Consider the following 230,686-nt stretch of genomic DNA (forward strand, 5'->3'; position numbering starts at 1 on the left):
CGACTAGAAAAAGGGGTTTTTTTACGGGGTATCTGGTATACAAAATACAATAATCACCAGACACCCCGTTATTTATTATTTTCCGAAAACCTATCCATTGTGGAAAAGCAAAATAGCTGAATCGAAGGGGTTAATTACCGTAAATAATTCCTCTGATTCCATCATATATTCATGATTCTTCAATATCTCTACAATCTTTCGTCCTTTTAATGGAAAAGGCAGTGTAAGCTTTAATACCTCTGCTGATGGATTGATAATCACTAAGCATTTACGTTCATCCTCCTCCTTTACATATGCGATGCCATTTTCAATCGGAAGAAAATGAAATTTTCCTTGATTTGCTAATAAAGGTTCTTTTTTTCTTAGTTGGATAAGCTGCTTAATGTGATGATATAATTCAAGGTTTTGTTGATCTTTCTCCCAAATCATACATCTGCGGCAGCCAGGATCCATTTCTCCTGTAAGTCCGATTTCATCACCATAATAAATGCAGGGAGTTCCGATAAATGTTAGCAGAAAAGTATAAATAAGCTTTGCCTTTCCAATATTTCCTTCACATTCTGTCAATATTCTCGGTGTATCATGGCTGCCGACAAGGTTAAAAAGAGTTTCGTTAACAGTTTCGGGGTATTGCATCATAACAGCTGTCATTTGCTCTCTAAATTCTCTAGGCGAAACCAATCCCTTGGCGAAGTAGTGAACGGTCTTTGTTAGAAACGGATAATTCATGACCGAATCAAATTGATCCCCTCTGAGCCAACCTATACTGTCATGCCAAATTTCACCAAGAATATAAAGCTCGGGTTTAATTTCTTTGACTGCTTCACGAAATTTCCGCCAAAAGGCATGGTCAATTTCATTAGCTACATCTAATCTCCAGGCGTCTATATCAAATTCCTTAACCCAATAGCGTCCTACCTCAAGCAAATAATCTCTTGTATCTTTATTTTGTGTATTTAGCTTCGGCATGGTTTCTACAAAGGAAAAAGTAGCATAGTTTGGGTGCTCACCACCTCTTAGTGGGAATTGTTCAGTATGAAACCAATTTTTATAAGGTGATTTTACTCCGTTCTTCCATACGTCTTGAAAAGGAGGAAAATAAAAACCACAATGATTAAAGACGGCATCAAGCATGACGCGAATTCCCTTCTCATGACATGTCTTCACAAGCCTCTTAAAGGTCTGTTTGTCTCCAAATTGCGGATCAATTTCAAAGTAATCAATCGTGTCATATTTATGGTTGGAATAAGCTTTAAAAATCGGTGTCAAATAGATCCCGTTTATCCCTAATTCCTTCAAATAATCTAGCTTTTGAATAATTCCTATGAAGTCGCCGCCAAAAAAATTTTCGGCTGTTGGGTCCTCGCTGCCCCAAGGTTTTGTATCAAGTGGATTCAGGCGTGAATCACCGTTTGCAAATCGCTCCGGGAATATTTGATACCAAATAGTGTCTCGCACCCAAGCTGGTGCTCGAAACACTTCGTTGGAATGTAAATAGGGAAAGCAGAAATATTGGTTAGGATCGTGAGGTGGCTCGTTGAAATAGCCCTTTTCAGTATAGATAACGCTTTCCGTTTCTCCGTGTACGTGGAAGCCGTAGCGTAACCGTTGATAGGGAGGGGATACCTCCACTTGCCAATAGTCAAACAAACCATCTGATGCAACACGAATTAAAGGTATGCTATAAGTAACCCATCTATTATCCTGCCATTCATACTGGTCGCCGTAAATCAACTCTATGGAAGCTACATTATCTTTTTTCGTTTGGATTCGAATATGCAGAGAATCCTGCTGAAAAGGATAGGCATATTGATCGGTTGGACGGTGAAAAATGGAAGCTCGCTCAAGCATCTAAATACCTTCCCTTCTTTGGATATTGCTATTAGGTTTTCCTGTTCATGCAATAAAATTTACTTCTCTATTAGGTTTATGATGTTACATACCAAAATGAATATTTTAAATTTTTTAAAATAACATTGTTTTTCGTTGACGGTCATACAGACTTAAGGATAATCTTAATAGAGCTAGAATAAAGTTATTTATGAATGTACAAGGGGGAGAATAAAGGATGAAAAAATGGGTTCTCAAGCTCATAATCATCTCGTTATGTTTGATAAACGTCCTACCGGTAGCTGCTACAGAGAAGGAGAGTCGCAGCTGGCAGGATGAAAGCGTTTATTTAATGATGATAGACCGCTTTAATAATGGGGATCAAAGCAACGATGAGGGTGTGAAAATGAATCAACCCGAAGCCTATCATGGTGGCGACTTCCAAGGTGTGATGGATCAGTTAGATTACATAAAGGATATGGGTTTTACAGCTATTTCGCTTACCCCCGCTTTCGATAATGTAGACGGAGGTTACCATGGCTATTGGGTAAATGACTTCTATAAAACGGACGAGCATTTTGGTTCTATAGAGGAATTTAAGAAATTGATAAATGAAGCACATAAGAGGGATATGAAAGTCATACTTGAATTTGAAGTGAATCATGTTGGGCCTAATCATGCCTGGCTAAATGATTCAAAGAAGAATCTATGGTTTCGAGCAGAACAGGGTCAGGGAGAAAACTTACCATTATTAGATCAGGAAAATAACGAGGTTCAGAAATATTTAATAGATGCAGCCAAATGGTGGATTAAGGAAACAAATATTGATGGTTACCAGGTCCAGCTATTGAAGCATACGTCCGCTGCTTTTATCCGTTCATTTGCAAAAGAAGTGAAAGCTGTGAAAGATAATTTCTATCTTCTAGGTGAGGCAAAAAACGCTGATACAGAGCAAATGGTGTCATTCATTGAAAATGGAGGGGACGGCATCACAGACTATCCATTGGCCGCAGAATTAAGAGAGATATTCTCGAAGTCGAATCAGTCGTTCACCCCTTTATTTGCAAGGCTGGCACAAAATGAAACTGTATATCCCGAAACAGCCTTATTAGCGACTTTAATGGATAATCAATTTACTGAACGTTTTACAAGCCAAATGGTTGAGAATAATGAGCATCCTGGTCCACGCTGGAGGCAGGCACTAACATTTCTCTATACAACACCAGGGGTTCCATTCGTCTATTATGGAAGTGAAATTGCCTTGAACGGGAGTGGAGAGCCTGATAACCGTAAGCAGATGAATTTCCGAACAGACCAGGAAATCGTTGAGTATATTAAGCAGCTCGGAAGTCTGCGTTCGGAACTGCCTTCATTAACTCGGGGAACGATGAATGTACTGTATGAGAAGGATGGCATGGCTGTATATAAACGAGTTTATCATGATGAAACGACTGTCGTTGCTATTAACAATACGACAGAAACCCAAACCATTACCTTATCCGAAAAGGAATTAGCAGGAGACAAGGAATTAAGGGGCCTGATAAACAATGATCTAGTTCGTAATGATGGGGAAGAATATCATATTACGATTGACCGTGATGAGTCTGAACTCTATGTGCTAAGAGATAAATCGGGGATTAATTATTCTTATTTTATTGCGCTGGGAGTAGTTTTGGTTGCCTTTTTCGTTTTTATCAGTCTTATCAAAAAAAGATCACGTAAATAAAAAAAGGCGAAGTCAAACTTCGCCTTTTTTTTAACGATAATTAACAAATTGAACATCAATACTTAAGTCCGCCTCTTTAACAGCCTGGATAATTTTCTGCAGGTCATCACGGCTTTTAGCTGTAACTCGGATCTGGTCATCCTGAATCTGGCTTTTCACCTTAAGACCGCTATTTTTAATGATCGTATTGATTTTCTTCGCATTTTCTTTATCAATACCCTGAATCAGCTTGGCTCTTTGTCTGACTGTTCCGCCACTTGCTCTTTCGACTTTACCGTAATCAAGGTTTTTGACCGGTACACCACGCTTGAATAATTTACTGAACAGAACATCCTTCACTTGATCTAATTTGTATTCATCATCTGAAATTAGAACAAGTTCTTCTTTATCAAGTGAAATATCACTTTTACTGCCTTTAAAGTCATAGCGATTTTGTATTTCCTTCAATGCGATTTGAATTGCGTTTTGCACTTCTGCAAAATCAACGTCCGATACAATATCAAATGAACTATCTTTAGCCATACATACCCTCCAACAAAACAGTTTTTCATTCTTATAGCGCGTTACAAGAAGAGGTTTCCCTTTACCTATTAATTATAGTAAAATATAGCAGTTGATACAACTTTAGGTAACCTAGCATAGTTTATGATCAGATTTAGTTCTTTCAAAGGAGGAAAATCCCTTGTCAATATATGATAGCATAGGACAAGCTGTACAATTAGAGGTAACGCGTAAGACTGATTTTGGTTATTTCTTAACAGATGGTACAGACGATGTGCTTTTACATCAAAATGAAACGGACCAGGATTTGGAACTGGAAACACAGGTAGAGGTCTTTTTATATACAGATTCCCAAGGTAGAATCGCAGCTACGACAACGATTCCAAAAATTACGGTTGGTAAATATGAATGGGCAGAAGTAAGTGATGTAAAGCCTGGGCTTGGTGTATTCTTAGATATCGGGATACAAAAGGATATGCTACTTGGAGAAGAAGATTTACCAGTCCATAAAAGTGTATGGCCGCAGGTTGGTGATTTACTATATATAACGCTAAGGGTAAATCGAAACAACCGTATTTATGTAAAGCTGGCCACGGACCCGATTATCGAAGAAAATTCAGTAGCAGCAACCCGAGAAGATTTTAATAAAAGTATTCACGGCTACATCTACAGGACAGCCAAAGTTGGGAGCTGGATTTTTACGGCAGAAGGTTATAAAGGCTTTATTCATGAATCACAGCGTAAAGTAGAACCACGTCTCGGTGAAAAGGTTGAAGGACGTATTATTGATGTAAAAGAAGACGGAACAATCAATGTATCGCTCCTGCCAAGAAAGGAAGAGGCCCTTGATGTAGATGCCGAAAAGATTCTTTCTGTACTAGCAGAGCGAAATGGCGCCATGCCGTATTGGGATAAAAGCATGCCAGAGGATATCCAGAACAAATTCCAATTAAGTAAAGCGGCGTTTAAGCGTGCGTTAGGACGATTAATGAAGGACGGGAAAGTCTACCAAGAGGAAGGCTGGACCTATATTAAGCGAGAAAATTAGGGCGGAGAACAACCGCCCTTAATTTGATACCTAGCTAAAGAAGCCAAGGGCTCCTTAGTCTAAATCTTTCGCTTTTCTATAGATGATCTGTTTTCTTGGAGTATTGATGTTTACCAGCTTTACGGTTTTTCTCACGCATCATATTTTTTTCATGGCGAAGGGCATTGTTGTCCTTTGCCTTTTTGTCATTATCAGACGTATGAGGCATAATAAAAACTCCTTTCCATCATTAGCTTCAACCTTAGTCTTGGCTATGATAAAAAGGAGTATGTCAGAAAGAATTTACCATGAGATATTATGACTCAGGCAGTTTGTTTAAGAAAAAGATGGCAATGGTACCAAAACCCGTATGGGAGCCTATAACAGCACCAACATCCGTTATCATAACTTCTTTTGCGTGTAATTCTTCTTCAATTAATTTTTTCATTTCTAGTGCAGTATCCATAGCATCAGCCTGGCTGATTCCAACAGTCTGCTCTTCAAAGCTTACTCCACGTTCTGACATGACTTCAATAATGCGGCGCAGCAGCTTCTTTTGCCCGCGGATTTTTTCTAATGGAACAAGCTTGCCGTCTTCAACATTTAATAGCGGCTTTATATTAAGCAGTCCGCCTAAAAAGGCTGATGCCTTTGAAACGCGGCCGCCTTTTGCTAAATAATCAAGATTATCGACCGTGAATAAGTGCTCCATATGTGTGGCAAGAAATTCCGCTCTTTGAACGATTTCGTCAAAAGTTGCGTTTTCCTTTGCTAGCTTAGCCGCTTCCTTAACAACCAAGCCTTGACCAAGTGATGCGCATTTTGTATCTATGATTTTTAATTTGAAATCAGGATAGGTCTCTTTCACCTGATCACGTATCATGACAGCTGTTTGATATGTACCTGATAACTGTGAAGAAAAGGCAATATAGATTCCTTCCTCGTTATTTTGCGCCATTTCAGTGAATGTTTTCTCAAATCTAAGCGGAGAAACCTGTGATGTTTTTGGAACTTGACCATCTCGAATAGCCTTATAAATGGTGTCTGGTTGTATGGTCAGTAAGTCTTCATATTCCTGGTCATTCAAATGGACTTTTAACGGAAATAATGTCACTTGATTGTCTTTATAAAAATGTAGGGGTAAGTCACTCGCGCTGTCAGCTAAAATCTTAACCGGCATTGGAATCACCTGCTTTCCATTAAATTGCTTTTCTTTAAAAACCTGTGGTATCAGCGTTTCGATATTAAGTGTACCATTTAATGATTTTCTATAAAAGTACCATTCATTACGAGATGTTAACAAAATCTGCTTGAAAAGATTTTATTGGGCATAATAATGGATAATACCTTTCTAGAAAAAAATCTAATGTTTAGGAGGTTCTATTTTATGTTTAGATTCATACTTATTCTTTCTATTATATTGTTCTTTCAACAAGAGATTACAGCTGAAGGAAGGATGGATCAATCGCTGTATGCTGCTTCAAAGGATAAATCAGTAAATACTACTAATTTTTCAGATATTGTAGTAAAAAAGGAGAATGATAAATATATCATCACAGGCAAATCAAAAGTGAAAAAGGGCGTTTTTTATTATAGTGTAGAAGACGGTCATCGAATATTAATCCCCGAGACAAAGGTTAGGGTGAATAATTTATACTGGACCTCTTTTAAACTGACGTTTTCTATTCCTGTGAAAGCAATGCCGGAAAATGGTGTGTTAGTGTTAAATTTATATGAAAAGAATAGGTCTAAAGAAATTCGCGATCCTTTCCCGGTTTTTCTAGATCGTTTTAGTGAGCAGAATAAACAAAGCTGACAGCAATGTCAGCTTTGTTTACTGAAGCGTCCATCATACGACTAGAAAAGCGAATTTTGCTTCCCTTAATGTAACGCGTCTAACTCTTTTTGCAGTTCCTGGAGCTGCTCTTTCTCAGCCATTGTCGTATTGGCATAGGCTGAAGATAGAGCATTTTTTGCTTTTTCGATTGCCACATCCTGTTCTTCCGGACCGGAATTCTTCGCTAAATCAACAAATTTACGCGCATCTTGGAACAGTCTGTTAGCCATCCTCTAAAGACCTCCTCCAGGTGAAGATTCTTTCGCATTTGCCATTTTGTACGCCTCTGCCTCGGCATACGTCATGTGATAAGGGATACGTTCAGCGTGTTTAGATACAGTGTCCACACCTTGCTGTACAAAACGTTTGGATTTGTTCCGTTTACCCATGCGAATCCCCTCCAAAAAAGAGTGTGAAGCTGTTATAAGCCTCATTCATAGTATGCTCTCCATTTAAGAGAATTATGAAGGAAACCTCAAAAAGCTCATTAAGAGCTAGACAAAATGATGCTATTTAGATAGCCTTTAAATTTAATAAATCATTTAAATAAAGACCAACGCCATCTTCTTCATTAGTTAACGTAACTTCATTGGCAACTGTTTTCAGTTCCTCTATAGCGTTCCCCATTGCGATTCCATACCCGGCATAATCAAGCATTTCTAGATCATTATCCTCATCACCAAAAGCAATAATCCGTTCAGGAGGGATATTGTAATATTCAGAGGCATGCTTTAGGCCGACTGCTTTATGCAAACCGTTTTTTATTATTTCTATCACTGGAAAAGGAGCACCCCAGCTTCGATGTTCAATCACTTCTGCGTGTACTTCGTTTAATCGTTGTCGAATCAGCTTTACCTGTTCTTCAGTCGAATGGATTAACATGCTCGTTGGGGAAGTGGTTAAAAAATGACGTAAATCACCTGTTGTGATCGTTGGATTACCGAAGCTGAATAATTCGAGCAGCTTCTCATCATGGTAATGGAAATAAACATCATCAATCACTTCGGCAATAATATTATAGAAATCATAGGAAATACAGGTCTCCACAATATCCTTTGCAATAGACATATCGAGTGGAGAATGGTAAATACCCCAATTTTTATCCTTTGGATGGTGAACAAAGGCACCATTAAAATTGACGATTGGTGAATCTAATTCAAGCTCACGATAGTACATTTCAGATGAGCGAAAAGGTCTTCCAGTTGCAATCATAACGACATGTCCGGCTTCTTTTGCTTTCTTGAGAACCAGCTTTGTTTTATTCGAAATGGTCTTATCATCCTTTAATAAAGTACCGTCTAAATCTAACGCTATTAAGTGTGTGTCTGCCATTCTATATCCCCTTTCAATGTTCACAGCAGTATTCCTTTTTGTTAGTGTAATCCTTTTGGAAAAAAAAAGTCCACATGTTACACTTGATTCAGATAAGTATTCTTATATCTTAGCTTCTTTTTCATAACAGTCAAAGCATTTGTTGTCTTTATGCGCATCCTTGTACGTTTTTTCGATTGGAGGATTCTATTGTGTTCATTATTGAAAAAAAGTCAGTCAATGATATTCCTGTATTGCATTTGGCTAAAAAAAACTTATTTCACGACAGGCTGCCATTAGTGTTGTTTATGCATGGTTTTACTAGTGCGAAAGAGAATAATCTGCATTATGCCTATCTCTTAGCGGAGAAGGGGTTCCGAGTTGTTTTACCTGAAGCGATGTATCATGGGGAACGGCAAGTAAATATGAGTAAAGAAAAGCTTATGGTCCATTTTTGGGATATTGTCCTTCAATCCATAGATGAAATTGAGGTTCTACGTCAATATTATTTCAGTGAAAATTTAATTGACCCTGATCGAATCGGACTAGTTGGTACTTCAATGGGAGGAATTATCACACTTGGTTCATTAACTCGATATAAGTGGATTAAAGCTGCAGTTAGCTTAATGGGCATGCCATACTATGAAAAGTATGCGCTCCTGCAAATAAACGAAATAAAAAAACGAGGATTAAAGCTTCCTTTTAATGAGGAACAGTTAGCAAGCCTCCTTAAGAAACTTATAGAGCTTGATTTAAGCAGACAGCCGAAGAAGCTTGAGCAACGTCCACTCCTATTCTGGCATGGAAAACAGGATCCCATTGTACCTTTTTCTTATACATATGACTTTTACGAAAGAATTAAACCACTTTATGAAGAGAATCCTAAAAAATTACAGTTTATTATTGATGAAAAATCTGGTCATAAAGTAAGCAGAGAAGGAGTCTTAAAGACAGTCGAATGGTTCGAAACTTATCTTGCTTAAGCGGAAAGTTTAAGCTTTTGCTCCTTTTCTGTTACGATAAAATAGACTAAATGACAAGCAAGGAGTGAGCATACATGGATCAAGATGTAAAAGATAGTATTATGGGTGCTTTAGAACTAGTAGAGGACCCTGAGATTGGCATGGATATTGTTAACCTAGGTTTGGTTTATGATTTAAAAATGGAGGAAGACGGAATTCTTACTGTAGATATGACATTAACATCAATGGGTTGTCCGCTAGCAGGTGTTATTGTCGATCAAGTGAAGGCTGCTTTGAAAGATATCCCTGAGGTTAAAGACACGATTGTCAATATTGTCTGGAATCCTCCATGGACGAAGGATCGCATGTCTCGATATGCAAAAATTGCCCTTGGAATTAAATAAGGCTTAATACCGGCAGAAACCTGCCGGTATTTTTATGTATAAAAACATGTGTAAAAAACGAAAACACCATTTATATGTGAGTAACCTCACTATAAAGACTTCCTAAGTGCTTTATAATTTGAATATTACAGACTGTAGAAGCTTACTGTTAGATTAGAGAGGAGTTTACACATGTTTAATAGAGACTTTAATAAAAATCCATTTATTGTCATATGGGAGCTAACAAGAGCCTGTCAGCTCCATTGCTTACATTGCCGTGCTGAAGCGCAGTTAAAACGAGATCCTCGAGAATTAACCTTTGAAGAAGGTAAGAAACTCATAGATGAAATATACGAAATGAACAATCCGATGCTTGTTTTCACTGGCGGTGACCCATTGATGAGAGAGGATGTTTTTGAGATTGCTTCTTATGCAGTGCAAAAGGGAGTTCGCGTATCCATGACCCCAAGTGCTACTCCAAATGTAACGAAAGAGGCGATTCAAAAGGCAAAGGAAGTTGGGTTATCGCGTTGGGCATTTAGCTTGGATGGGCATAATGCTGAAATACATGATCATTTCCGCGGAACAGCTGGATCATTTGACTTAACAATGGAAAGAATTAAATATCTTCATGAGTTAGAAATTCCAATTCAAATTAATACAACCATTTCCCGTTATAATGTAGGATTTTTAGAGGAAATGGCTGAGTTAGTAAAAAGCTTAGGCTGTGTTCTGTGGAGTGTCTTTTTCCTGGTCCCTACGGGGAGAGGCTTGGAAAAGGATATGATTTCACCTGTAGAGCATGAAAAAGTATTTACATGGCTCTATCAATTAAGTAAAAGGGTATCCTTTGATATTAAAACGACAGCAGGGCAGCATTATCGCAGAGTTGTGATTCAACAGAAAAGAAGAGAAATGAAAGAGAAGCAGGATCAAATTCAATACCTAGATGCATTAACGGAAAAGGGACTGACTGGTTCAATTGATGGGTTAGGAAGAGCTCCAATGGGAGTCAATGATGGAAATGGATTTATCTTTATTTCTCATATAGGTGATGTCTATCCTAGTGGATTATTGCCAATTAAGGTTGGGAATGTACGTGAGCAGACACTTAGTGATATTTATCGAAACTCTCCAATCCTACAGGATTTACGTAATCCAGATAAATATAAGGGGAAATGTGGTCAATGTGAATTTAGAAACGTCTGTGGCGGTTCCAGGTCACGAGCATATGCCATGACAGGTGATTATTTGGCAAGTGAGCCCTATTGTGTTTATATACCACAAGCACTACGAAAACAAAAGAGTTTATAACTATTTATACCAAACCTGACAAGATTTTGATTCATAAGAATATATCTTAACAATACGTTGAATTTATGGTCAAATAAGATGGGTATGTTCAGCATACTTAATCTATGTAAATATTGACTAAAGTATGAGATAATGAAATCTAATGTTAGCTTGCATTATATTAAAAGGGTAAGGACTCTTAAAAGGAGTTGACTATCAATGACAAAAGACATGGTAAAGGATACCTTAAATCGGCCACTTCGAGATCTTCGGATATCTGTTATTGACCGTTGTAATTTCCGCTGCCAATACTGTATGCCCGCTGAACTTTTTGGTCCTGACTTCGCCTTTTTGCCAAAAAGTGAGCTACTCACATATGAAGAAATTGAAAGACTTGCGCGTATTTTTGTCGAGCTTGGCGTAGAGAAAATTCGATTAACAGGTGGAGAGCCCTTATTAAGAAAAGAACTTCCTCTTCTTGTAAAGAAATTATCTTCTATTAGTGAATTAAAGGATATAGCATTAACTACAAATGGTGTCCTGTTGCCAAAGTATGCTGACGAATTGAAAGCTGCTGGATTAAAGCGAGTAAATATCAGTTTAGATTCGTTAAATGATGAGCTGTTTGGACAAATCAATGGACGTAAGGTTGGCACACAGCCGGTTCTTAATGGGATAGAGGCAGCAAAAAAAGCTGGCTTGGGTATCAAAATTAATATGGTTGTGAAAAAGGGCCTAAATGATTCTGAAATTATTCCAATGGCACAATTTTGTAAAGATAATGATCTTCAATTGCGTTATATTGAGTATATGGATGTTGGCAGTACAAATGGATGGAAAATGGATGAGGTCGTAACAAAGAAAGAAATTTTCCAGCAGCTGAATGAACATTTTTCTTTAGAGCCTGTTGATCCCGATTATTATGGGGAAGTGGCTAAACGATACAAATACGTAGATAACCAAGTTGAAGTTGGCTTTATTACATCTGTATCAGAATCATTCTGCTCTACCTGTACACGTTCACGACTATCAGCTAATGGTCAGATTTTCACCTGTCTGTTTAATGGAAATGGCCACGATATTCGTGACTTTATGAGAACAGGTGTAAGTGATGAGGAGATTTCAGAACGGGTTATTAAGATTTGGAATGGTCGTACAGATCGGTACTCTGATGAAAGAACGGCTGAAACGGCTGCTAATCGGAAAAAAATTGAAATGTCCTATATTGGTGGATAAAAAACTCCCTTACAAAGGAGTTTTTTATTTTACTTATTAGAACAGAAAAAAAACCAGCGTACGCTGGTTTTCTCTGTGATTAGATATACCGTGGAAATAGAATATTATTTTCCAAGTGTACATGCATAAAGGTGTGCGCCTCTAACATCTCAAGACGGTTGTATACTAATCGGTACGTGCCACATGCATCAAGCGGTGGAGTAAAGTCATCTGTTATGCTGCGAAGCTCTCTTAAAATATTGCCGGCATGATCATGCTCGCTTTCAAGCTTGCGGATTTCTTCGATTGCTGCTTCTCTATTCTCCACCTCATTTTTTTCTAATGATAACAGAAGCGGGAAGCTTTTTATTTCTTCTTCTTGTGTATGCTCAAGCAATTCCTTTTTTAATTCATAAAATAGTTCGTACACTTTCAAAAGCTCTGGGTGGTTATCACCGTGAACCTTTGCGACCTTTGTTACATAAGGACTAAGGGCTGCGAGTTCTTCTCTTAATGGGTTATGATAGTGCTCGATTACATGCTGAATGATTTCTTCAGATGAACTGTTTGTCCAGACCTCCATATTATCACTTTGCTCTGATTTGCTATAGACAATCGCAAGCTCTTCCATTAATTCATCAAGATTAACGTTTAGCTCAGCTGCAGCAGTACTGATGGGTGTGTTGCCTCCGCAGCAAAAATCAATTCGGTATTTTTTAAAAACATCACTTGTCTTTGGAACTTCATTTACGATATCTCTTACTAAGCTTGTATTTGAAAATGGAATAGTAGTCATATTTAATTCCTCCTAAATTTCGTTTGTTAACTGACGATATAGTAAGCATAAATGAATTTTTTATGTAATTAGGTGACATGTATCACAGTTTTAGCTTTTTCAAAGAAAAAAGCCATTTTTCCTTTTATGTGACGGAGCGCATTACAAATAAAGTGAGATTAGGCTATATTGAAGAAAAAAAGTCAAGGACGGGAACTTAACATGCTTTGGAATAGTCAACAAATAAAAAATTTAGAAATAGAAAAAGCAACGCTTAAAAATCAAGTGACATTGCTTACACAGCAACTACATAAAAAGGACGAAGATATTTCCTTATTTATTAGAAATCTGGAAGAACACCTGATTACAACGGTTACGCAGCATGAAACAGTGAATGGGCAACATAAGCAATTGGGAGATATTGTACAAATAATTAAGTCTCATTTTGAAACAGCAGCTGAATTAGTAACGTCATCAGAAAAATGTGCAACTGAAATGGATCGAAATGGCGAAGAGTTAATTCTATCAGCTAAAAGCATGGGCATAAAAGGAAAAGAAAGCAGAGATACTGTAAGGAAAATGGAGGAGGGAATTGCTGAACTTGGAAATAGAATGGAAACGAATGTTGAGTTAATAAAGACTGTTGGGTATAGATCGAAAGAAATTGACAGGATTGTCCAAATGATAAAAGGAATAGCCGAGCAAACCAATCTGTTGGCACTTAATGCCAGTATTGAAGCAGCGAGAGCCGGTGAACATGGAAAGGGCTTTTCCATTGTAGCTGAAAAAGTAAGAGATTTAGCAGAAGAAACCGCTGAAAGTACAAAAGGGATTATGGAATTGACGAATCGATTTCAACGGGAAATAGAGGATACGATAAAAAGTAATCAGGATAGCTTTCAACTAGCTCGCTCTACAATTGAACTAAGCCAGCTAGCAAATGAGAAAATAACTGAGATGGACCAAGTGATGGTAAAGGTTCAAACGCAGGTTCAAAATGTACGGAATATGATTACTTCGCAAAAATCTAATTGTTCGGATACATTATTAGAAATAACCAGAACGAATAAGATTTTTCAAGAGGTCAACGAGCTTATTATGTATCATATTGAATCTGCTGAAGTGGTTGATAGAAAGCTTGAATCGGGTATAGGTGAATTAAAGAAGGTTATGAAATAGCAGAAAGCAAGATTAGCCTATGTAAGCATTATTTTGCCAGAATTAGTGATTAAAGTTAAGATGAAATGGAAACTTGTTAATAATACAGGAGTTGGTAAGATGCTAGAAAGAAGAACACCCATTGAGATTGGTGAGGCAGTACGTAGAGTAATGGAATATAAACAGGCTGGTACAGTTGAACATGTCTCAATTAATGACAGCTATGGACGATATTTATCTGAGGAATTAGTGGCAACAAATCATGTTCCTCCCTTTGATAAAGCACCCTATGACGGATTCGCGATTCGATCACAGGATACAAAAGAAGCATCCTTGTCTAATCCAGTTGAATTTGAGGTTATTGACCATATTGGCGCAGGTGTTGTTAGTGAAAAAACGCTAGGTCCCTATCAGGTTATTAGAATTATGACAGGAGCGCAAATGCCTGAGGGCAGTGATGCGGTTGTTATGCTTGAATTAGCGCAAACAAGTGAACGAGATGGTAAACAGTATATATCGATTAAGCGTTCATATAAAAGCGGTGATAATGTTTCTTTCTGTGGGGAAGATGCAAAAGAAGGGGATGTCCTTGTTTCTAAAGGTACGTTTATTAATCCAGGTATCCAGGCGATGCTGGCAACGTTTGGATATGCAGAAGTACCTGTTGCTAGAAAACCTCTTGTCGGACTTTTCGCAACAGGCACTGAGCTCTTGGAGGTTGGAGATCCGCTTGAGCCGGGGAAAATTCGAAATAGCAATTCCCATATGATTATGGCACAAATTGAGCGGGCAGGAGCTGAAGTCAGATTTATGGGAAATCTGCCCGATGATTTAGATATCTGCTATGATGCGATTTCAAATGCTATTCATGAAGTGGATATGCTTATTACAACTGGTGGAGTATCCGTTGGGGATTTTGATTTACTCCCGGATATCTATGATAAACTTGGAGCGGTAGTATTATTTAATAAAGTGGCTATGCGTCCAGGTAGTGTGACCACTGTAGCCCAGGCAAAGGGCAAGCTCCTATTTGGACTTTCAGGAAACCCTTCTGCCTGTTATGTTGGTTTTGAATTATTTGCACGTCCAATTATCCGAACGATGCTTTTTTCAAATCAACCTCATTTAAGAAAGGAAAAGGCCATTTTACAAAGTGATTTCCCAAAAGCTAACCCGTTCACCCGTTTCGTGAGAAGCGCTCTTTCTGTTCAAAATGGACGCCTTGTTGTCGAACCGAGCGGGATGGATAAATCGAATATCGTTATGAGTCTCTCAGGAGCTAATTCTTTTATCATATTACCTGGAGGAACGAGAGGCTTTCAATCAGGAGAAGAGGTGGATGTGCTGTTATTAGAGGAAACAAATGGAAGTGAGTGGCCTTGGTAAAACCAGTTATCCTTCAGGTAGCTGGTTACCATAACAGCGGGAAAACAGCCTTCATTCAAAATCTCCTTTCAATGCTGAAGCAAAAAGGGTATCGTACGGTAACGCTTAAGCACCATGGTCATGGAGGAAAACCGGATATCGTCGAGGAGACTGATTCGGCTCGCCATATTTCTGCCGGTGCTTTAGCCTCCCTTGTTGATGGTGGTGGAAGGTTACTCCTACAAACGGAACAGATTGAGTGGTCTTTAAATCAGAAGCTGGGATTACTAGTTATGCTTCAGCCTGATTTGATCATCATTGAAGGATATAAGCACGAAGAATATCAAAAGGTTGTGTTTATTCGCGATGATGACGATTTAATGCTGCTTGATCAGTTAACTAACATACAATTTGTTCTTTACAAAGACAAGCCCCCCAAGCGCTGCCAGTACCAATCTTTTCATCGAAGTGACGATAGGGCAATTGAATGTATTGTTGACTTCTTAACTGCAGAGCTGAATAAACAAAAAGAAGAATGAATAGTTAAATATTTGGTTGTCAAGCGTAAAATATGTCGAAAAAAGTAAAAATTAGCGACTTATGTCACAGCGAACAGCATCTATTTCCCTTATTATGATAGTAAGGGGTTGTTTCCATGCTAAGGGGATAGAGGTGGAATTATGGAGCTGCTGAAAATGATATTATGGGTTATCTATCCGTATACAGTATTAATCATTGTCATGCTGGGGCGTTTGTGGAAATGTGACTTTACGGAACTATATAATGAAAATAAAATCCTTGAGAGATTAGGTATGGGACTGTTCATAGCTGTTAAAGCGTTATTGTGGTTAAGCTTATTATCAGGTGTAGCATCACTTTTAGTGAGCGGCATGCGGAATGACTTAATGGAAATGCTTTATTGGGGAATCAGCTTTATATCGTTTCAGCCGAATACAGATCTGATTGAGCAGATGTCACTCTTAACACAATTGCATCTGATGGTATTGTTTACTTTTTTCTTGGTATTATCCTTTACGATGTCCTTTAAAAAAACGGATAAGACTAAAAAACAATCAGTCTTGAATAAAATGGAAATAAACAGCGAAGTGAAACAAGCACGAAAAAAAAGCCAAAAACTGATTGGTTAGTCTCCCAATCTGTTTTTGGCTTTTTTTGTACCATTCACCATCGTCTAATGGATATTACATATATCAATCGGACAATTTTCGCAGTTTATTTCAGTTTTTAAATAATTGATATTATGAATGGTAATAATTCCTTTATCAACAGTTATGACTTGATTTTTTCTTAATTCACTTAGCATTCGATTTACAACCTCACGAGACGTACCGCAAAAATTTGCCAGCTCCTGATTGGTGATAGGTAAATCAATCATAATACCTGAGTTTGTTATTTTACCATAGCTATTTGAAAGCCGTATAAGTGTAGAGTATAAGGCTCCCTTCTTGCCATTCAAGATAAGGTCGCGAAACTTTGTCACCGTTTTACGGTTTTGATGGCTCATCCATTTCATAAATTCAATGGCAAGACGATTATCAAGCTCTAGACGTTTTTCCAGCTCTTCTTTATAAATAACAGCAACTTCACCGTCTTCAACCACTTTGGCATTTAGCATATATTTTGATGATGAATAAAACATAGTTAATTCGCCGATTATTTCACCAGCAGAGCTCATTCTTAATGTCAGTTCTTGACCTTCCGGAGTCATTTTACTAATTTGTACTTTACCGCTCTGGATAATGTAAAGTTCATTTGCATTTTGTCCTTCTTGATATATATAGGTACCTTTGCTGATTTTTCGAATATGGTGAACGGATTGTAATAGCTGGGTTAACTCTTCAGATAGAGGAAATTGTGCTAATGGCTGCATATTTGTACCACCTTTAATTGTATATATTCTCTAGATTGTGTTAAACGGTCATTCTTTATTAGCACGTAAGAACGATTTTCAATGGTGGAGAGGTTCTCACTAAATCCATTCTTCATAGCGATTAAACATAAAAATAACTATTATAACATTATACTATCATTATAGTAAAAATTCACCATAAGCTAAATAGTATTTTAGAAAAAAATGTTTGCAATTTTTAGAGTATGTTTTATAATGGTAGAAACATTATTTATAATTATTAAATATAATGATTAAATATTCATTGATGAACTATTCGGAGGAGGAAGGAAATGAAGGTTTCGGTTATAGGAACAACAGGATATGGAGGTATAGAGCTCCTGCGAATTTTACATTCACATCCCGTTTTTCAGATACAATCCATCCACTCGACAAAGGGAGAACTACCAATTTGGAAGGAGTATCCACATCTTTTCGATATTAATAATCAAGTTCTTGAAGTAATAAATCCGGAGGAAATAGCTGAAAAATCAGAGCTTGTCTTTTTAGCGACGCCTTCAGGTGTGTCAGGGCAGCTTGCCTCACAATTTGCCGAGTACAATGTTAAATTAGTTGATTTATCCGGGGATTTACGATTAAAGAACACGGAAGATTATATACAATGGTATAAGCATGAACCAGCTCCACAGGCAATAATTGATAGGGCTGTATACGGTTTAACAGAATGGAACCGGGAACAGGTGGCTGCTGCAGATTGGATTTCGAATCCTGGCTGCTATTCAACCGCTTCATTGCTTGGTTTAGGACCAATTGTGAAGGAAAAGCTGATTGATCCAGCATCCATTATTATTGATGCGAAGTCAGGAACGTCGGGTGCAGGAAGAAAGCCGACAAGAAGTAACATGCACGCTGAAATGAGTGAAAATTTTAAAATTTACAAAGTGAATGAACATCAACATATTCCAGAAATTGAGCAGCAGCTTTTAGATTGGAATCAAGAAATCAAGCCAATTACCTTTTCAACCCATTTGCTTCCTATTTCAAGGGGAATAATGGCAACGGCTTATGTACAGGTACAAAAAGACATGACATTATCTGACATTTATAAAATTTATCAAGAGTATTATCAGGATAATGCATTTGTCCGGATTCGACCAGAGGGACATTATCCATCTGTTAAAGAGGTTTGCGGCTCTAATTACTGTGATATTGGCTTGCATCTCGATAATAGAACAGGCAGATTAACGATTATATCTGTCATTGATAATTTAATGAAGGGTGCTGCTGGTCAGGCGGTTCAAAATGCAAATATCATGACGGGTCTTGATGAAACAACTGGTCTAAACTTTATTCCGATGTACCCATAATAAGCAGTTACATCGCCATTAGGGAATTGTCTAGTGTTCTAGACCCATAAAGGAGGAGTCACTTGTGCAGGCAGTATCAAATATCCATATTAAGGAAGTAAAGGGTGGCAGCTTTCTATCGCCAAAAGGTTTTTTGGCGGCAGGAGTTGAAGCGGGCTTAAAAAATGAAAAAAAAGATGTTGGAATGATTTTAAGTGAGGTTCCAGCAACTTGTGCGGCAGTCTACACGACCAATCAATTTCAAGCAGCACCCATTAAAGTAAGCCAAGATAGTATTTCAAAAGAAGGGAAGATTCAGGCTGTTATCGCAAACAGTGGCTGTGCCAATGCTTGTACAGGTGAGCAAGGACTTCGGGATGCCTATGAAACAAGAAGACTAGTTGCCCAAAAGTTTAACCTAAACGAACATCTAATTGCAGTCGCTTCTACAGGTGTTATTGGTGTTAATCTACCAATGGAGAAGCTTGCAGCTGGAATTGAACAATTAGAGCCTGGTGATGCACTGGAACAGGCTGTAGCGTTTCAAACAGCTATTCTAACGACAGATACGATGATGAAAACAACCTGTTTTTCTGCGCAGATAAACGGAAAAACGGTTACAATGGGCGGAACAGCAAAAGGATCTGGTATGATTCATCCAAACATGGCAACAATGCTGGCATTCATTACAACGGATGCTAATATTGACCCGGAAGGACTACAAACCGGATTAAGTGAAGTAACTGAAAAGTCATTTAATCAAATTACCGTTGATGGTGATACATCAACAAATGATACCGTATTTGTCCTAGCGAATGGTATGGCAGATCATGAAACGTTAACACCTGAGCATACTGACTGGCCTGTATTCATAGAGTTATTAAGGGTGACATGCGAAAGTCTTGCTAAACAAATTGCACGAGACGGCGAAGGTGCGACCAAGCTTATTGAAGTAGAAGTAAAGGGTGCAAAGAATGAATTGGATGCACAAATGATTGCAAAGCAAATCGTCGGTTCGAACCTTGTTAAAACAGCTGTCTATGGTGCAGATGCTAACTGGGGCAGAATCATTAGTGCCATCGGGCAGACAAAAACAGCTGTGAACACAGGAAATGTGGATATTGCAATTGGTCCGATTGTGATGCTTAAGGGCAGTGTACCATTGGTATTCTCAGAGGAGGAAGCACTAGATTATTTACAAAAGGACTTCATCCAAATATTTGTTGATTTGCATAATGGTGAAGCCACAGGAAAGGCATGGGGTTGCGATTTATCCTATGACTATATCAAAATTAATGCTAGTTACCGTTCATAGGAGAGATGGAGAATGAAGAAGATTGTTATAAAATGCGGGGGCAGTATTCTCGATGAATTAACGCCAGCATTTTTTGCCTCATTAAAGGAGCTTCAAGGCCATGGCTATCGATTGGTATTCGTTCATGGCGGCGGCCCGGATATTAATAAAATGCTTGCCATGTATCAGGTAGAGCCTGAATTCCATAATGGCTTACGAAAAACCACTAAGGAAACGCTTGAGGTAGTAGAATTAGTTCTATCAGGTCAAACCAACCGAAAGCTTGTCCAAAAATTAACCCAAAATGGCTTTCAGACAATTGGATTAAATGGCAGTGATGGAAACCTTCTTCAGGCTGATTTTATTGATCAGCAATCGTTAGGGTTTGTTGGTGAAATTACTAAAGTAAATGATCAGCTAATTTCTATTCTAATTCAAGAAGGAATGATACCGGTTATTACGCCAATTGCGGTTCACGAAACCGGGCAGAAATTAAATATTAATGCAGATTATGCGGCGGCAGCAGTAGCAGGAGCAATCGGTGCCGAGCAATGTATTTTTGTAACAGATGTTGAAGGAATCATGGTAGAGAATCAAGTCGTCCATTCGGTAGAAAAAGAGCAGGTTGAAAAATATATAGAAGATGGAACCATCTATGGCGGGATGATTCCAAAAGTAACCTCCGCACTGTCTGCTCTGGACAAAGGTCTTTCCAGTGTCATGATTGTATCTGGCAAAGCGCCCTTTTTTAACGGGGAAGAATGGAAGGGAACAAAAATTATTGGAAAAGAGTGGAGTTATCATGAGTAATCTGTTTCCAACATACAGCAGATGGGAAGTCGAGCCTGATTGGGCGGAAGGCAGTATCATGTATGGAAAAGATGGAAAAAGATATTTAGATTATACATCCGGTATTGGCGTATGTAATCTCGGACACCGTCCAAGTGCAGTAGAGGAAGCGATTCAAAAACAACTGAAAAAGTTTTGGCATGTTTCGAATCTCTTCCCTGTTGAAATACAGGAGACAGCTGCAGCAAAGTTAGCTCAAGCAGCAGAAATGGATTTGGTCTTCTTTTCAAACAGTGGTGCAGAAGCAAATGAAGCAGCTATTAAATTAGCTAGAAAAGCCACCGGCCGTACGAAAATTATTACCTTTAAGCAATCCTTTCATGGACGGACATATGCTACTATGTCTGCTACCGGACAGGATAAAATAAAACATGGTTTTGGTCCAATGCTTGAATCCTTCATCTATGTACCATTCAATGATTTAAAGGCGTTACAGGATGTGATGAGTGATGAAGTGGCTGCAGTCATGCTTGAGGTTATTCAAGGAGAAGGCGGTATTTATCCTGCTTCAGAGGAATTTTTAAAGGGTGTAGAAGCACTTTGCAGCCAGTATGGCTCTCTTTTAGTCATCGATGAAATTCAAACAGGTATTGGGAGAACTGGAAAGCCATTTGCGTTTCAGCATTTTAATTTAGAGCCTGATATTGTATCAGTAGCGAAGGGTCTTGGCAGCGGTCTGCCAATCGGCGGCATCATTGCGAAGAGCGGTTTAAAAGAGGTGTTTGGACCGGGAAGTCATGGAACTACATTTGGTGGGAACCCGTTATCCATTTCAGCTGCGATTGCCACAATGGATACGATTTTCCAAGACAGCTTCCTGGCAGAGGTGAATGAAAAAGCTGACTTTTTCAGAGCAGAGCTGGAAGAAAATCTGTTACCATTAGCAAATGTAAACGACATAAGAGGTATTGGGATGATGATTGGTATCGAAATTAATCAGAATGTTCCAGACTTACTAAAGAGTCTGCGCTCAGTTGGTTTTATTGCCTTGCCTGCGGGTGAAAATGTTATAAGACTATTACCGCCACTGACTACAACAAAAACAGAATTAGAAGAGGCCATTGCTATTCTTACAAAGGTCTTAAAGCAAAATCTAGGTGCAGCCGTCTAGGCTGTATAATTTTTCAGTTGACTGTATAATTATTAGTGCGTTAAAATAAATATACAAAAAAATCATGGGGTGTGCGAGATGAAAGGATATTTACAGTTAAACAGCGGGGATTGCTTTCAAGGTCAATGGTTGACAAGTGCACCCGTAGATACGATAAAAGGGGAAATAGTATTCTATACCGGAATGACCGGATATCAAGAAGTACTGACAGATCCATCCTATAAGGATCAAATTATTGTTTTTACCTATCCGTTAATAGGTAATTATGGGATAAATGAGGTTAACTTTGAAAGTAAAAAACCACATGTTGCAGGTGTTATCGTATACGAAGCGAAACAAACAGCTTATCATTATGAAGCACAATATTCGCTGATTGAATATTTGGAAAAGTGGGGCATTCCTTTGCTCGGATCCATTGACACAAGAGCAGTAGTTAAAAAGATTCGCAGTAAAGGAACAATGCCGGCAGTGCTGACTAGTTCAGAAAAGATAAGTGAACAAAGCTTTTCATTAGTAGAAGATCAAAAGGTTAGTAAAGTTACAGTTTTTAAACCAGAAAGCCATGGTAGCGGTGAACAGCACATTATCCTTATGGATTATGGTACAAAAAAATCAATTGTAAAATCGTTAGTAAATCGCGGATGCATGGTAACCGTTGTGCCTTACAATACCTCGTTTGAGGAAGTGAAAAAATTAAAGCCGGATGGTATTCTGCTTTCAAACGGACCTGGTGATCCTAAGGCTCTGCAGACTATTTTACCTACTGTAAGGAAGCTCATTTCACATTACCCGACGTTAGGTATTTGTCTTGGACACCAATTAGCTGCATTAGCTCTCGGTGCTAACACGAAAAAATTAGCCTTTGGTCATCGTGGGGCCAATCACCCTGTACTAGATTCTGTAACCGGAAAAGTATTTATGTCATCACAAAATCATAGCTATGTGGTGGATATACAATCAATTACAGATACAGGTCTTACCTTACGTTTTACGAATCTACACGATCAATCTGTGGAAGGCTTTGATCACGAGAAATATCCATTACAAACCGTGCAATTCCATCCGGAAGCAAATCCGGGACCTGCCGAAAGTGAATATATTTTTGATGAATTTATTGAAACAGTAAAAGCGAACAATGGGAGAGTATTTGCATATGCCTAAAGACACAACGATCCATTCCATACTTGTAATTGGCTCAGGACCAATTGTTATTGGTCAGGCGGCCGAGTTTGACTATGCGGGCACACAAGCCTGTATGGCATTAAAAGAAGACGGCTATGAGGTTATTCTAGTGAATGATAATCCGGCTACGATTATGACAGATCACAGCTTTGCAGATCGAATATATTTTGAACCTCTGTCTGTTGATGTCGTAGAAAAAATCATTGCGAAAGAACAGCCGGATGGTCTCTTAGCAACCCTTGGCGGTCAGACAGGACTAAACTTAGCCTTTCAATTACACGAAAAGGGCGTTCTAGAAAAATACGGAGTGAAGCTGCTCGGCAGTTCAATTGAATCAATCAAAAAAGGAGAAGACCGTGAAGCATTTAGAAAGCTAATGCACGAATTAAATGAACCTGTTCCGGAAAGTACCATTGTGCATGAGTTAAAGGAAGCGGTTACCTTTGCAGAGCAAATTGGATTTCCGATCATCGTTCGCCCTGCCTATACATTAGGTGGAACTGGCGGTGGAATCGCTGATTCCATGGATGAGCTAACAAAATTGGTATCAGGCGGTTTAAAGGAAAGTGCCATCCATCAATGTTTGATTGAGAAGAGTATTGCGGGTTTCAAAGAAATTGAATATGAAGTCATGAGAGATGCCAATAACACCTGCATTACGATTTGTAATATGGAAAATATCGATCCAGTAGGTATTCATACGGGTGATTCAATTGTCGTGGCACCGTCTCAAACCCTAACGGATCAGGAATATCAAATGCTTCGTGCAGCATCTATAAAGATTATCTCCGCCTTAGAAATTATTGGTGGCTGTAATATTCAATTTGCCCTTGATCCAAAAAGTAAAAATTATTACTTAATCGAAGTAAATCCAAGGGTCAGCCGCTCCTCTGCCTTAGCATCAAAGGCAACAGGCTACCCAATCGCCCGTATGGCAGCAAAGCTATCTACAGGATACTTGCTAAGTGAAATTGTTAATCCTGTCACAGGAGATACCTTTGCAAGCTTTGAACCATCACTTGATTATGTTGTGGCAAAGATTCCTAAATGGCCTTTTGATAAGTTCCCTACTGTTGAGCGGAAATTAGGTACTCAAATGAAGGCAACTGGGGAAGTAATGGGAATCGATCGAAATTTAGAACGTGCTTTATTTAAAGCGATTCATTCGTTGGAAATCAGTGTCAATGATTTACAGCTTCCTGCACTAGAGCAAATTGAAGTAGTTGAGCTGCAAAAGGGATTGCTGGAGCAGACTGATCAACGCTTTTTCATTGTGCTGGAGCTGTTAAGAAGAGGAACTTCCATTAACGAGCTTCACGAAAAGACAGGAATAGATTTATTTTTCCTTAAAGGCTTTGAAGCAATGATTAAGCTTGAGAAGGAAATATCCTGCTCATCACTTGAGTCGGTAACAAAAGAAGAGCTTCAAGTGTGGAAGGAAAGAGGCTTCAGTGATACCTTTATCGCTAGCGCGTGGGGTGTAACGGAAAAAGCAGTACGAGAAAAACGTAAGGCGTTAGGTATACTGCCTGTCTATAAAATGGTTGATACATGTGCAGCTGAGTTTGAAGCAAAGTCAAATTATTATTACTCCAGTTACTTTGGTGAAAATGAGCAAACCCCTACTGACAAGAGAAAAGTAGCCATTATTGGTAGTGGCCCCATTCGAATTGGGCAGGGAATAGAATTTGATTATTGCTCTGTTCACGGTGTACTAGCTTTAAAACAGGAAAATATTGAAACGATATTAATTAATAATAATCCAGAAACAGTAAGTACGGACTTTGCGACAGCTGACCGCCTTTATTTCGAACCGTTGATATTAGAAACTGTCTTAAACGTTATTGAAAGTGAAGGCATATCTGAAGTGATTGTACAGCTTGGCGGTCAAACAGCTCTAAATCTGGCAAAGCAATTGGAGGAGAATGGTATAACTATTCTCGGAACTAATTCAAGTACAATCGATGCTCTTGAGGATCGTGATTTGTTCTACCAATTACTCGACAATTTAAATATCCCACATATTCAAGGTGATATCGCCTATAATCATGACCAAATCACAAGCCTAGTTGAAAATATTGGTTATCCCGTTTTAATCAGACCTTCCTATGTTATTGGCGGAAAAGGAATGGAGCGAATTAATAATGAGCAGGAGCTCGCTGCTTATATTAAGAATGGTGATATTCCTTATCCCGTGCTTGTCGACCAATTTATGCAGGCATACGAAGCGGAGCTTGATCTAGTAGCGGACGGGAAGAATATATGTGTTCCAGCGATGATGGAGCATATTGAAAAAACCGGTGTCCATTCGGGTGACAGTTTGTCGATTTTACCGGCTCAGACATTATCAAAAAAAGTCAAAGCAAAAATGCGAGAATACGCTGGAAAAATCGTTCAAAAATTAGGCTACAAAGGTCTTATGAATATTCAATATATCGTTAACGGTGACCAGGTCTATCTCCTTGAAGTAAACCCAAGGGCAAGCCGAACGGTTCCAATCGTAAGTAAAGTTACAGGTGTTCCACTTGTGCAGCTTGCAACTAAGGTATTACTTGGGACATATACCCTCTCGTCAAAAGAGACAAAAGAATTTTCCGATGTTCCGTATGTTTGCGTAAAGTACCCCGTTTACTCTTATTACGCCTTAAATGGTCTGGATTCAAAGGTAAGCCCGGAAATGCGTTCAACGGGTGAAGGGATTTCGATTGCTTCTACTATAAATGAAGCATTGCGTAAAGCCTTCCATGTCTCTTTACAGAAAAAAAATGGAAATGTGATTGTTGTGAGTACATTAGAAAATTTAGAAAATATTACTAGTCTTGCTGAGCAATCGGGTGCTACAATTGTCTTAGATGAAAAGGCTGAAATAGTGCTAAAGGATGCTAATACGATTGCGTACTATAATCCAGGCGGTCTTGATAAAGACAAACTGCTCCGTTCCATCGCAACAAGAAATCGAGTCATTACGTTTACTGAAAAGGAAAGTCTACAGGCTTTCTTATCAGGCTTAACTATAAAGGATTTTACTGTTCATTCTATTGAGGAATGGCACAATATGATAAAAGAGGACGTGAGTGCAGTATGAAATCAGATCTATCCGTTTTAGAAAAGGACTTAAATTTAAAAGGTAAAGACTTTTTAGCATTAGCTGATTTTTCTTCCGATGAAATTATTGGACTATTAGAAAAAGCAAAAAAGATGAAAGAATTACACTTAGCAGGAGAAAGCTACACGCCTTTAAAGGGAAAAACGCTTGGAATGATTTTTGAGAAATCATCTACAAGGACTCGTGTTTCTTTTGAAGCAGGAATGTATCAATTAGGCGGAAATGCTTTATTTTTAAGCAGCAACGATTTACAAATCGGAAGAGGCGAGCCTATTTCTGATACTGCTCAGGTATTATCACAATATTTGGATGGTATTATGATTCGTACGTTTGAGCATGAAAAAGTAGAAGAGCTAGCAAAATATGCATCAATTCCAGTAATTAATGGATTAACTGATTTATTCCATCCTTGTCAGGTCCTTGCTGATTTATTAACGATTATGGAAATTAAAGACGAGCTGAAAGGCTTGAAAATGGCCTATATTGGTGATGGAAATAATATGGCACATTCCTTAATGATTGGGGCAGCTAAAGTTGGGATGGACTTCTCCATTGCATGCCCTGAAGGTTATAAACCGGATGAAAAAGTAGTAGAATTAGCAACACAATTTGCTAAGGAATCAGGAGCAAAAATCGTTGTGACAGAGGACCCTATTGAAGCAGTGCAAGACGCGGATGTAATTTATACGGATGTATGGACTAGCATGGGTCAAGAGGCTGAAAATGAAATCCGCTTAAAAGCCTTCGCGCCATTCTACCAAGTAAACGAAGAGCTTGTGAAGCATGCGAAGCAAGATTATATTTTCCTACATTGTTTACCTGCACACCGTGGTGAAGAGGTAACCGCAGGTGTCATCGATGGCAGTCAATCCGCCATTTTCCAAGAAGCTGGTAACAGACTCCACGCCCAAAAAGCTTTGCTTGTCGAGTTGCTTAAATAGGCTAAATATGATTTTCGTACCAGGCACTTCGCGTACCTTTATAAAGATGCCCTTATCTTTCCATCATGATTCTTTTTTAAAATAGCCATAATAAAAAGGATTCAAGGATAAGGAGGGAATGTAATGGGTCAAAGCCGACAGTTTCATCCAGGACAAAAGGCACCAAATAACGGCATTTATATAGAAATTGGTGAGACAGGTAGTACGGTGAATAATCCAAAGAAATTGAGGCTTAAAGCAGGAGACGCCTTTCCTGAAAATTCGAATCATAATCGTGTCTGGACTTACGCACGAAAACCATAATCAAAAAAGACCATCCGAATGGATGGTCTTTTTGTGGTTAGGGATATTGACATACTTTTAATTTGCCATAAAGAGGGGTATAATAAAGTAAAGGTCAAAAAAGGTCAAATGGAGGCAGAGAAGAATGGACATCAATCAAATGACTGAAAAGGTGCAAAAAGCGATGATGAACGCCCAATCACTCGCACTAAGAGAAGAGCATCAGGAAGTGGATGAGGTTCATTTATTCCTTGCATTGCTAGAGGATGAAGGTAATCTAATCCATTCTATCCTAGAAGGGTCAAATTTGGTGGTTGAAGACATTAAGCAGGATCTAGAGAAATTTCTGTTAAAAAGACCTCGTGTTTCAGGAAGCGGTGTGGAACAGGGGAAATTATATATCACAAACCAACTGCAACGAGTTTTAGTTGAAGCTGAAAAATATATGAAGCAATTTCATGATGACTTTCTTTCGGTAGAGCATATTATCATTGGGGCTGTTGCGCTGCCATCTGAAATCGGAAAATATTTAAAAGATAAAGGTATAGACTTAAAAACTTTGCTGATGACAATTAAGAACATAAGGGGGAATCAAAGAGTGACATCGCAAAATCCAGAGGGAACTTACGAGGCCTTGAAAAAGTATGGAAGAGATTTAGTCGAGGATGTGAAGAAAGGGAAGGTTGATCCCGTCATTGGCAGGGATAGTGAAATCCGTCATGTGATTAGAATTCTCTCACGAAAAACCAAAAATAATCCTGTTCTAATCGGAGAACCAGGAGTTGGTAAAACGGCAATTGTTGAAGGTCTTGCTCAGCGGATTGTTCGAAGGGATGTTCCAGAAGGCTTAAAGGACAAAACGATTTTCTCACTTGATATGAGTGCATTAATTGCTGGAGCAAAATTTCGCGGAGAGTTTGAAGAAAGATTAAAAGCAGTATTAAATGAAGTGAAAAAAAGTGAGGGAAGAATTCTTCTTTTTATTGATGAACTTCATACCATTGTAGGAGCAGGGAAATCAGAGGGGGCAATGGATGCCGGCAATATGTTAAAACCGATGCTAGCAAGAGGTGAGCTGCACTGCATCGGAGCAACCACATTGGATGAGTACCGAAAATATATTGAAAAGGATCCTGCATTGGAACGCCGCTTCCAACAGGTGCTTGTGGAAGAGCCAGATATTGAGGATACCATTTCCATTTTACGGGGACTGAAGGAGAGATTTGAGGTACATCATGGAGTGAATATTCATGACCGAGCCTTAGTAGCTGCAGCCACCCTATCAGATCGCTATATATCCGACCGCTTCTTGCCAGATAAAGCGATTGATTTAATTGATGAAGCCTGTGCCATGATTCGTACGGAAATTGATTCCATGCCATCTGAATTGGATGAGGTAACGAGAAAGGTCATGCAGCTGGAAATTGAAGAAGCGGCATTAGCTAAAGAAAGTGATGAGGCAAGTAAAGAAAGACTCTTATCCTTACAAAAGGAATTGGCTGATTTTCGTGAACAGGCCGACGCCATGAGAGCCAAATGGCAGCTTGAAAAGGAAGGGATACAAAAGGTACAGGAAAAGCGTGAGCGATTAGAAAAATTAAGACGTGAATTAGAAAAAGCAGAAAACGAATATGATTTGAACAAAGCAGCTGAGCTTAGACATGGAAGAATTCCTGCTCTTGAAAAAGAATTGAAGCAGATAGAAGCAGAAGTAAATAACAAGCAAGGAGAACGATTATTAAGGGAAGAGGTCACAGAGGATGAAATCGCCGGAATCGTAGCACGCTGGACGGGTATTCCCGTTACAAAGTTGGTAGAAGGCGAGCGTGAAAAGCTTCTAAGACTTCAAAGTATTCTACATGAAAGGGTCATTGGTCAGAACGAAGCGGTTGAACTGGTATCAGATGCTGTATTAAGAGCAAGAGCAGGCATTAAAGACCCTAAGCGTCCAATTGGCTCGTTTATATTTCTTGGACCGACAGGAGTAGGAAAAACGGAGCTTGCAAAAGCGTTAGCGCAAAGTCTGTTTGACAGTGAGGAGCAAATCATTCGTATTGATATGTCCGAATATATGGAAAAGCACGCGGTGTCAAGATTGATTGGCGCACCTCCAGGATATGTAGGATATGAGGAAGGTGGGCAGCTGACCGAGGCTGTCAGAAGGAGACCCTATTCCGTTATTCTTTTAGACGAAATAGAGAAAGCACACCCAGAGGTTTTCAATATTCTCCTGCAAATGCTTGATGATGGCAGAATTACAGATTCACAAGGGAGGACTGTTGACTGTAAAAATACAGTCATAATCATGACCTCTAATATAGGGTCTCATTTTCTGCTTGACCAGCATGAGGGGGAAGATGAAATCAATGAAGAAACAAGGAATCTTGTCATGGGACAGCTACGAAATCATTTCCGGCCGGAATTTCTAAATCGGGTGGATGAGATTATTTTATTTAAGCCACTTACGTTACAGGATATTAAAGGAATTGTCGATAAGCTGATGAAAGAGCTTCAAATAAGACTGTCAGATCAGCAAATTAGATTAGGTATAAATGATGAAGCAAAGGAATATATTGCAGAAAATGGCTTTGACCCAGTTTATGGTGCGCGGCCATTAAAAAGGTTTATTCAAAGGAATCTTGAGACAAAGCTTGCTCGAGCTATTATTGCAGGTGAGATAAGAGAGAACAAACAAGTCACTGTTATCATTGACAATAATGATATTGGCTTTCAAATAAACTAAGAAAAATTCTTTCATACAACAAGAAAAAAAGGCTGACTCTTCAAAGAGTCAGCCTCTGTTTCTCCTCATTATTCTTATAGAGAATGATTAATGAGCTCCGTCATGTCCAGATGGTGTATCTGGAAGGATGGCAGGAATAATCGATATTAAGATAGTCGTAACCACGCCTAAAATAGCACCGGTTTCAACTTTAAACTCAACACCAAGCATAGATCCTACTACATATGTAATCATTTCCATAAGAAGCACAGTCCAAAATAATGTCCAGAAATAGCGCACAAAATTCACCTCTACCCCTTTAATTTCTTTATCTATCTTAGCATATTGTTGTCAAATAATAAAGAAAACTTACGTCAGTAAATATTTTTTTCCCCTTATAGCATTACACATATAGACTGAACAAGATTTAAACAAAATGGAAAAACAAGGCATAGTCCCATTCATTTTTAATAATTGAACATATATTAGTAATAAGAGCATAATGACGGGAAATCAGAGTGCAATTGAGCCTTCGAAAACTATCAAAAAGGAGCATTCCTGTTAGAAGAATTTTCGGGGACTTGAACAAAAAAGAGCCCTCTTGGTATGATACGGGGTGTCAAATCGTGTGGCGAAATGACCCCTAACTTAGTTAACCAAGGAGGACTCCAAAGTGGATTTTAACGAAAATCAGAAAATAAATCAAGTCACCGAGAATACACTCGTAGTCGGAATTGACATTGCCAAGCGAAAACATTTTGCTTGCTTTGTAGATGACCGTGGTCGGGTGCTCCAAAAATCTTTCCCAGTATTACAGTCTAGTGATGGCTTCCAGTGGTTTTATCAACGTATTTTGACTGCAATGAAAGAATACGAAAAAACGGAGGTCATTGTTGGGATTGAACCAACAGGCCATTACTGGCTAAATTTAGCCTATTTCCTTGAAGAACGGGGTATTCCCCTGGTCATGACCAACCCTTTGCACGTTAAAAAGTCAAAGGAATTGGATGACAATTTACCAACAAAACATGACCGTAAAGATGCGCTAGTAATCGCTCGTCTTATTAAAGATGGACGCTTCAGTTATCCACGTATCTTGAAAGACATGGAGGCTGAACTTCGTGTTGGATCAACGTTTAGAGGGAAATTGACAGAGGAACTTAGTGCTGTCAAAAACATGATTATACGCTGGTTAGATCGCTATTTTCCTGAGTTTACTCAGGTCTTTCCGTCATTTGGAAAGATGGCAATGGCTGTACTAGAATGTACCCCATTTCCGAGTGATCTCCATCAGAAACAAGCTGATGAGGTTTTATCCCTTTATCGAAAGATCGAGGGGCTCAAATCTCCCCAACGACCAAAAGCAGTGCGCCTCATTGAAGTCGCTGCTTATTCCATTGGAGTAACAGAAGGACGTGAGATGGCCCGTATTGAAATCGCCACGCTCGTTCGCCGTTACCATCAGCTGGAACAAGATATCGAGAGGATTACGGGGCACTTAGTTGAGCTTGTAAAAACTTCTGTAGAGTACGAGTGGCTATCAACGGTACCAGGACTAGGAGATACAACGATAGTTGATTTATTAGCTGAAATCGGAAGCTTTTCATACTATGAAGACCCACGCCAACTAATCAAACTCGCGGGGTTGACATTACGAGAGAGTTCTTCCGGACAGCACAAAGGGCAAAAGCGCATCTCCAAACGTGGCAGAAGAAAGCTGCGTGCCCTCCTATTTAGAGTCATGATGCCGATGATTCGCCATAATGAAGCTTTTAGAAAACTGCACGAATATTATACAAATCGTCAGGTTAATCCATTACGTAAGAAGCAGTCCATCGTGGTTCTATGCGGAAAACTATTAAAAGTGTTACATGGAATCAGCACGAAGCACAAAGCATTTGATGCGCAGCGAATGATGAAGGATATTCCGAGTCTCGCAGAGACTATATAGATTTCTACATCCCCCTTTACAGACCTAGACAACAGGATGACACGGAGAAGCTGGCATTATATTCACCATTCGACCTAGAGTCCCTAAAGGAGCTTCGCTAGCCTCTGCCTTATGACTAGACCGAACGAAGGAATGTAGGCACACAGATGCCCAGAGATATGGGAGGGTACGTCATCATAAGTTACGCAGAGATCCATTGTGCATCACATAATTCTCTGACACTACTTACCACAATTATCCAGTAGTGACCGCGTAGCGTACCCATATGATGGAATAGTTTCACATAATATAAAAATATTGTTAGGAAGCGTGTCGAAAATTTTTTTTTTGACACTCCACCAACGGGTCAAACCGTTGATAAATCAACATTTATAGAGGGAGAGTAATTATATGGAGATCCGGAACTTTCAATTGGATGCCGAATGGAATATTATTCATTATCCTGAAAGACCACTAGGTTTCGGTATCCTTATTATAGGGGATGAAAGAAATTTTGTTGATGAACAAACAAGCTATTGGCTGCAAAATGAAGGGAAGCATAACCTATTAACGTCACTTCAAAGTGCTGGCTATACGTTATTCTATAGTAATTTATATGGACGTAATTGGGGAAGCGGAAGAGCGGTTAAATTGGCAAGGCGCCTTTACGACCATATGATGCGTTCGGAAATATTAAATGACAAAATCCATATCATTGCCGAAGGAATGGGTGCATTGGTGGCGTTAAAACTGCTCAAAGAGCTTGATGGATGTATTCGTTCTGTCATTCTAATTAATCCTATTCTGTCACTAAAACAGCATCTAGAGCTGGAAAAGGATCGTAAGTTTTTTTATAAAAAAGTATTACGAGAGCTCTCCCGTTCTTATGAATATGATACAGAAACATTGTTGGAAGTGCTTGCTCAAGTGGATGCCCCACCGCCATCTACAACTCATCATATCCCGATGAAAATTATCCATATTTTGTCGGATAGTCGTGCCTATAAACAATCTTATTTGCTTAATCAATTATCAGTACAATGGGAAGAAGAAAAGGTTCCCATCTCTGTTTGCTACATGGTTCCAGAAAAACGACCACAAATGGATCATCAAATCATTCATTTTTTAAAAAGTTATGAAAAAATACTTTAAATTGTTCTTCTGTTTTGTGCACGGGTCCTCAAAATAAAAATGCCACACCGAGCTTATCTTTATTAATCTTTTCAAGTGATTTGATATTATCAGCACTCCCTGTGCATAAGATGAGATAGGATTTTTTATGACACAGGGGGGATTACGAATATGGACAAGGCTATCATTTTAGGAACATATGAGTTCATTGGCTTCCATTTATGTCTTACATTACTTGACAAAGGATTAGAGGTAACAGGTATTCATTTACCTTCATTACAAGAGGAAGATTATTTGGAGGAAAAACTCTTTAGTATAGGGAGAAATAGTAACTTTACTGAAACAAATGAAGTCTTCCTTGAACAACAACAGAGATGGTCAAACAAAACAGTCTTCATTATAGATTATTATAGCTATTACAGCAGACATAAAGAAAACGAACTAAAGGCATTTATCAAACAGTTAAACCTCTCCTGTGTGGCACAATATATATTACTGATGCCAATTCAATTGTGTAACGAAAATTTAGAGGAAGAAAGATGGATACAGAGTCTGGTAAGTTGCGAGTCCATTCAAGTTTATTATTTACCTACAATTTATGGACCTTGGCAGCCAAGTCATTTTACCTTTCAACAAGCACTCCATCATCCTGATAGATCGGTCAATGTTGATGAAAGAGAGTGGACAAATGATGCAATTTATATCAATGATGTAATAAAGTATATCCTAAATCAGCTGGATCGAAAGGGAAAGAGAGAAATTCTTTTGCAAAGCTCGATAAAGGACCATTGGCAGCAGGTTGCTTCTATGCTAATAAAACAGGCAGATTTAAAAAGGAATCATCAGTCTATTAAGGTTAGTCAAAATGTGATGGTGGTTGATGTGAAGGGGACGGTCATTTCGGCAGGTATTGCCCAGCAGAAACGGCATTTGGAAAGGCTGAAGCAAATAAAATAGCAGGATAGTAAAAAAGGATACCAACTGTCATTTTTTAAGGGTAAAATGGTAGGTGAATGATTGACGAATTGGGAGTTGCATAGTATTGAAACGGACTTTTATCCTACTTGTGTGTCTGCTTATGATTATATTAGCATCATGTGGTCGAGCAGATAATCATGGAGAAATAAAAAAAGCAGGTCTATTAATACCAGATAGTATTAATGACCAGGGATGGGGTACAAAGGGGTACAAAGGGTTGCTGAAAATCCAATCTCGTTACGATGTTGAGGTATATTATAAGGAAGGGATGAATTCCAAATCGGTAGTCGAAAGAGCCGTAAAGGAATTTTCGCAAAAGGGTGTGAATCTAATCTATGGTCACGGTCATGCCTATGATGAATACTTCCACGATCTGTCTTTGGAATACCCGGATATTCATTTTATTACGTTTAATGGAACAGCAAAGAATAAAAATATAACCAATATTATTTTTAATTCCTATGCGAGCAGCTTCTTTGCCGGTATGGTTGCAGGTTATATGACCGAAACAAATCGGATTGGTATGATTCCAGCCTTCGAATGGCAACCAGAAGTAAAGGGCTTTTATGAAGGGGCTCGCTATCAAAACAATAATGCTCATGTCGAGATACAATATGTCAATCATTTTGATAATAAAGAGAAGGCTCTTGAGATTGCTGAGAATCTGATGTCCAATCGATGTGATATTCTCTATCCTATAGGCGACAGCTATAGTGTGCCTGTAATCGAGAAGGTAAAAGAAATGGGTCTATATGCAATCGGTTATGTTACGGACCAGTCGGATTTAGGGCTTCAGACAGTGCTAACAAGTACGATTCAAGATGTAGATACAATCTATGAGTTAACAGCAGAACAATTTAATAATGGTCAAATACATTCTGGTAACATAACCTATGATTTTCAAAGTAATGTCATTTCACTAGGAACCTTTAGCCCGTTAGTAGATCAGGAATTTATTGAAGATTTACAACGGTTAATTAAAAAATATAAAGAAACAGGGGAACTTCCCCATATAGAAAAGAAAAAGGCTGGCGCTTCAAACTAAAGTCCAGCCTTTAACTGATTATTTGATCCATTTGTTAATGATGGGACCTAGCTTTGATACTAATGGTTTAAATTGTGATGCACTGCTTTTTATCATATCAATATTTTTCATTAGTTCTTCTACATTAACATTTGCTAATAAATCCTGTAACTGATTGTCAGTGCTTTTTGTCTGGCCTTTGTCTCCAATTGTTTCATCATTGTTCTGATTGTTAAACAAAGATCTCCCGGCGCTATGACCCTTTGGCTCATTATCCCCATCATGCGGGTTATAGTTGTTTCTTCTGCCTCCAAGCATAAATCTTGTCAATGGATCCATGTGTTCTACTGGATCAGATGGTTTTTGATCTTCTTGTGTCATCCTAACCCCTCCTTATTTCTAGTTTGTATAAAAAATTTACCTTGGCTTCATCGAGCAGCTATACTATAAAATATGAAATAAATCAGGAATGGAATGGACTTTTGATTAATCTATCTAAAGGAAGTGTCAATTATTTATCATTTATACTGTTGCGAAATCTCCTAACTATAGGTTAAAATTAGTACCAAGTCATAATATTTGATAATAAATATAAAGTATTTTTAAAGCTATAGAATGTAAATGTTTAAGGAGTGGACTGAATGAATGCAGGAATATTAGGGATTGGTAAAGCCTTACCTGAAAAGGTTTTAACTAATCAAGATTTAGAGAAAATTGTTGATACAAATGATGAATGGATTAGAACTAGGACGGGTATAGAGGAACGCAGAATTGCTGATGACCATACTGATACTTCGGACTTAGCCTATCAAGCGGCTGTTGCCGCTTTGGAGGATGCAAATATTTCTGCAGAAGAGCTTGGGTTAATATTAGTTGCAACCGTTACACCAGATCATCCATTTCCGACCGTCTCTTGTATGCTGCAGGAACGGCTGGGTGCAAAAAATGCTGCCGCGATGGATTTAAGTGCTGCCTGTGCTGGATTTATGTATGGAATGATTACGGCAAAACAATTTATTGAAAGTGATTCCTATAAATATGTCCTTGTTGTTGGAGCGGAAAAGCTATCAAAAATAACGGACTGGAATGATCGTAATACGGCTGTTCTTTTCGGTGACGGAGCAGGTGCTGTTGTCATGGGACGGGTTTCTGAAGGCAGAGGAATCCTCTCCTTCGAGCTTGGAGCTGATGGAACAGGGGCAAAGCATTTATATCAAGACGAATACATCATTATGAATGGGCGCGAAGTATTTAAGTTTGCGGTTCGGCAAATGGCTGATAGCTCTGTTAATGTCATTGAAAAAGCGGGTCTAAATAAAGAGGATGTTGATTTTCTCATTCCCCATCAAGCAAATATTCGTATCATGGAGGCATCAAGACAACGATTAGGTTTACCTGATGAAAAAATGTCTAAGACGATTAAAAAATATGGCAATACTTCTTCATCTTCCATCCCAATTGCCATGGCAGAAGAAGTAGCCACTGGTAAAATTAAGGATGATGATATTATTGTCATGGTAGGCTTTGGCGGCGGTTTAACCTGGGGTGCCATAGCTTTACGCTGGGGTCGATAAAAATATTTGACAAACAGAAGTAAATATATCGTAACAAAAAGGAGTTGCAATCAAAATGGAAAAACGCAGAGTCGTTGTAACTGGAATAGGTGCTGTAACACCACTTGGCAATGATGTTGAAACAACTTGGAATAACTTAATTGCAGGAGTTTGTGGAATTGGTCCATTAACAAGAGTAAATGCGGATGACTTTCCTGCAAAAGTAGCAGCTGAGGTAAAGGATTTTGAACCAGCTGATTTTATAGATAAGAAAGATGCCCGCAAAATGGACCGGTTTACACAATTTGCTGTAGCCGCTTCACTCATGGCAGTTAAGGATGCAGGTCTAGATATTAATGAAGAAAACTCAGACCGTATCGGTGTGTGGATTGGATCAGGAATTGGTGGTATGGAGACGTTTGAGAACCAGTACCAAAACTTTATCAAGAAAGGGTATCGCAGAGTCAGCCCATTTTTTGTCCCTATGCTCATACCGGATATGGCGGCTGGACAGGTGTCGATTACACTTGGAGCTAGAGGCTTTAACTCCTGTACGGTAACTGCCTGTGCAACAGGAACTAATTCAATTGGGGATGCATTTAAAGTCATCCAGCGTGGAGATGCTATTGCAATGGTTACGGGCGGTGCAGAAGCGCCGATTACGAATATGTCTGTTGCCGGCTTTTGTGCAAATACAGCCCTTAGTACAAATCCAGATCCTAAATCTGCCTGTCGTCCGTTTGATCTAAACAGAGATGGCTTTATTTTAGGTGAAGGGGCAGGTATTATGGTGCTGGAGGATTTAGAGCATGCATTAGCACGTGGAGCTAATATATATGCAGAAATTGTCGGCTATGGTGCAACAGCTGATGCCTATCATATTACGGCTCCTGCACCAGGCGGAGAGGGCGGTGCCCGAGCAATGAGAATGGCTATAAATGATGCTGATTTGAAGCCAGAAGATATTGATTATATCAATGCACATGGAACCAGTACGGCCTATAATGATAAGTTTGAAACAGCAGCTATAAAAGAGGTATTTGCTGACCACGCGCAACAGCTTGCGATTAGCTCGACTAAATCTATGACAGGTCATCTGTTAGGAGCAGCTGGGGGAATCGAAGCCATTATTTCAGCGCTTACAATAAAAGAGAGTATGATACCGCCTACGATTAATTATCAGACACCAGACCCGGAATGTGATTTAGACTATGTTCCAAATGAAGCTAGAAAACAGGAGGTCAAGGCAGTATTAAGTAACTCATTAGGCTTTGGCGGTCATAATGCTACACTAGTATTCAAAAAGTATGAACAATAATATAGGAAAAGCTGAGTTTAGAGGCTGCATTATTATAGAAGATGCAGCCTCTTTGCTTCCCATCCTCCTCTACTAATAAATCCCATTTCCCTTCATATATTGAGAAGGGGAGGGTGAGTGGTATGGGGATCGAAAGGACGGACGAATGGCTTCGGGAGGATTTTTATGACCCGTTAATCATTTGTAGTAAGCTTCAGGCATTCTTTGTGGATAAAAATGAGTCAGAATTGTATCAATACCTATTATCCTTTGGAATGTACAGACCTAGTCGAATAACAAACGACATGTATCATGAAATGCTTGAAATGGATTTATGGAAGGTGGCAGGAGAAATCTGGGATAAATACCGGAGAAAATGGTCTGGCCCGGATATACCTGTTTATATCTTTCCGTTTGGGAAATGTAAGAATCCTCCTAATGAAATGAAAGGGGGGGTTTCATTTAAAAACGGAATGTTCCTTTTTTTATCGCCTTTTTATAAAGATGAAAAAGAGATCGAAGCATTAATTGTTCATGAATATCACCATGTTTGTCGCTTAAATAAATTAATGAAACGATTTCAAGAATATACCCTGCTTGATTCCCTCGTGATGGAAGGTTTTGCTGAATATGCCGTAACGAATTATTGTGGTGATTCCTATAGTGCAGATTGGATTGCAGATTACAGTGATCAAGAGTTAGCCTATTTTTGGGAAAGAAGTGTGAAAGAACATCTACAAATAAAACGAAACGAACCGATCCATGATGCGATATTATTTGGAAGGGGCCGTTATCCGGCTTTGCTTGGGTATGCCCTAGGGTATTGGTTAATAAAAAAGGCTAGGAAAAAAAGACCATTTTCTATACAAGAAACCTTTTCTATAAAATCAGAAGAATTGCTGGATTAAATGGATTCCAAATGGAACAATTTATGGTTGTATTATATAGTTTAAGGAATAATTTAACTCTAATCTGCCTATACTGAATGACAAACAGTTAGTTGAAGTGAGGGGTTAATATATGATGTATCTTCATGATGTTTGGGTTAACTGGTTTGAAGGGGAAGAAAATGGCTATAATGTATGTCATTTTCATGAATGGCGCAAGGATGACAGCGTTGAATTATTAGATCAAGTCCCTTTATTGAAAATAGACCCTGTTCTTTATAACTACATTGAAAATGACATGGCGGAATTACCACAGCAATTATTGGATGAAATTTATCAGAAAGCCTTTTTACGTAAAAATCATGAGCGTTGTCAGCTCGATTATTGTTTTGTCGTTTCAGATGGAGTTGGTATTTTAGCGGTCGATACGATTGGCTATAGTATTCCGATTCGAAAAAGCAGGCTGATTCCACGCCAGGAGCAATTAGCTTTTGAAATGTTGGAAACAAGTGAAGTGATCCAATATAATTTTACGCCTGCTCCAACACAAATTAAGGAATTTCATATCCTTTCTCCACAGCCGGAGCTTATGAAGGGTTTGACAAGAAAGGAAAGGCAGCTAAAGCAGCTCTTGTTTATGGCTTTGGATCAGCTGTATACGTCCAAAAATGTCGCAGAGGTCCGTTACTGGTACACGGAATGGAGACCGGATCTATACCAAGCTATTCAGGACCTTGAGTTCGAGGAAGCGTGGGTACAGCTTTATGAACAAGCGAAATTTGGCTGGACAGATAAGCATGAAAACTTTTGTGAAAATATCATAAAAGGACAACCTTTTTTTGAAAAGTTGTGGGATATCGAACAAGGTCATAAAGTGAATTAAAAAGGAGCTGAATTGAGTTCAGCTCCTTTTTCTTTTACATGCAGTCTACCTTCTTCGTTTTCTTCCAAGCCCCATTGCGTTTTCCATCTTTTTCAACATTTTACTTGCCACTTGATTTGCCTTTTCAGCACCTTTATCAAGAATGTCATCTAATTCAGATGATTCCATTAGGTCATAATACTTTTGTTGAATTGGGCTTAGTGCTTCAATGACTACCTTTGCAAGGTCGCCTTTGAAATCACCATATCCTTTACCTTCATATTCTGACTCTATCTCAGGAATTGTTTTCCCTGAGAAGATAGAATAAATTGAAAGAAGATTTGATACGCCCGGTTTATTTTCGATGTCATACTTAACAATCCCATCAGAATCTGTTACCGCACTTTTAATTTTCTTTTCTATTTGTTTTGGCTCATCTAACAAAGAAATAAAGGCTTTTTGATTCGGGTCTGATTTACTCATTTTTTTAGTTGGATCCTGAAGTGACATAATACGAGCCCCGACCTTTGGAATTCGGACCTCTGGTATTGTGAAAATGTCATTATATTTCTTATTAAAGCGTTCTGCTAAGTCACGTGTTAATTCAAGATGTTGCTTCTGATCCTCGCCTACTGGAACAAGGTCGGCGCTGTATAGCAAGATATCTGCCACCATTAGTGGAGGATATGTTAATAGAGCTGCTGATACAGCATCTTTTCCAGCGGACTTATCCTTGAATTGCGTCATCCTTTCCAGTTCACCAATATAAGAGATACATTGCATCATCCAGGCTGCTTGTGCATGTGCAGGGACCTCTGATTGAATAAATAGGGTTGCCTTATCAGGGTTCAATCCGACTGCAAGATATAACGCAGCTAGTGACCGGATGTTTTTGCGCAGGACAATTGGGTCCTGTGGTACTGTAATGGCATGCTGGTCCACGATGCAGAAATAACAGTTATACTCATCCTGTAGCTCTACAAATTGCTTTAATGCTCCGATATAATTTCCAAGAGTAATCGTACCGCTTGGCTGAATTCCGGAAAAAATCGTCTTCATGATTGTATCCTCCTCAAAAGAAAATAGGTCCTTTGTCAGTTTATATTCAGCTATAAAGAATGGCTTTAGGTTGGATTGTCAGGCTTAAAAAAAACCATTCGTCCCTATTATCAATAGGGACGAATGGTCCGCGTTGCCACCCTAATTACTCGTTAAGAGTCACTTTGTTTCTCCTCATTATGGAGATGTCCCGGTAACGTGAGATAACGTCGAAGTGTATTCTGCCATTCGTAAAGCGTTTCCACATCAAAGCTCAAAAGTCCATTCCACAATTGTGGTTGTTTGTTTTCACCAGCCACAAACTCTCTAGAAACCATCAAATAGTGTACTATTCTTTATCAAAGCCGTCATATAAACTTCTGTATGTATACTTATTAATAAAATAGCGTAATTTATGGAAAAAATCAAGTTCTGACAGAAGAAGACTTGAAAGGATGTTGAAGGAGAAAAAAGAGAATGAACTATTGATTATAGAAGATAATAAAAATATTTTAATATATCAAATACTCTAATTCCTTTTGCAAAGGTGTTAATTAATAAATTATCTAGAAATAATAAAACTTTCCAAAGATTTTTTACTTGTCAAATCGACAAATTAATTTATAATTAAGTTTAATCAACAGTTTTTAACTAATAAATCAAATGTTTATGCGGGATTACAATAATATTAATTTTCTAAATTATATTACTATATTTGAGATCGGGTTGTAGATAGAGATATATTAATGTAATAAAGATATTGCGATATTATTATCAGTCATTTTTTTTGCATAAAAAATTCGGATTATTTAAGTAATACACTCTGAATGTACATTTGTATTTATTAGGTAAAAAAAGACAGTTGTTAATGATTGAGGAGGGAACACCATGAAGAAAAGAACACTGCTTTTTTTAAGTATGCTACTTGTTCTTAGTATGTTCTTAGCTGCTTGTGGAGGTAAAGATAATGCAGACAGCAGCAAAGACGGGGCAAAAGCAGAACAAGATCTCCGAATTAATATTAAAACAGAACCGCCAAGTTTAAATCCTGGTTTAGCCGAGGATTCTACGTCAGGTACGGTGCTTCGTCAAGTATTCGAAGGTTTATCTCGTATTAACCTAGATGGAGAAGCACAATTAGCGGCAGCAGAGGATGTTCAAATTTCTGACGACCAGAAGACCTATACATTTACACTGCGTGATGCTAAGTGGACAAATGGGGATCCTGTAACAGCTAAGGATTTTGAATATGCTTGGAAGTGGGCGTTAGATCCAGCGAATGCTTCACCATATTCATACCAGCTTTACTATCTTGAAGGCGGACAAGCGTTTAATGAGGGAACTGGCACTGCAGATGCAGTTGGAGTTAAAGCATTGGATGAAAAAACCTTAGAAGTAAAGCTTGCTAACCCAACACCATTTTTCTTAGAATTAACAGCGTTCTATACGTATTTACCTGTTAATAGCAAGGTTGCTGAGGCAAATCCTGATTGGGCACATGATGCTGGTGAAAATTATACCACGAACGGTCCTTTCAAAATGACTAAATGGTCACACTCTGACAAAATTGTTCTCGAAAAGAACGATGATTATTGGGATGCAGATACTGTTAAGTTAGAAACAATCACGATGATTATGGTAAACGACTCAAATACAGAATTATCTATGTTTGATAGCGGAGAATTAGATTGGGCTGGTATGCCAAGTGGAAACCTTCCGCAGGATGCACTTCCAGCACTTAAAGATGAAGGTAGACTTCATACAGAATCAATTGCCGGTATCTATAACTACAAACTAAACACAACCGTTGAACCTTTTAATAATGCTAATATCCGGAAGGCATTTGCGTTATCTATCAACCGTCAAGAGCTTATTGACAACGTAACACAGGGCGGTCAAATGCCAGCAATGGCGATTGTCCCACCAACGATGTTCCCTGAAAATGAAAAGGGCTACTTCAAAGATAATGATGGTAAAAAAGCAAAAGAATATCTACAAAAAGGGTTAGAGGAATTAGGCTATAAAGATGTTTCTGAGCTGCCAGAAATCGCTCTCTCATATAATACAGATGAAGGACATCAAAAAATTGCCCAAGCTGTCCAAGATATGTGGAAGCAAAATTTAGGTGTCGAAGTAACATTAAGCAATGCCGAATGGAAAGTATTTATCGAGCAGGTACAATCTCTTGATTATAATATTGCGCGTATGGGCTGGTTAGGTGATTTCAACGATGCCATCAACTTCCTTGAATTGTATTATTCTGCCACTGGCGGAAATAACGATACAGGCTGGGAGCACCCGGATTTCCAAAAGTATTTAGATCAGTCAGCCACAGAAGCAGATCCTGAAAAGCGTCAGGAGCTATTAAAACAGGCTGAAGCGGTATTTATGGAAGAAATGCCAGTTATTCCAATCTATTTCTACACAAATAACTGGGTACAAGACGATAACTTAAAAGATGTGGCTGTTTCTGGTCTAGGTGATGTTCAATTCAAATGGGCATATTTTGAATAAGATGCAATTTTCACTAACAAAGGTATATGGGTCATGACCCATATACCTTCGTTGCTGATAGGGTATAAAAATTTTAACTTTTTTGAAATTGAATGAAAGCGCACATGCTTTTCAAATGACAATGGAGGTGTTTGACATTGATTAAATACATTGGGAAAAGATTGCTGTATATGCTTCTCTCGTTATGGGCAATTATTACAGCTACGTTCTTCTTAATGAGATTAGCTCCGGGTAACCCGTTTACATCTGAGAAAAAGCTGCCTCCTGAAATTGAAGCAAATTTAAATGCTTTCTATGGATTGGACCAGCCTTGGTATGCTCAATATTGGGATTACTTAGTAAGGTTAGCAAAATGGGACTTCGGCCCGTCCTTTAAATACAAAAGTCAAACTGTAAATGATTTAATTAGTGAAGGGTTTCCTGTTTCGCTTGCTCTTGGTGCTGAAGCCATTTTAATTGCAATAGCTGTCGGAGTCCTGTTAGGCGTTATCGCGGCTCTCAATCATAATAAGTGGGCTGATTACGGTGCAATGGTTGTGGCTGTATTTGGTATTTCTATGCCATCCTTTATTCTCGCTACTCTTTTACAATATTTTCTTGCTATAAAAGCGGGTATTTTTCCCGTTGCTTTATGGGAATCGCCGATGCACACTGTTTTGCCGGCTCTGGCACTCGCTGCTTCCCCGATGGCCTATATTGCACGACTGACTCGTTCCTCCATGCTTGAGGTCTTGGCGAATGACTATATTAAAACTGCTAAGTCAAAAGGGTTAAGTAAAGGAGTTATTACAGTAAAACATGCCATTCGAAATGCGATGTTACCTGTTGTTTCCTATATGGGGCCTCTTTCGGCAGGAATTATTACAGGAAGCTTTGTCATCGAGCAGATTTTTGGAATTCCTGGTTTAGGCTCGCATTTTGTAACGAGTATTACAAATCGTGATTACACCGTAATTATGGGAATCACTGCTTTTTATAGTATTCTTCTGCTTGTGTGTATTCTCCTTGTCGACATTGCGTATGGACTTATTGACCCGCGCATTAAATTAGCCGGCGGGAAGAAAGGAGAGTAAAAATGGAGACAAAAGATCTTTTTAAAGTAGTTGGAACAAAAGTGGAAGATACTGAAAAAATTTCTAAGCCCAGCCTTTCGTTCTGGAAAGATGTATTATATCGCTTTAGAAAAAACAAGCTAGCTATGGTTGGGGTTGTACTTCTAGTCCTATTAATTATCATGGCCATTATTGGTCCATATATTTCAGGGTATGATTATGCTTCAAATGACTTAAGCAATAAAAACCAGCCACCTTCGTCTGAACATTGGTTTGGAACAGATGATTTAGGACGTGATGTATTTACTCGTGTATGGGAAGGCGCACGTATTTCTATATTTATCGGTCTAGCAGCAGCATTCATTGATTTAACGATCGGGGTATTCTGGGGTGGAATAGCCGGTTTTAAAGGTGGGCGTGTGGATGAATATATGATGCGTATTGCCGACATTTTATATGGAATTCCCTATTTATTACTGGTTATCTTGCTAATGGTTGTATTAGGTTCTAGTGTAGGTACGATGATTATCGCCATGTCGATCACCGGCTGGGTAAATATGTCACGAATTGTACGCGGTCAAGTTCTTTCGTTAAAAGGACAGGAATATGTGTTAGCTGCACGTACTTTAGGAGCAGGTACCTCTAGAATTATGAGTAAGCATTTAATTCCAAATGCAATGGGTCCCATTCTCGTTACCATGACACTTACAATCCCTTCAGCCATCTTTACAGAGGCTTTCTTAAGCTTTCTAGGGCTAGGGTTAACACCTCCTTTAGCAAGCTGGGGAACAATGGCATCTGATGGTCTGCCTGCATTAAGATATTACCCATGGCGTTTATTCTTCCCTGCCACGTTTATTTGCTTAACTATATTTGCATTTAATGTCATCGGTGATGGTTTGCGTGATGCATTAGATCCACGACTTCGTAAATAGGAGTGAGAACATGGAAAAGTTATTAGAAGTAAAAAATTTAAACGTCTCATTCCATACATATGGAGGAGATGTGAAGGCTGTTCGTGGTGTTTCCTTTGATTTGTATCGAGGAGAAACATTAGCCATTGTCGGTGAATCTGGTTCAGGTAAAAGTGTGACTGCACAAACCTTGATGCAGTTAATCCCTAAACCGCCCGGGAAAATTACCGGTGGACAGATTCTATTAGAAGGTAATGATATCGTTAAAAAAACAGAGAGAGAAATGGAAAGTATCCGTGGGAAAGAAATCAGCATGATTTTCCAGGACCCTATGACTTCCTTAAATCCAACAATGAAGGTTGGTAAGCAAATTATGGAAGTGCTCATCAAGCATCAAAATATGAATAAAGCTGTTGCTAAGGATAGAGCAGTAGAGCTATTGAAGCTTGTTGGCATCCCAATGCCGGAGAAGCGAGTGAATCAATATCCACATGAATTTTCTGGTGGAATGAGGCAAAGGGCAATGATTGCGATTGCGTTAGCAGCGAATCCAAAACTATTAATTGCAGATGAACCAACAACGGCACTTGATGTAACGATTCAAGCGCAAATTCTGGAATTGATGAAGGAACTGCAGGAAAAAATGGATACGTCCATTATATTTATTACCCATGATTTAGGTGTAGTAGCAAATGTTGCTGATCGTGTGGCAGTTATGTATGCTGGTCAAATTATTGAAACGGGAACCGTCGATGAAATTTTCTATGATCCACGCCATCCTTATACATGGGGGTTATTGGCTTCCATGCCAAGTCTTGAAAATGATGACGAAGAAGAACTTGCTGCTATTCCTGGAACACCACCTGATCTAACAAATCCTCCAAAAGGTGATGCGTTTGCTGCCAGAAACAAATATGCTCTTGCGATTGACTTCGAACAAGAACCGCCAGTATATCAAGTATCTGAAACACATTTTGTTAAATCCTGGCTACTTCATCCTGAGGCACCAAAGGTGGAGCCTCCGGCATCTGTTAAACGCCGTATACGTTCATTATCCTCCACATTTGATAAACCAATTTTAGTAGATGGGAGGGAATAAGATGGTTGAGAAATTGTTGGAAATAAAAAACTTAAAGCAATATTTTAATGCTGGAAAACCAAATATGGTAAAAGCGGTTGACGATGTAACCTTTGACATTTACAAAGGAGAAACGCTAGGTCTCGTTGGAGAATCAGGCTGCGGTAAATCAACAACGGGCCGTACGATTATTCGTCTTTATGATGCAACAGACGGTCAGGTGTTATTTAATGGCGAAAATGTCCATGGTAAAAAGTCAAAAAACGAATTGAAAAAGTTTAATCGTAAAATGCAAATGATATTCCAGGATCCATATGCATCCTTAAATCCACGTATGACCGTAGCAGATATTATTGCAGAGGGCATTGATATCCATGGTTTAGCAAACAGCAAAAAGGAGCGTATGGAGCGTGTTTATGAGCTATTAGAGACTGTAGGACTAAATAAAGAGCATGCGAACCGTTATCCGCATGAATTCTCGGGCGGTCAAAGACAGCGAATTGGTATCGCGCGAGCACTAGCAGTTAAACCTGATTTTATTATTGCTGACGAACCAATCTCTGCTTTGGATGTTTCGATACAAGCGCAGGTAGTTAATCTCTTAAAACAGCTTCAGCGTGAAAAGGGCTTGACCTATTTATTCATTGCACATGATTTGTCAATGGTGAAATATATTAGTGATCGTATCGGTGTTATGTATTTTGGAAAACTGGTAGAGCTTGCACCTGCAGAGGATTTATATCATAATCCAATGCATCCGTACACGAAATCTTTATTGTCAGCGATACCTGTACCTGATCCCGAAACCGAAAGAACTCGCACACGGATAACGTATGATCCTGCCGTGCATCAGTACAAAGAAGATGAGAAGCTAGAAATGCGCGAAATTACACCAAATCATTTCGTCTATTGCTCTGAGAAGGAGTTCGAGGATTTGAAAAAGAAAAACAAAGCATAATAAAAAACGATCTCACAATGAGATCGTTTTTTATTATTTTTTTGTACCGCCAACCTGTTTCCATCCTGTTTGGACACGAGCTGATTGAGTAACAAATTCTGATTTTTTATTTCTGCCAAAAAGTGCATTTCCAATTCCGTTCGTTAAAACACCGTTAATGGCAGTGATTCCGATAATTAACAAGGCAATTAATAGAAAATCTACAGTATAAGCAACCATGATTAACCTCCAGTGTGTGGATTTCAAAGCTTGCATTTGCTTCTTACGTCTATTGTATTATAAATTCAATCTTTTTTGAATGAGAATCTTTTTAAATAGTAAAAAAATAAAGTACTATTGTATAACCAATGTGTAGCAATACGTTTTCAGTATCCTACTAATAATTGAGAAAATAATCTTTGATTTTATAGATTCATATCACTATATAGAGTTATTAATATATGAAAATGAATAGCAGCTACGGCGTAAAAAAATGAAAACAAACTAAAATTTTTTACTAAAAAGTGAAACCTTTTCTTATCTCAATCGTTTAATAATAGTAGAGTTCATAGTGTCTAAGAAATGATAAATAATTCGTTCAATTTAAATTCTTTTTTCAAAAAAAGGATACCAAAACACTATGGAATGGTGTATAATAAATAATATAAATTACTTAATTAAAGTCATTTTAATTTAAGAACATAAAATAATAACAAAAGTTTTTACGAATATATAGAGTATGTCTAATGATAAGGGAGTGGATTGGAAATGGTTACGTTATATACTTCACCAAGTTGTACATCATGCAGAAAAGCTAAAGCATGGTTGGAAGAACATGATATTCCTTACAAGGAAAGAAATATTTTTTCAGAGCCACTAACTATCAATGAGATTAAGGAAATTCTTCGAATGACAGAGGATGGGACTGACGAAATTATTTCAACTCGTTCGAAATCTTTCCAAAAGTTAGATGTTAATCTTGAAACAATGCCATTACATGATTTATTTCAATTGATAAAAGATAATCCTGGTTTATTACGCAGACCGATTATTATTGACGAAAAAAGGCTGCAAGTCGGATATAACGAAGACGAGATTAGAAGATTTCTTCCTCGTAAGGTTCGGACTTTCCAATTACTTGAAGCACAACGGCTTGTTAATTAATAAACGCTGGCTCCCATATTGTGAGCCAGTTTTTTTATCGCTACATGTCTTTTAGTCATCCATATTATACTTTACTGAAAGAGTATAATCAGATAAAGGAGTCGAGATAAAGTGCAGGTAAAAGTTTTTGCAAACCTACGGCAAATATGCGGGGGAGTAACAGTAGATGTTCAACCAGATGGTGATAAAGCAATTGATGTGCTAGAAAAGATGGTTATAATGTTTCCTCCTTTAGAGGATGAGATTTTTACAGAGGAGAGAAAGCTTAAGCCATTTGTACATGTTTATATTAACGGTAGGAATATTATTCATGCAGACGACCTGCAAACGATTGTAACTGAGCATGATCAGTTTGCTCTCTTTCCTCCGGTGGCGGGTGGTTAAGATGAATCATAAAGAGCTGGAATTCCGTGGAATTCCTTTGCAGCATTTGGGTATGTATTTAGAAGAGTTAGGCGGAGAAAAAGCGAGTGATTCATTCCCTATTCTTTATCATGGGCAAAAATGGAGTGCCTTCATTCTGCGTGAAGAAGAAATGGCTTTTACAGCAGTGTTCAAGGTAAATGCCGTACACATCCGATTTACAGCCGATAATAAGGAAATCCTTGATGAGCTCATTCAAAAGTACAGGAAAAAGACATTTAGGGCTGGTGGATAGACCTATTAGTAAATATTAGAAAAGGCTCCTGCGATTGCAGGGGCCTTTTCTAATTCATTACGCTTGTTTTATTTCAATCTCTAATTCACGAAGTTTATCTTCTGGAACAACTCCGTCTACCCAGCCTCGAGCATCATAATATTCCTTCAGCATGATATCCATACGGCTTAATAGTCCTTCGCTGTTTCCACTAGCTGGCTCTTCGGTAAAGCGTTTTGGCAAGAAATCATCCTCAGGCTTAGCAAAACCAGCTAGGTTATTATAATAGCGTTCTAAATTATATATCCGCTCTCCAGCCTTCATGACATCATCTGCAGTCATCGGAATACCTGTCATTCCACTATATTGTTCAGCATAGTGCTCTGCATTTTCAGAGAAAGAGGAGAACTTACAAATATCCATTGAGTCACCAAATGCATGTAAATCTTGGAATATTTTTAACAATTCTCCTTTACCTTCTGCTTTTAGACGGTCAGTTGGCTCTGGAATGCCGGCGATTTCACTGGCAATGGTATAACCACGTAAATGACAGGCACCACGATTACTTGTTGCATAACCAAGACCAATTCCTTGGATACCACGAGGGTCGTATGCTGGGATAGACTGTCCTTTAACGGACATTGAAATTTCAGGAGCACCCCACTTTGTAGCTGCACGTGCTGGTCCTTCTGCGAGAATATCGCCAATGCCATTACGGAAGACAATGTCATTTGTTAAACGGATCATGCCGTCAGCATCGCCCCATTTAAGCTTCTCATCAATGAGGCCCTTTTCAGAAGCTTCCATTGTAACAGAGAAGGCATGACCAAGTTCAATTGTATCCAAACCATACTCATTACAAAGGTCAATCATGTAAGAAATCGCTTTAGCATCGCTTACCAAACAGTTTGAACCAAGAGCGAATGCTGACTCAAATTCAACACTTTCAACTCTTGTTTTATATGGACCATCTTTAACCTCTACTTCAATTTTACAGGCCACTGGACAAGCATGGCATGCATTATTTGATACGAGAAGATGTTCATTTACATACTCACCGCTAATCTTTTCGGCGTGCTCCCATTGCGTGATTTGAGAGTTCTTTGTAGGAAGGGCACCTACCTCATTGATGAGGTTCATCAATACGTTTGTTCCATAAACAGATAAACCGCCTTTATTCGGTGCGGTTAGACCGCCTTCAAGGATGGCCTTAACGGCTTTTTTGTTTGCATTCTTATATTCTTCATCATTTTTAGGTTGTGGCATGTTTCCTTTTTGTGCGGCCTTAATCACAATAGCTTTAAGATTTTTATAACCGGCAACAGCACCTGTACCACCTCGTCCGGCAGAGCGGTCATGCTCATTCATGAAGCCTGCATAACGAATAAGATTCTCTCCTGCTTGACCTATAGTCATAACAGACAAGTCTTTTTCACCATACTTATCCTTCATGGCCTTTATCGTTGCTCTCGTGCTTAATCCCCATACATCAGAAGCATCACGAAGCTCTGCTTCACCATTTTCAATATATAAATATACTGGCTGATTGCTCTTTCCTTTAAAAATAACATTATCGACTCCTGCCCATTTTAAACGCGCGGCAGTCCAGCCTCCCATATGTGAATCGGTTACAGTTTCAGTAAGTGGTGATTTTGTCACGACACATAGGCGTCCGCTCATGGATGAACGTGAACCAGTTACAGGACCTGTCATGATACATAAAATATTATCCTCAGATAATGGTTCAACCTGTGGACCGTTATCTAATACATATTTTACCCCGAGGCCCCGTCCTCCGATGTATTTTATAGCATCCTCTTCATTAATGGGTCTATATTCAACTGAACCCGTTGATAAATCGACTAACACTTCTTTGTTTGTAAAACCGCCAAGATTCATCGTTACGTCACCTCTCCTATATAATCTAAAAATTTTGTAGCCTTAGTATTTATTATATAAAAATTATTATAAATAGACTACTATTTTTATATTTTTTTGCTAAATTTTAAATATACCCTTAATCTGATAAGGTAGAATATAGAGAGAAAGAAGGGATAGCTATGGATGAAAACTGGCAGCGATATTCTCGTCAAATTCTATTTCAGCCGATTGGATTAGAAGGACAGAAGAAATTGTCCAACAGTAAAGCCGTGATTGTTGGGATGGGTGCACTTGGTACCGTGATGGCAAACCATCTAGTTCGTTCAGGTGTCGGATTTGTAAGGATCATTGATCGTGACCTTGTGGAATTATCGAATATACAGCGCCAGACCCTTTATGATGAAGAGGATGCAGCTAATGCTCTCCCAAAGGTTGTGGCTGCTGAGAGAAAACTAAATAAAATCAATTGCTCCGTTACTGTTGAGGGTATCATTTCAGACGTGAATTTGGACAATGCGGAAGAGTTATTAACGGGTTTCGATATTATATTGGATGGTACCGATAATTTTCAAACTCGATATTTATTGAATGATGTTTCGGTTAAACATCTTATTCCATGGGTTCATGGAGCTGCCGTCAGCTCCAGAGGTATGTTCTCTGTCATTATTCCTGGGAAAACACCATGTTATCGCTGTTTATTTCCAACGGTGCCGTCAGGCTTAGGAGAAACCTGTGATACGGTTGGAGTTTTATCTCCTTTGACTGATATTATTGGATCATTCCAAGCAATGGAGGCAATCAAGCTTTTAGTAGGTGCAGAGACAACATCCAATTTAGAGCAAATTGATATCTGGTACAATTCAAGCATGCAGATGGATATTACCCATGGAAGAAGTCCGGATTGTCCAACTTGCGGTAAGGGGAGGTTTGATTTTTTAGACCGCTCCTCCAACCAGCAGGTTAGCTATACAACCTTATGCGGACGTGATACCGTGCAAATTAATCCGAGAAAGAGACAGATTATTAATATGAAAGAACAGGCAGAAAGGTTAGAGAAGATTGGTACTGTTAACGGTAATCCTTTTTTGATTCGCTTCAAACCTGATCATGACATTAGCCTTGTGCTTTTTAGTGATGGAAGGGTCTTAGTTCATGGGACAGATGATATTGTCAAGGCTAAGTCCTATTATGCGAAATATATTGGCTCATAAATAGAAAAGAATGGAAGCATGGTAACAGCTATATCCCTTTTCAAATAAGGCTCCTTTTGATACAATGATGGGTAAGATATGTAGGCACTAATTGGTTTTACAAAACTTGTTGCATTTTAATTCCCTTTATTGTTTTTTTATCATAAAATATGAGTACAAGGTATAAAATATCATTCATAATGTCAAAAAAGGGAATGAATGTTTTCTATCTGTTTTGGGGGTATTTTGTCCCTTCAACCAATGCAGGAAGGGAGAGTTGCTATATGGACATTGAGCGTATCAATGATCACACCGTGAAGTTCTATATCTCATATATTGATATTGAGGAAAGAGGATTCGATCGGGAGGAAATCTGGTACAATCGCGATCGAAGTGAAGAACTTTTCTGGGAAATGATGGATGAAGTTCACCATGAAGAAGAATTTGTGGTTGAAGGTCCTCTGTGGATTCAGGTTCAAGCGCTTGATAAGGGGTTGGAAATACTAGTGACAAAAGCTCAAATCTCTAAAGATGGTAATAAGTTTGAGCTCCCTATTTCTGATGAAAAGTTCAAGGATTTACCTGTTGATGCAAGGATTGAAGATCTCCTCGAGAATCACTTTAACTCAAATGATGAAAGTCATACTGAATTTGATGATCGTATGGATTTCCTTGTTAGATTCCAGGACTTCGAAGATCTTATCGCCCTTTCGAAACGAACTGGTTTAGATGATTTATCAACGAAACTTTTCTTCTTTGAAGGAAATTATTACTTATATACAGAATTTCTTGAGGATGAATTTGAAGAGGATCAAATTGATGATATATTAAGTATTTTACTTGAATATGGCCAAGAAACCAGCACGACCATCTACCGAATTGAAGAATACGGAAAAGTGATTATGGAATCAGACGTGTTTTCACAGATTAGAAAGTACTTCTTATAATATACCGATTTCCTTTGCGGAATCGGTTTTTTTTTAGAAAAAAAGAAAGGGTGTCCAGCTTCGGAGCACAGTAAAGGGTTATGTTATCCTTTTCTTTTGGCTGTTAGGAGCTTGAGCCTTTCGTAAAATGGAGGTTGGAATGAAAAATACGGTGAAAGTTCTTCTTTTCTTCCTCATGATTGCTGCTGTCCTCTATTTTTTGAATACATATGTCAATATTATAAGCGGCTTATTTGGTTATGTAAGTATTTTCATTACGATATTAGGAACTGTCATTGGCTTTGTAATTTTTCTGGAAAACCGTCACCCCACACAAACCTTAACATGGTTGGTTGTGCTAGGAGGTTTTCCGCTTTTCGGCTTTATTTTTTATTTACTATTTGGACGTAATTATCGCAAGGAAAAGATGTTCCGTAAGAAATATTTCCTTGACCGTCAAGCCTTTTTACAGCATGAGGGTCAGGATCCTGTCAGTGAGGGGAAAATCCAACAAGCAGGCGCACATCAAAGAAAACTCTTCTATCTGGCGCAAAAATTGGGTAACAGTCCTATTTCCTTTGGTACCGATACAAAGGTCTTAACAAATGGTGAGGAGACCTTTAGCCATATTGTAAAAGAGCTATCTAAAGCTGTTCATCATATACATCTTGAATATTATATTGTCAGGGACGATGAAATTGGTGAAAGAATAAAGTCTGTATTGATTCAAAAGGTGCGCGAAGGGGTAAAGGTCCGATTTTTATATGATGCTGTTGGATCCTGGAAGCTTTCCAAAAGTTTTATACAGGATTTGAAAAGTGAAGGGGTAGAAATGGTTCCGTTCGGACCTGTTAAGCTGCCTTTTTTAAATAGTAAATTTAATTTTCGGAATCACAGAAAGATCATTGTAATTGATGGCAGTATAGGGTTTGTTGGGGGGCTAAATATTGGGGATGAATATTTAGGTAGAAATGAAAACTTCGGATTTTGGCGTGATACCCATCTCCTATTAAAAGGGGAAGCTGTTAGGTCACTTCAGCTAATTTTCCTGCAGGATTGGTATTATATGACGAATAAAAGCTTTTTAACATCAGAATATTTATCACCAATACTTGAAGAAAATAAACACGGCGGGGTTCAAATGATTGCTGGTGGACCCGATAATGAATGGAGTGCGATTAAAAATATCTTTTTCGCCATGATAACAGCAGCAAAGGAATCTGTTTGGATTGCCTCCCCTTATTTTATACCGGATGAGGACATTTTTTCAGCTATAAAAATAGCCGCTTTAAGCGGGATTGATGTTCGGGTGTTAGTACCAAAGAAACCGGATAAACGTATTGTTTTTCATGCATCGCGTTCCTATTTTCCTGATTTGCTTGATGCAGGGGTGAGGATATTTGAATACGAGAAAGGGTTTATGCATAGTAAATTTCTTATTGTCGACCATGAACTTGCTTCAATAGGAACATCAAATATGGATATGAGAAGCTTTCACTTGAATTTTGAGGTGAATGCCTTTCTATACCGAACGAAAAGTACGGAAAAACTGGTCAAGGAATATATCAATGATTTGCAAAATGCAACCGAGATTCATCGTGAAATATTTAGGAAAAGGCATATTGGCTATCGTTTGTTAGAATCAACCTCTCGTTTATTGTCGCCCTTATTATAGTAGATCCATTCTGAATAGAATGGATTTTTTTCTTTTCTAGAAGGAAAATGTCAGATTATAGCGAATGTTAATTGGGAAAGAGAAAGGAGTGATAGTTATGCTAACGGCCATCCGTATAGACGGGACTGCTTTTCATTTACTGCCACGGCGTCCAAGGGAGGCTTTAAAAAAAGAAAAAGAGAAGGGGGGATTCTTTTGTCCAGAATGTAAGGAAAAGGTTATTATGAAGGTTGGAACAAAGAAGATGGAACATTTTGCCCATCAAAAGGGTTCATTATGTGTTGAAAGCTATGAAAGGGAATCAGAGTATCATATGAATGGGAAGCTCCAATTATTTGAATGGCTTGGTATGCAGGATCTTCATCCCAAGATAGAACCCTATTTTCCCTTGATTCGGCAAAGGCCTGATATTGGGATCACATATATGGGAAAGGATTATGCATTTGAATTTCAATGCGCAGTGATTCCTCCAGAGCTAATGGTTAAAAGGACCCGTCAATATCTTAGTCATAATATCGAACCCATCTGGATACTAGGAGGAAAAAATATCAATCGGAAAGGAACAAGGAAGGTAACACTGACAAGCTTTGACTATTTATTTCTCCGTAAAAGCTCTTCAGGCCAGTGGTTTCTTCCTGCATTTTGTCCTACCTCTAACCAATTTATCCTCATGACGAATATTTCACCTGTAACACCAACAAATGCCCTGTGTGAAATAACTACATTTACACTTCAATCAATCCTCATTAGGGATGTACTCATGCCTATTAAAGGCTTAAATACCTGCACCAGCCATGAGTGGAGAAAAGAGATACGTAAGCAAAAGTCAAGCATACTACTTCAAGGATTTCGCTCTGACTTTTTAAAGGAACTGTATCTTCATTCTATGAATATATCCCTCTTACCTGTCATACTTGGCTTACCGGTTCCTAACGCTCCCATCATCGAAACTCCTCCATTGATATGGCAGTCTTATTTGTTTATGGACTGTTTTTATCGGGCGAAAAAGGAAATCATATCGTTTGGAAACATCTATCGCAGCTTTATGGATAGAGTTAGTAAACAGCATATTAAGCTACGGTTTCTTCCACTTGCACCAGATAGTAGTCCGGTCAAGCCTCTATCAGAATATCTCCATTTATTAGCGCGCCTTGATATTTTAGAAGCGGTAAACAGTACTACTTTTAAGGTGAAGAAAGAAATCATGATTCCTGAACATTGTCTAAAGCAGCAGGAGCAAGAGGAGGTCTTTTATCAGAAATCTGCCCACTTGGTTTTTAACCTCATTCAGCAGAAGTCCTCCACTTCTACAATTGGATAGATAAAGGGAGTTAACTTTTTTAAATGGAAGGAATTTGCGGTAAACTAATAGAAGATAGTTATCACCCTGTTAGCAAGACTTGAAATTGAGAATTCATTATATATGAATGGAGGATTATCATGGCAAATGAAGCAGCAGTAAATAAGCTTCCGTCAAGAAGTGAAATTGCAGTTGAGGATACGTGGAGGTTAGAGGATATTTTTGCAACCGATGAAGCATGGGAACAGGAATTTCAAGAAGTATTATCATTAATTCCTGGTGCGAAAGAATTTCAAGGGAAATTAGGCGAAAGTGCGGATACACTATATCGTGCACTGCAATATCAGGATCAATTATTAGAGCGACTAAGTAAGCTATATACCTATTCACATATGCGCTTTGACCAGGATACGACGAATTCCTTCTATCAAGGTCTAGACGATCGTATGAAAAACCTTTATTCGCAGGCAGCCAGTCAGTTAGCCTATATTGTTCCAGAGCTCTTATCCATTGAAGAAGCGAAGCTGAATGGTTTTTTGACTGAAAAGCAGGAATTAAAGCTATATGAACACTCCTTAGAGGAAATTAATAGGCAGAGACCTCATGTTCTTACGGCTGAGCAAGAAGCTTTATTGGCAGAAGCCTCTGAGGTACTGGGGGCTTCTGGTAATACCTTTAGTACATTAAATAACGCTGACCTTGAATTTCCATGTATTACGGATGAAAAGGGTGAGGAAATAGAGGTAACACATGGCCGATTCAGCCGCTTTTTAGAAAGTGCAGACCAAAGGGTCCGTCATGATGCCTTTAAAGCGGTGTATGAAACATATGGCAAATTCCGTAATACCTTTGCGAGCACATTAAGTGGCAACGTGAAGAAGGATAATTTCTATGCTAGAGTACGGAATTACTCTTCAGCTCGTCAGGCTGCGCTATCCGAAAATAATATTCCTGAAAGTGTTTATGATAATCTCGTTAGTACAATAAATGAGCATCTTCCATTATTGCATCGATATGTCCAGCTACGCAAAAAGGTATTAGGACTCAATGAACTGCATATGTATGATTTATATACACCGCTTGTCAAAGATGTAAAAATGGAAATCAGTTACGAAGAGGCAAAGGACCTTATTCTAAAGGGGTTAGCACCTCTTGGTGAAGAGTATATTAAGGTTCTAAAAGAAGGCTTTGAAAATCGTTGGGTTGATGTTCATGAGAATAAAGGCAAGCGAAGTGGAGCCTATTCATCCGGAACATATGGTACAAATCCATATATCTTAATGAATTGGCAAAATAATGTTAATAATTTATTTACACTTGCCCATGAATTTGGACATTCTGTCCATAGCTATTATACGAGAAAGACTCAACCATATCCGTATGGGAATTATTCGATTTTTGTGGCAGAGGTTGCGTCTACATGTAATGAAGCATTGTTGAATGACTATTTATTAAAAACCATCAATGATGAGCAAAAACGGATTTATCTTTTAAACCATTATTTAGAGGGCTTTAGGGGAACAGTGTTCAGACAGACGATGTTTGCTGAGTTTGAACATTTAATTCATCAGAAAGCGCAAAATAATGAGGCATTGACAGCTGAAAGCTTAACGAAGGATTATTATGAATTAAATAAAAAGTATTATGGTGTAGAAGGAATGGTCATTGATGATGAAATCGGCTTAGAATGGTCTCGGATTCCACACTTTTACTATAATTACTACGTTTATCAATATTCAACCGGTTTTAGTGCGGCAACTGCTTTAAGTAAGGGGATTCTAACCGAAGGGGAGCCTGCGGTTAAACGATATATTGATTTCTTGAAGGCTGGAAGCTCGGATTATCCAATTGAGGTATTGAAAAAAGCCGGTGTGGATATGACAAGTAAAAAGCCAATTGAAGATGCATGTAAAGTTTTTGATGAAAAGCTGACGGAATTAGAGCAGCTGCTCTAAAGAAAAAAGAGCTGGGTTGTCACACCAGCTCTTTTTCTTTGACTCATACTAGCCTGTATTACAAGCCTTTAAATCGCTTCCGATTATTAAGATAGTGCAGAAATATAAAAAAGGAAACAAATAATAGAGGTGAAGTAAAATAAATCGGTAATAGCTCCATTAACCCAAGAATCTGCAGACCAAAGGATATTATAATCAACAGGACTAGGAAAATGACCTTTATTCTCTTCAAAGCCCAATCCCCCTTGAAAAATAAATATTCCGCATGCAACTTTAATCACAGATATTATTTAATATATGTCTTGAAAGGCGAATATAGGACATGTTTTTGACAATTATGTGAATCAGCGCACAAATATCTTGTCATCCCATTCCACAGATGATATATTTATACCGTGAAGTTGATCACAAGCAAACATATACCCCTTTGTTTGACCGTGAAAAATTTCTCCCATCCCCTTTGTTCGTATTTAATTGAAAAAGACCTTGCGAGAGCAAGGTCTTTTTCTTTGGCGTGCCCAGCAAGCCGTTAATTGCTAATTGGTGAAAGTCCAATCTGAGTAAGTACCAAGACGCTCAGTAGCTGACAGGCAACTGGTGAAGAAATTCTAAGGTTGAAGCCCTGTGACAAAGTAACTCTCTAGCAGAGTGCGAGCAAACTAACAGGTTGTAACATAAAGTGAATCCTGCCGTCTCGTCAAAAGAACCCACCTACGGTGGCTAAAGAGAAGTCGAGCCTTGTGAATATGGGCGAAGACCATGGAAGGTGTGAAGAACTTGGAACAGCAGCACCGAAGAATCTCTCGGGGTAAGGGGAACGACATGTTAGGAAAGTAGTTAACGGAACTGGGGATACCCTCCTCATCACTTTCTCAAGAAAGTAAAGCAGAAACCTATAAGTGCAAACGAAATGGTAGATGGATGAGAGGGAGTCGGAGGGGGTCATAGTACCAATGATGACAATGACAACACAACATTGTCTAGGGAAGGACGGCGTTAGCCATTACCCTACTTCGTTCATATGTCAGAAGGAGGTAAGAGTCAGTGAATGTCAGGAAAATGACTAACTACACCAATAATGTAAAAGCTCAAGAACTCTGGAAGACGTTATATCTTTGTGCCAAGGAATGTCCAACTCGAAGATTTCACGCTTTATATGACAAAATCTATCGTCCTGATATTCTATGGGAAGCGTGGCAACGTGTGAAACGTAAGAAANGTCAAATATTCTATACCGATTATTATGATTCTGGGTTATATCTCCAAAAAGTGCCGTATTTAGCAGGTACTTTCTCAACCAATTGTTTTAATTGAAGTTTCTTAAGCTCCCTTTCCACTTCCTGTACTGTTTTATTATAGACAACTGAAATTTCCTTAGAGGCAACTAAATGAAAATGCTTAAGAAATACCTCTAATGGTGGTGGATTAGACTTTACAGGCTCCTCTGGTAACATTTCTTCAATAATTTGGACGTAGACTTCATAAGGATAATTACCTGTAATTTTAATTCCTTCTTCTTCAATATTCTCATTAAAGAATACAAGCGTGGGAATTTCAGCAACATCCATTTCAGAAGTGATTTTTAAATCACATTGTAATGCTTTTGCGGCGCTATTCGAATGGATATCTGAAATAAATTCAGTCACATCCAATCCAGCACTATCTGCACAGGCTTGTAGCACTTCTAATGTTGATATATTTTGCTTTTCCAGGAATAGCATTTCCTGTAGCTTACGTAAAAAGCGGATGCCTGCTTTCCTTCCCTGAAGTTCCGCTGCTTTAATGGCAATGGATGCAAGATAGGGAGCTGAGATAGGATTTTCAAGCCAAAGACTACCGTCACAGGACATTCCAAATCTGCTTCCCGTTTTATCCCAAAGCTCTGCAATATTTTCATACTTTTGTTTCCTACCTAAATTAAGCATCGCCAAACGTCCACTAACAACGTGTTTTATTTTAAAATATTGACCATATTCAATTTGAAGCTTTTTCATGATTGGCTCAAGGGCCCAGCATTCTGGGCAGAGTGGATCGATGAACATATAAATTTCAATCGGCTTATTTTCATTGCAGTGACAGGGAAAGGAAGCAGTCTTATATTCTAATGCTTCTTCGTTTGTCACGTTCTCTCACCTTTCATGTCTTGGTTTTCATCCGTATTTATCATATGTTGAGCAGTTTGGATTAGTCTCGCGAAGAAAAATTCGCGAAAAGAACCCGTTAGCCCCATTTCGTCCATTGCCTGATCCATGCAAGAAAGCCACGCCTTTGCTCTTGTTTCTGTTATTTCAAAGGGCAAGTGTCGGGCTCGTAGCATTGGGTGTCCATGCTCTGAAGTGTATAATGGTGGGCCGCCCAAAAATTGAGTCATAAACTGCTTTTGCTTTCGAGCAGTCTCAGTAAGATCGTCTGGAAAGATGGGTGCGAGATCAGGATGGTTTGCAACACGACGATAAAAAGCATCAATTAACCGGTACAGTTTTTCTTCCCCAATCATGTCGAATGGTGTTGGTGCATTTTCGACCATATTTAAATCCCCTTTGCCATGTAGTATAAGCATCCTTGATAATAAACGGTATATTGGGCTGATATATAACAATCTATAAATACTCTTCTATTTTAACAAGCTGCCTATTATATCTCAATTAAATAGCCTTAAAGCAGGGTATGAATAGGTTTATAGGAATAAAAAGGCAAGGAAAAGCTTTCGGTTTCAGCGGTTTTTCGTGTTTTTTCGTGCAAAACTGCCAGTTGTATGAATTTCATGAAAAAACCCGTTTTTAACGGGGTTCTTAAATTCGTTACTTAGGCTAAGTAATAATTTTTTACTTTTTGAACGTAATTTTTCGTTTCTTTAAATGGAGGAATCCCTTGATATTTATCCACATTGCCAGGTCCGGCATTGTAGGCTGCAAGTGCAAGCTCTGTATCACCATGATATTTTTTTAACATTTGGCTTAAATACTTACTGCCCCCCATAATATTTTCATATGGGTCAAAGGCATTTTCGACTCCTAGCGATTTTGCTGTTTGCGGCATTAATTGCATAAGCCCGACAGCTCCGGCAGGGCTTATGGCATTCGGATTGAAGTTTGATTCCTGTTGAATCACTGCGCTAATTAGTTTAGCGGGAATTTGATAACGGTCTGCAGCCTCATTTATGATGCTGTCAAAGTTTCCACTAGGCCGAGAAAGCTTTGACAGTTGCTTTGGTAAGATGGAAAGGGTATTTATGAAGCTGCTTGATGTATAGCCGGTTGTTTTGGACGTCAGGGAGTCTTCTCCTAACATCTGGCTGTTTAGTATTTCATAAAATATGTTAGCTGAATTAGAATTCGGTTTGGTTTTACTATTTAAATTTTGAAATGCCTGCAATTCCAGCATTACTTTTATTTGATTCATATGCATTCTTGCTCACCCCATGACTTAACCCGCTCTTGATCAGTTTTTTTAGTACTTGTTTTATGGATGCATCCGTTTTAATTCATCATAAAACCGTTTTATCTTGTTTTCCGTTTTACGGATCGGAATCTTCTGTTCGCGTAGTAACTGTAGAAAGATAGCTTTTCCAGTATTACGGTTAGTCACCTCATATTCTACCTCATAATCTTTTACAGTTAAATAGGAACTGGAATCCAATACTAGCAGTCCGCCTTTATACGGTACCTCTGCTCTTTCTGTCATAAGGGTGCCGAAATAGTGCAAGTCTTTAATATTAATACCTAGCTTGGAAAGCTGTGTTGTAATGATTCCAGCTTCGATTTGTCCGTTTTGAAGTAGCCTATGAGCCTCTTCTTTTGTTAGCCTCTCATTCGTTTCAAGCAGACCGTCAGGGTGAGGTTCTTTCAAGGTCATTTCAAATTGTCCTTGTTTTTCTCTGATTCTGAGTGCACAGCCCTTTTGCTTTAAGGAAAAGCTTCTTGTATCAAAATAATGATTTTCTTGTTTGAAAAAGTCTGCTGGTGTTAATTGAAACTCTGCCATTAAATATTCAAATTCCTCTTTTTCTAACATATTTTTAAATTCAATTTCAATATTTTGCGACATCCTTGCTTCCCCTTCTTTATTTTTTGTAGATGTTATGTAACAGTCCATCCTCTGCGTTTGCACTTTTTTTCATTATCTCTCTTTCCCTTGGTGAAGGCAATTTTTAGGGTATAATAGATATTCATATGATAAAATAAGAAGTATTGAAGGAAGGATTAATGTAATGACCAAACAATTTACAATCATGAGCGCAGTCATTCATACGAACAGAGAAGTACAATTAGAATTAGAAAACAGTGTTGACTTGAAAGATTATCAGCCCAGCGGGCAAATGCTCGTAGATTCAGATGGCTTATCATTCATTTATTTATTAGAAAAAGATAATGGATATACATATATTTCAGTACCTGAAGCTTTTTGGGATACTTTAAAGGAAGCTATCGTTGACTCACTTCCAGTAATTGTAACAAACGGTAGAGAACAGCTTTTGCTTCCACAGTTTCAAGAGGAACTGGAATATTTGATAGATAATATTAAAGGTAATAGTAATTATGGTGAAAAAATGATGATGAAGGTTGAGGCTGTTTTTGAATAGGTGGTGTTTTTTTGGAAGATTGGGAAAGTTTTTTATCTCCTTATAAACAGGCTGTCGAGGAATTGAAGGTTAAGCTAAAGGGGATGCGGGGGCAGTTTGAACTGCAATCCAGCCATTCGCCGATTGAATTTGTAACTGGCAGAGTAAAGCCGATTGCAAGTATTTTAGATAAAGCAAAAAATAAAGGAATTCCACTCGATAAGCTTGAATTAGAAATGCAGGATATTGCTGGATTAAGAATGATGTGTCAGTTTGTTGATGATATTAATCGAGTTGTTGAGCTCATTCGTAAACGAAATGATTTTGAAATTGTTGAGGAAAGAAACTATATTTCAAATAAAAAGAAAAGCGGTTACCGCTCTTATCACATGGTGATCCGCTATCCTGTTCAAACTATTAATGGAGAAAAAAAGATTTTAGTTGAAATACAGATACGTACATTAGCAATGAATTTTTGGGCAACCATTGAACATTCATTGAATTATAAGTATAAAGGACAATTTCCAAAGGATATTCAAATGAGGCTGCAGCGGGCAGCAGAAGCAGCTTTTCGCTTAGATGAAGAAATGTCCTTAATTAGAGGTGAGATTCAGGAAGCTCAAGCATTTTTTAGCAGTAAAAAGGAATCCCAGCAAAAAGGGGGAAGTAAGTAAAAGTTGAAGAAAAGGGAGCGTAAACTAATGAAATTCGCCATTACCTCAAAAGGTGATTCAAACTCCAACACGCTTATGCATAAAATAAAAATGTATCTTCTTGATTTTAATCTCCAGTATGATGAAGACCAGCCTGATATTGTGATATCCGTTGGCGGAGACGGTACACTGCTGTATGCTTTTCACCGCTATTGCAGCCGGTTAGACAAAACAGCTTTTGTCGGAGTTCATACAGGGCACTTAGGCTTCTATGCTGACTGGCTTCCAGAGGAAATTGAAAAGCTGGTTATCGCGATCGCGAAGACCCCTTTTCAGGTAGTTGAATACCCATTGCTGGAAATTATCATCAGATACCAAAATGGTGAGCGGGAGTCCTCCTATCTAGCATTAAATGAATCAACTGTAAAGGCAGTTGAAGGGTCTCTTGTTATGGATGTAGATATTCGTGGACAGCATTTTGAACGATTCCGTGGTGATGGATTATGTATTTCCACCCCTTCAGGAAGTACGGCCTATAACAAAGCATTAGGTGGTGCGATTATTCATCCGGCTATTCCTGCAATCCAGTTAACTGAGATTGCATCCATTAACAATCGTGTGTTTCGAACCGTTGGATCTCCACTCATCCTACCAGGCCATCATACCTGTACGCTTAAGCCGGTTAACCAAACAGATTTTCATGTAACGATTGACCATCTTACTCTCCTGCATAAGGATGTGAAATCCCTCCAGTTTAGAGTAGCTGATAAGAAAATCCGTTTTGCACGTTTTCGTCCATTTCCATTTTGGAAAAGGGTACATGATTCATTTATCTCCAATAACTAACCGATGCGAAAACGGAATAGGAGCGGTACTATGTCAAGATTTATACTAAAGTGGGAAATTGACAACCAGGATGCAGGTAAGATGGTTAAAAAATTTCTGAAAGAAAAGTGCATCTCTAAAACAGCTTTAACAGATATAAAGTTTAAAGGGGGAAGGATTGATATTAATGGAAAGGAAGTGAATGTCCGCTATTATCTGCAGGCGGATGATCATTTAACTGTCCATTTTCCAATCGAGGAGCCTAGTACAGGCTTAAGAGGTGAGAATATTCCGTTAAATATTCTCTATGAAGATGATTATGTGATGGTTGTGAACAAACCATTTGAAATGAATACGATTCCGTCTAGAGAACACCCAACAGGTAGTCTAGCAAATGCATTGATAGGCTACTTCCAGAAAATTGGCTTACAGGCAACCACTCATATCGTAACAAGACTAGATCGGAATACGTCGGGGCTTGTATTGATAGCGAAGCATCGTCATGTCCATCATTTGCTGAGTAATGAGCAAAAAGCAGGTCGGGTAAAAAGAGTCTATGAGGCTTTTGCAGAGGGAATATTGAAAGAAAAAACGGGTAAAATTGAAGTGCCGATTGGGCGGAAGGTCAATAGTATCATCGAACGTGAAGTTAGACAGGATGGGCAATATGCATTGACACATTACCAGGTTATTCAATCCTACTCACGTTTTACATGGCTTCGGCTGCAGCTCGAAACAGGAAGAACACATCAAATCAGGGTTCACCTTTCCTTCATTGGTCATCCATTAGTAGGAGACGAGCTATATGGAGGCCAATTAAATCTAATGGAAAGACAGGCCCTTCATTGCTGGAAATTAATATTTGTCCATCCTATTTTGGGAAAACAGCTTGAATTCACTGCTCCGCTACCATCTGATATGAAAGCTCTGTTAAGCTAATTCATACAAAGAAAGCATAAAAAGCCAGCTCAACGCAGGCTTTTTATGCTTTTAATTCACGAAATTTTTCTGCTACGAAGGGCATAGAAGAAGGTACAGAAATAATTTGGAACTCAGGGTATCTCAATGAGGATAGCTTACCGCCAAAGACAGCTCCAGTATCAATATTATATGTATTGCCAACCTCTCTAACCTCTTTTACGGGTGTGTGACCATACACAATATAAGGCTTACCTTTATATTCCAATGCCCAGTCTTTTCGTACAGGAGAGCCATCCGCATGCTTCTCACCTGTAATATCACCATAGAGTACAAACGTTTTAACCCTTGAGTTTTGTTTTCCGATTAATTCTTCGCTAATTCCGGCATGAGCGATGATAAGGTTTCCATTATCTAGTATGCGATATAAAGGAGCATTTTCATATAATTGCATAAAGGCACGGCGTACCTTTTGCTGATCTTTTCTAGACAGTATTTCATATTCCGCCACCGTTGTTTCTAAACCATGTGTAATTTGAACTTTATTGCCCAGAAAATAACGATATAGCTTGTTACAGTGATTCCCTGGTACATAATAGGCCAAATCCTTTTGGATAAGCGAAAAAACGGTATGGATGACAGAGATTGATTCTGGTCCACGATCTGTTAAGTCTCCAACAAAAGCAAGTTTTCGGCCATCAGGATGGACCGGGATTCCCGTGCCCCAATCATAACCGAGCATTACGGTTAGTTCCCGTAATTCCTGGAAACAACCATGAATATCTCCTATAATATCAATTTTCATGCTTCATCCCCTCCTTTTCACAAAAATAAGCTGATGTTTAGCATACAATGTCATCATAAAAACGATGCTAGTTTCTTCATTCTTAAAATTCTTCTAGAAAATAGGCTCTATTCACTGTTAAATCATATCGAATTTGGCCATTACTTGTTATAGAGTATTCCATATTTCTAGCAATATTAACTCATTTATGTTAAAAAATTAAAATAGATATTTTTCAACTGCATAACTCAGGTGAATCTGTCTTAATTTAATAATGCTATGAAAAAAAGTAAGGGGGTTGTTTATGGAACATGGAGTATCTGTTACGTCTTTATTAATTGTTATTTTAGTGGCTTTTTTAACACCTTTATTATTACATAAATTAAAGCTGACTATTATCCCGGTTGTAGTGGCGGAAATATTAATGGGATTAATCATTGGAAAAAGTGGATTTGACTTAGTCGAATCAGATATGTGGATTGAAACATTGTCTACACTTGGTTTTATCTTTCTGATGTTTTTAAGCGGACTTGAAATTGATTTTAAAGCATTTTCAGGAGGAAACAAACGAGTTAAACTTCCTAATGGAAAGCTGGAGCCAAATACATTCATTGCGGCAGCTATTATTTTTGGTGGTATTTTTATCATTTCATTAGCATTATCCTACTTGTTTGTATTAACAGGATTTATTGATAATGTATTTCTTATGACATTAATTATCTCTACCATTTCACTTGGAGTAGTCGTTCCTACTTTAAAGGAAGCTCATCTTATGAAAACAGCCATAGGACAAATTATCCTATTAGTTGCCGTCATTGCGGATTTAGTGACGATGATTCTTTTGGCTGTGTTTGTATCCTTACAAGATGGTGGGGGAAATACGTGGCTACTCCTTATTCTATTTGCTGCTGGGGTTCTTCTTTATTTCGTCCTAAAGTTGTTTACAAACCGAAGCTATTTAGAAACGATGGCAACTGGAACTGTACAGATTGGTACAAGAGGTGTATTTACTTTAATTATTGTACTTGTGGCAATTTCTGAAACGGTGGGAGCTGAAAATATTTTAGGTGCTTTTCTCGCTGGTGTTCTTGTCTCTCTCATGTCACCAAATCCTGATTTAGTCCATAAACTTGATTCTTTTGGTTATGGTTTTTTAATTCCCATCTTTTTTGTGATGATTGGTGTTGATTTAGATATATGGTCATTATTTGATGATCAAAAATTACTGCTGCTTATACCATTATTATTGATTGGATTATTTATTTCCAAAATTATTCCGGTTTATTTATTAAAAATTTGGTACGACCATAAAACGGTGATTGCCTCTGGCTTTTTATTGACATCCACTTTATCGCTTGTCATTGCTGCTGCTACAATCGGTGAAAGAATGGGTGTAATTACAAAGGAAATGGGTGGGATGTTTATTCTGGTTGCTGTCATTACGTCCATCTTTACACCAATTGCCTTTAAGAAGATATTTCCATTTGAAGCAGAGCACATTAAAAAAACAAAGGTGGCAATTATTGGTGCAAACCAATTTACGCTTCCGGTGTACTCAGAGCTGAAGACTGGAGCATACGAGCCAACCCTATACCATAAAGCGCAGGGAAAGACTGATAATGGCATCAGCCCATCCTTGTTTGATATTATTGAGATAGATGAATTTTCAGTAGACGCCTTAAGTGATACAGATGTATTTGAAACGCAAATCGCTGTGATTTCGACAGGTGATGAAAGAGTAAATGCTGAAATTGGTTCGGTACTAAAGGAAAAAGGTGTTGAACGGATCATTTGCCGCATTGAAAGCCAGGAGTTGGAGGCAGCATTAAAGGAAAAGGATATAGAAGTCTTTTCCGTCCTACTTTCAACGAAAACTCTTTTACGTGCACTAATTGAATCACCGCACGTTATGAACATTTTAACGAATCAGGAATCTGCTTTATACGAAATTAATTTAACAAATAACAGGTTTGAAGGTATGACATTACGTGAGTTCCCTTTTACTGGCGATGTAATTTTTGTTCGGATCTTCCGAGGAAAAGACTCAATTGTTCCGCATGGAGAAACTGAGCTTCATATAGGAGATCGATTAATCGTTACCGGTACGAAGGAGTATGTAGAAGAATTGAAACAGGAGCTTCAATTTGGAATATACTACTCCTAATTAAAAAGTTCCGACGGATATCACGGATTTTTATCTAGCAAGCTCGAAAAAAATCCGAACGCAAATTAGGCGGCAAGAATTTGATAGTAAAGAAGTTCGTTGCAATAAATGAGCTTCTTTACTTTTCTTTTTGACTAAATTGTAGTAATGTTAGTACTAGGTACTAATAACTTGTTATAATAATGGAGGTTAAAGAAATGACGATAAGTTTAGCAGGTAAAACCTTTGTTGTCATGGGTGTTGCAAATAAACGAAGTATTGCTTGGGGAATTGCCCGTTCGTTGAATCATGCAGGTGCACGATTAATTTTTACATATGCTGGAGAACGTCTTGAAAAAAGTGTAAGGGAGTTAGCTGATACATTAGAAAGAGAGGATACGCTTGTTCTTCCGTGTGACGTTACTAGAGATGAGGACATTGCAAGCTGTTTCCAGGAGATTAAAGAAAAAGTTGGTATCATTCATGGACTGGCTCATTGTATTGCATTTGCTCATAAAGAGGAGCTTGACGGTGAATACATGAATACAACACGTGATGGCTTTCTTTTAGCACAGAATATTAGTTCATATTCTTTAACGGCTGTTGCAAAAGAAGCCCGTTCGTTGATGACAGAAGGCGGCAGCATTGTGACCCTTACATATCTTGGCGGTGAGAGAGTCATGCAGAATTATAATGTGATGGGAGTCGCAAAAGCTTCCCTTGATGCAAGTGTAAGATACTTGGCAGCAGACCTTGGAAAAGATAACATCCGTGTTAATTCCATTTCTGCCGGACCTATCCGTACTTTATCTGCAAAGGGAATCAGTGATTTCAATACCATTTTAAATATTATCGAAGAGCGTGCTCCGTTACGCCGAACAACCACACCTGATGAGGTTGGAGATACCGCAGCCTTTTTATTTAGTGATATGGCAAGAGGGATTACGGGAGAAAATATTCACGTTGATTCCGGTTATCATATCTTAGGGTAATAAGCGCCTCAGGCTTAAATGGAAAAGACCTGCTTTCTTTTTATTAAAGAAAGCAGGTCTTTTTTTGCTACCGAAGGAGTTATTTTGATAATTTATACCAGATGAAGAAACCAATTTACTTTTCTTGCATAAATATATTCATAGATTCCTTAGAGGAGGAGAGAAGTATGCCTGAAAAACAATCACGTGATCCGCTCCTGTATATTCATCAGCCAGATTTTGTCTATCCAAAGGCGAATATGCAGCAAACATATATTGTAAACATGACAAAACATAAAAGCGAAAAATCCACAATAGCTCAGATTCCTGAATTAGAAACTGAGGAAGTATCTACAACGAAACATACAGCAGAGCTTCAGGAGAGTGAAGCTGAAAAAGCGATTGAAGAACAGCAACGAGTAAGAATAGCTGAACAGAAATCGAAAAAGACGGTTGATGCTGATAAAAAGCAGCAAAAGCAAGAGCTCGATCGAAAAGAAGTTCAGGATGTCATTAATCAATATCATCATCAAAAACAGGATAAGGATAGTCCATCTAGCAAAACCAAAGGCAAACAGCATTCTTATTCATTTAAACGAGTGAAGAGCTTTAAAGAGATGAATACAGTAGAAAAGCTAAATTATTTAGAGCATTTCCCAAAGCTACTGCCACCGGTACCTTGCATCTTTGTAACCGGGAGCAGTTCAGTCAGAGGCTTTTTAATGAATAAAACAGAGGATTCAGTAGAAATTAAGCAGTTTAACGAAAAAATTCTACAGATACCAATTGAGCAAATTACAGATGTTAAAATGCTTGGTTTGCAATAAACTGGCATTATGTAAAGAAGCCAGCTTGTTGTGCTGGCTTCTTTATTTATAAAGACTGATTCATGAATTATTGTTTATTCACAAATACCAAGATCTACATCCGCGATACATTGAATGGCACAGAAGCAATTCAAGTCGACTGTAATACAGTCATTTGTGCTTTCGAATCCGCATAATTCACAGAAAGAGTCTAAATCGATGCAGCAGTTTTTCACCATATTTAGAGGGGCCATTTGACCATTCTCTTTTGTGATGGGTTTAATCACACGTAATGTTGCACAGCAATTGTCAAACACTTCCTCGACTCTAAAAAAGATGGATACGCATGCACAGTCTTTACCTTTAAAAAAGGCATGGAATGGAGATCCGTCTGCCGTCTTTAACACAAATACTCTTGTGTCGGCATTCGCTCTTCTTGCTGGTGAAACAAGTGAGCCAAGCGGTTCTTGAAAACAATTTTTAGGACATTCACATACATCTTCGGCATTATCTTGGATATCTTTAATCGCACGGACTACATCACATACACAGCCTCTTGTATCAGTTATACCTAATACATCGTCGTTTCTTCCGCAACCCATAATGTTTTCCTCCTTATTTATTTCTTGTATTTCTACACTAATAACATATTGTTTGCGAGTAATTTGGGACACGGACAAAAGCCTTGTTTTTTGAAATTGGGCTTAACAAGGAGCAGAAAAAGAGAGTTGCTACTTTTCATTTGTCATAAATGGGGTCATTTACGGGAGGGAATGAAGCATGGACATCACTTTTCTTGAGTTGATTATTTTAGGATTATCCACTTTTCGACTTACTAGATTATTTGTATTTGATAAGATAACTGCTTTTGTTCGGGATATTTTCATTGATGAGGTAGAAGAGGTAGATGAAAAGGGGCAAATGGATATTTATCTCATTCCAAAACAAGGATTAATAAAGGGCTTTATTGGTGAACTATTAAGCTGCTACTGGTGTACAGGGGTTTGGGCCTCTATCTTTTTATGTGCTTTTTATTTATTATTTCCTGCAATCGCCTTACCAGTATTATTAGTGCTTGCGGTTAGCGGAATCGCAGCCATAATTGAAACGATTCTTCAATTATGGCTTTAAATATAACAACCGTAGTGGTAGGCACCTGATTTACACAAGCTATTCTTTCCTGCATAAACTGCATTATGGAGTGGAATTTTTCTGAAGGGAGAATGGTATTATGAATCAATCATGGAAGAAAAAAACATCGTCCCAAAATGTGAAAAGTAGCAGTACTAAATCAGCAACAAAGAAGAAGGGCTGCGGATGTGGCAAAAAATCGTCTCGTTAGTAATATCGATCTATTTAAAATCGTCATAGGGTTCATTAAGAAGCGTAAAAATAGTATCTGAAATACAGATGCTATTTTTTATGTTAAAAATCAAATGGTTTCACAGTTCGATTGGAAATTATTTATTACTTAGCCATTATCATAATTTTGCTGTTTAGGAAGAAAATAATAACAGCAATAAGTAAAATTACATAGGAAGGGTCGAAAATGAAAAACAAACAGATGATACTTCAAGCCTTCACCATATTATTTCTGGGGGGAATCTTGGTAGGTTGTAATGTCCCGCGTAATCAGTCTAATCAAGATTATATGGTCTTGATGAAAACGACTAATCCATCTCCGAAAACAGTGGTTTCGGACTCAAAAGGGATGGATCTCATAAAGGATATTGAAAAAGATATTGAAGGACATAAGGCGCTCTTTGATGTGGCGGTGATTAAAGGAAAGAAGCACATCCTTGTGGTGTATAAGGTAAAGCATATGCAGCGCTTTCATATGAAAAAAATTGAAAAGGAAGTGAATGAAAAACTGGAGAAAAAACACCCTGATGAGAATTTTATTGTCTCAAGTGATTATAAGATTTTCTTAGAAGCAGTCAGGCTGGAAGAAAAAATGAAGGATCCTAATTACTCTGAGAAAGAGGCTGATAAGGAGTTTGAAAGAATTATTAAGCTTAAAAAAGAATTGACATAAGAAAGGAGTTGTATGATATGGGGAATCAGAAACAGAAAAAAACACCTGAGCAGCAGCAATATGAGCAGCTGCAGCAAAAACATGAAACCAAACGACCTGTTTTAAAAAACTGTCTGAAGGCCTTCTTTGTCGGGGGATTTATTTGCACCATTGGACAAGCAATCAGCTACTTCTATATTTATTTTTTTAATTTTACTGAGCAAACAGCAGGTAATCCGACTGTAGCAACGATGATTTTTATTGCGATGCTGCTAACAGGCTTTGGGGTATACGACCGAATTGGTCAATTTGCCGGGGCAGGCAGTGCTGTTCCAATTACAGGCTTTGGAAATGCTGTAATTTCCGCTGCCATTGAACATCGTACAGAAGGATTTGTTCTTGGTGTTGGTGGTAATATGTTCAAACTTGCAGGCTCTGTCATTCTATTTGGTGTTTTTGCAGCATTCGTAGTCGCACTAATTAAAACATTACTAATAATGTGGGGTGTAATCTAATGCTCGTTGGGAAACAATCCTGGGTGTTTCAGGAGCATCCTGTTATTGCAGAAACCGGTGTATCCGGTGGTCCATTTGAAGCAAATGGCCTTTTAGCTGAAGATTTTGATATCCTGCATGATGATTTATGGATGGGGCAGGACTCTTATGAAAAAGCACAGCGGGTATTAATCGAGGAAGCCATTCAAACCGTTATGCAGAAAGGAGACCTTCAGAATGAGGATGTACAATTCTTAATTGCAGGGGATTTAATCAATCAAATCACCCCAACAAGCTTTGCTGCTAGGACTGCGAAAATTCCATATTTTGGTCTTTTTGGAGCTTGTTCAACTTCCATGGAGGGTCTGGCATTGGCCTCTTTTATGGTGAATTACAGAGGTGCGAAGAATGTACTAACAGGAGCTTCTAGTCATAACGCAGCGACTGAAAAGCAATTTCGATATCCGACGGAATATGGCGGTCAAAAGCCTCCGACAGCCCAATGGACGGCAACAGGTGCTGGGGTTGCGCTTGTAACAGAAAATAATAACCAAAAAAATCTACCTTACACAACATCGGCAACAATTGGAAAAGTGATTGATATGGGACTGACGGACCCATTTAATATGGGGGGGGCGATGGCGCCTGCTGCTGCCGATACGATCACAGCTCATTTTAAAGATTTAGGACTTGAACCTTCCTATTACGATTTAATTGTGACAGGCGACTTAGCTCGAATTGGACGGGAAACGGTGCTGGAATTGTTGGAAAAAAATGGTTTAAAGGTCGACCCTGATCGTTTCCGTGACTGTGGCCTCATGCTTTATAAAGATGACCAGCCTGTCCAAGCAGGTGGCAGTGGTGCCGGCTGTTCTGCCATTGTTTTATACGGGCATTTATTGAACCAAATGAAGCAGGGTGTATATAAACGGATATTGCTCGTTGCTACAGGTGCATTGTTATCCCCCCTCAGCTTTCAACAGGGGGAATCGATTCCTTGTATTGCCCATGCTGTTTCTATAGAGATATAAGAATTTTTCATGTGTGGGTGTTACTGTGTGTGTATTGAGTGAGACAAATGTAGCGAGGTAATATGAGAAAGGAGAATCAGGCATGCTGCCAATGTTTTTCTGGGCCTTTGTGGTAGGCGGACTGATTTGTGTCGTCGGTCAATTGTTATTTGATGTAGCTAAATTAACTCCAGGCCATACCTTAAGCCTGTTGGTTGTCATCGGAGCTATTTTAGATGGCTTAGGACTGTATGAGCCACTTGTTGATTTTGCAGGAGCTGGGGCAACCGTACCTATTTTAAGCTTTGGGAATTCCCTCGTTCATGGTGCACTGCAGGAAGCGGAGCAGCATGGATTAGTCGGTGTTCTAACTGGTATGTTTGAAGTAACTAGTGCCGGTATATCAGCAGCCATTGTATTTGGATTTTTAGGCGCATTAATGTTTAAACCAAAAGGGTAAGAGTATCAGGCTGATTTCTTTTCACCTCCAACATTATGGGAGAAAAGAAATCAGCCTGATAAATTTTCGGCTTGCCCTCACATTTTCATTTCCTGTACATATTTTATAATGACTCAACTGTTAAGTGAGGTGAATGGATATGTACGGATGCGGTGGATTCGGCTACGGCGGCGGCTACGGTGGTGGCTATGGTTACGGCGGCAACACATTTGTGTTAATCGTTGTGTTGTTTATTCTTTTAATTATTGTAGGTGCAAGCTTCTACAACTAATGGAAACTATGTAGAAGGAAGGAGTCGCTCATTCATTTGAGCGGCTGTTTTTTTTGTGGCCGTATGCAGGGGAAAAGACACGATTTTCCCTGCTATTCATAGTATATAAAAGGCTTGAAAGGGAGGCATCAAGTAAGATGGATAATCAATTTTTTAAAAATATTGAAAGAAAAACGGGCGTCAATATGAAGGATATACTTGATTTAGCAAACTCACTACAAAATGCAAATTTTAAGGATGAGAGAACTGTACGTAGTGTAGTAAGACGTGTTTCACAAATTGCTAATAAACCAGTTTCAAAGGAAACAGAAGATAAAATTGTTGAGTCGATTGTAAAGGATGGTAAACAGCTTGACCTGAACACCATTTCTAAAATGATTAATAAAAAATAATAAAAGATAAAAGCTGTCCAAAGGGGACAGCTTTTATTTGCAAAAGGCATCATATTAATATCGAATAGATGTTAAAAAACGAGATGGATTTGCCTTTTTACCACGTCTATTTTGTGGTACGGAAAGATATAATTCCTCTTTAGCACGGGTTACGGCCACATATAAAAGACGTCTTTCCTCTTCAAGCGGCTCACTGTCAGCATTACGAAGAGATTCTAGTGCATAATCATGGGGAATACTTCCATCAACCGTTCCAAGAACATATACCATCTTATATTCTAATCCTTTTGCACGATGGATAGTACTTAAGGTAACGGCATTTTTTGTCTTTTTACTTTGCTGTTTCATTTCTTTATTCATCGCTGCCATATGGTCAGCATGGTCAAGAAAATCTTGAATGGAAGTGAAGTTTTTTGCCGCCACTTTAAGGTCACGAATATCGTCAGAACCTTTATCCCATTGATTTCCTTCGTTTCCTCGTTTTTTTAGAAACTCCTGAAAACCGAGTTCCTTCTCGATCTTTTCAATAGCAGCAAGCGGTGATCTTCCTGTTAACGAGCGGATAACAGGAGCGACCTTCTTCAGCTTTTTTTCTTGAAATGGAAACTTAGTCTTTACGTGGCTGACGCAATCGAGTAGGGTAGAGTCATTCAAAATACTTTCGGCTTTTAAATCTGTAAGGACTGTCTGTTTAAGAAACAGGGATGGCAGTATGCTCGCCATTGCCTGCTGATCATCTTCATTCAAGGTCAACTTTAAAAAGGATAGCATACTTTTGATAATAAATCGTTCATAGAATGAATCGATATCCTGATCAATTTTAAATGGAAGACTAGAAGTTGTCAGTCTTTCAAACACTGCTCTTGCGGCAGTATTGGTGCGAAAGAGGATGGCAAAATCACTAGGATCAGCACCAGCAGCTATTTTTTCACTTATATCCGTCACAATCATCGTGGCTTCCTCTTCTTCATCTTCAGGAAAGAATAAGACAGGAGCATGATGGTTCGTAAATTGGGCATGCATTTGTTTAGGGCGACGGTGTTTATTACCGACTATAATTTTATTAGCAGCCTCAACAATGGAATGAGAGGAACGGTAATTTTCACTCAAATGAACGACCTCTGCCTGAGGGAAATCCCTCTCGAAATATCGGATATATTGTGGATCACTTCCGCGAAAAGCATAGATAGATTGATCATCATCTCCCACTACGAATACATTTTTCTTTTTCTTAGAGAGCATTTTGATGAGTTCATACTGGACTTTATTCACATCCTGAAATTCGTCAATGAGAAAATAATCAAAGCGATTTTGATAGCGTTCAAGTAAATCAGGTTCCTCTTCTAACAGCTGATGGCAGCCTGATAGCATATCATCAAAATCGAACAGTTCTTTTTCCTTTTTAAATTGTTCGTATCGTTCGTATAAAAACAATACCTTTTCATCCCAGCTGGTTTCCGTCTTCACCTGTTTAGGCGACTTCATAGAATTCTTCCAATAGCCAATCTGCTGCATGGCTGCGTCATAGGCGAATTCTTTCTCATCGAGTTCCAGTTCTCTACCGGCATCCTTCAAAATTTGCCGGCGCTGCCACTCAATATTTAAGAGTCTATTGCTGTTCCATTTTTCGGGTTGATGATGAGCGAGAATTCGATAAAAAATACTGTGAAAGGTGCCTGTGACAAGACGATTTATTTGGCTAGTGTTGATGTTTGGATAGTTTAACAGCCTTGCTTTCATTTCGGCGGCTGCCTTTGCAGTAAATGTCACAAGCATGATTCGATTAGCTTCTACACTTTGTTCCGTTAGCAAATAAGCAGTTCTAGCAGTCAATACCGCTGTTTTACCGCTCCCGGCTCCGGCCAGTACAAGAAGAGCACCGTTTGGATGGAGGACAGCTTCTGCTTGATTGCCATCTAAATAAATATTTGCTCCCTCTAGAGCCCTTATATAAGAAGAATTAATAGTAGACATATCTTTTTCATTTGAAATGAAGGGGGGGAGCTGAGCCACAGTCTTAGCAGATTTAAAGCTGGTTTCACTATTTTTTGTCATGGTTATTGTGCGAGAAGTAGGGAGACGGAATCCGTTAATTTCCTGTTCTGTATCAGCTGTTGACTTTTCTATAGTAGCAGGATCTTGGCATGTTGGTTTTTTTGTATAGATATGTTGAAAAAATGGGTCCTTTGTAATTCCTAAAAATAATCTAACTTTTTCTGAACATACAGGGCATTCTAATAGCCCTTTTTTACCTTCATCATATATACGTTGATAGGATGATCGATTCGTATTATCAAGATAGATTAATTGATTCCCTTGTTTCGCTGTTTTCATATACATTTCTCATCCTTTTTAAATCTAAATAAGACAAACTTAATCATATCAAAAATTAGCTTGATACAAAAGGAGTGATTTTAGATTGGAATGTTATATATAGCGATATGGAACCTAAATAAAAAGCCCTGCAAGCAGGGCTTATATTTCTTTAATCATTGTTTTATGAGGAATGCCGGCATCGAGAAATTCATCCGAGACAACTTGATATCCTAATTTACTGTAAAAGGGAATTGCATGTGTTTGTGCATTCAGCTTTAGTCGCTTGATGCCTTTCTCTTTAGCAAATGTAGCGATTTTCTCCATGATTGCCTGACCGGCACCCATGCCGCGGAAGTCCTTTAGCACACAAATTCGTTCAACCTTGCCGTACCCGTCTACTGTTCTATATCGTCCTGCACCAGCAGGTTTTTCGTCAATGTACAGTATAAAGTGTGTTGATTGTGGTTCAAGGTCATCAATTTCTTCCGCCGGTGGGACCTGCTGCTCTATAACAAATACAGTTTTACGTATATTGAAAGCGTCATTTAGCTGCTTTTCGTTGCTGACTATCTGTACATCTAACGATTTAAGATTCATTGTTGTTATTCCTTTCCAAGACGAAATGTTTCATAGACTGTCCAAGATCCATTTTCAAGCTGATAGACAAGATGAAAACGATCTACCTGATCTTGCTTATTTAATTTTAACATTTGTAATGATCCAAATACATCTGAATGTTCATCATTTGTTAGTTTTTGACCAATTGTTATATGGGGAACATAGACATATTCAGGGATATGATTAGGAAATTGCGCTTCAATTTCATTGTGAAGGTTTACTAGGTCATCCTTTGGATCGATTTTTAAATAAATAACATTATTTACTGGTTTAAAGGAGCTGAACTTTGTGACGGTAATATCAAAGGGTTCAAATCTATGAGCCATCACATGGAGCATTGGAATGATAGTCTTGATTTCCTGATCATCTGCATCAAAGCCAGATTTTAAGGTGATATGTGGAGGTATATGTGTGTAATGTGGGTCATATCGTTTACGATAAGAGTTAACAAAATCTTGTAAAGGTTTTGCAGGGAAAATCACGATACCATATTTCATCTAGCTACCTCCGTAAAAAAAATTAAAAACATTATTAAAATCTAAGAGATTTATTGAATTTTATTATAACAAATATTCTCTCTTACCTGAAATAATCAACACTATCATATTTAAAGGTAGTTTACCCGAGCGAACTCAGGTAATCCGGACGCAAATTCGACGGGCGAATTTGATCATATAAATATTGGAACAGACTTTGGAATTATTCTTTTAAATTGACATAATTATTAAAAAATATGATAAAATTATAATTGGTGAATTGGGACTATATCTATTTATCCCAATTTTCATAAAAAAATAAAGGGGGAAATCTTTTGAGGAGAAAAACTTCATATTTCATGACGGTTCTATTGTTGGCGCTTTCTATGGTTTTGGCAGCCTGCAGCGGGTCAAGTGAGGAAACGAGTGGGGATTCTACTGATAATGGCGGCGGATCTGAAAAGCCGAAGTTTATCAGTATCCTGACAGGTGGAACTGGTGGTACATATTATCCACTTGGCGGAGCTTTTGCTAATATTATTTCAGAAGAAACAGGGATCGAAACAAATGCGGAAACGTCTGGTGCATCAGCTGAAAATATGACTACATTAAAAGACGGTAATGCAGAAATTGCTTTTTCACAAACAGACATCGCCTCCTATGCTGTTGAAGGAAAATTAATGTTTAAAGATTCGAAAATCGATAATGTACAAGCAATTGGTACCCTTTATCCTGAAACAATACAAATTGTCACAACTGAAAAATCAGGGATAAAATCAGTTGCAGACTTAAAAGGTAAAAAGGTGTCTGTTGGTGCACCAGGATCAGGGACAAACCCAAACGCTGAGCAGATTCTTGAAATGTACGGCATGACCTTTGATGATATTGAAAAGAAAGACCTTTCATTTGATGAATCTACTGCTGGTATCCAAGATGGTACAATTGATGCAGCCTTCGTTACAGCAGGTACCCCTACAGGTGCTGTCGAAGGATTATCTGCTACGGAAGATATTGTGATTGTGCCGATTGAACAGGAAAAAATCGATGAGCTTATTAAAAAATACCCATACTATATTCAGGATGAAGTGGCAAAGGGAACTTATGGACTTGAAGAAGCCGTTTCTACTGTAGCAGTACAAGCTATGCTCGTTGTGAGAGACGATCTTTCAGATGATGTTGTCTATGATATTACGAAAGCCATCTTTGAAAATCTAAACCTAGTAACCCATGCAAAAGCTAAATTAATTAAAGCTGAGAATGCTGTAAATGGTGTTGGTATAGATATTCACCCAGGAGCACAGAGATACTTCGATGAAAAAGGTATAAAAGCAGCTGAATAGTAGTCGCACTTACTCAGAGAATACTCAATATGTATGAATGAATGTTAGGCACTAAAAGCAGCCGGCTTATAATCATTTGGTTTAAAGCCGGCTTTTTGTTTTTCTACTTAGGAAGGGGGGAGTTGGTGAAAAACAAGATTGTTTATTTGCTCTTTTTATTACCCTTTTTCCTAATCATGATCCTTCTTCTCATTTTTACCCCAAAGACAGAAGCACTCGTTTTTCAATATCAAAATAGCGGGAAGACACTCGCCTATCTCTACATCTTGGAAGGAGAAACCTTTCAAATGAAATATACTCACTCGATTCATTTATCAGATGTTGTGGAAAGCTATGAGGTTTTGAGTGATGGGAGGATCAAGCAATATGAATTGATGTATGAGGATTTTGCGATTGGTATGCCTGCGAATGCCTCTGAAGGAGAGACATTTGAGCAGGTAGATGGAAAATATTATATAAAAAATATGGAGAGGATATTTCCATCCTTTGATCTTCGAGTTGGAAAGGTAAGGGCCAATCATACATTAATTTTTGAGGATAATGAATACCCGCTTTCTCAAATTATTGAGCCAGGGACATGGGTAAGGCTGAAAATTGAAACAATCAATCTTTGGCAAAGATGGAAAGGAGTGAATATCCTTGAAAAATGAATATGAAACTCTATCAGAGGAGCAACAACAGCAACTGCTAGAAAAATATGATCCTGAATCTGGAACAAGAAAGCTAAAGGGTATCATAGGTTGGATTGTCTTTTTTGGTCTTTTATCTTTTTCTCTTTTTCAACTCTACACATCTATCTTTGGTGTATTAACAGCACAGCTGCAACGCTCTATTCATTTGGGCTTTGCGTTAGCGTTAATATTTTTATTATTCCCGCTCAGAAAAAAGAATATAGGGAAAAAACATAAGGTTGCCTGGTATGATATCATTCTTGCTGTATCATCGATTGTGGTAGGTGCCTATTGGCCGTTAATGATAGATGATTTAGTTAACCGGGTTGGAAGGTTAACGGATATAGACTTTATTGTTGGATTGGTTGCAATATTATTAGTACTGGAAGCAACTAGACGGGCTGTTGGTCTGCCAATCATGATAATTGCTGTACTATTTCTTCTTTATGCCATTTTTGGTCCGTATATGCCTGGTTTTCTTGCTCATCGCGGATTAGAGCTTGACAGACTTGTACAAACCATGTTTTATACAACAGAGGGTATTTTAGGAACCCCGTTAGGAGTTTCCTCAACCTTCATCTTTTTATTTTTACTTTTCGGCGCTTTTTTAGTTAAAACAGGTGTTGGACAATATTTTAATGATTTGGCTGTTTCCATTGCAGGGAAAAGTACAGGTGGACCTGCAAAAGTAGCAGTGTTCTCTAGCGCCCTTCAAGGGACGATAAGCGGCAGCTCGGTGGCAAATGTCGTGACCTCAGGCTCTTTTACGATTCCAATGATGAAAAAACTTGGCTATAAAAAGGAATTTGCTGGAGCTGTCGAGGCTGCTGCTTCGACAGGAGGGCAATTAATGCCGCCTATTATGGGAGCCGCGGCATTCTTAATGGTTGAATTCATCGGCGGCGGTATCACCTATTGGGAAATTGCAAAAGCAGCAGCCATTCCTGCCTTGCTTTATTTTACAGGCATTTGGATCATGGTTCATTTAGAGGCGAAAAGAGTAGGTTTGCGAGGCCTAACAAAGGAAGAAATGCCAAACCGTAAAGAAGTATTAAAGGAAATTTATTTATTACTTCCAATTGTGGCTGTTATAGTTCTGTTAATGAGCGGTATGAGTGTGATGTTGGCAGCCCTCTACTCTATTATCATTACCATTCTTGTCAGTGCAGTAAAAAAGAAGACTCGCATGAACTTTAAATCCTTTATCGAGGCATTGGTGGATGGCGCACGGACCGCGCTGGGAGTAGCAGCAGCAACTGCTGCTGCTGGTATCATTGTTGGAGTTGTTACGAAAACGGGTCTTGGTCTAAAGCTTGCCAATGGTCTATTGGATCTGGCTGGGGGGTATTTAATTCCAACGTTGATGCTTACCATGGTAGCGGCTATTATTCTAGGGATGGGTTCTCCAACAACTGCAAACTATGTCATAACGTCTACTATAGCAGCACCAGCTATTATTTTACTTGGGGTACCAGATTTATCTGCTCATTTATTTGTGTTCTATTTTGGAATTATCGCAGATATCACTCCACCTGTAGCACTGGCAGCCTTTGCCGCATCTGCTGTGTCAGGGGGAGAACCAATTAAGACAGGTGTCAATGCTTCAAAGCTAGCAATTGGTGCCTTCATTATCCCGTATATGTTTGTGTTGTCACCGGAGTTATTAATGATTGATACGACATGGAGCTACCTAATATGGGTGGTGTTTACTGCCTTAGCTGGTATGATGTCGATTGGAGCTGGCGTTATTGGCTATTGGTTCCGGAAGCTGTCCTGGATTGAACGCCTTTTTGCTATAGGAGGGGGCCTCTGTTTAATCTATCCAGAGGGATTTTCTGATATCATTGGGCTTGCTATTTTCGCGGCCATCATTGTCGTACAATTTATTTTTAAGGGACACGATACACCTAAAACACAGGTTTCAGGATAAGCAAAAAGCATCAGAGATTCCAGAAATGATCTCTCTGATGCTTTTTAATTTCATAAAGGTAGTTTATCGAGCGAGCTCGATAAAAATCCGGACGCAAATTGGACGGGCGAATTTGATTAGTACCCATAACTTAACTGGTACGCTTTATTTCACGTCTGATCGGCATAATCGATAAGATATTATCTCTTTTGAAAATACGTGTCTGTCCTCTCAGGAGACAAAAGGCCTTTATATAGTCGTCATCCACTTGTTTAACTACGATTTTTCTTTGCGTAAACTGTTGTTTATCGGACAGGTAAATCATTTCAATCGGAACTTGCTCACTTAGTGATTTGTGGATAAGCAGCTTCATGTGGTAACACACACCTTGAGGTTTTTTATTTATTCTATACAAACGTACGTTCTTTTATACGTCACATGGGCTGCTAAGCACACAAAAATTCTTTCATCATAAAATAATAAAAACCGAAAAGAAAAATCAGCGCTGTTCTGTAAAAAATGGACAGTAATAGGAAATTTCATCCTATTTCCAATCACTCGGTTCCACGTTCTAACCAGACCATTAAGGATGTTTTTATAGTTGTGTTGACCTTATTCTTTCACGCTTGGTTCCTTGGAAATATAACTATTCCTTTATTGGTGGTGAAAACAATGTCGACTTTTGTTATAAAAGCTAAGAAAATCATGACAGTCTCGAAAAAAGGAACAATTGAACATGGAGCAATGGTTGTTCAAAATGGAAAAATCATTCACATCTCAACCTGGGAAAATGTAAAGCAAAAATATCATCAGGTACCGGTGATAGATTACGGCGAACATATCATTAGCCCTTCCCTCGTTGACTGTCATACACATCTACTCGAATTTGCCCCTCCATCAAAATTTCCAATTACAAAAGAAACCCATCTACTTGCTGGTAAATCAATCCTGTTGGAAGCCCTTTGCTCAGGCATTACAGCTTTGGGTGAGCAGGTGTGTGGTAATCCAATATGTGAATTGCGTGTCCCTGATATTAAACAGGCAGTACAGGATGTACCAATGGATATATGCTTCGCTGCTGCAAGTATTTCTGTAGGGTTTCAAAAGATCATTCACTTCACGGCCATAACCGGATCTACTCCAATTCCTCGAGAATACCTTGTCAATAAAGATCTTATAAAGGCATTAGCAGCAGCAAATGATTATGCCGGTGGAAATATTTTTATTAATGCTACCCCGGGAAATTTTCTAAAGCATGAAGTGCCGAATGCAGGAAAATTAATTCATTCGCAACAAGAGTTAACCGACATCGTGTCTAGCTTTCATGGATATGGGACAAAAATCGGTGCCAACGCTGCAGGAGAGCAGGGAATTCAAATGGCATTGGAAGCAGGATTTGACGTGCTTCATCATGCACACGGAATAACAGACAGGCAGATAGAAAAAGCGGCAAAACAAAAAATTATGGTCGTAGCAACGCCTCTTGGTGGATCGCATTTAGAGCCCAATTCATTTACAGAAATCATGAAAATGATTCATGCGAAGATTCCGCTTTCAATTTCAACAGGTGCCTTTCTTCCTCCTTATGAAAAAAATGCAGTCGCATTAACCGATGATAGAAAGAGATTAATCGGTCCAGAAGCATTAATGGCGATAGCTAATCCGTTCATGACTGGGATGCTGGAGCATGGATACAGTGAAAATGAGGCATTAGCACTTATTACGAGAAATCCGGCTAAGGTCCTTGGAAAGGAGAATCGATTTGGAAGCTTAGAAGAAGGAAAGGAAGCGAATTTACTTATTTCGGAAGGGATACCTGGGATAGAACTCATCAATCCAAATAAAATTAAAGCGGTGTATTTTCGGGGGGAAAAGGTAGTTGCCCGTCTATAAGAATTCATTCTCTAGCTGAAGCAGGGGGAATAACACTCAAGCTTAGATCCTGTATGACAAGAAAACCGGTCTAATTGACCGGTTTAATTTCTTAGACAATCCCATCTGTTTTGTCACTTTTATCTTTGTTTCGTTTATTGCCTTTACTGTTATCCCCGCTAAAAGGAACCTCACCATGAAGACTTGGAGAATTCTGATTCTTGCTGCCTTTATTGTATTTTTTAGTCATTCTCGCACAACCTTTCTTTTAGCCTGTAAGTTATGAGCCTTTACTGTCCGTCTGCACCATTTGAGGTTATTCTGCGCGTATGGGTATCTTCAAAGTTCTGATTTCTTAATGCTTTCACTTTGTCATTAATTAATTTTTTTTGGTCTACTTCTGCAGACGGTGTGAGTTTTTTCTTTGTCATGTGAAACCCTCCTTGAATTTTACTGGCAAGCATGATTAGTATGCTTCAATATTTGCATTTCATAAGAAATTCAAATATCAAATAAGGGTCTATTTTTGAAATCGATGCTTTTCAATGACTTCTAATTGTGTTATTTTTCCTTCGTGAATGACGATATTGAGTGATCCAAACTTAATTTTCTCTAATAACTCTACAATATTATTTAGCTTTTCTTGATCAATAATAGCCATTTACTATTCCTCCCACTTCCCTTTTTACTTAGAAAGGCACCTGTGCCATTAAATTGAAATGGTAAGGTGCCTTTGGTTGACCAATCAGCGAATATAGAATATACGTTATTTTAATTCATATAATTCCAATCAGTCAAGTGCGTTTTGGACCAATTCAGAATTATTAAACACATAAGTATCACTTTTTTATGCTTTAAAACTGTCTTGCCACTTCAATAGGCGATTTTCTAGAAAGCGTACAATGGAATCGGATATTTTTCCTGCCAGTGCAAATATGATAATTCCCACAAAAACAATATCTGTTTGCATAAAGGAGCGGGCATCCTGAATCATAAAACCAACCCCTCTGTCTGCCCCTAATAGTTCAGCGACGACTAAGCACATCCATGCGGCACTTAAGGCAAGTCGGATACCCAGCAAAATATTAGGGAGGGCTGCTGGAATCATCAGCTTAGATATTTTTTCGAATCGACTGTACTGTAAAATTTGAGCGACATCATATAGTTTTTGGTCTACATTTCGAATCCCTAAAAAGGATTGTAAATACAAAGGGAAAAAGGCACCTAGTGCAATCAGTAACACTTTTGATAATTCTCCAAAGCCGAACCACATAATGAAAAGTGGTGTAATAGCTAGTAGCGGGATGGTACGCAGCATTTGGATGGTAGGGTTTAAATACTCCTCCGACCTTTTATTCATTCCTACAGTGATCCCAACAAGTAAGCCGAAAAAACTACCCAGCGAAAAGCCGAGAAACGCTCGGGTTAAACTAATTTGCAGGTGAGACCCTAGTTCTCCTGATTGAATAAGCTCAATAAAGCTTGTAACAATTAATAACGGTGAAGAGAATAGTTGAGCCGGCATTATACCAATAAAGCCGAGTATTTGCCATAATAATAAAATCAAAACGGGAAGGGCTATTCCTCGAAAAACTCTGTTGCTTTTATTTGAGTTTGATTTCTTCTTTTTTATGGAAATGGCTTTGTTTTGAACAATTGTTTGTGTAGACATGATCTGTCTCATCCTTTCATATTGAAATTAAATACTCCAATCTTCCATATCGACAGGTGTATGTTCAAGATGGTTTAATATCAATGTTCGAAATTCTTGGAACGATTTGCTTGTTCTTCTTCTTGGATAAGGTAAATCAATCGATACATTTGCCTTTATTCGTCCGGGTTTCGCATCCATTACAACAACGGTAGAGGATAAAAATATCGCTTCATCAATATCATGTGTGACTAGCACCATGGTGGTTTGATTTTTCTCCCAAATTTCGAGAAGTGCTTCCTGCAAATGGCTGCGTGTGAAGGCGTCTAAAGCGCCAAAGGGTTCATCCAGCAGCAGAATTTCAGGATTACGAAGCAATGCTCTTGCGATTGCAACGCGCTGTGACATGCCTCCTGATAATTGTCTAGGATAAGCTTTTTCAAATCCCTTTAATTTCACGAGAGAAATTAAATCATCGACTCTTTTTCGTATATCTGGATCCTTTAATGAGAGATTACCGGCAATATTCTTTTCTACAGTAAGCCAAGGGAATAAGCGATGCTCTTGAAAAATAAAGCCGCGGTCTTTCGAAGGACCATGTACTTCCTGACTACCTACGATAATATTTCCTTCAAAATTCAAATCCAGTCCGGCAATTAATTTTAATAGGGTACTCTTCCCGCAGCCGCTCGAACCGATAACGGATAAAAACTCACCCTTCTTGACGATTAAATTAATGTTGTCTAATACATGTACATTCTCACTTTCATTGTGAAATGTTTTACTGATAGAACTCATTTGTAATACTGCGACCATATATTATTACCATCCTTTCTGAAATGAAAAAAGAGATCCAGCGAAGAGCAAATGTAGTCTTTTCGCTGAATCTCTAGTGGCCTAGTCGATTCATTTCATTTTTTTGATTTTCTATAAATTAACATGTTCTGAAGGAATAAGCAATACCCAATTAAATTTATAGGATTAATTATAAAAAGATGTTGACAGAATATTTTGTTCTCTGCTAAGATTCATTCATACACAAATTCGCTGACAAATATTGTTAAATAAAATAGTGTTAAAAGGATCCACTGGTCGACCAGAGATTCAACGAAGAGATGAGCCACGCTACCTCTTTGTTGAATCTCTTTTCTTTTTTTACTTAATCTTATTAAACGGGTTTGTTAAATCGGATTTGTGATGAAAAGGAAAAAATTCATTAATTATTGGGAGGAAATCGAAAATGACAACACAAACAAATCAATTAAAAGTAGTGCCTGTGGCAGGGAGAATTGGAGCAGAGGTTCAAGGAGTAAAATTAAGTAAGGACTTAGATGCAACCGTATTACAAGAAATTAAGCAGCTACTAAATGAATACAAGGTTCTATTTTTCAGAGAGCAACATCATTTAAACGATAATAGCCAGGAAGACTTTGCTGAATTGCTGGGTCAGCCATATGCTCATCCAACTGTTCCTGTGAAGGAGAATTCAAGCGCTATTCTTGAATTAGATTCCATACAAGGGGCAAAGGCAAACCATTGGCATACAGATGTTACCTTTGTTCCAGAAGTTCCTAAATACTCTATTTTAAGAGGTGTAACGATTCCAAGTGTGGGTGGTGATACGGTTTGGGCAAATACCAATACTGCATATGAAGGGTTGCCTGAAGAATTGAAAAAATTAGCAGATGAATTATGGGCCATTCATTCAAATGAATTTGATTATGCCCAATTAGCAGCAAAGGCAACTAATGAACAGGACGAAGTCAGACAAAGATATCGATCAGTATTTGAATCAACTGTTTATAAAACAAAACATCCAGTTGTTCATGTGCATGCTGAAACAGGTAAAAAACATTTATTACTAGGAGGCTTTGTTGGAAAATTGGAGGGTTATAGTACAAGTGAATCGGAAAAAATATTTAGCCTCCTTCAATCATACGTTACTCGTCTAGAAAATACAGTCCGTTGGAAATGGACTGAAGGGGATGTTGTGATTTGGGATAACTTAGCCACACAACATTATGCTGTCGCAGATTACGATGAGCACCGTATTGTACGAAGAGTGACAGTTGGAAAAGACATACCTGTTAACAAGGAAAATCAGCGAAGCACATTTATAACTAAAAAATAATGAACTTGTAACATGAGATTCAATAAAGAGTAGGAGCCTTTCCCTTTATTGAATCTCTACTATATTGATGTAAATCACTATTCAATTGATAAACAGGAATAGTAAGCTAGGAGGTAACCATGAAAAAAAATCGAAAAAGATTAATAGGATCGGTCTTTATATTTATTATAGCGATTTTTTTAATAGGATGCAGTACAGGAGTAAGTTCATCAACCCAAAAGGGTAAAAAAGATGAGTCAATCGTAGTCAACATAGCATTAAATGGCAAAATGAGTCCATTAACAATTGGAAGAGATAAAGGTTGGTTTGAGGAGGAGTTTTCTAAGTTAAATGCGAAAATTGAGTGGAGTGAGTTTACAAGTGGTCCTCCGCTTCTTGAATCACTGGCAGCCAATCATGTTGACATATCTTTTCTTGGTGACGGGGCACTTATTGCAGGGTTAGATAAGGATCTGCCTTTCGAAGTAATTGCTCAAACTAGTAACGGAAAATCAAATGTACGAATCATTACTCCTAATGACAGCGAGATTAAGAGTATTGAAGATTTAAAAGGGAAAAAAGTTGGAGTAGCATCAGGAACAACCGGGCATGTTTATTTAGCTAAGGCACTAAAATATCATGGTTTAACACTTGATGATGTTAGAATTATTAATCTTCAACCTGATGATGCTCAATCTGCTTTCGAAACAAAACAATTGGATGCATGGGCAGTCTGGGAACCTTATAAAACTAATAATGTTGAAAAAGGAATTGCGAAAGAATTAAATGTAGATGGAGAGATACTGGCACCTGGAGCTATTATTGCTCGTACTGGTTTTGCAAAGGAACATCCAGAAATGGTTGAAGCTTATTTGAAAGCTTATAAAAAATCTGCTGACTGGAGAATTGAGCATCCAGATGAAGCATCAGAAATTTATGCAGAGGTAACTAAAATACCAGTTGAAACGATAAAAAAAATCATTACAGCTGATGAACCAGATATTTTCTTCAGTAAAGAATCAATAAAAGCACAGCAAGAGTCAATTGAAGCTTTGGTTAAAGTAGGTTATATCAAGAATGAATTTAACTTTGAGGAACGTATTAACTATAAATATATAGATAAAGTTTTAAACGAAAAATGAGCAGGTTCATCCTGCTCATTTTTTAATATCTACATGTAAGCCGCCAAAAATAAGGTCGGAAACATTTTCATATCACCGCTTGATGTAAGGTCTTAGAAAGCTTCCAACATTATCTGCTCGGAAGGGTGCTTTTGTTATTATGGTCATTATTACATCTCCTTACAAAATATATGCGTAATTATATAAAAAATTTTTATAATTAGATAAGTATTAATTGAAAATATATATTGAAAATAATATGATGTATGTAGTTATCCAGAATGGCAAGTGGCTGAAGGGAATGTAATTTAGTCCTTAAGCCCCGGTACTATACTAAACATTACCCAATTACATACCAATACTATTGTATAAAAACACTTGTTTTCGAAAACAGTAAAAGTATCGAATACACGTGTTTTTATTGATTTTAAAGGTTTTAAAGTTTTGACACAAGGGATTGTGACAAAATTACGTCTACTATTCATTGTTTGGAAGCGCTTTATAAATTAATATCATAAGTGTAAAGCAAGTTAGAAAGGGAGTGGATAATATGTCCCAAGAAAATAAAAATATTAAAGTTCGCGTTCAGAAGTTCGGAAACTTTTTAAGTTCGATGGTAATGCCGAATATCGGCGCATTTATTGCATGGGGTCTTATAACAGCCCTGTTTATACCTACAGGCTGGATTCCAAATGAAAATTTAGCAGCTCTAGTTGATCCAATGGTTAAGTACTTACTTCCATTATTAATTGGTTATACAGGAGGTAAATTAGTATACGATACCCGAGGCGGAGTAGTTGGTGCAATTGCTACAATGGGAGTAGTCGTTGGTGCTGATATGCCGATGTTCTTGGGAGCCATGCTCATGGGTCCAATCGGGGGCTGGGTGATTAAGAAGTTTGACACTCTAATTGAAGGTAAAGTGAAAACTGGTTTTGAAATGCTGATTAATAACTTTTCATCAGGAATTCTTGGTGGAATTTTAGCGGTTCTTTCTTATTTATTAATCGGACCGGGAGTTACGGCATTAACAACAGTGTTAGTAGCTGGTGTGGAATGGATGCTGGAAGTCGGTGTGCTACCATTAACAAGTATCTTAATTGAACCAGCAAAAGTATTATTCTTAAATAATGCCATTAACCACGGTGTATTATCACCAATTGGAATTGAACAGGTAAAACAAACTGGCGAGTCAATCCTATTTTTACTTGAAGCAAACCCAGGACCAGGAATTGGTATTCTGTTAGCTTATTGCTTCTTTGGAAAAGGGACGGCAAAACAAACAGCTCCAGGTGCAGCAATTATTCACTTCTTTGGTGGGATTCATGAAATTTACTTCCCATATGTCTTAATGCATCCAATGTTATTCTTTGCAGCGATTTTAGGTGGAATAAGCGGCGTATTTACATTATCAATGCTTGGCGGTGGTTTGTTGGCTCCTGCATCTCCAGGAAGCTTCCTTGCAATCCTAGCTGTAACACCACAGGGTGTGGGTTCATATCTTGCGAATATTGCTGGAGTTCTTGTTGCAGCTGTTGTTTCATTCCTTGTTTCAGTATTAGTTTTAAAAACAAGTAAATCAAAAGAGGGCAACTTAGAAGAAGCATCTCAAAAAATGCAAGAAATGAAAGGAAAGCAAAGCAGTGTAGCAAGTGCCTTAACGGCAAACCCAACTGGTGGAAACGTAGAGTTAAACCCAGAAAATATCAATCAGGTCATTTTTGCCTGTGATGCCGGAATGGGTTCAAGTGCAATGGGTGCATCCCTACTACGAAAGAAAATTAAAGAAGCTGGGTTAGGGATTAAAGTAACAAATATGGCCATTAGTAATCTGCCAAATGATGCGCAGGTCGTTGTTACACAGGCAGAACTGACACCACGGGCTCAGCAAAAGGCTCCAACTGCTTATCACATTTCGGTTGACAACTTTTTATCTAGTCCAAAATATGATCAATTAGTAAGTCAATTAAAAGACGGAAACAATGGTTCTAGTGCACAGCAAACGGAGGTAGCAACTGAAAAGTCTACTAAATCTGATAGCAATGTGTTAAAGAAGGAAAATATCTTTCTAAACAAACAATTTGCTTCAAAAGAAGAAGCGATTCGTTTCGCAGGACAAGTGCTTGTTGATGGTGGGTATGTAAAGCCATCTTATATTGAAGCGATGATTGCACGGGATCAACTAACCTCAACATTTATGGGAAATGATGTAGCGATTCCTCATGGTACAGAAGAAGCAAAAGCTGATGTTTTAAAATCAGGAGTAACAATCATTCAAGTTCCAGAAGGTGTAGATTTTGATGGGAACAAAGTCCGTTTGATTTTCGGAATTGCTGGTAAAGCTGGTGGACATTTAGAAATTCTTTCGGCAATTGCTGTTACATGCTCTGAAATGGAAAATGTTGAAAAAATGGCAACTGCGAAGTCCGTGGACGATATTCTAGAGATTATCGGGTCATCATTTGAAAAATAAAAAGGTTAGAAAGATGCTTCGGCATCTTTCTTATTCCTATTTATAGAATTATTTTATACATACGAATACTCGAAAAGAGCTGATGTCTATGCTGATAACAGCGAGAGAAAAGGCTATTTTAGAATTATTGATTAAAAAAAGCGGAAGGCATACGGCATTATCCTTTGCAAGCTATCTTCATGTAAGTGTTAGAACCATCCAAAGGGATTTAAAGAATATTGAGAAAATACTTGAATCCTTTGATTTACAGATGGAGAAAACAAGTGACAATGGGCTGTCGATTGTCGGATCCAATCAAAATATTTATCGACTGATTCAGAAGCTTACAAAAGTAAAGCCACAGGATCTTTCTTTAGAGGAGAGAAGACTGCTTTGCTTTGTGAAGATGATTGAATCCAAGGATCCGGTTAAATTAGCTTCATTGTCAAAGGATCTTGGTGTATCCATCACAACGCTAGGTACTGATTTAGATGAATTAGCGGAATGGCTTCAGGACTATGGGATTGAGCTTGATAGAAAAAGGGGTGTTGGAGTCGGATTAACAGGTGAGGAAGGAAAAATCCGTAAGGCACTGGTTAATTTTTATCTCATTTATTTTAATAACGAATTAATCGAAAGCTTAATTCTGCTTGCCAATGATCAAATTGAAAAGGACCGGATTCTTTATTACTTAAAAAAATCCTATCTAAAAGTAATTGATGAGGTTGTTTATGAAAAAATAAAACATCTTCATACTAAACTGGCTGACAGCGATTATATTACATTCTTAATTCATATTTGTATTTCTTTACAGAGGATTGAGATGGGATTTTGCCTTTCGAAATCTGAAATTGAGCTGGAAAATATACAGTCATCAGAAGAATTTCGATTTATAAAGGAAATTAGTAATGACTTTTTCCATCACTTCGCTATTCGATTGAGCGATATCGAAGCTGCTTTCCTTGTTATGGTATTACGGGGCTCAAAGGTCCATGAGGCAGAATACATCAATTATGATAGTGTGTTAATAGGCAGGTCCATAAAAAAGATTATTCAGCATGTATCAGAACAAATGAATAGTGATTTAACAGCCGATTTTTCTTTGTTTCAAGGGCTGCTGGCCCATATGGAACCCTCGATTTTCCGTCTAAGAAAAGGCTTAAGCTCGTTTAATCCACTAACCGATGAAATTAAAAAGAAGTATCCCTTGTTGTATTTAGCTGTAAGTAAAAGTGTTGCAAAGGAATTTAATACGATTAAGTTTACGGATGATGAACTTGCTTATATTGTGTTACATTTTGGTTCAGCATTAGAGTTACGAAAAGAAGAAGTGCAGATACGCGCCTTAATTGTTTGTCCGACAGGTATCGGTACATCAAAAATGCTGGCAAGCCGAATTAAAAAAGAAGTGCCGGAAATAACCGTAACAGATGTCGCTTCTATTAAGGAAATCCAGACAAGGGATGTTAGTCATTATGGGATTATTATTTCAACTGTTATCCTGCCTGTGCTCGAAAGCTTAGAATATGTCTTTGTCAATCCCTTGTTGTATGAAAAGGATATTGAAGCTATCTATGATTACATTGGTACTCATATTCCAAAAATCACAAGGCAGACCAACTATCATACTGAAATCAAAACATCTAAATTAAATAAACCAAAAGTAAAGCCATTAGCTGATTTCATGCAGGAAGTGGATGAGGTTCAAAATAGTATTCGTGAAATATTACGTAATTTATCTGTCTATCGCTCAAAAAACAATCCAGATTATAAGCAATTTCTCAAGGAAATGGTTACCCGCTGTTCGGAACAGAAGTTGGTTTCCGACCCAGCTGGAGTTTATCATCAATTGCTGGCAAGAGAGACGAAAGGGGGTTTAGGCATTCCCGACACCAATTTGGCATTATTTCACTGTCGACATGAAGGTGTTGAAGAAATAGCCTACCATATCGCTCATTTAGAGACACCGTTTCGGTTGTTAGGAATGGATGGTAAACAAATGGATATTCATAATATCCTGCTGCTTCTTGCCCCTGAGAAATTAAATCAACTTCAATTGGAAATTATAAGCATTGTTAGTTCCATAATTGTCGAAGATAAAAAAGCAATCATGATTTTTTCATCAGCAAATGAAAAAGTCATCCGTGCAAAGCTTGAAGATACTTTTTTTGATTATTTGCAAAATAAATTTGTAAAGGAATGAAATGATATATGAAAAAGGTAGTCCATTTTGGTGCAGGAAATATTGGTAGAGGTTTTATTGGAGCTTTATTTTCACAATCAGGCTATCATGTAACGTTTGTAGATATCGCTGATGAGATTATTTCTAGATTAAATGAAGAAAAAGCCTACAAAGTTAAAACAGCAGAGGATCAGCCAACCTTTACTGAAATTAAAAATGTATCAGGTTTAAATAATATGAAGCAGGAAGAAGAAGTCGTACAGGCTATTCAGGAGGCAACGTATATTACCACAGCGATTGGTCCCAATATACTTCCGCATATCGCTCCATTAATTGCAAAAGGCCTGCAGGCTAGACTGAATACTTCAAATGCAAAGGTGTATGTCATTGCCTGTGAAAATCAAATATCGGCTACAGACATATTAAAGGGTCATATTTTAAAAGCGTTGGATAATGATACAATGAAAAAAATGGAAGGCACGGTTAGCTTCTTTAATTCTGCTGTTGATCGAATTGTACCTATCCAGGACAATAAAAATTCACTTGATGTCCTAGTTGAGCCTTATTTTGAATGGGTTGTTGAAACAACAGACGATATTCCGGTAGTGGAAGGTATGACAAAAGTAGCTGATTTGGCACCATTTATTGAGCGTAAGCTTTTTACAGTTAATACAGGTCATGCTGTAACCGCCTATTTCGGATATTTAGACGGTAAAGAAACCATTGATCAAACATTAAATGACCCAGCTGTATATGAAAAGGTAAAAGCTACTATTGAGGAAACAGGTGCCTATTTAATCAAACGCTATGAATTAGATGAAGCAGAGCATCAAAAATATATTAAGAAAATTCTAGGTCGTTTCCAAAACCAGCACTTAAATGATGATGTAACGCGTGTCGGTCGCTCTCCGATTCGTAAGCTTGGTGCAGAAGATCGGTTAGTAAAACCGCTTGTAGAGGCAAAAAAATTAGGCTTGTCATATCAAAACCTAGCAAGTGCCATCGCAGCCTGCTTACTATTTGATATACAAGAGGACCCAGAATCAGTAAAACTGCAAGAAATGATTCAAGAACATGGTGTTCCTTACGTTTTAAAAGAAATCAGTCATTTAGCTGAGACAGATGAAGCAGTCAAAACGATTGTAGATAAATATGAGAGCTTTAAGGCAGAGTATCGGAAATAAATGTACAGCTTTCAGTAGTGTTCAATATTCCAATAAAAAGTCCTTCATCGTTTTGATGAAGGACTTTTGTTCTATGCATCAAATGATTGAGAATTCACTTGTGATGTGCTGTTTTTTTCCTTCGTTGAAAAAAGGAAGAAGGCCATCAATAGGCCGCATGCTAAGATACAGCCAAACACAATAAATGGTAGTGAGAGATTTCCGGTTTTTAATAACACTGTCGCCAAAAGGGGTCCGATACTGGCACCAATAAATAATATGAAGGTATATAGAGAAGTGGCGATACCTTTTTCGTTTCCGCTAAGTTGCCCCACTAAAGCAAGCATGGAAGGCACCACAACCGCTATTCCACAAACGAAGAGAATGCTCATTACAATCATCAGCCATAATTGCTGGATAAGCCCCATTAATAATAATCCAGTAATAGAGGAAACAAGTCCGCTGATCAATACTTTTCTCATTCCAAACCTTTGTACGAATCGACCAGTAAAAGGAGATAAAAGCATTCCGATGATTCCTGCAGCACGGACGTAAAAGATTTCTTGATCATTAAAGCTATAATGACTACTTAAGAAATTTCCTAAGGCAGTATACATCCCGACAAATGATAGTAAAATCATAATAGCAATGCTGTTGCAAAGGATAAGCTTTTTTTGTGTGAATGGAATTTTGAATTTTTTTATGACAGATAAAAAATCATGGTTGCCATGGTGTATTTCATCATTCGGTAAAATAATAATTAAGAGAATCGTCGTTATGAAATAAATAATGCTTAAAATAAGAAATACAGCATTCCAGTTGAAAGCTTGTTCAATACTAGAGCTGATTAGCTGTCCGACGATTCCAGCAATTAAAAAGCCTGAGCTGATAATTCCAATTGTGGTGACTCTTTTTGCTTGAGGATACATCATGCCAACGTATGTAAGGGCAACAGGTGAAAAGGTTGCGGCAGCTGCCCCTTGGAGGGCTCTTAGAACAAGCAGACTGCTGTAGCTATTCGATAATCCTACTAAAAACGTCACGAACGAAAAACAAACCAACCCAACAATCATCACGTTTTTCCGCCCGTATCGGTCTGAGAGGACTCCGACAAATAAACAGCCGGCTGCGAAAAAAATCGAAAATATGCTTCCTGCCCAAGCGGCCTGGCTAGCTGATAGGCTAAAGGTTGAAGCAAAAACAGGCAGCAGGGGGATGGTTACGTATAACGAACATAGAACGACTAAGCCAGTCCAAAAAAGGATAAAGGTAATTCGATTGATATTTTGTAAGTCCATTTCTTTCCTATTCTCCATTGCTGTTTTCCTTTCCAAGTATTATTTCTATTATGAATGAATTCATATAATTTGTAAAATTCAAAATTAAAAATAAATAATAAAGAATGATATGCTGTACAAAATGATTATTCATAGAAAGAGTTTTTTATTATTAGTTTAACTATCTAATTATTCGTTAAAGTATGAAATTTCCTTATTACTACTTATTAGATGCATGTACTTGTAGTAAAATATTACTAGGGAGAGTATAAATTCATTTCTTATAGTGATTGGGAGCAAGAAAGATATAAAATAAATAAAGATTTCTGGGGAGTGAATCAGCTATGAGATTTTATCCACAATATCTGCTAATACTGTTCGCATGTATTGGAATAATCGGTTTATATAGCGGAGATGTTACGCTTATACTTTCAAGTATATTAATCTTTATTATCATGATTCTTTTGTTACTAGAGCGGAGAGAGAAAAGGAAAGTAAAGTTTACAAATCTATCATAATAACAGTCTATGTTCCCAGTCCTTTTTATAAAAAGCTAGAGACTGTTTTTGAAAACAATCCTGTGGTTGTTTTTTTTGTTCAAGGGATTATAAAAATTTGACACCTTTTTATAATATGATATATTAATATAGTAAAATACTTTAACGCACAAAAGCTAAAAAGCTAAAAAGCTAAAAAGCTAGAAAGCGTTCAACTGAAAAAGATACTATATTATTAACTAAATCGACTTATAAAAAGTAGGTGTGACAGCATGAGTGAGAATCAGCAAAATTTACAACGAGGCTTACTACCAAGACATGTTCAATTTATAGCATTAGCAGGTATGATCGGGACAGGAATCTTTAAAGGAAGCTCAGATACATTGAATATGGCCGGTCCGAGTGTAGTTGTGGCTTATCTAATCGGGGGGCTCTTACTGTTCATTGTGATGGCAGCTTTAGGAGAAATGGCAATGGTTTATCCAAATGACAATGTCCAAAGCCTAATCAATAAAGCTTTTGGCTTTCAGTCATCTTTTCTTGTTGGCTGGCTGTATTGGATTAACTGGTTAATTGTCACAACGGTTGAATTATTAGCCGCAGGTAGCTTTTTGCAGTACTGGTTTCCATCCATCCCACTATGGATCTTAAGCGTACTCTGTGCAACCTTTATTGTTGGTATTAATCTATTCCAAGTCAAACATTATGGGGAAATGGAGTTTTGGTTTGCGAGTATAAAAATCATCACTTTAACGGCCTTTATTATTCTAGGAGCATTGATTTTATTTAATATACTTCCAAACACAACGAATGCTGCTTTTTCTAATTACACTGCTCACGGTGGCTTTTTCCCAAATGGACTTGGAGGGATGCTGAGTGCATTTCTAGTCGTCATGTTCTCCTATGGGGGGGCAGAGTTAATTGGTGTAGCTGTAACTGAAACAAAAGATAGTGAAAAAGTCATTCCGAAAATCATTAAAGGAACCGTTGCAAGGGTTATATTATTCTATGTATTGCCTATTTTAGTGATTTGTGGAATCATTCCTTGGAATGCAGTGAGTTCAGTAGATAGTCCGTTTGTGCAAGTATTCAGTTTATCAGGCCTTCCAGGTGCATCACACGTCATGAATTTCGTTCTTTTAACGGCTGTTTTATCAGCGGCAAACTCAGGAATCTATGCAACATCCAGAACATTATTTTCGATGGCGCAAAATGGAGAAGCACCAAGGTTATTTTCCTTTATTACTAAAAAAGGAATCCCGTTAAATGGTATTTTTTTAACAACAGTTTTTATATTAGTTGGTGTATTTTTAGCCTATCTAACTCCTGATCAAGTCATTAGCTATTTAATGTCAATACCTGGTTTTACTGTATTACTGCTATGGCTAAGTATTTGTTTGGCTCAATTAAAGCTACGTAAACAATATACTAAGGTTCCGGCATTTAAAGTAAAATGGTTCCCATACACAACGATTTTTGCTGCAATATCTTTAATAGGGATTTTTATTGCTTTTATATTTAATCCCCAAAATATTATTGGTACAATCGTATGTCTGTCAGTATTAACCGTCTTAATCATTCTTTCTTTTGTAGTGAAAAAGGAAAAGCAGCAGAAGCGTGTTACATCTGTAGCATGATCAAAATTTTAGAGAAGCCCAAAAAATCATGGGCTTCTCTTTTTAATTACTTGTAAAAAATTAGTTGTATTCGTTAAAACTCCAAAATCCTACGTACGGTTGTCACATAGGTCTGGCTAACGGTCAATTCAGGGCAGTTTGGAATCTTTAATTTCATGATTAAGTTAGAGGATACGTCTCGATAAAGCTGCTGTATAAATGAGATATTCACGATATAGGATCGATGAATACGAAGGAATGTATTCGGAAGCCGCTGCTCGAGAACTCTTAACGTTTGAATGGTACTATACTGACCGTCTGTTGTATAAAACCAAGTTTTCTTTTGGTTGCTTTCGATATATGCTATTTGATCGATAGGAATTGGATTCCAAATTTCCCCTTGCTTTCCCGTAATAAAGGTATAGGATGACTGTTTATGATTTAATGCATACAAGGGGGGGAGAATCACAGTTAATGCACCAATAAAACCGTTATCTTCTTCTATTGGATATCCAATACCGTAATAAGGGATACCAAATACGGATTCATTTACTAACGATTCAATACGACTTCGTTGTTGAAAAACACGTTCACTAATACTGCCTTGTGGAATTGGTTGTCCAGGGCGGATGCGAATATCATGTATGCCAGACTGATAATCTAAATATTGTTTACTATCTGCAAAGGCAATCGAGGCTTCTGGAGGAACCCAATCTTTAATGAATTTGTAAATATTAACATTACTCATTTTGCAGAATTTTCTCCCTTTTTGTAATATTAGTTAAATTATAACTTAATCTTGGTTTCATATCCATATAATTCCTTTCATCTTAAAATAAAACGTTTTATCCAAATTTTCAGACAAATTTATACCTGTGTTATATAATCAAAAACAAGTTAAGCTTGTATTGTATAGCAGATGTTTTTTCCTGAACAATTGTGTGACAGCAAATAAAGGAAAATTAAATGAAAGAGGGGATTATATGGTAAAAGCAAAGGGTTTAGAGGGAGTCGTTGCAACCACATCTTCTGTAAGTTCCATTATTAATGATGTATTAACCTATCGGGGATACAATGTTGATGACCTTACAGATTACGCTCAATTTGAAGAAGTCATTTACCTGCTTTGGTTCAATAAACTTCCTACCTCTCAGCAGCTAGCTGAATTTAAAAGTGAACTATTTGAAAACGCTTTCCTTCCGATTGAAATATTAGATACAATTGAGAAACTTTCTAAAGAAAACACCCATCCAATGACAATCTTAATGAATTGTGTATCAGCACTTGCCATCTATGATGAAGAGACAAATCAAATGTCAGAAGGAGCTAACTATCGCAAGGCACTGCGCTTGCAAGGGAAATTAGCTTCTATTGTGGCTGCATATTCTCGTATCAGCGAAGGAAAGCAGCCGCTTATGCCGAAAGAAAATGTAAGCTTTGCCGCTAACTTTTTATATATGTTGAATGGTGAAGTTCCAGATAAAGTCTCAGAAAGTGCCTTTAATAAAGCACTTATTCTCCATGCTGACCATGAATTAAATGCATCAACCTTTACAGCTCGTGTGTGTGTTGCTACCCTTTCTGATATGTATTCTGGAGTGACTGCTGCACTTGGTGCGTTAAAGGGTCCATTACACGGTGGAGCAAATGAGCGCGTAATGAAAATGCTCGCCGAAATTAAAGATATTACTGAGGTTGAAGCATACTTACATAACGCTTTTGAAAATAAAGAAAAGATTATGGGCTTTGGTCATCGTGTTTACCAGACGGGTGATCCTCGTGCAAAGCATTTGCGGGAAATGTCGAAGCAATTAGCTGGGGTAACAGGAGAAGAAAAGTGGTATTACATGTCACTTGCTATTGAAAAAATTGTTACAGAGGAAAAGGGATTGCTTCCCAATGTGGATTTCTATTCAGCTTCTGTCTATCACAGTCTTGGTATTCAGCATGATCTCTTTACACCGATTTTTGCTGTCAGCCGCGTCTCTGGATGGATTGCCCACATCCTAGAACAATATGAGAATAACCGTTTAATTCGACCTCGTGCCGAATATACAGGACTTAAAAATCAATTATTTTTACCTATTCATGAGCGTGATGAATCGATGGACGTTATTGCCTAAGGTTATTCACTAACTATTAAATTTATGGTGAGGAGAAAAAGACGATGAGCGAAAAAAAGATTTCCATTGCAGATCCAGGTCCATTAGGATTAGCGGCATTTGCCTTAACGACATTTGTATTAAGCTGTAAGAATGCAGGGCTTCTTCCAGCCTCCGTTGGCGATGTGTTTTTACCGTTAGCATTATTTTATGGAGGTTTGGCACAGCTGTTGGCAGGTATGTGGGAATTTAAAAAGGACAATACATTTGGCGCTACAGCCTTTACATCTTACGGTGCCTTCTGGATTTCCTTGGCTTCCATGGTTTACTTTGAGTTAACCGGAGTATTGCATTTTGGTGCAGATATGAATATTGCTTTAGGTATCTTTTTAGTTGCCTGGACCATTTTTACCTTCTATATGTGGATTGGTACTTTCCGTATTAACCCAGCTTTAAATCTTGTGTTTACATTATTATTTATCACTTTTATTCTTTTGGATTTAACTGAGTTTGGAATTATTTCTGGACCAATGGCAGGATACTTTGGATTGGCTACGGCTTTTGCTGCTTGGTATGCATCTGCTGCGGGTATCTTAAATCCATTATTTGAAAAAGATATTCTTCCAATTGGATCATTCAAAAAGAAACAACTAGAACGTTTTGGGAAAAGTGCATAATTTTATAAATGTAAATAATAAATAATATAAATAAATCGATACAGCCTTATTCACTCTACCAAATTGAATAAAGCTCTATCAACTTTATTAGATGGCCTTTGATATATGCATGTCTGTAATGATTCATTAGGATGATTACAGGTTCGTGTATATCAAAGGCCATTTGCCCACCAATACAGATTAAAGGACAAAAGGGAGAGATCATAAGTGAATTTATTGTTAATGGGACTACCGGGTGCAGGTAAAGGAACACAAGCAGAACAAATTATTGAAAAGTATGATATTCCGCATATTTCAACGGGAGATATGTTTCGTGCAGCCATAAAGGAGGGCACACAGTTAGGAAAAAAGGCAAAGGAGTATATGGATGCAGGTGAACTTGTTCCAGATGAAGTAACAATTGGCATTGTTCGAGAGCGTTTAAGTAAAGAGGATTGTACAAAAGGCTTCCTCTTAGATGGTTTTCCTAGAACAACAGCTCAAGCGGAGGTACTTGATCAAATTCTGTCTGAAACAGGTAAAAGTATTGATCATGTATTAAATATTAATGTTGCTCCTGAAGAGCTGATGGCCAGGTTAACGGGGCGAAGAATTTGTCGTGATTGTGGATCTACCTATCACTTAATTTTTAATCCGACGAAGGCTGAAGGGGAATGTGATAAGTGCAGCGGTGAGCTGTATCAGCGAGCTGATGACAATGAAGAAACAGTTGGTACAAGATTAAAAGTCAATATTGATCAGCAGCAACCACTTTTAGATTACTATAGAGAAAAGGGAAATTTACGGGATTTTGAAGGGTCAAAGCCGATAGATAAGGTATTTCAGGATATTGAGGTTATTCTAAATCAAGCTACATACTCTTCAAAGGGATAAAAAATGAGATAAAAGAGTTAATCTATTCAGATTAGCTCTTTTTTAATAATAATAAAAGAAAAACACTTTCAAATGAAAGTGTTTTTTGATGATCCGAGAGGGATTCGAACCCCCGACCCCATCCCTGTCAAGGATGTATTCTCCCACTGAACTATCGGATCTTGCTAATATATAGTTTGTATCGACATCTATAAATATAGGGCAAATTTGCATGTTTGTCAATATTAAATTAGTTGAGTTTTATTTTATTCAGCAGTGATAGTAATTAAAGTTGGATTTCACTGCGTTTTTATCCGTAAAAGAACAGATTATGCATTTATGCATAACTTAGTCAAATTTTCATAGTGTAGCTGATAAATATTCCTCTGTATCCTATTTCATCAGAAGTCAGCTCGAATAAAATGTTGGCACAGTATTTGCATAGTGTTTTTATATAAAATAATAATATCGAGGTGTTTATAGTGGCTATTAAATCAGTTCATGTAAAACAATCGGATGTCATAAAAGAGAAAGATAATTCGCTTTTGGAGTTTCAAGAAACACTGCAGGAAGCGGTGCAAATTATGAATTATCCACCTCAGGTGTACGAGTTAATTAAAAAGCCAATGAGGTTCTTAGAAGTGAGCATTCCGGTTCGCATGGACAATGGGGAAGTGCAGATTTTCCAAGGCTATCGGGCGCAACACAATGATGCGAAGGGGCCGACAAAGGGAGGCATTCGCTTTCATCCAGATGTGACGCCAGAGGAAGTGAAAGCGCTCGCTGGTTGGATGAGCTTAAAATGTGGTGTCACAAATCTTCCTTATGGCGGGGCCAAAGGAGGTATTGTTTGTGACCCTCGAACAATGAGCTTAGGTGAATTAGAAAGATTGAGCAGGGGATATGTTCGAGCTGTCAGCCAATTAGTTGGACCGACAAAGGATATTCCTGCCCCAGATATGTATACAAATTCGCAGATTATGGCCTGGATGCTGGATGAATATGATCATATCCGTGAATTCGATTCCCCTGGTTTTATCACGGGTAAGCCCGTTGCATTAGGCGGTTCCAAGGGGAGAGAAACGGCAACCTCGAAAGGCGTTTTCTATACGCTGCAAATGGTATGTGATATGAAAAAGCTGTCCTTAAAGGACACGAAGGTAATTATCCAGGGGTTTGGAAATGTAGGGAGCTATTTGGCGCAGTATTTATATGAGCTTGGTGCAAAGATTGTAGGAATTGGTGATGCTTTAGGTGGTCTATACGACGAAAACGGATTGGATATTCCGTATTTGCTTGATAATAGAGACTCCTTTGGAATTGTATCGAATCATTTTTCAACCTCGATCACAAACCATGAGCTGTTAGAAAAACCTTGTGATGTATTAATCCCTGCCGCGATTTCAGGCGTGATAAATAAGCATAATGCAGATAAAATAAAGTGCCAGATTGTGATTGAAGCTGCTAACGGTCCGACGACAAAGGAGGCAATTCAAACTCTTGATGACCGTGGAATTCTGCTGGTTCCTGATATACTTGCAAACTCTGGGGGAGTTGTAGTGTCTTATTTCGAGTGGTGTCAAAATAACCAGGGATATTATTGGACAGAAGAAACCGTTGATGAACGCTTGCAGGAAAAAATGAAAGAAAGCTTTATAAATGTTGTCTCCACAGCTAAAAAGTATCATGTCAACTTTAAAATTGCCGCATATATAGAAGGAATCGAAAAGATTGCGGAAGCCTCAAGATTAAGAGGCTGGCTGAATTACTAATGATACATCTCTGCAAAAGGTAGGAAAGGATATTCTTTTCTACCTTTTAAATTTTTAAAATTCTAAATAAAGTGATAATATCTTCTTAAGAGATAAAGGGAGATGGAATCATGGTTTCTAACACGAACGAAAAAGTAAATCAGAACAACGTTATGAATACAGCTGAAGATGGTTTCTCTCAACTGTTAAATCAACCGAAGATAAATGAAATTCAATATATTAAGGAATTAAATACGGATTTAAATGCAATTCTCTCTAGTATTTATGATGAAATACTGGTTGTGAATGCAAAAGGAGAATTAATTCGCTACAGCGAAAAGGTAATAGAGAATTTTTGGCAGGTTGAATTAAAAGAGTTAATCGGAAAAAATATCATGGAGCTTGTCGATAAGGGGTATTTTACACCATCAGTATCAAGATTGGTTATGGAAAAGCAAAAGAAGGTTTCAGTTGTTCAGGAAACAAGTACGGGAAGAAAGATACTCGCTGTTGGAAATCCAATCTTTAATGACAACAATGAATTAGAGCGGATTGTCATTGCCTCAAGGGATATTACCGAAACATCCCGCTTAAAGAATGAGTTACAGGAAATTCGAGAAAAATCTGAACTCTATAAAAGGGAATTACTGCAGTTTAAAATGAAGGATCAATTGTCAAAAAAATTGATTTTTAGTAGTCCAAAAATGGAAAAGATTATTCATCAAGTAAAGAAAATCGCTGATTTCTCTTCAACCGTTCTTCTTAACGGAGAATCAGGTGTTGGGAAAGAGGTCATTGCAGAGGCTATTCACCAATTTGGTCGAAGAGCGGACAAACCCTTTCTTAAGCTTAATTGTGGAGCAATTCCGGAAAATTTATTGGAAAGTGAATTGTTTGGTTATGTAAAGGGATCCTTTACTGGCGCAGATAGGAATGGGAAAGAAGGCTACTTTAAACAAGCAAATGGTGGGATTTTGTTTCTTGATGAAATTGGTGAAATGCCAATGCATTTACAAGTGAAGCTTCTCAGAGTTCTTCAAGAGCAGGAGGTTATTCCAATCGGGAGTACAAAACCGATTAATATTGATGTCCAAATCATCGCAGCAACTAATAAGAAGCTTGAAAAGCTAGTGGAGGAAGGTCACTTTCGTGAGGATTTATTTTATCGCTTGAATGTCATTCCGATAAAAATTCCTCCATTACGGGAAAGAGTGGAGGACATATCACTGCTGGCCTTTCATTTCCTCCAGCAGCTGAATGAAAAATACGACCGTCAGTATCAGTTAACCCCTGATGCTGTAAATATGCTTGAATGCTATTCTTGGCCAGGAAATGTTAGGGAGCTGCAGAACATTATTGAGAGATTAGTTGTATCAGCTGAACAATCAGCGATTGATGCTGAATTTGTTAGCCAATTTCTATCATTAGGATATGAGCGAAAAAAAATGAAGCCTGTTGTAACAAGAGTCATGCCTTTACAGGATGCCATTGAGGCTGTGGAGGAGCAATTGATTGTCATGGCAATGAACCAATATAAAACAACCACAAAAGCAGCTAAAGCATTAGGAATAAGCCAGTCCTCTGTTAGCAGAAAGTATCAAAAAATTGTAAGTGGTAATTCGTATTTATAAAGCACTGTTTCAAGAGGTATGATCTGAAACATCTTTACTGTGATTCAAAGATAAATAGATATATGCATTGGTGAATAGAATTTATTAAAGAATAAAAGAAAAATTGGATTTACTATTGGCATGAAATTTGCAAAGAATATGATAAACGCAAATGAAAAGCGCTATGATTAGGTTTAACTTCATTCAGCAGAAGTCCTCCACTTCTACAAGTGGGGGATGAATGCAAATGGTTCTTCGATATAGTGGGGGTTCAAACTCCGGCTGAATGAAGTTAAGCCTCCGGCGGATGTCACGGATTTTTTAAAGGTAGTTTATCGAGCGAGCTCAGGTAATCCGGACGCAAATTCGACGGGCGAATTTGATAGGGGGCGAACGTAAACATGGAGAGTATCAAAAAATATGAGATTTACCCAATGTATATTGATGGACAATGGGTTGGTAATGAGTATGAGCTATTTACAGAAGTGGCAAATCCTGCAACAAGGGAAGTAATCGGTGCGGTGCCTACTGGCGGAGCACTAGAAGCAAAACAAGCGGTGGATGCCGCTTATGTGGCCTTTAAGAACTGGTCAAAAAAGACCGCTGAAGAACGCTATCGAATCCTGATGAAATGGTATCAATTAATAGAAGTAAACAAGAATGAAATAGCGAGAATTATGACAACAGAGCAGGGAAAACCATTACATGAAGCATTGGGAGAAGTACAATATGCAAACAGCTTTATTTCCTGGTATGCCGAAGAAGGAAAGCGTATTTACGGGGAAACGATTCCAGCTTCACATCCGAATAAAAGAATTATTGTGCGCAAAGAACCAGTTGGCGTTGTGGCAGCCATTACACCATGGAATTTTCCAGCAGCGATGATTACAAGAAAAGTGGCTCCAGCTCTCGCAGCAGGTTGTACATGTGTCGTCAAGCCTGCCAATCAAACACCATTAACCGCTCTAAAATTAGCAGAGCTTGCTCATGAAGCGGGAATTCCAAGAGGTGTAATCAACGTGATTACAGGTAAATCAGCAGAGATAGGTGATGTTTGGCTGAAGGATGCACGGGTGACAAAAATAACTTTCACTGGTTCAACAGAGGTTGGCAAAACATTGATGCGTGGTGCGGCCAATCATGTGAAAAAGGTCAGCTTGGAGCTAGGCGGAAATGCGCCATTTATTGTTATGGACGATGCGAATTTAGATAAAGCGGCTGAAGGCTTAATTCAGTCTAAGTTTCGTAATGCGGGCCAGACCTGTATTTGCACCAATCGCATTTATGTACAAGAAGCAGTTGCAGAGGAATTCATTCGGATTTTCCAGGAAAGATTAGAAAAACTAAAGGTTGGTAATGGGCTAGCAGAGGGGACTACTATTGGGCCATTAATTGATCGTGCAGCATTTGATAAAGTAACAGGTTTAGTAAATGACGTGGTTGATAAAGGTGGAAAGATTGCATACTCAGGGAAGAAGCCTATAGATGAAGAAGGTTTTTATCATGAACCAATGATATTAACCGGTATTAATGAGGATATGGAATGTATGCAGGATGAAATTTTTGGTCCGTTGGCTCCGATTGCAACGTTTAAAACAGAAGAGGAAGTAATAGAAAGGGCTAATAATTCCCGCTATGGATTAGCTGCCTATATTTTCACAGAAAACCTTAGCCGAGCTTTTCGCATGAGCGAAGAGATTGAGTATGGAATCGTTGGCTTGAATGATGGTCTCCCATCAACGGCTCAAGCACCGTTTGGAGGCTTTAAAGAAAGCGGTCTTGGCAGAGAGGGCGGACATTTCGGAATTGAAGAGTTTTTAGAAATAAAATATATTTCAATTGCTTTAAGTGAAGGGTAAGAAGAGAAGAGGCATGTTTGTTGATAGACTATCACAGACATGCTTTTTTTATTGACATCTATTCTGAAAATTGAAATAATTGGAAGCGCTAGTACTTATTCGAAACTGAATAGCTTATGCATTTTTGAAAAGTCGAAAAACGGTCCTTTTATCAAAATGATAGAGAAATAATATTATGAAGGTAATAATGGCATGAAACTTGCTAGTTAAATTAGTGTAATCAAATATAAGCCATTAAGGCAAACCTATATTTTTATAGAGAATATTTTACTATTAAACTCAATAAGAGGGGGATTTTATACATGTATGATTTTGCGATTGTTGGTGGAGGTATAGTCGGTTTATCAACGGGAATGGCCATTTACGACCGATTTCCAAATGCAAATATAGTGGTGATTGAAAAGGAATCTAGAGTAGCAGAGCATCAAACAGGTCATAATAGCGGGGTAATCCACTCCGGCATCTACTATAAGCCTGGCAGCTTTAAGGCTAGATTTGCTCGTCAAGGTAGCCAATCGATGACAGAATTCTGTCAAGTACATGGCATTGATCATGATATATGTGGAAAAGTCATTGTTGCGACAAAGGCAGAGGAAATGCCGTTATTAGAGAATCTGTATACACGTGGACTGGAAAACGAGCTCGCGATTACGAAAATTGGCCAGGATGAATTAAAGGAAATTGAACCGCATGTTAAAGGGCTTGGAGCGATCCGAGTTCCTCAGGCAGGCATCGTAAATTATCGTCAAGTGAGTGAAAAGTTTGCTGAGATTATAAAAGAACATGGCGGAGAAATTAAATTAAATACGAAGGTTGAAAAAATATATGAAGACTCTGATAGTGTAACAATTGAAACGAATCGTGGAGCATTGAAAGCCAATATGGTCATTAATTGTGCCGGCTTGCATAGTGATCGTGTTGCGGCGGCGGCAGGATATAAAACAGATATGAAGATTTTACCCTTCCGCGGAGAATATTTTAAATTAAAGCCGGAAAAGCGCTACTTAGTCAAAAATCTAATCTACCCTGTGCCTAATCCAAAGTTTCCATTTTTGGGAGTCCATTTTACTCGGATGATTAGCGGAGAAGTGGATGCAGGTCCAAATGCCGTGCTTAGCTTTAAACGCGAAGGCTATAAGAAAACGGACTTTAATGCAAAGGATTTAGCTGAAGCCTTAAGCTATGGCGGTTTGTGGAAAATGGCTGGGAAATTTGCGAAAGAGGGACTTGATGAATATGTCCGTTCCTTTAGCAAAAAACAATTTACCAAAAGTCTGCAGCAGTTAATTCCAGAAATTCAAGAGGATGATTTAATCCCTGCGCCTGCTGGTGTCCGTGCCCAAGCATTAAAGGATGATGGTAATATGGTGGATGATTTCCATATCATTATGGGAAGACGCTCCATCCATGTGTGTAATGCGCCGTCACCCGCAGCGACTGCTTCTATTGAGATTGGAAAAGAAGTGGTAAGAAGAATTCCAGTTCAAACACATTTAAAGGAAGCTGTACTTAGTTAATAGATTCATAGGAGGATGGTCTGTATGTTCAATGGGAAAACAATTTTTATTGCTGGTCATGCCCGTCTACCGCAGGGAATGGCTGCAAAAAGTGTATTTGAAACGTTAACGATTACTGCCGAGGTAGATAAAAAATATGGTGTTGTACTGGAGGCCTCTTGTACACTTGCAACCGAGCATGGAAGAGAATTTATTGGCCAGCTGTTAAAAGGCACAAGCTTGAAGGATGGAGTAGAAGACGTGATTGAAGCGATTCAAACCTATTACCGTGGAAAGGCAACGAATGCACTAGTTGCTGCTCTAAAGGATTTGGATCAGCATTTTCAGCAATTAAACTCTCTCGGTGCAGCTAAATAATTTTTTCTAAATATTAAAAATATATTGACAGTTATTATGTTTTATCATAATATATGAATATCCTAATGTTACAGCATGCTTACCTTTTGAATAATACCCTTTCAAAATCGTAAACAGCAGAACATGGAAAACGGGAAACGTAAATAACTAAAACGAACTGTATGTTCACTGTGACTCTATTGCCATAGAGCGGTGAAGTGAATATAAGCCAGTTGTTCAAGTAGACTCCTATCTTATGATAGGAAGCTTGTTCGACTGGCTTTTACTATTTCCTGTTGATTAATTCACCTATATCACAATTATCAGGAGGAACGAAAAATGACGATGACAAAAGAAGCTGCAAAGGGAAAATTTGAAGTAAAAACAGAATACTATGAGGTGAAAATTCACCCGCAAACAAACCGTCTGTACGATATTACGATTTCAAAAGAAGCTATTAATGCATTCCTTGAAAAAGCAAGAAATGAAAACTTTACAGTCCAGCATTTAGAGTATACTCCATATGCAAGACATCTTGTTGCAGCATTTTTACAAGAGGAATTAGGAGAAGAGTTTGGTAATCTGCTTCGTGAGATTATTCATGACCGTGAGTCAGGCGGCTTTACCCTTGGATTAGAGGGAGTAACTGAAGATACTGATGAATATGTCATTTTTGCCACTGCTATTTCACATCTAGTCGGAATTCCAAACTTTGATGCAATGACTGGAAAGTATTACGCAAGATTTTCTGTTAAGGATACAGATAACAGTGATTCTTACCTTCGTCAAGCCTACCGATTATTTACGCTTCATACGGATGGGACATTTGTTGATGAACCGACCGATTGGCTGCTCATGATGAAAATGGTCGAGCAAAATGCACGTGGCGGGGAATCTCGTTTACTGCATTTAGATGACTGGAAGGAACTTGATAAGTTTATGAAACATCCGCTAGGAAATCATCGTTTTACGTATAAAGCACCTAGCAGTAAAAATGTTGATCAAGAAATCGAACGTTTAACGTTCTTTGACTATAATAATAAACCGGGTATGTGCTTTATTGATCAGTTCGTATATCCTGAATCAATCGAGCAAGCGAAATACTTGCGTGACCTTTCAAGCTCGATGGAGAATGATGAAAGTGTTGTAGAGTTAAAGCTTCCTGTTGGAAACTTAGTGGTTCTAAATAACATCTTCTGGCTTCATGGTCGTGCAGCATTTGAGAAGGATCCAAACTTATATCGTGAATTAATGCGTCAACGTGGCAGATTCAACAAGAATGCCATCTAATACTACTAGCTTTTAAATGATATCCAACCCCACCCCAATTTGGATACGTTTTTATAGAGGGAGAACCATTTACTGACTTTCAGTAAGTGGTTCTCTTTATTTTTGTATTTAATTGTATTAATAGTTGGCATGAAGTTTGCTTATAGAATAACTGAGAACATAAATTAATTTTCACTGAAAAATATGCAAAATACTTTTACAGAAATAAATTTATGTTGGCATAAGAATTGCTTAATAAAAAAGTAAGAATATACCTTAAAGAAGGAAAGGATGATAAGAATGAGCTTTGCAGAAATCAAAACAAATATCCCAGGAGAAAAATCTAAATCACTAGTCGAGAGACGACAAAATATAGTACCTAAAGGAGTAAGTAATGGTGTGCCTGCTTTTGCACAATCAGCTGAAGGAGCGTTAGTTACAGATGTAGACGGTAACACTTTTATTGACTTTGTTGGTGCAATTGGAGTCCAAAATGTTGGTCACAACCATCCGAAAGTGAAGCAAGCTCTACATGAGCAGGTTGACCAATTTATTCATACGGGCTTTAATGTGATGATGTATGAATCCTATATTGAATTGGCAGAAAAATTGGCTGAGATGGCACCTGGTAGCCATGAAAAAATGGTTCTCCTACAAAATACTGGAGCTGAAGCCGTTGAAAATGCAGTGAAAATTGCCCGTAAATATACGAAGCGGCAAGGCATTGTATCTTTTTCTAGAGGATTCCATGGCCGTACACTAATGACAATGAGCATGACTAGTAAAGTAAAGCCTTATAAATATGAATTTGGTCCGTTTGCACCTGAAGTATACCGTGCACCATACCCATACAATTATAGAAGACCAGCAGGTATGACAGTTGAACAGTATGAAGAAATGGTTCTGGCAGATTTTAAAAACTTCTTTATCTCAGATGTTGCACCAGAAAGCATTGCTGCGGTTGTTATGGAGCCGATCCAAGGTGAAGGTGGCTTTATAGTTCCAGGAAAACGTTTTGTCCAAGGTGTTGCTGAATTCTGTAAAGAGCATGGCATTCTCTTCGTTGCAGATGAAATACAAACAGGTTTTGCCAGAACAGGAAAGAATTTTGCCATCGAGCATTTCGATGTTGTTCCTGATTTACTAACTGTATCGAAAGCGATGGGTGCAGGAGTACCAATCAGCGGAGTAATCGGGCGCAAAGAAATCATGAATCAATCTGAGCCAGGCGAATTGGGTGGAACGTACAGTGGAAGTCCGCTAGGCTGTAAAGCTGCTTTAGCTGTGTTAGATATTATTGAAGAAGAAAAATTAAACGAGCGTGCTCAAGCAATTGGTGAAAAAGTACAGAGCCATTTCAAAAAGCTTGCTGGTAAATATGAATGTGTTGGCGATTATCGCGGACTAGGTGCGATGAATGCAATTGAAATCGTTAAGGATAAGGAATCCAAGGAACCTGCCAAAGATTTAACAAATAGCATCATCAAGGAAGCGAATAATAGAGGGCTGCTATTATTTAGTGCAGGGGTATACGGAAATGTTCTTCGTCTATTAATGCCGCTAGTGATTACGGATGAGCAATTAGAAGAGGGCTTATCTATATTAGAGCAGGCAGTTGAAGCAGGGGTTGCGACAAACAGTGTAACAGTAGGTTAACCGAATAACTGAATATATAACAAAACAATAATAAAACAGCGCATCTATATTTGTAGGTGCGCTGTTTTATTTCATTTCATTAATTCAATATTAAATCAATAAGGGTGGAGTGATTTAATATTGACTCACTATTTACATAAAATGATTTATTAATGAATTATATTCGCTATATTTACCATAAATACCATTATATTCCATTGGCATCATTTTTGCTTGTTTTAAGGTAAATGAATAAGTTTCCTTGAGGGAGGTGTTTAATAGGTAAAGGGGCTTATACAAAAATAATTCTGAATTTTAAAATAATAATAATTAGGAGTGAAAATGGATGAGTTCAACGCGATTAGCAATAGATGTAGGCGGTACATTTACGGATGTCTTTGTTTTTGATGAAAATTCTGGAACAATTTCGGTGACGAAAACCTCTTCGACACCTTCGAATCCAGAGAAAGGGATTTTAGATGGAATTGAAAAGGCTAAGATTAACGGGGAAGATATCAAGGTTTTTTCCCACGGAACTACGGTTGGAACAAATGCCTTAATTGAAAGAAAGCTTCCAAAGACCGCGTTAATCACAACAAAGGGATTTAGAGATGTTCCTGAGATTCGTAGAGGAACAAAAGAGGATATTTGGGATATGTACAAGGATACATCAAAACCGTATATCCAAAGAAGAGACCGCTTTGAAGTGCAAGAAAGAACAGACTTTGAAGGAAATATTCTGACCTCCATCAATGAGGACGAAGTACGACTTTTAGCAAGAAAACTTAAAAAGCGTGGAACGGAATCCATTGCCGTATGCTTCATCAATGCCTACGTCAACGGTGAAAATGAAAGCAAAGTAAAGGCAATATTAGCTGAAGAGCTTCCGGAAGTCTATGTTTGTATCTCTAGTGAGGTATTACCTGAAATCTTTGAGCATGAGCGGATGAGTACCACGATTATTAACGCTGTTCTTGGCCCGATTGTCAGTAAATATATTCAAACATTAGAATCTGAAATGGCACAAAAGGGCTATGAGGATGAAATTCTTGTGCTCCATTCCGGCGGAGGTGTGATGACGTCAACAACGGTTCCACGCTATGCTGCCCGACTAGCAAGCTCTGGAATTGCGGCAGGGGCAATTGCAAGTAAACATATTGCCAAGCTTTGCGGTTATGAAAACGCTATTGGACTAGACATGGGCGGGACAAGTACAGATATTTCTCTCATGTATGAGGGTGATATTCGGATTACAAAGGACTGGTCAATCGAATATGGCTATCCAATTGGTTTTCCTAGCATAGAAATCCTAACCATTGGTGCAGGTGGAGGAAGCTTGGCATGGGTGGATGACGGAGGTTCACTTCGAAACGGTCCGCAAAGTGCCGGCGCAGTTCCTGGACCTGCATGCTATGGAAGGGGTGGAACGGAACCGACTAATTCAGACGCAAACCTTGTGCTCGGCCGTCTCGGAATCGAATTATTGGATGGTTCCATGAAATTAGATAAAGAGAAAGCTGTACAGGCAGTTAAAAAGGTGGCTGACCAGTTTGATTATACAATCGAAGAAGCTGCACAGGCAATCATTCAAGTGGCTAATGCCAATATGTGTGATGCATTAAGATTAATCTCTGTGAGACGTGGCTATGATCCCCGTGATTTCGCACTGGTCGCCTTCGGTGGTGCAGGTCCTTTACACGGTGCACAATTAGCGAAGGAAATGGAAATTCCAACAATCATTGTTCCGCCACACCCAGGGGTTGCTGCTGCAATGGGTTGCTTATTAGTGGATGTTCGTCATGATATCTCTAAGACTTTTGTAAGAAATATCAATGATGTTTCATTAGATGAGTTGGAAGCTGAATATGTCACGATGGAAAAAGAAGCAGAGGATTTATTAGCTGAAGAAGGAGTTGATAATGATCACTCCACTCTTATGCGTTATATCGATATGAGATATAAAGGGCAGTGGCGTTCATTAGCCGTACCAGTCAGCAGTAATCTGCAGTCATTAGATGCTGTGCTGGAGACCTTCCATGAAGAGCATAAACGTGAGTTTGCTTTTTCCAACACGGAACAGCTTGTGGAAATTTATGGTCTACGGGTAACAGCAATTGGAACCGTTCCAAAACCTGAATTTCCTAAATATGGACCGTCAGGATTACTTGAGGATGCTCTGAAGGGTGTCAGAAATGTATATTTTGACGGTGAAATGTATGCAACAAATGTCTATAACCGTGAACAAATTCCTGTACTTGCGGAAATTCAAGGTCCAGCAATTGTTGATCAGCTTGATACGACTACGGTCATTCCGCCTAATTTCTCGGCTAGAGTAGATGAATATAGAAACTTAATTATTACAGTAAATGAATAAGAAAAAGGAGAGGTGAGCGGATTGAATAAAGCGCAAATTATTACAGGTGCAACGAAAAGTAAGCTGGATCCAGTAACATTTGAAGTGTTAAAGAATGGTTTTGTTAATCTTGTTGATCAGATGGCAGAGCAGATGCTTAGAACCTGCTATTCCTTTGTTATCTATAATCGTGATTTCAGCTGCGCATTATGTGATGCCGAGGGAAATACAGTGATGCAAGGAACGCAGGATATTTCAGTTCATGTCGGAACCTTGCACCTAACTGCTAAAGCGGTTATCGAGGATTTCAAGGACGATATCCATCCAGGGGATGTGTTCCTAGTAAATGACCCTTATCGCGGCGGGACTCATTTTAACGATACACGTGTTGTGATGCCTGTTTTCTATAATGATCAACTCATTGCCTTTATGCAGACCAATGGTCATTGGGCAGATATGGGTGGTTCGACACCGGGGTCCTTTGATATTAAGGCTAAGGATCATTATGGTGAGGGCGTACGAATCCCTCCTGTTCGTATTTATCATCAAGGTAATTACTTAAAGGATGTCGTGAACCTATTGGTTATGAATATGAGGGTTCCAGAAGAGAGATTGGGAGACTTGCAGGCACAGGTTGAAGCAGCGAAAGTAGGACAAACACAGCTGATGGGTATGATTAATAAATATGGTCTTGAAACAACGCTCACAGCCTTTGAAGAGGTTCAGGATTATGTAGAGCGCTTGACGAAGGCAAAAATTCAATCGTTACCAAAAGGAACCTGGGATACCGTTGATTATATTGATATGGACCCAGATATCGGAGACGGTCTAATCCCAATCCGGGTGCAGATGACGATATCAGATGAAGAAATCACCTATGATTTGAATGGGTCTCATCCATATATCGGATGCTTTTTAAATGCAGGCTTTGGTGCATCTTTATCAGCGGCCTATGCGGGTACCAAAACATTCTTTCCAGAAATCCCTTTAAACTCAGGGTTTTACCGAGCAGTGAAGGTAATCCTACCGGAAAATTCTGTGGTTAATGCACCAAGTCCAATTGCTGTCACAGGGTATTGCTCCGGTGCGTTCGAGAAAATCTTGAATGCCTGCTTTGAGCTATGGTCTAACATTATGCCTGAAAGAGCCTTAGCTTGTACATTCAACCTTGAATATTTGTTAATTGGTGGGAATGATAAACGGGATGAAGAGAGCAATTTCTTTATGTGGTATGACTGGATGGCTGGCGGGCATGGAGGTCGTATTGATCGAGATGGTGTGAATGCTACCTCTCCAGCATTCGGTGTTGGTTTAAGTGTACAGCCATGTGAAGGTCAGGAACGATTATCCCCGGTTGTTACAACAAAGCATGAAATTATTACAGATTCAGCCGGTCCTGGAAAATATCGTGGCGGCTGCGGAGTTGAAAAGGGCGGAATATTAACAGAAGTAGAAAATACAGTGATGTCTTATTGCTGTGACCGCTCTCGCTCGATTACATGGGGAATTTTTGGTGGTCTCCCTTCCACACCTCATGGCGCATGGTTAAATCCAGGTAAAGAGGAAGAACAGTTTTTAGGGACGATTTTCTCGAATGTTAAGGTTGAGAAAGGTGATTCATTTACACGACCATCTGCCGGCGGAGGCGGTTTAGGTGATCCGCTTGAAAGGGATATCCAGGCTGTACTAGAGGATGTTATTGATGAATACGTTTCCGTTGAAAGAGCGAAGAAAGATTACGGAGTCGTCATTATTGAAGTGGATAAGGATTTGGATCTTTTCGAGATAGACTATGAAGCTACGGAAAGGGAAAGGGCATATATTAAAGCCAATCGTAAGAAATGGCTTGAAACGGATCCTAAAGAAGTGGAGCATATGTTTAAAAATGATACTATTGATAAACTAGATGTGATACGACGATATGCTGTGATAATGGATTATGCCACAAATAAAGTGCTGAAAACATCAACAGAGCAATTTAGAGAATCAGTCAATAAGCGTTCAGTCACCTATTGGTAATAACTGTCTTGAACACATGGCAAGGTGATTGATAAGAAAAGGCGGTATATTCTCACTATAAAAAACTTTATGCAGGTCGGATGATACTCCGCCTGTATAAAGTTTTTTATTTAACTATTTTTCTGTTTGGTATTTTTTTAGCTTGCGTACCACCGAAGGCTGACTGATTCCTAAGTGTTTCGCTATTTCATAGGTTGATTTACAATGCTGAGAAGCTTTTAATAGTAGTCTTTTCTCCAGTTCTTCCAATGCAGCCTTTAAATCCAGGCCATCAAATATAGTAAAGTCCTTCTCATTTTCAGCTTGGATACTGACAAAGGATGGAACTGTACTTTCGATAGTCTCACCTTGGAAGAAAGCAGGAAGGTCTGTTGGTAAAATGGTAGCAGCCTCTGTTGTCAAAATAAGCCTTTCAATCAAGTTTTCTAACTCACGAACATTGCCGGGCCACCTGTAGGCAATTAAGAAGTCATAGGTCGTGGCATGAAGCTTTTTTGACGTTTTATATTTTTCGTTCATTGCATCAACATAATGATTGATTAATATAGGGATTTCCTCTTTACGTTCCCGTAATGGCGGAATGTGGAGCGGGATAACATTTAATCTGTAATATAAGTCCAGGCGAAATTTACCTTTTTCAACCATTTCTTCTAAATTTTGATTTGTTGCCGTGACAAGCCGAAAGTCGACATGCTGCTCTTTTTTGCCTCCGATTCTCATAAACTTCTTTTCCTGCAAAACTTTCAATAACTTAACCTGCATCGAGAGTGGTAGCTCGCCGATTTCATCTAAAAATAATGTTCCGTTATGTGCTTGTTCAATTAAACCCTGTTTCCCTTTTTTTGTTGCGCCAGTAAAAGAACCTGCTTCATAACCAAACATTTCTGACTCGAAAAGACTTTCAGGAATGGTACTACAGTTTACTTCAATAAAGGGTTCCTTACTACGCTGGCTTTGGTTATGTAGTTCGTGAGCAAACATACTCTTTCCAACTCCTGATTCACCTAATAGTAACACGGTTGCATCTGAGTCCGCGACACGATGAATCGTATTGCCGATTTGCTGCATTTCTTTGCTGCGATAATAAATGCCTTCTTTTCTTCGTAGTTCCTCAACTTCTGTTTGGTAGCCCTGTAGTTTACGCTCTAATTTTTCGTATTGCTCCTGAAGATTTCTAATTTCTGTTTGGTCTTGAGCATAGCTAATTACTCGGATAATGGAACCGTCATCAGCAAAAATAGGATACCCTTGTGTCATAATTATTTTTCCCGTTTGTGTATGCTGCATAATTTGTACAGTTTTTTTTTCTCTCAATACCAATGCCGTAATGGATGGAGTAAGAACAGCTTCTTTTTCGAGCTGATACACAGATTTCCCTTTATATTCATCTGTCTCGATTCCATAAACAGACCAATGTTCAGCATTTGTTTCTAGGATCATTCCGTTTGCATCTGCAATCGTTATATTATTATTGGACGTTTCAATAATCGAATTTAATATTTTATTTGCTAAAGAATCCTCCATTTACATCCTCCTTTATTTCAGCTTCGAGGTTTAATAGCTTACTATAATGCCTCTATTTGATTCAAATATAAATCAAAATAAACTAATAATCAAGAATTGAATTAAAATTCTAAAAATTTAATCCAGTTTTGAATCAACCTCCATAAAAAGTCAATTTTTGCCTTAATTAATCAAAAAATAGGTTGGCATGGTTATTGCTTATTCATTTTATATAAAAATTTTTTATCGGTTGAAGCATCAACCTGTAAGATAAGGAGGAAAATTGTGACTAAATATTTAAATTTCATCGGAGGCGAATGGAAAGATTCTAAGAATGGGGCAGTGAAAGAACACTATAATCCTGCCAACCCATCGCAACTTATTGGATATACCGTACCTGCAACTGCAGACGAAGTAAATGAAGCTGTTGGACAGGCAAAATTGTCCTTCTTGACATGGAAGCAGCGTTCTCCTGTAGAAAGAGGGGAAATACTAAGAAAAGCTGCCGATCTATTGGAAGCGCAAGCACAGGGTATTGCTGAAACTGCCACAAAGGAAATGGGAAAAAGATTGATAGAAATGAAGGGTGAAGTCCTCCGTGGAGCAGCTATATTGCGCTACTATGCACAAGAAGGTATGAGAAAGCAGGGTGAAGTCTTACCATCAGCTAATAGTCAAAATACACTTTATTCAATGAGAGTTCCTCTTGGTGTTGTTTCTGTTATTACACCTTGGAATTTTCCAGTAGCGATACCAATATGGAAAATTGCACCAGCATTAGTGTATGGGAACACAGTCGTTTGGAAGCCATCACAGGAGACCGGTATAACTGCTGTAAAAATTGCAGAGGTATTTGAACAAGCTGGTTTGCCGGCTGGCGTATTAAATCTAGTCAATGGAAGCGGAGAAATCGTTGGAAATACACTCGTTGAGCATCCCGAGATTGCAGCCATTACTTTTACGGGCTCTAACCGAGTGGGAAGACAGCTGGCTTCCAAAGCGGTCGCACAAAATAAAAAGTACCAGCTTGAGCTCGGTGGGAAAAATCCTGTTATTGTTCTTGAGGATGCCGATTTAGATTTGGCTGCAAAATTAACAATCGATGGTGCCATGAAGCAAACAGGGCAGCGCTGTACAGCTACAAGCCGGGTTTATGTTGAACAATCAATATATGAGACTTTTATTGAAAAGCTATTAGAACAAGTGAGTCAAATTAAAGTTGGAGATGGTCTGGAAGAGACTGTTACGATGGGGCCTGTTGCTTCCAAAAAACAATTTGAAACCGTTACCTCTTATATTAACAAAGGAATTGAAGAAGGGGCAGAAATTCTTTATGGTGGACAAGCACTAGATGCTGCAGTCTATAACAGTGGTTATTTTATTGAACCGACAATATTTGGAAAAGTAACAAATGAAATGACCATTGCCAGAGAAGAAATATTTGGTCCGGTATTAGCGGTAGTTAAAGTGGAAAATTATACAGATGCACTTACACAAGCCAATGATACAATCTATGGATTAAGTGCTTCATTATTCACAAATAATCTAGATAAAGCCTTTGATTTTATTAAAAATAGTGAAGTTGGAATGGTGCAGATTAACGGTGAAACAGGCGGAGCAGAACCGCAAGCGCCGTTTGGTGGTATGAAGGAATCTAGCTCTGGAACTCGGGAACAAGGTCAGGCAGCAATGGAATTTTTTACAGCTTATAAAACAGTAGCAATCACTACAAATCTGTAGAATAACAAACAATAAAATGATTTATCTCAAAACATTAAAAAAGAAGGTGTCATAAATAATATCGAAGAGGTGAGTGTAATTGGATAAGCGTAACTCTAGTAAAGTGTTGTCGAGGATGGATGTGATATTCCTTGCTTTTGGCGCAATGATTGGCTGGGGCTGGGTCGTATTATCTGGAAATTGGATTAACTCTGCCGGAATGGTTGGAGCCATGATTGCTTTTCTTGGTGGGGGAGTTCTTGTTATCTTTGTCGGCTTAGTATATGCAGAACTTACAGCAGCCATGCCGGATGTTGGCGGAGAATTGTACTATACCTTAAGGGGAATAGGTCCGAAGACAGCCTTCGTCTCTGCCTGGGCGCTAGCATTAGGGTATTTATCTGTTGTTGCCTTTGAAGCAGTTGCACTGCCTACGGTAATTGAATACATTTTTCCAAATTATAAAATGGGTTATCTGTATACTGTAGCAGAGTATGATGTCTATTTTACTTGGGTATTAGTCGGATCTATTGTATCGATCATTGTGACAGCGATCAATTACTTTGGAATGAAATCAGCGGCTGTTTTCCAAATGGTCTTAACGGTCATTATAGCGTTGATTGGTATCATGCTTATGGTCGGTGCAGGAGTTAATGGGAATTTTGCCAACGCGGACCCATTGTTCTCAGGCGGAAGCGCTGGTATTATTACGGTTCTTGTCATGACTCCATTCTTATTCGTTGGCTTTGATGTAATCCCTCAGGCTTCCAGTGAGATGAATGTATCACCGAAAGCAATTGGGAAGCTGCTTATTTTCTCTGTAGTGGTAGCGGTTATCTTCTATGTGGGTATTATTTTTGCAGTTGGTGTTGCATTGGATCAAAATACGTTAGCTGCTTCAGTTCTACCAACAGCAGATGCCATGGCAGCGGTGTTTGGTTCAGATTTATTTTCAACAATATTAATCCTTGGAGGCGTAGCTGGAATTTTAACGAGCTGGAATGCTTTCATTGTAGGAGGAAGCCGCGTACTTCTGTCTATGGCTGAGAAGAAAATGATCCCAGCGTGGTTTGGAAAAATACACCCTAAATATGGTACACCTGTAAATGCAGTTATGTTTATTGGCGGATTAGCTACCTTCGCTCCGTTATTAGGTCGTCCGATGTTAGTTTGGTTGGTTGATGCAGGTGGTTTAGCCATTGTAATTGGTTATTTATTAGTATCGATTGCTTTCGTCCAGCTGCGTAAAAAAGAACCCAATATGGAGCGTCCTTTCCGGGCTGGGAAATCCAGTGCTGTTGGCTGGATAGCAACTATATTAGGCATTGGTTTTATCGCTATGTACATGCCGGGTATGCCGGCTGCACTAATCTGGCCATATGAGTGGATTATTTTTGCTGGTTGGTGGGGGATAGGCTTTGTACTTATGTATAGAATGAGAGAAAACTTTGTGCCAGGAAAAATCACCTATCGTGCGGAAGTTACACAATCCATAGAAGAAATACGAAATAGTTAACGTTATAAAAACTGACTATTTAAAAAATAATGATTTGAAGTAGTTATTAAGTTGGTATATTAGTAGAAAATCCAACATATAAACCTGCTAATTATAGCAGGTTTATATGTTTTTTATTGAATATATTCAAACTTCGACGATTTTCAAGTAAGAAAATATTACATAATACTATTCATATGATGGAAAATGAGTTATTATATAAGAGTATTAAGATAATTCTAAAATTTTTGAATAATAGGTGAGAAATATGCAATTAGGAATGGAATTAAACCAATATCAAACCCTAAAGCTCACGTTGACACCTGAACTGCGACAGTCTATTAATATACTACAATATTCTTCACATGAATTAATAGATTTTATTAAACAGCAGGCGGTTGAGAATCCTCTTTTGGAAGTAAAGGATAATCACCAGTTGGATTTTGTAACTCGAAACGATTATAAAACAAATACTTATCATACTTGTTTCAACACAGAAAAGGATTACGACCCTATTATTCAGTACTCTGATACTTATATTACCCTTGAAAAGCATCTGCTTGAGCAAATCATGACACATGCTGCCATAACGCAGGGTCAAAAAAGTATTTTAAAATTTTTAATTGGACACTTAAATCAGCATGGATATCTAGAAATTGAGCCTTCTATCGCAGCCCACAATTTGTCTGTATCATTGGCTGAAATGGAGGAAGCAGTTTCACTGCTACAATCACTTGATCCAGTCGGTGTAGGAGCTAGAAACCTGAGAGAATGTTTATTAATTCAAACTGCTGCACAACCCAATTGTCACCCTTTAGCCTCTCAAATGATTGAGCATCATATGGAGGACATAGCTGCAAAGCGATTTCATAAATTGGCCAAATTATTTCAAGTAACCGTTCAGGATATTCAGGAAGCAGCCGATTTTATTAAATCATTAAACCCTCGCCCCTGCAGTGAATATTACCATGAAATGACACAATATATTATTCCGGATGTAATGGTTGAGAAAGTAAATGAGGAATACTTAATCATCGTGAATGATAGCTTGATACCTCAGGTCAGAATAAATCCCTTATATCAAAGTAGTAATTTGAAAGCTGCAGAGGATTATGTCAAAAAGAAGCAGCATGAAGTTACCATGCTAATGAATGGCATTTCCCAAAGAAAATATACTCTCTATAAAGTAACCGAGGTTATTTTAGAGATGCAAAATGATTTCTTTCAATTTGGAATGAGTAAATTAAAACCGATGACATTAAAGGATGTATCAGAGCAGCTTGGCTTTCATGAATCCACAATCAGCAGAGCAACCAGTAATAAGTATATCCAAACACAACATGGTCTTTTTAAATTGAAGGATTTATTTTCAACTGGTCTCTCCAAACGGAATAGCATAGAAAATGAATCGTCTGTTGTCATCAAGGAAAAAATAAAAGAGTTGATTGAGACGGAAAATAAAGCAAAACCGGTTTCAGATCAAATGATTGTCCAATCGCTCATGCAAAATGGTGTTCAAATTTCCCGCCGAACTGTTGCAAAATACCGAGAAGAAATGGGGATTCCTGGTTCTTCTAAAAGAAAGCGATATTAATAGAATAGAAATAAAAAGATGAAAGGAAAGCACCTTTCATCTTTTTATTGCATAAGTCTTTTCTTTCTTTTGTAGGTTAGGAAAAGCGATTCCAAGTAAAATGATGCTCACACCCATCCATTGTAAAAAGGTAACGTGTTCCTTTAGAATCAGTGTGGACATAATAACGGCAGTCGGTAATTCTGAAGCACTTAAAATGTTTCCAAGTCCACTGCCTACTTTAGGCATTCCAATATTAAATAAGAGTGGAGGAAGAAATGATCCGAAAAAGGCAAAAAACAAGGCGTACGGAAGCAATCCATCATACAATGATCCATTCAAGAGAAAATCAGGTGGTAATACAAAAAACACCAGGATCGTAGCTCCAGTGGACATTAAAGCGCTTTTTCGAATGGGGTGTACAGGAATGGTAGAGCGCCCACTAATGTAAATAAAAGAAGCAAACGAAAGGGCGGCTAGTAATCCCCAACCATATCCTACAAGCGAGAAAGTGATGCTGCTATACAATATACCTGAGGCGAATATGGATCCGGCAAGAATTAAGATGGTTGCCATTAAGTTTTTTCGTGTGGGCACGTTTTTATCTAAGAAGTATTGTATTACAATTCCAATCCACGTAAATTGAAGTAAAAGAATAATAGCTATTGAAGCATCAACATATTTGAGGGATTGGTTATAAAAAATACCGGTTAACCCCATTGGAACTCCGCTAATTAACAAAATCAGTAATGATTTGAAGCTTAATGGACTCTTCGGCATAAAATAAGAAAGAATCCATAACAGGATGGCACCAAAAAAATACTGTGTACCTGTTACATCACTAACATTAAATCCTTGAGAGTAAGCAAGTTTTACAAATGTTGAAACAACACCATACGAGCAACCTCCAAGAAAAACAAGTAAAGCAAATTTCCAAGTACTCATAATATCCTCCTTGCTCCCAACACACACAATAAAACCACCCACCTTCATAAAAGGTGAGTGGAATCAATATTCAGGCATGACATATGCTAGAAAAAAATTAATCCTTAATACATTATATCGAAATAAATGAAGAACTGTAAAATGTGAATACTCGCCCTGTCTTCATTATGTCTGAAGTATTACTTACCATGCTTTCCATAATGGATGATTGAGTCTTTTGATAATAATGTCTTTGTAGGTGGCTCTTTTTCGGGGTAGCCTAAACCTAGAATAGCTACAATTCGTCTGTCATTTGGAATGTGGAGATGTTCGCGTACATAGCTTTCCCTTCGTTCGGATTCTTCCTGATCCTCAGAATGGTATATAGCACCAAATGCTGACCCAATTCCTAATTCAACAGCTGATAACCAAATAAAACCACTGGCAATCGAGGCATCCTGCAGCCAATATTTACTGATATCGGGACGTCCTGTAATGATAATAGCTGCTCCAGCTCCAGATAGCCAGGGAACAAAAGGTGTAGCCTGGGCTAGATGCTGTAATGAATCCTTCTCAGTTACTAAAATAAACTCTCTTGATGGAAGATTATTCCCTGAAGGCGCTAAATAAGCGGCATGTAAGATTTGATCCAGTTCCTTTGTTGGTATCAACTTTGGTAAGTAATGACTGATTTCTCGCCTTTTTTGGATTGCTTCAAATACATTCACACGATATTCCTCCTTTATATTTAAAATACTATTAATCTTATTGGAATACAAATAAATTAATTTCTTTTATTGTCTTTCTTTGTAATATTTTTCAGTGTTTTGAGGTTTTCTTACACAAAAGCCTATTATTCTTGTTAACTAAGAAGGAAATCGAACTAATGAAGTAGAATTATTGATAATTGAATATAGATTATTCAGAAAAATCAAAAAGAGAAGAGGGTTTACATGAAGTTCATTAATTTTAAAGCTAATAATCAAATTCGCTTAGGTATTGTGACAGAAAAAGGAATTATCGATGTAGAAGAGTCTGCTAGAATCTTTTCGCTGGAAATCCCTACTAAAATGGAAGATGTAATCGCTGGTGGAGATAAGGCAATACAGCAGTTATACAGCTTAATGAAAGAGGAAGTAGCTTATCTTTCAGAGGAAGAAATTGTCTATGCACCATGTGTGACAAATCCAGAAAAAATTCTTTGTGTAGGCTTAAATTATGTCGACCATGTAAATGAATCAAGCCAGAATATTCCTACCTCACCAGTTATATTTAGCAAATTTAATAACACCTTAGCTGGGCATAATCAAAAGATTAAGCTTCCAAAGTGTGCTGAGAAATATGATTATGAAGTGGAGCTGGTCATTGTCATTGGTAAAGAAGTCTCAAATGTTTCAAAGGATGAGGCACTTTCTTGTGTATTTGGTTATACAGTAGGTAATGATCTTTCTGCACGAGATCTCCAGTTCCGAAGTGGAAGACAATGGTTGCTAGGGAAAACGCTTGAAAACTTCGGCCCGATTGGGCCATATTTACTAACAGCTGATGAAATAGATCCGACTAACCTGGATATTGAATGTAGGGTAAATGGTGTAGTTAAGCAATCGGCTAATACTCGTGATATGATTTTTGATTGTGCAACACTTATCAGTTATATTTCTGAATATATGACACTAAAGCCTGGCGACATCATCTTTTCCGGCACACCTGAAGGGGTTGTGTTAGGCTATCCAGAAGACCAGCAGGAATGGCTGAAGGCAGGGGATGAAGTTCAGGTTTCGGTTGGAGGGATTGGAACTTTAATTAATGTACTTGAATAAATGTCAAAAAAAGCGGACAGAAAACTGTTCGCTTTTTTGACTTAAATGCCTATGCATATAAGAGGGTTTTTTGTGCATCCATCACAAGCTGTGTATACAGGACTTCAAAATCGTTTGCTGGAATGGGCCTACTGAAATAATAGCCTTGTATATTGTCACATAAATATCGCTTTAAATATTTTACCTGTTCCTCCGTTTCAGCTCCTTCTGCCGTGACACTTAAATTTAGATTATGTGCCATATTAATAATGGTAGCGACGATAGCTTCATTATTCTTATCTATTGTCATATCCCTAATAAAGGACTTATCAATTTTAACTGTATCAATAGGTAATTGGCGTAAATAATTAAGTGAACTATAGCCTGTTCCAAAATCATCGACAACAATACGTACACCCAAAGCTTTAAGCTCTTGTAATATGATAATAGAACGGGTTATATCCATTGACATGCTTTCCGTAATTTCAAGCTCTAATAGCTCAGGATTAATACCAGTATCTCTTATTATTTTTTCAATATTACTCACAAGAGTAGATTGTAGGAATTGATGTGGAGATAAATTGACAGAAACGGGAATAGGAGGTAGCCCCTGCTTTTGCCATGTAACACATTGCTGGCAGGCTTGTTTCATCACAACCTCGCCAATTTGTACGATTAATCCTGTTTCTTCAGCTTGTGGAATAAAGTGTTCTGGAGAAATCAGCCCTTGTTCTGGATGCATCCACCTGACTAAAGCTTCAACACCAGACACTGTTCCATCTTGAATATTAATCTTCGGTTGATAATATACGGTTAATTCCTTTTTATTAATGGCTTTTCGAATATTATTTTCTAATACAATTTGATTAACGGTATATTTATCCTCCCGGAGAGTATAGATAGCGTAATTATTTTTACCCTGCTGTTTCACTTTATACATTGCACGATCTGCTAGCTTTATTAGAGTATCAGGGTCATGACCATCCTTAGGGAAAAAGGAAATACCTATGCTGGTTGAAATTGGGATTTTATAGCCTTTTATAATAACCGGATTTTCTAATGCTTTCATAATTTTTTTAGAAATCGCCACGGCTTCCGTACTATCCGTTAAAAAGGGCAGCAGAACGGTAAATTCATCTCCGCCAATTCGGGAAACTGTATCACCTTCAGCTAAACAGGATACAATTTGTTTGGAAATATATTTTAATAACAGGTCTCCAGTGGCATGTCCAAATGTATCATTAACGGCCTTAAAGCGGTCTAAATCCATAAACAATATAGCGACAAGTGTGTTATTTTGTTTTGCCTTTTCCAATGCATCCTGAACACAAATTTTAAATAAACGGAAATTTGGTAAACCAGTCAAGAAATCATGGTAGGCGGACTTATGTAACGATTCATATGCAGCAACTCGGTCAAAGGCAAGGGCAATGTGATTCGTAAAGGATGTCAGCTGTTCAATAATATCTTCGGAAAAATAGTCTTTTTTAGAACTTGCTATATTTAATGTGCCAATAGCCTTGTTTTTTGCGATAATTGGCAATATTAATAAGGATTTCATTCCTTCCTTCATAAGCTTTTGTTCAAAAATAGAAGCATTATTGAAAAACAAATCGTTACGGACTATGATTTGTTTTTGATTAATAGCATAACTGAAGGAGGTATCTTCCATTTGAAGCTCATATGAAGAGGTATTGTTTTCCTGTTCGAGCCGGAATACTTCCAGTCTTTTTTGCTGGTTAATAAAGGTTAATGTAACCTGGCAAGCACCCATGTAACTTTGGATATTTAGCAATGTTGATTTTATTATCTCTGGGCTTTGAACATCGTCCTCTAATACTGAATTTGAGATACTTCCAAATACCTCAAGCATGTCTATTTTTTTAGATAAATCTTTCGTTGCTTTATTAATTTCGTTGACTAAAATTTCCTCGTGATTATAAATGGTTTTAGCCATTTTATTAAATTCTATTGCTAATTGCTTAATCTCAATGACGCTTATTTCTTCTAACACATCCACATTACGATGTCCTTTTGATAGTTGCTTTGTGGCCAAAATCAATTTTTTTATAGGTGCTGTCATTTTTCTACTGATGATATATGAAAAAATTAGAGAAAGAAGTGAGTAACTAATAACGGTAATCACCGTATCAATTAGGACCATTTGTTTTTGTTTTTTCAAAGTGGTTGTTTTGAGTCCCATTTCCACTTCCCCGACGTTTACTTTAAAGTATTCGAGCGGTATCTTTTCGATAATAAGATCTGTAAGATTTGTTTCACCCTTTTGATTTACGGTAGTGCCTTCCTTATCTCTGATAATGACATAAGCTATATTTGGTTCGGATTGTAAGGAGTATGTAAGTGGACTTAAGTTAGAATAATCCTCTTCAAGCATATATAATCCAATCGCTGAGTTTAGTGTTTTGGCAGCTGTTATTCCTTCATTTTTTAAGCTGTCTTCCAAATGTGCAGTTTCTCTCCAAGCATAAAGGCCGCTAATCGTAAGAACACTGATTAAAACAAGAATGTTCATTGCCAGCCAAAACTGGAAAACTAAACCCCTATTCCATTTCATTCTTACCTACCTCCTCGAGGAGGTTGAGCCATTGCTTGTAATGAACGGCTTGCAAATTGGCGTTGTACCGTGCTGTAATTTCATTCCATTCAACGGCAGTTTGCTGCAAAGCTTCCTCAGCAGTTAGATTATGGATTAATGCTTTATGGATGTTTTGATCGAGCGCTTGCATGTATTCCCAACCGCCTGGAATCATTAAATCAGCATTTGGATTATGTAAGCTGGATTTTACTGTGTTTAAAAAGTCCTCATTCATTTCTACTGTTGGAAATGCGCCTTTTTCAATTGCGGTAAAATGACTATATCGAAACGGATCATTAATGGTTTCTTTTGATATTAGGGCATTTTTGCTTATTTCTTTGGATGTGATATAAGAAATAATTTCCCAGGCTTTTTCAGGATGTGCAGATTGCTTTGAAATACCTAAAACACGGCCGATCCAGACTCCGCCTCGAGGATTTTCAGGATTATCAGCAGGTACAAGTGTCCAACCGACTTTATTTTCAATCTGCGAATCCCATGTTTGATGGTCGAAGGAGAATCGGGAAGTATCACTCCATTGAACGACCATAGCCAAGTCGCCATGAAGAAATGTGTTGTTTAAATCAATCCAATCGTACATGGAATTTGGGGGAGTTGCCCCGCTGTCATTCAAGTTAATCAAATCCTGTAAGGCTTTAATTCCTAATTCTTCCTGAATAAGAGGGTTCATTTCTTCATCAAAATACTTTCCTCCCATAGAAGCAAAGCGCTCAGCAAACCAAATATACCTTTTGGCATCTCCGCCAAAGATTGCGGTGCCATATAAATCAATTTCACCGTCATCATCCTGATCTCTTGTCAGGAATTGGGCAATCTGATCATATTCCTTCCATGTGGAAGGAGGCTCTAAATTCCTTCCATATAAAGCCTTATATTCTGAATTATACTTCTCGAACACATCTTTCCTATAGAATAAGAGATGTGTATCCCCATCATAAACCATTCCATAATCATGATTGTCAAATTTCATATATAGATTTCGATAAACGGGTAACACATCATCAATATCCTTAGTTTTTTCGATATATGAATCTAACGGCAGTAGCATGTCTCTCTCAACATACTCTGGTATTTTTGCAGGAAAAATCATATAAATGTCATAGGTTTGATTGCTGGCAAATAAAAAGTCCTCTAAATTATCATTTAGTCTATCAGGATAATGGTACTCTAAGCGGACACCAAATTTTTCTTTTATATTTTTTTCTTCCATTTGAAACAATGCTAGAGATTGCTCGGAATCAGCAATAATCGATAAAGCAGGTAAATCGCCAGTGGTTTCATTTTCTTGATCAGTGGGTTGAGATGAATTACAACCAGTTAATATGAGCATAAAAGCAAGACACAACCATTGCCGTGTTGATCTCATCTTCATAACCTCCATCCCGTTTGGGTATATTGTACCAATTCCTTCGTATTAAGTGATGGTATTAATAAGTAATTTCGGAAATATGACACAATTATTTGTAAGCCCTGCTCGATTATGAATACATTTGATTTATCACTGTCAAAAAAAGCCGAATCCTATAAGAAGGAGACGGCGTAATCATACTATATTATAGAATTACCTTGGCTATCATTTTTGTGGTCACAAAAACTCACTTATTTTAGCTTGTTTAATTCCAGCATTTTTCAAGGCTGAAGACAGGCTTTTTGCAAAGGTTATTGCGCTTTTTCCGTCACCATGGATACAAATGGTATCCGCTTGAATAGTAACTTCCACACCTTGAAGAGAGCGCACTTTTCCTTCCTTAACCATATTGATGACCTGGTTTACAGCGTCATAGGAATCTGTAATGAGAGCATTGGGTACGGTACGTGAAGTAAGGGTACCATCCTGCTGGTAAGTACGGTCGGAAAATACTTCGCTTGCTGTCCGAAGTCCAACTCGCTTCCCGGCATGAATTAGTTCACTCCCTGCTAAACCAAAAAGAATTAATTCTGGGTCAATTTTGTAAATAGCTTCTGCAATCGCTGTGGATAAACCAGTATCTCTGGCAGCGATATTATACAAAGCACCATGTGGCTTTACATGCTGTAGTTTTCCTCCTTCAGCCTTCACAAAGCCATATAGAGCACCAATTTGATAGACAATTAAATCATAGGCCTCCTGTGGCGTAATATTTATTTCTCTCCTGCCGAAGCCAATGAGGTCCTGAAAGCCGGGATGCACTCCGATTCCGACTCCCTTTTCAAGGGCAAGCTGGACTGTCTTTCTCATTGTTGCCGGGTCACCAGCATGAAAGCCGCAGGCAATATTGGCTGATGTAATATAATTAAGGATTTCTTCATCTAAGGCCATTTTATAGACTCCAAAGCTTTCTCCCATATCACAATTTATATCAACTACTTCCATGCTGTTATCCTCCTAATAATGAATGAACTCTATATTTTAATTGTTTGATTTTGCTTTCCTGTTCTAGTAATAGAAGCTGCGCTTCCTCCAGTGAAATATTTTTAAAATGAATTGTGTCAAGTGGTTTAGCCTGTGCTAGCAGCGATAAATCTACCGAAGCAATTTCACCTATTTTGGGGTAGCCGCCGGTTGTCTGCCTGTCAGCCATGAGAATAATCGGATTACCATCGGCAGGGACTTGAATCGTACCGAATGTTACAGCTTCTGATAGTATTTCTACTGATTTATCTAGCTCTAGTGGAGGTCCATTTAGCCGATACCCCATGCGGTCAGATTGAGGTGTGATTTGGAAGGAGCCTGTCGAAAGAATTTCTTGGCTTTCCTTTGTAAAAAGAACTGTTTGCCGCCCTGTTATGAAACGAATAACAGGAAAATGCTCTATTTTTGGGATAAGCTGTGAAGAAATCGACCATTTTGCCTCTATAAATGGAGCCTGGTTTTCCTTGTTATGCCATTTTGCTAGTAACTTATAGGTTGGGTCTGGCTTCTTTACAGTATGCAGCAGGTCTCCTTCTCTCAAAGGTCTTCCTTGAAAGCCGCCAAGGTTGGCTCGTAGATATGTCGAACTACTATCCATAATGGTTGGAATTGAGAAACCACCGGCAATAGCTAGGTAAGCACGACAGCCGGAATGTGGTTGTCCAAATTTTAGTACGGCCCCTTTTTTTACAAAAACAGGTCGCCACATTCGGACAGGCTGGTTAGAAATGGACGGAGAAAGGTTCCCTCCACAAATTGCAATCAATGTATCCTCCTTAAACTGTATAATGGGTCCTAGCAAGGTTATTTCGATAGTGGCTGTGCTTTCTTCATTTCCTACTAAAATATTAGCAAGTCGATGGGAAAGGGAATCCATTGCTCCGCTTGTAATGATGCCATATTTTTGATAACCAAACCTGCCTAGATCTTGAATGGTTGTAAGAAGTCCAGGTTTAATGATTTTCAGCATAGCGGTTCATCTCCTCACTTTCTATAAACTCTTCCAAGGAAATGGCCGTAAATTTTACTTTATCCCCTGCTTTTAGTAATGTAGGAGGATCTTCATGTGGGCGAAATAATGAATGCGGTGTACGCCCAATAATCTGCCAACCTCCAGGTGTCTCAAGTGGATAAACGCCAGTTTGTTTACCGGCAATTCCTACGGATTGCGCGGGGATTTTTAATCTGGGTGTTTTTTTTCTAGGTGCCGAAATCTTTTCTGACATTCCGCCTAAGTAGGGAAATCCTGGTGCAAAGCCAATCATGTACACTAAATAATCACCAGAAGTATGAATCTCGATGACTTCTTCTGGTGTTAAACTATTTAACTTTGCGATGAATTCGAGGTCGGGACCTAAATTCCCACCATAGCAGACGGGGATTTCTATTGTTCTTGGTTTATATTCATCAGTGCCAGTGAGATTGGATAATATCTTACTTATCTCTTCAGCAGCATATTGATAGGGAAGCATTCTTCCCTGTGTTACACGAGCTATTTTTATAGGATGATAAAAAATAGTAATGGTCGTAAAGGAAGGGATGTATTCAATTATCCATTCAGGCTGATATTTCTCAAGAAAAGCAGAAATTAACCGGATCTTCTGATGCGTAATGGTGGAGATGTCGCTACCAAGCTCAATGATTATTCCTTGATCCCCCTGTGGAAATAGTTTGTAATCCATAATACCTCCAGAAAAATGTAATATAGGAAAATATCATCATGAGGATTCATAAGAAAGCCTCTATGAAAGTATAGAATAGTCTTATTATAAAGAAAATTCAATTCGAATTAAAGTGAACTTAGGCGCTGAACTATTGAATAATATATATATATTATCAGTCAGGAAAATGTTAGAATTTTAAATACATTTAAAATTATTCTTCTTCTTTCTGACATCCTTTTGAAATCAAATGATTCACGGGTTAAAATAAGTATAAATACAGTGGGGAGATATAAATATGAAAAAAAGAGTTGTGATTACCGGTATTGGTGCTGTTACTCCGGTAGGAAATGATGCTGAAGCATCATGGGAAAGTGTTATAAAGGGTCAGTCAGGAATAGCTCCTGCTATCATGATTGATGTAGAAAAAGTAGATGTGAAACTGGCTGGAGAGGTTAAGGGATTTACTCCAGAGGATTTTATTGATCGAAAAGAAGCAAGAAGAATGGGGCGTTTTAGTCAATTTGCTGTTGCAGCCAGTAAAATGGCGGTAGATGATGCTGGTCTTCAAATTGGTGAAAATGTGGAGCCTGAACGTGTTGGTGTTTGGATTGGTTCAGGGATTGGCGGTTTAGGTGAGTTTGAAGAGCAATATCGAAAGTTTCTTGATAAGGGACAGAGAAGGGTAAATCCGTTTACCATTCCAATGTTTATTCCTGATATGGCTGCTGGAAGAGTATCCATTGAATTAGGTGCAAAAGGGATGAATAATTGCTCTGTAACAGCCTGTGCCTCTGGCTCGAATTCAATTGGCGATGCTTTTCGCGAAGTTCAGAATGGGAATGTAGAAGTGATGGTTGCGGGTGGAACAGAAGCCTCCATTACCGAAATGACCATTGCCGGCTTCTCTAATATGACCGCACTATCTACGAATCCTGATCCAGACACAGCGTGCCGCCCGTTCGATAAAAACCGTGATGGATTTGTCATTGCAGAAGGAGCAGGAATTATTATTTTAGAAGAATTAGAGCATGCGCTTGCGCGAGGGGCTAAAATTTATGGAGAGCTAATAGGGTATGGTGCTACAGGTGATGCTTATCACATTACGTCGCCTGCACCTGATGGCGAAGGGGCTGCCAGGGCAATATTGTTAGCATTAAAGGATGCTGCCATATTACCTGAACAGGTTGATTACATAAACGCACATGGAACCTCCACACCATTGAATGATCTATATGAGACAAAAGCAATTAAAAATGTTTTTAAGGAGTATGCATACGAGCTGTCAGTCAGCTCAACAAAATCTATGACAGGTCATATGCTTGGTGCAGCAGGCGCAGTTGAAGCAATCTTTTCGCTTTTAGCCATTAGAGACAGTATCATGCCTCCTACTATTCATTATGTAACAAAGGATGAAGACCTTGATTTAGATTATGTGCCAAATACGGCAAGGGAGAAGAATCTACAAATTGTATTATCCAACTCCTTTGGGTTCGGTGGACATAATGCCACGCTTGTGTTTAGAAAGTATTCAGAATAGATTGATGGAGTAGAGGCTGTGTACATCCGAAATTTTCCCATAAATATTGACACTTGAAAATGGATATGTTATTAAATTAATATCACAATTAGCACTCTGAATGGTAGAGTGCTAATTGATATGTTTAATAAATGGTTTAACTGCGTACACTTCACCTAGTTTTAAATATGAAAGGAGATGCTGACATGGAAAAGAAACAATTCCAAGCAGAATCAAAAAGGCTGCTAGATTTGATGATTAATTCTATTTATACTCATCGGGAGGTCTTTTTAAGAGAATTAATTTCGAATGCTAGTGATGCGATTGACAAGATTTATTATAAGGCATTAACAGATGACACTCTACGGTTTGATCAGGATAGCTACTACATAAAAGTAGAGGCTGATAAAGAAAATAAAACCCTGAAAATCATGGATACGGGTATTGGAATGACTAAAGAGGAGCTGGAAAACAATCTCGGAGTGATTGCCAAAAGCGGCTCGTTAGCCTTTAAAAGTGAAAATGAATTGAAGGACGGATATGATATTATCGGTCAATTTGGTGTAGGATTTTATGCAGCATTCATGGTTGCTGATGTTGTAACAGTTATTAGTAAGGCGTTAGGTAGTGATGAGGCATACAAATGGGAATCAGAGGGAGCAGATGGCTATACGATAGAACTGTGTCAAAAGGACTCAGTCGGAACAGAAGTCATTCTGAAAATTAAAGAAAATACTGAGGAAGACCGTTTCGATGAGTTCTTAGAGGAATATCGTTTAAAAGAAATCATCAAGAAGTATTCTGATTTCATTCGTTATCCAATAAAAATGGATGTAACCGTTAGTAAGCCAAAGGAAGATAATGATAACGAATATGTTGATTTTGTTGAAGAACAGATTATCAACAGTATGGTTCCTATTTGGAAAAAAAATAAAAGTGACTTGACAGATGAGGATTACGAGAAATTTTATCAAGAAAAGCGATATGGCTTTGACAAACCGTTAAAAACAATCCATACAAATGTTGATGGTGCGATCAGATACAATGCCATTTTGTTTATTCCTGAGAATATTCCTTTTGATTATTACTCAAAGGAATATGAAAAAGGCTTGGAACTTTATTCAAATGGTGTACTCATCATGAATAAATGTGCTGATTTGCTACCAGACTATTTCAGCTTCGTAAAGGGAATGGTAGATTCTGAAGATTTGTCACTAAATATATCAAGGGAAATGCTTCAGCACGACCGCCAATTAAAACGGATTGAGAAAAATATCAATAAAAAGATTAAGAGTGAGCTTTTGAGCTTGATGAAAAATGACCGCGAAAAATATGAGAAGTTTTTCAATTCTTTTGGCAGACAGCTTAAATATGGAGTTTACAGTGATTTTGGAACTCATAAAGAAGTTTTACAGGACCTACTCATGTTCTATTCTTCAAAAGAGAAGAAGCTCATTACGCTTGATGAGTATGTCTTAAGAATGCCAGAGGAGCAAAAATATATTTATTATGCTACCGGTGAATCAAATGAACGAATTGAAAAGCTTCCGCAGACAGAATTGGTTGCAGATAAAGGCTATGAAATTCTTTACTTTACAGATGAAATTGATGAGTTTGCAATTAGAATGCTGATGAATTATAAAGAAAAGGAATTCAGGTCAGTTTCAAGCGGCGATCTTGGTATTGAAGAGGATCAAACAGATTCAGCTGAGGAATCAAATGAAAATGAGGATCTGTTTGAAAAGATGCAAAATATTCTAGCGGGCAAGGTAAAGAATGTTCGTATTTCAAAACGATTAAAAACGCATCCGGTTTGCCTGTCCACTGACGGTGAAATTTCTATCGAAATGGAAAAGGTTCTAAATGCGATGCCTGACAATCAGGGTATTAAAGCAGATAAGGTATTAGAAATAAATCCTCATCACGAAGTCTTCGAAGCCTTAAAATCCGCTTTTGAAAAGGATCAAGAGAAGCTAGCATTATATACGAATCTCCTATATAATCAAGCCTTATTGATTGAAGGTTTGCCAATTCAGGATCCAGTTGAGTTTACTAACGATATCTGTAAAGTGATGGTATAATGGTAAAAAATGGTCCCGTACTTTAGAAGGTACGGGGCTTTTTATATTTCATAAAATTAATTTGATGGATTATTTTATGAAATATAAATAATATTTAGTCAATACATAGTACACTGATATTAGGATTTAGTATCAAGTAGGAATGCGAGGTATCGATATGGGAAAAATGACTGCGCCTGAACGTGGTTGGGCTTTTTATGATTGGGCAAACTCGGCATATACCTTGGTCGTCGTCACCGCTATCTTTCCACTCTATTTTAAAGCGTCTGCGACAGAAGCGGGAATAGCAGCATCAACGTCAACGGCTTATTGGGGGTACGCGAATTCGTTTGCAACCCTGTTAATTTCTGTTTTAGCGCCAATATTAGGCACCATTGCAGATTTCAAGGGCTATAAGAAACGGCTTTTTATAATCTTTTCATCATTAGGGGTTCTTTTTACGCTTTTATTAGCTGTCGTACCAAGTGATCAATGGCTTCTACTATTAGTGTGCTTTGTGGTTACATCAATGGGTTTCTCGGGAGCAAATGTTTTTTATGATGCCTTTCTTGTTGATGTCACAACCGAGGAAAGGATGGAGCGTATTTCGGCCAATGGATTTGCACTTGGGTATATTGGAAGCACTATTCCATTTATTGTATCCATCGGAATTATATTATTATCCCAACAAGGGGTTATTCCATTAGCAACAACTACTGCAAGTCAGGTTGCGATTGCCATTACTGCCCTGTGGTGGGGACTATTTACCATACCGATGCTTAGGAATGTGGAGCAGAAATACTATAAGGAACATGTTTCAAATCCAGTTTCTACAAGCTTTAAGCAGCTCTTTACAACATTGAAAAATATTAAATTATATCGTCCTTTATTCATCTTTTTACTTGCGTACTTCTTCTATATTGATGGAGTCCATACCGTTATTAATATGTCGACCGCCTTCGGTTCTGACCTAGGGATTACTTCTACTACTTTATTAATTGTTTTATTTGTTACGCAGGTTGTTGCGGCTCCTTTTACGGTCCTGTTTGGTAAAATGGGTGGAAGATATGGCGAAAAGACGATGATTATGATTGGAATTATGGTTTATATTTTTATTTGCTGCTATGCCTATTTTCTAGACACAGCATTGGATTTCTGGCTCCTAGCCATGCTTGTAGCAACCTCTCAGGGTGGAATACAAGCAATGAGTCGCTCCTACTTTGCGAAGCTTGTTCCAAAAGAGTCATCAAATGAATTTTTTGGGTTTTATAGTATTTTTGGGAAGTTTGCAGCAATCATAGGCCCGGTATTAGTTGGGGCAGCGGCACAAATAACCGGCAGTACAAACAGTGGAGTATTTAGTCTTGTGATCCTATTCATTATTGGGGGTATCTTATTATTACGTGTTCCAAGACAAGCTGTATCAGCATCAAATACCTAATAACCTATTCTAACCTGTGCGATTTTGTGTACAGGTTTCTTTTGTGAAAAAAAATTTTACGTATGAGATGCTTGACAAGGAAAGAACTTTTTTGTAATAATTATATTAGAAAAGTTTAAGAAAATACTTGAATATAATAATTTCATAGCTAATTCGCTTAATCTATTTTAGAGCGGGGGAACCAATCGTACATTACATGTACATGGGGTGAATCCTTTATAAGGTAGGGTACTCTCAAAACCCGAACCCGACAGCTAACCTCGTAGGCCATTTGAGGGGTCACTGGCATATTATTGCACAGGGTTATTTCCTCTGTGTATTTTTTATTCTCAAAATACAGTGATTGAATAGCAAATGAGATTCATTAGGATGAAAAATTCAACAAAATCATTTTAAGATAGTAATAGAAAAGGAGGAAACTATATTGAAACTATCAACAAAAATTATTCTTTCCCTTATTGCAGGAGCCGCTGTAGGTTTAATTATGAATTTATTCACCGGAGATTTTTTCCCTCAAATTGACCAATATGTATTTACTCCACTTGGTAAAATATTCCTTAATCTAATTAATATGCTGGTTGTACCTATTGTATTTGTTTCTATTACATTGGGAGCAGCAGGGTTGGGTGACCCCAAGAAATTGGGACGTATTGGTTTAAAAACGATAAGTTTCTTCCTAGTTACAACTGCAATAGCCATTTCCATTGCCATTGCTTTAGCCTATGTTTTCCAACCTGGTGCAGCAGGTGAGTTTGATTTATCAACAGCAGAATTCAATGCTGCCGAAGCACCACCAGTTTCGGAAACACTTTTAAATATTATCCCGACAAATCCAGTTCGTTCATTAGTAGAAGGTAATATGCTCCAGATTATTGTTTTTGCAGTTTTTATAGGATTAGGTATTTCTGTCCTTGGTAATAAAGTAAGGGGCATTATGAACCTCTTCGAGCAAGCGAATGATATTCTGATGTATTTGGTTAATACCGTTATGAAGTTTGCTCCTTTTGGCACATTTGGTTTAATTGCTTCAGCTGTTGGAAAGCAGGGCTTTGACGCTATGAAGGCGATGGGTCTTTATATGTTTGTTGTGTTATTGGCTCTCTTTGTTCATTTTATTATTACTTACGGCGGTTCTGTAGCCCTGCTTGGTAAACGTAATCCCATAAAATTTATCAAGGACTTTGCACCAGCCATGAGTGTAGCCTTTAGTACTTCAAGTAGCAGCGCGACGCTTCCTGTTTCAATGAACGTTGCACAGAAAAAGCTAAAGGTTCCTGAATCTATTAGTAGTTTTGTACAGCCGCTTGGCGCAACTATTAATATGGATGGAACGGCGATTATGCAGGGTGTTGCGACGATTTTTATTGCTCAGGTGGTTGGTTCTGAGCTAACTTTTGTTCAATTAATAACAGTTGTGTTAACAGCTGTACTAGCAAGTGTTGGTACTGCTGGTGTACCTGGTGTAGGTCTGGTTATGCTTGCTATGGTATTGCAAACAGTCAACCTGCCGGTAGAAGGAATTGCCTTAATTATCGGGATTGACCGTTTGCTTGATATGACAAGAACGGCTGTTAACACAGCAGGAGATGCTGCCTGTGCCGTCATTGTGGCAGAGACGGAGAAAAGAAGAGAAGAAAAACAAAGCAATATTAACGAAGAATTGCTTGAAGAAGCAGTTTAAGCTAAAAGCCTGAATCTGACCTTGAGAGGTCAGATTCAGGCTTTTTATATTTAGCGTGCCCAGCAAGCCGTTAATTGCTAATTGGTGAAAGTCCAATCTGAGTAAGTACCAAGACGCTCAGTAGCTGACAGGCAACTGGTGAAGAAATTCTAAGGTTGAAGCCCTGTGACAAAGTAACTCTCTAGCAGAGTGCGAGCAAACTAACAGGTTGTAACATAAAGTGAATCCTGCCGTCTCGTCAAAAGAACCCACCTACGGTGGCTAAAGAGAAGTCGAGCCTTGTGAATATGGGCGAAGACCATGGAAGGTGTGAAGAACTTGGAACAGCAGTACCGAAGAATCTCTCGGGGTAAGGGGAACGACATGTTAGGAAAGTAGTTAACGGAACTGGGGATACCCTCCTCATCACTTTCTCAAGAAAGTAAAGCAGAAACCTATAAGTGCAAACGAAATGGTAGATGGATGAGAGGGAGTCGGAGGGGGTCATAGTACCAATGATGACAATGACAACACAACATTGTCTAGGGAAGGACGGCGTTAGCCATTACCCTACTTCGTTCATATGTCAGAAGGAGGTAAGAGTCAGTGAATGTCAGGAAAATGACTAACTACACCAATAATGTAAAAGCTCAAGAACTCTGGAAGACGTTATATCTTTGTGCCAAGGAATGTCCAACTCGAAGATTTCACGCTTTATATGACAAAATCTATCGTCCTGATATTCTATGGGAAGCGTGGCAACGTGTGAAACGTAAGAAAGGAAGTGGAGGTGTCGATGGACAGACGATTGAACAAATCGTCTCGGAGTACGGTGAGAAGAAATTTATGAACGAACTCTATCTAGAATTAAAGGAGAAACGTTATCACCCTAGTCCAGTCCTAAGAACCTATATTCCAAAGGATGATGGTAAGAAACGTCCATTAGGAATTCCTACTATTAAAGACCGAGTCGCACAAATGGCAACGAAAATGGTTATTGAACCAATATTCGAAGCTGACTTTCATGACTGTTCGTTTGGTTTTCGTCCAAAACGAAATGCCCATCAAGCAATGGCAAAGATAAGAAAAGCCAGTAAGAAATGTTTTTGGGTAGTAGACGTCGATATCCAAGGATATTTCGATAATATCAATCAACATAAGTTGATGAAATTATTAGAACAAAGGATTAGTGACCGACGGGTTTTAAAACTTGTTCGAAAATGGTTAGAGTCAGGCATAATGGAGGAAGGCAAAATAAGAAATCCGATTACTGGTACACCTCAAGGTGGTGTAATTTCACCTCTTTTAGCGAATATCTATTTAAATACAATGGATATGCTTTGGGAGAAGAAGTTCAAAGACTTGGGTGAACTCATAAGGTATGCGGATGACTTCGTCATCATGTGCAAAACCAAATCACAAGCACTTGAAAGTATAAAGGTTATCCAATCAATAATGGGAAAACTCGACCTTACTATTAATAGAAACAAATCGAGACTAGTTAATCTGTGGAATGACATAGATGGTTTTGATTTTCTAGGTTTTCATAATCGGAAGTTTCCAATCAGACGAAAAGGAGGAAACACGTTATATGTCATGTCACATATACCGAAGAGGGACGCAATGAAGAAAATGCGCTCCAAGATTAAAGCCTACACAGAACCAAGGAATAAATTATTCTTGGACATCAAAGAGTTAGTGAAAGGACTAAATAGGAAACTGCAAGGTTTCAAGAACTATTACCTTATATCAACTCACGCAAAGAAATGGCTGAATCGTATTGACTGGTATGTGTTAGAACGCCTCGTCTTGTTTTATAACAAAAAGAGGAACAATCGAAAGAAGCACGGAAAACTAAAGGATGTTAGAGAAGAAGTTGATCATATTTTAGTGAAATTGGCTGGTTAGACACCGTAAAGCCAAAGAAAGAAGAACGTCGGAAAGCCGTATGAGGGAAAACCTCACGTACGGTTTGATGAGGAGGAACTGAAAGTAAAAGAGATAGCTCAAGCTATCCCTTTGAAATCAGTTTCTTACTCTACTTATCCAGGGAACAAATCAGAGGATAAATAGCGTTCACCTGTATCAGGAGCTAAGCTGAGTACTCTTGCTGAGGGTGGTAGTTGTTTTGCCACCTGAACAGCGAAGTGGGCTGAAGCTGCTCCGGAAGCTCCGACAAAGATTCCTTCTTCTGCTGCAAGACGGCGAGCCATCACCTGAGCATCCTCATCCTCAATGAGTAGTACTTCATCATAAATTTCTCGATTTAAGATTTGGGGAATAAACCCTGGACCTGTTCCGGGGATTTTATGAGGACCTGGTTTACCTCCAGAAAGAACTGGAGATCCAGAAGGCTCCACTACGAAAATTTTTAGTCCCGGAATCTGTTTCTTTAATTCTTCCCCTGTTCCTGTAACAGTGCCACCCGTTCCAGCTGTCAGTACTAGTGCATCTAGCTTCCCTTCAAAAGCCTCCATAATTTCAACTGCAGTTGTACTACGGTGGGCATCAGCATTGGCTTTATTTTCAAATTGCATAGGTATGAAGCTGTCAGAGATTTCAGCAGCTAAGCGATTGGCTTCATCAATAGCACCCTGCATCCGCAGATTAGCTGGTGTCAGAATCACCTCGGCACCATAGGCTTTCATGATTTTAACACGTTCAGGTGTTGCATTATCCGGCATCGTGATGATGCAACGATAGCCCTTTACCGCACTAACCATTGTAATTCCTATTCCCGTATTCCCAGAGGTTGGTTCAATTATCGTACTTTTACCTGGAATGAGTCTACCCTCGGCCTCCGCACGCTCAATCATATTAAGGGCTGCACGATCCTTCACGCTCCCACCAGGGTTAAATGATTCCAATTTCATATAAACATTCGCACCGTTGGAATCCGGTATTTTATTTAATTGCACAATAGGTGTATTTCCTATTAAATCAATGATGGATTTATAGATTTTCATTTTGGATCTTCCTTTCCTTGTCATAAATAGCAATAATTCATATTAGTCTAGTAAGTTTAAGGTCATTTTATAATACGCTTATCAAGAAAACAACCTTACATCTTTTTCTATGATGAAAAATAAAAATTTGGACTTTTATAAATATATAAAAGGAAAGGCGAAAAAACTGTTGACATTATCCTCTGCCATTATATAATAAATATAATTAATCCGATTAAACTAATGAGAATTATATTAAAAGTGTACAATAAGGTGGGTGAGAACATGTTTCTTCATATACACAACGTTCAAAAGAGTTTTACTAATCGTGGTAAGACAGAAAAGGTGTTAAAGGATATTGACCTTCATATTAAAGAAGGTGAGTTTGTTTCCCTTTTAGGTCCATCAGGCTGCGGGAAATCAACATTACTTTCCATTGTTGCCGGACTTACGAAACCTAGCAGCGGTAGTGTTCTGATTGATGATCAAAGAATAACAAAGCCTGGAAAGGATAGAGGGATGGTATTCCAGCAGGCCGCCTTGTTTCCTTGGTTATCAGTAGAGGAAAATGTCATGTTCCCGTTGAAAAAGGAAATGAAAAAGAAGGACGCTCGTGAGATTGCTCATAAATACTTAAAGCTTGTACAGTTAAGTCCGTATGCGAAACACAACCCGCATGAACTATCAGGCGGAATGCAGCAAAGGGTGGCAATCGCAAGAGCATTGGCCATGAATCCTAGGGTTCTGTTAATGGATGAACCGTTCGGTGCCCTTGACGAGCAAACCAGAATGAGACTTCATGATGAACTTGAAAGTATTTGGTTAGAAACAAAAAAGACGATTTTATTTGTTACTCACAGTATTCAAGAAGCGGTAAAACTCTCTGACCGGATCATTGTAATGGGAACCCATCCAGGCACGGTTCTAAAGGATTTACAGGTCAAAATAGAAAGGCCCCGTGAAAAGCATATCCAGGAAATGGCTCAGTATGAACAAATGATTCTGGAGCTGCTTAAAACTGAAATAGATAAAGTGGCAGAAGAGGAAATGAAATATGCGTCTAGCTATTAAACGAATTGTATTCTTTGCAGCTTTATTTGGAGTTTGGGAGCTGATTGTCAGAGTTTTTGATATTCCCAAAGTAATGATGCCATCTCCGACTGATGTAGTACTGAGCCTAAAGGAAAGTTTGGCAGACGGGTCATTATTTCAGGACTTAGGAGCAAGCTTTACGCGTTTATTAATTGGGTTAATGATTGCCCTTGTCATTGGAGTTTTGCTAGGAATTCTGCTTGCTAAGTCCAAAACGGCAGATGAAACACTTGGTGCCCTAATCTTGTCTCTGCAAAGTATTCCGAGTATTGTCTGGCTTCCTCTTGCTATTATGTGGTTTGGACTTAATGAGAAATCGGTCATTTTTATCGTTGTATTGGGTGCTGCTATCGTGATGACAATCAATATGAGAACCGGGATTAAGAATGTGGCCCCGCTCTATATTAAGGCAGCCCAAACAATGGGTTCGGGTGGGATTGACTTATTTGTCCGAGTTGTTTTTCCAGCATCGATTCCTTATGCAGTTACTGGACTTCGACTGGCCTGGGCATTTGCCTGGCGTGCACTTATGGCGGGAGAATTGTTAAGCACAGGTCCGGGTCTTGGTTACACATTAAAATACGCTTCGGATTTTGGACGAATGGATATGGTTATGGCGATTATGGTCGTAATTGGAATTATAGGTGTAACAGTAGATTTACTCATCTTTCAAAGGATTGAAAAGCGTGTCATGGCCAAATGGGGTCTTGAACAGGCAGCGTAAATAAGAAAAGAGAGGAACGAAAAATGATGAAAAAGTGGTTTTTATCTGTATTTATAATATTAGCTGTTGGATTACTTGCAGCTTGCGGCGGCTCTGATGAAAGTTCAAAAGGAGAGTCAGGAAAAGATAAGGTTGTTATCGGTTATTTTCCAAATATTGATCACGTACCTGCGATGGTTGCCCGTGAAAAGGGCTACTATGAAAAAGCATTAGGTGAGAATATTGAAATTGAATACAAAACCTTTCCTGATGGTGGTACGTTTATGACGGCTTTAAAATCTGGTGATATTGATGCTGGTTTAGTTGGACCTGCTCCTGTCATGAATAACTTTACGAATGGAGCAAATGTGAAGGTCCTTGCAGGTGCATCTTCAGGTGGTACGGTTGTGGTAGCAAGTGAGAAAAGTGGAATTAATAGTTTAGAAGATATTGAGGGTAAAACATTTATTACTCCTGGTATTGGTTGTACACATGATGTTCAATTTGAAACCTTTTTAATGGACTTAGGAATGGATAAGCTTGCTTCATCGCGTATCGGTGGGTCTTTAAAGCATGTCACTGGAAACCCTGCTCAGTATCAAGGAATGTTTGAATCTGGTCAGGTTGATTTAGCGGCTGTCCCAGAACCGTGGGCATCGACTTTAATCCTAGCCGGAGCAAAAGAAATCGTAAGCACAGATGACATTGCCTATGGCCATACACTACCAAACACCGTATTAGCGGCAAACGGAAAGCTTGTAAAAGAAAATAAAGAGATTGCTGAAGCACTAGTAAAGGCACAGCAGGAGGCAGTTGATTTTATCAATAATAATAAAGAAGAAGCACAAACGATTGCGATTCAAGCCATTAAAGATTTAACAAAGCAAGAGCTTGACAAAGACCTTGTTGCAAAGGCAATGGAACGTATTAATTACACGACTGAAATTAATGAAGAAGTTTTACAGCAATTTGCACACTCTTCTTTTGAATTAGAATTTCTTAAGGAATCACCTGAATTGGCGGGCTTAGTAGATACCTCATTTTTAAATTAATAATGGCTGACTGCCCTTTGAAAACGGTTATTGTGGAATTCGCAATAACCGTTTTTTTATCATCAGTAAAAGTTTTACAATATGATGAAGTGGTATTAAGAATATCACCGGTATTGATAAAGTTAATATCATGGGTAACCATTGAATACCATAAGTTAAATTATTATTCGATTTGAAATCTATATTTTCCAAGGATTTTCAATTCATTAATAAATAGATTTGTCCAAAAGGTGAATGTGTGTTGATGAACAATCTATGAATTCCCTTAAATGAAATTGTAAATTCTTTCCTCTGAGATTATTATAGTTTTGTAAAGTACTTTACAAAAATATTACATAATTCTAGTTTGGGGGATTAAGGATGTCAGCGAAGAGAAAACTCTCCATTATTACTGCATTAACACTAAGTGCTAGTCTTTTAGCCGCATGTGGAACAGAAGAGAGTAAGGCACCAGAGGAGAAACAAGCAACAGCAGCAGAAACCCAACAAGTTGCAGTAGCACCGACAGTTGTATATCAAGGTTTAGGTGTGGCAAAGAATTTTCGTGAGGGTCCTGGTAAGGATGCACAGGAAGTACCGGTATATAGCTTTAACTATATTACGGCGAATGCGCTGTTTGATGCAGAGGGAAAAATTATTAATCTATATGTAGATGCGCTAGAAGTAAGTACACCTAACTATGATGGGGAGTCAATGCCGCATTTCTCCGGCTGGCCAGCAAAGGAAGGATATAATATAACAGATCATGCTACGGGTGAAGTATCAGGAGTTTCTGAGAATACTGTGGACTCAGTGAAGGCAGAAATTGATGCATGGCAGACGAAGCGTGAACGTGGTGATCAATACGGCATGAATATGATGATGGATTGGCATAAGCAAATGGATTTTTACCAAGAATTCTTTAAAGGAAAAACGATTGCTGAAATTGAAGAATGGAATGCTAAATATACCTCAGATGTAAATGGAAGACCACTGACAGAAAAGTCCGATAAGCCTGAGGACATTGAAAAATACAGCAAGCTGACAGATGCGGAAAAAGCAGAGCTTGCAGATGTAACTACAGGTGCTACCTTCAGTCTTACAGATGCTCACGGCGATATTATTGCTGCGATTAAAAATGCATATGAGAATCGTGTAGAGGTTGACTTAACTGGTAAAAAAGAAGAAGCTACAACAGCTGATAAGGGGTCAAAAGAAGTGGTTGCCGGTGATTTAAAGGATGGCTCTTATACCGTAGAATATGAAACATTTGATTCTCACGGCTACAAACCAACAATGGAAGTAAAGGTAGAGGCTGGAAAAATTACTGTTGTTAAGTATGATGAAATAAAAGAAGATGGCTCAAAGAAATCTGAGGACAAAGAATATGGTTCACATATGGATATCGAGCCAGTTGATGCATATGCTCAATTAACTGAAAGTGCGATTGCCAAGCAGGGAACAGCGGATACAGTTTCTGGGGCGACAGCGTCAACAAATAGCTATAACGCATTATTAACTCACTTCTTACAAGAAATGGGTCCTAACGGAACTACTTCTGGGAAAATCAAATAATGACTGAATCTTAGGTAATCACTTGGTGGTTACCTAATTTTTTTGGGAGCATTCCAATAATGATAATTTTCTCTTATAGGATTATACTTAGATAGGAAAATGAAATGAATGGGGGATGTTGAATGAAAGAACAATACTATGACAAACTGCTTAATATACATACTTGTGAAGAGCAAAAGCGGTTTTATAAGTCTTTTCATTATCATCCATATGAACCGACACCGTATAGTGCTTTGGAAACCTTATTTAGTCAATATGAATTAAAGAGGGGCGACCAAATCGTTGATTTCGGCTGCGGCAAAGGAAGGTTAAATTTTTTTATTGAATATTTATACCATATAACCGTTACAGGGATAGAAATGAACTTAATTTTTTATCATGAGGCATTGGAGAATCGAGATAGTTATGTAAAAAAACGAAAAAATAGCAGGGAAAGGATACATTTTCATAATGGATTAGCTGAGGAATATAAGCTGGATCCTAGGGATAATCGATTTTATTTCTTTAATCCCTTTTCCATACAAATATTCAGAAGGGTAATCAATAACATATTGCTATCAGTGGAACATACTAAGCGTGAGATTGACTTGATTTTATACTATCCATCTGAGGATTATATTTATTTTTTAGAAAAGGATACTGCATTTGAGTTAAAGCAGGAAGTTATCCTAGCGAATCAATTCGAGCAGAACCCGTCAGAGCGATTTCTCATTTACAGTTTGTGTTAGGTAAATAAAAAAGGATGTCAGGTGACATCCTTTTTTATTTCAGCTGATAACCGCGATAATTCCTTCTTCATCATCCAAGACTAATTCAATTCCGGAATAAGGGTCCCGGTTTAAGAACTCCTCAAGCCATAATCTTAATGCTTCAATAATGTTAATGGTGACAAGTACTTGCTTTCGCCCGTTCGCGTAAGCCTCCGCGGAAAAACCGTAATCATCGTCATACATTAGTTCGATATCAACCTCTTCTGGCTTTATCTGCTTTTTGCGAGAAATATAGACACAGAGGGCATTCACTATATCCTGTTCAGAGATGATTAGCCTCTCCATGGGTTAGGATCCTCTTTTTTCTTGTTGTTTTTAAATACAGTGAAAATTTTACGAATTACCGCAATGATGACAACGATTGCCAATACATTAACAAGTAAGCCGAGGATTGAGCCAAGCATTCCCATATTAGCAAACAGTCCCCCAAATAAGAGGCCGGCAAGACCGCCTAGCATAAGACCTTTCATTAACCCACCGCTCTTTTTAGCAGGAGTGGCAGCAGACTTGTTGGTAGTATTTGTATCATTCTTTTTATTTTGGAAAAAAGAATTATTGTTATTTGTGCTATTATTGTTGCTGTTATAGCTTTTCTTTCCTGACTTGTACGATTTTGCCTCGACTGTTGTGATTTGATCCTGGAAAATAACGCTTCCAACTGGCGAAAATAGTAATACCGCCGTAAGTACTGCTGATAAAAGCTTCTTCATTAATTAAATTCCCTCCATTTGTTTTTATAAATGTATAAAAATGAAACTATCATTTTAGAATCACTTTTACCTCATCTTTATATTACATATTATTTACGTGTGAAGCGAAAAAAAGATTCGTTTAACTTCATTCAACAGAAGTTTTCCACTTCTACAAGTGGGGGATGAATGCAAATCGAACTTCGATTCAGTAGGGTTCAAACCCCGGTTGAATGAAGTTAAGCCTCCGGCGGATGTCACGGATTTTTTAAAGGTAGTTTACCCGAGGGAGCTCAGGTAATCCGGACCAAATTCGACGGGCGAATTTGATTTGAAAAATGAAAAATGAAAAATATTACCTAGAAAACAACGGAGAAGTTCAACTGAAATTTTACTATAATAAATTATATCTTTACATGCAAATTTTTTGCTTAAGAATCAGTGGTTTTGCAAGTGAAATGGAAAAATACAATATTAGTTAGTATTATAGAATATATGTATAATAATAGATATAAACTGAAAAACAGTGTAGGCTGATAGATAAAATCATTTATTTAACTTCATTCAGCAGAAGTCCTCCACTTCTACAAGTGGGGGATGAAGGAAAATGGTCCTTCGATTCAGTGGGGATTCAAACCCCTGCTGATTGAAGTTAAGCCTCCGGCGGATGTCCCGGATTTTTTAAAGGTAGTTTACCCGAGCGAGCTCAGGTAATCCGGACGCAAATTCGACGGGCGAATTTAATTTCTAATACAAAAAAGTGGTGATCATTCATGACAGCATATATCAATCAGGAGAATGGGGTTTTTCCTTCTGTATGTTCTCTAGATTGTCCAGACCAATGTGGCTTACTCGTCCATAAAAAGGATGGGAAAATCGTGAAGGTCGAGGGCGACCCTAATCATCCGGTAACGAAAGGAAATATTTGTAATAAAGTGCGTAATATGACAGCGCGGATTTATGATGAAAAGCGTCTGCAATATCCGATGAAACGGACTGGTGCTAAAGGAGAAGGTGTGTTTGAACGAATCAGCTGGGAGGAGGCCATTGAAGAGATAACCTTCCGTTGGAAAAAACTGATTGAAAATGATGGTCCTGAAAGTATTCTACCTTATAGCTTTTATGGGAATATGGGAAATTTGACTGCAGAAGGAATGGACCGCCGTTTCTTCAATCGCTTGGGTGCAACACGCCTTGATCGAACCATTTGTTCAACTGCAGGTGGTGTCGGCTACCAGTATACAATGGGCGGAAGCTATGGAATGGACCCCGAGGATACCGTTCATTCGAAATTAATTATCTTCTGGGGCGTCAATGCGGTCAGTACGAATATGCATCAAATTGCTCTCGCACAGCAGGCTCGAAAGAAAAATGGAGCAAAGATTGTTGTAATTGATGTTCATAAAAATCAAACGGCTAAGTTTGCTGACTGGTTCATTCCTATTTTACCTGGGACAGATAGTGCTCTTGCTTTAGGGATGATGCATATTTTATTTAAAGAAAATTTGGTTGATATTTCATTTCTGAACCAATATTCAGTCGGTCATGAAGAGCTGAGAGAGCATGTTATTCAATATGATCCTGAATCAGTCTCGGTAATAACAGGGGTACCTGTTGATGATATTTATAGATTAGCCCGTATGTACGGGGAAACGGCCCCTTCGTACATTCGAATTGGTAATGGCCCCCAGCACCATGATAATGGTGGAATGTTTGTACGTACGATTTCCTGTCTTCCCGCGCTTACTGGACAATGGCTGATAAAGGGTGGTGGAGCGATTAAAGGGAATTCAGGCTATTTAGAGCACAATGCTTATTATCTGCAGCGTCCCGATTTATTAAAGAATAAACAGACAAGACGAGTAAATATGAATCAAATTGGTGAAGCATTACTTTCTTTAGAACAGCCGATTAAATCACTTTTTATATACAGTAGTAACCCTGCTGTGGTAGCACCCGATGGGAACAAGGTCAGGAAAGGATTGCTGCGAGAGGATTTATTTGTCGTGGTCCACGATTTATTTTTTACGGAAACAGCCCAATATGCAGACCTTATTTTACCGGCGACTTCTTCCTATGAAAATACTGATTTCTATGCTTCTTATTGGCATCATTACATGCAAATTCAGCAGCCAGTAATCGAGCCATATGGGGAGTCCAAATCCAATGTAGAGGTCTTTAGGCTGCTTGCAAAATCCATGGGCTTTAACGAATCTGCCTTTGATGAGTCAGAAGCAGAAATGATTGCCGGCGCGCTAGATAATCCGAGAAATCCTTACTTAGAGGGAATGACCTATGATGCGTTATTGGAGAAGCAATATGTGAAGGCGAATATTGGGCAATTGCTTCCAGGCAGACTTAAAACGCCGAGCGGAAAAATAGAATTGTATTCGAAGAGAATGGAGAAGGACGGGTACCCGCCGCTTCCAACCTATATCCCGCTTAAAGAAGAGGGAAATTTACCATTCTCATTTATTCCAGCACCAAACCATAACTTCTTAAATTCTACTTTTTCTAATAATGATAAACATCGTAAGCTTGAAAAAGAGCCTGTGCTTCATATGAATGTGACAGATGCAAGGACCCGAGACATTCAAGATGGAGACATGGTAAGGATTTGGAATCATCGTGGTGAATGTGAGCTAAAGGTGACTGTTGGCGAAAATGTACTCCCTGGTGTAGTCGTAACTCAAGGACTATGGCAGCAACTAGAAGGGACAAAACAGTTGGTCAATACTCTAACCCCTGACCGAGTGTCAGATATGGGTGGAGGTGCTACATTCTTTTCAGGTCGTGTTAATGTAGGGAAAAAATAGTGTTAAGAACGGACAGTGCTTAGGAACTGTTCGTTTTTTTGCTATAATCGATTGAGACAACGATAGAATGACATAATGGATGGAGGATGTATGGATGATTAGATTTGGGATTATCGGAACAAATTGGATAACCGATTCATTTATTGAAGCAGCTATGGAGCTAGAGGATTTTTCCATATCTGCTATCTACTCCCGGACAGAGGAAAAGGCAGCGGAATTTGCGCAGAAATATGGAGTTGATCGTACTTTTACAGATCTTGAAGAAATGGCTAAGAGTAATGTGATTGACGCAGTGTACATTGCCAGTCCGAACTCCTTTCATGCCAAGCAGGCTATACAGTTCATGAAGCATAAAAAGCATGTCTTATGTGAAAAACCGCTAGCCTCGAACAGCGTAGAAGTAAAAGAGATGATTCAAATGGCAAAAGAAAATAATGTCCTTTTAATGGAGGCTTTAAAGACCACTTTAATGCCAAACTTTAAGGCGATTCAAGAAAATCTACATAAGGTTGGAGCTATTCGCCGTTTTGTAGCCAGCTACTGTCAATATAGCTCCCGTTATGATGCATATAAAGAGGGTACCATATTGAATGCTTTTAATCCGGCCTATTCGAATGGGTCCATCATGGATATTGGTATTTATTGTATTTATCCTTTAGTGGTACTGTTTGGAAAACCAACCAGCATAAAAGCAAGCGGCTATATTCTTGAGTCAGGTGTTGATGGTGAGGGAAGTTTGCTTCTATCATACCCTGAAATGGAAGCGGTGCTAATGTTCTCCAAAATAACGGATTCTGCATTACCATCAGAAATTCAAGGTGAGGATGGAAGTATCGTTATGAAAAAACTGAATCCAATCGAAAATGTGGAAATCCACTACCGAAATGGTGAGATTGAGAACGTATCAAAGCCTCAGAAAAAGCATCCGATGTTTTATGAAGCAGAAGAATTTATTAATCTGATTCAAGCAGGTGAATACGAATCAAAGGTTAATTCCTATGATCATTCATTCATTACAGCGGAAATCATCGAGGAAGCCAGAAAACAGATGGGGGTGAAATTCGGGTAGGATATTAGTGGCAGGTAACCCCCAAGAAGGGCACTAACAGACAAGTTAGTTCCCTTCTTGGGATTTAGGGTTTATCTCTCGTCCACCACTTCTTTAAGAATTTCATAGGAGCGTTTTTGTTTTTCCTCATCAAAGATATATGAAATGGCCATAAGTTCATCGACAGCATACAGTTCTTGAAAGTTCATTAATTGTTTTCGAATCGTATCTTTACTGCCCAATAAAATCGCACTTGTCATCGATTCTACCATTCCCTTTTCCATAGGAGTCCAATATTGATCCATATTTTCGACCGGAGGACTCAATGGCATCGATGAGCTTTTGACCACATTTAAGAAGAATTGGTCTAATGATGTGGCTAAATATTTTGCTTCTTCATTTGTATCTGCTGCAATGACATTTAAACACACCATCATATATGGTTTTTTGAGATATTCAGATGGCTGGAACTTTTCCCGATAAATGGAGATAGCTGCGGACATTTGCTGCGGTGCAAAATGGGAAGCAAACACATAAGGCAGTCCTAATTTAGCAGCTAAATAGGCTGAATCGGTTGAAGAACCCAAAATATAAATCGGAACCTGTGTCCCGACGCCAGGATGGGCTTTAACATAGCTCTGTTGCTCCTCAGGACCGAAATAGGTTAAAAGGGACTGAACGTCATCAGGAAATGTATAAACAGATTCGTGTCCGTTAGACCTTCTTAAAGCATTTGCTGTCATCATATCAGTACCAGGTGCACGACCAAGACCTAACTCTACCCGATTTGGATAGAGAGTCGCCATCGTGCCGAATTGTTCAGCAACAACTAGTGGAGCGTGATTTGGCAGCATGATTCCTCCAGACCCCACTGCAATATGGTCTGTATGCTCAAGAGTATGTTTTATTAAAAGGGCGGTTGCCGAGCTTACGAGAGTTGGTGCATTATGGTGTTCAGCAATCCAATATCTTGTATAGCCCATTTCCTCAACAGCACGGGCAAGATCAACCATGGAATCAATGGCTTGTTTAGCATTTTGTCCCTTTCGTATCGGAACAAGGTTTAACACCGAAACTGGAATATTTATATGGGTCATGGATAGACATCCTTTCTTAGTGTTTATTTTCTAATGTATATAGTAACAATAAGTAAAGTCCTAACAAACTTATATGCTTTATTATCTTTAGTTATATAATATATATTTCTCCTTTTAGAAGGAGTTATAGGGCATATTTACAGAATTTAATAATATTATCGAAGTAAAATAAATACAGTTGTCACAAGAAAAATATTATGCTACTATATGTGTAACCGGTTACATGAATGAGGTGAATCGATGGCTACAATACGAGATGTCGCAAAAAAAGCAGGTGTATCTGTGGCGACCGTTTCAAGAGTATTAAATAACAAAGGGTATACACATGAAGATACAAGAAAACTAGTTAATGAGGCGATTAAAGAATTAAATTATAAACCGAATGAAGTAGCTCGATCACTTTTCAAGAAAAAATCTAGGCTAATAGGCTTATTGCTTCCAGATATTCGAAATCCCTTCTTTCCTGAGCTAGCACGTGGAGTAGAGGATGAAATGCAAGAGCAAGGACTTCATTTAATTATTGGGAATGCCGATGAAAAAACGGAAAAAGAAATAGATTATCTTCAAACCTTTAAACAAAATAATGTGATAGGAATTATTACAGCAACAAATCAGGCTGAAACAAGCTATTATGATAACCTATCGATTCCTGTTGTTTTTCTTGATCGTACGACGATCAGTCATCCATCTGTGTATGCTGATGGATTGGAAGGTGGCAGAATTGCAGCACATGAAATCATCAGGAGAGGCAGTAAACGAATTGCTTTACTAAGGGGACCTGTTGAATTCCAAACGGCACAGGATCGATTTAAAGGGGCAGTCGATGAGCTGTGTAAGGCGAATGTTGATTTTCAAGTGATCACTTCATCGTTTAGTTTTCATGATGCTGAAGTTATGGCTAAAGCATTATTTGAGAAATATCCTGAAATAGATGGAGTCATTGCTAGTAACGACCTTAGTGCCGCAGCCATTCTGCATGAGGCACTTCGAATCGGAAGGTCTATTCCGGATGACTTACAAATTATTGGGTATGATGATATTCCGCTCAGTAAGCTGCTATATCCACCACTATCTACTATTAGACAGCCAGCCTATGATATGGGTAGAGAAGCAGCTAGGTTATTACTGAAACTAATGAATAAAAAACCGATAGTAGAAAATAATATTCAAATGCCGGTATCTTTTATCGAAAGGCAAACGACGAGAAAGGTTGATAAAAATGGTTAAAATAACAGTTATAGGAAGCTCTTCTATGGATTTAGTTGTTTCCGCTTCCAAACGACCAAATAAAGGCGAAACAATTCTTGGAGAAAGCTTTAAAACAGTCCCTGGTGGAAAAGGGGCTAACCAGGCTGTGGCAGCAGCCAGGCTAGGCGCTGAAGTCTATATGGTAGGTTGCGTAGGTGGAGATGGATTTGGGGAAGAAATAGTAAATAATTTCCAGAAAAATAGAGTAGTTACAACCTATGTGGAACCGGTTACACATTCAGAAACAGGTACGGCACATATTACACTTGCAGATGGGGATAACAGCATAATTGTGGTAAAGGGTGCTAATAACTTTGTAACACCAGATTTTGTTCAAAAAGCGCTAGATGTAATTGGAGAATCAGATATTGTATTGATTCAGCACGAAATACCAGAAGAAACGGTAGATTATGTTGCAGACATTTGCTTTCAAAAAGCAGTGCCGTTATTACTGAATCCAGCACCAGCTAGGCCGATCAGTCAAAAAGTCATTGAAAGAGCAGCGTATATCACCCCTAATGAACTGGAAGCTTCTGTTCTTTTTCAAAACAAAGACATACATGAAGCGTTGAAAGAGTATCCAAATAAACTATTGGTTACAGAGGGTAAAAACGGAGTCCGTTATCACAATGGTGAAAAAGAGGTGCTTGTCCCGGCATATCCGGTTGAAGCTGTTGATACAACAGGTGCAGGTGATACCTTTAATGCAGCCTTTGCCGTTGCTGTAGCTGAGGGGAAAAGCATTGAAGACAGTATTCGTTTTGCCAATCGAGCGGCATCTTTATCTGTAACTAAATTTGGTGCTCAGGGCGGAATGCCGACAAGAGCAGAAGTAGAGGGGAGTCTATAAATGAAACGCTGCGGGATGTTAAATAGTGAGATTTCAAAGGTTTTAGCTGATCTAGGTCATACAGACTTAATCGTGATTGCGGATGCCGGTCTGCCTGTTCCAGAGGGGGTCAAAAAAATTGATCTGGCCGTTATAAAAGGTATGCCCTCATTTATTGATGTAGTCAATGCGGTCGAAGAGGACATGGTCATAGAAAAAGTAGTCATTGCCTCTGAAATAAAAGAAGCAAATCCTGAGCATGCACACTATATTAATGAGAAATTTGTTGATAAAACAATAGAACATGTGACGCATGAGGAATTTAAGCGATTAACAAAAGACGCGAAGGCTGTGATTCGCACAGGTGAAATCACACCATATGCTAATTGTATCTTACAATCTGGAGTATTTTTCTAATAAACGAGGTGAGAAACATGCGAGTTACAATGGAAAACATCTATAAAGCATTTGGCAGTAATCAGGTGCTAACAGGTGTTGATTTTGAATTGCTAGATGGAGAAGTACATGCCCTTATGGGAGAAAACGGCGCCGGGAAATCTACGATGATGAATGTGCTTACTGGATTGCATGCCCGTGATAAAGGGAAGATCACCATTGATGGGATGGAAACGTATTTTAAAAACCCGAAAGAAGCAGAGCAAAGAGGAATTACCTTTATTCATCAGGAATTGAATATCTGGCCTGATATGACTGTTCTGGAAAATTTGTTCATTGGAAAAGAACTAAAGAATTCATTTGGAATTCTGAAAATAAATGAAATGAAAGCGTTGGCAAAAAAACAATTTGATAAATTAGCTGTATCGATCCCGTTGGATAAAGAGGCTGGAAGATGTTCTGTTGGAGAGCAACAAATGATTGAAATTGCGAAGGCGCTTATGACAGAAGCGAAGGTCATCATTATGGATGAACCAACGGCTGCCTTGACAGAAAGGGAGATTAGCAAGCTATTTGATGTGATTTCTTCACTGAAAAAAGAGGGCGTATCCATTGTTTATATTTCCCATCGGATGGAAGAGATTTTTGCTATTTGTGACCGAATTACCGTCATGCGAGATGGAAAAACGGTTGACACAAAGCCGATTCCAGAAACAAATTTTGATGAAGTGGTTAGGAAAATGGTCGGACGGGAATTAACGGACCGATTTCCGCAACGGGACCCTCATCCAGGTGAAACAGTTCTGGAGGTAAAGGGCTTAAATAAAAAAGGCCATTTTGAGAATGTGAATTTTTCTGTTCGTGAGGGTGAAATTGTTGGTGTTTCAGGTTTGATGGGTGCCGGAAGAACAGAAATTATGCGGGCAATCTTTGGACTTGATTCAATTGATGAGGGTGAAATCTGGTTAAAAGGTGAGAAGGTCAACATAAAATCACCAGAGCAAGCAGTTAAGCTTGGGATTGGATTCATAACGGAGGACCGTAAGGATGAAGGATTAATTCTAGATTTTTCTATTAGAGATAATGTTGTACTTCCGACGCTTTCCAGCTTTGCCCCTAGAGGAATTATTAACGATAAAAGTGAAACAGACTTTGTTAATTTGCTTATCAAACGTTTAACAGTCAAAACAGAATCATCTGAAATTTCTGTTGGGAAGCTATCAGGAGGAAATCAGCAAAAGGTAGTTATTGCCAAATGGGTTGGGATAGGTCCTAAATTATTGATCCTAGATGAACCAACACGAGGCGTGGACGTTGGAGCCAAGCGCGAAATCTATCAGCTCATGAATGAATTAACAGACCGAGGTGTAGCCATTGTTATGGTATCTTCCGAATTACCAGAAGTGCTAGGCATGAGTGATCGAATCCTCGTTGTGCATGAAGGTAAAATTACTGGAGAACTATTAAAAGCAGAAGCGACACAAGAAAAGATAATGACATTTGCAACAGGAGGTCAGTAAGATGAAAACCATCGATGCAGGTAAAAAGCCTAGAAAGACAACTATGATGAATTCTATCACGCAAAAATTAGGACCATTACTAGGATTAATTGTATTAGTAGTTATTGTATCCATATTAAATCCAAGCTTTCTTGAACCTTTAAATATATTAAACCTATTAAGACAGGTCGCGATAAATGCACTCATTGCCTTTGGTATGACGTTTGTTATTTTAACAGGGGGCATTGACTTATCGGTCGGGGCGATCCTTGCTTTATCCAGTGCCTTGACAGCAGGAATGATTGTATCTGGATTAGATCCAATGCTCGCTATCATTATTGGCTGTATTCTTGGTGGAGTAATGGGTATGGTGAACGGGTTATTTATTACAAAAGGAAAAATGGCACCATTTATTGCAACACTAGCAACCATGACAATCTTTAGAGGCCTTACTTTAGTCTATACTGGAGGAAACCCAATTACAGGTCTTGGTGATAATTATTTATTTCAGCTATTTGGCCGTGGATATTTCTTAGGAATACCTGTACCAGCTATTACCATGATTCTTACTTTTGTACTTTTATTCATTATTCTGCATAAAACACCTTTTGGAAGAAAAACATACGCAATTGGCGGAAATGAAAAAGCTGCTCTTATTTCAGGTATAAAAGTACCAAATGTAAAGATTATGATTTACAGTCTTTCCGGTATGCTTGCTGCTTTAGCAGGTGCGATTTTAACTTCTCGATTGAATTCTGCTCAGCCTACTGCAGGTACTTCGTATGAGCTGGACGCAATCGCAGCAGTTGTATTAGGTGGGACAAGCTTATCGGGTGGTAAAGGAAGGATCTTTGGAACCTTAATTGGTGCATTAATAATCGGAACCTTAAACAATGGCTTGAATCTACTTGGAGTATCTTCATTCTATCAAATGGTGGTTAAGGGTATCGTTATATTAATTGCGGTATTACTTGACCGTAAAAAGTAGTATAAGGAGAGATTATGATGAAAAAATTAATAGCTTTATGTCTAGCACTAACGCTTTTGTTCCTAAGTGCTTGTTCAATGGAACCTCCAGGGTGGGCAAAACCTGATAAAAAGGAAAAGATTGAAGATATTAAAATAGGTTTATCTGTTTCGACATTAAATAACCCATTCTTTGTTTCACTAAAGGATGGTGTAGTTAAAGAAGTGGAAGCATTAGGGATGGAAGTCATTATCGTAGATGCTCAAAATGATTCAGCAAAGCAAGTCAATGATGTAGAGGATTTAATCCAACAGGGTGTAGATGCTTTGCTTATTAATCCAACTGACTCTGCTGCTATTTCCACTGCAGTTCAATCTGCTAATACAATCGGTATACCGGTTGTTACGCTTGACCGATCAGCAGATAAAGGAAAGGTAGAAGCATTGGTCGCTTCAGATAATATTAAAGGTGGAGAAATGGCTGCCAATTATATTATTGAGCAGCTTGGGGAAAATGCGCTTGTTGCTGAATTAGAAGGAGTGCCGGGGGCATCAGCTACAAGAGAAAGAGGCCAAGGTTTCCATAATATAGCAGATCAAAAATTGAATGTAACAGCGAAGCAAGCGGCTGATTTTGATCGTACAAAGGGATTAACAGTCATGGAGAACCTTCTGCAGGCCAACCCTGATATAAAAGCTGTATTTGCTCATAATGATGAAATGGCATTGGGAGCGATTGAGGCAATTAACAGCTCAGGTAAAGATGTTATGGTCATTGGCTTTGATGGAAATGACGATGCTCTAAATGCAATTAATGCAGGAAATATGGAAGCGACAGTTGCTCAACAGCCGGAATTAATTGGTAAGCTAGCTGTTGATGCCGCTAGAGATGTCTTACAAGGGAAAAAAGTGGAAGAAATCATAGCAGCTCCACTAAAACTAGTAACGAAAGATAACAAATAAGAATAAACGAAAAGGTCTGTGCTCTGGTAGAATTATCATTGTCAGACCTTTTTGCTTTTTATGCAAAATGAATCTGAGTCTGTAGAAATAGATACTGATACTATTATATAGAAAGAAGGAATGATGGATGAAGAGCTTAGAGGAGAGCACAACTTTAGTAGAAAAACTTATTACATATCGAAGAGAATTGCATGAGCATCCTGAACTATCAATGAAGGAATATGAAACAACGAGACGAATCCGTAAATGGCTTGAGGAAGCAGGGATTACCATCTTGGATTACGGCTTAGAGGTTGGAGTCGTTGCCGAAATAACAGGGAGCGACACAGGTCCGACCATTGCTTTAAGAGCAGATATCGATGCTCTGCCGATTCAAGAGGAAACAGGCTTAGCATTTTCTTCAAAAAACGAAGGGATTATGCATGCCTGTGGTCATGATTTTCATACGGCAGCCATGATTGGGGCAGCCATTCTTCTTCAGGAACGGAGAGATGAGTTAAAAGGAAAGGTTCGAATCCTTTTTCAGCCGGCAGAGGAAATAGCACAAGGGGCTGTTTTAATGGAAAAAGCCGGTGCGTTGAACGAAGTGGCAGCTATTTTTGGGATGCATAACAAGCCGGATCTACCAGTTGGTACCATTGGTGTTCGGGAAGGGGCGCTGATGGCAAGTGTGGACCGGTTTGAAATTGAAATTACGGGCTTAGGTGGTCATGCGGGAATCCCAAACAATACCATTGATCCCATTGTAGTGGCTGGACAGCTGATTTCTGCACTGCAAACCATTGTCAGTCGTAATCTTAGCTCCTTTTATCATGCCGTAATCAGTATAACGCAAGTGCATGCTGGAAATACGTGGAATGTTATTCCTGAAAAGGCCTTTATGGAAGGGACTGTTCGCACCTTTCAAAATGAAGCACGCCAGTTGATACCAGATCTAATGAAGCGTACGGTAGAAGGGATTGCCAGTTCAAACGGGGCAAAGGCTGAATTACGTTGGCACTCTTATATGCCGGTTGTCCATAATGCGGGGCGTTTTAGTAAGGTGGCTGCGGGAACAGCACGTATCCTTGGATATGAAGCAGTGGAGGCTGAGCCAAGCCAGGCCGGAGAGGATTTTGCCTTTTACCAAACGAAGATCCCAGGCTTTTTTGTCTGGATGGGTGTTGATGGACCAAAGGAGTGGCATCATCCTGCATTTACCCTAAAGGACGAAGCAATTAAGGTGGCGACGGATTATTTTACCAATCTTGCGATAAATGTTTTAAATCAATGGGAATAACCTAATAAATAGCGAGCCATAATAGGTTCGCTATTTTTTACGCTACCTTCATTTACAATTGATCAAATAGATTCCCATTTTCCGGTTCTCGGTTAAAGGTAAGCACCTCTTCAACAGGCTGATAGGATTCACCATAAAAATGTTGATCCTTATAGGTATGAATCATATCATAGGTTTCTTTCATTGCTTCATAAATCATGTCCTCTGACTCCTTATTAGGAGCCCAATAAAGGATTTCCATTGTGTTCATTTCCTTTGTTGCCAGTGAGCGCCGTGTATATCCGATGGATTGAGCATGATGAAAGCCCTCTCTTTGGTAAAAACGGAGTCTCTTTTCCGAATCACTGTCTTCATAGTTGATAGGTTCTACTTCAAGAATAATGGGCTTCCCCTTTTGTTTCAATTTCTCTAAGAGCTTTTGACCAAGCCTTTGTCCACGAGCTTCTTTCGAAACTAACAAATAATCAATAAAGATGAAATTATCCAGTTCAGCATACATCAAAATATGGTTCGGACCTTCATCCTTATGATATATTTCTGAACGTTCCTTTAGTAGTGTTTCCATATGTTCTTTTGATTTCATTTCAACAACAGGAAAATATTGATTCAGCTTTTCATACCAATGCATCCAGCACAGCTCCTTAATCATTGAGATGTCGTAATGGTGGAAGTATTTGTTCTTTCGTTTGAATTTATGCAGCAGAATGGATTTAGTATGGGGGAGAAACTTTTTACAAATTTAACCAAAACTCACGGATATTTCTATCAAATTTCTTACTTTTCACACAATTGATTGCTACTATTGTGAATGTGAAAATAATTAGGGGGCGGGAGAATGAAGAAATTTACTTTAATACTGCTATCATTATTACTCATCTTTGTTTTTGCGGGCTGTAATGCTGAGGAACAGGAATCAAAAACGGAAGACAAGGGGAAAGAAAGCGCTACGACAGAAACGGCAACAACAGAGACAACAGGAACAAATGAAAACGAAGATCAAAAACATAATCATGATCATGAATATAATCCTGAAGAACCTACGGCAGAGGATGTCTGTCACTTCTGTAATATGAAAATTTATACTGAAGATGAAGAAATGGGTGTGTTTACGGCACAAGCGGTGAAAGAGGATGGTACGCATGTGTATTTTGACGACTCTGGTTGTTTATTAAACGCACAGAGAAAATTTAACGAAGAATATGTGAAAGAGTGGGTCCGTGATTTTAATACAAACGAGTGGATTGAAGCGGACAGTGCAGTAGTAGTAAAGGCTGATGTACAAACACCGATGAAATATGGATATGCTTTTTTCAAGGATGAGGAAGGGGCAAAGCCATATCTTGAGAATGCAGCATTAAATGCCGCTCTTGCAAATTGGGATGAAATCGACCAAGAAGCTGAAACACGTTATCAGAAGAAAATGCAAAAAGAAGCAGAAATGAAAAACGGTTCCATGGATAATCAGGAAAGTATGGATATGGAGATGTAATAAAGAGAAAGGCTGACTTTTACGTCAGCCTTTGTTTATTCATGTTCAATCTCATGGTTGGACCTTCTTCAGATAAACCGTGTAACTCTACAATTTGTGGATGGTCCAGCTCATCTAGAGGAAAAACAGTCGCAGTTTGATTCGAATGTATTTCTTTTAGATAAACCGGAATCCCTCTGAAGCTTACATTGACCATTTCAGTTGAATTAATAATTTCCATTGCTCGTTGAATATCCATTTAGAATTCTCCTTAAAAGTATTCAACGTATTTTTTGCATTGCCAATGACAAATATTCTTGTAACCTCATTAAATTGAACGTGATTCGAACAGGTCAGGCCATTTATCTTTTAAGGCTAAGATAAATGCTTTTACATTCGTTTTTTCTTCCATAATGGGGGAAGAAACATAGGATAGCCTTCTAGAAAGGGGATGATTCTGGAGTGGTATAATGGAAAGCTGTTTATGTAAGACATCTCTTTTTATGACACTATGTGATAAAAGGGAAAGCCCCATTCCATGAATAAGCATTTCTTTAATACCTTGATTACTACTAATCGACAGTAGTGATTTCACCTTTAATCCATTTGTACGAACAACATGGTTGAAAAATTCACGTGTCCCCGAACCGACCTCTCTAACCACCCATTCTCGATTTTGCAAATCTGTCATCGATACTTCCTGTTTATATGTGAGTTCATGATTATTAGAGGCAACAATAAATAGCTCATCCTGCATAAATGGGTGGACAGTAAGCTCCTTTTCATTGGTGTGACCTTCAATTAAACCAATATCCACTTGTAATAATCGGACGGATTGAACAATCTCCTCTGTATTTCCTATCGTAACCTGTAATTCAAGCTCAGGATATTTTTTTTGTAGTTCAAACAATAGGGAAGGCAGGATGTATTCTCCAATCGTAAAGCTGGCCCCTATCTTTAATTCCCCTTGTATCGAATTTTGATGTTCTAGAATATCTTGTTTTGTCTTTTCATAAATGGTAATCATTTGCTTGGCTCGATCATATAGCAGCTCCCCAGTAGGGGTAATTTGAATGATTTTAGGTGAGCGGAGAAATAATTTCGTTTGAAATTCTTTTTCTAAATTTTTTATATGTAAGCTGACACTCGGCTGTGACATTCTTAATATTTCAGCTGTTTTCGTAAAATTTTTCACTTCAACAAGAGTAACGAATGTTTTTAACTCATCATAGTACAAAAGGATTCCACCTTTTCATTATTAGAATTTTTAATAGATATGATAATTAATATTTATTTTACTAATTTTCAATCTTTTGGTAAAGTTCCTTATAGACAAATATATATAGCTTATAGCTAATTTAAAAATCATTTTTATTCATTAAAAACCTACTTGATTTATAGGAATAATGGATATAAGATGGTTATAAGTAATATGAATCGTATTTGAAAATAACCGTTAAGTACAACAAATGAAATAAATGGGAAATGTACGATTAATTAATTAGTGAGGTGGATTTCGTTGCAACTTCAGGTATTGAACAGTCCGTTTAATCAGGAGCAGGCAGAGCTCCTTAATCGTTTACTGCCAAGCTTGACAGAGTCACAAAAAGTTTGGTTGAGCGGTTTCCTAGCAGCTTCCCAGGCGCAAAACCATTCAGGTTCACAGGCTGCTGCTGCACTTGAAACATTAGAAGCACCAGTGTCTCAGTCTAATGCAGCAAATGTTGGGAAGACCATTACGAAAGAAGTAACTATCCTTTTCGGTTCCCAATCCGGAAATGCGAAGGGCTTAGCAGAAAAAGCGAAAAAAGCACTTGATGCGCAGGACTATAAAGTAACACTTTCTTCGATGAGTGATTTTAAACCGAATCAATTAAAAAAACTGGATAATCTACTGATTATTGTAAGTACACATGGTGAAGGGGAGCCGCCTGATAATGCAATATCCTTCCATGAATTTCTGCACGGAAAACGTGCTCCAAAGCTTGATGGACTCACATTTTCTGTATTGGCACTTGGAGACAGTTCGTATGAGTTCTTCTGTGAAACAGGTAAGCAATTTGATCAGCGTTTGGAAGAGCTTGGCGGGACCCGACTATATCCGCGCTTTGATTGTGATGTGGATTATGATGAGCCTGCAGCAGAGTGGCTCGAAGGGGTCCTTAACAGCTTAAATGACGCACAAGGCGGAAGTACAGCACCTGCTACATCAACGGGAGCCTCTCTAGCAATAGATTCAGAGTATACGAGAACAAATCCTTTCAAGGCAGAAATACTTGAAAATATTAATCTAAATGGACGAGGCTCTAATAAAGAGACACGTCATCTTGAGATATCCTTAGAAGGTTCTGGGCTCATATACGAACCAGGAGATACTTTAGGGATCTATCCTGAAAATGATCCAGAATTGGTTGACACACTGCTTCAGGAGCTTAAGTGGAATCCAGATGAAAAGGTAACGGTTAATAAGCAGGGAGAAGCTTGTACTTTAAAGGATGCCTTTATTTCGTATTTTGAACTGACTGTATTAACAAAGCCTCTGCTTGAAAAGGCTTTAGAGCTTACAAAAAATGAGCAGCTACGTGAATTGCTGGCAGCTGGAGATGTAAAAGAATACTTAAATGGGCGAGACCTGCTTGATTTAGTTCGCGATTTTGGTCCATGGAATGTATCTCCACAAGAGTTTGTTTCTCTTCTAAGAAAAATTCCTGCTCGTTTATATTCGATTGCGAGTAGCTATGATGCAAACCCGGAAGAGGTTCATTTAACAATCGGGGCTGTTCGTTATGAATCACATGGACGTGAACGTAAGGGTGTATGCTCGACATTGTGTGCCGAGCGCTTAGAACCAGGTGATACACTTCCAATTTATATTCAAAAGAATGATAATTTTAAGCTGCCGCAGGATCCTGAGACACCTATTATCATGGTCGGCCCGGGTACAGGTGTTGCGCCATTCCGTTCCTTTATGCAGGAGCGAGAAGAAATCGGTGCAGAAGGAAAGTCGTGGATGTTCTTCGGAGACCAGCATTTTGTGACAGACTTCCTTTATCAAACAGAATGGCAAAAGTGGCTTAAAGATGGCGTGTTAACCAAAATGGATGTTGCTTTTTCGCGTGACACAGCTGAAAAGGTATATGTCCAGCACCGTATGCTTGAGCACGGTAAAGAATTATTTGCATGGCTTGAGGAAGGGGCTTACTTCTATATTTGCGGTGATGAGAAAAACATGGCGAAAGACGTCCATCATACATTGATTGAGATTATTGAAAAAGAAGGCAATAAGAGCCGTGAAGAAGCAGAAGCTTATTTGGCTGATATGCAGCAGAAAAAACGCTACCAACGTGATGTATATTGATTTTGGAGTGAGAGGAGTTTTTCAACATGGTAAAAACCATTTTAACAGCACCGGAAGGACCACCTAGTGATGTTGAAGAGATAAAAATAAAAAGTGATTATTTGCGCGGTACACTGAAGGAAGTGATGCTCGACCGTCTAAGTGCCGGCATCCCTGACGACGACAATCGCTTGATGAAGCACCACGGCAGCTATTTGCAGGATGACCGTGATCTGCGAAATGAGCGTCAAAAACAAAAGCTAGAGCCTGCGTATCAATTCATGCTGCGTGTCCGCTTACCAGGAGGAGTCGCAACATCGGAGCAGTGGCTTATCATGGATGAGCTGGCCGATAAGTATGCAAACGGAACGTTAAAGCTGACAACGAGAATGACCTTCCAATTGCATGGGATATTAAAATGGAATATGAAGAGTACGATTCAGGGAATTAATGCTGCCCTTATGGATACGATTGCAGCATGCGGAGATGTAAACCGTAACGTGATGTGTGCAGCCAATCCATATCAATCTGAGCATCATAGAGAAGTGTATGAATGGTCAAAACAACTGAGCGATTATTTATTACCTCGTACTAGAGCTTACTATGAAGTATGGCTTGATGAAGAAAAAGTGGCTGGAACTCCTGATACAGAGGTTGAACCAATGTATGGCCCAACCTATCTGCCGCGTAAATTTAAAATTGGGATTGCGGTTCCACCAACAAATGATATAGATGTCTTTTCTCAGGATTTAGGTCTGATTGCTATTATTGAAGATAACAAGCTTGTTGGATTTAATGTAGCAATCGGTGGAGGTATGGGAATGACACATGGGGATAAAGCGACTTATCCTCAGCTTGCTAAGGTTATTGGTTTCGTTACACCGGATAAAATTCAAGATGTAGCGGAAAAAGTGATTACGATACAACGTGATTATGGTAATCGTTCCGTTCGAAAAAATGCCCGTTTTAAATATACGGTTGACCGTCTGGGACTAGAAAATGTGAAGGCTGAATTGGAAAGCCGACTTGGCTGGAGCTTAGAGGAAGCTAGACCATTCCAATTTGATCATAATGGCGATCGTTATGGATGGGTAAAGGGTGTTGGCGGTAAATGGAACCTAACATTATTTATCCAAGGTGGACGTGTGGCAGATTATGATGAATATCAATTAAAGACAGGCTTGCGGGAAATTGCAAAAATTCATACAGGTGATTTTCATTTAACCGGAAATCAAAATGTTATTATTGCGAATGTACCAAGCCAAAAGAAGAAAAAAATTAACGAGCTAGTTGAGAAATATGGTTTGACAGACGGCAAGCATTATTCAGCACTGCGCCGTAGCTCGATTGCCTGCGTAGCCCTACCAACCTGCGGTTTGGCGATGGCAGAGGCAGAGCGTTATTTACCAACGCTTCTTGATAAAATCGAAGAAATTATCGATGAGAGTGGACTGCAGGATAAAGAAATTAATATCCGTATGACAGGTTGTCCAAATGGATGTGCCCGTCCAGCTCTTGGTGAAATTGCCTTTATCGGAAAAGCGGTTGGAAAATATAATATGTATTTGGGTGCTGCACATGATGGCAGTCGTTTAAGTAAAATGTACCGTGAGAATATCGGTGAAGAAGAGATACTTAGCGAGCTTCGTCAACTGCTTCCTCGTTATGCGAAGGAACGGTTGGATGGCGAGCACTTCGGTGATTTTGTTATTCGTGCTGGAATCATTAACGCAACAACAGACGGAACTAATTTCCATGATTAATAGAAAAATCTTGCTGTGAGACGGGTATTTCCGTCTCTTTTTTTGTTTACCATTAATTAGAAAAAATTAACTTGGACAAGCTAAATAAATCACCATATACTTCGGAATCTCATAATTTGAAGGTAGAAGAATGAGGTACTACTATTCGTTCCGGCTTCAATCGGTGTATGATGGCTACTTAGAATAGTAAGGGTAGAAAAGAAGGTGGTGGGCTATTTTTTAGAAAATAAACTTACTAATCTTAGTTGACATGTCAGAATAATATAAATTAAAATATTAATATGAAAATATAAAATACCCGCACTTAAGCTGATCGGTCAACCGAAGGTCCTCTATTTATAAGGGTATGAAGGGAAAAATAGGAGGATTTGACAATGAAAAAGTTAATTGTGTTTGCCTTTATTGGCTTTTTAGCCCAGTTGATCGACGGTGCTTTAGGAATGGCATATGGCGTAACATCGTCATCTTTATTATTAGCCTTTAGTATTGCACCTGCTGTAGCATCAGCTTCAGTTCATTTATCAGAAGTAGTAACAACGGCTGCTTCAGGAGTGTCCCATATAAAGTTTGGAAATGTGGATAAAGCAATGGTCTTCAAACTTATTATTCCTGGATCAATCGGAGCCTTTTTAGGAGCAACGTTTTTAAGTAACATTCCTGGAGATATAGCGAAGCCTTATGTTTCTATTTTTCTCTTGTTACTGGGAATTTATGTTTTGTTTCGATTTCTTATCCAATACCGTCCACCAGCTGAGAATAGTTCATCATCACTAACAAGAAAGCAGGCCATTCCACTTGGTTTTATTGCCGGCTTCATGGACGCAACCGGAGGTGGAGGCTGGGGTCCGATTGCCACACCGGTCCTTTTAAGTAAAAATGGCATGAGTGCAAGAAAGGTCGTTGGTACAGTGGATACAAGTGAATTTGCGATTGCTGTATCTGCTTCCCTTGGCTTCTTTATTTCCTTAGGCTGGTCTCAGGTAAATTGGTTGTGGGTAACGGCGTTAATTATTGGAGGGGTCATTGCAGCTCCTATTGCAGCCTGGTTAGTTCAGAAGGTTCACCCACAATTAATGGGTGTGTTGGTTGGTGGGTTTATTATTTTTGTCAACTCTAGAACTCTGCTTACAACATGGGTTGAAAATGCATCCTTGTATCCTTATATCTATACCATCATTTTTGTAGGTTGGGTAGCTGCTATTCTGGCTACGATTACGAAGCTTTCAAAAAGAAAAGCTTCGATACTAGTCAATCAGAAAAGAACAGGTAATATTGCCGACTAAGCTAAGAAGCACGATTCTTTAGATAAAGAATCGTGCTTTACTTTTTATTTGCGAATGCCTGTTTCCTCGGCTAATTCTTTAAAAGTATCTGTTTCCTTCTGTACATCAGCGGTGAAGTCAGCAGAGTTTAAATAACCGGGTTCTAGCTTTACTTTTTCCAGCTGCTTTAAAAATTCCTCGTCATTTTCCATTTTCTCAATCGCCTCATCCCACTTTTTCACAATCTCAGTAGGTGTTCCAGGCGCAAAAGAAAGACCGGTCCACCATTTTACGGTTAATCCATCAAAGCCCTGCTCATCTGTTGTTAGAACATCTGGGTAGAGTGGGTTTCTTTCTGGTGATTGAATAGCAAGTATTTTGAGTTTTCCTGAGTCCACAAGTGGTGCAAACTCTCCAACTGTGTGTACACCTAATACGACATGACCGCCGGCAACCTTTGCAGCAGAGTCAGAGGCTCCTTCAGAGGATACCATTTTAGTAGTGTGATAATCGACACCGATAGAATCAAGCCACTGGGCAACAGCAAAGGCAGAAATACCAGCAGGACCAACACTTGCCCATGTTAGTTTTTCAGGATTTGTCTTTACCCACTCAGAAAACTCCTCAAAGTTATTCCACTCGGCATCTGCTTTTACTGCATAAGCCATGGAACCTGTAGCGATACGGGAAATGAACTGATTATCATCAATGGTTAAGGTAGGCTTTGCTGTCCCTGCTTCATGCAGGGTGGTAGAAGAATTGTTATTAACAAGCACGGTGTAGCCATCTGGCTTTGATTCCTTTAACGCATACTGCGCACCTATGATTCCACCGCCGCCGGTTTTATTTGTTACAACAATCGGCTGTCCCCACTCCTTACTTAAATAATCTGCTACCGTACGTGCTGCTAAATCAACACCTCCGCCAGCGGCAAATGGAACAACAAGTTCAATCTGCCTTGTTGGATAATTTAGCGCTTTGGTGTCTTGATCTTGATCGGATTGGGATGAACACCCGGCAATAATCAGACCTGCCATAAGTAAAAAAGTGAAAAATACAGATAACTTTTGCTTCATTATAGAACCCTCCAGTGATGTTAAGTTAATTAAAACTCCATCTGTTCGCCGGTCTCTTGAAGAATTCTTTTCTTGGTTCTCTTCATGAGAATGATTGAAATAATGAATGCAATAACAGCAAGCACTAAGATCGTTAGTGAGATGGGCCGTTGAACAAAAATGAATAAACTGCCTGAAGACATTTCTAACGATTGGATAAAATACCTTTCAATTTTTGGACCTAATACGAGGCAAAGAATAAAGGGAATAATCGGCCAGCGATATTTTTGAAAGATATAGCCAAGGATTCCGAACATTATAGCTACTAACACATCAAACATACTATTTCGTATCGAAAAAGACCCTAGGATACTGATTAAGAGAATAATAGGCGCTAAAATGCCAAAGGGCACCTCTGTGAGCTTTGCCCATAAGCCCACTAAGGGAAGATTGAGGAGCAGCAGGATGGCATTTCCAATAAACATACTGGCAATGATGGTCCAAACTATCTGATTGTTCTGTTCAAAGAGAACAGGTCCGGGAGATAAGCCATATATCATAAGTGCAGCTAATAAAACAGCGAGTGGGGGTGATGCAGGTATTCCCAATGCTAACAATGGAATAAATCCTCCGGAGCTTGTTGCATTGTTAGCTGACTCTGGTCCTGCAACTCCTTCGATTGCCCCGTTGCCAAATTTCTCAGGATGTTTGGATACTTTCTTTTCTAGATCATAAGAAAGGAAGGAAGTAATGGTTGCGGAGACACCGGGCAGAATCCCAAGGAAAAAGCCTAGTAGGCTTCCTCTGAAAATTGCGGGTAGGCTCTGCTTTAAGTCCTGTTTGCCCGGGTAGACACTCTTTATTTTGACATGTTTTTTGACTGCATGATTTTCCTCCAGCCCTCTTAGAACCTCTGCGATGGCAAACAGCCCGATAATGATGCTAATCATCTCAAAACCACCAATTAGTAACGTAGAGCCAAAGTCAAAGCGGGGCGACCCTGTAGTAATTCCTATTCCCACTAAAGATACTAAAAAGCCTAATAATCCCATAATAACCGATTTTCGAAAGGAAAAGCCTGTTAGATTAAATAGAATCAATAAGGCAATTAGCATAAGTGTGAAATATTCAGGCGGCCCAAATTTTAGGGCTTGATCAGCTAATATAGGAGCAAATAAGACGAGTCCAATTAATCCAATAATACCAGCTAGAAAAGAACCAATTGCTGCTATACCTAGAGCAGTCCCGGCTTTTCCTTTTTTGGCAAGCGGATAGCCATCTAATGTTGTAGGTACTGAGGATGATTCACCAGGTATATTCATCAGTATCGCAGTCGTAGACCCGCCATACATGGAACCATAATAAATTCCGGCCATCATCATTAACCCCTGCGTCGGGTTAAGAATGGTTGTAACAGGTAAAAGGATGGCGATAGCTGAAGTCGGTCCTAATCCAGGAAGTACACCGACTAGGGTTCCCAAGACTGATCCCGCGAGGACAATGAAAAGGTTAGAAGGAGTGATGACTTCACTAAATCCGTTGAGAAGGAACATGATTGAATCCATCGGAAATCCCTCCTTAGAATGAAAAATATCCTGTTGGGAATGGAATTTTTAGCAGGACAATAAATAGGTAATATAAAACAATCGTGGTGGCTGTTCCGAATAGAGCAGAGTATAGCCAGCGATAGTTTCCAATCATTTTAATTAAAGCGATGGAAACAACCCAAGTACTAACGACATATCCAACTAGGCTTATTAAAAAACAATAGATAAGCAGAATTGAAATGGTAAGTAATAAATGAAGACGCTCTTTACCGGTTGGAAGCCTAGTATTGGTTGATTCTATATTTCTGTCAACTGACACACCCAATCCAAATAGCATGAGAAGAATGCCAATTAAACCAGGGAAGGCATGGTCACCTGTTAATAGGTTTTTGCTTAGAGGATATAGCTTTATAGCTTCATAAAATGATACACCACCAACTAAAATGGCTGTTATTCCGCCAACTTTTTTCTCTGATAGCAGCTTGGATGTCATGGGTTGCCCCCTTTATACATTGTATTCATTCTTTCATTGGCTTTTTTGAAGAATGGCACTTTGGTGACCGCTACTTTGCCCACCCTGTAGACAAAAACAACCTTGTGCGCTTGATTATCAAACGTTACAAGGTCTAAAGCTACCAATCGTTTAAGTAATGGTGAAAGTATGGTCAACCATTAGAATAATTAACTATATGCACTGAATCATTAAATCATGATTCATTTACATTAAGTTCATAAAAGGGAAGGGTCTGCTACGCATGCAAAAGAAGAATTAAATACACCAACACCTCCAGCCATGTTTGACTAGAGGTGTTGGCGTGCCTATATTATAATGCCTCTTTAATAACCTTTTTGTAATAGATAACCGATAGAATTGCAAAGATAGAATACAAAGCAGTATAGAGAACCATCACAATAATCATCGGTGCCCAGACCTCTGTACCAAATAGAAACCAGCCAGACTGGACGGCAAAATATCCATGCAGGAGGCCAATTAGTAACGGAATACCGAAATTAAAAATTTGTTTCGCCTGGATTCCTATAACCAAATCTCCTTGAGTGAATCCAAGCTTTCTCAAAATGGTATAGTTTGGCTTTTCATCCTCACTCTCATCCATTTGTTTAAAATAGAGGATACAGCCTGACGTAATGAGAAACGTTAAACCTAAAAACCCGACGATGAACATAATGAGACCAAATAATTGTTTCTGGTTATCACTCATTTGAATTCGAGCTAAATTTTCCGTTTCTTCATTGAATAGGTTCGTAAATAGCTCCGTCGCTTCCTCTGTTTTATCTCCATTAGTGATATCAATACCGATGAAAAGGGAGAATTCCGACTGGAGGGCGGGGTCGATTTCGGATTTTAACGTCTGAAAAACAGAATCGTCCACAATGACAGTTGGAATACCGCCAGCTGTATAGTTATAGGATATAACATAATCTTTTCTTAATCCTTGGAAGTCAAGTGGAATCGTTTTCTGTTTGCCCACTAGTTCAAGCCTCCCGGAGTCTTTAAATGACATAAACCTCGCTAATGTATCGCTATAGCCAGTGAAAAGAACTTCCTCTTTTGCTAAATCGATATGTTGGACAGCTTTGTCACTAATTACTGGAACAGGCATTTTCTTCGGATTACTATTTAATGCTGATTCTTCCATATTAATTTCCAAAATTTCCTCTAAATTGGCATTTGCCTGGAGTACGTCAATTTTTCTTTCCTTGTAATCAATTTCATTCATACTTAATTCTGTCTTAAACTTGTCTGCATCCTCCACAGTAGTAAAAGCGAAATCCCCAGCTACGTTGTCTGCCGCTGATTCTTCAGCTGAATAATAGGATATATAGCTTAAAGAAAGTAAACCAACAGCCAATGCCGATACTGTCGTAATAATCGTTAATAATAAAGCATTCGACTTCATACGAAACATGATGGTGGAGAGGGAAAGTACCTCGTTAATGTTCAAGTAGCCACCTTTCTTTTTCCGGATCAGGTAAAAGAGAAACCGGACGGATCCTTTGTAAAACAGATAGGTTCCCATAATAACAGCTGCAAGGATAAATACCATGGCCATGAACAGTTCATTCATTGTCGTAAAGTGCCCACCAAATAATTTGGAGGAAACATAATAGCCTGATACAATCAGAAGGATCCCGGCCATTCCGTATAACATTTCGAAGAAGGAAACTTTCTTTACTTTCTCCTCTGTTGAGGATTTAACACGAAAAAGAGAAAGGATACTCTGTTTTTTTATAAAGAACCAATTCATTAGGATAATGAAAAGATAAATGATACAAAAGACTACAATAGTCTGAATGAAAGCCTCTGATGAGAAGTTTAATGTTGCAATAGCGTCTACCTTCGTTATTTTAAATAAAATCATCATGATTAGTTTCGAAACAGAGAACCCGATAAAGATTCCAATCAGTGTGGAGCTAAAATAGAGAATAAAGTTCTCCACCGTCAGGATTTGGAGAATCTTTCCCTTTGTCATTCCGACAAGCTGAAACAGTCCGATTTCCTTACTGCGCCGTTTAATGAAAATATGATTAGCATAGAGAAGAAAAACCGAAACAATAGTGACAAGCAGGATAGAAGCAGCTCGAATCGATGCGGCGCCTTTAATCGATCCCTTTGTTTCATCCATTGCCGGGTCATATTGCAGGGTGACAAAGGCAAAGTAAAGGGCAACTGTAAAGATAAGCGCAAACACATACAAATAGTAGCTTTTTAAATTTTTTTTCAGGCTGCTTAGTATGAGCTGGTTAATGTTCATTAGACACACCTCCTAATACAGCCTGTGTTTTCATAATATCCTGAAAGAAGATTTGCCTTGATTGCTCCCCTTTATTTAATTGTGTGTAGATTCTACCATCCTTTATAAAAATCACTCGACTGCAGTAGCTTGCTGCAACGGGGTCGTGGGTAACCATTAAAATCGTTGCACTTCTTTTTTGATTTAAATCACTTAGCTTATTCAATAAATCCGAAGCAGATTTCGAGTCAAGGGCGCCAGTCGGTTCGTCAGCAAATATGATGCTTGGTTCATGAATAAAGGCCCTAGCTGCAGAGGTTCGCTGCTTTTGACCACCGGATATTTCATTAGGATATTTGTCCCTTAATTCATAGATACCCAGATTTGTTGCCACTTCTTTGAATTTTTCTTCTGCTGCTCTTTTCGGAGTTTTTGTAATTGATAACGGCAGTAGAATATTTTCTTGAACTGTAAGAGTATCCAGCAGGTTATAGTCTTGAAAAATAAAACCTAGATAATGCTTACGAAACTCTGCTAGTTGTTTTTCTTTCATGGCGGTCATTTCTTTACCTTCTATAAAAATGGTCCCGTTGCTTACTTGATCAATGGAAGAAAGAACGTTCAAGAGAGTCGTTTTCCCTGACCCGGAGGCTCCCATAATACTGACAAATTCCCCTTTTTCAATGCTAAGGTCAATTCCCATTAAGACTTCCTGTTTATTAAACTTATTGCCATAGCTTTTATGAATTTTATTTGCTTCTAAAATGTTCATTTTCTTCCACACTCCTTTATTCGTTACTACTATTATAAAAAGTGCTGAGGCGGTTTTCCCTTCATTTACCGAACAAACAACAAAAGCATGTGACATTTTTGTCACATGCCTGTAATTTTAACGAACTCATTCCGGTTGGGGAACGTTAAAGTAAAGGAAGTACCTAAGCCTGGCTTCGATTCAACCGCCATATGAATGGATAAGGCTTCAGCTGCTTTTTTGGCTAAATATAGTCCCATACCGGTTGCAGCACTGTCTTGATGCTTAGTAGTGGACGTAAACCCCTTTTCAAAGATGCGCGAGAGGTCCTTTGCTTCAATTCCACGACCTGAATCCTGAACTTGAAGCTTCACATGTCCTTTCTCGACATCGCTTCTGATTACAATATCAGAAGAATCACTGTATTTTACAGCATTTGTTAGCAACTGTCGGATAATAAAGGAAAGCCATTTGGCGTCTGTTAGCACTTCAGATATTTCCAAATTAACCTCAAATCCAATTCCTTTTTGGATGCACCATGATTGTATGGTTTTGATTTCCTTGAAAATTAACCCTTGAAGATTTGTCGCTTCTATGTAAAGGTCGTTCTCCATGAAAGGAATCCGCTTTTGATGAAGCTGCTGGTCAAGAAGTAGGTGGATCCTTAGCCATTCATAGGTTAAGGGCGCTTTGATATTAGAATCAGCCATCCGGTCAATCATTAAACTCATGGCTGTCAACGGGGTTTTCACTTCATGAATCCATGCCAACAGATCATCTTTTTCCTGCTCCATTGTCAATCTGTTTTTAGCCATATCCCTTTTTAACACTTCGGTTTGTTCGTTCAATTTATCTTCAACAATGGTTTCAAAGGGAGAGTCTGCAGTTGCTAAAACACTAATATCTAAATCATTATCCCATTTCTCAAGGCAATGATAAAATTTGGTTTCCTTATGGTAGCGAATAATCAAGAAAAAGAAAAAGAGTATCAGCGATAAAAAGACAATATAGAGGATGGGCTTCATTGGAATGGCTGCATCAAGATAAGCCACGATAATTATTAATAGCTGGAGAAAAATAAAAAATAAAATCCAACTTAGCCTTTCCTTAACATATTTATGAATCATAGGAATCGGTCTCTTCCCTCGCCATGTATCCTTGTCCAACCTTTGTTTCAATATATTGTCCTAATTGAATGCTATCAAGCTTTTTCCGCAATCGATTTACATTCACCGTTAATGTATTATCGCTAACAAACCTTTCATCATCCCATAGTCGTTTCATTAAGTCTTCCCTGCTTACAATCCTGTTCTTCTGTTCAACAAGTAGTTTTAAAATAAACATTTCATTTTTGGTCAATTCAACAGTGTCAATCAGGTTGGTTACCGTGTTTTTTTCATAATCGATAGTTGCTTCACACCAGGTTTTAAGTACAGCCTTTTCGGTACTATAGTTATAGACACGACGCAGTATCGCTTGGATTTTGGCTATGAGTACATCAAAGTGAAAAGGTTTTTGAATAAAATCATCTGCACCTAATTGCATAGACATAACCATGTCTGTCGGATGATCTCGTGATGATAAAAATAGAATCGGGACATTAGAATGAGAACGAATCATACGACACCAATGAAATCCATCAAATTTAGGCAGTTGAATATCAATAATAACCAAATCAGGATTAATTATTGTGAATTCCTGCATCACTTGACTGAAATCTTTTATCCCGTATACATCATAAGACCAGCTCGTTAAGCGATCTTTGATTTCTTGAAACAGAGTTGTATCATCTTCGATTAAAAGTAATGTAAACATAATATTCACCACACAAAAAACATAATTGTCAGGCCATGTACCACTGATAACGAAAGCCTTGATTTACCATAATTGTAAAGCAAAAATCGGTTGTGCGCTATTACGAAGAGTTGGGATATATGATAAATGAAGAGTGAGGTGGGATACTATAGATATGGGATAGAAAGGAGAAAAAGATGGTACAAAAACAATTAGATCTAGAAATACAACCAATAGATGACACTAAACAGGAAAAGGACCTGTATGGCATTGATATAGAAATGAGTCTTCAATCTGTCAATTTTGCAACAACGGAAAATCCTTATTTTTATGAAAATTTTATTGATGAGGAAAACGAAAAGGAGTGAACATTGATTCACTCCTTTTCGTTTTAGCATCTTTATTGCTGAGCAAGATTTAGAGCGGTATTAGAGACAGATAAATCCTCCTGCAGCTGTTCACCCAAATCATGTGGATAATAATAGCCCTTTGCAATCATGTAGTTGGTTATTTTCTCATGAGTGTCGATAGCCATACGCAGCTGAGCTCGTAATGTCTCGCGTAGCTCCGGTGTAGCAGCCTCTGTAATGGCAACTGTATAATTCCTAACTCCAGCCTTTGCAGAAATCAAAAAGTCAGTTGCGATAACTTGGTCGGTCAATCCGCCCATTCCTATAATATTTTGTATAAGCTGGTTCATCATTGAGCCTCCCGGTTTGTTAGAAAATTCTTCAGCTGCTCGATATGAGCAGTCCCAGATTTTGCGTCATTCTCAAGAATTGATTTTAGTTCTTCATCTTGTGCTAGCTTGCTCATGGTTACTGATTTAGTTAAACAAAGGTTTTTAAAGGTTAACAATTCATGGACATCAATTGTCTCATGCAGGCCTAGATATTTTGTCATCTTCTCACTCCATTAAGATTATTGGCATTCTTATATTTTCAATGTCTTCATTTGATTATTCATTTGAATTATATTCATGAAATAGCTTTTTTTTATAATAGGATAAGGACAGCCTTCTAGGAGAAAATAAATATGACTATTACAAAACTGGAGGTGCTGTCATGGAAAAGGAAACACTTGCGCTGCATGAAACATTGGAGGCACATGAAATTTTAAATTTCAAAACAGTCTGCCTGCTTAAGTCGAAATTAATGCAGGGGATGTGCTTCGATAATGACCTGAAGGCGTTAATGGAGAAGGATGTTCAACAATCAAAAAAAGATATAAATGAATTGATTAGTTATTATAAACAAAATGAAATTTTACATTAACTTGGGGGTGAAGAGATGCAAGATTATTTAGATCCAAGAAATGCAGAAGGGATGCCGAACTTAGCTGATTCTGCTTTTGCTATGGATTTTCTTTTATCAGTAAAAAACGGCATTCGTAATTATGGATTTGCTTTGACTGAGACCGCAAGCCCGGAGCTAAGAAAAGTGCTTACCAAGCAGCTAGAGGCGGCGATTGATTTACACGGTGAAATTTCAGAACTAATGATTAAAAAAGGCTGGCTGAATCCTCATCACTTTGATGAACAATTTAAGGTGGATTTAAAGTCGGCTGAAACCGCAGTGCAAATTGCACAATTGAATTTATTTCCGCTGGATACCGATCGTCAGGGAATGTTCGCCACACCGAATAAATAAAGGAGCGACGATTTTATGAAAGCTGTTACATACCAAGGTATTAAAAATATTGAAGTAAAAGAGGTAAAGGATCCAGCAATTAAAAATCCCGACGATATTATCGTTAAAATAACGACTTCGGCTATTTGCGGATCCGATTTACATTTAATTCATGGGATGATACCAAACTTTCCAACCGATTATGTGATTGGTCACGAGCCGCTTGGCATTGTTGAGGAGGTGGGTCCTGAGGTGACCAAAGTAAAGAAGGGGGATCGAGTGATCATACCTTTCCAGGCAGCCTGTGGACACTGCTGGTATTGTAATCATGACCTGACGAGCCAATGCGACAATTCTAATCCACACGGAGAAATGGGAGGGTTTTTTGGCTACTCAGAGCTGACAGGGGGAATTGCCGGCGGGCAGGCAGAATACTTACATGTCCCTTATGGGAATTTTACACCATTTAAAATTCCAGAAGATTGTACGGTTGAAGATGAAAAGCTTGTGTTGATTGCGGATGCTGCGTCAACTGCTTACTGGAGTGTTGACCATGCAGGTGTAAAAGCGGGTGATACGGTGGTTATTCTTGGATGCGGGCCGATAGGGCTGTTAGCTCAAAAGTTTGCCTGGCTGAAGGGGGCAGAGAGAGTGATTGCCGTTGATTATATTGATTACCGCTTACAGCATGCAAAACGGACGAATAATGTTGAAACGATTAATTTCGAACAGCATGACAATACGGGGGAATATATAAAAGAATTGACGAAGGGTGGGGCAGACATTGTTATTGATGCTGTTGGAATGGATGGGAAGTTTACCCCGCTTGAATTTTTAGCAACAGGATTAAAGCTTCATGGAGGGGCAATGAGTGCTCTTGTGATGGCTACTCAGGCTGTACGAAAGGGTGGAACGATTCAAGTAACCGGAGCTTACGGCGGTCGCTATAATGCCTTCCCATTAGGGGATATTTTCCAACGCAATGTTATAGTAAAGACAGGACAAGCACCCGTCATTCCTTATATGCCATATCTATATCAATTGGCTAATGAAGGGAAAGTGGATATGGGGGACATCATTACCCATGTACTTCCATTAGAACAAGCAAAGCATGGCTATGAGGTGTTTGATACAAAAACTGATGATTGCATAAAAGTGGTGTTGAAGCCTTAATTTATTTTTTTATCCGAAAACTCTACATCTCTATCGGACAATTCCGGCTGCTTCGCGTTGGAACTTGGCCTTTAGAGTACTTCTATCGGACAATTCGAGCTTGTTATCCCAAGAACCTGGTCATTAGAGAGCTTCTATCGGACAATACGGGCTTGTTATCTCAGGAACTTGGTCTTTAGAGTACTTCTATCGGACAATACGGGCTTGTTATCTCAGGAACTTGGTCTTTAGAGTACTTCTATCGGACAATACGAGCTTGTTATCTCAGGAACTTGGCCTTTAGAGTACTTCTATCGGACAATACGAGCTTGTTATCCCAGGAACTTGGTCATTAGAGAGCTTCTATCGGACAATACGAGCTTGTTATCCCAGGAACTTGGTCATTAGAGTGCCTCTATCGGACAAGCTCGGCTTGTTAGCCTAAGAACTTGGTCTTTGTCCCAATTATGTTTTATTAAATCACTATATAGATTGACATTGATTACCCAATATTTTATAATCATTATTGAGAACAATCAGTAACAGTTCTTAATAAGTTTACATACTCTTGATTAAGCGGCTGAAGAGAAATAATTACAGTTAAGTTGAATAGAAATAAAATAAGTAAATTTTTTATACACCATTATTATCATTATTGATAATGATAATAATGGAATTAAAGGAGGAACGGATATGGTGAGCAATGCTACCATTACATCAATGATTGCTGTCATTATTTATACTTTTTTATTATTTGCTGGGTTTATATTCTATAACAAACGGAAAACAGGGATTGAGATTAAACCTTTAATTGTAGGTAGTATAGGTTTTATTGTATTTACGCAGGTATTAGAAAAATTATTACATGTTATCGTTATTACTCAATTTCCGAACTATGCAGATTATCCCGTATTATTTGGATTATATGGAGGTATGGCGGCAGGGCTATTTGAAGAGGTAGGCAGATACATTCTCTATGCTTGGTTACTGAACAAGTATTTAGATTATAAAGGCGGATTATCCTTTGGGATTGGCTGGGGAGGAATTGAAGCGGTTGTTTTGGCTCTCATAACCATATTACCTAATGTCATTTTTGCCTTTTTAATTAATGCCGGTACGTTTGAAGCAGCATTTGCTGGGCAGCTGCCAAGTGATCAAATCGCTCTCATAAAGGATTCATTAATCAATCAAGGAGCAGGCTTTTATTTATTTGGAATAGTCGAGAGGTTTTTTGCGCTATTCATGCAAATTGCTTTAAGCTTGTTTGTTCTGCTAGCAGTTGTAAAAAATAAAATTTCTTATTTAATTTATTCGATTCTCGTCCATGCGTTGATTGATTTTCCTCTTGCCTTTTTCCAAACAGGCGATCTTAATAACATATGGATCATTGAAATATATATTGCTGCTATTGGAATCTTATCTATGTTTTTTATCAAAAGAATCAAAAAAAGCCTGTCATGACGACAATGAGTCTATAAATGAATATTTTCCTAATTAATACGCAACATAATAGTTGTTGAGGAGGTGAATCATATGACAAATCAACCATCAAATAAAAGAGGCAGAATGAATAATAAGCAAGGTTCAGGCTCGCAATATCACAAGGAACACGCAGGGAATGTTCAAGGCTACGGATCAAATAATGTGGACGTAAATGAAAACGGTAGGAAATAACAATCATCAGTAAGTTGACTTTAGGCGCCCATTTGTGGCGTTTTTTCTTTTGTAAAGGAGACAATGAAGAATAATTTATCTTAATATCTATTTTTTATTTTTGGGTTATGGGTTAGACTAACAGAATGATGTTAAGGTATTTGAAAATGGGAGTTGATTCTATGAGCAGTGCAAAGGGAAAAGGTGGTACAGGTAGAGGAACGGGAAAGAAGGGCTGGACTCGTTGGCAGGCTGGGGCAAATAAGGCGAAGAGTGCCAAGCCATATAAAAGCAAAGGCACAAAAAATCGAGAGAAATAATCGCTGTCAGGGAGTGTTGAGAATTGGTTTAATGCACTTATTCTATTTATTCTTGCAGGACTTGCCGAAGTAGGCGGCGGTTATTTCATTTGGTTATGGTTAAGAGAGAGCAGACCCTTTTATTTCGGTATACTAGGTGGAATCACATTAGTTCTTAACAAAAAAGCTTGTAGTAACTTCTACAAGCTTTTTTGTTAATTGCTTTGGTTAGATTCTGCTAAAAATTCATCTATTGCCCGAGTCCAATTAATTCGTGCCATTTTAGAAGCGGTTTCTGGGTCTCTTCTTTCAAATGCTTGGATTATTGCCTCATGTTCATCTATTGATTGCGTTGTAAGAATGACTGATTGATGATGAAAAAGTCTCATGACATGTGCCTGTAGTATAGACACTGCATTTGAAATATAAGGATTTTGAGCCGTTTCAATAATCAAATTATGATAGTGATCATCATATTTTAGTGCAGAATAAAAATCATGACGATGAATAGCCTCTGCAAAGCTAGTATTGATTTCCCGTAGTGTACTAATGGTCTGTTTGTCAATAAGAGGAGTTGCTAACTCTGCTGCAAGGGCCTGTAGCGCACCTAATGGCGGCAGTATTTTAGTAATATCTTCTTTCTTAACAGAAGTAACTTGAGTACCAACTCCGGGAAACATTTCAACGAATCCTTGTACATTTAATAATTGAAGCGCTTCCCGAATTGGCGTTCTGCTCACCCCTAGAGCCTGTGCAAGGTCCGCATCATTTAATTTCTCCCGAGGTTTCAATGTACCCTCAATAATCCATTCCTGAATCTGAGAAAATGCCCGCTCTTTAGCAGAAATACGTGTAGGGGAAGAATAATTAGTTGGTATCGGCATTGTTAACCCACCCTTTGTTCATCTACTAACTTTTAGATTAGAATTACTTGCTTAGTAGTTTCTTTAGTTACTAATATTATATATCCTGAAATAGACAAATGCAATATATCGCATTTGTCGACATTATTTTAAAGTAATATATTGCATAAATATTTTGCATATGATAATGTAATTGTACTGATATATTACATATATCTAACCAAGATATAGCAGGAATTTGCTAGTTATATATTAAAGTATCAGAAAATTTAAATAAGAATATGTTTTTATATTAATATTATTGTTTCTATATTAGAAGATAAGTAGGAAAAATATAAAAATAACATCCTGCTTCTCATAGTTACATGAAAGTACAAAGCACCTAGGAGGGGAAAAAATGAAGCAAAAAATGTCATTTTCTTATTTATTAGCAGTTGGTTTTATGCTTTTCGCATTATTCTTTGGAGCAGGAAATTTAATCTTCCCGGCTATGTTGGGTCAGTCAGCCGGTTCGAATATTTGGTCAGCTAATCTAGGCTTCATTATTACGGGTGTTGGTTTACCATTATTAGGCGTAATTGCATTAGGATTTTCAGGAAAAAGTGATTTACAGTCATTAGCAAGTCGTGTCAGCCCATTTTTTGGAGTTGCGTTTACGGTAGCACTTTATTTATCAATTGGACCTTTATTTGCCATTCCAAGAACAGCAACCGTGTCATTCGAGATTGGAATTAAACCATTTATTGCCGAGCAAAGTCATACGCCCGCGTTACTAATCTTTACGATTATTTTCTTTGGAATTACAGCGTATTTTTCCTTAAAATCACAGAAAATTGTTGATATTGTAGGGAAGGTATTAACACCGTTATTATTACTATTTATTGCGATTCTTATTATTACCGCCTTTTTTAAACCAATGGGAGTCTTCCAGGCACCTACTGAAAATTATGTAAGTGATGCATTTTTTAAAGGCTTCCAGGAAGGGTATTTGACGATGGATGCACTTGCTGCCTTTGTTTTTGGTATTATTGTCATTAATGCTGTAAAGGAAAGAGGTGCTACATCTAGAAAAGAGATGATGAGTGCAGTTGCAAAAGCAGGTCTTATTGCAGCAGGGCTTTTAGCAGTCATCTACACTTCTTTAACTTTTATTGGTGCCTCAAGTGTTAAGGAGATTGGTTTATTAGATAACGGGGGGGCGGTTCTATCAGGAGCAGCTAACCATTATTTTGGTTCATATGGTGGAATTTTATTAAGTCTAATTGTAATTGGCGCATGTTTAACAACAAGCATTGGCTTAATCACATCCTGCTCGACTTATTTTAATAAACTATTACCAAGTATTTCTTACGCGAAATTTGTCATTATCTTATCCATTTTTAGTGCAGGAATCGCGAATTTTGGATTAAATCAATTAATTTCCATCTCAGTACCGGTTCTAGTTGCCATTTATCCATTGGCCGTTTGCTTAATGGCATTAACTTTCCTTCATTCTTTCTTCAAGGGAAGAAAGGAAGTCTATCAATGGAGCATGGGATTGACCTTTATCGTTGCTTTATTCGACGGATTAAATGCCGCTGGGATTAGCTTTGCTCCAATTAATGATTTATTTACTTCGATTTTACCTCTGTATAGTCAGGGACTTGGCTGGATTGTTCCGGCAATCATTGGTGCATTAATCGGATATGTAACTAGCTTAGTAGTAAAGGAAAATTTAGAATCTGCTGCGGCAGATATTAATAGATAGGAAGAATAGAAAAGGTCCACCAGATAATACTCTGATGGACCTTTTACTTTTTATGAAGAGGATTAGATTAAGCTTGCTTCTGTACCTTTAGACATAGATAAGAGCTGTTCCTTAATATCCTCGGCATTAATTTGTCTTTGGGCAACGCCTGTTTCCATTGCAGTCTTAGCGACAGCTTCGGCAACATACGCAGCTACTCTTGGATCAAATGGATCAGGAATGACATAATCTGCATGTAGTTCTTCGTCTGAAATTAATCCTGCAATGGCATTAACCGCAGCTACTTTCATTTCCTCATTAATTTCCTTTGCATGTACTTCTAAAGCACCGCGGAAAATTCCAGGAAAAGCAAGAACGTTATTCACTTGATTTGCGAAATCAGAACGGCCTGTCCCAACAACAAAGGCACCCGCTTCCTTTGCCACATCCGGCATAATTTCCGGAATTGGATTAGCCATGGCAAAAATGATTGATTTTGAATTCATCGTTTGTACCATTTCTTTTGTCACAACACCTGGAGCTGATACGCCAATAAATACATCTGCTCCGACAAGAGCATCCTCTAGTGAGCCTTGTTTTTGCTCTTTATTCGTGATAAGGGCTAATTCTTCTTTGAATGGATTCATCCCATTTGGACGTCCCTCATAGATGATGCCTTTCGTATCACATAGGATAACATCCTTTACACCCATGTTCAGTAATAGCTTAACAATTGCGACACCAGCGGATCCCGCACCGTTTGCTACAACACGAATGTCTTCTAGTTTTTTGTCAACAAGTTTTAAGGCGTTTAGTAATCCCGCAGCCGTTACAATGGCAGTACCATGCTGATCATCATGAAACACTGGAATATTGCAAGCTTCTTTCAGTCTTTCTTCAATTTCAAAGCATTGCGGAGCGGCAATATCTTCTAAGTTTACACCGCCAAAGGTTGGCTCCATTAATTTCACGGTTTCAACAATTTTGTCTGGGTCTGTAGTGTCTAAGCAAATGGGAAAGGCATCAACATCAGCAAAGGATTTAAATAATAATGCTTTTCCTTCCATGACAGGCATGGCTGCTTTTGGACCTATATTTCCAAGACCTAGTACCGCTGTTCCGTTAGTCACAACAGCAACTAGATTTCCTTTCATTGTGTAATCATATGCTTTGCTGTCATCTTCAAATATGTCCAAGCATGGTTCAGCTACACCCGGGGAATAAGCAAGGCTTAAATCCTGCGCATTTGCTACTGTAACCTTTGAGTGTACCCCTAGCTTTCCTCTATTTTCCTTGTGTAACTGTAATGCTTTTTCACGTAACGTTGACATTTGTGTTGTCTCTCCTTTGGGATAGTTTCATTGATTAATACTGATAGTAAAAAGATAGTATGAATGCTGTGACTCTTAGAATAGATCTTAAACTGCAACTAGTTTAACTGAGCGGTTGTAGAAGGAAATCACCTCGGTAAGGATTTTGTAGCCTTGAATACTCTTGTAAGCTTCTTTTGCTTCTTTCTCTGTTTTAAATTCATAAATCTTTGTTTCTTGATTTTGGTAGGCGGTGATTACCCACATCATTACTTCTTCCATTTTAAGATCAATTCTCCCTTTTACTTTTTATTTGCTTAATACCTGTTAACACTCGTAATTATAACAGCCTGAAATAAATTGAAAATACTTTCTACAAAAGAAGTCAAAAGATTACAAAAAAATTCTATATAAATAGCGGTTTTCTATAAAAAAAATCTTGTATTTTTGTATGTTTTTGAAAAAATCACTTTGAAAGACGTAAAGATACGATTTTATTTAGCTCAAAAAGCTTTTTATTGTCGAAAAAAAGGGTAATACTAAATAAGACATAATGAAAAGAAGATGATGTAAAATAGGTATACAGATATTAAAGTAAAAAAAGGAGCTTTCAAAATGGCAGATGAAAAAGAAGTAAAAAAAGATAATAAAGAAGAGGTTTCAGTCAATAAAGCAGCTGAAGGTGATTTGATAGAAATTAAGAAGGGTCCTCTGAAAGGGAAGAAAGGGAAGGTCATTGTATTAAGGGAAAACTCTGTTATTGTTGAAATAGGAACAAATTCAAAGACCGATGAACCAATCAAAACAGTCGTCAACCACAAAAATTATAAAAAGGCTAAATAAGGGTTATACATAGTAAAAAAACGTTTCTGCCATTGCGTCAGAAACGTTTTTTTATCTGTGAATTAATCACGAGTATTTTATATTACATATAAAAATACAGACAGGAAATGTGCACAGCTTCCTAATAGGATGAACATATGGAAGATTTCATGAAATCCTACATGTCTAAATTGCAGGAACTTTGGCTTAACTGCGTAAACGATTCCTCCAATAGTATAAAGGATACCGCCCAGCACTAAAAGATATAGGCCGGTCATATTAATGCTGTTAGATAATGGCGAGACTACAATGATGACCATCCAGCCCATGGCGATATAGAGTAGAGTTGATAACCATCTTGGGCATTGAAACCAAACCATTTTAAATATAACGCCGCAAACGGCAACTACGGAAATAATCGAAAATAGTACCCAACCAAGCATACCCTCTAAGCTGATTAAACAAAAGGGAGCATAGGTACCGGCAATCAGGATGAAAATCATGGAATGATCTAATTTTCTTAAAAAGGCAATGACCTTGTCTTTAGCGATTACCATATGGTAGGTTGCGGATGCTGTATATAAAAGAATCATACTGATTCCAAAAATCATGACGGCTGTAATGGCAATAGGTGATCCATCTGTAAGTGAGGCTTTGATCACCATTGCTAGTAAGGCGATAAAAGCAAGCAAAGCGCCGGCCAGATGTGTAAGACCATTTATCGGTTCACGAATATAATTTCCCATTTGAATCCTCCTATAATGTTATGTAGTTTTTATAACTACTTATAATAATATAGGTATAATCATATGTAGTCAATATTTACTTTTAGGAAAAATTACTGTAGTATGGAGTTAAATGCTATAGCACAGAAAAGGGAATTGAGTTATGGAGAATATGAATAAATGGATTGACAAGCTTGGTTTAGACAATAACATTACCTTAGAGGATATGCCAAATCTTGACCTGTACATGGACCAGGTTATTCAATTATTTGAAAGTAGGTTAAACAGTACAAAACGAGGTCCTGATGACAAGGTGTTAACTAAGACGATGATTAACAATTATGCAAAAGGAAAGCTGCTTATTCCGATTAAAAATAAGAAATATTCAAAGGAACATCTGATTTTAATCAGTCTTATTTATCAATTAAAGGGAGCGCTTTCCATCAATGATATAAAGTTGACCTTAGATGGTATAAATGAAAAAGCGGTTATAGGGGACATGGATTTAGAAGGCTTTTATAGAAGTTATTTGAAAATTTCTCAATCAAATGTTCAGCAGTTTATGACGGATATGGAACATCAGGTAGAAGAGACCGCAAAAGAAATAGACGGCTTAAAGGATAAGGATGCACAGTATTTGGAGAGAGTGTTATTAATCACTTCCTTGACCAATATTAGTAATTTATATCGAAGGGCTGCAGAAAGACTAGTGGACGAGATAACTCTTGAGAAAAAAGGAGAATAATCATATCAAAGGATATGGTTATTCTCCTTTTTCTATTTGTTTTTTCTCATTTCGCGTGCTGCTTTCTTTCTGGCTTTTTTACTTAAGCCAGCTTCTGCCCCAAATTCCGTATCACTGCTTCCAGTATGTGGCTGATTTCGATTGTTATTTTTGTTAGTCATATGCTCCTCCTCCGTTCTTCGTTGTAATGCTGCTTTCTGATTCTAATGTAGATAAAACCAGAATATGTTTAGCTACCTCAAACGTTTTATGGTGAAAGGCTATGTAGCAAACCAAAAAAGATATAAAACGTATAATCAAGTAGCTAAACTTAGTATGAGTTTATTTCTTCTATTTATTCTTAGTTTTGTTATCTTTTATTTTTCAAATATAGTGGTTTTGCGATTAGTTGTTTTTAGAAATGGTACAATTAACCTGCATAAAAAATCAACAATGTACCTAACAAAGCTTTAGATAAAAATAATGAGAGGCGTTTATGCCTCTCATTATGATTCAGTTTCTCTATTTGCATGTAATGGATATTTTTGTTCTTCCTCCAAAGAGGCGGATATTGCTGCTGTTAGGCTCTGTGCACTGTTTGAATCATGGCCTGCTTCCCAGAGCATCATTCCGCCGAAGCTATTATCCAGTGCAAGCTTTGTTTTTCTTCGAACTGTCTCCATGCCATTATAGTGATAAGTAGTTCCATTCATAACAACTGTATCCTGACTAGCATTGTCTGAACTTTGGTTGATGATTGCCGCATAGGAAATCTGTTTGCTGTTGGGGTCTTCCGGCTGTGCGTAGAAAGGTACACCCAAAATCAGTTTTTCTTTAGCAATCTGATGGCTGTCGAACAGATTAGACCAATAGTGTACGATATTTTCCACATGATGATAGGGAGCTAAATTGGCTGCATTGTAGCCGCCGTCCCATTGTCCATCGTAGGCCATAATATTGACGTAGTCTACATCTTGAAACATGGCTGGTTCATAAATAACATTATGAATTTCTGTCCCAGCTACACTATGCACCTTGGCATTGACAGCAATGGATAATTCCTTATCTTGACTATGAAGCTTTCCATATAAATCATGTATAAAAACAGCTAAATTTCTCGCATCTTCCGCAGTACGAGGATGTTCAAAATCAATATCAATTCCATCTAGCTGTTCTCGTGCAGCAATGCCTTCAAGCTCGGTAACGAGTCTAGCGCGGGCTGCTGGATTGGATATAGCTTCCTTAAAATAATCATAGGATTCTCCGCCTTGGATGTGATACCAGCCGCCAATAGCCAGCATTACTTTTGTATCCTGCTCATGTGCTTGTGCAACAATCGTCTGCAAATTACCTATAGCTGTATCGCCGTTGAATAATAGACTACCGTCCTTTGCAGGATGTGCAAAGGAAAAAATAATATGTGTTAAGTCTTCATAATTGACGATATTAGGGTCTCGAAAATCCTGAACATAACCCATCAACACTTTTGATTGCTCTGTTTCAGATTTTTGTTCCTGTTCTGGTATTGTCGATCGCTCCTGTTTTTCATTGTCCTTCTTAGGTGTTCGTTGTGCTTCCTTTATATCTTCTGCCTTTAATTGGCTGTTGTGATTAGAATATAAGACTCCTGAAAAAAATCCTCCGCAAAAAACGATCATGCTCATCACAGCTATTTGGAGTTTGCGTATCCTCATAGTTACAACCTCCCTCAATTGTTTCGTATCTATGATTATAGCAAAATAGTAAATGAAGGGAGGCTGGTAAAGAGAGGAAGTTTGTGGGTTCCACTTTGCGAGTAGAAGATTTCAATGGAATTACCGAAAACGGTAGCCTGCACCCTAAACCGTTTCGGGGTTTGATGCATCACGTTCAATTTTCTCTCTAATCTTACGAATATGAACGGTGACAGCAGAGATATCACCACTGCTATCTAAGCCCCAAATTCGTTGAAATAAATGATCCTTGCTAAAAACTTGATTTGGATTCATCGCTAAAAAGGGAAGTACATCAAATTCCTTAGACGTAAATACTGTAAGCGAGGTTTCTTTTCCTGTTAAATCAAGTTCAATGGGATGGTCACCGTCTTTTTGCTCCATTACTGTAATTTGCTGCTGTAGGTTTTTGGTCATCACATCAATCAGGTTTTCCACATCATCCTGAAGCTCAGCTGTGTTTTTAAGATGGGGATGATTTGAAAAATCCATTTTATAGATTGAATCTAAAGTCTAATCGACAGTTCTAAACGGAAGCTAAACTAATTATTAAATTTTTCTTAAATAGTAAGGTGGTTCTTTCTTTTATAATCAGCTATCATGAAAAAGGAAAAGCTAAGCAGTTGTATATAGATAATAAATGGAGGCTCTGTGATGAAATATAAAGTACTTTTTTTAGATATAGATGGAACGATATTAAAGCAGGATCATACCTATACGGAATCAACGAAGGATGCTATTTTTCAAGTGCTAGAGCAAGGGGTTGAGGTATTTATTGCGACAGGTCGTCCGCTTCATGAAGTAAAAGAACTTGCGAAGGAATTACATATCCAATCCTATATTGGACAAAATGGGGCGTTAGCTATTTATCAAGATAGAACGCTTGTAGAAGAACCGATGGAACGACATCTAGTAGAGAAGTTTCTAAAGATTGCTAAGGATAATAATCATGAATTGATCCTTTTTACCAATGAAAAAAATTATCTTACTTCACTGGACCATCCTAAGGTTCGGCAGTTTCTTCAATCATTTCAGATGAATCATAATAACTTATTTACTGAAGATGTAATTGAGCATATTTTAGGACTTACCGTGTTAAATGTATCTGATGCTTCACAAACGTCATTATATAATTTTGATGAGAACATCCGATTATCACAGGTAAATATTGAAGGCAATCAGCATGCCTTCGATGTTATCCGAACGAATGTAAATAAAGGAGAAGCGGTAAAAAAATTGCTTCAGCATTTACAAATACCAAAAGAGCAAGCCATTGCTTTTGGAGATGGAATGAATGATAAGGAAATGCTTCAGGCTGTGGGAGAAAGCTTTGCAATGGAAAACGCTACCCCTGCCTTGTTTCCATATGCAAAGAACAAAACTACGTCCGTAAACGATTCAGGAATCTATAATGGATTGAAGAAATTAGGTGTGATTAAATAGAGGTTGTATAGAGTTAGGCGAAAAAGCAGTCGGATGGGGGAGAGTGTAATATGCAGATAGAGAATATATTAGTTGTCAGCCCAATGTGGAAAGAGATTCAGAGTTTAATTTCAGAGAATAAGTTACAAAAGAATTTTCGTTACGTATCTGAGACTCAAGTAGTACAGGATGATTTAGAATGGGCAGATGCCTTTGTTGCTTTTAATATTGAAAAGGAGTTTGATTATCGGCAGGTTAAATGGGTACATTCCCTTGGTGCTGGTGTAGACAGCTTTGTATATAAAAAAGAATGGCCTGAACAAGTCCTATTAACAAGAACGATTTGCTCCTTTGGACAAAGAATAGCTGAATATTGTTTGAGCTACATATTAAGGGACATTCAGTTTCATGAACAATTCCAACGCAATAAGCTTGAAAAAAGGTGGCAGCCTATAACCCCAGGTTTATTAAGCGAGCAAAAGGTAATGATTTTCGGGACTGGCGAGATTGGTCAAACGATGGCGAAGACCTTTTCTTTTTTAGGGGTTGATGTTTATGGCGTGTCATTAAGCGGAAAGACAAAAGAATACTTTTCAGAGGTTAATGCTATTGACAGCTTTGAAGATCGACTAAAAGAAATGAATTACATTATTAATACGCTGCCGCTAACAGAAAATACAACCGGTCTTTTTGATCATGAATTTTTTCAAGCTGTACACGATGTGGGTTTTATTAATGTTGGGCGAGGTGCTTCCTTGGATGAAGCCGCACTGCTGCTCGCTTTAGAGAAACAGCAAGTACGTTTTGCTGTTCTCGATGTATTTTCCAATGAGCCGCTATCAAGTGAAAATAAGCTATGGGAGCATCCACATGTGTGGATTACCCCGCATATTTCTGCTGTCACGACTCCTAGTGAAGGGGTTGACTGCTTTATCGACACGTTAAAGAATATTGAAGCAAATAAACCTCTCTTGAATAAAGTGGATATTCAAAAAGGTTACTAGATAATGGAAAAAAAGAGCTGTCCCAAAAGATGCTGAAATCTTTAGGACAGCTCATCCATTACTTTATTGCCGAAAGAGTGATAGAGTATAGTATAGATTTCATGAATGATAAATTTTGTTTCGGCAATTAATCTTCCATTGTAGATAAATCACCTGTTGGTAGACCAAGCTCCCACGCTTTTAGGACGCGGCGCATGATTTTTCCGGAACGGGTTTTTGGCATTGTATCACGAACCTCGAATAAACGAGGCGCTGCATGAGCGGCAAGCTTTGTTTTGACAAAGTTACGGATTTCAAGCAGTAATTCTTCACTTTCTGTATAGCCGGAACGCAATGTGATGAAGGCTTTAATGACTTCACCTCGAACGGGATCCGGTACACCGATAACACCAGCCTCTGCGACTGCAGGGTGTTCAACAAGCTTACTCTCAACCTCGAAAGGTCCTACGCGCTCACCAGAAGTGTTGATAACATCATCTACACGTCCTTCGAACCAGAAATAACCGTCTGGATCTTTATACGCGGAGTCGCCTGTTACAAACCAGCCATTTAGGAAATATTGCTCGTAACGCTCTGGGTTATTCCAAATCGTACGAACCATTGCCGGCCATTTTGGTTTAATAGCTAAATTCCCCATGTGATTAGCAGGCAGCTCATGTCCGTTATCATCAATGATGCTGACTTCAATACCTGGTAATGGTTTACCCATTGAACCTGGACGGATTGGGTTACTGCGGAAATTCGCACAGATAGCTGAGCCTGTTTCCGTCATCCACCAGTTATCATGAATACGTAAGTTAAGTGTTTCCAATCCCCAACGAATAACCTCAGGGTTTAATGGTTCACCTGCTGATAACATATGACGAAGGCTAGAAAGATCAAATTTCTTTGGCAGCTCATCAGTGTTACCCATAAGCAAGCGTAAAGCAGTTGGAGCACTGAACCACACCGTTACTTTATATTTTTCTAATGTTTCAAACCATTCATTAGCGTCAAAGCGGCCACCGCGAAGTACATTGGTTACTCCGTTTAACCATGGCGACCACATGCCTGCAGATGTTCCTGTAACCCATCCAGGGTCAGCCGTACACCAATAGATGTCATCCTCTTTTAAATCATATACCCATTTTCCTGCTAGGTATTGATGAATCATGGCATCATGAACTTGAAGTACACCCTTTGGCTTTCCTGTTGAGCCAGAAGTATAAATTAATAGCATTCCATCCTCACGGTCTACCCATTCAATTGTATAGTCATTAGAGCTTTGCATAAGGTCTGTAAATAATAGCTGGTGTTCCTCTTTCGCTTCGTCAGCGCCAACTAAAATAACATATTGTAAATCTGGTAATTCACTTACAGGAATGCGATTTAGAAGCTCAGGCGTTGTGACAACCGCTTTAGCGCCGCTGTCTAATAATCGATCCTTAACGGCCTCTTCCATAAATGCCTCGAACATTGGTCCCGCAATGGCTCCAATTCGGATGATTCCAAGCATAGAAATATAAAGCTCAGGACTACGTGGCATGAAAATAAAGACTCTGTCACCTTTTTCAATACCCTTTGCACGTAAACCATTCGCAAATTGGCAAGATAGCGCTTTCAAGTCAGAAAAGGTATATTCTTCCTCGCGGTTTGTATCACAATAGATAAAAGCCTTTTTATCTCCTCTGCCTTCATCGACATGACGATCGATTGCCTCATATACCATATTGACTTTCCCGGTTTTTGACCACGTAAAATTTTGTTCAATTTTTTTCCAATCCATTTCCTGTACTGCCTTCTCATAGTTTTGGAGATTTGCAGTAGTATCAATCATTTCAATCTGTTCTTTTAATGTGTTTGCCATCAAAAACCCTCCTTGTTATCTTGCAATAATGTTATGTAACAGTAAATTTAATATAGTTTGTATTATAACACAGAGCACCAAAATTTGACAATATATTTTGAAAATTTACAATTGCTTAAAATATATAAATTATTTCTTGGAGACTAACCTAGAAAATTATCAGACCGAGACAGAATATTTTTCCAATGTCTTTTTTCTTTGTTACAATTAAAAGATTAGGTTTTATGCTTTTATGAAAGAATATAGAAAGGGTGAATGAATATGAAATATAATTTTGATGAAATAGTTAATCGAAGGAATACGTATTCAGTTAAGTGGGATGGTGGAGAATTATTAACTGCAATGGGTTTGACGGATCGATTTGATGAAGAGACTCTGCCCTTATTTACAGCTGATATGGATTTACCTGTTCCTGAACCATTGGTAGAAGCCCTACATAAAACAGTCGATCATCGTATCTTTGGTTATTCCATTTTTCCAAGTGAATACTATGAAGCCATTCAGCATTGGTTTAAAAAGAGACATGACTGGGAGATACAGAAGGAAGAAATTGTATATTGCCCTGGTACCGTCTATGCGACAAATATTGCTGTAAAAGCCTTAACAGAGCCGGGTGATGGGGTTATTATTCAAAGACCTGTATATCCCCCTTTTACTAGAGCCATTGTTGAGAATGACCGTACCCTTTTAAATAATCGTTTAATATGTGATAAGGATGGTTATTACACGATTGATTTTGAGGATTTTGAAGCAAAGGCAAGGGATGAAAAAACAAAGCTGTTTATTTTATGTAATCCGCATAACCCGACAGGAAGAATCTTCAGTCATGATGATTTGAAAAAATTATCTGATATTTGCGCAAAGCATGATGTTATTCTAGTAGCCGATGAGATTCATGGTGACATTATTAGAAGTAATCAAACCTTTACACCCATTGCAATGGTTGCAGATAAGACTGATCATATCATTACCTTTACTGCCATTAACAAAACCTTTAACCTAGCGGGATTACATTGTACAAATGTCATCATTTCTAATCCTGAGCTCAGAAAAAAGTTCAGTGAGGCGATTGGAATGAAATCTGCTTCACCGTTTACGGTTGCAGCACTCATTTCTGTCTATAGGGATGGTGAAGAATGGTTAGAGCAATTGAAGGAATATCTTGACGGAACGATGGCTTGGGTTGTTCAGTTTGTTAAGGAAAGACTGCCTAAGGTAAAAGTAAGTATTCCTGAAGGAACCTATGTCATGTGGATGGATTTTAGCGGATACGGTATATCCCCAAAAGAGGTGCATGAACGTATATATAATAGAGCGAACGTGCTCCTTCAGGATGGTGTCATGTTTGGACAGGAAGGATTGGAACATCAAAGAATATGTATCCCTTCTCCAAGACCTATGATCAAAGAGGCGATGGAAAGAATCGCAAGAGAGTTCGAAGATTTACATTAGGATAGTATAACTATTACTAAGCAGGTTCCGTTTGGGACCTGTTTTTACAGCACTAGATTTCGAAGCATATTCATTTACAAGCTCGTGTCAAGACAGGTACTATATGTGTGAATAAGCTAAGAAAGTTTCTTGTTTTAAATTTTTTGAATATAATATCTTTTCAAAAGAGTCATTTTGTTGTATATTACTTTATAAGAATAATATTTCTTATGTAGATAATCTATTGGTTTAGTAGGAAGTAATCTAAGTGTTGAGCCTACCATAATGAATTTGTACTATTAATTTTCTTAAAATTAAATAATATCAAAATATTATAATTATAAAGGAGTGTACGTCCATGCATGATTTCCATACGCATTTTATTCCAGCAGAAGTACTTAATTGGATTAAGGATAATAAAAAAAGTGTTAATGCTCAATGGGTAAAGAAGGAAGAGAATAAAGAGGATTTCCTTACGATTAATCAAAAGTGGGGATTTGAATTAAAGAAGTCTTTTATTGATTTTGACGTCTATATGGCAGAGCAAGAAAAAGCGGGGGTTACTCACTCTTTGGTTTCTCCAATTCCTCAGCTGTTTTTATATGATTTTCCTTTAGAAATCAGCACAGAGATGTCGAAGGTCTACAATCAATCACTTGCAAACCTAGTAAAAGAATCCAATGGCAAACTATCTGCGCTCGGAACGATTCCATTAACAAGTCCATTAAAGGCTGCTGAAATATTAAGAGAAGCCATGAGCCTTGGGCTTAAGGGTGCCATTATTGGACCAGGACTTGGTCAGCAGCTCTTGTCAGATGCCTTTTTCCAGCCGTTTTTCGAAGAAGCAGACAAGCTGAATGCGATTCTTTTCATTCATCCGTTATTAAGTGAAGATCCTCGCTTAAAGAGAAGAATGATGCCAAATCTAATCGGTGTTCCATGGGAGACTACTGTTTGTGCGACTGACCTGCTGTTAAGTGGAATTGTCGACAAATATCCGAATGTGAAAATTTTATTTGCTCACGGAGGAGGATTTCTACCATATCAAATCGGACGCTTAGATAAAGGCTATGAAAAATGGAATCTGGTTTCTTCTAATTTGCAGGCACCGCCTTCAGAATATTTGAAACGCTTTTGGTATGATACAGTCTTATGGAATCCAGATAGCCTAGATTTTCTAGTCAGGATGGTAGGAGAAGACCGAGTTGTGGCAGGCTCAGACTATCCATTTGATTTATCTGTCTGGCCGCCGCAGGAGATTAGTGATAAAGGAGCACAATCTTTGCTTTCGTTAGCAGTCAAATAATGTGAATTCTAACCCCTAAAGAAAGGACAACAGTTTATTTCTTTAGGGGCTTTTGTCTTGTTGACTAAAGTACATTTGTGGATTTGTTCCATAGAATAGGATGTCTGCCTTGCATACAGGAAGAGAAAACGCTAATATATAATTATAGATTTAATATTTAGAATTTATAGAAAATTATAGAAGCGAGGAGAAATAGATATGACAATCGAATTAAGTATTATTTCACCACATGTTCCAAGTATTTGTCATGAAGACAACGCACCTGACTTTCAGCAAGGGCTTGTTGAAGGATTAAAGGAAGTAGCAAAGGAAATAGCAGGAATTGGACCTGATGCTATTGTGTTAGTATCTTGCCACTGGCCGTCAACCTTTTCACACTATGTAGACTGTTATCCTGTACATAAAGGACTACTGACAGCACAAGAGGCACCGGATTTGATTAAAGATGTTCCCTATTATTATCCTGGTGAGGAAGAATTGGCCAACCAATTAGTACAAGCAGGAAAAGAAGCTGGTCTTTCCGTAGAAGGTGTTTATGATGAACATTTTGTTTGGGATTATGGCACAGTTGTTCCACTACGTTATCTTGTACCAAATGAAGACATTCCGGTTATTAATCTATCCGTAACACTGGCGGCAAATCTTGATGAAACCTATAGATGGGGTCAAGTGATTGCGAAGGTATTGCAGCAATCAGATAAAAAGCTTGTGTTTGTTGCTAGTGGTGCGCTGGCCCATAACTTAGTCCGTGGAAGACATCATATGCCAACTTTAGCGGAGCATGCGATGGATAAACAATTTGTAGAATTCGTGATGAATAAAGAGTATCGTGCTGCATTTGATATGCTGCCGCAATTTTCAAGCATGGCCAAGGTTGAATCAGGCGGCCGCCATTTAGCGATGTTGTTTGGTCTTCTTGATGAGGATTGGAATCCAATCTATCATGCAGCGGCTCAATCATCCGGAAGCTGGAATCCACTTATTACGTTTTCGAAAACAAAGGTTCACGGTGGCAGCACACATTCGGAAGAAGAATATGTAAAGTAAATAAGAACAGCTGTTTGAAAGGTTGACATTTTTCAAATAGCTGTTTCTGTTTTTAATTTTAATTTTATCTCTTAATTGAAAGAATGTTTTATTTTGTTCTACACAAATGAAGAATGATAGAATAGAATTAGCAAGGAGTGATTATAGAAGTTAGGAAGAGTGTGCGATGAAGAAAACTATTTATGATGTTATTTTAATATTATTTGGTTCCTTTATTTTTTCAATTGGAATCAATTATTTTACGATCCCTAATATGCTATCAGAAGGGGGCGTTATAGGTTTAACCCTTATTGGACATTATGTGTTTGGCTGGTCAACTGGGTTGCTGAATTTTCTCTTGAATACAATTCTTTTTTTACTTGGTTATAAATTCTTTGATAAAAGAACCATTTATTATACATTATTCTCCATTGTCGCTTCATCGTATTTCTTGCATGTAACGAAGGACGCAGGACATGTATTGACGATGGATACGCTATTGGCCTCTATTTTCGCTGGATTATTAGTTGGTATGGGAATCGGGGTCATTTTTCGTGCCGGAGGAACCTCGGGTGGTACAACAGTATTAGCGAGAATTGCTCATCAAGTGTTAGGCTGGAGTATTGGAAAAGGGATATTAGTGATGGATGTAGTCGTTGTTGCGGCTTCCATTTTTATCATTGGCATAGAGAAAGCTATGTATACGCTAGTCGTTGTTTGGGTTGGTGCAAAAGCGATTGATTTCATTGTGGATGGTTTGGATGAACGAATTGCCGTAATTATAATTTCCAATCAACCACAGAAGATTCTTCATAGTATTACGAGCAGTATGTCCAGAGGTCTTACCGTACTCGATGGTAAGGGCGGTTATACAGGAGCAGATAAGGAAGTTCTCTATATCGTAATTAATAAGCAGGAGCTTGTGCAGCTGCAAAAAACGATTAAAGGAATAGATGAGAATGCTTATGTTACCGTTCATCATGTTCATGAGGTCATGGGAAGAGGCTATAAGGCAGGAAAGTCCAAGCTGTTAAAAAACAGATAAAGTAGGACTTTTTAACTATTTCCTCATAGGATAATAATACCATTGAATTCAGTTAGCAGATGAATTACTATAAGAACACAAGCTGCATTGCTCGTAGCCATAATAAAGTTTTAACCTTTAAGCTGTAATAGGGAGTTTAAATCGAAACGGGAATGCCAGGCCTCTGTCTATACGACAAGGAGGACATGCAGGAATGTTTCTGCAAACACCCACTTTGAGGAGTGGTGGTTTAAAACTTTCTTATACTTGTTTACGGCAAAGGCGGCTAACCATGTAATTTCGCAAACCAGTTTCCAATCGGGGACTGGTTTTTTATTATGCTCTAATAGGCAAATCAGCCAACAGTATTGATCGACAAAAGTGTCATTCAATACTGTTGGCTGATTTGGTTTTGAAAAACGTGATAGTACTGTTTAAAGAATGTAATAGCTGATTGGGCATTTGAAATATTGTACTTTCTGCATAAATCAGCAAGGGCCATTAATTTCGCTGTTGCCAGTGATTGTTTATTGGTAGCCAAAACAAAGTAAATGAGGGTGTTAATCACAGGCTGTGGTAGCTTCATTTCCTTTAATTTTTGAATTACCTTTGATTGAGGGGTAAGGGAAGGAACGTATTCCTGAACTTCCATTAATACTTCTTCCGTTGTATTAGCTTCTAAAAACTCTGCTAATTTACGTTCTTTTTCTTCTAGGATGATGGTTTCATCAAACATTTACTTTCTCCTTTCTATAGATTTAAAAATTGATCAAAGACTATGTTGATTAACCATAGTGAACTAAGAGCAACCGTAATATATAAACTCACATAGAATAAAGTTTCCATAGTAGATCCTCTTTCTCTTTTAATGTGAAATACAATTATTAGGTAGGGCTTAAACTTATCTCATGTAACTTCATTCAGCAAATGTTTTTTGTACCGAAAGCTTGCGATAGGTACAGAAGTCCTCCACTTCTACAAGTGGGGGATGAATGCAAATGGTCCTTCGATTCAGTGGGGTTCAAACCCCGGCTGAATAAAGTTAAGCCTCCGGCGGATGTCACGGATTTTTTAGGGGTAATTTATCGAGCAAACTCGATAAAAATCCGGACCCAAATTCGGCGGGGCGAATTTGATTTATGTATATGGGATTATCTCATTCTTCTATCAACACTCACTTATTATAAAGGACATTTTCTTCATTTTTTGTCGAACGATTGGAACAAATCAATTTTTTAATGAAATTGTAAAATTATTAAACAATTGAAACGGAATCCTACCTGGTTATCCCAAAACATTGACATGCTTTCGGCAAAAAAACTTTTCTAAAAATAACGGGAGTATTCGGAAGGATTATTACAGGATTCCAAACAACACGACAGGATTATTTGTCAAAAAAGATATAATGAAAGTTTTGTTTCATTAATCGTTATAGAATAGGACTTTTGGCTTGCAGGGATAAAAATATCAGCTCTCGAATCTATTAATACTGAATTTAGGCAGGGTTTCGTATAATGGGTTATGAGGCTTTATTTGCTTTATGAATCCAGTATATAATCATACCTTCGAACAATAAGAATTAGTCCTATGAAAAGACTTGTGATAGGTAATAGCGAATGGACATAACTTAGGAGGGATGTTAATGTTGTTGGAATTTGATGCGAATCTGGATCAAAATGCAAGGATTAAAGTAATTGGCGTTGGCGGTGGTGGCGGCAATGCCGTGAATCGAATGATAGAGGAAGGTATCGAGGGCGTAGAATTTATTGCCGTGAATACGGATGCACAGGCGCTGAAACAATCTCTCGCTGGAATTACTATGCAAATTGGAACGGAATTGACAAGAGGTCTTGGAGCAGGTGCCAATCCAGAGGTAGGGAAGCAGGCAGTGGAAGAAAGCAGAATCCATATTGAAGAGGTTTTAGAAGGAGCGGATATGGTCTTTGTTACAGCTGGGATGGGTGGCGGTACTGGAACTGGTGCAGCACCCGCCATTGCAGCGATTGCTCGAGAACAGGGAGCACTAACGATAGGGATTATTACAAGGCCTTTTACTTTTGAGGGTAAGAGGCGTGCTACAAATGCTGCAAAGGGTATTGAAGCGATGAGACAGGCCGTTGACACGTTAATTATCATTCCAAATGATCGTCTATTAGGAGTTGTCGATAAAAAAACCCCGATGCTTGAGGCGTTTCGTGAAGCAGACAATGTCTTACGTCAAGGTGTGCAGGGAATCTCAGATTTAATTGCGGTTCCAGGTTTGATTAATCTTGATTTTGCTGATGTTAAAACCATTATGTCAAATAAAGGAACGGCACTAATGGGTATTGGTATTGCTGAGGGTGAAGGACGAGCTGTGGAAGCAGTTAAGCAGGCGATATCAAGTCCGTTACTTGAACAGTCTATAGAAGGGGCACAAGGAGTGCTATTAAATATTACGGGGGGTAAAGATTTAAGTCTGTATGAAGTACAAGAGGCAGCTGATATTGTAGCATCTTCCTCAGATGAAGAGCTAAATATGATTTTTGGATCAATTATTAATGAGAACTTAAAAAATAGAATTATTGTAACCGTCGTTGCGACAGGTTTTGAGGATCATGGTGTGCCGGCTGTAAAGAAGCCATCTCGTCCATCTACTATTATTAGAAGACAAAACCCGCGGAAGGAAGAACAAAGATATTCTGTAAGTGAACCTCCAAGACAGGAAGAGGTTCTGCAGCCGTTTGGAGGGTATTCACAATTTAAAGAGGACTCTTTGGATACTCCGACTTTTTTGAGAAATCGAAATCGACGCTATTAATATAACTTAATAAGGTATACTTTATGCGTGTCAGGTACCACACTATATCTTATCCGATATCAATATTTTCTTGCTATTGGATGAAATATTTGAGGTGCCTGACATTTTTATTGGTCTAAATTTGAAGGACCGAATTGGCTAAATAATAATAATGAAAGAATTTTATAAATAAAGGCTATGGAAATTCCTTTAAAAAATGCTGGAGCTGGATTATTATAATTAATAATACGTACAAAAAAGGGGATTTATATGGAATCAGTCATTCAAGAACAAATTCAGGCATTTAGAGAAAGCCGTAAAAATAGAGGAAGACTATTGATTAATTGTCCTGATAAGTCAGGAATCGTTGCAACTGTATCCAAGTTTTTATTTCAGCATGGTGCCAATATTATTGAATCAAGTCAATACACAACCAATCCTGAAGGTGGAAACTTCTTCATGCGTATTGAATTTGAATGTCCTGATATCTTATCAAAAAAAGAGGTATTGAAGAACGAATTTAATGATATCGCGGAATCTTTTTCGATGGAGTGGAAGCTGACCTTTGTTTATGATTTAAAGAAAACGGCTATTTTTGTATCAAAGGAGCTTCATTGTTTGCGGGAGCTACTGTGGGAGTGGCAAAATGGCGATTTATTAACAGATATTGCATTAGTGGTCAGCAATCATGAGGATTCCAGAGGAATCGTAGAAGCATTGGACATTCCTTTCTGCTATATACCAGCTAGCAAGGAAAATCGTGCTCAAGTTGAAGAAAAACAGCTGCAGCTGTTAGAAGAATATGATATTGATTTGATAATCCTGGCAAGATATATGCAAATTCTGACGCCTTCTTTTGTAGAGGCACATCCATTCAAAATTATTAATATTCATCACTCATTCCTTCCTGCTTTTATTGGAGCAAGGCCATATGACCGTGCCTATCAGCGTGGAGTAAAATTAATCGGAGCAACCTCACACTATGTGACAAATGACCTTGATGAAGGACCGATTATTGAACAGGATGTCTTACGGGTCGATCATCGTCATCAAATAGAGGATTTGAAGAAGAGTGGTCGCTCTATAGAAAGAAGTGTTCTCGCTAGAGCAGTCAAATGGCATCTTGAGGACCGAGTCATTGTTCATGGAAATAAAACGATTGTATTTTAACTTCATTCAGAGGAAAATTTGTTTACTTAAGGGTGTTCTTTAGGAGCACCCTAGAGGCTAGCATAGTGGTTGATTGCGGGAGGAAAGTATTATGGCTGAAGTAAAATTAGTGAAAATTGATGGTGAGACGATCCATGTATTTAATAGTGCCATATATATTTTTGAGTCAATGACAGGGTTTACATTAGAGCTGGATATGATTGTCAGTGAAGTTGTTGTAAAGAGGTTCAAGCATGAGAAGACCTTAATCGTAGAAATAGAATTAGAGGATGGGAGAATCATATCCTCTATTATGCACGTCAAAGCACTTACTGGTAGATTACCACAGCTGAGCTTATATGTAGAAATGATTGATCCTGAAGACTATCCTGATATTCATAGAATCCATGAAAATGACTCTGAGTTTCCGAAAATAGATGAGGGCATTACAATAGAAGAAATCCGGAAAGTAGAAATGCCAATTGATAAATTCAACCTCAAATTGAAATTGCCGATTGATCAAGTGGAGTGGCTACAGAAACAAAAGCAGGAGGATCTCCATAAATTTTTTAGAGAAATCATATATGATTATTGGAATAAACAGACTTCAAAATAGTATTTGGGGTCTGTATTTTTATGTTGTCCAATAAATGAAAGGAGCCTGGGAAATATCCCAAGCTCTTGTAATTGACTATTCATTAGTCTATTTGGAGTGCTTTACTCAATATCAAATTTTCTTCAAATGCCAGCTTTTATTTGCTTTAGGTTTTTAGTAAGGAGTGAATCAAATTTTCCTATTTTATCCAGGGAGATTAATTCTTTCATATGGACATGTCTTAATAAAGTAGGATAAAGGCTTCTCTGCCTGCATTTTATCTAGTTCACAGAATAGTTTTTTGTATTCGGAAATAGAGAGTTTTTCTTCGATATAGCATTTTTGAATATAATCTAATAGGTCATTGGCATGTGAGGGGTTGAAGTTTTTTTCTTCTTTAAATTGATATATTAAGTTTTCTATTGTCATAGTCTTCACTCCTTATAGAATATTATTAATTGAATGCGTTCTCAAAAACTAGTATAGCATGTGTTAAATGCAGTTTAAATTTTTATAAAATTCAAACTACCGACAGTTTTTTACAATATCAAAAGATTTAAATACATTGTTAAGATATTATCATACATTTAAACTGTTGATATTATTGGCTTTTTCGAAAATAAGGAAAAAATAAATGAGGTTATATAGAAAAATAATCGTCAAAAACAGGGACGATTATTGTCGAATTTGTCGAGAAGTTTTTGAATATTTTGTGTAAAAATTGGATTTAAAAAGAGAATTTTAATACTGAAACAGTAAAAATTGCCATTTAGTGTTTTGAAGGAAATAAAAAATTCTTGCCTGGTGAAATAAACTGAACGATATTTTGGAAGGCTAATCATGTAATTTAAGTTCATTCAGCAAATTCGATTCAGTGGGGGTTCAAACCCCGGCTGAATGAAGTTAAGCCTCCGGCGGATGTCACGGATTTTTTAAAGATAGTTTACCCGAGCAAGCTAAGGTAATCCGGACGCAAATTCGACGGGCGAATTTGATTATCATTAGCCAACTGGAGTGATTGAAATGGATAATGCAGAAAATCTCAAACAGCTTCTACGTCAATATGGATATCCCGAGGAGGCGGTAAACCGTTTTATAAAGGAAGCACAGGGTCTTGAACTGGAAGAGATTAGAAAGACGATTATGCCGTATCAAGATATTACTGCCCATAAATAAAATGCCACTTGTGAGAAACCTATTCGATGCTGTTCATCGATTAGGTTTTATTACTGTTATTGTGTGGCCCGTGGGGCACTATCAAATTGAAATTGCTTATGTGTACCATCACAAAATGGTTTCTTTTGAGATTGTCCACAGCGACAAAGGGAAAAGGTATGGCCTACCTTAAACGGATTTCCTGCACCATCAAGGAGTTCAACCTCTCCTGTTACTCTGATAGAGCCGTTATCATTAATTTTTATCATAACTTTTTCATTGTTACTCATTTGCTTTTCACCTCTTTCGAAATAGACTCTTTTCTTATGAAGAGTTTTGCCATTTCTAAACTATATCAAGTATGATCATAAAATATTCATGTTATAAGCACAGAATCATTTAGTCATACCATTCAATCGTATGGGGAGATGGTTTTGTAGCTTGTATAATCTATACTAAAAGTTTAATACTATTTGTATATTATCTTTTTTCAGCAGAATATGTTAAAATGAATTCTTCATGAATAAAAGAGGACGTGAAAATTGTGATTAAAATTGAGATTCCACAGCCTGATATTACAATTACAGAACGAAAACAGGAACTGAAAGAAAATGAGCCTGTCATTAAACCTATTTACGGTTTTATTGACTTCCATCTCATTCCACGCGATAAAGGGGGCATTTTCTTATTTTATAATATAAATGATGAACTGCTCTTCGTCGGAAAGGCTAGAAAATTACGACAGAGGATTAAAAAGCACTTTGAAGACAATGTCTCTCCAATTAAAACGCATAGGGACGAGGTATATCGAATTGATATTTGTCTTGTAGATGATCCAATGGAAAGAGAAATTTACGAAACCTACATTATTAATAAAGAGCGTGCTAAATATAATATCGATAAGGTTTTTTATCAATAATCCATAATTTCCATAAAGTCATTTGCTTTCCGGTAAATGAACTGCTATGATGGGATAGATTTATTTTTGTTCATTGAAATGGATTGGATAAGTGTTATGTCACACTTTGTCTAACTTTTTGAGCAAGGATGGTCATATATTATGTGTTTGAAACGCACTAGGAGGCAACAAAAATGGAACACGGTAAAGTAAAATGGTTCAATGCAGAAAAAGGATTTGGATTTATCGAGCGAGAAGGAGCAGAGGATGTATTCGTACACTTCTCAGCGATTCAAGGCGACGGATTTAAATCATTAGATGAAGGCCAAAGCGTTACATTTGATGTGGAACAAGGTCAGCGTGGACCACAAGCTGCTAACGTACAAAAAGCATAACAGTATAGATAACAGACTCTTTCGAGGGTCTGTTTTTTTATATGCAATTTTAAAAAAAGAAAAATTTTCTCAGGATAATACCTTCATTCTTGTCGAAAGGCCTCGTTCTATTGTTTAATAAATAGTGAGAATAGTGTAATGATTTAGAGTTACCTGTAAAATAAATATGACCAAGGCTCGCTTACAGAGGTATTTAACTTCATTCAGCAAATGCTTTTTGTACCGAAAGCTTGCGACAGGTACAGAAGTCCTCCACTTCTATAAGTGGGGGATGAATGCAAATGGTCCTTCGATTCAGTGGGGGTACAAACCCCGGCTGAATGAAGTTAAGCCTCCGGCGGATGTCTCGGATTTTTTAAAGGTAGTTTATCGAGCGAGCTCGATAAAAATCCGGACGCAAATTCGACGGGCGAATTTGATTGCTTCGATTTTCTTTGGGGCAACTGACAAACAAGAGTATAGTAGATTAGGATAGAGGAGCTGGACGAGGGATGATTTCTAATTATCATGAGAGTAAAGAAATGCTTACAGTAGAAAAGCTTATTCCTTATGACAATAAGTTAGCCCCATTCTTCATTCGGGATCGTTTGTACAAGTTGATACCGGAAGGGACTGAACATATTTATATTGTAGGAATTGGCTCAAATAAAATTAATGGTGATAGTCTTGGACCATTTGTTGGAACGTTATTAGAGGGATTATATGCAAATCATGTGACGGTTTCAGGGACATTGAGATATCCTTTAGATGCTGAAACACTCGAGTCAGAGCTTAAGCAGATTTCTTTTCCTGATAATAGCTTTGTAATTGCAATTGATAGTGTATTAGGTACTGAACGATTCGTTAATTCAATTATGATTCGTAATGGAGCTATGCAACCTGGGGAGGGTGTAGGGAACTGTTTGCTGCCCAAGGTTGGAGACTGTTGTGTGATGGGGGTCGTTCTTCATAATGTCCCGGAAGAAACCTGTTCTCTTTTTCTAACGGACCTTCATCTTATATACTCTATGGCCATGACAATTGCAAAGGGCATTTCGTTAACGGTTCGTCAGTACTTTCAATATCCATCCCATCAGCCTTTATTGGGATTGGGTTGACAGTGAAGAGCGTAAATAAATATGTATTAACTTACTTTACTAGCAAAAAGGACTATCTCGATGAAGAAGAATAGTCCTTTTAGTATTTGAAGTGGGAGAAGTCATTATGTAAGTGCATGTTGCTTCAATGAAACCTCGTCATCGACTGTAATTTTATGGTAACCAAGTGAAATCCAGCCTTGTTTTTCGAATTGCTTAAGTATCTTAGTGGTTGTGACTCTTGAAATCCCGATTAATTCTGAAATTTCTTGATGTGTATAGTCGATAGAATAAGAAGGAGCTGTATCCTTTTCTTTAAAATAAGTTCCTAACTGGACTAATATGTGCGCGACTTTTTTATCTGATGATAAAAAGGCCATGCTGTATACCTGAATGGAGAGAAGGCGGATGGTTTGAGCCATTAAGGAATAGAGCTCAATCATTAAGCTAGGATTTAAGGTCATATAGGTCAGCATCCGGTCAATATTTACGGTCAGTAATTCGACATCTGTTACAGTACTGGCTGAGGTTAGACGGGGAGTATGGCTGAGATGGGAGGCATCTCCAAAGATCATATGAGGTCCTAATAATTTCAAAGTAATCTCATTACCTTCCTTAGAAGTAAGGAATAGCTTTACCCGGCCTGATTTTATTAAATAAAATTCCCTTGCTGGATCATCCTGTAAATAAATAATATCCCCTTTTCGATACTTCTGTATGGTTCCAACCTGTTCAATGGCATTGAACAGATTGGAGCCTTTAGCTACTGTCATCGATGGATGAATTTTTGTGCTGTCCAAATGCAGTCGCTCCTTTCTAGCTATATGTAACGTAGATAACAGGGTGAATGGAAGTCTACGTTATGGATGATTAAAGTTCGAGTTGTTCACATGAACATCATGCCGATATTCTTTTACATTAATACGATGGTGTTCATCGACCATAATCCCTTCTTTATTGAGCAATGTAATCTGTAATGAGTGCGTTTCTTCATCTTTAATGGCAATTTCCCCTTTTTTATTCACGACTCTGTGCCAAGGGAGCTGGTGACTGTCGCTCATGGAATGGAGAATTCGAACAACTTGTCTAGCTCCTCTTGGGCTTCCGGCCTCAGCGGCTATTTGTCCATATGTCATCACTTTTCCAAACGGAATAGATTTAACGACTGCAATGACTTTGCGAGTAAATGGATTCATGGTCAGCCTCTTTCTAGCAAAAAAGCTTTTGTCTTTTTATTTCGTTATCTTTGTAACTTAACTATACGAGAATCCGTTCATGTAGACAAGGCTGATAATGGTGGAGGTCATGAATAAGCTATTTAAGAAAAAAACAAACAGTAGAAGAATATATTGTCATTGAAAATGATGAGGAGTTCTATCATGAGAAGAAGACGGAAAATTAACATTCCGTGCTATGAAGGGTGTTCTTGATTTTTTTACAAAGCACAAATAGAAGAAACGGTCGTATCGCTTGAGAGATACGGCTGTTTTTTTTGGTAGAAACAGGAAAAATTTGTTTAGCTATTAAAAATTAATAAAATATTCACATACTCTTAAAAGATTGTGACTTTTATCATAAATTGAATTAATCAATTCATTTAAAATGGGATACATAACAAATGACATTATTCAAATAGATTCATCAGTTGGTTACGAACTATATGTAAAACTGATGAGCGATAAATGAATGATAGGTCAATTAGGGGGAACTGTTATATGAATCTATTAACTAAAACGAGAAAAATTAATGCATTATTACAATCAACGGTTGGGAAGACAGTTAATTTTAATGAGATGTCGCATACATTATCAAGGGTAATGAATGCAAATATATATATATTAGGCCTTCAAGGGGGACTTCTAGGAATATCTGTTCACCATGAAATTGAAAATGAGCGAATAAAGTCTATGCTTGAGTCGAGACAATTTCCAGAAAGCTATACAAATCGTATTTTGGAAATTAATGAGACCTCATCTAATCTTGATGTTCATAGTGAATACTCTGTTTTTCCAGAGGAGAATAAAACGTTTTTTAATCATGGATTCACTACAATTGTTCCAATTATTGGCGGTGGAGAACGTTTAGGGTCTTTAATCCTAGCTAGAATGGAGGACCCATTCCAAAATGATGATTTAATGCTTGCAGAATATGGTTCAACGGTGGTTGGAATGGAAATTCTTCGTGAAAAAACGGAAGCGATTGCTGCTGAAGCACGCAATAAGGCGATAGTTCAGATGGCAATCAACTCATTATCCTATAGTGAGCAGGAGGCTATTGAACATATCGTTAATGAACTAAACGGAAAAGAAGGCTTATTAGTGGCTTCAAGAATAGCTGACCGTGTGAAAATAACTCGTTCTGTTATTGTCAATGCATTACGTAAATTAGAGAGTGCGGGGGTTATTGAATCACGTTCATTAGGAATGAAGGGGACGCATATTCGAGTATTGAACGATCGATTTCTACGTACAATTGAAAAAATGAAAGAGAAAAATAGTCAATTAGCTTAGAAAGCCAGCTGTAATAGATTTTTGTCTAGTCTGAATAACCATGGTGATACTTCTCAAGAATACTAGCCGTTAATCCCCGATGCCTTCATTACAAATGAGAATTGGGGATTTTTCTTGAAGGAAGGGAGAAAAATGAAATCTTTAATTGTTTTTTACTCACATACAGGAAATAATGCAAAGCTAGCATACGAGTTAAGCAAAAGAATGAAATGTGATATTCACAAAATAATGGTCGAGAAAAAGCGAACAACCTTTTCGATATTATTGGATCGTTATTTGAAGCGTAAATCAAAACTGTCCATCTATAATCTAAATCTAAGTGAATATAAAAATGTTATTTTTATAGCACCTATATGGGGAGGTCAACTCGCTGGTCCTATAAGGGAATTTATCGAGGCCGAGAAAAATAATCTCAACAGATATTTTTTCATTTCAATTTGCAACGGAGTAAAAAGTCAAAAGGAAAAACTCATCAGTGAATTGTCTTCGATTGTCCATAAAGAGCCTGTTGAAGTGACGGAGCTATGGATTAATGCTTTTTTACCAGATAACCGTAAAAATAAGATAAGGTATACCTTTAATTTCAGAGTAAGTATGCAGGAATTACAACAATGTAAGCATGAGATTGATTCCTTTATTAGTAGAGTAACGATGGATAGCCCTGTTACTTAGCGTGTCTGTTTTTGTGAAAAAAATTAAGGATTTAAAAAAATATTCACATTTACACTAAAAACTGTGACTTTTATCATTAATTTAATATATTAAATCAATTATTATTGATATAGATTTCTATATAGATCTAATAGAAGGGAAGAATTAACTTATATATTGTCGAGGAGACTCGGCGGTCGCATGTGGAAAGCGAAGTGCCTTGAACGAATATCAACATCCAAGTTTAACTTCATTCAGCAGAAGTCCTCCACTTCTAATAAGTGGGGGATGAATGCAAATGGTTCTTCGATTCAGTGGAGGTACAAACCCCGGCTGAATGAAGTTAAGCCTCCGGCGGATGTCACGGATTTTTTTTCGAGCGAGCTCGATAAAAAATCCGGACGCAAATTCGACGGGCGAATTTGATCAGACTTAAAAATGAAGATTTATATATAAATGTCTCAGTGTCGCTTTTGGAAAAGAATAGAATCAATAATTGGGGGAAAATAACATGAATTTATTATCTAAAACAAGACAAATCAATTCACTATTACAAACAACAGCAGGTAAATCTGTTAATTTTAAAGAAATGACGGACACACTAAGCGAAATCATTCAAGCTAACACTTTTATCATTAGTTTAAAAGGGAAACTTCTTGGTTTTTCTATTAATCAGGAAATTGAAAATGAGCGAATTAAACAGATGCTGGAGGATCGTCGCTTCCCTGTGGAATATACAAGAAATTTATTAAATATCAAGGAAACTTCTTCAAACCTTAATGTGGATAACGAACATTCAGTATTCCCTGTTGAAAATAAAGATTTATTTAAAAATGGTGTTACAACCATTGTTCCGATTATTGGCGGTGGGGAAAGGATTGGAACACTCATTATCGGCAGAATTGAAACACCATTTGAGGATGATGATCTGATTCTTGCTGAATATGGTGCAACTGTAGTTGGAATGGAAATTCTTCGTGAACAGGCTGAAGAGCTTGCCGTTGAAGCCCGTAGAAAGGCGATTGTCCAAATGGCCATTAATTCATTATCTTACAGTGAGCAGGAAGCGGTAGAACATATATTTGAAGAACTACAGGGTAAAGAAGGCTTATTAGTTGCTTCAAGAGTGGCAGACCGTGTGAAGATTACTCGTTCAGTTATTGTTAACGCTCTACGCAAGCTCGAGAGCGCAGGTGTTATCGAATCTCGTTCACTAGGAATGAAAGGAACTCATATCAAAGTATTGAACGAAGAGTTTTTAGTTGCCCTAGAAAAGCTAAAGTCAAATAAATTCCGTTTAGCATAAGATAGGAGAAAGGATTTCCCAGACTTAGGGAAGTCCTTTTTTATTTTTAAGAGAGCTGTATGTAATTGAGTCAAAATAAGGTATTAAGTGAAAAATGAAGAAATCCAAAGAAAATTAGAAATTCATGTAAAAAACTAATTAGAAATGGTGATTTATGGATAATAATTAAGAATTTAGCTGTTTGGGTGCCCTTTTCCATTATTGTATAATAATAGTGTAAGGAAATAGTAAACACAGAGGAGGAATGAATGATGTTTGATTTAATACCGTTTCGTAAACGAAATGAGGAGCTTTTCGGACATATGTTAAAATCCTTCAACGAAGTGTTTGAGCAGAATGGACTTTTCACATTAGGTGAGGGATTTAACTCTTTTCGCACCGATATTATGGAAAAAGAGAATGCTTATTACGTAGAGGCTGAACTGCCAGGCTTTGCTAAAGAAGATATTTCGATAGAATATGAAAACAATCAATTAACCATTAAAGCTAAACGGGAGCTTTTGACTGAGGAAAAAGACAAGAATGAAAAGGTAATCCGTCAGGAGAGACATTTTGGAGAATTTCTGCGAAGATTCTATGTAGAGGATATTAAAGATGATGAAATAATGGCCAAGCTTGAGGATGGAATTTTAAAAATTGAAATACCAAAACGGTCACCAGGAAAGCCTGGCCGTAATAAGATAGAAATTCATTAATGTATTCATGGTGTTAGTAATTGTTAAAAAGTGAGCAAAATAGCTTGGATTTTTTGGTTTAGTGATTAAGGTGCAGGGCACCATTCATGATAAGTGGTGTCCTGCACTGTTATAGTTGCTAGTCATACACGGGTTCATAAGGCTGAAGATGCTCTTTCGAAAAACTCCCAAATCATAGATGAGGCATCAGGACCATCAGGATCAGTAAATTTACCTGTTTTATTGCCGCCAGACCAAACATGCTCCATATCATGAATCATATATAGTTCAATATATGGCAAGAGATTAGAGCTTTTATAACTATGCTGGGAATATTTTCTACCATTATCTAACTTATTAATTTTGACCGATGAGGGCTTGGCGATTACATGGCCTTTGCCGCCTTCGATGAGGTAATAGGCCTGGTTCCATTGAATAATTAATTGGTTTGCGTTTTTAGGATGAACAGTCAGATCATTTGTCCCATGAAAAATGACTAGTGGAATTTTTCTTTTTATACCCGATTCGCGAAACGCCTTTTGCATTTCATAACAGGCATTCACCCCACACTTATACGGGTCTCGTACTCCGTTTTTCATCGCTAAATCAGCGGCAAGATTCCAGGGATCCTTCCATAGATTTGTATTGGCAGCATCATACGGCAATCCGGAGCAAACGGCAATGCCGCTAAATAGGTCGGGATAGGTAACCCCCATGATGCTTGCCATCGCTCCTCCTGAAGAAAAACCGGCTGCATATACCTTTTTCCAATCAATGGATAGGTTTTCTTTAATTAGCTGCTTCTCAGCATCTCGCATGATGCTTACAATGATTTTCGGAAGTCCTTCTCCACGATGTTGGTTTTCATCTAAGAACCAATTCCAGCACCCGGCGGGATTTGATTTATGAGGGTCTATGAATAGAGGATTATAGATTCGTTTCATCGTAGGGTAAAGGACGATGAACCTTTCATTTTCAGCTAGCTGATTCATTTTCGTTTCTTCAGCAAATTGATCAGGGTCCTGTTCGCATCCATGTAGCATAACGACCATTGGCAGACGGTCTTTTATGGGAGTACTTGGGATATAAAGCTTATAAAGAAATCCTTCATGCAAATAGTCTTTAAAGTTACCCATACTTTGCTCTCCTTAATAATCTAACTATTCTCCAAAAGCTTTGCATCAAGGGAGTAGCCCGATTAAGTGAAAATGAAACATATAGGTGTCCTTATAATCTATGTAGCAAGGCCCATCCTTGCCACATTTTTTTGAATGCGATTACATATATTTAAAGTGATTGTTATGGAGAAAAAAGAAAAAGTCTTATATGGAGTAGCTGCACGTAAGTTAAATTGGCAGCTATCTCATATAAGACATTTTGGATGATGCTTTTGATTGATGAGTGAATATAGAGCGACCTTTTCCATGCGGAATACACATCGGTGTACCAAAAAGTGGATCACAGGAAATATTACATTTCATTTGAAAAACATCATGAACTAATTGACTCGTAATAATTTCTTCAGGCTTGCCTTCCGCATATACTTTTTTATCCTTGATGGCCACTATATGGTGGGCATAACGGCTTGCTAGGTTCAAGTCATGTAATACCATGACAATGGTATGCTTGTTTTTCTCGTTTAAATCAAAAAGTAAATCTAAGATTTCAATTTGATGTGTCATATCTAAATAAGTAGTGGGTTCATCCAATAGAATAATATCTGTTTTTTGTGCTAGTGTTAAGGCAATCCAGGCTCGCTGCCGCTGTCCTCCAGATAATGAATCCACTGAACGATCCTTTAAGTTATAAATGTTGGTGGATTTCAATGCTTGGATAACCGCCTCTTCATCGGCCTTCGACCATGGCTTGATTAATCCCCGGTAAGGGTGTCTGCCTTGTTTGACAAGTTCATAAACAGTCAATCCTTCAGGTGTAGTAGGACTTTGTGGAAGTATCGCCAGCTTTTGGGCTACTTCCTTTGTTTTCATTTTCGCTATATCTTGTCCATTTAGAATGACATCACCGCTCTGCGGCTTTAAGAGACGCGCTAATGAACGAAGTAAGGTAGACTTACCACAGCCATTTCCGCCTATGAAAACAGTGATTTCACCCTTCGGGATATGAATATCCAGGTGATCAATAATAATGGTTTCCCCATAACCAAGTGTTAGGTCCTTTGCTGACAATGATTGCATTGGAATCTCTCCTCTACGACGTGCCTTAAAACAATCTATATATATTTACTATACCCAACGGTGTTATCATTATTGTATTTTCTTTTATTCTAATAGTCAATGATAATCATTTTCATTAGAAAATTAACATTTTTACGCATTAAAGCGATGGGGGACTGTCCCCCATCGCTTTAATGCGTTACATTGTTATTTTACTAAGGTTTTTACGAGGTCGTCGATGGTATTTTCGGAGGCCTTTAGGCCTTTGTTTGTCCAGTTGCTTGCGTCGTTTAATAGGTATACTTGACCGTTTTGGGCTGCAGGAGTACTCTGCCAAACAGCACTGTCTTCGAGGGTTTTAATGCCCTGCTCTCCTTCTAGTGCTAATAGGAAGACATGGTCTGCATCAAGCTCTGATAGCTTTTCGACAGACAGTGGATTCCATTGAGCGCTTTCTGCGTCTCCAAGTTCTTTCACAAGTGCTGGCTGATTTAAACCAAGCTCATTGTATGCGACGTCTGCGCTGTGTCGGTTGTGCTCAAATAAGAAGAACTGGTTGCCAACTACCCAAATAGCAGCGACTGTTTCATCGCCAATGCTCTCATGTAATTGCTGCTTTGCCTCAGATACCTTTGCTTCATAATCTTTTAGTGCTTTTTCAGCTGAAGATTCTTTACCGAGTATTTTACCAAAGACTTCAATTTGTTTTCGCCAATCTACTGTTGTTTCTTCGTTCATAACATAGGTTGGCGCAATTTTATTATAATCCTCATATGTTCCTTCGTAGCCATCCATATTATTTTCTAATATTAGGATCTCCGGCTCATGGCTGAGTACTTGCTCAAGGGGAAGGTTCCATTCAATACTTGGAATCTCCTTCAAGTCAGCTTCTAAATAATCCTGAACCGTTTCACCAATTGCCCATTTAGCAACAGGAGTAACACCTAAAGCAAGTAGTGCGTCCTCATGAAATGGAGCCATAACTTTTTTTGCCCCTGCGGGAAGAGTGACTTCACCCATTGCAGAATCAAGTGTTATTTCAGCATGATCCTCTTTCTGCTCGTGATCAGATTCCGGTGTAGCATCGTCCGTTTCATTTTGATTTCCACAGGCAGAGAGAATCATTATGACTCCGAATATGATACTGAAAAAAAGTAGACGATAATATTTAATAGTGTTCATATGTATTTCTCCTTTATGTTATAATTCCAATATTAATGATAATCATTTTCATTTATCAAGTCAATTTTATTCAGCTTTACATTTTAATGAAGCGGAAATAGGAGAGAAACATGCTATCATATATTAATCATTCAAGTCCGATAAAAGTTCTGCTAAATCTTACTGCCATCATATTATTAATTCTTTCTGTTGGTCTGTCTATTTCATATGGTACGACAAATATTGAGCTTTCTGTCGTGTGGCAGGCTATTTTTGATTTTAATCCTGACCTCACCTCTCATCAGGTGATTCAAGAGCTTCGTTTACCGCGTGCGTTTGCAGCAGCGTTAGTAGGAGCTTTTCTGGCTGTATCAGGTGCCATTATGCAGGGAATGACCAGAAATCCGCTTGCTTCTCCCTCGATAATGGGGGTCACAGATGGAGCGGCGTTTGCACTTGTACTAGGATTAGCATTCTTACCTGGACTGCCTGGGACAGGTCTGTCATTTGCTTCGTTTATTGGTGCCGGAATGGCAGTCGCCCTTATCTTTATGATTGGTTCACTTTCAAGCGGAGGATTAACTCCGGTGAAACTTGCCCTGGCAGGGGTTGCAATTGGAACTATGCTTCGAGGCATTACGTCCGTTATAGCCTTACATTTTAACTTAGAAAAGGAATTAGGCTTTTGGATTGCCGGTGGACTGCATGGCGCCAATTGGACATCTGTCAAGATTCTCATCCTTTCAGGAATGGTTGGTCTCATCGTAGCTATCCTCATTTCAAAATCAATAACGGTTCTTAGCTTAGGTGAGGACATGGCCATTGGCTTAGGTCAAAATAATCTCGTGATTAAGCTATTAGGGATCGTTTCGATATTAATTCTGACAGGAGCAGCTGTTTCAGTTGCAGGTGCTGTTGGTTTTGTCGGACTTATTGTTCCACATATTACCCGATTTATTATGGGAACAGATTACCGTTGGATTATCCCATCATCAGCTATATTTGGCGCCCTATTACTGGTTTTATCCGATATTATTTCCAGGCTTGTCAATGCGCCCTTTGAAACACCAGTCGGTGCGATTACCTCTCTAATTGGAGTTCCTTTCTTCTTGTACCTAGCGCGAAGTGGGGGTGGAAAATAATGCATACAGCAGGAGTAAAGAAAAAGAAAAGATTTGTAGCCATTCTCGCTCTCCTTATTGTATTCATCATTATGATGTTTTTTATGAGCTTGAGCACCGGGGTTATCCATATTGCACCTGGAGAGGTCATCAAGACCCTGTTTAATAATGGGACTGCTAGACAGGAATTAATCTTATTTGAATTTCGTTTACCAGGAATCATTTTGGCGCTCCTTATTGGAGCCGGATTGGCTGTTTCAGGGGTGATACTGCAGGCTATTACGCAAAATGAACTAGCTGACCCGGGAATACTGGGAATTAACACAGGTGCCGGACTGGCTGTTGTCTTATTTATTTACTTCTTTCAAGGGAATTTTACAGCAGCTAGTAAACTGTCTATTTTTATGATGCCCTTTGCTGCTTTAATTGGTGCCATTGGTGCTGCGGTTCTTATTTATGCTTTGGCATGGAAGAATGGCGTGAATCCAATCAGACTAGTGCTAGTCGGGATTGGCGTGAATGCAGGCTTTGGAGCCTTTTTAACTATTTTTCAGTTAAAAATGGATCCGCAGGATTTCAGGCAGGCTGCTGTCTGGCTGACAGGTGATATATGGAATGCAAACTGGACCTTTGTTGGTGCGTTATTGCCGTGGATCATCATTCTCATCCCCATTGCCTTATCGAAAGCACATGGTTTAAATGTCCTGCATTTAGGTGATGATTTGGCCAGCGGGCTTGGAACAAGTGTGGAAAGAGAAAGACAGGTACTCCTGTTAATTGCCGTCGCGTTAGCAGGGGCCTCTGTTGCAGCTGGTGGAGGGATTGCTTTTTTAGGATTGGTTGTACCTCATATTGCAAGAAAATTAATGGGACCTCTGCATCAATACATTATTCCAGTATCGACCTTGGTAGGAGCGTTGTTGCTGATGGTGTCAGATACGATTGGCAAGAATGTCCTGTCACCTACTGAGATACCTGTTGGAATTGTCGTGTCGATTCTAAGTGCACCTTATTTTATCTATCTATTAATTAAAGCCAAGTAATCATTATGATGCTGAAAGGATTTTTTCATGAATATACAAGCAGTTGTAAACAATGTGCCAGATTATCAGGTGTTTTTGACGGTTGATGAAATGGATCATAGTACAAGAGAGCTCGCCAAGGAGTTTCCTGATGCTGTAACGATTTTTGAAGCAGGCATCTCCAGAAACGGGCACTCCATTCTAGGAATGAAAATTGGGGACGGAGCTAAGAATGCCTTGTGCTTTGCCTGTCCGCACCCAAACGAGCCGATTGGGGCAATGACCATGGAATATTTTTCACGGGCACTAGCAGAGAATCAACAGCTTCGTGAAGAGTTAGGCTTCACCTGGTACATAATAAAATGCATTGACCCTGATGGTGTTCGACTGAATGAAGGCTGGTTCAAGGGCCCGTTTAATTTATATAGCTATATGAAGAATTACTTTCGTCCAATTGGTTATGAACAGGTAGAATGGACTTTTCCTATTGATTATAAGGACCTGCATTTTCATAAACCTCTTCCCGAGACACAGGCCCTAATGAAAATCATTGATGAGACAAAGCCTTCATTTATGTTTTCCCTACATAATGCTGGCTTTGGTGGAGCTTATTGGTATTTATCACATGATCTTCCAGAGCTATATGATGATTTGCGAGATTCAGCTATGAAACAGGGGATTCCATTAAGCTTAGGTGAACCAGAGGAGCCTTTTATTACGAAGCTGTCTCCGGCTATTTTTCAAAGCATGAGCATTAAGGATGCCTATGACTTTACGGAAAAAATTACCGGTGCAGCGCCGCATATCGAAAATGGGACATCCAGCTCAGATTATGCACTGTCAAAGGCAGATTGTGTGACCCTGCTTGCCGAGCTGCCCTACTTCTATGATCCGAGAATACAAGATATGAAGGAAGGAAATTTAACAAGAAGAGAAGCGATTCTCCGAAATATTGAAATAAGTAAAAAACACTTCTATTCCTTGGATAGGATGCTGGATGAAATTCGTCTATATATATCGAAAGATAATCCATTTATAAAGCTAGTCGATGAAGTCATCAAGTTTGTTAAAGAAGGAAGCGAGGCGAAGGTCAAATGGGCTGAAAGTGAGCCCGAATTTGAAAGAATCGCCAAAGTATCCGAAATATTTGATAACCTGCAAACAGCTAAATTTTATCATGGGTTGTACCTTGGTTTAGCTGTGCGAAGCATTGAATACGAAATGGAACGGCTGCAACAGGATCAAATGATTGGCACGGAGATTTTTGCCGAGCTCAGACGGGTACATGATAAAGGAACAGAAAAGCTGAAAGATTATTGTGACCAGCTGGAAACCGAACTAGACTACTCTGTCATACCAATTCAAAAGCTCGTTCGAATCCAACTAGAAAGCGGCTTAATTGTTGCCAGTCACATCAGTCAAAACTAAGGGAGTGATGATATGCTGGAACCGACAGTTACCTATCAGGATAAAATTGAATCTGAGGAGGAACTACGAGCTATTATTGGCTATCCAAGTGAGCTCGTAAAACGAAAGGTTATTACTTATGTAGATAATCATTGTAAGGAATTTATCTCTCGTTCACCCTTTGTCGTCGTTTCTACGTCTGATGAAAGGGGATTATGTGATGTTTCTCCCCGAGGTGATATGCCAGGGTTTGTTTTAGTGCTTGATGAAAAACATATTGTCATTCCGGAACGACCGGGTAATAAGAGGAGCGATACATTGCGTAATATTCTGGCAAATCCCTATGCTGGTCTGTTATTTCTCATCCCTGGATTAGGAGAGACGTTGAGAGTAAATGGAAAAGCATCTTTAGTAAAGGATGACCAGTTGCTTGAAAGGATGGCCGTCAAGGGCAAGAAACCGCTGCTTGGCATTTGTGTGGAGGTGGAGGAATGCTTTATTCATTGTGCCAAATCCATCATTCGATCGGGCTTATGGAAGCCGGAAGCTTGGATAGATAAGACATCATTGCCGAATGCCTCTAAAATACTAGCCGAGCATGTGAAGCTTCCCGGGATGAATGAAGAACAAATTAAAAATAGTCTTGACGATGATTACAAAACAGAGCTGTATTAATGGATCCTTCAAAAATACGAATTTATTAACTTCATTCAGCAGAAGTCCTCCACTTCTACAAGTGAGGGATGAATGCAAATGGTCCTTCGATTCAGTGGGGGTACAAACCCCGGCTGAATGAAGTTAAGCCTCCGGGGGATGTCACGGATTTTTTAAAGGTAGTTTACCCGAGCGAGCTCAGGTAATCCGGACGCAAATTCGACGGGCGAATTTGATTATACGAGAACACCTTGGACGAACTAAGGTGTTCTTTTTGTACGCATAAGAAAAAGGAAGATACGAAATACTATCTCTGTTATTAACTTGGTAAAGGAGAACAGACGTTGAAAAAGTGGTTTTACTCAATCCTATTTATTACCCTAGTTACTTTTTTGAACCCCAGTGCTGCTGTACAGGCAGAGGAAAGAGACCATCCGGAGGAAGCCTGTGTAAATGAATCTGCCTTGAAACTGAAATATGATTTGCAAAAGCTATCGATTGAACATGCATGGTGGACACGGAGCTATATCATTAGTAATCTTGCTGGGCTGGAAGATAAACAGGATGTCCTAGAAAGACTGCTGCAAAACCAAACAGACTTTGGAATTGTAATCAAACCATATTATGGTCAAGAGGCGGCAGATAAGCTGATTGCCTTATTAAAGGAGCATATAGTAATAGCTGGGAAAATAATCGATTCCGCTAAGATAAAGGATCAAAATAATGTGGAAAAATACAACAAAGAATGGTTTAGGAACGCGGATGCTATTATTCAATTTTTAACGGATGCCAATCCAAATTGGTCAAAGGAAGAATGGACAGATATGTTATACACCCATTTAAGGTTTACGACAGATGAGGTTAGTGCAAGATTAAATAAGGATTGGAGGGGGGATATTCGTTTAGCGGGTTTAAATGAAGCGCATTTAATCCATATGGTTGAAGTAATAGCGGATGGAATCATGAAGCAATTCCCGGAACAATTTGAATGAGTTGACCCAGGCGATATCTATAGAGGATATCGCTTTTTTCTTTTTTTACCGTTAATCAAATAGCTTGCTTACCTAAAAAAACCATTATATTCTGTTTAGTACAGACTAATTTTGAGAATGGGGATTATATAATGAATGATAGTCAAGGTGTTACGATAAAAAATAATCGTTTAAAGCGATTTCAGATGGCCCTTGTGCTCGGGTCCTTTGCTGCAATTGGACCGTTATCGCTGGATATGTATCTTCCTTCACTACCAGCGCTGAGTGAAGATTTGCAAAGCAGTACTTCAGTCGCTCAGCTTAGTATTACAGCTTGTTTACTCGGAATGGCACTAGGGCAGCTGTTGCTGGGTCCGCTCAGCGATCAAAAGGGAAGACGTCTTCCGTTGATCATTAGCTTAGTGATCTACAGTCTTTCATCTATTCTATGTGCATTTGCACCCACTGTTGAGGTCTTGGTAATTCTAAGGCTAGTCCAAGGCTTGTCAGGTGCTGGAGGTATGGTCATTTCACGTGCGATAGTCCGTGATTTATATTCCGGAGTTGAACTGACAAGGTTTTTTTCACTGCTCATGCTGATTAATGGGGCGGCGCCCATTTTAGCACCCGTGGCTGGAGGACAGCTGCTACAGTTTACATCCTGGCGGGGGATTTTTATTGTATTAGGGGTTCTAAGTATCCTGATGATTACGATGGCGATTTTTGCTGTAAGAGAAACGTTACCTCGTGATAACCGCAGTACAGGTGGAGTAAAGGCAACATTTGTAACCTTTAACGGGCTGCTTCATGACAGAGTATTCATGGGGTATGTGTTAACTCAGGGCTTTGTTAATGCCTCAATGTTTGCTTATATCTCTGGGTCACCCTTTGTAATACAAAATATTTTTGGCGCATCAGCACAGGCGTTCAGCTTTATATTTGCCATTAATGGAATCGGAATTATTATCGCAAGCCAGATAACAGGAAGACTGGCTGGAAGAATACAGGAAAGCAAGCTGCTACAAATAGGCCTGGGAATGGCACTTACCGGCGGAATTCTCCTTAACTTAATGCTTGCTTTAGATGCGGGTTTACTGGGTGTTTTACCAGCTTTATTTTTAGTTGTTTCAAGTGTTGGGGTTGTCTCTACAACCTGCTTTGCTCTCGCTATGCAGAGTCAAGGGAAAACAGCTGGAAGTGCTTCAGCACTGTTAGGTTTAATGCCGTTTATTTTAGGCTCTATCATGGCTCCTCTCGTTGGAATTGGGGATGGTCAGTCTGCATGGCCAATGGCAATTATTATTATTATTTGTGAAATCATTGCGGTTATGTCATACCTATTCCTCGCTAGAAAAGATCGTCAATTAGTTAATTCTGTAGCGAAATCATTGTAATTCAAATAGACAAAGGAGTATGTAACGAAGACGGAATACATACTCCTTTTTTGTGTAATATTTTGGCAAAAACAAAGGATAATAATGAAAATAAGGAAGGTACCGATTTTTCACGATAAACAAGATGAGTGATATAAAAGGATGATTAGTGAATGCAGATAAACAAAATCATAAAAAGATTATTGGCAAAGGATTCGAGTCAGCTTATTCGCTTAGTGTCAGATGCCTTTAACGCATTAGAGGATTTTGTCTATTTAGTTGGCGTCGACCAGGACATATTGACGTATTTATATGCCAATCAGGCCGGATTATCCGTACTAAATAAAGATATTGACGTTATCGGCAAGACATTTGAAGAAGTATTGCAAGAAGACAAGGCAAACTTCCTAAAGCGATATTATCTAAGGGCGGCCAAGTATAAAAAGATTGTAACATTTGAAGATGAGATGCAACTGAAGAATGGAAAGATTATTCACCGTGAAACAGTGCTCACCCCCATTATTGATCAGGAGGAGATTTATATTATTGCTGTTGTAAGAGATATTACCGAAAAAAATATCAAATTACAGGAGCTCCAGCGCTCAAAACTGTTACTTGAAAAAAACGAACAACGATTATCCTCCCTATTAGAGCATAACGAGGATGCTGTTTTCATGGTAGACCTGAAAGGTGTTTTTTTAGAGGTGAACCCGGCTACGGAAAAGATCACAGGCTATAAAAATAATGAATTAATTGGAATGAATTTTTCAAAAATCCTGCCTAGTAAAGAGTGCGAACAGGCTTGGGGGTACTTACGACAGGCCATTAAGGGAGAGACCATTCGATACGAAATCTTTATTTATCATAAGGATGGCAGTGAAGTTCATTTGAATGTCAAAAACATTCCGATTACGGTAGAGGGGGAAATAGTTGGGGTATATGGAATTGCGCGCGACATTACGAAAGAGAAAACAGCTTTAGATGAGCTTTATAGAGTCAAAAAACAGTTAGAGTCGTTTTTACAGGATAGTGCGGATTCTATTTCCATTACAACACTGGATGGAGAAGTCGAATTTATCAATAATGCCTATACCAAAATCTATGGTTATACAGAGGAAGATGTATTGGGGAAAGAGAATCCGATTATTCCTGATTGGCTAATGGACGAAAAGAATCAAATGTATAAACAGGTTGCTCGAGGGAAGAAGCTTCATGGCGTACATGTTAAACGACAGAAGAAGTCTGGAGAATTATTAGATATTTCTATGACCTTATTTCCGCTTTATGATGAATGTGGGAATGTGTTTGCTGTATCTAGCATTGGTCGTGACATTACAGAGGATAAAAAGCTGGAGCTGGAAATGGTAAAAATGAAAGAAGAGCTTGAGCTTGTATGGAATTATACAACAGACGGAATTTGTATGATAGGGTTTGAGGGCAGTATTTTACAGGCGAATCCTGCTTTTGAAGAGATGTTTGGCTGGAATCAGATGGACAAGAGTGAAATAGCCTTATCCAGTACATATCCTAAACATCAGCAGCATCATATAGAAGAATTATTAATAGGATTACGAGAAAAAGACGAGCTATTACAATTCGAGACAAAACGGAAAAGAAAAGATGGAACATTGATTGATGTACAAGCGACGTACCGACCGATTAAAAAAGGGAAAATATTGGCGATTGTTACCTATAAAAATGTAACAGAGGAAAAAAGAATGCTGTTGAATCTGAAAGAAAGTGAAGAAAGATACCGAAAAGTTCTAGAATCCTCCCCGGAAGGGTTGATGATTTATACCGATGGTTTGATTACTTATATCAATCAAGCGGGACTGGAATTTTTGAAAGCTAGGAACAGCAGTCAGGTGATAGGGAAAAGATTCATCGATTTTGTTCAGCGCTGTAATCGGAAACAGATAGAGGAAGAAATGGTAAATTCTGAATATCAAGGGATAAAAAGTGAACTAGTAGAAGAAAAGTTTATCACCCTTGAGGGTGATGAGGTTTTTGCGGAAACAGCATCAGCATTCATTACAGAGGAGGGGAAAACCTCTGTTATCGTCATGTTACGAGATGTAACGATAAAAAGACGGGCGGAGAAAGCGTTGAGGGAAACGGAGGAACGTTTTCGCATTATCGCCGAACACTCTAAGGATATCATTAAGATTGTGAATCCGACCGGGAATATTACGTATGGGTCGCCTTCATTAGAGGCTGTATTAGGTTTTCCAATTCGTTCCGTGATAGGTAAAACCTTTTTAAGTTTTATACACCACGATGATATGGAGGAGGCACAAGCTATTTTGGGAAAAGTAAAGGAAACAAAACAGGTTTATGATATTGAAATCCGTCATGTTCATCAGGATGGACACTCCATTTGGCTTCATTCTCATTTTTCTCCTGTTTTCACATCAAACGGAGAGCTTGAGAAGATTATCGTGATATCTAGTGATATTACTGAGGCTAAACGGAAAGAAGAAAAGCTGGCAGAAATGGCCTATTATGATTATTTAACAGGACTGCCAAATCGTAGACTGTTCACAGCTCGTTTAAATCAAGCCATGCTTACATCGGATAGAACAGGGAATATTACGGCGTTACTGATAATCGATTGTGATAAATTCAAAAAAATTAATGATACACTTGGACATGATATTGGGGACGCGGTGATAAAAGAATTCGCCCGTCGTATTCGATCCTCCTTGCGTAAAAAAGATACAGTATCAAGGATTGGCGGAGATGAATTTGCGATTGTGCTACCAGAAATCACTCATGAAAACGAAATTATCGATGTAGCCAAAAGAATTTTAGCCGTGATAAGAGAAGATATGTTTTTGCAGGGTCATCAGATAAAGGCTACGGCAAGTATCGGGATTGCCTTATATCCAACTAATTCCAGCTTTGAGGATCAGCTATACAAACAGGCAGATATTAATTTGTATAAAGTGAAGGAACGCGGAGGAAACTCCTTTTCGATGTTGCTTTCAGAATAATTACCGGCTTTCTACAACTTAGGTCTGATAGATAAATCAATCTGCGGTTGATTGTTGATTTCTTTTCTTTTCGCTAAAATTTACCTGAAGATAAACTCTATTAGAAAGTAGGTAATGAACTTGAGGAAATTGCTGGTTCTGGTTGTGATATTGTTGGCGGCTTTTGTACTTTATTTTTCAATCCCCTCCTCTTGGTTTGGATTAGGTAAACAAAGTGCTGCTGTGACTGATGAAATTGAAAGGATTGAACTGGATGTTTCGGGGATTAACACGAGGATTATTACGGAGGATCGCGATGATGTAGAAGCAAACTTAGAAGGTAAAGGGAAGCTTCGGGTAAGTGAAAGAGGTAACTCCATTGAAATTGAATATAAGCGCAGATGGTTTGAGTCCTTTTCCTTCTTTTCAGGTCCAAAACTGACCTTGTATATTCCTGAGGATTACCAAAAAGATTTGGAGATTGAGATAGGCTCCGGTAACCTGAATTATGCAGGAGAATCGAAAGGACAGCCCGTTGTATTGAATAAGCTTTCAGTCGAAGTGAATTCTGGCAATGCGAAGCTATCACATATTCAAACTAACAAGGGAGTGTTTGATGTTAATTCAGGAAATGTCAGTGTAGAGCATTATGCAGGTCAATTAACGGCCGATATCTCATCCGGGAATATCAATATACAAATGGATCAATTAACAGATTCAATCGAAGTGGATGTAAGCTCCGGTCGTGCTTCCATTGATTTACCTGATAAAGCTGATTTTACATTGGATGGAAAGGTAAGCAGCGGAAATATATCCAATACCTTCATTTTAAAAGATAAACAGGAAACCGAGAGAGAGCTAAGCGGTATACATGGGTCCGGTAAGCATGCCGTCGATATAAATATATCCAGTGGTAAAATCGAATTGAAATAAGCTCTATAGAAGCAGAGGGAGGTTCTTCGGCTGCCAATTTTGGAGGCTGGTGAACGTCCCTCTGCTAGTCGTGCTTTCATTTCATGTCGTAGGGCAAGGATATTATTTTGGTCTCCTTTTACCTCCAGAAGGGATTATAAGGATGCTGACTGAGTAAATCTTATTCCATTAATCTTCTAGTTGTTATGGTAAAATAATATTGAGAATTGGTTGAAATATATGACTTTCTCTTATTTCTTTCATCAGCAGGGAAACCTGTTAGTGTGCTTGGAGGATAGGAAGATGATAGTAGAAACCAATATTTTAGATCAGTCAATGATAAAAGAATTATGGAATAGCTTTATGATATCAGGGAAAATAGAGTGCGCTGACATTCGACAGGAAATTATTGATTCCTGGACACGCTGTCGTAAAGCAGGCGTGGATTATTTGGACGGCACCTGTCAAAGTATGATATCAAAAGCTGATTGGCAGCAATTAAAAGAAGAGAATCAATTACTTATTGACATCTCGATACCAATTATGAAGACCTTATATAAAAGTTTTCAGGACAGCCCTTTTTGTGTTGTTATTACAAATGAAGCAGGTATCATACTAAGCACAGTCGGCGATAGAGATGTGTTATCGAAATCGACAGACCTTCATTTTTCAGCAGGTGCAGATTGGTCGGAATACTCGGTTGGCACGAATGCAATCGGGACAGCGTTGTATCTGAATGAACCAATTCGTGTATCAGGGGCAGAGCATTATTGCAGAAAGCATCATGAATGGACCTGCTTAGCTGCCCCCATCCATCATTCACAAGGAAGGATGATTGGCTGTCTAAACATTTCGGGGTTTGTTCAATTTGAAGAAGCTCATTTCAGGGGGATGGTATTAGCAGCCGTACGAGCCATTGAAAATCAACTTCAAAAGGATGAAACAAAAGAGGAATTAATTACGGCACATAAACAGCTAACAACCGTCATCAGTACCATTTCAGAGGGAATCCTATCAATTGATCATGATTATGTCATCACACATGCGAACGCCTCACTTGCCAACATTCTCGGGATGCTTCCAAGTGAAATGATTGGTAGAAAGGTAACGGAGATATTTGGAGAGGATAATCCAATTAATCAAATATTAGAATGGGATAGCGCTTCTTTAGAAGAAGAAATTATCCTCGAACCATCTAATAAAGAAATCCGCTGTACAATTAAGGCTATTCCGATAAAAAATGAATGCTTACAAATTGTCGGTATGGTGATCACCGTTCGTGAAATCAAGCAGGTTCATCAAATCGTCAATAAAATGGTTGGAGCACAGGCAAGATTTCAATTTAGTGATATTTTGGGGAGCAGCAATCAGATTAAACAAATAATCAAGAAGGCCAAAATTGCTGGAAAAAGCATCTCAACCGTTCTATTACTAGGAGAAAGTGGTACTGGTAAAGAAGTGTTTGCACAGGCCATTCATAATGCAAGTAATCGGAGGAATGGCCCTTTTATTGCCGTTAATTGCGCTGCTATCCCAAGAGATTTAATCCAAAGTGAGCTTTTTGGTTATTGTGATGGTGCCTTTACAGGAGCAAAACGAGGCGGTAGACCGGGGAAATTTGAATTAGCGGATGGCGGTACACTATTTCTTGATGAAATAGGAGATATGTCAATCGATTTACAGGTTAATCTTTTACGGGTTCTGCAAGAGAAAAATGTCGTTAGAGTCGGAGGCGATAAGCCCACATCTATTAATGTCCGTGTCATTGCAGCAACCAATAAGAGTTTAAAAGCCTTAGTTGAAAATGGTCGTTTTCGTGAAGATTTATATTATCGCTTAAATGTAATCACACTTATTATTCCTCCTTTGAGGGAACGGCTCGGTGATATTGATATATTTTTGGATTATTTTTTACGGAAAATGTCGATTTCATTAGGAAAGGAAATGGTGACGGTAGAACCTATAGTAAAGGAAATCTTTAACCAGTATTCTTGGCCAGGAAATATAAGGGAGTTAGAGAATGTTTTGGAATATGGAATTAATATGGGGGAAGGCGAGATTCTTTTACGGGAATACTTGCCATCCTATTTATTAAATCAGCTGAATCCTACAAATGGCAAGGATATTGAACCTGTTAGGAGCTTGGCTACCGTGGAAAGGGAGGCCATTGAAAGGGCGGTCAAGAAATTTGCGGGTAATATTTCAAAGGCAGCAAAGGCACTAGGGATTGGCCGTAATACTCTTTATGAAAAAATGAAAAAATATCATATTAAACATTAGGCAGCTACTTAACAGTGAGCTGCTTTTTTCTATGTCTATTTGTCCTAAAATGGAACACTGTTCAAAAATCGAACAAAGGACTGAGAAAGATGGAGCATTCACAAGGAAAGTAAAACAGTGACAAATTACTGTTAGAAAAACGAACAGTTAAGCGATATTACCCATGGATATGTGAAGTCTAAGAATGCCAACAGAATCGTTCTCTAAAAGGTTTTAAAAAATTGGCACGATAATTGCATAATCTTCCATTGAGGACCTATGAAGGGTAGGTGACAATATGTGGAAGCGATATATTATTGAGCTAGGCTGGGGAGCGGACCTCCATGGTCAGAATGTTACAAAAGCAGCAAGGAAGGCCGTAAAGGATGCAATCTCGAGAAGCTGTCTTTGCGGCATGGATGAAATTTTGAGCATGCAGGATTTCGATGAGATGCAGGTTCATGTTGGGATTGCCACTCCTTATCCAAATCTAGTTGACAAAGAGAAAGTTTTAGAGGTCCTGCCATTTGGAAAGAAAACATTGAAGGTTATGGAAGGAGGTTTGGAAACACCCGGGATGTATGTGAAAGCACTTGGGGACAGCAAGGATTCCATTGTAGTTGCTAATGCGGTTGTTGAGGTCTATGTGATGCTGGAGGACTGATGTGCAATATTTTTTCCAAAGATGAAGGAGGGAATCATGTGAGTTTATCTAGAGAACAATTCATAGAAATGTATCAAACCATGCTCAAAATTAGAAAGTTTGAAGAAAAGGCAATGGAATTGTTTGCCGAAGGGAAAATTCCTGGGTTTGTTCACTTATACATGGGTGAAGAGGCTGTTGCGACAGGTGTCTGTGAAAACCTTCACGAAGACGATTATATTACAAGTACTCACAGGGGCCATGGTCATATCATTGCCAAGGGCGGAGAATTAAATGAAATGATGGCTGAGTTATTTGGTAAAGCAAGCGGTTATTGTAAAGGAAAGGGCGGGTCCATGCATATTGCCGATGCATCGAGAGGAATTCTTGGTGCGAATGGTATTGTAGGCGCCGGACATAATCTTGCAGTGGGGGCAGGTATCAGCGCTCAATATAAAGGGAATGAACAGGTTTGCATTTGCTTCTTCGGAGACGGTTCTACCAACCAAAGTACCTTCCATGAAGCGTTAAACCTGGCAAGTATTTGGAAGCTGCCGGTTGTTTTTGTATGTGAAAACAATTTATACGGAATATCTATGAGCCAAGGTAGACATCAATCGATTGAAGATGTTTCCGATCGGGCTGTTGCCTACAATATTCCTGGTGTTACCGTTGACGGCAATGATGTATTTGCTGTGTATGAAGCCTCCAATGAAGCGATTAAGAGAGCTAGAAATGGACAAGGACCCACTCTAATAGAATGCAAGACCTATAGACATCGAGGGCATTTCGAGGGAGACCCTACAAGCTATCGTCCTGAAGGCGAGCTGGAGGATTGGCTGAAAAAGGATCCGGTAAAACGACATGAACAGTTTATGCTTGAAAATCAAATCGTCACACCTGAGGAACTAGCAGCCCTCCAACGAGATGTTGATCAACAAATCATGGACGCTGTGGCCTTTGCAGAGAGAAGTCCTTATCCTGCAGTAGAATCCGCCGTTTTTGACGTGTATACCGATATTGTTGAGGAGGTTAGAGTTCGATGAGAACAATGACATACGGTGAAGCCATTAGAGAAGCTATGAGAATAAAAATGAAGGAAGATCCAAATGTTTTTATTATGGGTGAAGATGTAGGTGCCTTTGGTGGATGCTTTGGTGTTACGGCCGGCCTTTTCGAAGAATTTGGTGAAAAGCGTGTTCGGGATACACCAATTTCGGAAGGGGTCATTATTGGAGGGGCTGTAGGTGCTGCAGCAACAGGTCTTAGACCGATTGCTGAATTAATGTTCATGGACTTTGTGACAGTTGGAGCTGACCAATTAATTAACCAAGCCGCTAAAATGAGGTATATGTTCGGCGGTAAAATTACACTGCCGATGGTTGTCCGACTTCCTGCAGGCGGCGGTGTATCTGCCGCAGCACAGCACTCACAGTCACTTGAAGCATGGTTAACACATATGCCAGGACTTAAGGTTGTCTATCCATCCACACCGCAGGATGCTCTGGGACTCCTGTTGACCTCTATCAATGATAATAACCCGGTTATTTTCATTGAACATAAGGCGATGTATGCCATGAAAGGAAATGTGGAGGATACTGTAGCTCCAATTCCATTAGGCTTAGCAGACTTTAAACGGACCGGCTCCGATGTAACCGTGATTACGTATGGAAAAATGGTTCATGAAGCATTGGCTGCTGCAGAGGCTCTTGAAAAGGATGGAGTTGATGTAGAAGTCCTGGATATTCGTTCCTTATATCCATTGGATGAGGCAGCTATTTTTAGGTCAATTGAAAAAACTAATAAAGTGGTGATAGTAACAGAGGAAACTAAACGCGGTGGTTATGGCGGAGAAATTGCAGCTATGATTGCAGAAAAAGCCTTTGATTACCTTGATGCACCGATTGTTAGGATAGGGGCATTAAATAGCCCAATTCCATTTACGCCAGTATTGGAAAACTATGTGCTTCCAAATTCTACTGATATTGTTAATGGTATTAAGAGTATTACGGGCCGTTTAACCATGGCGTAAGAATATTCCAAGCTGACTCAAAAGTATGTTGATTCCTTGTAAGAGTGAATCCGAATGATTGAGTATCAGAGACTGAGATGACGATTGCTTTTGAGTCAACTTTTCAAAAGGATGATGAAGTATGACAAGTATCGGAATCATCGCAAATCCTGCTTCAGGTAAAGATATTAGAAGACTTGTATCCCATGCAACGATTATTGATAACCATGAAAAAATTAATATGGTAAAGCGCATTATATTAGGTGCACAAGCCTTTGGGGTTGACCAGATTTATATTATGCCCGATACCTATAATACAGGCTATAAGGCTCTCGAACAATTAGGTTATTCGGAGGAGTTAACCTGTAGGGTTGATGTGCTGACCATGAAGCTGCAGGCAAGCTTACATGATACGATGGGTGCAGCGCAGATGATGGAGGAATTGGGAGTTGGCTGTATTCTTGTGATGGGTGGAGATGGTACAAGCAGGGCAGTAGCAAAAACGATTAGCGAAACGCCCATTATCAGTATCTCGACTGGAACCAATAATGTGTACCCACAAATGGTGGAGGGAACCGTTGCAGGCATGGCTGCCGCTGTCATGGCTTCTGGTCATTATTCAAAGAATATTATTTGTACCAAGGATAAAAGAATTGAAATCTATAAGAATGATATGCTGGTGGACATTGCCCTCATTGATGCTGTCATTTCCAAAAATGTGGTGGTAGGCTCTAAGGCGATTTGGAATTTAGAGGATATGCTGCAAATCGTTGTGTCAAGAGCACACCCTGCATCAATCGGCTTTTCAGCGATTGTGGGCTGTAAGGAAATGATACGAGAAGAAGATGATTACGGAGCTTCTATTTCTTTGACAGAAAAAGAATATACGGTTGTGGCGCCGCTTGCTGCTGGTGTCATACAGAAAATAAAAATCGGTGAACCAAAGCTTTTACAGCTTCATGAATCATACCTGTATGCAGCCGAGCATAATGGAATGATTGCTGTTGATGGGGAAAGAGAAGTTCCATTCTATAAAGGTGAAGAGCTGACTTTTAAAATAACCCGTGAAGGCCCTTATCGTGTCAACATCCGAAAGGCAATTGAGGCTGCGCAAAAGGAGGGATTTTTCACCATATCCAACTCTGAAAGAAATCAAAGAGTAAGTCAAATCTAATAGAGGGGGGACATTGGATGGCCAAAGTAGTAGTTATGCCGAAGCTTGGATTAACGATGACAGAGGGTGAAGTAGTTAAGTGGCATAAGGCTGAGGGCGAGCAAGTAAATGTGGGTGATGCATTATTTGATGTGGCAACAGATAAGTTAACGAATGAGGTAGAAGCAAGTGAAAGCGGCATCCTGAGGAAAATTTTGATTAATGAGCATCAGAGTATTGCTTGTCTAGAGCCTGTAGCCATCATTGCCGCTGGTGACGAGAATATCGATTCATTTTTACCACGGTCAAAGGATGAAAAGACAGAGGGTTCCAAACCGGAAAGTGTCGTTGAAAAGAAAAAGCTTGATAGTCCCAAAATGAGCAGTAGACTCAATGCATCGCCGATCGCGAAAAGGTTAGCAACTCAGCATCACATTAATCTCTCACAGGTTATCGGAACGGGACCAAATGGTAGAATCATACGGGAGGATGTAGAGGCTTATATTGAACAGAATCGTTCAAAGGTGAAAGCTTCTCCAATGGCTGAAAAAATGGCAAACCAACATCAAGTCGATTTAACTGAAATAAGCAAGGATACAAGAATCATGAAGCAAGATGTACTTGACCATCTAAAGGAAAAGAATAGGATGGAGGATAGTCCACAGGAAACTAGAATACCATTGACGCAAATGAGAAAGGTAATATCTAGCAGAATGTCGGAAAGCTGGAGGATTTCACCAGCCGTTACCTTTGATGTGAGGGTGGATGTAACAAAGCTTCAGGAGATTAGAAAACAGCTTCGCGAAATACAAAGAATCTCGTTTACAGGACTATTAGTAAAATTGGTGTCTGCTGTGTTACTTGAATTTCCTTATGTAAATAGTAGCTTAGTAGATAATGAAATTGTGACTCGAAATTATACCAATATCGGCGTTGCCGTTGCATTAGAGGGTGGGCTGGTTGTTCCAGTTATAAAGCAGGCGAATACAAAGGGCTTGGCAGAGATTTCAAATGAAATGAAGGAGCTGGCGGAAAAGGCGAGAAATAATGAATTAACCACCGAGCATCTAACAGGCGGTACGTTTACGATCACGAATCTTGGTATGTATGGAATTGAATCCTTTTCTCCTATTATTAACCAACCGGAAGTGGCAATATTGGGTGTTAATACGACCATAGATACTCCAATCGTCGTAAATGGAGAAATTGTGATAAAGCCGTTAATGAATCTAAGCTTAACAGCCGATCATAGAGTGATAGACGGAGCGGTCGCCGCCCAATTCATGGCAAGGTTGAAACAATACATTGAGCAGCCAGAGATCCTCTTATTATGAGAATATTGAGGTGGATATGATGAAGGTTGTCATTATCGGCGGGGGTCCCGGTGGATA

At 38.4% G+C, this 230,686-nt stretch carries 217 protein-coding genes, 1 tRNA gene, 1 other RNA gene, 3 pseudogenes, 1 riboswitch and 1 other annotated feature (2 of these 224 cut by a window edge); of the genes and pseudogenes, 149 read left to right on the forward strand and 73 right to left on the reverse strand.

What is annotated here, in order from left to right; genetic code table 11:
* Positions 1-7, forward strand: partial view of an asparagine synthase (glutamine-hydrolyzing) gene (gene asnB, locus BQ5321_RS07300; protein WP_071393867.1) — the 3' portion only. 1,841 nt of this gene lie to the left of the window's left edge; only the last 7 of its 1,848 coding nucleotides appear in the window; the start codon falls outside the window, past its left edge; its stop codon occupies positions 5-7.
* An 83-nt stretch (positions 8-90) separates the two neighbouring features.
* Here the strand turns inward: asnB and BQ5321_RS07305 are convergent, their stop codons facing one another.
* On the reverse strand, positions 91-1,851 hold the full coding sequence (locus BQ5321_RS07305) for a glycoside hydrolase family 13 protein (protein WP_071393868.1): 1,761 nt from the start codon (positions 1,849-1,851) through the stop codon (positions 91-93).
* A gap of 217 nt (positions 1,852-2,068) precedes the next feature.
* Here BQ5321_RS07305 and BQ5321_RS07310 point away from each other — a divergent pair, with 217 nt between their 5' ends.
* Entirely contained in the window at positions 2,069-3,556 is a 1,488-nt protein-coding gene (locus tag BQ5321_RS07310) for an alpha-amylase family glycosyl hydrolase (RefSeq protein ID WP_071393869.1), read from the forward strand.
* Positions 3,557-3,586: 30 nt separating this feature from the next.
* Here BQ5321_RS07310 and BQ5321_RS07315 read toward each other — a convergent pair whose 3' ends face one another.
* The gene (locus tag BQ5321_RS07315; protein ID WP_071393870.1) at positions 3,587-4,078 is read right to left on the reverse strand and encodes a YajQ family cyclic di-GMP-binding protein; all 492 of its coding nucleotides are present in this window, start codon (positions 4,076-4,078) and stop codon (positions 3,587-3,589) included.
* 160 nt (positions 4,079-4,238) lie between these two features.
* On the opposite strand from BQ5321_RS07315, the gene BQ5321_RS07320 reads away from it, so the two are divergent.
* Positions 4,239-5,105 (forward strand): CvfB family protein, encoded by an 867-nt coding sequence (locus tag BQ5321_RS07320; RefSeq protein ID WP_071393871.1) that lies wholly within the window; start codon positions 4,239-4,241, stop codon positions 5,103-5,105.
* 76 nt (positions 5,106-5,181) lie between these two features.
* On the opposite strand, the gene BQ5321_RS23670 is transcribed toward BQ5321_RS07320, so the two are convergent.
* Both BQ5321_RS23670 and BQ5321_RS07325 read right to left on the reverse strand, forming a co-directional pair.
* Positions 5,182-5,313 carry a DUF3941 domain-containing protein gene (locus tag BQ5321_RS23670; protein WP_075981472.1) on the reverse strand — a complete coding sequence of 44 codons (132 nt, stop codon included), beginning with the start codon at positions 5,311-5,313 and terminating at the stop codon, positions 5,182-5,184.
* 87 nt (positions 5,314-5,400) lie between these two features.
* Entirely contained in the window at positions 5,401-6,264 is an 864-nt protein-coding gene (locus BQ5321_RS07325; protein ID WP_071396810.1) for a DegV family protein, read from the reverse strand.
* Positions 6,265-6,471: 207 nt separating this feature from the next.
* Between BQ5321_RS07325 and BQ5321_RS07330 the strand changes: the two genes are divergently transcribed.
* Positions 6,472-6,900, forward strand: coding sequence for a hypothetical protein (locus BQ5321_RS07330; RefSeq protein WP_071393872.1), 429 nt, complete (start codon positions 6,472-6,474; stop codon positions 6,898-6,900).
* A 65-nt stretch (positions 6,901-6,965) separates the two neighbouring features.
* Here BQ5321_RS07330 and BQ5321_RS07335 read toward each other — a convergent pair whose 3' ends face one another.
* From BQ5321_RS07335 to BQ5321_RS07340, 3 genes are all read right to left on the reverse strand, one after another.
* Positions 6,966-7,151, reverse strand: coding sequence for a DUF3813 domain-containing protein (locus BQ5321_RS07335; protein WP_071393873.1), 186 nt, complete (start codon positions 7,149-7,151; stop codon positions 6,966-6,968).
* 3 nt (positions 7,152-7,154) lie between these two features.
* Positions 7,155-7,310 (reverse strand): hypothetical protein, encoded by a 156-nt coding sequence (locus BQ5321_RS24390; protein ID WP_187143724.1) that lies wholly within the window; start codon positions 7,308-7,310, stop codon positions 7,155-7,157.
* A 124-nt stretch (positions 7,311-7,434) separates the two neighbouring features.
* Complete coding sequence (locus BQ5321_RS07340) at positions 7,435-8,253, reverse strand: Cof-type HAD-IIB family hydrolase (RefSeq protein ID WP_071393874.1); 819 nt, start codon at positions 8,251-8,253, stop codon at positions 7,435-7,437.
* A 191-nt stretch (positions 8,254-8,444) separates the two neighbouring features.
* Here BQ5321_RS07340 and BQ5321_RS07345 point away from each other — a divergent pair, with 191 nt between their 5' ends.
* The 4 genes from BQ5321_RS07345 to moaA all read left to right on the forward strand — a co-directional run bounded on the left by BQ5321_RS07345 (position 8,445) and on the right by moaA (position 12,106).
* Complete coding sequence (locus BQ5321_RS07345; protein WP_071393875.1) at positions 8,445-9,215, forward strand: alpha/beta fold hydrolase; 771 nt, start codon at positions 8,445-8,447, stop codon at positions 9,213-9,215.
* Positions 9,216-9,289: 74 nt separating this feature from the next.
* Positions 9,290-9,598 (forward strand): metal-sulfur cluster assembly factor, encoded by a 309-nt coding sequence (locus tag BQ5321_RS07350; protein ID WP_071393876.1) that lies wholly within the window; start codon positions 9,290-9,292, stop codon positions 9,596-9,598.
* Between the two features lie 171 nt (positions 9,599-9,769).
* Positions 9,770-10,891 (forward strand): TIGR04053 family radical SAM/SPASM domain-containing protein, encoded by a 1,122-nt coding sequence (locus tag BQ5321_RS07355; RefSeq protein WP_071393877.1) that lies wholly within the window; start codon positions 9,770-9,772, stop codon positions 10,889-10,891.
* A 198-nt stretch (positions 10,892-11,089) separates the two neighbouring features.
* A complete protein-coding gene (gene moaA, locus BQ5321_RS07360; protein WP_071393878.1) occupies positions 11,090-12,106 on the forward strand; it encodes a GTP 3',8-cyclase MoaA in 1,017 nt (338 codons plus the stop codon).
* A gap of 79 nt (positions 12,107-12,185) precedes the next feature.
* Here the strand turns inward: moaA and ric are convergent, their stop codons facing one another.
* Positions 12,186-12,881 (reverse strand): iron-sulfur cluster repair di-iron protein, encoded by a 696-nt coding sequence (gene ric / locus BQ5321_RS07365; protein ID WP_071393879.1) that lies wholly within the window; start codon positions 12,879-12,881, stop codon positions 12,186-12,188.
* A 201-nt stretch (positions 12,882-13,082) separates the two neighbouring features.
* Between ric and BQ5321_RS07370 the strand changes: the two genes are divergently transcribed.
* The 4 genes from BQ5321_RS07370 (at position 13,083) to BQ5321_RS07385 (ending at position 16,531) form a co-directional block, all read left to right on the forward strand.
* Entirely contained in the window at positions 13,083-14,039 is a 957-nt protein-coding gene (locus tag BQ5321_RS07370) for a methyl-accepting chemotaxis protein (protein WP_071393880.1), read from the forward strand.
* 99 nt (positions 14,040-14,138) lie between these two features.
* Positions 14,139-15,404: a molybdopterin molybdotransferase MoeA gene (locus BQ5321_RS07375; RefSeq protein WP_071393881.1), complete on the forward strand. Its 1,266-nt coding sequence runs from the start codon at positions 14,139-14,141 to the stop codon at positions 15,402-15,404.
* Positions 15,398-15,922, forward strand: a complete 525-nt coding sequence (gene mobB / locus BQ5321_RS07380; protein ID WP_390622143.1) for a molybdopterin-guanine dinucleotide biosynthesis protein B — start codon at positions 15,398-15,400, stop codon at positions 15,920-15,922. Before BQ5321_RS07375 ends, mobB begins: the two co-directional genes overlap by 7 nt.
* Before the next feature lie 141 nt (positions 15,923-16,063).
* Complete coding sequence (locus BQ5321_RS07385; RefSeq protein WP_071393883.1) at positions 16,064-16,531, forward strand: respiratory nitrate reductase subunit gamma; 468 nt, start codon at positions 16,064-16,066, stop codon at positions 16,529-16,531.
* A 44-nt stretch (positions 16,532-16,575) separates the two neighbouring features.
* Here BQ5321_RS07385 and BQ5321_RS07390 read toward each other — a convergent pair whose 3' ends face one another.
* Positions 16,576-17,274 (reverse strand): Crp/Fnr family transcriptional regulator, encoded by a 699-nt coding sequence (locus BQ5321_RS07390; RefSeq protein WP_071393884.1) that lies wholly within the window; start codon positions 17,272-17,274, stop codon positions 16,576-16,578.
* Positions 17,275-17,585: 311 nt separating this feature from the next.
* Between BQ5321_RS07390 and argC the strand changes: the two genes are divergently transcribed.
* From argC to clpB, 9 genes are all read left to right on the forward strand, one after another.
* The gene (argC, locus tag BQ5321_RS07395) at positions 17,586-18,620 is read left to right on the forward strand and encodes an N-acetyl-gamma-glutamyl-phosphate reductase (protein ID WP_071393885.1); all 1,035 of its coding nucleotides are present in this window, start codon (positions 17,586-17,588) and stop codon (positions 18,618-18,620) included.
* Between the two features lie 64 nt (positions 18,621-18,684).
* Positions 18,685-19,914 carry a bifunctional ornithine acetyltransferase/N-acetylglutamate synthase gene (gene argJ, locus BQ5321_RS07400; RefSeq protein WP_071393886.1) on the forward strand — a complete coding sequence of 410 codons (1,230 nt, stop codon included), beginning with the start codon at positions 18,685-18,687 and terminating at the stop codon, positions 19,912-19,914.
* Positions 19,915-19,926: 12 nt separating this feature from the next.
* Complete coding sequence (gene argB / locus BQ5321_RS07405; protein WP_071393887.1) at positions 19,927-20,703, forward strand: acetylglutamate kinase; 777 nt, start codon at positions 19,927-19,929, stop codon at positions 20,701-20,703.
* On the forward strand, positions 20,696-21,853 hold the full coding sequence (locus BQ5321_RS07410; protein WP_071393888.1) for an acetylornithine transaminase: 1,158 nt from the start codon (positions 20,696-20,698) through the stop codon (positions 21,851-21,853). The genes argB and BQ5321_RS07410 overlap by 8 nt, the downstream gene beginning before the upstream one ends.
* Positions 21,854-21,931: 78 nt before the next feature.
* Positions 21,932-23,014 carry a carbamoyl phosphate synthase small subunit gene (locus BQ5321_RS07415; protein ID WP_071393889.1) on the forward strand — a complete coding sequence of 361 codons (1,083 nt, stop codon included), beginning with the start codon at positions 21,932-21,934 and terminating at the stop codon, positions 23,012-23,014.
* Positions 23,007-26,120, forward strand: coding sequence for a carbamoyl phosphate synthase large subunit (locus tag BQ5321_RS07420; protein ID WP_071393890.1), 3,114 nt, complete (start codon positions 23,007-23,009; stop codon positions 26,118-26,120). The genes BQ5321_RS07415 and BQ5321_RS07420 overlap by 8 nt, the downstream gene beginning before the upstream one ends.
* Positions 26,117-27,082, forward strand: a complete 966-nt coding sequence (argF, locus tag BQ5321_RS07425; protein ID WP_071393891.1) for an ornithine carbamoyltransferase — start codon at positions 26,117-26,119, stop codon at positions 27,080-27,082. The genes BQ5321_RS07420 and argF overlap by 4 nt, the downstream gene beginning before the upstream one ends.
* 123 nt (positions 27,083-27,205) lie before the next feature.
* The gene (locus BQ5321_RS07430) at positions 27,206-27,385 is read left to right on the forward strand and encodes a YjzC family protein (protein WP_071393892.1); all 180 of its coding nucleotides are present in this window, start codon (positions 27,206-27,208) and stop codon (positions 27,383-27,385) included.
* 166 nt (positions 27,386-27,551) lie between these two features.
* A complete protein-coding gene (gene clpB, locus BQ5321_RS07435; RefSeq protein ID WP_407639276.1) occupies positions 27,552-30,107 on the forward strand; it encodes an ATP-dependent chaperone ClpB in 2,556 nt (851 codons plus the stop codon).
* Positions 30,108-30,194: 87 nt separating this feature from the next.
* Here the strand turns inward: clpB and BQ5321_RS07440 are convergent, their stop codons facing one another.
* Positions 30,195-30,395, reverse strand: coding sequence for a YjzD family protein (locus BQ5321_RS07440; protein ID WP_390622144.1), 201 nt, complete (start codon positions 30,393-30,395; stop codon positions 30,195-30,197).
* 364 nt (positions 30,396-30,759) lie between these two features.
* Here BQ5321_RS07440 and BQ5321_RS07445 point away from each other — a divergent pair, with 364 nt between their 5' ends.
* The 4 genes from BQ5321_RS07445 to BQ5321_RS07460 all read left to right on the forward strand — a co-directional run bounded on the left by BQ5321_RS07445 (position 30,760) and on the right by BQ5321_RS07460 (position 35,170).
* Positions 30,760-32,037 carry an IS110 family RNA-guided transposase gene (locus tag BQ5321_RS07445; protein ID WP_071393895.1) on the forward strand — a complete coding sequence of 426 codons (1,278 nt, stop codon included), beginning with the start codon at positions 30,760-30,762 and terminating at the stop codon, positions 32,035-32,037.
* Positions 32,038-32,427: 390 nt separating this feature from the next.
* The gene (locus BQ5321_RS07450) at positions 32,428-33,168 is read left to right on the forward strand and encodes a lipase family protein (protein ID WP_071393896.1); all 741 of its coding nucleotides are present in this window, start codon (positions 32,428-32,430) and stop codon (positions 33,166-33,168) included.
* A 150-nt stretch (positions 33,169-33,318) separates the two neighbouring features.
* The gene (locus tag BQ5321_RS07455; protein WP_071393897.1) at positions 33,319-34,104 is read left to right on the forward strand and encodes a hypothetical protein; all 786 of its coding nucleotides are present in this window, start codon (positions 33,319-33,321) and stop codon (positions 34,102-34,104) included.
* 121 nt (positions 34,105-34,225) lie between these two features.
* Positions 34,226-35,170, forward strand: coding sequence for a BMP family ABC transporter substrate-binding protein (locus tag BQ5321_RS07460; RefSeq protein WP_071396811.1), 945 nt, complete (start codon positions 34,226-34,228; stop codon positions 35,168-35,170).
* An 18-nt stretch (positions 35,171-35,188) separates the two neighbouring features.
* Here the strand turns inward: BQ5321_RS07460 and BQ5321_RS07465 are convergent, their stop codons facing one another.
* Positions 35,189-35,530, reverse strand: a complete 342-nt coding sequence (locus BQ5321_RS07465) for a hypothetical protein (RefSeq protein ID WP_071393898.1) — start codon at positions 35,528-35,530, stop codon at positions 35,189-35,191.
* Between the two features lie 260 nt (positions 35,531-35,790).
* On the opposite strand from BQ5321_RS07465, the gene BQ5321_RS07470 reads away from it, so the two are divergent.
* The 4 genes from BQ5321_RS07470 to BQ5321_RS07485 all read left to right on the forward strand — a co-directional run bounded on the left by BQ5321_RS07470 (position 35,791) and on the right by BQ5321_RS07485 (position 39,769).
* Positions 35,791-36,723, forward strand: a complete 933-nt coding sequence (locus BQ5321_RS07470) for a beta-ketoacyl-ACP synthase III (RefSeq protein ID WP_071393899.1) — start codon at positions 35,791-35,793, stop codon at positions 36,721-36,723.
* A gap of 55 nt (positions 36,724-36,778) precedes the next feature.
* Complete coding sequence (fabF, locus tag BQ5321_RS07475; protein WP_071393900.1) at positions 36,779-38,020, forward strand: beta-ketoacyl-ACP synthase II; 1,242 nt, start codon at positions 36,779-36,781, stop codon at positions 38,018-38,020.
* A gap of 122 nt (positions 38,021-38,142) precedes the next feature.
* A complete protein-coding gene (locus tag BQ5321_RS07480; protein WP_071393901.1) occupies positions 38,143-38,907 on the forward strand; it encodes a DUF2268 domain-containing putative Zn-dependent protease in 765 nt (254 codons plus the stop codon).
* A gap of 112 nt (positions 38,908-39,019) precedes the next feature.
* Complete coding sequence (locus tag BQ5321_RS07485) at positions 39,020-39,769, forward strand: YjbA family protein (RefSeq protein WP_071393902.1); 750 nt, start codon at positions 39,020-39,022, stop codon at positions 39,767-39,769.
* Positions 39,770-39,814: 45 nt separating this feature from the next.
* Here the strand turns inward: BQ5321_RS07485 and trpS are convergent, their stop codons facing one another.
* Positions 39,815-40,810, reverse strand: a complete 996-nt coding sequence (gene trpS, locus BQ5321_RS07490; protein WP_187143780.1) for a tryptophan--tRNA ligase — start codon at positions 40,808-40,810, stop codon at positions 39,815-39,817.
* Between the two features lie 109 nt (positions 40,811-40,919).
* Positions 40,920-41,158 (reverse strand) — a binding site (T-box leader).
* A 516-nt stretch (positions 41,159-41,674) separates the two neighbouring features.
* Between trpS and BQ5321_RS07495 the strand changes: the two genes are divergently transcribed.
* From BQ5321_RS07495 to BQ5321_RS07515, 5 genes are all read left to right on the forward strand, one after another.
* Positions 41,675-43,300, forward strand: coding sequence for a peptide ABC transporter substrate-binding protein (locus BQ5321_RS07495; protein WP_071393904.1), 1,626 nt, complete (start codon positions 41,675-41,677; stop codon positions 43,298-43,300).
* Between the two features lie 137 nt (positions 43,301-43,437).
* A complete protein-coding gene (locus BQ5321_RS07500) occupies positions 43,438-44,373 on the forward strand; it encodes an ABC transporter permease (protein ID WP_071393905.1) in 936 nt (311 codons plus the stop codon).
* A 2-nt stretch (positions 44,374-44,375) separates the two neighbouring features.
* Positions 44,376-45,287: an ABC transporter permease gene (locus BQ5321_RS07505; protein WP_071393906.1), complete on the forward strand. Its 912-nt coding sequence runs from the start codon at positions 44,376-44,378 to the stop codon at positions 45,285-45,287.
* Between the two features lie 10 nt (positions 45,288-45,297).
* Complete coding sequence (locus tag BQ5321_RS07510; protein WP_071393907.1) at positions 45,298-46,365, forward strand: ABC transporter ATP-binding protein; 1,068 nt, start codon at positions 45,298-45,300, stop codon at positions 46,363-46,365.
* A gap of 1 nt (position 46,366) precedes the next feature.
* A complete protein-coding gene (locus tag BQ5321_RS07515) occupies positions 46,367-47,302 on the forward strand; it encodes an ABC transporter ATP-binding protein (protein ID WP_071393908.1) in 936 nt (311 codons plus the stop codon).
* A 33-nt stretch (positions 47,303-47,335) separates the two neighbouring features.
* Here BQ5321_RS07515 and BQ5321_RS07520 read toward each other — a convergent pair whose 3' ends face one another.
* Positions 47,336-47,521, reverse strand: coding sequence for a hypothetical protein (locus tag BQ5321_RS07520; RefSeq protein WP_071393909.1), 186 nt, complete (start codon positions 47,519-47,521; stop codon positions 47,336-47,338).
* A 528-nt stretch (positions 47,522-48,049) separates the two neighbouring features.
* On the opposite strand from BQ5321_RS07520, the gene spxA reads away from it, so the two are divergent.
* The 3 genes from spxA to BQ5321_RS07535 all read left to right on the forward strand — a co-directional run bounded on the left by spxA (position 48,050) and on the right by BQ5321_RS07535 (position 49,103).
* A complete protein-coding gene (gene spxA / locus BQ5321_RS07525; RefSeq protein ID WP_071393910.1) occupies positions 48,050-48,445 on the forward strand; it encodes a transcriptional regulator SpxA in 396 nt (131 codons plus the stop codon).
* Between the two features lie 111 nt (positions 48,446-48,556).
* Positions 48,557-48,829, forward strand: a complete 273-nt coding sequence (locus BQ5321_RS07530; RefSeq protein ID WP_071393911.1) for a ubiquitin-like small modifier protein 1 — start codon at positions 48,557-48,559, stop codon at positions 48,827-48,829.
* A 1-nt stretch (position 48,830) separates the two neighbouring features.
* Positions 48,831-49,103 carry a MoaD-like domain-containing protein gene (locus BQ5321_RS07535; RefSeq protein ID WP_071393912.1) on the forward strand — a complete coding sequence of 91 codons (273 nt, stop codon included), beginning with the start codon at positions 48,831-48,833 and terminating at the stop codon, positions 49,101-49,103.
* A 57-nt stretch (positions 49,104-49,160) separates the two neighbouring features.
* Here the strand turns inward: BQ5321_RS07535 and BQ5321_RS07540 are convergent, their stop codons facing one another.
* Positions 49,161-50,981, reverse strand: coding sequence for an aldehyde ferredoxin oxidoreductase family protein (locus BQ5321_RS07540; protein ID WP_071393913.1), 1,821 nt, complete (start codon positions 50,979-50,981; stop codon positions 49,161-49,163).
* A 161-nt stretch (positions 50,982-51,142) separates the two neighbouring features.
* Between BQ5321_RS07540 and BQ5321_RS07545 the strand changes: the two genes are divergently transcribed.
* The 5 genes from BQ5321_RS07545 (at position 51,143) to pepF (ending at position 58,009) form a co-directional block, all read left to right on the forward strand.
* Positions 51,143-52,174 carry a ThiF family adenylyltransferase gene (locus tag BQ5321_RS07545; RefSeq protein WP_071393914.1) on the forward strand — a complete coding sequence of 344 codons (1,032 nt, stop codon included), beginning with the start codon at positions 51,143-51,145 and terminating at the stop codon, positions 52,172-52,174.
* 263 nt (positions 52,175-52,437) lie between these two features.
* Complete coding sequence (gene mecA, locus BQ5321_RS07550) at positions 52,438-53,100, forward strand: adaptor protein MecA (RefSeq protein ID WP_071393915.1); 663 nt, start codon at positions 52,438-52,440, stop codon at positions 53,098-53,100.
* A 139-nt stretch (positions 53,101-53,239) separates the two neighbouring features.
* Positions 53,240-54,754 carry a cardiolipin synthase gene (cls, locus tag BQ5321_RS07555; RefSeq protein ID WP_071393916.1) on the forward strand — a complete coding sequence of 505 codons (1,515 nt, stop codon included), beginning with the start codon at positions 53,240-53,242 and terminating at the stop codon, positions 54,752-54,754.
* A gap of 97 nt (positions 54,755-54,851) precedes the next feature.
* A complete protein-coding gene (locus tag BQ5321_RS07560) occupies positions 54,852-56,075 on the forward strand; it encodes a competence protein CoiA (protein WP_071393917.1) in 1,224 nt (407 codons plus the stop codon).
* A 119-nt stretch (positions 56,076-56,194) separates the two neighbouring features.
* Positions 56,195-58,009 carry an oligoendopeptidase F gene (pepF, locus tag BQ5321_RS07565; RefSeq protein ID WP_071393918.1) on the forward strand — a complete coding sequence of 605 codons (1,815 nt, stop codon included), beginning with the start codon at positions 56,195-56,197 and terminating at the stop codon, positions 58,007-58,009.
* 58 nt (positions 58,010-58,067) lie between these two features.
* Here the strand turns inward: pepF and BQ5321_RS24395 are convergent, their stop codons facing one another.
* From BQ5321_RS24395 to BQ5321_RS07585, 5 genes are all read right to left on the reverse strand, one after another.
* Entirely contained in the window at positions 58,068-58,241 is a 174-nt protein-coding gene (locus tag BQ5321_RS24395; protein WP_187143725.1) for a hypothetical protein, read from the reverse strand.
* Between the two features lie 1,009 nt (positions 58,242-59,250).
* Positions 59,251-60,132, reverse strand: a complete 882-nt coding sequence (locus BQ5321_RS07570; protein WP_071393919.1) for a ClpXP adapter SpxH family protein — start codon at positions 60,130-60,132, stop codon at positions 59,251-59,253.
* Positions 60,129-60,536 (reverse strand): globin domain-containing protein, encoded by a 408-nt coding sequence (locus BQ5321_RS07575; protein ID WP_071393920.1) that lies wholly within the window; start codon positions 60,534-60,536, stop codon positions 60,129-60,131. Before BQ5321_RS07575 ends, BQ5321_RS07570 begins: the two co-directional genes overlap by 4 nt.
* A 278-nt stretch (positions 60,537-60,814) precedes the next feature.
* Positions 60,815-61,417 (reverse strand): lytic transglycosylase domain-containing protein, encoded by a 603-nt coding sequence (locus tag BQ5321_RS07580; RefSeq protein WP_071393921.1) that lies wholly within the window; start codon positions 61,415-61,417, stop codon positions 60,815-60,817.
* 54 nt (positions 61,418-61,471) lie between these two features.
* Positions 61,472-62,056, reverse strand: a complete 585-nt coding sequence (locus tag BQ5321_RS07585; RefSeq protein ID WP_071393922.1) for a CYTH domain-containing protein — start codon at positions 62,054-62,056, stop codon at positions 61,472-61,474.
* A 163-nt stretch (positions 62,057-62,219) separates the two neighbouring features.
* Between BQ5321_RS07585 and BQ5321_RS07590 the strand changes: the two genes are divergently transcribed.
* Genes BQ5321_RS07590 through BQ5321_RS07605 form a run of 4 tightly spaced genes read left to right on the forward strand, consistent with a single transcriptional unit; the run spans position 62,220 to position 64,987 of the window.
* The gene (locus BQ5321_RS07590) at positions 62,220-62,591 is read left to right on the forward strand and encodes a UPF0738 family protein (RefSeq protein WP_071393923.1); all 372 of its coding nucleotides are present in this window, start codon (positions 62,220-62,222) and stop codon (positions 62,589-62,591) included.
* Between the two features lie 11 nt (positions 62,592-62,602).
* Positions 62,603-63,244: a GTP diphosphokinase gene (locus BQ5321_RS07595; protein ID WP_071393924.1), complete on the forward strand. Its 642-nt coding sequence runs from the start codon at positions 62,603-62,605 to the stop codon at positions 63,242-63,244.
* A 27-nt stretch (positions 63,245-63,271) separates the two neighbouring features.
* A complete protein-coding gene (locus tag BQ5321_RS07600; protein ID WP_071396812.1) occupies positions 63,272-64,069 on the forward strand; it encodes an NAD kinase in 798 nt (265 codons plus the stop codon).
* A 30-nt stretch (positions 64,070-64,099) separates the two neighbouring features.
* A complete protein-coding gene (locus BQ5321_RS07605) occupies positions 64,100-64,987 on the forward strand; it encodes an RluA family pseudouridine synthase (RefSeq protein ID WP_071393925.1) in 888 nt (295 codons plus the stop codon).
* 43 nt (positions 64,988-65,030) lie between these two features.
* On the opposite strand, the gene prpE is transcribed toward BQ5321_RS07605, so the two are convergent.
* Positions 65,031-65,771, reverse strand: coding sequence for a bis(5'-nucleosyl)-tetraphosphatase PrpE (gene prpE, locus BQ5321_RS07610; protein ID WP_071393926.1), 741 nt, complete (start codon positions 65,769-65,771; stop codon positions 65,031-65,033).
* A 283-nt stretch (positions 65,772-66,054) separates the two neighbouring features.
* On the opposite strand from prpE, the gene BQ5321_RS07615 reads away from it, so the two are divergent.
* The 3 genes from BQ5321_RS07615 (at position 66,055) to BQ5321_RS07625 (ending at position 69,691) form a co-directional block, all read left to right on the forward strand.
* Positions 66,055-67,914, forward strand: a complete 1,860-nt coding sequence (locus tag BQ5321_RS07615) for a monovalent cation:proton antiporter family protein (RefSeq protein WP_071393927.1) — start codon at positions 66,055-66,057, stop codon at positions 67,912-67,914.
* A gap of 197 nt (positions 67,915-68,111) precedes the next feature.
* Positions 68,112-68,885: an enoyl-ACP reductase FabI gene (gene fabI / locus BQ5321_RS07620; RefSeq protein WP_071393928.1), complete on the forward strand. Its 774-nt coding sequence runs from the start codon at positions 68,112-68,114 to the stop codon at positions 68,883-68,885.
* A gap of 167 nt (positions 68,886-69,052) precedes the next feature.
* Positions 69,053-69,691: a CotO family spore coat protein gene (locus tag BQ5321_RS07625; RefSeq protein WP_071393929.1), complete on the forward strand. Its 639-nt coding sequence runs from the start codon at positions 69,053-69,055 to the stop codon at positions 69,689-69,691.
* Between the two features lie 74 nt (positions 69,692-69,765).
* Here BQ5321_RS07625 and BQ5321_RS07630 read toward each other — a convergent pair whose 3' ends face one another.
* Positions 69,766-70,272: a CotY/CotZ family spore coat protein gene (locus BQ5321_RS07630; RefSeq protein WP_071393930.1), complete on the reverse strand. Its 507-nt coding sequence runs from the start codon at positions 70,270-70,272 to the stop codon at positions 69,766-69,768.
* 178 nt (positions 70,273-70,450) lie between these two features.
* On the opposite strand from BQ5321_RS07630, the gene BQ5321_RS07635 reads away from it, so the two are divergent.
* The 7 genes from BQ5321_RS07635 to BQ5321_RS07665 all read left to right on the forward strand — a co-directional run bounded on the left by BQ5321_RS07635 (position 70,451) and on the right by BQ5321_RS07665 (position 74,311).
* A complete protein-coding gene (locus tag BQ5321_RS07635) occupies positions 70,451-70,801 on the forward strand; it encodes a DUF1360 domain-containing protein (protein WP_071393931.1) in 351 nt (116 codons plus the stop codon).
* 418 nt (positions 70,802-71,219) lie between these two features.
* On the forward strand, positions 71,220-71,705 hold the full coding sequence (locus tag BQ5321_RS07640) for a sporulation protein (protein WP_234978366.1): 486 nt from the start codon (positions 71,220-71,222) through the stop codon (positions 71,703-71,705).
* 17 nt (positions 71,706-71,722) lie between these two features.
* Complete coding sequence (gene spoVAC / locus BQ5321_RS07645) at positions 71,723-72,199, forward strand: stage V sporulation protein AC (RefSeq protein ID WP_071393932.1); 477 nt, start codon at positions 71,723-71,725, stop codon at positions 72,197-72,199.
* Positions 72,199-73,209 (forward strand): stage V sporulation protein AD, encoded by a 1,011-nt coding sequence (spoVAD, locus tag BQ5321_RS07650; RefSeq protein ID WP_071393933.1) that lies wholly within the window; start codon positions 72,199-72,201, stop codon positions 73,207-73,209. The genes spoVAC and spoVAD overlap by 1 nt, the downstream gene beginning before the upstream one ends.
* Before the next feature lie 82 nt (positions 73,210-73,291).
* Entirely contained in the window at positions 73,292-73,648 is a 357-nt protein-coding gene (spoVAE, locus tag BQ5321_RS07655; protein WP_071393934.1) for a stage V sporulation protein AE, read from the forward strand.
* A 133-nt stretch (positions 73,649-73,781) separates the two neighbouring features.
* Positions 73,782-73,919 carry a YjcZ family sporulation protein gene (locus BQ5321_RS07660; RefSeq protein WP_071393935.1) on the forward strand — a complete coding sequence of 46 codons (138 nt, stop codon included), beginning with the start codon at positions 73,782-73,784 and terminating at the stop codon, positions 73,917-73,919.
* Between the two features lie 137 nt (positions 73,920-74,056).
* Positions 74,057-74,311, forward strand: coding sequence for a sporulation-specific transcription regulator SpoVIF (locus BQ5321_RS07665; protein ID WP_071393936.1), 255 nt, complete (start codon positions 74,057-74,059; stop codon positions 74,309-74,311).
* Between the two features lie 54 nt (positions 74,312-74,365).
* Here the strand turns inward: BQ5321_RS07665 and BQ5321_RS07670 are convergent, their stop codons facing one another.
* The 3 genes from BQ5321_RS07670 to BQ5321_RS07680 form a co-directional block, all read right to left on the reverse strand.
* Positions 74,366-76,645 (reverse strand): ATP-dependent helicase, encoded by a 2,280-nt coding sequence (locus BQ5321_RS07670; protein ID WP_071393937.1) that lies wholly within the window; start codon positions 76,643-76,645, stop codon positions 74,366-74,368.
* Positions 76,646-76,786: 141 nt separating this feature from the next.
* On the reverse strand, positions 76,787-77,224 hold the full coding sequence (locus BQ5321_RS07675) for a GNAT family N-acetyltransferase (RefSeq protein WP_071393938.1): 438 nt from the start codon (positions 77,222-77,224) through the stop codon (positions 76,787-76,789).
* A gap of 5 nt (positions 77,225-77,229) precedes the next feature.
* Positions 77,230-77,742 (reverse strand): 2'-5' RNA ligase family protein, encoded by a 513-nt coding sequence (locus BQ5321_RS07680; RefSeq protein ID WP_071393939.1) that lies wholly within the window; start codon positions 77,740-77,742, stop codon positions 77,230-77,232.
* A 338-nt stretch (positions 77,743-78,080) separates the two neighbouring features.
* Between BQ5321_RS07680 and BQ5321_RS07685 the strand changes: the two genes are divergently transcribed.
* The 3 genes from BQ5321_RS07685 (at position 78,081) to BQ5321_RS07695 (ending at position 81,662) form a co-directional block, all read left to right on the forward strand.
* Positions 78,081-79,061 carry a TAXI family TRAP transporter solute-binding subunit gene (locus BQ5321_RS07685; RefSeq protein ID WP_390622184.1) on the forward strand — a complete coding sequence of 327 codons (981 nt, stop codon included), beginning with the start codon at positions 78,081-78,083 and terminating at the stop codon, positions 79,059-79,061.
* Positions 79,062-79,186: 125 nt separating this feature from the next.
* The gene (locus tag BQ5321_RS07690; RefSeq protein WP_234978367.1) at positions 79,187-79,711 is read left to right on the forward strand and encodes a DUF1850 domain-containing protein; all 525 of its coding nucleotides are present in this window, start codon (positions 79,187-79,189) and stop codon (positions 79,709-79,711) included.
* Positions 79,701-81,662, forward strand: coding sequence for a TRAP transporter permease (locus BQ5321_RS07695; protein WP_071393941.1), 1,962 nt, complete (start codon positions 79,701-79,703; stop codon positions 81,660-81,662). The genes BQ5321_RS07690 and BQ5321_RS07695 overlap by 11 nt, the downstream gene beginning before the upstream one ends.
* Before the next feature lie 130 nt (positions 81,663-81,792).
* On the opposite strand, the gene BQ5321_RS07700 is transcribed toward BQ5321_RS07695, so the two are convergent.
* Positions 81,793-82,014, reverse strand: coding sequence for a hypothetical protein (locus BQ5321_RS07700; protein WP_071393942.1), 222 nt, complete (start codon positions 82,012-82,014; stop codon positions 81,793-81,795).
* Between the two features lie 299 nt (positions 82,015-82,313).
* On the opposite strand from BQ5321_RS07700, the gene BQ5321_RS07705 reads away from it, so the two are divergent.
* Positions 82,314-83,534, forward strand: a complete 1,221-nt coding sequence (locus BQ5321_RS07705; RefSeq protein WP_071393943.1) for an amidohydrolase family protein — start codon at positions 82,314-82,316, stop codon at positions 83,532-83,534.
* Between the two features lie 91 nt (positions 83,535-83,625).
* On the opposite strand, the gene BQ5321_RS24400 is transcribed toward BQ5321_RS07705, so the two are convergent.
* From BQ5321_RS24400 to BQ5321_RS07715, 5 genes are all read right to left on the reverse strand, one after another.
* Complete coding sequence (locus BQ5321_RS24400; protein WP_187143726.1) at positions 83,626-83,763, reverse strand: hypothetical protein; 138 nt, start codon at positions 83,761-83,763, stop codon at positions 83,626-83,628.
* A 40-nt stretch (positions 83,764-83,803) separates the two neighbouring features.
* A complete protein-coding gene (locus BQ5321_RS24405) occupies positions 83,804-83,944 on the reverse strand; it encodes a hypothetical protein (RefSeq protein ID WP_187143727.1) in 141 nt (46 codons plus the stop codon).
* Positions 83,945-84,033: 89 nt separating this feature from the next.
* The gene (locus BQ5321_RS23680; RefSeq protein WP_084786684.1) at positions 84,034-84,174 is read right to left on the reverse strand and encodes a DUF2292 domain-containing protein; all 141 of its coding nucleotides are present in this window, start codon (positions 84,172-84,174) and stop codon (positions 84,034-84,036) included.
* 186 nt (positions 84,175-84,360) lie between these two features.
* The gene (locus tag BQ5321_RS07710; protein WP_071393944.1) at positions 84,361-85,185 is read right to left on the reverse strand and encodes an ABC transporter permease; all 825 of its coding nucleotides are present in this window, start codon (positions 85,183-85,185) and stop codon (positions 84,361-84,363) included.
* A gap of 27 nt (positions 85,186-85,212) precedes the next feature.
* Positions 85,213-85,980: an ABC transporter ATP-binding protein gene (locus BQ5321_RS07715; protein ID WP_071393945.1), complete on the reverse strand. Its 768-nt coding sequence runs from the start codon at positions 85,978-85,980 to the stop codon at positions 85,213-85,215.
* A 424-nt stretch (positions 85,981-86,404) separates the two neighbouring features.
* On the opposite strand from BQ5321_RS07715, the gene BQ5321_RS07720 reads away from it, so the two are divergent.
* The 5 genes from BQ5321_RS07720 (at position 86,405) to BQ5321_RS07740 (ending at position 94,213) form a co-directional block, all read left to right on the forward strand.
* Positions 86,405-87,295, forward strand: coding sequence for a TauD/TfdA dioxygenase family protein (locus tag BQ5321_RS07720; RefSeq protein WP_071393946.1), 891 nt, complete (start codon positions 86,405-86,407; stop codon positions 87,293-87,295).
* Between the two features lie 119 nt (positions 87,296-87,414).
* Entirely contained in the window at positions 87,415-88,416 is a 1,002-nt protein-coding gene (locus BQ5321_RS07725; protein ID WP_071393947.1) for an ABC transporter substrate-binding protein, read from the forward strand.
* A 529-nt stretch (positions 88,417-88,945) separates the two neighbouring features.
* Complete coding sequence (locus tag BQ5321_RS07730; RefSeq protein ID WP_071393948.1) at positions 88,946-90,868, forward strand: PTS mannitol transporter subunit IICBA; 1,923 nt, start codon at positions 88,946-88,948, stop codon at positions 90,866-90,868.
* An 88-nt stretch (positions 90,869-90,956) separates the two neighbouring features.
* Positions 90,957-93,050, forward strand: coding sequence for a BglG family transcription antiterminator (locus BQ5321_RS07735; RefSeq protein ID WP_071393949.1), 2,094 nt, complete (start codon positions 90,957-90,959; stop codon positions 93,048-93,050).
* Positions 93,051-93,058: 8 nt separating this feature from the next.
* A complete protein-coding gene (locus BQ5321_RS07740; RefSeq protein WP_071393950.1) occupies positions 93,059-94,213 on the forward strand; it encodes a mannitol-1-phosphate 5-dehydrogenase in 1,155 nt (384 codons plus the stop codon).
* A 71-nt stretch (positions 94,214-94,284) separates the two neighbouring features.
* Here the strand turns inward: BQ5321_RS07740 and BQ5321_RS07745 are convergent, their stop codons facing one another.
* Complete coding sequence (locus BQ5321_RS07745) at positions 94,285-95,508, reverse strand: MFS transporter (protein ID WP_071393951.1); 1,224 nt, start codon at positions 95,506-95,508, stop codon at positions 94,285-94,287.
* 730 nt (positions 95,509-96,238) lie between these two features.
* On the opposite strand from BQ5321_RS07745, the gene BQ5321_RS07750 reads away from it, so the two are divergent.
* Entirely contained in the window at positions 96,239-97,603 is a 1,365-nt protein-coding gene (locus BQ5321_RS07750) for an amino acid permease (RefSeq protein WP_071393952.1), read from the forward strand.
* Between the two features lie 73 nt (positions 97,604-97,676).
* On the opposite strand, the gene BQ5321_RS07755 is transcribed toward BQ5321_RS07750, so the two are convergent.
* Complete coding sequence (locus BQ5321_RS07755) at positions 97,677-98,330, reverse strand: LytR/AlgR family response regulator transcription factor (RefSeq protein ID WP_071393953.1); 654 nt, start codon at positions 98,328-98,330, stop codon at positions 97,677-97,679.
* A gap of 235 nt (positions 98,331-98,565) precedes the next feature.
* On the opposite strand from BQ5321_RS07755, the gene citZ reads away from it, so the two are divergent.
* The 3 genes from citZ to BQ5321_RS07770 all read left to right on the forward strand — a co-directional run bounded on the left by citZ (position 98,566) and on the right by BQ5321_RS07770 (position 101,234).
* Positions 98,566-99,705, forward strand: coding sequence for a citrate synthase (gene citZ, locus BQ5321_RS07760; RefSeq protein ID WP_071393954.1), 1,140 nt, complete (start codon positions 98,566-98,568; stop codon positions 99,703-99,705).
* A 44-nt stretch (positions 99,706-99,749) separates the two neighbouring features.
* Positions 99,750-100,361 carry an acetate uptake transporter gene (locus tag BQ5321_RS07765; RefSeq protein WP_071393955.1) on the forward strand — a complete coding sequence of 204 codons (612 nt, stop codon included), beginning with the start codon at positions 99,750-99,752 and terminating at the stop codon, positions 100,359-100,361.
* A 207-nt stretch (positions 100,362-100,568) separates the two neighbouring features.
* Positions 100,569-101,234, forward strand: a complete 666-nt coding sequence (locus BQ5321_RS07770) for an adenylate kinase (RefSeq protein WP_071393956.1) — start codon at positions 100,569-100,571, stop codon at positions 101,232-101,234.
* A gap of 89 nt (positions 101,235-101,323) precedes the next feature.
* On the opposite strand, the gene BQ5321_RS07775 is transcribed toward BQ5321_RS07770, so the two are convergent.
* A tRNA-Val gene (locus BQ5321_RS07775) sits at positions 101,324-101,395 on the reverse strand.
* Positions 101,396-101,695: 300 nt separating this feature from the next.
* Here BQ5321_RS07775 and BQ5321_RS07780 point away from each other — a divergent pair.
* The 9 genes and pseudogenes from BQ5321_RS07780 (at position 101,696) to BQ5321_RS07820 (ending at position 115,562) form a co-directional block, all read left to right on the forward strand.
* On the forward strand, positions 101,696-102,985 hold the full coding sequence (locus BQ5321_RS07780; protein WP_071393957.1) for a Glu/Leu/Phe/Val family dehydrogenase: 1,290 nt from the start codon (positions 101,696-101,698) through the stop codon (positions 102,983-102,985).
* A gap of 206 nt (positions 102,986-103,191) precedes the next feature.
* Positions 103,192-104,595 (forward strand): annotated as a pseudogene (locus BQ5321_RS07785) (sigma-54 interaction domain-containing protein); the annotation flags it as partial.
* Between the two features lie 413 nt (positions 104,596-105,008).
* Positions 105,009-106,433, forward strand: coding sequence for an NAD-dependent succinate-semialdehyde dehydrogenase (locus BQ5321_RS07790; RefSeq protein WP_139187890.1), 1,425 nt, complete (start codon positions 105,009-105,011; stop codon positions 106,431-106,433).
* A 302-nt stretch (positions 106,434-106,735) separates the two neighbouring features.
* A complete protein-coding gene (gene lhgO, locus BQ5321_RS07795) occupies positions 106,736-107,950 on the forward strand; it encodes an L-2-hydroxyglutarate oxidase (protein WP_071393959.1) in 1,215 nt (404 codons plus the stop codon).
* A 24-nt stretch (positions 107,951-107,974) separates the two neighbouring features.
* Positions 107,975-108,307 (forward strand): DUF3870 domain-containing protein, encoded by a 333-nt coding sequence (locus BQ5321_RS07800; protein WP_071393960.1) that lies wholly within the window; start codon positions 107,975-107,977, stop codon positions 108,305-108,307.
* Between the two features lie 318 nt (positions 108,308-108,625).
* A complete protein-coding gene (gene glaH, locus BQ5321_RS07805; RefSeq protein WP_071393961.1) occupies positions 108,626-109,576 on the forward strand; it encodes a glutarate dioxygenase GlaH in 951 nt (316 codons plus the stop codon).
* A 270-nt stretch (positions 109,577-109,846) separates the two neighbouring features.
* Positions 109,847-111,211 carry a 4-aminobutyrate--2-oxoglutarate transaminase gene (gene gabT / locus BQ5321_RS07810; RefSeq protein ID WP_071393962.1) on the forward strand — a complete coding sequence of 455 codons (1,365 nt, stop codon included), beginning with the start codon at positions 109,847-109,849 and terminating at the stop codon, positions 111,209-111,211.
* 325 nt (positions 111,212-111,536) lie between these two features.
* Positions 111,537-113,564: a hydantoinase/oxoprolinase family protein gene (locus BQ5321_RS07815; protein ID WP_071393963.1), complete on the forward strand. Its 2,028-nt coding sequence runs from the start codon at positions 111,537-111,539 to the stop codon at positions 113,562-113,564.
* Between the two features lie 21 nt (positions 113,565-113,585).
* A complete protein-coding gene (locus tag BQ5321_RS07820; RefSeq protein WP_234978368.1) occupies positions 113,586-115,562 on the forward strand; it encodes a hydantoinase B/oxoprolinase family protein in 1,977 nt (658 codons plus the stop codon).
* Positions 115,563-115,676: 114 nt separating this feature from the next.
* Here BQ5321_RS07820 and BQ5321_RS07825 read toward each other — a convergent pair whose 3' ends face one another.
* Positions 115,677-117,086 carry a sigma-54 interaction domain-containing protein gene (locus BQ5321_RS07825; RefSeq protein ID WP_071393964.1) on the reverse strand — a complete coding sequence of 470 codons (1,410 nt, stop codon included), beginning with the start codon at positions 117,084-117,086 and terminating at the stop codon, positions 115,677-115,679.
* Between the two features lie 264 nt (positions 117,087-117,350).
* Here BQ5321_RS07825 and BQ5321_RS07830 point away from each other — a divergent pair, with 264 nt between their 5' ends.
* The 3 genes from BQ5321_RS07830 (at position 117,351) to rpoN (ending at position 121,873) form a co-directional block, all read left to right on the forward strand.
* Entirely contained in the window at positions 117,351-118,805 is a 1,455-nt protein-coding gene (locus BQ5321_RS07830) for an aldehyde dehydrogenase family protein (protein ID WP_234978369.1), read from the forward strand.
* A 115-nt stretch (positions 118,806-118,920) separates the two neighbouring features.
* Entirely contained in the window at positions 118,921-120,300 is a 1,380-nt protein-coding gene (locus BQ5321_RS07835) for an APC family permease (protein ID WP_084786687.1), read from the forward strand.
* Between the two features lie 247 nt (positions 120,301-120,547).
* Positions 120,548-121,873: an RNA polymerase factor sigma-54 gene (gene rpoN, locus BQ5321_RS07840; protein WP_071393967.1), complete on the forward strand. Its 1,326-nt coding sequence runs from the start codon at positions 120,548-120,550 to the stop codon at positions 121,871-121,873.
* A gap of 36 nt (positions 121,874-121,909) precedes the next feature.
* On the opposite strand, the gene BQ5321_RS07845 is transcribed toward rpoN, so the two are convergent.
* Together BQ5321_RS07845 and BQ5321_RS07850 are read right to left on the reverse strand one after the other, a co-directional pair.
* A complete protein-coding gene (locus tag BQ5321_RS07845) occupies positions 121,910-122,797 on the reverse strand; it encodes an EamA family transporter (RefSeq protein ID WP_071393968.1) in 888 nt (295 codons plus the stop codon).
* Positions 122,798-122,976: 179 nt separating this feature from the next.
* Positions 122,977-123,504, reverse strand: coding sequence for a nitroreductase family protein (locus BQ5321_RS07850; RefSeq protein WP_071393969.1), 528 nt, complete (start codon positions 123,502-123,504; stop codon positions 122,977-122,979).
* Between the two features lie 225 nt (positions 123,505-123,729).
* Between BQ5321_RS07850 and BQ5321_RS07855 the strand changes: the two genes are divergently transcribed.
* The gene (locus tag BQ5321_RS07855; RefSeq protein ID WP_071393970.1) at positions 123,730-124,596 is read left to right on the forward strand and encodes a fumarylacetoacetate hydrolase family protein; all 867 of its coding nucleotides are present in this window, start codon (positions 123,730-123,732) and stop codon (positions 124,594-124,596) included.
* Between the two features lie 49 nt (positions 124,597-124,645).
* Here the strand turns inward: BQ5321_RS07855 and BQ5321_RS07860 are convergent, their stop codons facing one another.
* From BQ5321_RS07860 to pxpB, 5 genes are all read right to left on the reverse strand, one after another.
* Positions 124,646-127,150, reverse strand: a complete 2,505-nt coding sequence (locus tag BQ5321_RS07860; RefSeq protein WP_071393971.1) for an EAL domain-containing protein — start codon at positions 127,148-127,150, stop codon at positions 124,646-124,648.
* Complete coding sequence (locus tag BQ5321_RS07865) at positions 127,137-128,558, reverse strand: ABC transporter substrate-binding protein (RefSeq protein WP_234978370.1); 1,422 nt, start codon at positions 128,556-128,558, stop codon at positions 127,137-127,139. The genes BQ5321_RS07860 and BQ5321_RS07865 overlap by 14 nt, the downstream gene beginning before the upstream one ends.
* Before the next feature lie 219 nt (positions 128,559-128,777).
* Positions 128,778-129,545, reverse strand: a complete 768-nt coding sequence (locus tag BQ5321_RS07870; protein ID WP_071393973.1) for a 5-oxoprolinase subunit PxpA — start codon at positions 129,543-129,545, stop codon at positions 128,778-128,780.
* Positions 129,546-129,549: 4 nt separating this feature from the next.
* Positions 129,550-130,554 (reverse strand): 5-oxoprolinase subunit C family protein, encoded by a 1,005-nt coding sequence (locus tag BQ5321_RS07875; protein WP_071393974.1) that lies wholly within the window; start codon positions 130,552-130,554, stop codon positions 129,550-129,552.
* Positions 130,538-131,266, reverse strand: a complete 729-nt coding sequence (gene pxpB, locus BQ5321_RS07880) for a 5-oxoprolinase subunit PxpB (protein WP_071393975.1) — start codon at positions 131,264-131,266, stop codon at positions 130,538-130,540. The genes BQ5321_RS07875 and pxpB overlap by 17 nt, the downstream gene beginning before the upstream one ends.
* 277 nt (positions 131,267-131,543) lie before the next feature.
* Between pxpB and fabF (BQ5321_RS07885) the strand changes: the two genes are divergently transcribed.
* The 5 genes from fabF (BQ5321_RS07885) to ltrA all read left to right on the forward strand — a co-directional run bounded on the left by fabF (BQ5321_RS07885) (position 131,544) and on the right by ltrA (position 139,833).
* Positions 131,544-132,785: a beta-ketoacyl-ACP synthase II gene (gene fabF, locus BQ5321_RS07885; protein WP_071393976.1), complete on the forward strand. Its 1,242-nt coding sequence runs from the start codon at positions 131,544-131,546 to the stop codon at positions 132,783-132,785.
* Between the two features lie 185 nt (positions 132,786-132,970).
* Positions 132,971-134,845 (forward strand): molecular chaperone HtpG, encoded by a 1,875-nt coding sequence (htpG, locus tag BQ5321_RS07890; protein ID WP_071393977.1) that lies wholly within the window; start codon positions 132,971-132,973, stop codon positions 134,843-134,845.
* Positions 134,846-135,002: 157 nt separating this feature from the next.
* Positions 135,003-136,265: an MFS transporter gene (locus BQ5321_RS07895; RefSeq protein WP_071393978.1), complete on the forward strand. Its 1,263-nt coding sequence runs from the start codon at positions 135,003-135,005 to the stop codon at positions 136,263-136,265.
* A 144-nt stretch (positions 136,266-136,409) separates the two neighbouring features.
* Positions 136,410-136,548: riboswitch (cyclic di-AMP (ydaO/yuaA leader) on the forward strand.
* Between the two features lie 141 nt (positions 136,549-136,689).
* Positions 136,690-137,946 carry a dicarboxylate/amino acid:cation symporter gene (locus BQ5321_RS07900; RefSeq protein WP_071393979.1) on the forward strand — a complete coding sequence of 419 codons (1,257 nt, stop codon included), beginning with the start codon at positions 136,690-136,692 and terminating at the stop codon, positions 137,944-137,946.
* A 585-nt stretch (positions 137,947-138,531) separates the two neighbouring features.
* On the forward strand, positions 138,532-139,833 hold the full coding sequence (gene ltrA / locus BQ5321_RS07905; RefSeq protein ID WP_084786688.1) for a group II intron reverse transcriptase/maturase: 1,302 nt from the start codon (positions 138,532-138,534) through the stop codon (positions 139,831-139,833).
* A 134-nt stretch (positions 139,834-139,967) separates the two neighbouring features.
* Here ltrA and cysK read toward each other — a convergent pair whose 3' ends face one another.
* Positions 139,968-140,891, reverse strand: a complete 924-nt coding sequence (gene cysK, locus BQ5321_RS07910) for a cysteine synthase A (protein WP_071393980.1) — start codon at positions 140,889-140,891, stop codon at positions 139,968-139,970.
* Positions 140,892-141,155: 264 nt separating this feature from the next.
* On the opposite strand from cysK, the gene BQ5321_RS07915 reads away from it, so the two are divergent.
* The 5 genes from BQ5321_RS07915 (at position 141,156) to BQ5321_RS07935 (ending at position 145,999) form a co-directional block, all read left to right on the forward strand.
* Positions 141,156-141,941 carry an ABC transporter ATP-binding protein gene (locus tag BQ5321_RS07915; RefSeq protein WP_071393981.1) on the forward strand — a complete coding sequence of 262 codons (786 nt, stop codon included), beginning with the start codon at positions 141,156-141,158 and terminating at the stop codon, positions 141,939-141,941.
* Positions 141,925-142,686, forward strand: a complete 762-nt coding sequence (locus BQ5321_RS07920) for an ABC transporter permease (RefSeq protein WP_071393982.1) — start codon at positions 141,925-141,927, stop codon at positions 142,684-142,686. Before BQ5321_RS07915 ends, BQ5321_RS07920 begins: the two co-directional genes overlap by 17 nt.
* A 26-nt stretch (positions 142,687-142,712) precedes the next feature.
* Complete coding sequence (locus tag BQ5321_RS07925; protein ID WP_071396818.1) at positions 142,713-143,717, forward strand: ABC transporter substrate-binding protein; 1,005 nt, start codon at positions 142,713-142,715, stop codon at positions 143,715-143,717.
* 360 nt (positions 143,718-144,077) lie between these two features.
* Complete coding sequence (locus BQ5321_RS07930) at positions 144,078-145,271, forward strand: FMN-binding protein (RefSeq protein ID WP_071393983.1); 1,194 nt, start codon at positions 144,078-144,080, stop codon at positions 145,269-145,271.
* A gap of 122 nt (positions 145,272-145,393) precedes the next feature.
* Positions 145,394-145,999, forward strand: a complete 606-nt coding sequence (locus BQ5321_RS07935) for a class I SAM-dependent methyltransferase (protein ID WP_071393984.1) — start codon at positions 145,394-145,396, stop codon at positions 145,997-145,999.
* 39 nt (positions 146,000-146,038) lie between these two features.
* Here the strand turns inward: BQ5321_RS07935 and BQ5321_RS07940 are convergent, their stop codons facing one another.
* Positions 146,039-146,326, reverse strand: a complete 288-nt coding sequence (locus BQ5321_RS07940; protein ID WP_071393985.1) for a YxcD family protein — start codon at positions 146,324-146,326, stop codon at positions 146,039-146,041.
* The gene (locus tag BQ5321_RS07945; RefSeq protein WP_071393986.1) at positions 146,314-146,751 is read right to left on the reverse strand and encodes a hypothetical protein; all 438 of its coding nucleotides are present in this window, start codon (positions 146,749-146,751) and stop codon (positions 146,314-146,316) included. The genes BQ5321_RS07940 and BQ5321_RS07945 overlap by 13 nt, the downstream gene beginning before the upstream one ends.
* Before the next feature lie 752 nt (positions 146,752-147,503).
* On the opposite strand from BQ5321_RS07945, the gene BQ5321_RS07950 reads away from it, so the two are divergent.
* Together BQ5321_RS07950 and BQ5321_RS07955 are read left to right on the forward strand one after the other, a co-directional pair.
* Positions 147,504-149,546 carry a molybdopterin-containing oxidoreductase family protein gene (locus BQ5321_RS07950; protein ID WP_071393987.1) on the forward strand — a complete coding sequence of 681 codons (2,043 nt, stop codon included), beginning with the start codon at positions 147,504-147,506 and terminating at the stop codon, positions 149,544-149,546.
* A gap of 94 nt (positions 149,547-149,640) precedes the next feature.
* Complete coding sequence (locus BQ5321_RS07955; RefSeq protein ID WP_071393988.1) at positions 149,641-150,615, forward strand: Gfo/Idh/MocA family protein; 975 nt, start codon at positions 149,641-149,643, stop codon at positions 150,613-150,615.
* 71 nt (positions 150,616-150,686) lie between these two features.
* Here the strand turns inward: BQ5321_RS07955 and BQ5321_RS07960 are convergent, their stop codons facing one another.
* Positions 150,687-151,691, reverse strand: coding sequence for an LLM class flavin-dependent oxidoreductase (locus BQ5321_RS07960; protein WP_071393989.1), 1,005 nt, complete (start codon positions 151,689-151,691; stop codon positions 150,687-150,689).
* A gap of 240 nt (positions 151,692-151,931) precedes the next feature.
* On the opposite strand from BQ5321_RS07960, the gene BQ5321_RS07965 reads away from it, so the two are divergent.
* The 7 genes from BQ5321_RS07965 (at position 151,932) to BQ5321_RS07995 (ending at position 158,871) form a co-directional block, all read left to right on the forward strand.
* Positions 151,932-152,918, forward strand: a complete 987-nt coding sequence (locus tag BQ5321_RS07965) for a LacI family DNA-binding transcriptional regulator (RefSeq protein ID WP_071393990.1) — start codon at positions 151,932-151,934, stop codon at positions 152,916-152,918.
* Positions 152,911-153,789, forward strand: coding sequence for a ribokinase (gene rbsK, locus BQ5321_RS07970; protein ID WP_071393991.1), 879 nt, complete (start codon positions 152,911-152,913; stop codon positions 153,787-153,789). Before BQ5321_RS07965 ends, rbsK begins: the two co-directional genes overlap by 8 nt.
* A complete protein-coding gene (gene rbsD, locus BQ5321_RS07975) occupies positions 153,790-154,185 on the forward strand; it encodes a D-ribose pyranase (protein WP_071393992.1) in 396 nt (131 codons plus the stop codon).
* A 17-nt stretch (positions 154,186-154,202) separates the two neighbouring features.
* Complete coding sequence (locus BQ5321_RS07980) at positions 154,203-155,684, forward strand: sugar ABC transporter ATP-binding protein (protein ID WP_071393993.1); 1,482 nt, start codon at positions 154,203-154,205, stop codon at positions 155,682-155,684.
* 43 nt (positions 155,685-155,727) lie between these two features.
* Complete coding sequence (rbsC, locus tag BQ5321_RS07985) at positions 155,728-156,651, forward strand: ribose ABC transporter permease RbsC (protein ID WP_139187892.1); 924 nt, start codon at positions 155,728-155,730, stop codon at positions 156,649-156,651.
* Between the two features lie 17 nt (positions 156,652-156,668).
* A complete protein-coding gene (gene rbsB, locus BQ5321_RS07990) occupies positions 156,669-157,592 on the forward strand; it encodes a ribose ABC transporter substrate-binding protein RbsB (RefSeq protein WP_071393995.1) in 924 nt (307 codons plus the stop codon).
* Positions 157,593-157,719: 127 nt separating this feature from the next.
* Positions 157,720-158,871, forward strand: a complete 1,152-nt coding sequence (locus tag BQ5321_RS07995) for a M20 peptidase aminoacylase family protein (protein WP_071393996.1) — start codon at positions 157,720-157,722, stop codon at positions 158,869-158,871.
* Between the two features lie 52 nt (positions 158,872-158,923).
* Here the strand turns inward: BQ5321_RS07995 and BQ5321_RS08000 are convergent, their stop codons facing one another.
* The gene (locus BQ5321_RS08000) at positions 158,924-159,499 is read right to left on the reverse strand and encodes a GNAT family N-acetyltransferase (protein ID WP_071393997.1); all 576 of its coding nucleotides are present in this window, start codon (positions 159,497-159,499) and stop codon (positions 158,924-158,926) included.
* 207 nt (positions 159,500-159,706) lie between these two features.
* On the opposite strand from BQ5321_RS08000, the gene BQ5321_RS08005 reads away from it, so the two are divergent.
* Positions 159,707-160,360, forward strand: coding sequence for a nitrous oxide reductase accessory protein NosL (locus BQ5321_RS08005; protein WP_071393998.1), 654 nt, complete (start codon positions 159,707-159,709; stop codon positions 160,358-160,360).
* A gap of 19 nt (positions 160,361-160,379) precedes the next feature.
* On the opposite strand, the gene BQ5321_RS08010 is transcribed toward BQ5321_RS08005, so the two are convergent.
* Both BQ5321_RS08010 and BQ5321_RS08015 read right to left on the reverse strand, forming a co-directional pair.
* On the reverse strand, positions 160,380-160,598 hold the full coding sequence (locus tag BQ5321_RS08010) for an H-type small acid-soluble spore protein (protein ID WP_071393999.1): 219 nt from the start codon (positions 160,596-160,598) through the stop codon (positions 160,380-160,382).
* A 69-nt stretch (positions 160,599-160,667) separates the two neighbouring features.
* Positions 160,668-161,576: a LysR family transcriptional regulator gene (locus BQ5321_RS08015; RefSeq protein WP_071394000.1), complete on the reverse strand. Its 909-nt coding sequence runs from the start codon at positions 161,574-161,576 to the stop codon at positions 160,668-160,670.
* A 282-nt stretch (positions 161,577-161,858) separates the two neighbouring features.
* Here BQ5321_RS08015 and BQ5321_RS08020 point away from each other — a divergent pair, with 282 nt between their 5' ends.
* The 3 genes from BQ5321_RS08020 (at position 161,859) to BQ5321_RS08030 (ending at position 166,722) form a co-directional block, all read left to right on the forward strand.
* Positions 161,859-163,697, forward strand: coding sequence for an assimilatory sulfite reductase (NADPH) flavoprotein subunit (locus BQ5321_RS08020; protein ID WP_071394001.1), 1,839 nt, complete (start codon positions 161,859-161,861; stop codon positions 163,695-163,697).
* A gap of 26 nt (positions 163,698-163,723) precedes the next feature.
* Positions 163,724-165,439, forward strand: a complete 1,716-nt coding sequence (gene cysI / locus BQ5321_RS08025; protein WP_071394002.1) for an assimilatory sulfite reductase (NADPH) hemoprotein subunit — start codon at positions 163,724-163,726, stop codon at positions 165,437-165,439.
* Positions 165,440-165,813: 374 nt separating this feature from the next.
* The gene (locus BQ5321_RS08030) at positions 165,814-166,722 is read left to right on the forward strand and encodes a sulfite exporter TauE/SafE family protein (RefSeq protein WP_071394003.1); all 909 of its coding nucleotides are present in this window, start codon (positions 165,814-165,816) and stop codon (positions 166,720-166,722) included.
* Positions 166,723-166,766: 44 nt separating this feature from the next.
* Here the strand turns inward: BQ5321_RS08030 and BQ5321_RS08035 are convergent, their stop codons facing one another.
* The 7 genes from BQ5321_RS08035 to BQ5321_RS08065 form a co-directional block, all read right to left on the reverse strand.
* Positions 166,767-167,777 (reverse strand): tripartite tricarboxylate transporter substrate binding protein, encoded by a 1,011-nt coding sequence (locus BQ5321_RS08035; RefSeq protein WP_071394004.1) that lies wholly within the window; start codon positions 167,775-167,777, stop codon positions 166,767-166,769.
* Between the two features lie 29 nt (positions 167,778-167,806).
* On the reverse strand, positions 167,807-169,321 hold the full coding sequence (locus BQ5321_RS08040) for a tripartite tricarboxylate transporter permease (protein ID WP_071394005.1): 1,515 nt from the start codon (positions 169,319-169,321) through the stop codon (positions 167,807-167,809).
* Positions 169,322-169,334: 13 nt separating this feature from the next.
* Complete coding sequence (locus BQ5321_RS08045; RefSeq protein WP_071394006.1) at positions 169,335-169,796, reverse strand: tripartite tricarboxylate transporter TctB family protein; 462 nt, start codon at positions 169,794-169,796, stop codon at positions 169,335-169,337.
* Between the two features lie 331 nt (positions 169,797-170,127).
* Complete coding sequence (locus tag BQ5321_RS08050) at positions 170,128-172,077, reverse strand: ABC transporter permease (RefSeq protein WP_071394007.1); 1,950 nt, start codon at positions 172,075-172,077, stop codon at positions 170,128-170,130.
* Positions 172,067-172,828: an ABC transporter ATP-binding protein gene (locus BQ5321_RS08055; RefSeq protein ID WP_071394008.1), complete on the reverse strand. Its 762-nt coding sequence runs from the start codon at positions 172,826-172,828 to the stop codon at positions 172,067-172,069. Before BQ5321_RS08055 ends, BQ5321_RS08050 begins: the two co-directional genes overlap by 11 nt.
* Before the next feature lie 101 nt (positions 172,829-172,929).
* Positions 172,930-173,934, reverse strand: a complete 1,005-nt coding sequence (locus BQ5321_RS08060; RefSeq protein WP_071394009.1) for a sensor histidine kinase — start codon at positions 173,932-173,934, stop codon at positions 172,930-172,932.
* Complete coding sequence (locus BQ5321_RS08065; protein WP_071394010.1) at positions 173,924-174,622, reverse strand: response regulator transcription factor; 699 nt, start codon at positions 174,620-174,622, stop codon at positions 173,924-173,926. Before BQ5321_RS08065 ends, BQ5321_RS08060 begins: the two co-directional genes overlap by 11 nt.
* A gap of 176 nt (positions 174,623-174,798) precedes the next feature.
* On the opposite strand from BQ5321_RS08065, the gene BQ5321_RS24205 reads away from it, so the two are divergent.
* On the forward strand, positions 174,799-174,969 hold the full coding sequence (locus BQ5321_RS24205) for a hypothetical protein (RefSeq protein ID WP_159433405.1): 171 nt from the start codon (positions 174,799-174,801) through the stop codon (positions 174,967-174,969).
* A gap of 32 nt (positions 174,970-175,001) precedes the next feature.
* Here the strand turns inward: BQ5321_RS24205 and BQ5321_RS08070 are convergent, their stop codons facing one another.
* Both BQ5321_RS08070 and BQ5321_RS08075 read right to left on the reverse strand, forming a co-directional pair.
* Complete coding sequence (locus tag BQ5321_RS08070) at positions 175,002-175,301, reverse strand: spore coat protein (RefSeq protein WP_071394011.1); 300 nt, start codon at positions 175,299-175,301, stop codon at positions 175,002-175,004.
* Positions 175,301-175,504, reverse strand: a complete 204-nt coding sequence (locus tag BQ5321_RS08075) for a hypothetical protein (protein ID WP_071394012.1) — start codon at positions 175,502-175,504, stop codon at positions 175,301-175,303. Before BQ5321_RS08075 ends, BQ5321_RS08070 begins: the two co-directional genes overlap by 1 nt.
* A gap of 161 nt (positions 175,505-175,665) precedes the next feature.
* Here BQ5321_RS08075 and BQ5321_RS08080 point away from each other — a divergent pair, with 161 nt between their 5' ends.
* From BQ5321_RS08080 to BQ5321_RS23690, 7 genes and pseudogenes are all read left to right on the forward strand, one after another.
* The gene (locus tag BQ5321_RS08080) at positions 175,666-175,875 is read left to right on the forward strand and encodes a spore coat protein (RefSeq protein WP_071394013.1); all 210 of its coding nucleotides are present in this window, start codon (positions 175,666-175,668) and stop codon (positions 175,873-175,875) included.
* Between the two features lie 15 nt (positions 175,876-175,890).
* Positions 175,891-176,250, forward strand: a complete 360-nt coding sequence (locus BQ5321_RS08085) for a spore coat protein (protein ID WP_071394014.1) — start codon at positions 175,891-175,893, stop codon at positions 176,248-176,250.
* 15 nt (positions 176,251-176,265) lie between these two features.
* Entirely contained in the window at positions 176,266-177,402 is a 1,137-nt protein-coding gene (locus tag BQ5321_RS08090) for a zinc-dependent alcohol dehydrogenase (protein ID WP_071394015.1), read from the forward strand.
* 672 nt (positions 177,403-178,074) lie between these two features.
* Positions 178,075-178,842, forward strand: coding sequence for a YhfC family intramembrane metalloprotease (locus BQ5321_RS08095; RefSeq protein WP_071394016.1), 768 nt, complete (start codon positions 178,075-178,077; stop codon positions 178,840-178,842).
* A 72-nt stretch (positions 178,843-178,914) separates the two neighbouring features.
* Positions 178,915-179,055: a hypothetical protein gene (locus BQ5321_RS24210; RefSeq protein WP_159433406.1), complete on the forward strand. Its 141-nt coding sequence runs from the start codon at positions 178,915-178,917 to the stop codon at positions 179,053-179,055.
* 161 nt (positions 179,056-179,216) lie between these two features.
* Complete coding sequence (locus BQ5321_RS23685) at positions 179,217-179,354, forward strand: DUF3934 family protein (protein WP_084786689.1); 138 nt, start codon at positions 179,217-179,219, stop codon at positions 179,352-179,354.
* A 3-nt stretch (positions 179,355-179,357) separates the two neighbouring features.
* A pseudogene (locus BQ5321_RS23690) lies at positions 179,358-179,510 on the forward strand (YnfA family protein); the annotation flags it as partial.
* A 38-nt stretch (positions 179,511-179,548) separates the two neighbouring features.
* Here BQ5321_RS23690 and BQ5321_RS08100 read toward each other — a convergent pair.
* Positions 179,549-180,217 (reverse strand): GntR family transcriptional regulator, encoded by a 669-nt coding sequence (locus tag BQ5321_RS08100; protein ID WP_071394017.1) that lies wholly within the window; start codon positions 180,215-180,217, stop codon positions 179,549-179,551.
* A gap of 376 nt (positions 180,218-180,593) precedes the next feature.
* Between BQ5321_RS08100 and brnQ the strand changes: the two genes are divergently transcribed.
* Entirely contained in the window at positions 180,594-181,943 is a 1,350-nt protein-coding gene (brnQ, locus tag BQ5321_RS08105; protein WP_071394018.1) for a branched-chain amino acid transport system II carrier protein, read from the forward strand.
* Positions 181,944-182,005: 62 nt separating this feature from the next.
* Here the strand turns inward: brnQ and BQ5321_RS08110 are convergent, their stop codons facing one another.
* Positions 182,006-183,253 carry an NADP-dependent malic enzyme gene (locus tag BQ5321_RS08110; protein ID WP_071394019.1) on the reverse strand — a complete coding sequence of 416 codons (1,248 nt, stop codon included), beginning with the start codon at positions 183,251-183,253 and terminating at the stop codon, positions 182,006-182,008.
* Between the two features lie 87 nt (positions 183,254-183,340).
* Positions 183,341-183,514, reverse strand: coding sequence for a hypothetical protein (locus BQ5321_RS24215; protein ID WP_159433407.1), 174 nt, complete (start codon positions 183,512-183,514; stop codon positions 183,341-183,343).
* 333 nt (positions 183,515-183,847) lie between these two features.
* On the opposite strand from BQ5321_RS24215, the gene BQ5321_RS08115 reads away from it, so the two are divergent.
* On the forward strand, positions 183,848-184,075 hold the full coding sequence (locus BQ5321_RS08115) for a DUF2187 family protein (protein WP_071394020.1): 228 nt from the start codon (positions 183,848-183,850) through the stop codon (positions 184,073-184,075).
* A gap of 77 nt (positions 184,076-184,152) precedes the next feature.
* On the opposite strand, the gene trhA is transcribed toward BQ5321_RS08115, so the two are convergent.
* Complete coding sequence (gene trhA / locus BQ5321_RS08120; RefSeq protein WP_071394021.1) at positions 184,153-184,800, reverse strand: PAQR family membrane homeostasis protein TrhA; 648 nt, start codon at positions 184,798-184,800, stop codon at positions 184,153-184,155.
* 142 nt (positions 184,801-184,942) lie between these two features.
* Here trhA and BQ5321_RS08125 point away from each other — a divergent pair, with 142 nt between their 5' ends.
* The gene (locus BQ5321_RS08125) at positions 184,943-185,524 is read left to right on the forward strand and encodes a DUF1836 domain-containing protein (RefSeq protein ID WP_071394022.1); all 582 of its coding nucleotides are present in this window, start codon (positions 184,943-184,945) and stop codon (positions 185,522-185,524) included.
* Between the two features lie 32 nt (positions 185,525-185,556).
* On the opposite strand, the gene BQ5321_RS24800 is transcribed toward BQ5321_RS08125, so the two are convergent.
* From BQ5321_RS24800 to BQ5321_RS23695, 3 genes and pseudogenes are all read right to left on the reverse strand, one after another.
* Entirely contained in the window at positions 185,557-185,685 is a 129-nt protein-coding gene (locus tag BQ5321_RS24800; protein ID WP_261798737.1) for a hypothetical protein, read from the reverse strand.
* Between the two features lie 324 nt (positions 185,686-186,009).
* Positions 186,010-187,197, reverse strand: coding sequence for a glycosyl hydrolase family 18 protein (locus BQ5321_RS08130; RefSeq protein WP_071394023.1), 1,188 nt, complete (start codon positions 187,195-187,197; stop codon positions 186,010-186,012).
* Between the two features lie 144 nt (positions 187,198-187,341).
* Positions 187,342-187,533, reverse strand: a pseudogene (locus BQ5321_RS23695) (winged helix-turn-helix domain-containing protein); the annotation flags it as partial.
* 336 nt (positions 187,534-187,869) lie between these two features.
* On the opposite strand from BQ5321_RS23695, the gene BQ5321_RS08140 reads away from it, so the two are divergent.
* Complete coding sequence (locus BQ5321_RS08140) at positions 187,870-188,658, forward strand: HAD family hydrolase (RefSeq protein WP_071394025.1); 789 nt, start codon at positions 187,870-187,872, stop codon at positions 188,656-188,658.
* A gap of 50 nt (positions 188,659-188,708) precedes the next feature.
* Positions 188,709-189,641 (forward strand): D-2-hydroxyacid dehydrogenase, encoded by a 933-nt coding sequence (locus tag BQ5321_RS08145; RefSeq protein ID WP_071394026.1) that lies wholly within the window; start codon positions 188,709-188,711, stop codon positions 189,639-189,641.
* A gap of 127 nt (positions 189,642-189,768) precedes the next feature.
* On the opposite strand, the gene acsA is transcribed toward BQ5321_RS08145, so the two are convergent.
* Positions 189,769-191,487 carry an acetate--CoA ligase gene (gene acsA / locus BQ5321_RS08150; protein ID WP_071394027.1) on the reverse strand — a complete coding sequence of 573 codons (1,719 nt, stop codon included), beginning with the start codon at positions 191,485-191,487 and terminating at the stop codon, positions 189,769-189,771.
* Between the two features lie 261 nt (positions 191,488-191,748).
* Between acsA and BQ5321_RS08155 the strand changes: the two genes are divergently transcribed.
* From BQ5321_RS08155 to ssrS, 5 genes are all read left to right on the forward strand, one after another.
* Positions 191,749-192,939, forward strand: coding sequence for a MalY/PatB family protein (locus tag BQ5321_RS08155; protein ID WP_071394028.1), 1,191 nt, complete (start codon positions 191,749-191,751; stop codon positions 192,937-192,939).
* A gap of 337 nt (positions 192,940-193,276) precedes the next feature.
* Entirely contained in the window at positions 193,277-194,224 is a 948-nt protein-coding gene (locus tag BQ5321_RS08160) for an amidohydrolase family protein (protein WP_071394029.1), read from the forward strand.
* 198 nt (positions 194,225-194,422) lie between these two features.
* Positions 194,423-195,271: a DODA-type extradiol aromatic ring-opening family dioxygenase gene (locus BQ5321_RS08165; RefSeq protein WP_071394030.1), complete on the forward strand. Its 849-nt coding sequence runs from the start codon at positions 194,423-194,425 to the stop codon at positions 195,269-195,271.
* 166 nt (positions 195,272-195,437) lie between these two features.
* Positions 195,438-196,295 (forward strand): YitT family protein, encoded by an 858-nt coding sequence (locus BQ5321_RS08170; protein ID WP_071394031.1) that lies wholly within the window; start codon positions 195,438-195,440, stop codon positions 196,293-196,295.
* Positions 196,296-196,371: 76 nt separating this feature from the next.
* Positions 196,372-196,567, forward strand: a non-coding RNA gene (gene ssrS, locus BQ5321_RS08175) — 6S RNA.
* A 95-nt stretch (positions 196,568-196,662) separates the two neighbouring features.
* On the opposite strand, the gene BQ5321_RS08180 is transcribed toward ssrS, so the two are convergent.
* Positions 196,663-197,010: a replication initiation and membrane attachment family protein gene (locus BQ5321_RS08180; RefSeq protein ID WP_071394032.1), complete on the reverse strand. Its 348-nt coding sequence runs from the start codon at positions 197,008-197,010 to the stop codon at positions 196,663-196,665.
* Between the two features lie 909 nt (positions 197,011-197,919).
* Here BQ5321_RS08180 and ftsZ point away from each other — a divergent pair.
* From ftsZ to BQ5321_RS08195, 3 genes are all read left to right on the forward strand, one after another.
* A complete protein-coding gene (gene ftsZ / locus BQ5321_RS08185; protein ID WP_071396819.1) occupies positions 197,920-199,074 on the forward strand; it encodes a cell division protein FtsZ in 1,155 nt (384 codons plus the stop codon).
* A gap of 249 nt (positions 199,075-199,323) precedes the next feature.
* Positions 199,324-200,223, forward strand: a complete 900-nt coding sequence (gene purU, locus BQ5321_RS08190; RefSeq protein ID WP_071394033.1) for a formyltetrahydrofolate deformylase — start codon at positions 199,324-199,326, stop codon at positions 200,221-200,223.
* A 91-nt stretch (positions 200,224-200,314) separates the two neighbouring features.
* Positions 200,315-200,818, forward strand: a complete 504-nt coding sequence (locus BQ5321_RS08195; RefSeq protein ID WP_071394034.1) for a hypothetical protein — start codon at positions 200,315-200,317, stop codon at positions 200,816-200,818.
* Positions 200,819-201,001: 183 nt separating this feature from the next.
* On the opposite strand, the gene yppF is transcribed toward BQ5321_RS08195, so the two are convergent.
* A complete protein-coding gene (gene yppF, locus BQ5321_RS08200; RefSeq protein ID WP_071394035.1) occupies positions 201,002-201,226 on the reverse strand; it encodes a YppF family protein in 225 nt (74 codons plus the stop codon).
* A gap of 594 nt (positions 201,227-201,820) precedes the next feature.
* Between yppF and BQ5321_RS24220 the strand changes: the two genes are divergently transcribed.
* Complete coding sequence (locus tag BQ5321_RS24220; protein ID WP_159433408.1) at positions 201,821-201,973, forward strand: hypothetical protein; 153 nt, start codon at positions 201,821-201,823, stop codon at positions 201,971-201,973.
* A gap of 56 nt (positions 201,974-202,029) precedes the next feature.
* Here BQ5321_RS24220 and BQ5321_RS08205 read toward each other — a convergent pair whose 3' ends face one another.
* A complete protein-coding gene (locus BQ5321_RS08205) occupies positions 202,030-202,242 on the reverse strand; it encodes a CDGSH iron-sulfur domain-containing protein (protein ID WP_071394036.1) in 213 nt (70 codons plus the stop codon).
* A 254-nt stretch (positions 202,243-202,496) separates the two neighbouring features.
* Between BQ5321_RS08205 and BQ5321_RS08210 the strand changes: the two genes are divergently transcribed.
* The 3 genes from BQ5321_RS08210 to yyaC all read left to right on the forward strand — a co-directional run bounded on the left by BQ5321_RS08210 (position 202,497) and on the right by yyaC (position 204,342).
* Positions 202,497-202,871: a nucleotide excision repair endonuclease gene (locus BQ5321_RS08210; RefSeq protein WP_071394037.1), complete on the forward strand. Its 375-nt coding sequence runs from the start codon at positions 202,497-202,499 to the stop codon at positions 202,869-202,871.
* A gap of 173 nt (positions 202,872-203,044) precedes the next feature.
* The gene (locus BQ5321_RS08215) at positions 203,045-203,245 is read left to right on the forward strand and encodes a cold-shock protein (protein WP_071394038.1); all 201 of its coding nucleotides are present in this window, start codon (positions 203,045-203,047) and stop codon (positions 203,243-203,245) included.
* Positions 203,246-203,736: 491 nt separating this feature from the next.
* A complete protein-coding gene (gene yyaC / locus BQ5321_RS08225; protein WP_084786690.1) occupies positions 203,737-204,342 on the forward strand; it encodes a spore protease YyaC in 606 nt (201 codons plus the stop codon).
* A gap of 104 nt (positions 204,343-204,446) precedes the next feature.
* Here yyaC and BQ5321_RS08230 read toward each other — a convergent pair whose 3' ends face one another.
* Together BQ5321_RS08230 and BQ5321_RS08235 are read right to left on the reverse strand one after the other, a co-directional pair.
* Entirely contained in the window at positions 204,447-205,121 is a 675-nt protein-coding gene (locus BQ5321_RS08230) for a Crp/Fnr family transcriptional regulator (protein ID WP_139187769.1), read from the reverse strand.
* Between the two features lie 60 nt (positions 205,122-205,181).
* Entirely contained in the window at positions 205,182-205,517 is a 336-nt protein-coding gene (locus BQ5321_RS08235; RefSeq protein WP_071394040.1) for an MGMT family protein, read from the reverse strand.
* Between the two features lie 519 nt (positions 205,518-206,036).
* On the opposite strand from BQ5321_RS08235, the gene codY (BQ5321_RS08240) reads away from it, so the two are divergent.
* From codY (BQ5321_RS08240) to BQ5321_RS08260, 4 genes are all read left to right on the forward strand, one after another.
* Positions 206,037-206,831, forward strand: a complete 795-nt coding sequence (gene codY / locus BQ5321_RS08240; RefSeq protein WP_071394041.1) for a GTP-sensing pleiotropic transcriptional regulator CodY — start codon at positions 206,037-206,039, stop codon at positions 206,829-206,831.
* Between the two features lie 132 nt (positions 206,832-206,963).
* Positions 206,964-207,503 (forward strand): flavodoxin family protein, encoded by a 540-nt coding sequence (locus BQ5321_RS08245; protein WP_071394042.1) that lies wholly within the window; start codon positions 206,964-206,966, stop codon positions 207,501-207,503.
* 490 nt (positions 207,504-207,993) lie between these two features.
* Positions 207,994-208,788, forward strand: a complete 795-nt coding sequence (codY, locus tag BQ5321_RS08255) for a GTP-sensing pleiotropic transcriptional regulator CodY (RefSeq protein ID WP_071394044.1) — start codon at positions 207,994-207,996, stop codon at positions 208,786-208,788.
* Positions 208,789-209,039: 251 nt separating this feature from the next.
* Positions 209,040-209,483: an Hsp20/alpha crystallin family protein gene (locus BQ5321_RS08260; protein ID WP_071394045.1), complete on the forward strand. Its 444-nt coding sequence runs from the start codon at positions 209,040-209,042 to the stop codon at positions 209,481-209,483.
* Between the two features lie 134 nt (positions 209,484-209,617).
* Here the strand turns inward: BQ5321_RS08260 and BQ5321_RS08265 are convergent, their stop codons facing one another.
* The 3 genes from BQ5321_RS08265 to BQ5321_RS08275 form a co-directional block, all read right to left on the reverse strand.
* The gene (locus BQ5321_RS08265) at positions 209,618-210,598 is read right to left on the reverse strand and encodes an extracellular catalytic domain type 1 short-chain-length polyhydroxyalkanoate depolymerase (protein WP_071394046.1); all 981 of its coding nucleotides are present in this window, start codon (positions 210,596-210,598) and stop codon (positions 209,618-209,620) included.
* Positions 210,599-210,820: 222 nt separating this feature from the next.
* Positions 210,821-211,657 (reverse strand): ABC transporter ATP-binding protein, encoded by an 837-nt coding sequence (locus BQ5321_RS08270; protein ID WP_071394047.1) that lies wholly within the window; start codon positions 211,655-211,657, stop codon positions 210,821-210,823.
* 186 nt (positions 211,658-211,843) lie between these two features.
* Positions 211,844-212,818, reverse strand: coding sequence for an ABC transporter substrate-binding protein (locus BQ5321_RS08275; protein WP_071394048.1), 975 nt, complete (start codon positions 212,816-212,818; stop codon positions 211,844-211,846).
* 110 nt (positions 212,819-212,928) lie between these two features.
* On the opposite strand from BQ5321_RS08275, the gene BQ5321_RS08280 reads away from it, so the two are divergent.
* The 15 genes from BQ5321_RS08280 to lpdA form a co-directional block, all read left to right on the forward strand.
* A complete protein-coding gene (locus tag BQ5321_RS08280) occupies positions 212,929-213,939 on the forward strand; it encodes a FecCD family ABC transporter permease (protein ID WP_071394049.1) in 1,011 nt (336 codons plus the stop codon).
* Complete coding sequence (locus tag BQ5321_RS08285) at positions 213,939-214,961, forward strand: FecCD family ABC transporter permease (protein ID WP_071394050.1); 1,023 nt, start codon at positions 213,939-213,941, stop codon at positions 214,959-214,961. The genes BQ5321_RS08280 and BQ5321_RS08285 overlap by 1 nt, the downstream gene beginning before the upstream one ends.
* A 27-nt stretch (positions 214,962-214,988) precedes the next feature.
* Positions 214,989-216,368, forward strand: a complete 1,380-nt coding sequence (locus BQ5321_RS08290) for a M14 family zinc carboxypeptidase (RefSeq protein WP_071394051.1) — start codon at positions 214,989-214,991, stop codon at positions 216,366-216,368.
* Positions 216,369-216,380: 12 nt separating this feature from the next.
* Positions 216,381-217,022 carry a pyridoxamine 5'-phosphate oxidase family protein gene (locus BQ5321_RS08295; RefSeq protein WP_071394052.1) on the forward strand — a complete coding sequence of 214 codons (642 nt, stop codon included), beginning with the start codon at positions 216,381-216,383 and terminating at the stop codon, positions 217,020-217,022.
* A 323-nt stretch (positions 217,023-217,345) separates the two neighbouring features.
* The gene (locus BQ5321_RS08300) at positions 217,346-217,993 is read left to right on the forward strand and encodes a hypothetical protein (protein ID WP_071394053.1); all 648 of its coding nucleotides are present in this window, start codon (positions 217,346-217,348) and stop codon (positions 217,991-217,993) included.
* A gap of 131 nt (positions 217,994-218,124) precedes the next feature.
* On the forward strand, positions 218,125-219,366 hold the full coding sequence (locus tag BQ5321_RS08305; RefSeq protein WP_071394054.1) for a multidrug effflux MFS transporter: 1,242 nt from the start codon (positions 218,125-218,127) through the stop codon (positions 219,364-219,366).
* A gap of 152 nt (positions 219,367-219,518) precedes the next feature.
* Positions 219,519-222,338 carry a PAS domain S-box protein gene (locus tag BQ5321_RS08310; RefSeq protein WP_071394055.1) on the forward strand — a complete coding sequence of 940 codons (2,820 nt, stop codon included), beginning with the start codon at positions 219,519-219,521 and terminating at the stop codon, positions 222,336-222,338.
* A 120-nt stretch (positions 222,339-222,458) separates the two neighbouring features.
* The gene (locus BQ5321_RS08315; RefSeq protein ID WP_071394056.1) at positions 222,459-223,250 is read left to right on the forward strand and encodes a DUF4097 family beta strand repeat-containing protein; all 792 of its coding nucleotides are present in this window, start codon (positions 222,459-222,461) and stop codon (positions 223,248-223,250) included.
* A gap of 282 nt (positions 223,251-223,532) precedes the next feature.
* On the forward strand, positions 223,533-225,509 hold the full coding sequence (locus BQ5321_RS08320) for a sigma-54-dependent Fis family transcriptional regulator (RefSeq protein ID WP_071394057.1): 1,977 nt from the start codon (positions 223,533-223,535) through the stop codon (positions 225,507-225,509).
* A gap of 277 nt (positions 225,510-225,786) precedes the next feature.
* The gene (locus BQ5321_RS08325; protein ID WP_071394058.1) at positions 225,787-226,152 is read left to right on the forward strand and encodes a Lin0512 family protein; all 366 of its coding nucleotides are present in this window, start codon (positions 225,787-225,789) and stop codon (positions 226,150-226,152) included.
* Entirely contained in the window at positions 226,152-227,177 is a 1,026-nt protein-coding gene (locus tag BQ5321_RS08330; protein WP_084786693.1) for a thiamine pyrophosphate-dependent dehydrogenase E1 component subunit alpha, read from the forward strand. The genes BQ5321_RS08325 and BQ5321_RS08330 overlap by 1 nt, the downstream gene beginning before the upstream one ends.
* A complete protein-coding gene (locus tag BQ5321_RS08335; protein WP_071394059.1) occupies positions 227,174-228,163 on the forward strand; it encodes an alpha-ketoacid dehydrogenase subunit beta in 990 nt (329 codons plus the stop codon). Before BQ5321_RS08330 ends, BQ5321_RS08335 begins: the two co-directional genes overlap by 4 nt.
* 121 nt (positions 228,164-228,284) lie before the next feature.
* On the forward strand, positions 228,285-229,316 hold the full coding sequence (locus tag BQ5321_RS08340) for an ATP-NAD kinase family protein (RefSeq protein ID WP_071394060.1): 1,032 nt from the start codon (positions 228,285-228,287) through the stop codon (positions 229,314-229,316).
* Between the two features lie 17 nt (positions 229,317-229,333).
* Positions 229,334-230,629 carry a dihydrolipoamide acetyltransferase family protein gene (locus tag BQ5321_RS08345; protein WP_071394061.1) on the forward strand — a complete coding sequence of 432 codons (1,296 nt, stop codon included), beginning with the start codon at positions 229,334-229,336 and terminating at the stop codon, positions 230,627-230,629.
* Positions 230,601-230,686: the 5' end (the start) of a dihydrolipoyl dehydrogenase gene (gene lpdA / locus BQ5321_RS08350; RefSeq protein ID WP_315970095.1), read on the forward strand. It continues 1,351 nt past the right edge of the window; 86 of the gene's 1,437 nt are visible here — the first part of the coding sequence; it begins with the start codon at positions 230,601-230,603; the stop codon falls past the right edge of the window. The genes BQ5321_RS08345 and lpdA overlap by 29 nt, the downstream gene beginning before the upstream one ends.

The sequence above is a fragment of the Bacillus tuaregi genome, assembly GCF_900104575.1.
Lineage (GTDB): Bacteria > Bacillota > Bacilli > Bacillales > Cytobacillaceae > Bacillus_BD > Bacillus_BD tuaregi.

What these genes read in the sequence shown, in the direction of transcription:
- BQ5321_RS07305 (WP_071393868.1), bottom strand. Translation starts at nt 1,851, where the DNA reads ATGCTTGAGCGAGCTTCCATTTTTCACCGTCCAACCGATCAATATGCC.
- BQ5321_RS07310 (WP_071393869.1), top strand. Translation starts at nt 2,069, where the DNA reads ATGAAAAAATGGGTTCTCAAGCTCATAATCATCTCGTTATGTTTGATA.
- BQ5321_RS07315 (WP_071393870.1), bottom strand. Translation starts at nt 4,078, where the DNA reads ATGGCTAAAGATAGTTCATTTGATATTGTATCGGACGTTGATTTTGCA.
- BQ5321_RS23670 (WP_075981472.1), bottom strand. Translation starts at nt 5,313, where the DNA reads ATGCCTCATACGTCTGATAATGACAAAAAGGCAAAGGACAACAATGCC.
- BQ5321_RS07325 (WP_071396810.1), bottom strand. Translation starts at nt 6,264, where the DNA reads ATGCCGGTTAAGATTTTAGCTGACAGCGCGAGTGACTTACCCCTACAT.
- BQ5321_RS07330 (WP_071393872.1), top strand. Translation starts at nt 6,472, where the DNA reads ATGTTTAGATTCATACTTATTCTTTCTATTATATTGTTCTTTCAACAA.
- BQ5321_RS07335 (WP_071393873.1), bottom strand. Translation starts at nt 7,151, where the DNA reads ATGGCTAACAGACTGTTCCAAGATGCGCGTAAATTTGTTGATTTAGCG.
- BQ5321_RS24390 (WP_187143724.1), bottom strand. Translation starts at nt 7,310, where the DNA reads ATGGGTAAACGGAACAAATCCAAACGTTTTGTACAGCAAGGTGTGGAC.
- BQ5321_RS07340 (WP_071393874.1), bottom strand. Translation starts at nt 8,253, where the DNA reads ATGGCAGACACACACTTAATAGCGTTAGATTTAGACGGTACTTTATTA.
- BQ5321_RS07350 (WP_071393876.1), top strand. Translation starts at nt 9,290, where the DNA reads ATGGATCAAGATGTAAAAGATAGTATTATGGGTGCTTTAGAACTAGTA.
- BQ5321_RS07355 (WP_071393877.1), top strand. Translation starts at nt 9,770, where the DNA reads ATGTTTAATAGAGACTTTAATAAAAATCCATTTATTGTCATATGGGAG.
- moaA (WP_071393878.1), top strand. Translation starts at nt 11,090, where the DNA reads ATGACAAAAGACATGGTAAAGGATACCTTAAATCGGCCACTTCGAGAT.
- ric (WP_071393879.1), bottom strand. Translation starts at nt 12,881, where the DNA reads ATGACTACTATTCCATTTTCAAATACAAGCTTAGTAAGAGATATCGTA.
- BQ5321_RS07370 (WP_071393880.1), top strand. Translation starts at nt 13,083, where the DNA reads ATGCTTTGGAATAGTCAACAAATAAAAAATTTAGAAATAGAAAAAGCA.
- BQ5321_RS07375 (WP_071393881.1), top strand. Translation starts at nt 14,139, where the DNA reads ATGCTAGAAAGAAGAACACCCATTGAGATTGGTGAGGCAGTACGTAGA.
- BQ5321_RS07385 (WP_071393883.1), top strand. Translation starts at nt 16,064, where the DNA reads ATGGAGCTGCTGAAAATGATATTATGGGTTATCTATCCGTATACAGTA.
- BQ5321_RS07390 (WP_071393884.1), bottom strand. Translation starts at nt 17,274, where the DNA reads ATGCAGCCATTAGCACAATTTCCTCTATCTGAAGAGTTAACCCAGCTA.
- argC (WP_071393885.1), top strand. Translation starts at nt 17,586, where the DNA reads ATGAAGGTTTCGGTTATAGGAACAACAGGATATGGAGGTATAGAGCTC.
- argB (WP_071393887.1), top strand. Translation starts at nt 19,927, where the DNA reads ATGAAGAAGATTGTTATAAAATGCGGGGGCAGTATTCTCGATGAATTA.
- BQ5321_RS07410 (WP_071393888.1), top strand. Translation starts at nt 20,696, where the DNA reads ATGAGTAATCTGTTTCCAACATACAGCAGATGGGAAGTCGAGCCTGAT.
- BQ5321_RS07415 (WP_071393889.1), top strand. Translation starts at nt 21,932, where the DNA reads ATGAAAGGATATTTACAGTTAAACAGCGGGGATTGCTTTCAAGGTCAA.
- BQ5321_RS07420 (WP_071393890.1), top strand. Translation starts at nt 23,007, where the DNA reads ATGCCTAAAGACACAACGATCCATTCCATACTTGTAATTGGCTCAGGA.
- argF (WP_071393891.1), top strand. Translation starts at nt 26,117, where the DNA reads ATGAAATCAGATCTATCCGTTTTAGAAAAGGACTTAAATTTAAAAGGT.
- BQ5321_RS07430 (WP_071393892.1), top strand. Translation starts at nt 27,206, where the DNA reads ATGGGTCAAAGCCGACAGTTTCATCCAGGACAAAAGGCACCAAATAAC.
- clpB (WP_407639276.1), top strand. Translation starts at nt 27,552, where the DNA reads ATGAACGCCCAATCACTCGCACTAAGAGAAGAGCATCAGGAAGTGGAT.
- BQ5321_RS07450 (WP_071393896.1), top strand. Translation starts at nt 32,428, where the DNA reads ATGGAGATCCGGAACTTTCAATTGGATGCCGAATGGAATATTATTCAT.
- BQ5321_RS07455 (WP_071393897.1), top strand. Translation starts at nt 33,319, where the DNA reads ATGGACAAGGCTATCATTTTAGGAACATATGAGTTCATTGGCTTCCAT.
- BQ5321_RS07460 (WP_071396811.1), top strand. Translation starts at nt 34,226, where the DNA reads ATGATTATATTAGCATCATGTGGTCGAGCAGATAATCATGGAGAAATA.
- BQ5321_RS07465 (WP_071393898.1), bottom strand. Translation starts at nt 35,530, where the DNA reads ATGACACAAGAAGATCAAAAACCATCTGATCCAGTAGAACACATGGAT.
- BQ5321_RS07470 (WP_071393899.1), top strand. Translation starts at nt 35,791, where the DNA reads ATGAATGCAGGAATATTAGGGATTGGTAAAGCCTTACCTGAAAAGGTT.
- fabF (WP_071393900.1), top strand. Translation starts at nt 36,779, where the DNA reads ATGGAAAAACGCAGAGTCGTTGTAACTGGAATAGGTGCTGTAACACCA.
- BQ5321_RS07480 (WP_071393901.1), top strand. Translation starts at nt 38,143, where the DNA reads ATGGGGATCGAAAGGACGGACGAATGGCTTCGGGAGGATTTTTATGAC.
- BQ5321_RS07485 (WP_071393902.1), top strand. Translation starts at nt 39,020, where the DNA reads ATGATGTATCTTCATGATGTTTGGGTTAACTGGTTTGAAGGGGAAGAA.
- BQ5321_RS07495 (WP_071393904.1), top strand. Translation starts at nt 41,675, where the DNA reads ATGAAGAAAAGAACACTGCTTTTTTTAAGTATGCTACTTGTTCTTAGT.
- BQ5321_RS07505 (WP_071393906.1), top strand. Translation starts at nt 44,376, where the DNA reads ATGGAGACAAAAGATCTTTTTAAAGTAGTTGGAACAAAAGTGGAAGAT.
- BQ5321_RS07510 (WP_071393907.1), top strand. Translation starts at nt 45,298, where the DNA reads ATGGAAAAGTTATTAGAAGTAAAAAATTTAAACGTCTCATTCCATACA.
- BQ5321_RS07515 (WP_071393908.1), top strand. Translation starts at nt 46,367, where the DNA reads ATGGTTGAGAAATTGTTGGAAATAAAAAACTTAAAGCAATATTTTAAT.
- BQ5321_RS07520 (WP_071393909.1), bottom strand. Translation starts at nt 47,521, where the DNA reads ATGGTTGCTTATACTGTAGATTTTCTATTAATTGCCTTGTTAATTATC.
- spxA (WP_071393910.1), top strand. Translation starts at nt 48,050, where the DNA reads ATGGTTACGTTATATACTTCACCAAGTTGTACATCATGCAGAAAAGCT.
- BQ5321_RS07535 (WP_071393912.1), top strand. Translation starts at nt 48,831, where the DNA reads ATGAATCATAAAGAGCTGGAATTCCGTGGAATTCCTTTGCAGCATTTG.
- BQ5321_RS07540 (WP_071393913.1), bottom strand. Translation starts at nt 50,981, where the DNA reads ATGAATCTTGGCGGTTTTACAAACAAAGAAGTGTTAGTCGATTTATCA.
- BQ5321_RS07545 (WP_071393914.1), top strand. Translation starts at nt 51,143, where the DNA reads ATGGATGAAAACTGGCAGCGATATTCTCGTCAAATTCTATTTCAGCCG.
- mecA (WP_071393915.1), top strand. Translation starts at nt 52,438, where the DNA reads ATGGACATTGAGCGTATCAATGATCACACCGTGAAGTTCTATATCTCA.
- cls (WP_071393916.1), top strand. Translation starts at nt 53,240, where the DNA reads ATGAAAAATACGGTGAAAGTTCTTCTTTTCTTCCTCATGATTGCTGCT.
- BQ5321_RS07560 (WP_071393917.1), top strand. Translation starts at nt 54,852, where the DNA reads ATGCTAACGGCCATCCGTATAGACGGGACTGCTTTTCATTTACTGCCA.
- pepF (WP_071393918.1), top strand. Translation starts at nt 56,195, where the DNA reads ATGGCAAATGAAGCAGCAGTAAATAAGCTTCCGTCAAGAAGTGAAATT.
- BQ5321_RS07575 (WP_071393920.1), bottom strand. Translation starts at nt 60,536, where the DNA reads ATGGTCGAAAATGCACCAACACCATTCGACATGATTGGGGAAGAAAAA.
- BQ5321_RS07580 (WP_071393921.1), bottom strand. Translation starts at nt 61,417, where the DNA reads ATGCATATGAATCAAATAAAAGTAATGCTGGAATTGCAGGCATTTCAA.
- BQ5321_RS07585 (WP_071393922.1), bottom strand. Translation starts at nt 62,056, where the DNA reads ATGTCGCAAAATATTGAAATTGAATTTAAAAATATGTTAGAAAAAGAG.
- BQ5321_RS07590 (WP_071393923.1), top strand. Translation starts at nt 62,220, where the DNA reads ATGACCAAACAATTTACAATCATGAGCGCAGTCATTCATACGAACAGA.
- BQ5321_RS07600 (WP_071396812.1), top strand. Translation starts at nt 63,272, where the DNA reads ATGAAATTCGCCATTACCTCAAAAGGTGATTCAAACTCCAACACGCTT.
- BQ5321_RS07605 (WP_071393925.1), top strand. Translation starts at nt 64,100, where the DNA reads ATGTCAAGATTTATACTAAAGTGGGAAATTGACAACCAGGATGCAGGT.
- prpE (WP_071393926.1), bottom strand. Translation starts at nt 65,771, where the DNA reads ATGAAAATTGATATTATAGGAGATATTCATGGTTGTTTCCAGGAATTA.
- BQ5321_RS07615 (WP_071393927.1), top strand. Translation starts at nt 66,055, where the DNA reads ATGGAACATGGAGTATCTGTTACGTCTTTATTAATTGTTATTTTAGTG.
- fabI (WP_071393928.1), top strand. Translation starts at nt 68,112, where the DNA reads ATGACGATAAGTTTAGCAGGTAAAACCTTTGTTGTCATGGGTGTTGCA.
- BQ5321_RS07625 (WP_071393929.1), top strand. Translation starts at nt 69,053, where the DNA reads ATGCCTGAAAAACAATCACGTGATCCGCTCCTGTATATTCATCAGCCA.
- BQ5321_RS07630 (WP_071393930.1), bottom strand. Translation starts at nt 70,272, where the DNA reads ATGGGTTGCGGAAGAAACGACGATGTATTAGGTATAACTGATACAAGA.
- BQ5321_RS07635 (WP_071393931.1), top strand. Translation starts at nt 70,451, where the DNA reads ATGGACATCACTTTTCTTGAGTTGATTATTTTAGGATTATCCACTTTT.
- BQ5321_RS07640 (WP_234978366.1), top strand. Translation starts at nt 71,220, where the DNA reads ATGAAAAACAAACAGATGATACTTCAAGCCTTCACCATATTATTTCTG.
- spoVAC (WP_071393932.1), top strand. Translation starts at nt 71,723, where the DNA reads ATGGGGAATCAGAAACAGAAAAAAACACCTGAGCAGCAGCAATATGAG.
- spoVAD (WP_071393933.1), top strand. Translation starts at nt 72,199, where the DNA reads ATGCTCGTTGGGAAACAATCCTGGGTGTTTCAGGAGCATCCTGTTATT.
- spoVAE (WP_071393934.1), top strand. Translation starts at nt 73,292, where the DNA reads ATGCTGCCAATGTTTTTCTGGGCCTTTGTGGTAGGCGGACTGATTTGT.
- BQ5321_RS07660 (WP_071393935.1), top strand. Translation starts at nt 73,782, where the DNA reads ATGGATATGTACGGATGCGGTGGATTCGGCTACGGCGGCGGCTACGGT.
- BQ5321_RS07665 (WP_071393936.1), top strand. Translation starts at nt 74,057, where the DNA reads ATGGATAATCAATTTTTTAAAAATATTGAAAGAAAAACGGGCGTCAAT.
- BQ5321_RS07670 (WP_071393937.1), bottom strand. Translation starts at nt 76,645, where the DNA reads ATGAAAACAGCGAAACAAGGGAATCAATTAATCTATCTTGATAATACG.
- BQ5321_RS07675 (WP_071393938.1), bottom strand. Translation starts at nt 77,224, where the DNA reads ATGAATCTTAAATCGTTAGATGTACAGATAGTCAGCAACGAAAAGCAG.
- BQ5321_RS07680 (WP_071393939.1), bottom strand. Translation starts at nt 77,742, where the DNA reads ATGAAATATGGTATCGTGATTTTCCCTGCAAAACCTTTACAAGATTTT.
- BQ5321_RS07685 (WP_390622184.1), top strand. Translation starts at nt 78,081, where the DNA reads ATGACGGTTCTATTGTTGGCGCTTTCTATGGTTTTGGCAGCCTGCAGC.
- BQ5321_RS07700 (WP_071393942.1), bottom strand. Translation starts at nt 82,014, where the DNA reads ATGAAGCTGCTTATCCACAAATCACTAAGTGAGCAAGTTCCGATTGAA.
- BQ5321_RS07705 (WP_071393943.1), top strand. Translation starts at nt 82,314, where the DNA reads ATGTCGACTTTTGTTATAAAAGCTAAGAAAATCATGACAGTCTCGAAA.
- BQ5321_RS24400 (WP_187143726.1), bottom strand. Translation starts at nt 83,763, where the DNA reads ATGACTAAAAAATACAATAAAGGCAGCAAGAATCAGAATTCTCCAAGT.
- BQ5321_RS24405 (WP_187143727.1), bottom strand. Translation starts at nt 83,944, where the DNA reads ATGACAAAGAAAAAACTCACACCGTCTGCAGAAGTAGACCAAAAAAAA.
- BQ5321_RS23680 (WP_084786684.1), bottom strand. Translation starts at nt 84,174, where the DNA reads ATGGCTATTATTGATCAAGAAAAGCTAAATAATATTGTAGAGTTATTA.
- BQ5321_RS07710 (WP_071393944.1), bottom strand. Translation starts at nt 85,185, where the DNA reads ATGTCTACACAAACAATTGTTCAAAACAAAGCCATTTCCATAAAAAAG.
- BQ5321_RS07715 (WP_071393945.1), bottom strand. Translation starts at nt 85,980, where the DNA reads ATGGTCGCAGTATTACAAATGAGTTCTATCAGTAAAACATTTCACAAT.
- BQ5321_RS07720 (WP_071393946.1), top strand. Translation starts at nt 86,405, where the DNA reads ATGACAACACAAACAAATCAATTAAAAGTAGTGCCTGTGGCAGGGAGA.
- BQ5321_RS07725 (WP_071393947.1), top strand. Translation starts at nt 87,415, where the DNA reads ATGAAAAAAAATCGAAAAAGATTAATAGGATCGGTCTTTATATTTATT.
- BQ5321_RS07730 (WP_071393948.1), top strand. Translation starts at nt 88,946, where the DNA reads ATGTCCCAAGAAAATAAAAATATTAAAGTTCGCGTTCAGAAGTTCGGA.
- BQ5321_RS07735 (WP_071393949.1), top strand. Translation starts at nt 90,957, where the DNA reads ATGCTGATAACAGCGAGAGAAAAGGCTATTTTAGAATTATTGATTAAA.
- BQ5321_RS07740 (WP_071393950.1), top strand. Translation starts at nt 93,059, where the DNA reads ATGAAAAAGGTAGTCCATTTTGGTGCAGGAAATATTGGTAGAGGTTTT.
- BQ5321_RS07745 (WP_071393951.1), bottom strand. Translation starts at nt 95,508, where the DNA reads ATGGAGAATAGGAAAGAAATGGACTTACAAAATATCAATCGAATTACC.
- BQ5321_RS07750 (WP_071393952.1), top strand. Translation starts at nt 96,239, where the DNA reads ATGAGTGAGAATCAGCAAAATTTACAACGAGGCTTACTACCAAGACAT.
- BQ5321_RS07755 (WP_071393953.1), bottom strand. Translation starts at nt 98,330, where the DNA reads ATGAGTAATGTTAATATTTACAAATTCATTAAAGATTGGGTTCCTCCA.
- citZ (WP_071393954.1), top strand. Translation starts at nt 98,566, where the DNA reads ATGGTAAAAGCAAAGGGTTTAGAGGGAGTCGTTGCAACCACATCTTCT.
- BQ5321_RS07765 (WP_071393955.1), top strand. Translation starts at nt 99,750, where the DNA reads ATGAGCGAAAAAAAGATTTCCATTGCAGATCCAGGTCCATTAGGATTA.
- BQ5321_RS07790 (WP_139187890.1), top strand. Translation starts at nt 105,009, where the DNA reads ATGTATATTGATGGACAATGGGTTGGTAATGAGTATGAGCTATTTACA.
- lhgO (WP_071393959.1), top strand. Translation starts at nt 106,736, where the DNA reads ATGTATGATTTTGCGATTGTTGGTGGAGGTATAGTCGGTTTATCAACG.
- BQ5321_RS07800 (WP_071393960.1), top strand. Translation starts at nt 107,975, where the DNA reads ATGTTCAATGGGAAAACAATTTTTATTGCTGGTCATGCCCGTCTACCG.
- glaH (WP_071393961.1), top strand. Translation starts at nt 108,626, where the DNA reads ATGACGATGACAAAAGAAGCTGCAAAGGGAAAATTTGAAGTAAAAACA.
- gabT (WP_071393962.1), top strand. Translation starts at nt 109,847, where the DNA reads ATGATAAGAATGAGCTTTGCAGAAATCAAAACAAATATCCCAGGAGAA.
- BQ5321_RS07815 (WP_071393963.1), top strand. Translation starts at nt 111,537, where the DNA reads ATGAGTTCAACGCGATTAGCAATAGATGTAGGCGGTACATTTACGGAT.
- BQ5321_RS07825 (WP_071393964.1), bottom strand. Translation starts at nt 117,086, where the DNA reads ATGGAGGATTCTTTAGCAAATAAAATATTAAATTCGATTATTGAAACG.
- BQ5321_RS07835 (WP_084786687.1), top strand. Translation starts at nt 118,921, where the DNA reads ATGGATGTGATATTCCTTGCTTTTGGCGCAATGATTGGCTGGGGCTGG.
- rpoN (WP_071393967.1), top strand. Translation starts at nt 120,548, where the DNA reads ATGCAATTAGGAATGGAATTAAACCAATATCAAACCCTAAAGCTCACG.
- BQ5321_RS07845 (WP_071393968.1), bottom strand. Translation starts at nt 122,797, where the DNA reads ATGAGTACTTGGAAATTTGCTTTACTTGTTTTTCTTGGAGGTTGCTCG.
- BQ5321_RS07855 (WP_071393970.1), top strand. Translation starts at nt 123,730, where the DNA reads ATGAAGTTCATTAATTTTAAAGCTAATAATCAAATTCGCTTAGGTATT.
- BQ5321_RS07860 (WP_071393971.1), bottom strand. Translation starts at nt 127,150, where the DNA reads ATGAAATGGAATAGGGGTTTAGTTTTCCAGTTTTGGCTGGCAATGAAC.
- BQ5321_RS07865 (WP_234978370.1), bottom strand. Translation starts at nt 128,558, where the DNA reads ATGAGATCAACACGGCAATGGTTGTGTCTTGCTTTTATGCTCATATTA.
- BQ5321_RS07870 (WP_071393973.1), bottom strand. Translation starts at nt 129,545, where the DNA reads ATGGAAGTAGTTGATATAAATTGTGATATGGGAGAAAGCTTTGGAGTC.
- BQ5321_RS07875 (WP_071393974.1), bottom strand. Translation starts at nt 130,554, where the DNA reads ATGCTGAAAATCATTAAACCTGGACTTCTTACAACCATTCAAGATCTA.
- pxpB (WP_071393975.1), bottom strand. Translation starts at nt 131,266, where the DNA reads ATGGATTACAAACTATTTCCACAGGGGGATCAAGGAATAATCATTGAG.
- fabF (WP_071393976.1), top strand. Translation starts at nt 131,544, where the DNA reads ATGAAAAAAAGAGTTGTGATTACCGGTATTGGTGCTGTTACTCCGGTA.
- htpG (WP_071393977.1), top strand. Translation starts at nt 132,971, where the DNA reads ATGGAAAAGAAACAATTCCAAGCAGAATCAAAAAGGCTGCTAGATTTG.
- BQ5321_RS07895 (WP_071393978.1), top strand. Translation starts at nt 135,003, where the DNA reads ATGGGAAAAATGACTGCGCCTGAACGTGGTTGGGCTTTTTATGATTGG.
- cysK (WP_071393980.1), bottom strand. Translation starts at nt 140,891, where the DNA reads ATGAAAATCTATAAATCCATCATTGATTTAATAGGAAATACACCTATT.
- BQ5321_RS07915 (WP_071393981.1), top strand. Translation starts at nt 141,156, where the DNA reads ATGTTTCTTCATATACACAACGTTCAAAAGAGTTTTACTAATCGTGGT.
- BQ5321_RS07920 (WP_071393982.1), top strand. Translation starts at nt 141,925, where the DNA reads ATGCGTCTAGCTATTAAACGAATTGTATTCTTTGCAGCTTTATTTGGA.
- BQ5321_RS07925 (WP_071396818.1), top strand. Translation starts at nt 142,713, where the DNA reads ATGAAAAAGTGGTTTTTATCTGTATTTATAATATTAGCTGTTGGATTA.
- BQ5321_RS07930 (WP_071393983.1), top strand. Translation starts at nt 144,078, where the DNA reads ATGTCAGCGAAGAGAAAACTCTCCATTATTACTGCATTAACACTAAGT.
- BQ5321_RS07935 (WP_071393984.1), top strand. Translation starts at nt 145,394, where the DNA reads ATGAAAGAACAATACTATGACAAACTGCTTAATATACATACTTGTGAA.
- BQ5321_RS07940 (WP_071393985.1), bottom strand. Translation starts at nt 146,326, where the DNA reads ATGGAGAGGCTAATCATCTCTGAACAGGATATAGTGAATGCCCTCTGT.
- BQ5321_RS07945 (WP_071393986.1), bottom strand. Translation starts at nt 146,751, where the DNA reads ATGAAGAAGCTTTTATCAGCAGTACTTACGGCGGTATTACTATTTTCG.
- BQ5321_RS07950 (WP_071393987.1), top strand. Translation starts at nt 147,504, where the DNA reads ATGACAGCATATATCAATCAGGAGAATGGGGTTTTTCCTTCTGTATGT.
- BQ5321_RS07955 (WP_071393988.1), top strand. Translation starts at nt 149,641, where the DNA reads ATGATTAGATTTGGGATTATCGGAACAAATTGGATAACCGATTCATTT.
- BQ5321_RS07960 (WP_071393989.1), bottom strand. Translation starts at nt 151,691, where the DNA reads ATGACCCATATAAATATTCCAGTTTCGGTGTTAAACCTTGTTCCGATA.
- BQ5321_RS07965 (WP_071393990.1), top strand. Translation starts at nt 151,932, where the DNA reads ATGGCTACAATACGAGATGTCGCAAAAAAAGCAGGTGTATCTGTGGCG.
- rbsK (WP_071393991.1), top strand. Translation starts at nt 152,911, where the DNA reads ATGGTTAAAATAACAGTTATAGGAAGCTCTTCTATGGATTTAGTTGTT.
- rbsD (WP_071393992.1), top strand. Translation starts at nt 153,790, where the DNA reads ATGAAACGCTGCGGGATGTTAAATAGTGAGATTTCAAAGGTTTTAGCT.
- BQ5321_RS07980 (WP_071393993.1), top strand. Translation starts at nt 154,203, where the DNA reads ATGCGAGTTACAATGGAAAACATCTATAAAGCATTTGGCAGTAATCAG.
- rbsC (WP_139187892.1), top strand. Translation starts at nt 155,728, where the DNA reads ATGATGAATTCTATCACGCAAAAATTAGGACCATTACTAGGATTAATT.
- rbsB (WP_071393995.1), top strand. Translation starts at nt 156,669, where the DNA reads ATGAAAAAATTAATAGCTTTATGTCTAGCACTAACGCTTTTGTTCCTA.
- BQ5321_RS07995 (WP_071393996.1), top strand. Translation starts at nt 157,720, where the DNA reads ATGAAGAGCTTAGAGGAGAGCACAACTTTAGTAGAAAAACTTATTACA.
- BQ5321_RS08000 (WP_071393997.1), bottom strand. Translation starts at nt 159,499, where the DNA reads ATGCATTGGTATGAAAAGCTGAATCAATATTTTCCTGTTGTTGAAATG.
- BQ5321_RS08005 (WP_071393998.1), top strand. Translation starts at nt 159,707, where the DNA reads ATGAAGAAATTTACTTTAATACTGCTATCATTATTACTCATCTTTGTT.
- BQ5321_RS08010 (WP_071393999.1), bottom strand. Translation starts at nt 160,598, where the DNA reads ATGGATATTCAACGAGCAATGGAAATTATTAATTCAACTGAAATGGTC.
- cysI (WP_071394002.1), top strand. Translation starts at nt 163,724, where the DNA reads ATGGTAAAAACCATTTTAACAGCACCGGAAGGACCACCTAGTGATGTT.
- BQ5321_RS08030 (WP_071394003.1), top strand. Translation starts at nt 165,814, where the DNA reads ATGAAAAAGTTAATTGTGTTTGCCTTTATTGGCTTTTTAGCCCAGTTG.
- BQ5321_RS08035 (WP_071394004.1), bottom strand. Translation starts at nt 167,777, where the DNA reads ATGAAGCAAAAGTTATCTGTATTTTTCACTTTTTTACTTATGGCAGGT.
- BQ5321_RS08040 (WP_071394005.1), bottom strand. Translation starts at nt 169,321, where the DNA reads ATGGATTCAATCATGTTCCTTCTCAACGGATTTAGTGAAGTCATCACT.
- BQ5321_RS08045 (WP_071394006.1), bottom strand. Translation starts at nt 169,796, where the DNA reads ATGACATCCAAGCTGCTATCAGAGAAAAAAGTTGGCGGAATAACAGCC.
- BQ5321_RS08050 (WP_071394007.1), bottom strand. Translation starts at nt 172,077, where the DNA reads ATGAACATTAACCAGCTCATACTAAGCAGCCTGAAAAAAAATTTAAAA.
- BQ5321_RS08055 (WP_071394008.1), bottom strand. Translation starts at nt 172,828, where the DNA reads ATGAACATTTTAGAAGCAAATAAAATTCATAAAAGCTATGGCAATAAG.
- BQ5321_RS08060 (WP_071394009.1), bottom strand. Translation starts at nt 173,934, where the DNA reads ATGATTCATAAATATGTTAAGGAAAGGCTAAGTTGGATTTTATTTTTT.
- BQ5321_RS08065 (WP_071394010.1), bottom strand. Translation starts at nt 174,622, where the DNA reads ATGTTTACATTACTTTTAATCGAAGATGATACAACTCTGTTTCAAGAA.
- BQ5321_RS24205 (WP_159433405.1), top strand. Translation starts at nt 174,799, where the DNA reads ATGGTACAAAAACAATTAGATCTAGAAATACAACCAATAGATGACACT.
- BQ5321_RS08070 (WP_071394011.1), bottom strand. Translation starts at nt 175,301, where the DNA reads ATGAACCAGCTTATACAAAATATTATAGGAATGGGCGGATTGACCGAC.
- BQ5321_RS08075 (WP_071394012.1), bottom strand. Translation starts at nt 175,504, where the DNA reads ATGACAAAATATCTAGGCCTGCATGAGACAATTGATGTCCATGAATTG.
- BQ5321_RS08080 (WP_071394013.1), top strand. Translation starts at nt 175,666, where the DNA reads ATGGAAAAGGAAACACTTGCGCTGCATGAAACATTGGAGGCACATGAA.
- BQ5321_RS08085 (WP_071394014.1), top strand. Translation starts at nt 175,891, where the DNA reads ATGCAAGATTATTTAGATCCAAGAAATGCAGAAGGGATGCCGAACTTA.
- BQ5321_RS08090 (WP_071394015.1), top strand. Translation starts at nt 176,266, where the DNA reads ATGAAAGCTGTTACATACCAAGGTATTAAAAATATTGAAGTAAAAGAG.
- BQ5321_RS08095 (WP_071394016.1), top strand. Translation starts at nt 178,075, where the DNA reads ATGGTGAGCAATGCTACCATTACATCAATGATTGCTGTCATTATTTAT.
- BQ5321_RS24210 (WP_159433406.1), top strand. Translation starts at nt 178,915, where the DNA reads ATGACAAATCAACCATCAAATAAAAGAGGCAGAATGAATAATAAGCAA.
- BQ5321_RS23685 (WP_084786689.1), top strand. Translation starts at nt 179,217, where the DNA reads ATGAGCAGTGCAAAGGGAAAAGGTGGTACAGGTAGAGGAACGGGAAAG.
- BQ5321_RS08100 (WP_071394017.1), bottom strand. Translation starts at nt 180,217, where the DNA reads ATGCCGATACCAACTAATTATTCTTCCCCTACACGTATTTCTGCTAAA.
- brnQ (WP_071394018.1), top strand. Translation starts at nt 180,594, where the DNA reads ATGAAGCAAAAAATGTCATTTTCTTATTTATTAGCAGTTGGTTTTATG.
- BQ5321_RS08110 (WP_071394019.1), bottom strand. Translation starts at nt 183,253, where the DNA reads ATGTCAACGTTACGTGAAAAAGCATTACAGTTACACAAGGAAAATAGA.
- BQ5321_RS24215 (WP_159433407.1), bottom strand. Translation starts at nt 183,514, where the DNA reads ATGGAAGAAGTAATGATGTGGGTAATCACCGCCTACCAAAATCAAGAA.
- BQ5321_RS08115 (WP_071394020.1), top strand. Translation starts at nt 183,848, where the DNA reads ATGGCAGATGAAAAAGAAGTAAAAAAAGATAATAAAGAAGAGGTTTCA.
- trhA (WP_071394021.1), bottom strand. Translation starts at nt 184,800, where the DNA reads ATGGGAAATTATATTCGTGAACCGATAAATGGTCTTACACATCTGGCC.
- BQ5321_RS08125 (WP_071394022.1), top strand. Translation starts at nt 184,943, where the DNA reads ATGGAGAATATGAATAAATGGATTGACAAGCTTGGTTTAGACAATAAC.
- BQ5321_RS24800 (WP_261798737.1), bottom strand. Translation starts at nt 185,685, where the DNA reads ATGACTAACAAAAATAACAATCGAAATCAGCCACATACTGGAAGCAGT.
- BQ5321_RS08130 (WP_071394023.1), bottom strand. Translation starts at nt 187,197, where the DNA reads ATGAGGATACGCAAACTCCAAATAGCTGTGATGAGCATGATCGTTTTT.
- BQ5321_RS08140 (WP_071394025.1), top strand. Translation starts at nt 187,870, where the DNA reads ATGAAATATAAAGTACTTTTTTTAGATATAGATGGAACGATATTAAAG.
- BQ5321_RS08145 (WP_071394026.1), top strand. Translation starts at nt 188,709, where the DNA reads ATGCAGATAGAGAATATATTAGTTGTCAGCCCAATGTGGAAAGAGATT.
- acsA (WP_071394027.1), bottom strand. Translation starts at nt 191,487, where the DNA reads ATGGCAAACACATTAAAAGAACAGATTGAAATGATTGATACTACTGCA.
- BQ5321_RS08155 (WP_071394028.1), top strand. Translation starts at nt 191,749, where the DNA reads ATGAAATATAATTTTGATGAAATAGTTAATCGAAGGAATACGTATTCA.
- BQ5321_RS08160 (WP_071394029.1), top strand. Translation starts at nt 193,277, where the DNA reads ATGCATGATTTCCATACGCATTTTATTCCAGCAGAAGTACTTAATTGG.
- BQ5321_RS08165 (WP_071394030.1), top strand. Translation starts at nt 194,423, where the DNA reads ATGACAATCGAATTAAGTATTATTTCACCACATGTTCCAAGTATTTGT.
- BQ5321_RS08170 (WP_071394031.1), top strand. Translation starts at nt 195,438, where the DNA reads ATGAAGAAAACTATTTATGATGTTATTTTAATATTATTTGGTTCCTTT.
- BQ5321_RS08180 (WP_071394032.1), bottom strand. Translation starts at nt 197,010, where the DNA reads ATGTTTGATGAAACCATCATCCTAGAAGAAAAAGAACGTAAATTAGCA.
- purU (WP_071394033.1), top strand. Translation starts at nt 199,324, where the DNA reads ATGGAATCAGTCATTCAAGAACAAATTCAGGCATTTAGAGAAAGCCGT.
- BQ5321_RS08195 (WP_071394034.1), top strand. Translation starts at nt 200,315, where the DNA reads ATGGCTGAAGTAAAATTAGTGAAAATTGATGGTGAGACGATCCATGTA.
- yppF (WP_071394035.1), bottom strand. Translation starts at nt 201,226, where the DNA reads ATGACAATAGAAAACTTAATATATCAATTTAAAGAAGAAAAAAACTTC.
- BQ5321_RS24220 (WP_159433408.1), top strand. Translation starts at nt 201,821, where the DNA reads ATGGATAATGCAGAAAATCTCAAACAGCTTCTACGTCAATATGGATAT.
- BQ5321_RS08205 (WP_071394036.1), bottom strand. Translation starts at nt 202,242, where the DNA reads ATGAGTAACAATGAAAAAGTTATGATAAAAATTAATGATAACGGCTCT.
- BQ5321_RS08215 (WP_071394038.1), top strand. Translation starts at nt 203,045, where the DNA reads ATGGAACACGGTAAAGTAAAATGGTTCAATGCAGAAAAAGGATTTGGA.
- yyaC (WP_084786690.1), top strand. Translation starts at nt 203,737, where the DNA reads ATGATTTCTAATTATCATGAGAGTAAAGAAATGCTTACAGTAGAAAAG.
- BQ5321_RS08235 (WP_071394040.1), bottom strand. Translation starts at nt 205,517, where the DNA reads ATGAATCCATTTACTCGCAAAGTCATTGCAGTCGTTAAATCTATTCCG.
- codY (WP_071394041.1), top strand. Translation starts at nt 206,037, where the DNA reads ATGAATCTATTAACTAAAACGAGAAAAATTAATGCATTATTACAATCA.
- BQ5321_RS08245 (WP_071394042.1), top strand. Translation starts at nt 206,964, where the DNA reads ATGAAATCTTTAATTGTTTTTTACTCACATACAGGAAATAATGCAAAG.
- codY (WP_071394044.1), top strand. Translation starts at nt 207,994, where the DNA reads ATGAATTTATTATCTAAAACAAGACAAATCAATTCACTATTACAAACA.
- BQ5321_RS08260 (WP_071394045.1), top strand. Translation starts at nt 209,040, where the DNA reads ATGTTTGATTTAATACCGTTTCGTAAACGAAATGAGGAGCTTTTCGGA.
- BQ5321_RS08265 (WP_071394046.1), bottom strand. Translation starts at nt 210,598, where the DNA reads ATGGGTAACTTTAAAGACTATTTGCATGAAGGATTTCTTTATAAGCTT.
- BQ5321_RS08270 (WP_071394047.1), bottom strand. Translation starts at nt 211,657, where the DNA reads ATGCAATCATTGTCAGCAAAGGACCTAACACTTGGTTATGGGGAAACC.
- BQ5321_RS08275 (WP_071394048.1), bottom strand. Translation starts at nt 212,818, where the DNA reads ATGAACACTATTAAATATTATCGTCTACTTTTTTTCAGTATCATATTC.
- BQ5321_RS08280 (WP_071394049.1), top strand. Translation starts at nt 212,929, where the DNA reads ATGCTATCATATATTAATCATTCAAGTCCGATAAAAGTTCTGCTAAAT.
- BQ5321_RS08285 (WP_071394050.1), top strand. Translation starts at nt 213,939, where the DNA reads ATGCATACAGCAGGAGTAAAGAAAAAGAAAAGATTTGTAGCCATTCTC.
- BQ5321_RS08290 (WP_071394051.1), top strand. Translation starts at nt 214,989, where the DNA reads ATGAATATACAAGCAGTTGTAAACAATGTGCCAGATTATCAGGTGTTT.
- BQ5321_RS08295 (WP_071394052.1), top strand. Translation starts at nt 216,381, where the DNA reads ATGCTGGAACCGACAGTTACCTATCAGGATAAAATTGAATCTGAGGAG.
- BQ5321_RS08305 (WP_071394054.1), top strand. Translation starts at nt 218,125, where the DNA reads ATGAATGATAGTCAAGGTGTTACGATAAAAAATAATCGTTTAAAGCGA.
- BQ5321_RS08310 (WP_071394055.1), top strand. Translation starts at nt 219,519, where the DNA reads ATGCAGATAAACAAAATCATAAAAAGATTATTGGCAAAGGATTCGAGT.
- BQ5321_RS08320 (WP_071394057.1), top strand. Translation starts at nt 223,533, where the DNA reads ATGATAGTAGAAACCAATATTTTAGATCAGTCAATGATAAAAGAATTA.
- BQ5321_RS08325 (WP_071394058.1), top strand. Translation starts at nt 225,787, where the DNA reads ATGTGGAAGCGATATATTATTGAGCTAGGCTGGGGAGCGGACCTCCAT.
- BQ5321_RS08330 (WP_084786693.1), top strand. Translation starts at nt 226,152, where the DNA reads ATGTGCAATATTTTTTCCAAAGATGAAGGAGGGAATCATGTGAGTTTA.
- BQ5321_RS08335 (WP_071394059.1), top strand. Translation starts at nt 227,174, where the DNA reads ATGAGAACAATGACATACGGTGAAGCCATTAGAGAAGCTATGAGAATA.
- BQ5321_RS08340 (WP_071394060.1), top strand. Translation starts at nt 228,285, where the DNA reads ATGACAAGTATCGGAATCATCGCAAATCCTGCTTCAGGTAAAGATATT.
- BQ5321_RS08345 (WP_071394061.1), top strand. Translation starts at nt 229,334, where the DNA reads ATGGCCAAAGTAGTAGTTATGCCGAAGCTTGGATTAACGATGACAGAG.